Origin of the sequence: Streptomyces sp. NPDC006624 (assembly GCF_040611555.1) — a bacterium.
GTDB lineage: Bacteria > Actinomycetota > Actinomycetes > Streptomycetales > Streptomycetaceae > Streptomyces.
Window position 1 is genome coordinate 624,150 of the sequence record NZ_JBEXOM010000001.1, and the last position, 173,204, is coordinate 797,353.

Here is a 173,204-nt window from a genome sequence, read left to right on the forward strand (position 1 = left end):
GCGGGGGGGGGGGGGCCGGGGGGGGGGGGGGGGGGGGGGCCGGGGGGGGGGGGGGGGGGGGGGGGGGGGCCCTCCCGGCCCCCCGCCGCCGGCCCCCCCCCCCCCCCCCCCGGCCGCCCCCCCCGCTTCGGGGAAGAGGGGTGCGCGTGGTCAGGCGGACGCCGGCGGATACAGCGACCGCGGCAGCTGCGAGGCCGCCGCCCCGTCCAGCAGCCACAGCGTGCGGCTGCGGCCGTACGCGCCCGCCGCCGGGGCCTGGATCTCGCCCGCGCCCGAGAGGGCGATCGCCGCGGCCCGGGCCTTGTCCTCCCCGGCCGCCAGCAGCCACACCTCACGGGCGGCGCGGATCGCCGGCAGGGTCAGCGTCACCCGGGTCGGCGGGGGCTTGGGCGCACCGTGGACGCCCACGACCGTGCGGTCCGTCTCGCGCACCGCCGGCAGCTCCGGGAACAGCGACGCCACATGCGTGTCCGGCCCGACCCCGAGCATCAGCACGTCGAACGCCGGCACGGGGCCGTGGTTCTCCGGACCCGCCGCCGCTGCCAGTTCCTCCGCGTACGCGGCCGCCGCCGCGTCCACGTCGTCGCCGTGCGGGCCGTCCGACGCGGGCATCGCGTGCACCCGCTTCGGATCGAGCGGCACCGCGTCCAGCAGCGCCTGCCTGGCCTGGGTGACATTGCGGTCCGGGTCGCCCTCGGGCAGGAACCGCTCATCACCCCACCACAGGTCCAGCCGGCTCCAGTCGACGGCGTCCCGGGCCGGGGCGGCCGCCAGCGCGGCCAGCAGGCCGTTGCCGTTGCGGCCGCCCGTCAGGACCACCGACGCCGAGCCCCGGGAGGCCTGCGCGTCCACGATCCGGGTGATCAGCCGGGCCGCCGCGGCCTGCGCCATCAGCTCCTTGTCGCGGTGGACGACCAGCTGCGGTGCCGTACTCACTTCGTCGCCTTCCGTACCGGTTCCAGCCTGGGCGGCTCCGGCGTCACCGGTGCCTGCGCCGCCTCTTCCGCAGCGGGTGCTTGCGCAGCCTTCTCGACGGGAGCGGGGAGGGAGAGCCGGTCACTTTTGGGCTCGCCCCGCTCTCCTTTGGCCACCGGCGCCTCCTCGGCGACCGACTCCTCGGAGACCCGCGGGGCCGGAGCCGACCAGGAGGACTTCAGCCGGTCCACCCCGAAGCGCAGCGCCGACGCGTACGTGTCGTCCGGGTCCAGCCGCCGCAGCTCCTCCGCGATCAGCTCCGCCGTGTCGCGGCGCTTGAGCGCCACCGCCCGGTCGGGCTGCCCTTCGATGGACAGCGTCGCCAGGGAGCCGTCGGCCCGGTCCAGGTTGATCGGGCCGCAGTTGGTGACCATGCGCACCGCCGTCAGGCCCGGGCCGCTGGACAGCGAGCGCTTCACGGGGACGTCCAGCCGGTCCGCGAGCCACATCGCCAGCAGCTCGCAGCTCGGGTTGAACTCCTCGCCCTCCACCTCGACGGCCCGCACCTCGCAGGCCACCTGGTCGAGCGCCGCCGCCAGCATCGAACGCCAGGGCGTGATGCGGGTCCAGGACAGGTCCGTGTCGCCGGGGGTGTACGTCCCGGACCGGGTGGCCAGGTCCCGCACCGGCTGCTCGGAGGCGTACGTGTCGGTGACGCGGCGCTGCGCGAGGGCACCCAGGGGGTCCTTCGCCGGGTCCAGCGGCGCGTTCACCGGCCACCACACCACCACCGGCGCGTCCGGCAGCAGCAGCGGCAGCACCACCGACTGGGCGTGGTCGGCGACCTCGCCGTACAGCCGCAGCACCACCGTCTCGCCGGTGCCGGCGTCCGCGCCGACCCGGACCTCGGCGTCCAGTCGGGACTTCGTCCGGTCGCGGGGCGAGCGGGAGACCCGCTTGATGACGACGAGGGTGCGCGACGGATGCTCGTGGGCGGCGTCGCTGCCGGCCTTCAGCGCGTCGTAGGCGTTCTCCTCGTCCGTCACGATGACCAGCGTGAGCACCATGCCGACGGCCGGGGTGCCGATGGCCCGACGGCCCTGCACCAGCGCCTTGTTGATCTTGCTGGCGGTGGTGTCCGTGAGGTCGATCTTCATGGCCGGCGCCAGCTCCGTCCGTGTCGCTCGAGCATTTCGTCCGCCTCGACGGGCCCCCAGGTACCGGCCGGGTACTGGGCGGGCTTGCCGTTCTTGTCCCAGTACTCCTCGATCGGGTCGAGGATCTTCCAGGACAGCTCGACCTCCTCGGTGCGCGGGAAGAGGTTCGAGTCCCCGAGGAGGACGTCCAGGATGAGGCGCTCGTAGGCCTCCGGGCTGGACTCCGTGAAGGACTCGCCGTACGCGAAGTCCATCGACACGTCCCGGATCTCCATCGAGGTGCCGGGCACCTTCGAGCCGAAGCGGACCGTGACGCCCTCGTCCGGCTGGACGCGGATGACGATCGCGTTGGAGCCGAGCTCCTCGGTGGCCGTCGAGTCGAAGGGGGAGTGCGGGGCGCGCTGGAAGACGACCGCGATCTCCGTCACCCGCCGGCCCAGGCGCTTGCCCGTGCGCAGGTAGAAGGGGACGCCCGCCCAGCGGCGGTTGTCGATCTCCAGCTTGATCGCGGCGTAGGTGTCGGTCTTGGAGGAGTGGTCGATGCCGTCCTCCTCCAGATAGCCGCGCACCTTCGTGCCGCCCTGCCAGCCGGCCGCGTACTGGGCGCGCACGGTGTCGCGGCCCATGTCCTTGGGCAGCCGCACGGCGCCGAGCACCTTGGTCTTCTCGGCGGCCAGTGCGTCCGCGTCGAAGGACGCCGGCTCCTCCATGGCGGTGAGGGCCATGAGCTGCAGCAGGTGGTTCTGGATGACGTCGCGGGCGGCGCCGATGCCGTCGTAGTAGCCGGCCCGGCCGCCGATGCCGATGTCCTCGGCCATGGTGATCTGCACGTGGTCCACGAAGGACCGGTTCCAGATCGGCTCGAACATCGTGTTGGCGAAGCGCAGCGCCAGGATGTTCTGGACGGTCTCCTTGCCGAGGTAGTGGTCGATCCGGAAGACCTGCTCCGGGGCGAAGACCTCGTGGACGACCTTGTTGAGCTCCTCGGCCGACGCCAGGTTGTGCCCGAACGGCTTCTCGATGACCGCGCGCCGCCAGGACCCGCCGGTCTGGTCGGCCAGCCGGTGCTTCTTCAGCTGCTGGATGACCACCGGGAAGGCCGACGGCGGCACGGACAGGTAGAAGGCGAAGTTGCCGCCGGTGCCCTGAGCCTTGTCCAGCTCGTCGATCGTGGAGCGCAGCCGCTCGAACGCGTCGTCGTCGTCGAACGTGCCCTGCACGAAGCGCATGCCCTGGATGAGCTGCTGCCAGACCTCTTCACGGAACGGCGTGCGGGCGTGTTCCTTGACCGCGTCGTGGACCTCCTGCGCGAAGTCCTCGTGCGCCCACTCGCGGCGGGCGAAGCCCACCAGCGAGAAGCCCGGCGGCAGCAGACCCCGGTTGGCGAGGTCGTACACGGCCGGCATGAGCTTCTTGCGGGACAGGTCGCCCGTGACGCCGAAGATGACCAGGCCCGACGGCCCCGCGATACGCGGGAGCCGTCGGTCCGCGGGGTCACGCAGCGGGTTGCTGCTCGACACCTGTTCAGCCCTCCGAGGGGGCGAGGCGCTGGAGTTCGGCCTCGGTCGACTTCAGCAGGTCGGTCCAGGAGTCCTCGAACTTCTGGACGCCCTCCTCCTCCAGCAGCCGCACCACGTCGTCGTACTTGATCCCGAGCTTCTCGACCGCGTCGAGGTCGGCGCGGGCCTGCTCGTACGTCCCGGTGACGGTGTCGCCGGTGATCTCGCCGTGGTCCTCGGTGGCCAGCAGGGTGGCCTCCGGCATGGTGTTCACCGTGTTCGGCGCGACCAGCTCGGTGACGTACATGGTGTCGCTGTACGCCTTGTCCTTCACGCCGGTCGACGCCCACAGCGGACGCTGCTTGTTGGCGCCCGCCTTCTCCAGCGCGTTCCAGCGGTCCGAGGAGAAGACCTCCTCGTACGCCTGGTAGGCCAGACGGGCGTTGGCGACGGCGGCCTTGCCGCGCAGCGCCTTGGCCTCGTCGGTGCCCAGCGCGTCGATCCGCTTGTCGATCTCGGTGTCCACGCGGGAGACGAAGAACGACGCCACGGAGTGGATCTGCGACAGGTCCAGGCCGCGCTCCCTGGCCTTCTCCAGGCCCTCCAGGAACGCGTCCATGACCAGGCGGTAGCGCTCCAGCGAGAAGATCAGCGTGACGTTGACGCTGATGCCCAGGCCGATGGTCTCGGCGATGGCCGGGATGCCCGCCTCGGTCGCCGGGATCTTGATGAGGGTGTTGGGCCGGTCGACCAGCCAGGCGAGCTGCTTGGCCTCGGCGACCGTCGCCCGCGTGTTGTGCGCGAGGCGCGGGTCGACCTCGATCGAGACCCGGCCGTCCTTGCCGCCGGTGGCGTCGAAGACGGGCCGCAGCACGTCGGCGGCGTCGCGGACGTCCGCCGTCGTGATCATGCGGATGGCCTCTTCGACGGTCACCTTGCGGGCGGCGAGGTCGGTCAGCTGCGTGTCGTAGCCGTCGCCCTGCGAGATCGCCTTCTGGAAGATCGACGGGTTGGTGGTGACGCCCACGACGTGCTGCTGGTCGATCAGCTCGGCGAGGTTGCCGGACGTGATGCGCTTGCGCGACAGGTCGTCCAGCCAGATCGCGACGCCCTCCTCGGAGAGGCGCTTGAGTGCGTCTGTCATGGAAATTCCATCTCCTACGTGTCGTATGTGAGCGTCAGCGCTGGGCTGCGGCGATCGATTCCCGGGCGGCGGCGGCCACGTTCTCGGCGGTGAAGCCGAACTCGCGGAAGAGCACCTTGCCGTCGGCCGACGCACCGAAGTGCTCCAGGGAGACGATGCGGCCCGCGTCCCCCACGTACTTGTGCCAGGTGAGACCCACGCCGGCCTCCACGGCGACCCGGGCCCGCACGGACGGCGGCAGGACGCTGTCCCGGTACCCCTGGTCCTGCTGCTCGAACCACTCCACGGACGGCATGGACACCACGCGCGTGGGCACGCCGGCGCCCTGGAGCTGCTCGCGCGCCTCCACGGCGACGTGCACCTCGGAACCGGTGGCGATCAGGATGACCTCGGGCTCGCCGCCGTCGGCCTCGAACAGGACGTAGCCGCCCTTGGCCGCGTCGTCGTTGGGCTCGTACGTCGGCACGCCCTGCCGGGTCAGCGCCAGGCCGTGCGGCTGGCCCTTGCCGAACTCCTTCGTCCAGCGGCGCAGGATCTCGCGCCAGGCGACGGCGGTCTCGTTGGCGTCGGCCGGGCGCACCACGTTCAGGCCCGGGATGGCGCGCAGCGACGCGAGGTGCTCGACCGGCTGGTGCGTGGGGCCGTCCTCGCCCAGGCCGATGGAGTCGTGCGTCCACACGTACGTCACCGGCAGGTGCATCAGCGCCGACAGCCGCACCGCGTTGCGCATGTAGTCGGAGAACACCAGGAACGTGCCGCCGTAGATCCGGGTGTTGCCGTGCAGCGCGATGCCGTTCATCTCGGCGGCCATCGCGTGCTCGCGGATACCGAAGTGGATCGTGCGGCCGTACGGGTCCGCCTCCGGCAGCGGGTTGTCCGCCGGGAGGAAGGAGCTGGTCTTGTCGATCGTGGTGTTGTTCGAGCCGGCCAGGTCCGCCGAGCCGCCCCACAGCTCGGGGATGACCCCGCCGAGGGCCTGCAGCACCTTGCCGGAGGCGGCACGCGTGGCCACGCCCTTGCCCACCTCGAAGACCGGGATCTTCTCCTCCCAGCCGGTGGGCAGCTCACCCTTGGCGATGCGGTCGTACTCCGCGGCGCGCTCGGGGTTGTTGTCCCGCCACTGCTGGTACGCCTTCTCCCACACCGCGCGGGCCGCCTGGCCCCGCTCCAGCGCCTTGCGGGTGTGCGAGATGACCTCGTCGGAGACCTCGAAGCTCTGCTCCGGGTCGAAGCCCAGGACGCGCTTGGTGGCCGCGACCTCGTCGTCGCCCAGCGCCGAGCCGTGCGCGGCCTCGGTGTTCTGCGCGTTCGGGGCCGGCCAGGCGATGATCGAGCGCATCGCGATGAACGACGGCCGGTCCGTGACGGCCTTGGCCTGCTGGATCGCCTCGTAGATCGCGGCCGGGTCCAGGTCGCCGTTCTCCTGCGGCTCGACGCGCTGCACGTGCCAGCCGTAGGCCTCGTACCGCTTCACCGTGTCCTCGGACACGGCCGTCTCGGTGTCGCCCTCGATCGAGATGTGGTTGTCGTCCCACAGCAGGATCAGGTTGCCGAGCTTCTGGTGGCCCGCCATCGAGGAGGCCTCGGCGGAGATGCCCTCCTGGAGGCAGCCGTCACCGGCGATGCAGTAGACGAAGTGGTCGAAGGGGGACTCGCCCTCGGCGGCCTCCGGGTCGAACAGACCGCGCTCGTAGCGGGCGGCCATCGCCATGCCCACCGCGTTGGCGACACCCTGGCCGAGCGGCCCGGTCGTCGTCTCCACACCGGTGGTGTGCCCGTACTCCGGGTGGCCGGGGGTCTTCGAGCCGAAGGTGCGGAAGGACTTCAGGTCGTCCAGCTCCAGGCCGAAGCCGGCCAGGTACAGCTGGGTGTAGAGGGTCAGGGACGAGTGTCCGGCGGACAGCACGAAGCGGTCCCGCCCCACCCAGTCGGCGTCCGCCGGGTCGTGCCGCATCACCTTCTGGAAGAGGGTGTAGGCGGCAGGCGCCAGGCTCATCGCCGTACCCGGATGGCCGTTACCGACCTTCTGTACGGCATCGGCGGCCAGGACACGCGCGGTGTCGACGGCCCGCTGGTCCAACTCGGTCCACTCGAGGTCTGTCGTGGTCGGCTTGGTGCTCACCCTGGGTCAGGGCTCCTCTCCACATGTCGGATGCCGGTGTATCGGGGCGCCCACCGGCCGCAGTCGAGCCTACCCCCGTGGGACGTGCGTTTTTTCGAGTCACTCCAGAGTGCCGGGAGTCATTCGGATCCGCGTCACGACTGGGCCGTACCGCGTTTCGACAGGTGAATACGGAGCCGCTCATCCGGGTGCTCAATCGAGCCGGCGGCCGCCCGTCGGAAGCCGTCCGCCAACACGGGAGGACCCCCGCGAATGTCCGACTCTGGGCAACGTCTAAAGTGGCGTGGTACGCGCGAGCCTTTACCGTCACTTCACACGGTGGGGCTCGCTGGACTGTCTCTGTAGGGGTGTGCGTGACGGCCGTTGAATCCCGTCCAGCGGGGATGCTCGGGACGGACCAGAGCCCGGCCCACCGGCCGTTCGGGGCCCGTGTGATGGCCTTCGTGGCTCTCACCAAGCCGCGGATCATCGAGCTGCTGCTGATCACCACGGTGCCGGTGATGTTCCTGGCGCAGCAGGGCGTGCCCGACCTGACGCTGGTGCTGCTGACCTGCGTCGGCGGCTACATGTCCGCGGGCGGCGCCAACGCGCTGAACATGTACATCGACCGCGACATCGACGCGCTGATGGACCGCACCTCGCAGCGCCCGCTGGTCACGGGCATGGTCAGCCCGCGTGAGTGCCTCGCCTTCGGCATCACCCTGGCGATCACCTCCACGCTGCTGTTCGGCCTCACCGTGAACTGGCTGAGCGCCTGGCTCTCCCTCGGCGCGCTCCTGTTCTACGTGGTCGTCTACACGATGATCCTCAAGCGTCGTACCTCGCAGAACATCGTCTGGGGCGGCATCGCCGGCTGCCTGCCCGTGCTGATCGGCTGGTCCTCGGTCACCAACTCGATGTCGTGGGCGCCCATCATCCTGTTCCTCGTCATGTTCTTCTGGACGCCGCCGCACTACTGGCCGCTGTCCATGAAGGTCAAGGAGGACTACGCGCGCGTGGGCGTGCCGATGCTGCCGGTGGTCGCCTCCAACAAGGTCGTCGCCAGGCAGATCGTGCTCTACAGCTGGGTCATGGTCGCCGTCTCGCTGCTGCTGACCCCGCTCGGCTACACGGGCTGGTTCTACACGGCGGTCGCCCTGCTGGCGGGCGGCTTCTGGCTCTGGGAGGCGCACGGCCTGCAGAACCGCGCGAAGGCCGAGGTCACGGGCGCGAAGCTGAAGGAGATGCGCCTGTTCCACTGGTCGATCACCTACGTGTCGCTGCTCTTCGTGGCGGTCGCGGTCGACCCGTTCCTGCGCTGACGTACGTCACACCGCCCTGCCCTCGCGAGTCGATCTACTCGTGAGTAGCATCCTGGGCATGGCAGACACGCAGCAGGCAGACCCGAAGGCCGAGCGCAAGGTGGCCCGGCTGGCCAAGCAGATCACGTCCTTCTCCAAGGCCCACGGCGGTGCCGAGGGCCAGGTCGCCTACCTCGGCGAACGCGGCGCCCGCATCGTCCTCGTCGGAGAGGACGGCACCTGGGGCGACCTGGTGGCCCCCTCCTACGAGATCGCCGGGAAGGCCGTGGAGAAGTCGGGCGTCACCCGCCACGAGGCCTTCGACGGCGAGTTCGCCGCCAAGGTGAAGACCGGCCGCTACGAGTGGTCGCGCATGGCCGGGATCCAGGTCGGCGGCCCCAAGAACGACTGACCCTCCTGGGGGCGCGGGGCGGTATCGATGTGCGGCTCCGCCGCGCGGGCGCGACCGGCCACGACGGCCCCGCGACCTCGAAGCCGGTTCACCCGTTAGGACCCTTGAGAACAACAGGGTCCACACCGGGGAGCCCGGATGATCGAAACGCCGTCCCTCGTGGACCAGTACTGCCACGGAGTGCTCCGCACCGAGCTGGGCCTCGGCACCTTCGAGGCCCACCTCGCGCACACCGAGGGCCCGCCCGCGCCCGGCACCACGCTCTTCGACACCCAGACCGGCTTCGCCGTCAGACGCTGGTGCCCGCCCCTGCTCGGCCTCGAACCGCACTGCCCGCCCGCCCGCTACCTGGCCCGCCGCCGGGAACTGGGCGTCCTGGAGTCCGGCCGCCGGCTCCTGCGCGGCAGCGGCATCACCACCTACCTGGTCGACACCGGCCTGCCCGGCGATCTGACGCAACCGCGCGAGCTGGCCTCCGCCGCGGACGCCGGGGCGCACGAGATCGTCCGCCTGGAACTCCTCGCCGAGCAGGTCGCCGACACCTCCGGGACCGTGGAGTCCTTCCTCGCCAACCTCGCCGAGTCGGTGCACGCCGCCGCCGTGAACGCCGTCGCGTTCACCTCCGTCGCGGGGCTGCGGCACGGCCTGGCCCTGGCGCCTGAGCCGCCCGGGCCGGGAGAGGTGCGGGGCGCGGCCGACCGCTGGCTCGCCGGGCGGGAGGTCGGCGGGGAGCTGAGCGACCCCGTGCTGCTGCGGCACCTGCTGTGGAGCGCCGTCGCCTCGGGGCTGCCGCTCCAGCTGCACGCGGGGCTGGGGGCGCCGGGGCTGCGCATCGACCGTACGGACCCGGTGCTGCTGACGGACTTCGTACGGGCCACCGCCGGCCTCGGCACGGACCTGGTCCTGCTGTACGGCTACCCGTACCACCGCACCGCCGCGCACCTGGCCGGTCTCTTCCCGCACGTCCACGTCGACTGCGGGGCGGCCCTGGTGCGCACCGGCGCCCGGGCCGCGACCGTCCTCGCTGAGGTCCTGGAACTGGCCCCGTTCGGCAAGATCCTCTTCTCCACCGGCGCCCAGGGACTGCCCGAACTGCACGTCGTGGGCGCCCGCCTCTTCCGCGAGGCGCTCGGCCGGGTGCTCGGCACCTGGGTCGCCGAGGGCGCCTGGTCCCTGACCGACGCCCAGCGGGTGGCGGGCATGCTGGCGTCGGGGAACGCGCGCCGGGTCTACGGGCTCGACTAGGCCTTGCTCAGGGTGGTCTCGGGGGAAGGGCCCGGCACCTCCGCGGGGAGCTGCGGCCGCTCGCGCAGCGACAGCACCACGAGCAGCACCCAGATCCACATCACGGCCGAGCCGAGCATGTGCAGACCGACCAGCACCTCGGGCAGGTCCGTGAAGTACTGGACGTAGCCGATGACGCCCTGCGCGAGCAGGATCAGGAACAGCTCGCGGGTGCGGTCCAGCGGGCCCTTGGGCGCGTCGACCGCCTTCAGCACGAACCACAGGGCGAACGTCAGCGTCACCACGATCCACGCCAGCACGGCGTGCAGCTTGCTCACCGTCTCCCAGTCGACCGGCATCCGCTCGACCTCGCTGGAGTCGCCGGCGTGCGGGCCCGCGCCGGTCACGACCGTGCCGACCAGGATGAGCAGCACGGCCGCCGCGACCAGGAACCACACCAGCTGCTGCACCGCCTTGCCGACCAGCGGGCGCGGGGCCCCGTCGCCCTCACGGGCCCGGTGCCACATCACCGTGGCGACCGCGATCAGCGCCGACGTCGCCACGAAGTGCGCCGCGACCGTGTACGGATTGAGACCGACCAGCACGACGATGCCGCCGAGCACCGCGTTGCTCATCACGATCCAGAACTGCGCCCAGCCCAGCCGGGTCAGGCTGCGCCGGTACGGCTTCTGCGAGCGCGCGGCGACGATCGCCCAGCCGACGGCGGCGCACAGCACGTACGTCAGCAGGCGGTTGCCGAACTCGATGGCGCCGTGCACACCCATCTCGGCGGTGGAGGTGAGCGAGTCGCTGGTGCACTTGGGCCAGGTCGGGCAGCCCAGGCCCGAGCCGGTCAGCCGCACGGCACCGCCGGTGACGACGATGATCACCGACATCACGAGGGCGGACAGGGCGGCCCGCCGGACCGTCCGGGGTCCCGGGGTCCAGCGGTCGGCGACGAAGGCGAGAGGGTTGCGCACGGCCGCCACTACGGCGCCGGCGCGGGTCACGTTTGGCACGCGGACCATCGTAGGCCGCCCGCTTGTGCACGCTTTCACGAGGGGTCGTGATCGCGCGCCCGCCCGCCTCACTCCCAGCGGAAGAACCGTCCGGCCGCCGCCAGGCCCACGACCGCCCAGGCGGCGAGGATCCCCAGGTCGGCCCAGGGCATCGCGGCCCCGTCCTGCAGCACGTCCCGCAGTCCGTCGGACAGCGCCGCGATGGGCAGCAGGCCGAGGACGTCCTGGGCGCCGGAGGGGAACTTCTCCAGCGGGACCACGACCCCGCCGCCGACGAGCAGCAGCAGGAACACCAGGTTCGCCGCGGCAAGCGTGGCCTCGGCCTTCAGGGTCCCGGCCATCAGCAGGCCGAGCCCCGAGAAGGCCGCGGTGCCCAGGACCAGGAGCAGCAGCACGGCGAACGGGTTGCCGTGCGGCGACCAGCCGAGGGCGAAGGCGATCACCGTGAGCAGGATCACCTGGAGCCCTTCGGTCACCAGCACCGACAGCGTCTTCGCCGTCATCAGGCCCCAGCGGGGCAGGGGCGAGGCGGCGAGCCGCTTCAGGACGCCGTAGCGGCGCTCGAAACCGGTGGCGATCGCCTGGCCGGTGAACGCCGTCGACATCACCGCGAGGGCGAGGACGCCGGGCGCGAGGAAGTCGACCGCCTCCCCGGAGCCCGTGTCGACGATGTCCACGGTGCTGAACAGGACCAGCAGCAGCGTCGGGATGACGACGGTCAGCAGCAGCTGCTCGCCGTTGCGCAGCAGCATCTTCGTCTCGAGCACGGCCTGGGCCGCGATCATGCGGGACAGGGGCGCGGCCCCCGGCTTCGGCGCATAGGTGCCGGTGGCGGTCACGAACGCAGCTCCTTGCCCGTGAGTTCGAGGTTGTGCTTTCCCGGGGGGCGCCCTCCGGACCCCCGGCCGGTCTCCGTGCGGACCGCGATCATGAGCGCAACTCCTTGCCCGTGAGCTCCAGGAAGACGTCTTCGAGGGTGTGGCGCTCCACCGAGATCCGGTCCGGCATCACCCCGTGCTGGGCGCACCAGGAGGTGACGGTCGCGAGGAGCTGGGGGTCGATCTTGCCGACGACCCGGTAGGAGCCGGGGGTGAGCTCGGCGGCCGAGCAGTCGGCGGGCAGGGCCTTCAGCAGCGAGCCCACGTCCAGCCCGGGCCGGCCCGAGAAGCGCAGGGTGTTCTCGGCGCCGCCGCGGCACAGCTGCTCCGGGGAGCCCTGGGCGATGACCCGGCCCGCGTCGATGATCGCCACGTCGTCGGCGAGCTGCTCGGCCTCGTCCATGTAGTGCGTGGTGAGGATCACGGAGACGCCGTCGGCGCGCAGGTCGCGGACCAGGTCCCAGGTGGCGCGGCGGGCCTGCGGGTCGAGCCCGGCGGTCGGCTCGTCCAGGAACACCAGCTCGGGGCGCCCGACCACGGCCATCGCCAGGGCGAGGCGCTGCTGCTGGCCGCCCGACAGGCGCCGGTACGCCGTCCGTCCGCAGGAACCGAGCCCGAGGCGTTCGATCAGGGTGTCCACGTCCAGGGGATGGGCGTGCAGCTTGGCGACGTGGTGCAGCATCTCGTCGGCACGCGCGCCCGAGTAGACGCCGCCGGACTGCAGCATGACGCCGATCCGCGGGCGCAGCCGGTCGGACTGCCTCACCGGATCGAGGCCCAGGACGCGTGCGGTGCCGGAGTCCGGCTTCCGGTACCCCTCGCAGGTCTCGATCGTGGTCGTCTTGCCCGCCCCGTTGGGACCGAGCACGGCCGTGACGCCCTGCAGGGCCACCAGATCGAGGCCGTCCACCGCGGTCTTCGTGCCGTACCGCTTCACCAGGGCCTGGATCCGGACCACGGGCTCACTTCGCATGGCCCCGAGTCTAGGTACGCGCCCGCGGCCCGGGGCGGGCGGGTGGGAGATCCGCCTGCAAGGGGCGCTCCCCGGGCCCCGGTCACGGCGAGCGGAACGAGTGAACCGCGTCCCCCGGCGCCGGCGGTCTGCGAGACGGACACGGTGGGCCGGTCACGGTCGCGAGGAGTCCTGGAGCCGCTGCCCTGGTCCGTGAGCCGCCGGTGGCGTGTACGCGGCTGTTCGGGTGAACCGGTTGTATCCGTCCGTGGTGATCTTCCGGCGCTGCTTGACTGCTGTGGTCCGCCGGACCCATCAGCGGACGCCTCCTTCCCTTGCACGAAAGGCAGTTGACCCATGGTCAGACACCTGGTGCCCGCCCGGATCAGGGCCGCTGCCGGCCTCGTCGCCTCCGGGTTGCTGTGCGCGGCCCTGACCGTCCTCCCGGGGGCACGAGCCGCCGCCCAGCCAGGCCCGGCGCTGTTCGACGACTTCGCCTACACCGACCACCTCGACCCACGGCTCACCCAGCACGGCTGGACGTTGCGCTCCGGCCAGGGCGGGCCGGGCGTGCCCGGTGCCACCTGGCGGCCGCAGAACTTCACCTTCGCCACCGTGTCCGGCAACTCCCTGATGACGATGCGCGCCGTCACCAACGGCACGGCGGCCGGCACCCAGCACGCCGAGATCCACCACCAGCGCAAGTTCCATCGGGGCACGTACGCCGCGCGGGTCCGTTTCAGCGACGCGCCGAGCTACGGACCGGACGGAGACCGCGTGGTGCAGACGTTCTTCACCATCTCGCCGCTGAACCAGCCGATGGACCCCTCCTACAGCGAACTCGACTTCGAGTACCTGCCCAACGGCGGCTGGGGCGTCCCCGGCAGCGTGCTGCTGGCCACCTCCTGGGAGACGTACGCGGAGGATCCGCCTCAGGAGGAGTACGTCTCCACCCAGGAACGGGCGAGCTTCGCCGGCTGGCACGACCTGGTCATCACGGTCGACGACACGGCCGTCACGTACTACGTCGACGGCCGGCTCTTCGCCACCCACGCAGAGCCGTACCTGCCCGAGTCGGCCATGAGCATCCGGTTCAACCACTGGCTGATCAATCTGCTGGGGATCAGCAGCCGCCGGACGCGAGCGTACGAGCAGCAGGTGGACTACGTGTACTTCGCCCAGGACCAGGTGCTCACGCCGTCCGAGGTGCAGAGCGCCGTCGCCGGCTACCGGGAGCGGGGGGTGACCTTCGAGGACACCGTCTGAGAGGTCGTTTTCGTCTGGACCGCCCGAGTGTCCGACGATTTCCAGATTTCCAGATTTCCAGATTGCCGGATTGTGGTGTCCGTGCTGCTGGAGATGGGGGTGGGTTCTTGCCGTTCGGATGGGGTGACGGGTGAGGCGCGAAGTGACTTGTGTCTGTCTCATCCCAGGACGTCCGGTCTTCGCGGCCGCGTGCTTCCGTCGGTGTCGCTGTGCGCCTGGGCACACTCGGTCCGCGGCGGTACGCGGGAGGCATGCCGACGCCACACCCGTATCCGAGTGATCTGTCCGATGCCCGCTGGGAGTTGATCGAGCCGGTGCTTGCGGCCTGGCGCTTCGAGCGTCGCGGCAGGGCCCTGGACTTCGGCCGGCCGCCGGAACACGACCTGCGCGACATCATGGACGCGATCTTGTACGTGGACCGCACCGGGGTCCAGTGGCGCTACCTGCCACACGACTTCCCGCACTGGAACACGGTCTGCGGCTACTTCGCCAAGTGGCAGCAGGAAGGCGTGTTCGCCCAGCTCAACCGCCTGCTCCGGCAACTGCTACGGGAGAAGGAAGGGCGGGACGCCGAGCCGTCGGCCTGTGTAATCGACGCACAGAGCGTCAAGACCTCCACCGGCGTTCCCGCCGGCCAGGGCATCGACGCCGGGAAGAAGATGGTCGGCAGGAAACGGAACATCGTCACCGACACCCCCCGCCGCCTCACCGGCGAGAACACCATCTCCTGGCGCGACCCCGCGAAGGCGCAGATTCCGGGATGAGACAAGGCGGGAGGAAACGACCTCTGAGATGCCGGGGGCGGGCGGCTCAGGGCGGGGAGGCCGCCCCGCTCGCGGTGACCGGCAGCCGGGCGATGAACGTGGTGCCGCGGCCCTCCTCCGACTGCACCTCCATCACACCGCCGTGGTTCGCCACGATGGTGCCCACGATGGTCAGCCCGAGCCCGGTGCCCGGAATGGCCGCCTCTGTGGCGTTCGAGGCCCGGAAGAACCGCTGGAAGAGCCTGTCCCGCTCGGCCGCGGGAATGCCGATGCCGGTGTCGCTGACGCTCAGGATCACCTCGTCGCCCCGGACTTCGGCACGTACGGCGATCTTCCCGCCCCGGGGGGTGAACTTCACAGCGTTGGACAGCAGGTTCATCAGGACCTGGTCGAGCTGGTCGCTGTCCGCCTCCAGAATCACGGGGCGGGACGGGCAGGACGTCTCCACGGTGATGGACGCGGCCTCGGCGGAGGGCCGGATGGCGTCGGCCGCCGAGACCAGCAGCCGGCACAGGTCGATCTGTGCCCTGGCGGAGCGGAACGTCCCCGCCTCGATGCGCGACAGCGTCAGCAGGTCCTCGATGAGCGCTCGCAGACGGTGGGCGTTGCGGTCGACGACCTCCAGCATGCGCCGCTGCTGCGGGGTGAGTGCCGCGGTGTCGTCGTCCGTCAGGAGCTCGACGTATCCAACGATGCTGGTCAGCGGAGTGCGCAGCTCGTGGGAGACGGTGGACAGGAAGTCGCTCTTGGCCTGGTCCAGTGCGCGCAGCTCCTGCACCAGGTGGGTCTCCTTCTTGTAGAGCCGCGCGGTGTGCAGGGAGGGGCCGACGCCGGCGGCCATGGACTCGGCGATGTCGATCTCCACCGGGCGCCAGGGGCGGTCCGGACGGGTCCGCCCCAGGAAGACGGCGCCGAGGGGTTGCTCACCGACGCCGACGGGCACGACGAGCGCGCTCACCAGCTCCAGCCTCCGCAACGCCGCCCGAGCCTTTGGCGGCGGGCCGCTCTTCCCGTAGGGACCGGGCGCTCCCGGCAGCGCCGCCCCCTCGGCCAGAGCGGTGGGCAGGTCGTTGAGACACCAGGCGGTTCCCCGCCGGTAGTGGTCGCGCACCACCTCGATGGGTACGGACGGAATCGGCTCTTCCTGCGGAGGGAGCAGGCCCCTGTCCGTGTTCCAGGCGCGTGCCACGCCGACATGGGGACTGTCCTCCTCGGTGAGGAAGACGAACGCGTGATCGGCCTCCAGCGCTTCGCCGATTCCGGCGCACGCGGCATCGAGGACCTGCTCGAGGTCGAGGTGCTCCCGGATGCGGAACCCGACGACCCGCGCGAGTTCCGCCAGTCTGGCGCGTTCCTGCTCGATCCCCCGCAGACGGTCGCTCTCGTCGGCGAGCTCGTTCACCGACCGGGCCACCGCCTTGATCTCCTGTGGCCCCTCCTCCCGGGCCCGGGCCGAGTGTTCGCCCGAGGCCAGTCGGCCGAGGGTCTGCACGGTGGTCTGCAACGGCCGGGTGAGAGCGCGGGTGGTGTGGACCGCCGCGAACAACGCCAGCGCCCCGCCCAGTGTCAGCAGCACGCCGATGGCCACGGTGCCGCCGTCGAGGAAGGTCTGGGCCTGTCTCTCCAGACGCCGGATCTCGGCGTTCAGCTGGGCCTCGAGCTGCTTGCTGGTGGCGTCGAAGGCCGTGAACCGCCGGGCGGCCTCGGCGGTCAGGCGTCTGGCGTCGGCGGTGCCGGGCGTGGCCTGCGCCTGCTGGTCGGCGATCTCGGTGTACTCGCGCAGTTGCCGCTCCTGCGTCTCGAGGTTGCGCTGGGCCGTGCCGGTGGCGATGCGCCGGGCCGCGGCCAGGGTGGTGAAGGACTCGTCGTGCATCTGGCCGTAGACCCCGAGCGCGGCCCTGTCACCGGTGAGCAGGTAGGTGCGCACGGCACGGTGCATGGCTGTCGCCTGGTCGCGTACCCGGATGTTGTCGCGGTTGACCGGCTGCACCTGGGTGATGATCTTGCTCTGCAAGCCGTCCACCATCCTGGCGGTGGCCAGCGATCCGGCTCCGACCAGCAGAAGCAGCGTGATCAGCAGTCCGAAGGCCGCGGTGAGCTGGCGTACCACCCGATCGCCGGCCCGTACCCCGGGGAGCATCACGGGCGGCCACCCCGTTCCTCGTACGACTCGGGCCGGCTGAATCCGCTGCGGGCCATGGCCCCCCACGTCCGGGGGCTGCGGCGCACCGCGTCCCACATGCCGCGCAGCCGCCACCACGCCGTGAACTGCCGGTAACCGATGTTCTCGACGACCACGCCGACCAGGGCGCCCCACATGTCCCGCCACCGCGAAAAGCGGTGGTAGGCGTACTCCTCCACGGCGACCGAAACCAGGCTGACGACCATCGCGTAGGCGTAGGCGGCGAGCAGGAAGCGCCACAGGAAGTCGAGGTCGACCGCGCCGATCAGGACACCCAGCGGCACGAGCACGAGACCGGCGAGCTCCACCACCGGTGCCAGCCACTCGAACAGGACGTAGAAGGGCAGGGCCACCAGTCCGACGCGGCCGTAGCGAGGGTTGCCGATCATGCGGCGGTGCTTGAGCAGGATCTCCGTCAGCCCGCGCTGCCAGCGCCGCCGCTGGCGCCCCAGGACCCGGAGGCTGGAAGGCGCCTCGCTCCAGGCGATCGGCTCCGTGGCGAAGACGATGCGGTAGTCGCCGTGCCCTCGGCCCTGCTCGCGCAGGTGCCTGTGGAGACGGACGACGAGCTCGGCGTCCTCGCCGATGCACTCCGTGTCCATGCCGCCCACCGCCACCACCACGTCCCGCCGGAACAGCCCGAAGGCGCCGGAGATGATCAGCAGCCCGCCGACCTTGGACCAGCCGGTACGGCCGAGGAAGAAGCCGCGCAGATACTCGACGACCTGCGCGCGCCCGAGCAGCTCCGCGGGGACGTGCGCCTCGACCACGCGTCCGGCCTGGACGGCGCAGCCGTTGGCGACGCCGATCACACCGCCGGTGGCCACGACCCGCAACGGGTCGTCGCCGAACGGTCTGGCCACGGCGAGCAGGGCCTGGGAGTCGAGGACGGAGTCGGCGTCCACCATGCACAGCAGGGGGTACCGGGCCAGATTGATGCCCACGTTGAGCGCGTCGGCCTTCCCGCCGTTGTCCTTTCTGGCCACCACCAGGGGTACCGGGCCTCCCCGTGGCAGGTGCAGCGAGGTCACCCGGCCGCGCATGGGGACGTCCTCGGGGACGACGTGGTCCACCTCGGCGAGGTCGAAGTCGTCGGCGAGGACGTCGAGCGTGCCGTCCGTGGAGCCGTCGTCGACGACGATGACCTCGAAGACGGGATAGCGCAGCAAGAGCATGGCCCGGACGGCCTCGGTGATGCCCGCCTCCTCGTTGTACGCCGGGATGATCACCGAGACGGGCGGGGAGAACCGGCTCCCGGCGGCCGCGTCGTGCCCGGCGAAGGCGGCCCGGCGCAGCCTCCTGACGAGCTCCGCCAGGGCGAAGACGATGAGGACCAGATAGCCGGTGTTGACCGCCAGGAAGTAGAGGATGATCGCGGTGTCGGACAGCGCGATCACGCCGTGCAGCGCGCCCAGCGGGCCGTCCCACAACTCCACGCTCGCGCGGGTCAGAAGACCACCCCCACCAGCAGGTCGTGACGGACGCCGCCGACGGCCGCCTCGGCGAGCGCGGCCCTGGCCTGCGCCGCGGCCCGCGCGTCCGGGCGGTCGTCAGCGGCCTTGTGGAGCGCCGCCCCGCCCGCCGGGCCGAGCCGCAGCAGCGCCCGCGCCGCACCGGCCGCCACGTGCGGGTCCTCGTCGCCCAGCAGGTCCGACAGCGGGCCCGTGGCGGCGGCGGCCCCCAGCGAGCCCAGGGCTCCGGCGGCCGCGATGCGAAGGGCGACCGGCCGGCCGGGCGTGACGGCCGCCAGCAGCGGTTCCAGGCCGTCGGGCATACCCAGCCTGCCCAGTGCGCGGGCCGCCCGGATCCGCACCCCGGTGTCGGGGTCCTCGCGCAGCGCGAGGACGATGTCGGCCGCGTGGGCGATACCGCCGGTCGCGCCCAGCACCTCGATGGCCACGGCCCTGACGAGGGGCACCGGATCCACGAGCCCGGACGCGAGCCGGGGCCACGCGTCCGGGCCGAGGGAGGCGAGCGCCGCGCTGACCACGTCCGGCGGCACCGGACGCGGGCCGTGCAGGCAGCCGAGCAGATCCGGTACGGCTTCCGGACCACCCGTCCGGCCCAGTGCCCGGGCACCAGCCCTCCGCACCTCCGGGTCACGGTCGTCCAGCAGACGGCTCAGCGCGGGAGCGGCCGGGCGGTGGCGGAGCCGGCCGAGCACCTGCGCGGCGCGTCCCCGGCGGGCCGCGCTGCGACTGCGCAGGTCGGCGATGGCGTCCGTGGCCGATCCGCGCCGTTCGTACAGCAGGACCAGCATGGTGCGCGCTGTTCCGGAGACCTTGTCCAGCAGGGCCGCCACGGTGGGCTCGAGCGCCGCCCAGGTCCGCGCGTCGATCCCCGCGAGCCGGTCCAGCAGTGCCGGCTGCTCGTCCTGCTGCGCGCACAGCAGTTCCAGCAGGGTGCCGCGGACCGGCGCCGCGAGCCGTTCCCGCCTGAGCCGGCGGAGCGTACGGACGCCGCGGACGGCCGTGATGGACAGGCTCAGCAGCAGTGCCACGGCGAGCAGGCCGAGCAGCGCGCCGGTGACGAGTCCGGCCGGGATCACCGCTCGGCCCGCGTGAGGACGGCGGTGACCCGGCTGGACAGCTCGCGCGGGCTGAAGGGCTTGACGATGTAGTCGTCGGCGCCCGCCGCGAAACCGAGTTCGACGTCTCCCTCCTGGGACCGGGCGGTGATCAGGATGACCGGCAGCGCGGCGGTCTCCGGGGCGGCGCGCAGCTCACGGCAGACGTCCAGGCCCGACAAACCCGGCATCCGGATGTCGAGGAGCACGAGGTCGGGCTGGTGCTCGCGCACCAGCCGCAGCGCGGTCATCCCGTCCTCCACGGCCGTCACCCGGTGTCCGCTCTGGGCGAGCTTGAACGCGACCAGGTCCCGGATGTCGGCGTCGTCGTCGGCGATCAGGACCCGCGCCATGACTCCTCCTGAGGCAGACCGGCAGCTCGCCCGTGCCCGGCCCGTGCCGGGGTCAGACCGTTGCGGGTGCCGTGCTGAGTCGGCACACCACACCGTCGAAACAGCCCTGATGTGGACAAATTGCTCTTCAGCTTACAAATTATGATCTCTTGCGCCCTGCCGCCACATGAAGGCGGCGGCCCGGCGGCCCTCCGGTCAGGGGTCGCTGATCCGCCAGAGATCATTTCCGCAGGTGGAATTAGGTGTACCTAAGTGATGCAGGGCACCGTCGGGCGGACCGGCGCGGCTTGCCCGGCTCCCGGGAATTACGCAACAATGGCGTTGTGAAAAACGTCGGCGAGGCCCGTGAGGAGATTGCGACCGGTGAGCGGTCCACCCGCAACCGTGTCGCGCGCTCCATCCTGGACCACGGCCCCTCGACCGTCGCGGAGCTCGCCGAGAGGCTCGGGCTCACCCAGGCGGCCGTGCGCAGGCATCTCGACGCGCTCGTCGCCGACAACGTCGTGGACGCACGCGAGCGCCGGGTCTACGGCACGCGCACGCGCGGGCGACCCGCCAAGGCGTTCGCGCTGACGGACGGCGGCCGGGACGCCTTCGACCAGTCGTACGACAAGCTCGCGGCGGACGCCCTGCGCTGGATCGCCGACCGGGAGGGCGGCAGCGAGGCCATCGCCGCCTTCGCCCGTGCCCGGATCGCCGCGCAGGCGCAGGCCTACCGCGCGGCCGTCGAGGCGGCGCCGGCCGAGCAGCGCACCGAAGCGCTGGCCAAGGCCCTGAGCGCGGACGGGTACGCTGCTACCGCGCGCAGCGCGCCCCACCCGCAAAAGGGTGAACAGCTCTGCCAGCACCACTGCCCGGTCGCCCACGTCGCCGAGCAGTTCCCCCAGCTGTGCGAGGCGGAGACGGAATTTTTCGCCGAGCTGCTCGGTACGCACGTACAGCGGCTCGCCACCATCGCGCACGGCGACGGCGTCTGCACGACGTACATCCCCAAGATTTCCCACAACGCATCCGCAAGCACGGCCGGGAGGAACCCCGCATGACTCTCCCCACGGAGACTGCCCACCCTGAGCTCGAGGGCCTGGGCAAGTACGAATACGGCTGGGCCGACTCCGACACGGCCGGCGCCTCTGCCAAGCGCGGCATCAACGAGGACGTCGTCCGGGACATCTCCTCCAAGAAGAGCGAGCCGGAGTGGATGACCAAGCTCCGCCTCAAGGGCCTGCGCCTGTTCGAGAAGAAGCCCATGCCGAACTGGGGCTCGGACCTGTCGGGGATCGACTTCGACAACATCAAGTACTTCGTGCGCTCCACGGAGAAGCAGGCGGAGTCCTGGGAGGACCTGCCCGAGGACATCAAGAACACCTACGACAAGCTCGGCATCCCCGAGGCGGAGAAGCAGCGCCTCGTCGCCGGTGTCGCCGCGCAGTACGAGTCGGAGGTCGTCTACCACCAGATCCGCGAGGACCTGGAGGAGCAGGGCGTCATCTTCCTCGACACCGACACCGCGCTGAAGGAGCACCCGGAGCTCTTCAAGGAGTACTTCGGCACGGTCATCCCCGCCGGTGACAACAAGTTCGCCGCGCTGAACACCGCCGTGTGGTCGGGCGGCTCCTTCATCTACGTGCCGCCGGGCGTCCACGTGGAGATCCCGCTCCAGGCCTACTTCCGCATCAACACGGAGAACATGGGCCAGTTCGAGCGGACCCTGATCATCGTCGACGAGGGTGCCTACGTGCACTACGTCGAGGGCTGCACCGCCCCGATCTACAAGTCGGACTCGCTGCACTCCGCGGTCGTCGAGATCATCGTCAAGAAGAACGCCCGCTGCCGCTACACGACCATCCAGAACTGGTCGAACAACGTCTACAACCTGGTCACCAAGCGCGCCGTGGCGTACGAGGGCGCGACCATGGAGTGGATCGACGGCAACATCGGCTCCAAGGTGACGATGAAGTACCCGGCCGTCTACCTGATGGGCGAGCACGCCAAGGGCGAGACGCTGTCCATCGCCTTCGCCGGCGAGGGCCAGCACCAGGACGCGGGCGCCAAGATGGTCCACATGGCCCCGAACACCTCGTCGAACATCGTCTCCAAGTCGGTGGCGCGCGGCGGCGGCCGCACCTCCTACCGCGGTCTCATCGAGATCGGCGAGGGCGCCCCGGGCTCCAAGTCGAACGTGCTGTGCGACGCGCTGCTGGTGGACACCATCTCCCGCTCGGACACCTACCCCTACGTGGACGTCCGCGAGGACGACGTGTCCATGGGCCACGAGGCGACCGTCTCCAAGGTCTCCGAGGACCAGCTCTTCTACCTGATGAGCCGTGGCCTGAGCGAGGACGAGGCCATGGCGATGATCGTGCGCGGCTTCGTCGAGCCCATCGCCAAGGAACTCCCCATGGAGTACGCGCTGGAGCTCAACCGGCTGATCGAGCTGCAGATGGAGGGCGCGGTCGGCTGACCGCCCCTCGACAGCAGACGTCCCACTCAGGAAAGAGAGCACTACGACAGCCATGGCTGAGGCCCAGAACATCCCCGTGGGATCCACCACCGCGGGCTCGATCGCGGTCGCCGCGGAGTCGACCGTCGCCACGCGCATGAGCGCGCCGCCGTCCTTCGACGTCGCGGACTTCCCCGTCCCGCACGGCCGGGAGGAGGAGTGGCGGTTCACTCCGCTGGAGCGCCTGCGCGGCCTGCACGACGGCACCGCCGTGGCCACCGGCAACGGCGTGAAGGTCGACGTCCAGGCCCCCGAGGGCGTCACCGTCGAGACCGTCGGCCGTGACGACGCGCGGCTCGGCAAGGCCGGCACCCCGGTGGACCGCGTCGCCGCCCAGGCCTACTCGGCGTTCGAGAAGGCCTCGGTCGTGACCGTGCCGAAGGAGACCGTCCTCACCGAGCCGGTCCGCATCACGGTGCACGGCGAGGGCGGCACCGCCTTCGGCCACCAGGTGATCGAGCTGGGCGCCTTCGCCGAGGCCGTCGTCGTCATCGACCACACCGGCGACGCGGTGCTCGCCGCCAACGTCGACTACCTCCTGGGCGACGGCGCCAAGCTCACCGTCGTCTCCGTCCAGGACTGGGACGACAAGGCCGTCCACGTCGCGCAGCACAACGCGCTCGTCGGCCGCGACGCCTCCCTGAAGTCGGTCGTCGTCACCTTCGGCGGCGACGTCGTCCGGCTGCACCCGCGGGTGCGGTACGCCGGTCCCGGCGGCGAGGCCGAGCTGTTCGGCCTGTACTTCACCGACCAGGGCCAGCACCAGGAGCACCGCCTCCTGGTCGACCACAACGTCCCGCACTGCAAGTCCAACGTCGTCTACAAGGGCGCGCTCCAGGGCGACGACGCGCACGCGGTGTGGATCGGCGACGTGCTCATCGAGGCCAAGGCCGAGGGCACCGACACGTACGAGATGAACCGCAACCTGGTCCTCACGGACGGGGCGCGCGTGGACTCCGTACCGAACCTCGAGATCGAGACCGGCGAGATCGTCGGCGCCGGTCACGCCTCGGCGACCGGCCGCTTCGACGACGAGCAGCTCTTCTACCTCATGGCCCGCGGCATCCCGGAGCACGAGGCCCGCCGCCTGGTGGTCCGCGGCTTCTTCGCCGAACTGGTCCAGCAGATCGGCCTCCCCGACATCGAGGAGCGCCTGATCGCCAGGATCGAGGAGGAGCTGGAGGCGGCCGTCGCATGACCTTCGTACGCGTCTGTGGACTGGGCGAGCTGGAGGACGACACCCCCAAGCGGGTGGAGATCGACGGCACTCCCGTGTCCCTCGTGCAGACCGAGGGCGAGGTGTTCGCGATCCACGACATCTGCTCGCACGCGAACGTCTCCCTGTCGGAGGGCGAGGTCGACGACTGCCACATCGAGTGCTGGCTGCACGGCTCGCGCTTCGACCTCCGCTCCGGCAAGCCCGACGCCCTTCCGGCGACGCGCCCCGTCCCCGTATACCCCGTCAAGATCGAAGGGGACGACGTGCTCGTCTCCCTCTCCCAGGAGTCCTGAGGCACCCATGGCAACGCTTGAAATCCGAGACCTGCACGTCACCGTCGAGGTCGAGAACGGCACGAAGGAAATCCTCAAGGGTGTCGACCTCACCGTGAAGCAGGGCGAGACGCACGCCATCATGGGCCCCAACGGCTCGGGCAAGTCGACCCTCGCCTACTCCCTCGCGGGTCACCCCAAGTACACGATCACCGGCGGCACCGTCACCCTCGACGGCGAGGACGTCCTGGAGATGTCCGTCGACGAGCGCGCCCGCGCCGGCCTGTTCCTCGCGATGCAGTACCCGGTCGAGGTCCCGGGTGTGTCCGTGTCGAACTTCCTGCGCACCTCCGCCACGGCCGTCCGCGGCGAGGCCCCCAAGCTGCGCACCTGGGTGAAGGAGGTCAAGGAGGCCATGGAGCGCCTCCACATCGACCCCGCCTTCGCCGAGCGCAACGTCAACGAGGGCTTCTCCGGCGGTGAGAAGAAGCGCCACGAGATCCTCCAGCTGGAGCTGCTCAAGCCGAAGGTCGCGATCCTCGACGAGACCGACTCCGGCCTGGACGTCGACGCCCTGCGCGTCGTGTCCGAGGGCGTCAACCGCGTCCGCGAGACGGGCGAGGTCGGCACGCTGCTGATCACGCACTACACGCGCATCCTGCGCTACATCAAGCCCGATTACGTCCACGTCTTCTCCGGCGGCCGGATCGTCGAGTCCGGCGGCGCCGAGCTCGCCGACAAGCTGGAGAACGAGGGCTACGAGGTCTACACGAAGGGTGGCGTATCCGCGTGACACAGCTGCCGGGCCTCCTCGACACCGAGGCGATCCGCAAGGACTTCCCCATCCTGGACCGCCAGGTCCACGACGGCCGGAAGCTCGTGTACCTGGACAACGCGGCCACCAGCCAGAAGCCGCGCCAGGTGCTGGACGCACTCAGTGAGTACTACGAGCGCTACAACGCCAACGTCCACCGCGGTGTGCATGTGCTCGCCGAGGAGGCCACGGCGCTGTACGAGGGCGCGCGCGACAAGGTCGCGGCGTTCGTCAACGCGCCCTCGCGCGACGAGGTGATCTTCACCAAGAACGCCTCCGAGTCGCTCAACCTCGTGGCCAACATGCTGGGCTGGGCCGACGAGCCCTACCGCGTGGACTCCGAGACCGAGATCGTCATCACGGAGATGGAGCACCACTCCAACATCGTGCCGTGGCAGCTGCTCGCGCAGCGCACGGGCGCGAAGCTGAAGTGGTTCGGCCTCACCGACGACGGCCGCCTGGACCTGTCGAACATCGACGAGGTCATCACCGAGAAGACGAAGATCGTCTCCTTCGTGCTGGTCTCCAACATCCTCGGCACCCAGAACCCGGTCGAGGCGATCGTGCGCCGCGCCCAGGAGGTCGGCGCCCTGGTCTGCGTCGACGCCTCCCAGGCCGCCCCGCACATGCCGCTGGACGTGCAGGCCCTGCAGGCCGACTTCGTGGCCTTCACCGGCCACAAGATGTGCGGCCCGACCGGCATCGGCGTGCTGTGGGGCCGCCAGGAGCTGCTGGAGGACCTGCCTCCGTTCCTCGGCGGCGGCGAGATGATCGAGACGGTGTCGATGCACTCCTCGACCTACGCGCCGGCACCGCACAAGTTCGAGGCGGGCACGCCCCCGGTCGCCCAGGCGGTGGGTCTGGGCGCGGCGATCGACTACCTCGAGTCGATCGGCATGGACAAGATCCTCGCCCACGAGCACGCGCTCACCGAGTACGCGGTCAAGCGGCTGCTGGAGGTCCCCGACCTGCGCATCATCGGCCCCACCACGGCCGAGGAGCGCGGCGCGGCGATCTCCTTCACCCTCGGCGACATCCACCCGCACGACGTGGGCCAGGTCCTCGACGAGCAGGGCATCGCGGTCCGGGTCGGCCACCACTGCGCGCGGCCGGTCTGCCTGAGGTACGGAATTCCTGCGACCACGCGAGCGTCGTTCTATCTGTACTCCACGCCGGCCGAGATCGACGCGCTGATCGACGGCCTGGAGCACGTTCGGAACTTCTTCGGCTGAAGGGCGTGAGCTGAGACCGTGAAGCTGGACTCGATGTACCAGGAAGTCATCCTGGACCACTACAAGAACCCGCACGGGCGGGGCTTGCGGGATGGCGACGCCGAGGTGCACCACGTCAACCCGACGTGCGGCGACGAGATCACGCTGCGCGTGAAGTACGACGGCACGACGATCGAGGACGTCTCGTACGAGGGCCAGGGCTGTTCCATCAGCCAGGCCTCGGCGTCCGTGCTGAACGAACTGCTGGTCGGCAAGGAGCTGGCGGACGCGCGGAAGATCCAGGAGACCTTCCTGGAGCTGATGCAGTCGAAGGGGAAGCTCGAGCCCGACGACGCGATGGAGGACATCCTGGAGGACGCGGTCGCGTTCGCCGGGGTGTCCAAGTACCCGGCCCGGGTCAAGTGCGCCCTGTTGAGCTGGATGGCCTGGAAGGACGCGACGGCCCAGGTACTGGGCGGAGCCGACGCCGAGAAGGAGACGACGGCATGAGCGAGACCGTGGAGATGAAGCCGGCCTCGGAGGAGGAACTCCGTGAGGCCCTGATGGACGTCGTCGACCCTGAGCTGGGCATCGACGTCGTCAACCTGGGCCTGATCTACGGCATCCACGTCGACGAGTCGAACATCGCGACCGTCGACATGACCCTGACCTCGGCGGCCTGCCCGCTGACGGACGTCATCGAGGACCAGGCGAAGTCCGCCACGGACGGCCTCGTGAACGAGCTGCGCATCAACTGGGTCTGGATGCCGCCGTGGGGCCCGGACAAGATCACGGACGACGGCCGGGAGCAGCTTCGGGCGCTCGGGTTCAACGTCTGAGATCCACTGATCGACACAGGGGCGGCACCTTCCGGGGTGCCGCCCCTGCGTGTGTGGTCAGCCGAGCCCGGCCACCAGGTGGAACGCCGAGTCAGCGCGGTAGAGGTCGCTGTGCTCGTACGGCTCCAGGCGGAGCTGGAAGCTCCGGTGGCGGAGGAAGCGGCCGGGGTAGTTCACCGACTCCAGCATCGTCGCGCCCGCCACGGACGAGGGGCGGGGACAGAACGTGGCGTCCTGGCGGAAGAGGGCCGAGCCGTCGTCGGGGTTCGCGGCCAGGACGAAGTCGCGGTGGCGCAGGTAGCGGCCGTCCGCCGTGGTGAAGGACAGGCAGGAGGAGTCGGCCAGGCCGGGCACGCGCCGGAAGGTGGCGTCCGCGCGCTGCTGCCCGCTGGAGCCGATCCGGTCCAGCCGGACGTAGCCGTCGCGCACACGCCAGTAGCGGTCGGGGTAGTTGACCGACCGCAGGGACGTGCCGGTGGCCGCCGGGGGCGCCGGGGACTTCGCCGGAGGGCGCGAGGCGGTGGGCTTCGGGGCCTTCTCAGCGGGGTCCGGGCCGGGGGAGGCGCTGCCGGACGGTGCGCCCGTGGTGGGCGTGGAGGACGGGCGGCCGTCCTGCTCGCCGCGGTCCGGGCCCGCGCTCCGGGACGGGGTCGCGAAGGAGATCAGCCCGCCCGGCGCCGACGCGGCGAGCGCCGTCGGCTCCGCCACCCGCGGGGCCGACACGGCGGAGTCGTTCTCCATCACGGTCAGAGCCGTGACGCACGCGGTGATCGTGGCCAGGGCGAGGGCGCCCGCGAGCCACAGCCGCCGGGTTCCCGGCGCCCGGGTGGTGTCCGGGGCCCAGCCGCTCTCCCAGGGGCGGTCCTGTGGCGGCCGGGACTTGTCTGCTGGCATGCGCTGTACCTCCGGCGGGGCACCCTTGATGGCGACGCGGTTGTGGTGGCCCGGTGTGTGACCGGTGACACCGTAGTGGACCGCTGTGACTCCTGGGGCTCGTTTGGGGAGAGCGGTTTCCCGTGGATGCCCGGCCCCCGTTGTGTACGGGCGTACAGATCGATGTGTACGCTCGTACGCATGGGATACCTGCTGCTCGCCGGGGCCATCGCCGCCGAAGTGGGGGCGACCACCGCGATGAAGTACAGCGACGGCTTCAGCAGAGCCGTGCCGTCGCTGCTGACGGTCCTCGGCTACGTCCTCTCCTTCGCCCTGCTCGCGCAGACACTGAGGACCGTCTCCGTCGGCACGGCCTACGCCATCTGGGCCGGGGCCGGCACCGCCGCGATCGCCGGCATCGGAATCGTCTTCCTCGGCGAGGGCATGACCGCCGCCAAGGCCGCCGGGATCGCGCTGATCATCGCCGGGGTCGTCGTGCTGAACCTGGGAGGTGCCCACTGATGCCCCGGCGCCACGACCCCGAGCGGCGGCAGCGGATCATCGACGCGGCGATCCGGGTGGTGGCGGAGAAGGGCATCGCCGGGCTGAGCCACCGCACCGCCGCCGCCGAGGCGGACGTGCCGCTCGGCTCCACGACGTACCACTTCGCCACCCTCGACGAGCTCCTCGTCGCCGCCCTGCGCCAGGCCAACGAGGGCTTCGCCGAGGTGATCGCCGCGCGCGGCGGCCTGACGGACCCCCGCTCCGATCTGGCCGCCGAACTCGCCGGGTGGATCGGGGAGTGGCTCGCCGGTGACCGCACGGGGGTGGAGCTGGAGTACGAGCTGTACCTCGCCGCCCTGCGCAGACCGGCGCTGCGGCCCGTCGCCGCCGAGTGGGCCGAGGGCGTCGCCGCGCTGCTGGCCCGGCGCACGGACCCGGTGACCGCGCGGGCGCTGGTGGCGGTCATCGACGGCATCTGCCTGCAGGTGCTGCTCACGGAAACGCCGTACGACGAGGACTACGCGCGCGAGGTGCTGCGCCGGGTGACCGGCTGAACAGGGGGCGGGGGCGCTCGCACCCTGAGACGCCCTGCGCCCGGGTTAGCACCGACGCGCCCCGGCCGGTTAGGTTGCCCTCATGACCGACACGACTGCTCCTCGCACCACCGGCGCCGTGGCCGCCGGCCTCGCCACGATCGCCGCCGACGGCACCGTTCTCGACACCTGGTTCCCCGCGCCCGAGCTCACCGACGAGCCCGGCCCGTCCGGCACCGAGCGGCTGTCCGCCGAACGTGCCGCGGAGCTGCTCGGCGGCGGCGCCACCGCGGCGGTCGGCCCGGACGCCCGCCGGGGCGTCGAGGTGGTCGCGGTCCGCACGGTCATCGCCTCGCTCGACGAGAAGCCGGTCGACGCGCACGACGTCTACCTGCGCCTGCACCTGCTCTCGCACCGCCTGGTCAAGCCGCACGGCCAGAGCCTGGACGGCATCTTCGGCCACCTCGCCAACGTCGCCTGGACCTCGCTCGGCCCGGTCGCCGTCGACGACCTGGAGAAGGTGCGGCTCAACGCCCGCGCCGAGGGCCTGCACCTCCAGGTGACCTCCGTCGACAAGTTCCCGCGCATGACGGACTACGTGGCCCCCAAGGGCGTCCGCATCGCCGACGCCGACCGGGTCCGCCTCGGCGCGCACCTCGCCGAGGGCACCACCGTCATGCACGAGGGCTTCGTCAACTTCAACGCCGGCACGCTCGGCACGTCGATGGTCGAGGGCCGCATCTCCGCCGGGGTCGTCATCGGCGACGGCTCGGACATCGGCGGCGGCGCCTCCACCATGGGCACCCTGTCCGGCGGCGGCAACGTCATCATCTCCGTCGGCGAGCGCTGCCTGATCGGCGCCGAGGCGGGCGTCGGCATCGCCCTCGGCGACGAGTGCGTCGTCGAGGCGGGCCTCTACATCACCGCAGGCACCCGCGTCACCATGCCCGACGGCCAGATCGTCAAGGCCCGCGAGCTGTCCGGCGCCTCCCACATCCTCTTCCGCCGCAACTCGGTCACCGGCACCGTCGAGGCCCGGCCGAACAACGCGGTGTGGGGCGGTCTCAACGAGGTGCTGCACAGCCACAACTGACGCCCCGTACGGATGACCCGGCGTGACCTTCCGGTGGTTTTGGCAGATGAACGGGTGGACGCAGTGTCCGATCAGACGCCGAGACGACGAAACGAGGACCGGGGCATGAGGAACGAGCGGGGGCGGGCCGTGGGGCGGCTGGTGGCCGGGGTGGCCGCGCTGGTGGCGGTGTGCTGGATGCCGGTGGGCGCCGCGCACGCCGACGAGACCAACGCGCACTCGCACAACGGCCACCGGGTCGGCCTGCTCAACGTCAACGTCGGGCAGATCGACGACCCGGCGGAGGACGTGCTGGAGCACACGCTGCTGTTCGGCGACGGATACCTCTGGAACTGACGCCGGGAGCCGGTACGACGAGGGGCGGCCCTCACCGTGGACATCCGCGGTGGGGGCCGCCCCTGTTTCCTGTCCGGCCGGGTGGCATGGCCGGAGGCGGCCGGGCGCGTCCCAGGGAGTACGGGGAGCGGACACCGGGTCCGCCCCTGGGCAGAGCGAAGGTGACGATGGATGCCGAAGCACAGGAGAGCTTCCGGGAATTCGCGGCGAACCGGTCGTCCGCGCTGCTGAAGACGGCCGTCCTGCTCAGCGGCGGCGACCGGCACGCGGGCGAGGACCTGCTGCAGAACGCGCTGATCAAGGCGGCGGGCCGCTGGCACCGCATCGAGGAGCCCGAGGCGTACGTCCGGCAGATCCTCTACCGGCAGCAGGTCAGCCGCTGGCGGCTGAAGTGGCCGCGGCGCGAGCTGAGCGTCGCCGAGCCGCCGGACACCGGCACCGGCCAGGACGCCTCGGGTGCCGCCGAGTTGCGCCTGGTGATGCGCGGCGCCCTGGCCCGGCTGACCGCACGGCAGCGCACCGTGCTGGTGCTGCTCCCCCAAGCTCTCGACTTCGCTCGAGCAGGGGGTACCCCCAACTTCGAGGACCTGCCCGAGGGGGAGGTGGCCCGGATCCTGGGCTGCTCCGTCGGCAGCAGCTGCTCGCCTGGGCCGACGCGAAGTCGCTCGTCGCCTGGGACATCGGGGCGGACGGCAACGAGTACCGCCAGCGGCTGGTGCCCGTCGATGCCGGCGGCGGCAGAGCCGTCCCGCTCAGCGGCCTCCGCTCGCCGAAGGACAACACCGAGGGGCGGTGGCAGCCGGTGTTCGCCGAGCGGTGATCAGGTCGCGGTGAGATCCGCGTGCAGCGACAGCAGCGTGCGGGTCGTGGCGGGGGCGGCGGGGCGCAGCGGTGGGCGCACCGGGCCCGCGGGGAGGGCCAGGGCGTTCAGCAGCGCCTTGGCCGTGACGGCGCCCGGCAGGCCCGCCGACATGATCGCCTCGATGAGGGGGGTGGCCCGCTGCTGGAGGCGGGCCGCCTCCCGCGTCCGGCCCGCGTCGAAGGCGTCCAGGACGGCCCGCAGGTGGTCCGGGACCGCGTTGGCGACCGTGCTGACGTACCCCGAGCCGCCCACGGCGTACAGCGCCAGGTTGTGTTCGTCGCAGCCCGCGTAGTACGCCAGGTCCGTGCGGTCCAGGATCCGCTGGGCGGCCAGGAAGTCGTAGGAGCAGTCCTTGACGGCGACGATGCCGGGGTGCTCGGCGAGGCGCAGGAGCGTCTCCGGCTCGACGCGGGTGCCGGTGCGGGCGGGGATGTCGTAGAGCATCACGGGGATGCCCGTGGCGTCGGCGACCTCGCGGAAGTGGGCCTCGACCGCGTCCTGCGGTGGCCTGCTGTAGTACGGCGCCACCACCAGCAGGCCGTCCGCGCCCGCCTTCTGCGCCCCGCGGGCCAGCTCGACGGTGTGGCGGGTGTCCGGGGTGCCGACGCCCGCGACGATCGACGCCCGGTCGCCGACGGCCTCGCGGACGGCGGTGATCAGGGCGGACTTCTCGGCGTCCGTGGTCGTCGGGGACTCGCCGGTGGTGCCGGACAGGACGAGGCCGTCGCAGCCGTGGGCGACCAGGTGGACGGCGAGGCGCTGGGCGCCGTCGAGGTCCAGGGCGCCGGACGGGGTGAACGGGGTGATCATGGCGCAGAGGGCGCGGCCGAAGGGGGAGGGGAGGCTCATGGGAGTAGTCTCGGCGCCCCTTCCTCTTAGCTCCATTTAATTCTCCTGTCGTTTATTGTTAAGTGGTGCTTCAGTGTGCGTCGGCGAGCGGGAGGGCGTAGCCGGGGCGGTGTCCGGGTACTCGGGGGTCCCATGCCGAGAGGAGGCGGAACACCGTGACCGGGACCATGGATCATCGCGCCGCCGTGCGCGACGAGCACCACTCCGTGGGCGAACTCGTCGGACAGGCCGCGGAGCAGCTCTCCCGGCTCGTGCGGCAGGAAGTGGCTCTGGCCAAGGAGGAGATCGCCGCGAAAGGGCGGCGTGCGGGGCGGGGCGGCGGGCTGCTCGGGGCGGCGGGCGCCGTCGCGTACGCCGGGTTCCTCGCGCTGGCCGGGACCGGTGCCGCCGCGCTCTCGCTGGTGCTGCCCGTCTGGGCCGCGGCGCTCATCGTGACGGGGGTGCTGTTCGCCCTCGCGGCCGTGCTGGCCGCCGCCGGACGGGGGCAGTTGCGGCGGGCCGCGCCGCCGACGCCCGAGGTGACGCTGGAGAGTGTCCGGGCGGACGTGGAGACGATCAAGGAAAGGGCGCATCGATGACCGAACCGACGGGTGGGGCGAAGGGTCCCGACGAGCTGCGGGCGCAGATCGAACGGACGCGCACGGAACTCGGCGACACCGTGCAGGAGTTGGCCGGGAAGGCCGACGTGAAGGGCAGGGCGAAGGCCCGGGCCGCCGACCTCCGGGACAAGGCCGGGGCGATGACGGTGCAGCTGAAGAGCACCGCGGCGCATGCGGGGCACTCCGTGCAGGAACGGGCGGCGCACGCGGGGCCCGGGCCGGTGCGGACGGTCGTGCAGGCCGGGATGCGGCATCCCAAGCCGGTGCTGATGGCCGGGGCGGCCGCGGGAGTGGTGGCCGTCGGGGTGCTGCGGTGGAGGCATGCGCACGGGTATCGGTGAGTAGGCCTGCGGGTGTTCGTGGGTGCCTTCGGCTGCGGGCGCCTGCGGTGGCCTGTGGCTGCTGTGGCGGGGTGCTGACGCCGGGTTGTGGGCGGGAGAGAGTGAGTGCGGTGCCTGCGGCGGCCTGTGCGGCGTGGGTGGAGTGCGCGTCGCGCCTTCGCGTTGAGTTCGGGGCGGGGCCGCGCCCGGGGGTGTCCGTCCCCGGAACGGCGCGATGGGGTCGGATGCCGAGTCGCTGTCCGTCGACGCGCCATCCGCTGCGGGCGGACACCCCCCCGGCACGGCCCCTTCCGTGCGTGCTCGCGTGCGGGGGCTTCCGGGTGCGGCCCTTGACCTCAAGTCCGGTCGAGGTCGGAGGGTGGTGTGCGTCGTCATCTCGCGCACACGAGTGGAGAGTTCCATGCGGACCGAGCAGCATCCCGATCTCACCGACCCGCGGATCGGCGCCCCCTTCTTCAGCACCTGGCGGGTCGGCAGTCCCGAGCGGCAGGCGGAGACGGTGGAGGCGATCGCGCGTACCTGGGAGCGGCGGCCCTGGCCCGCGAACGGGCTGCTGGGGTACCACGTCTACGCCGGGCACGACGGGTCGACGCTGATGCACTACTCGCAGTGGAGCGGCGAGCAGGCGTTCGAGGCGTTCGTCAAGACGCACCGGCAGGAGCGCGTCGACGAGATCGACACGGCCGTGCCCGGGATCGAGCGGGTGGGGCTCGGGCGGTACCGGCGGTACCGGAGCCGGGAGCGGGCCGTGGGGGACGAGCGGGTGCCGGGGCTGGTCGTGACCGTGCGGGTCGACTTCGAGGCCGGGGAGCGGCGCGGGGAGTGGGTCGACCTCGTGCTGAAGGCACTGGGGGACGATCCGGAGGGGCACGCGGGGCTGGTGTCCGCCCACTTCCACCTGAGCACCGACGGCGGGCACGTGCTCAACTACGCCGAGTGGGAGAGCGCCGAGGCGTACGACCGGGCCCTTGCCGCGCCGTCCGGCGAGGCGTGGGAGCGGGTGCGGACGTATCCGGGAGTGGTGGGCTTCGCGGGCAGCCGGTACGCGCACGTTCTCGGGTTGCTGCCCGGGTGAAGGGGGCCGGCTGCGGGCCGGCCCCCTGCCGTGTCACGGGCGGAAGCGCAGGACCTGCGGGTCGTGGTCGCTGATCTGGTCGTGGAACTCCGCGTTGACGTGCACGCTGTCGTACTCGAAGTCGCAGCCGCGGCGGATCGACGGGCTGATCAGGATCTGGTCGAGAGCCTGGCTGTTGCCCTGGTAGACGTACGAGTAACGCTCGCCGCGGGGCAGCGACTTGATCGCCGACCACAGTTCGCCGCGGCCCTCGAGGAGCTCCGTGGTGCGCGAGAACTCGAAGTCGTTGATGTCGCCGAGCGTGACGACGTCCGCGTTCTTCTGGGTGTCGAGGATGTCCTTGACGAAGGCGTTCACCACGGTCGCCTGCTGGTGGCGCTGCGTCTCGGAGCTGCGGGACGGCGGCTGGTACTGCGAGGTCAGGGGCTGGTCGCCGCCCTTGGAGTTGAAGTGGTTGGCGATCACGAAGACCGTGCGGCCGCGGAAGACGAACTCGCCCGCCAGCGGCTTGCGGCTGTTCTCCCAGGCCGCGTCGGTGGGGGCGATGCGGCCGGGGCTGAGGGTCAGGTGCGCCTTGCCCCGGATCTTCGTCACGCCCGTCGCCGTGGTGGCGTCGCCGCCCGCGCGGTCGGTGAAGGACACGCGCTCCGGGTTGAACAGGAACGCCTGGCGGATGTTGCCGCCGGGCTGGCCGCCGTCGACGCCGTCGGCCGGGTCGATCGAGCGCCAGTCGTACCTCGGGCCGCCGGCCGCGACGATGGCGTCGATCAGCTTGCCGAGCGTCTCGTCGGCGGCGACCGTGCCGTCGTTCTTCGAGCCGTTGTTGTCCTGGATCTCCTCCAGGGACACGATGTCCGGCGACTGCAGGTTGTTCACGATCGCGGACGCGTGCGCGGTGAACGTGCCGTCGGACGGGTCGAGGTTCTCGACGTTGTAGGTGGCGACCGCCAGTTCGAAGGAGCGCTGCTTGCGGGTCGTCTCGCGCTCCAGGACGCCGCTCTTCAGCGTGCCGAGCTCACTGGCGACCAGGGTGTAGCCGCCGTACTGGCTGTAGTCGAGGGGGCCGGTGGTGGCGCCCTCCAGGGTGTCGCCGACGTTCGCCTTCGGGAAGGCCGCCGGTGCGCCGAGGGACTGGACCTGCAGGCGGCCCGTGTTCTGGGCGTCGTAGGAGCCGTAGACGGTGCCGCCGCGGCGGTTGCGGTTCTCGTGCGGCTTCACCGTCACCCAGAGCTCGGTGTACGGGTCGGTGGCGCCCACGACGCGGGTGTCGGCGACCCGGACCGTCATGCCCTCCAGCGACTCGTAGTAGTCCAGGGCGTACGTCGACGGGTCGAGGGGCAGGGCGTTGATCGAGCCGTTCGCCGCGTCGCCCTCGGGTGCGTAGGCGGCCGGGACCGAACGCGCGGTGACGGCCGTGGCGTCGGGCAGCGCGTTGCCGCCGGAGACGACGGTGGTCGTCGGCTTGGTGATCTCCGTCAGGGCCTGGTTGCCGGAGGCCGTGCCGCCGGGGACGTACTCGGAGACGGTGCCGCTGACCGTGACCGCGTCACCGACGGCGACCCCCTTGGGGGCGGAGCCGGTGAAGACGAAGACGCCCTCGCTGGTCGCCGGGTCGGCGTCGGGGTTCGGGTCCTGGATCCAGAAGCCGCGGGAGGAACCGTAGGACCGGATGCCGGTGACGATTCCGGCCACGTCGGTGACCTGCTTGCCGGCGTACGGGGACATCCGGGTGTTGCCCTGGATGTCGTGGACGCGCACCGACTCCGCGTGCGCGGGGGTGGTGAGGACGATGGTGGAGGCCGCGGAACACGCGGCGGCGACGGTGAGCGCGGCGAGGCGCGCGGACGACTTGCTCGGCAACGGGATTCCCTCCGGGGACGTGACAGGGCGCCGGGACGAGGGTGGTGCGTGGACTGTCTGCCGCTACCTGTGGGGCGGGCGGTTGACGCGCGTAGAGGGCGGTGGACGGGGCCTGTGGTGGGGGCAGCCCGGTGAACAAGTGTCCGCCGACTTCTACGCGCGTCAATCTCCAGCCTGTTCATGTCACTTGTCAAGGTTTCGGCCATGTACGGCGGCCGACGGGGAGATGAAGTGGGCGGCATGGGTGGAAATCCGTCTAGGCTGAGCGGTTGAGTCACCTGAGGCGCGCTAGGAGAAACAGCCGATGTCAGACAGCTCCCCCCTGCCGCCGGTGCGGCTGCACACCGAAGCGGAGCTGGCGCGCGACGCCCTGTCCACGCCGTTGCTGTCCCGGGCCGCCCGGCTCGCCCGCTGGGCCGGACCCGGCACCCGTGTCGACGCCGGAGGAGGGCTGGTCGACGAGCAGTTGCCCGCGGCCGCCGAGGCGCTCGGGCTGAGCGGGGACGACGCCGCCGCCGACGCCAGTGAGGCGTGGCGGGTGGCGGTGGACGCCGGGCTCGTCGAGGTCGTCGACGAGGAGGAGGGCACCGTCCGGGCGGGCCAGGACCTCGCGCTGCTCACCGGCGGCTCGCCGCAGGACGTGCTCACCGTGTGGCTCGCGGCCCTGGAGACCGTGCTCGCCGACGCGACCGTGCCCGACCTGGACGGACTGCTCGGCGACGACGGCGAGCCGGACCTGACCGCCCTCGACTGGGACCCCGAGGCCGAGGCCGAGTTCCTCGACGGCGTGCTCGGCAACCTCTATCTGCTCACCACCGGCGAGGACAGCCCCGGCGGCGCCCCGGTGCCGCTGCCGGCGCTGGCCGCCTCGGTGATCGTGCCCGGTGACATGAGCGAGCCCACCAACGACGTCCTGGAGCAGGTCTCCGACGCGATGATGCGGCTGGACGGCCAGTTCCGGATGCTGGAGCCGGTGGGCTTCGTCGCGTACCGGCCCGTCGACGAGGCACTCATGACCGACGCCGACGAGGAGCCCGCCGCGCCCGTCGACGACACCGACGTCTCCCGCTACGGCGTGGTCCGGCTCACCCCGCTCGGGCTGTACGGCATGCGCGCCCGGCTCCTGGAGGCCGGGTTCGACGCGCCGGCCGTCGGCGACCTCGCGGACAAGGGGGCCGACGTGCTGCTGGACGGCACGGCCGCGTTCCCGCCGGCGGCCGCGCAGGCCGAGACCGAGCAGTGGCTGGCCCGGCGCGAACCGCTCGCCGCCGCACGGGAGTTGCTGGCGGCGGCGCGCGGCGCGGACCCCGGGGCCCCGCTGCGGCGGCTGCGGTGCCAGCAGGCGCTGTCCCTCGTGGGCGCGTCGGCCGAACCGGCGCTGCGGGAGGTGCTGGACGACCCCGAGCTGGGCGGTCTCGCCCGGGTGTGGCTGACCGAGCACGGGGCGGCCGACGTGCCGGCGCCGTCCGAGGCGATGGTGTACTGGCTGACCATCGACACGCTGGCGGCGCAGCTCGCCGCGGAGGGCAACTCCGAGGAACTGCGGGCGCTGGTGCAGGGGCTGGCGCAGCAGCACAGCGGCTTCTTCGCGGCGGTGTGGCGGGTCGACCACCCCGCGACCGCCGACGTGCTGGAGGCGATGGGGCGGCTGCACCCCGACAAGAAGGTGGCGAAGGAAGCGCGGAAGGCCGCGTTCAAGGCGCGGTCGCAGCAGGGCGGCTGATCCCGGATCCGCGGGAGCGGCGTCGTCGCGGCTTGTCGCGCCGTTCCCCGCGCGCCCAGGACGCTGTTCAACCCTCGTTCACCTGTGAGCGGAACGGTGATGCCGCACGAGGTCCGCCACCCTCCACGGCATCCCCACCGTCACAGGAGACAGCATGTCGCTCACCCGCAGGGACTTCGCCAGAACCTCCGCGATCACCGGTGCCGGTGTCGCGCTGGCGGGCAGTGTCGGCGCTCTCGCCACCGCTCCGAACGCGCTGGCGTCGTACGACACGGAGAGCGCGGACGGGCCGGCGGACGCCCGCCACGGCGCCGGCTACGGGCCGCTCGTCCCCGACCCCGAGGGCATCCTCGCCCTGCCGGCCGGCTTCACGTACGAGATCCTCACGTACAGCGGCCGGACCAGGCTGGAGTCCGGTGAGTTCACTCCGTCCAACCACGACGGCACCGCCGCCTTCGACGGCCCGCGCGGCACCACCCTGCTCGTCAACAACCACGAGCTGAAGGGCCCGCGCGCCAACTGGAAGTACCCGGTCCCGCTCACCGAGGGCCTCGTCTACGACCCGGCCGCCTCCGGTGGCTGCACGGTCGTCGAGATCCGCCCCGACGGACGGGTCGCGGAGTGGGTCGGCATCGCCGGCACCTCCACCAACTGCGCCGGCGGACGCACCCCGTGGGACACCTGGCTGACCTGCGAGGAGAACTCCGACAAGGCCGGCGTCAACGGCATGACCAAGGACCACGGCTACGTCTTCGAGGTCGACCCCTGCGACCGGCGCGCCAACCGCGACCCCAAGCCGCTGAAGTTCTTCGGCCGCTACGACCACGAGGCCGTCGTCATCGACCCCCGGCGCGGCCACGCCTACCTCACCGAGGACGCCTCCAACCCCAACGGCCTGCTCTTCCGCTGGACCCCGCCGCGCGGATTCGCCCACGGCCCCGGGAAGTTCCGGGGGCTCGCCGACGACGCCGGGGTCCTCCAGGCGCCCAAGTGCTACGACTCCGGCGGCCGCTTCGTCGACGACCTGTCGCGCGCCACGAGGATCGGCACCGTGTACGGCGTCGACTGGGTCGACGTACCCGACCGCGACGCCCGCACGACGCCCGTGCGCAAGCAGTTCGGCGACGGCGAGATCACCCGCGCCCGCAAGCTGGAGGGCATGTGGTGGGGCGACGGCGGCGCCTACATCGTCTCCTCCTTCGCCCGCGCCGAGAGCCCCGCCCGGCACGACGGGCAGGTCTGGTTCTACGACCCCAGGCGCCGGACGCTGACGCTCAAGGTCCTGCTCGGCGTGAACCCCGACCCCTCCGCGGACGGCGCCCTCGACGGCCCCGACAACATCACCGTCTCCCCGTACGGCGGGCTGGTCATCGCCGAGGACGGGGAAGGCGTCCAGCACCTGTTCGGCGCCACCGACAGCGGCCGGACCTACCCCATCGCGCGCAACGAACTGAACATCGGCACCGCGGAGGAGCCGGAGTACAGCGAGTTCGCCGGCGTCACCTTCTCGCCCGACGGCCGCACCCTGTTCGCCGGCATCCAGACGCCCGGCATCCTGCTCGCCATCACCGGCCCCTGGAAGCGGCAGAAGCGCTAGGTAATTCGCTCGCAGTCCCGCGGCGGCGCCTCCTAGAGTGAGATCACAACGTCACGCACCTCCCGGTGCGATGGCGGCGGCTACTTCTCTTCCAAAGAATCCGACGCCGCCGCCGACTTGATCTCGGGAGGCGCAGCATCGGGTGGGTGCCCGGTGCGCAGGCGACGGTTACTTCCTTTGATCGGACGGTTGCGGGTTCGAGTCCCGTCGGCGACTTCGGGTCGCCGTAGCTCAATCGGTAGAGCTTCCGGATGAGTCCGTCGCCGACCCCTGTCCTCGGGCACCCTCCTTTTCCCTGCCGCGCCTCCCTCGAACACTCAGTGAATTCGGGGGAATTCATCATGGCGCGATTCAACGGCAAGGCGGCGCGGGCACGTCCCGTCTCGCGGGTGACGTCCACGGGGCGGGTGCTGCGCACGTACGAGGGCGGCCGGGGCCGCGAGCGGGACGCCCGGTCCGAGCTGTTCCTGCTCGCCGTGTCGAACTTCGTCTCCCAGCGGACCTTCTACGAGACCGGCGACGACCGCGACGACCGCTTCGCGCAGCTCGTACGCGAACTCGCCGTCACCGACCCGGAGTGGACGGCCGGCCTGCTCGGCTGGCTGCGCGGCGCGGGCAACCTGCGCACGGCCTCCCTGGTGGGCGCCGCCGAGTACGTCAAGGCACGCCTGGACGCGGGCGCGACCGGCGGTCCCGCCAACCGGCAGGTCGTCGACTCCGTGCTCCGGCGGCCCGACGAGCCCGGTGAACTGCTCGCGTACTGGACCACGCGGTACGGGCGCAACGTGCCCAAGCCGGTCAAGCGCGGCCTCGCCGACGCCGTGCGCCGGCTCTACCACGGCAAGGCGCTGCTGAAGTACGACACCGCCTCCAAGGGCTACCGCTTCGGCGACGTCCTCAACCTCGTGCACGCGGCCCCGGACCCGGACAAGCCGTGGCAGGGCGAGCTGTTCCGGTACGCGCTCGACCGGCGGCACCACCCGGACACCGCCGTGCCGCCCGCCTCCAGCCGGACGCTGGTCGCGCACCGCGCGCTGATGGCGCTGCCCGTCGAGGAGCGCCGGGCGCTGGTGACCTCCGAGGGCGGTGCCGAGCGGCTGGCCGAGGCCGGCATGACGTGGGAGATGCTGGCGGGCTGGCTTCAGGGGCCGATGGACAGGGCGGCCTGGGAGGCCGTCATCCCGTCCATGGGCACCATGGCGCTGGTGCGCAACCTGCGCAACTTCGACGAGGCCGGCGTCCGCGACGAGGTCGCCGAGCAGGTCGCCGCGCGGATCAGCGACCCGGCGGAGGTCGCGCGCTCGCGGCAGTTCCCCTTCCGCTACCTCGCCGCCTACCAGCACGCGCCGTCGCTGCGCTGGTCGTACCCGCTGGAGCGGGCGCTCGGTCACTCGCTGGCCAACGTGCCCGCGCTGCCAGGCCGGACGCTGGTGCTCGTGGACCGCTCCGGCTCGATGTTCTGGTCGCGGCTGTCCGACCGCTCGGAGCTCAACCGCGCCGACGCGGCGGCGATCTTCGGTACGGCCCTCGCGCTGCGGGCGGAGCGCGCGGACCTCGTCCAGTTCGGCTCGACGAGCGACCGCGTGCGGTTCCGCCCGGGCGAGTCGGTGCTGAGGATCCTCGACCGCTTCGGCGACCTGGGCGGCACCGACACCACGGAGGCGGTGCGCCGGCACTACAGGAAGCACGACCGGGTGCTGATCGTCACCGACGAGCAGTACACGCACCACCACCGGGGCGACCCCACCGAGCAGGTCCCGGCCGACGTGCCGGTCTACACCTGGAACCTCGCCGGGTACCGGGCGGGCCACGGTCCGTCGGGCACCGCGAACCGGCACACCTTCGGCGGGCTGTCGGACGCGGCCTTCCGCATGGTTCCGCTGATCGAGTCCTCCCGGAACGCCGACTGGCCCTGGGCGGCCTGAGACACCGTGGCCCGCACCACGTGGGGAGTGCGGGCCACGGCCCGGTCCGCTTTCTCCGGTCGGCTCTCTTGTGGGGCGGAGAACTGACATCTAACATTTCAGTTCATGGAGACCATGCGGCCCGTGCCCCGGACCCTGCTCAGGGACCGGGCGTACGAGGCGATCCGGGACGCCATCGTGGCCGGGGAGCTCGAACCGGGTGCGGTGGTGCGGGACGCGGAGCTCGCGGAGCGGCTCGGGCTGTCCCGGGCGCCGGTGCGGGAGGCGTTCTCCCGGCTGGTGGACGAGGGGCTGCTGGAGAGCAAGCCGCAGAGCTACACCCGTGTCACCCCGCTCACGGCCTCCGACGTCCGGGACGCCGCCGCCGTGGTCGGCGCGATGCACGAACTGGTCACGCGGGTCGCCGTCCCCCGGCTGACCGACACGGACCTCGCGGCGATGCGGGCCGCCAACGAGCGGTTCGCCGCCGCCGTGGGCGGCGCGGACGTCGACGCCGCCCTGCGCGCCGACGACGCACTCCACGACGTCCTCGTCCGCGTGAGCGGCAACCGCGCCGCCGCCGCGACCGTCGCCCGCTACACCCCTCTCATCCGCCGCCTGGAGCGACGGCGCTTCGGCGAGGGGGGCAGCTGCCGCTCGGCCGGGCTGCACGAGCGGCTCATCGAGGCCTGCGCGGCCGGTGACACGGCCGAGGCGGTCCGCGTCACGGCGGAGATCTGGCGGGGGCTCGAAGAACTCGCCGACTGAGACCAGCCCCCACCCCGGGAGGACCCGTGTCCCTTTCCTCGTACGCCCGTTACCCCCTGCTCTTCGGACCCTCGCCCGTGCACCGTCTGGAACGCCTGACCGCGCACCTCGGCGGGGCCTGTCTCTGGGCCAAGCGCGAGGACTGCAACTCCGGGATCGCCTACGGCGGCAACAAGACCCGCAAGCTGGAGTACCTGGTCGCCGACGCCCTCGCCCAGGGCTGCGACACGCTCGTGTCGATCGGCGGGGTGCAGTCCAACCACACCCGCCAGGTCGCCGCCGTCGCCGCCCGGGCCGGGCTCAGGTGCGTGCTCGTGCAGGAGAGCTGGGTCGACTGGCCGGACGCGGTGTACGACAAGGTCGGCAACATCCTGGTCAGCCGGCTCGCCGGGGCCGACGTACGGCTGGTGCGGGCCGGGTTCGGCATCGGCTTCAAGGAGAGCTGGGAGCAGGCGCTGCGGGAGGTCGAGGAGGCGGGCGGAAAGCCGTACGCCATCCCGGCCGGGGCCTCCGACCATCCGCTCGGCGGGCTCGGTTTCGCCGGCTGGGCCCATGAAGTGGCGGAGCAGGAGCGGGAGCTGGGCGTCTTCTTCGACACCGTCGTGGTGTGCTCGGTGACCGGGTCGACGCAGGCCGGCATGGTCGCCGGGTTCGCCGCCCTGGAGGAGGCGGGCGGACGGCCCCGGCGCGTGCTCGGCGTCGACGCCTCCGCCAAACCGGCCGCCACCCGGTCCCAGATCGCCCGCATCGCCCACCGCACCGGGCAACTGATCGGTGTCAGGCGGGAGTTGACCGAGGCCGACGTCGAGCTGGACGAGCGGTACCACGCGGGCACGTACGGCGTCCCCGACGAGACCACGCTGGAGGCGATGCGGCTCGCCGCCCGCACGGAGGGGATGGTCACCGACCCCGTGTACGAGGGCAAGTCCATGGCCGGGATGATCGACCTGGTCTCCCGCGGCGAGATCGGCCCCGACTCCACGGTGCTGTACGCCCACCTGGGCGGTCAGCCCGCGCTGAACGCGTACAGCGCGCTGTTCTAGGCCGTGTCCGCGAGGAGGAGCGGGGCGCGGACCCCGCCTGGTTTTCGGCGGCGTGCGGAACGGACCGGCCGGGCCGGGAATGAACCGGCCGGCCGGCGGGTTGTCAGCCGTTACCCCGAGGCCGCCGAGGAGCCGAGATGCCCGAAGAACCAGCCGTCCGTGAGCTGCGTCTGGTCGTGACCGCGGACGACTACGACGCCGCCCTGCGCTTCTACCGGGACGTCCTGGGGCTGACCGAACGGGAGGCGTTCGCCTCGCCGGACGGGCGGGTCACCATCCTGGAGGCCGGGCGGGCCACGCTGGAGCTGACCGATCCGAACCACGCCGCGTTCATCGACGAGGTCGAGGTCGGCCGGCGGGTCGCCGGGCACGTCCGGGTCGCCTTCCAGGTCGACGACTCCGCCGCCGCCACCGCGCGGCTCGCCGCCGCCGGGGCCGAGGTCCTCGCCGAGCCGGTCCGGACCCCCTGGAACTCGCTGAACTCCCGTCTGGAAGCCCCCGGCGCCCTCCAGTTGACCCTGTTCACCGAGCTGGACGACTGAGAGGCGGGGGGCCTGCCGGCACCCGGCCGACCTGCGACGCCTTCGGCGGCCGGGAGCCGGGCCGTGCCCGCCGCCGGATACAGTGCTCGCCATGTGGACGGACGATCAGCGCGCGGAGCCGGAGCCCGACCGGCCCGGCGGTGAGCGGCGCCGGGCAACCATCCACGACGTCGCGCGGCTGGCCGGGGTGTCACGGCAGACGGTCTCCCGCGCGGTCAACGACAAGGGGGAGATCGCCCCGGGCACCAGGGAACGGGTGCTGCAGGCGGCGCGGCTGCTGGACTACCGGCCCAGCCGGTTCGCGCGCGGGCTCGTCCAGAAGGGGGCGGTCACCGCCGGACTGGTCATCCCGGACCTGCGCAACCCCTTCTTCCCCGAGGTGGCCGCGGGAGTGCTGGAGGCGGCCGAGCAGCGCGGCTGGCAGGTCGTCGTGTGGGACTCCCGGATGGACGAGACGCGGGAGCGGCAGGCCCTCGACGTCCTCTCCCACCAGGCGGACGCGGTGGTCGGCTACTTCAGGGACCCGGACGAGGTGCTCGCCCGGCACCTCGGCGGCGTGCCGCTGGTGCTGCTGGAGCGCGGCCCGCACCAGACCCGGTTCGCCGCCGTCGGCACGGACGCCGCCACCGGAGTCGAACATGGCGTGCGCCATCTGCACGGGGCGGGGCACCGCAGGATCGGCATGCTCGACGGCGCGCACGGCCCCGAACCCCGCCGGCGGGCCTTCCTGGAACAGGCGCGGCGGCTCGGGCTCCCGGTCGACGAGGGCTGGGTCGTCACCTGTCCCGAGCACAGCGTGGCGGGGGGCGAGGCCGGGATGGAGCGGCTGCTGCGGGACCGGCCCGAGGTGACCGCGGTGTTCGGGTTCAACGACCTGATCGCGGTCGGGGCGATACGCACCGCCCGCCGCCACGGCCGGAGCGTTCCGCGGGATCTGGCCGTGCTGGGCTTCGACGGACTCTCCCTGGGCGAACTGGTGGAGCCCGCCCTGACCACCCTGCACATCGACAAGCGGCGGCTGGGACGGCTGGCCGTGGAGCAGGTGGCCCGGCTACGTGCCGGCGAGGAGCCGCTGCGGGGCCCGGACGCCTGGGTGACGCCCGAGCTCCTGGTGCGCGCGTCCACCTGACCGGGCCGCCGGTCGCCGCCGGGCTCGCGGGACGCCGTTGTCGGTATGGTGCGCAGAGAGTTCCCCTTTTGTGGAGGAGTGGCTGCGTGGCGCAGGTCAGGCCCATGCGGGCGGATGCTCGGCGCAACTACGAGCGGCTGCTGAAGGTGGCGGTGCAGGCGTTCGCCGAGCACGGGGAGAGCGCGTCGCTCGACGACATCGCCAAGCGGGCCGGGGTGGGGTCCGGCACGCTGTACCGGCACTTCCCGACCCGGCACGCCCTGCTGGAGGCCGTCTATCTGGACCGCATCCAGACGATCGCGGGGCGGGCCGACGCACTCGCGGCCGCTCTGCCGCCGGGCGAGGCACTCGTGGAGTGGCTGTACGAACTCGGCGCCGGACTCGTCCGGATGCGCGGCCTGAAGGCCCTGCTCGGCCCGGCCGTCACGGAGGGCGGCCCGACGGTGGCGACGGCCTGCGGGGACGCGGTGAACGGCGCGGCGGCCCGGCTGGTCCGGGCGGCCCAGCGGGAGGGCACACTGCGCGGCGACGTCGAGCCGGTCGAGGTGCTGCGCCTGGCCCACGGCGTGGCGACGGCGTCGGAGCTGGCGGACGGCGAGGGCGGACAGCTCCGGCGGTATCTGTCGCTGCTGACGGAAGGGCTGCGCCCGCGCGACGGCGAGCGCTGAGGCGGCGACGGGGAAGCGCTGAGGCGGCGAAGGGGAGGCTGGACGTCTACCGCCCCAGGGGAGGCGACGGGGCGCCGGGCCGTACGTGAGGGCCGCGCGCGGGGACCGTACGTAAGGGCCGCGCGCGGGGGCCGTACATCAGGGCCGGACGCAAAGGCCGGGCCCGGGGGGCCGGGCGCGGGGGCGAAGCCCGCGGGTCCGGTGGCCGGCGTGGGGCGGGCTCAGGGCCGCAGTGCCGGGACCGCTCGCTCATCAGCGCGCACGGACACCCCCGCCGCCCGGGCACCCCGCCAGGTCGGCCGCGGCGGGGTGCCCCGGGTGACGAGCGGCGGGCGCGGAGGTACGCGGCCCCGGACACGCGAACGGCCGGCTCCCCGTCCGTGTCACGGGCGTTCACCCCGGGCCCGCGCCCGGGCCACAGGGAGCACGCGAGGGCCGAGGAGCGCCCCCGCAGTCCCGCGGCGCGGGCGGCGTCACAGCGCCTGGGCCGCCGGCTTCACCATCCCCCTCACCGTGCGGGACTTCACGAAGTCGCCCATGGCCGTCATGTCCCACTCGCCGGAGAACTGGCGGATCAGCTTGGCCATCATCACGCCCGTCTGCGGCTCGGCGCTCGTGAGGTCGAAGCGGACCAGCTCCTCGCCGGTCGTCGCGTCCAGCAGGCGGCAGTACGCCTTGGCGACCTCGGTGAACTTCTGGCCGGAGAAGGAGTTGACCGTGAAGACCAGGCCGGTGACCTCCTGGGGCAGGCGGCCGAGGTCGACCGTGATGACCTCGTCGTCACCGCCGCCCTCGCCCGTGAGGTTGTCACCGGAGTGCCGGATCGCGCCGCCGACGATCTGCAGCTTGCCGAAGTAGCAGCTGTCGATGTGGTTGCGCTGCGGCCCGTAGGCGATGACCGAGGCGTCCAGGTCGATGTCCTTGCCGCGGTACGCCGGCTCCCAGCCGAGGCCCATCTGCACCTGGGAGAGCAGAGGGCGGCCGCCCTTGATGAGGGAGACCGTCTGGTTCTTCTGGAGGCTGACGCGCCCCTTGTCGAGGTTGATCTTCCCGGCGCCGGGCGCGGCGGCGGGCGGGGGCGGAGTGGCGGGGGCGGCCGGGGCCGCGGCGGGCGTGGAGACGGGCGGGGCGGGCGGCTGCGCGGGGGCCGGCGGCGGGGTCACGGGCTGGGCCGGGGCGGCCGCCGGCTCCTCCACCGAGACACCGAAGTCCGTGGCGATACCCGCCAGGCCGTTGGCGTAGCCCTGGCCGACCGCGCGGGCCTTCCACTGGCCGGCCCGCAGGTAGATCTCCACGATCACCAGGGCCGTCTCGCTGCCGAGCTGCGGCGGCGTGAAGGTGGCCAGGACGGAGCCGTCGTCCGCGTTGCGGATCGTGGCCGTCGGCTCGATGCCCTGGAAGGACTGGCCCGCGGCGTCCGGGCTGGCCGTGACGGCGATCTTCTCGATGCCCGGGGGGAGGGCGGCCGTGTCGACCGTGATCGCGTCGGGGGCGGTGCCGCCGCCCGAGCGGTACGTCACGCCCGGGCCCGACGGCTGGTTGTAGAAGATGAAGTCGTCGTCGGAGCGCACCTTGCCGTCGGCGGTGAGCAGCAGGCCCGAAACGTCGAGCCGCACCGGGGCGGCGACGTCCACCGTCACGCGGGCGGCGGACAGGGGGATGTTCGAGCCGGGGGTCATAGCTGTCATGCCCCGTGAACGAGCGAGGCGGTTTTGCCGTTCCCTTACCCTGCGCCCAATCGGGTCAGCGGCGGTTGCGGGGGTGGTCGCGGGCGGTGCGTTCGTTTCCGCGCTTGTAGTCGCCGGTCCAGCGGGCCATGACGAGCTGCGGGTCGGACGCCTCGACCTCGGCGAGGAACCGCGCGGCCCGGGGGCCGTTCAGGGTGGTGGCGTGGCGGCCGTGGTGGGTGATGCGGACGGTGCCGCCCGCGTGCTGCTCGTAGGCGAAGTCCCGTGGTCGTGGCATGCCGTGAGCCTACGGGCGGGGAGGCAGGCGTCCCACCGGTTTTCGCCTGCCCCGCCCGCGGGTGCCCGTGCCCTACGGCACGACCACGATCTTGCGGCCGACGCCCGCCGCGAACTGCTCCAGCGCCTCGGGGTAGCGCTCCAGCGGGATGCGGTCGCTGATGAAGACCTCGGGGTCGAGGACGCCGTTCGCGAAGAGTTCCGCCGCCCGCTCGAAGCTGTGCAGCACCGCCATCGAGCCGGTGATGGTGATCTCCTGGTTGTAGATGCGGTACGGGTCGATCGTCACGCGGGTCGCGTAGTCGGCCACGCCGAACTGCAGGAACGTGCCCGCCTTCGCCACCCGGTCCAGGCCGTCCTGGATCGCCGCCGCGTTGCCGGTGGCGTCGACGACCAGGTCCCAGCCCTGCGGGCGGTCGAGTTCGTCCGGGTTCGCCGCCGCGGCCGAGACGCCGAGGCGGCGGGCCGTCTCCAGCCGGGCCGGGTTCACGTCGACGACGTCCACGCTCGCCGCGCCCGTGCGCTTGGCCAGCTCCAGCATCATCAGGCCCATGGTGCCGGAGCCGTAGATCAGCACGTGCGCACCGAGGCGGGACTGCAGCACGTCGTAGCCGCGCACCGCGCAGGACAGCGGCTCCACGAGCGCCGCGTCCTCGGTGCGGACGTGGTCGGGCAGCTTCACGCAGTTCGCCACGGGGGCGACGGCGTACTGCGCGGCCCCGCCGGCCGTCGTCACGCCGATCGCCGCCCAGCGCTCGCAGAGGTTGTTGTGGCCGGTACGGCAGTAGCGGCACTCGTAGCAGTACAGGGACGGGTCGACCGCGACCCGGTCGCCCACCGACAGCTCCGTGACCCGGGTGCCGACGCCGACCACCTCGCCCGCGAACTCGTGCCCGGGCACGATCGGGAGCTTCGGGGCGAACTCACCCTGGAGGATGTGCAGGTCCGTGCCGCACAGCCCGCAGGCCGCGACCTCGACGACGACCTCCCGCGGCCCTGGCGTCGGGTCCGGGACCTCGGCGACGACGGCCTTGCCCACGGACTCGATGACGGCGGCCTTCATTTCACGGCTCCCAACGACAGGCCCTGGACCAGCTTGTCCTGGGCGGCGAACCCCGCGGCGAGCACCGGCAGGGAGATGACGAGCGACGCGGCGCACACCTTCGCCAGGAACAGGCCCTGGCTGGTGATGAAGCCGGTCAGGAAGACGGGGGCGGTCTCGGCGACCACGCCCGTCAGCACCCGGGCGAAGAGCAGCTCGTTCCAGCTGAAGATGAAGCAGATCAGGGCCGTCGCGGCGATGCCCGGGAGGGCCATCGGGGCCACGATCCGCGCCAGGACCGTCGGCAGCCTGGCCCCGTCCACCCGCGCGGCCTCGATGACGGCGACCGGGATCTCGGCGAGGAACGACTGCATCATCCACACCGCGATCGGCAGGTTCATGGAGGTGTAGAGGATGACCAGCAGCCAGATGTTGTCGAGCATCCCCGCGTTCTTCGCGAACAGGTAGATCGGCAGCAGGCCCGCCACGACCGGCAGCATCTTGGTGGACAGGAAGAAGAACAGCACGTCCGTCCACTTGCGGACGCGGTTGATCGACAGCGCGTAGGCGGCCGGCAGGGCCAGGAGCAGGACCAGCAGCGTGGAGGCGACCGACGCGACGGTCGAGTTGATCAGGGCCGGCCAGGGGCTGGCGCCGCCGCCCGCGCCGAAGAACTCGCGGTAGCCGTCCAGGGTCAGGGCCGCTGCGAAGGACGGGGGGTTGGTCGCCGCGTCCGCCTCCGAGTGGAAGGACGTCAGCGCCATCCACGCGACGGGCAGGAAGAACGCGATGCCGAGCAGCCAGGCCAGCAGGCCCAGGCCCGCTCCCTTGCCACGGACGCGGCGGGCACGCAGGGCGTTCGTGCTCATGCGCGGGACACCTCCTCGCGGAACAGGGACGACACCACGCGCAGGGCGAAGGTCGCGATGATGATCGAGCCGATGACGACCAGGACGCCGGCGGCCGAGGCGAGGCCGTTCTCGTGGGCCTGGTAGAAGGTCTGGTAGACGGTGTAGGGCAGGTTGGCGGTGCCCAGGCCGCCGGACGTGATCGTGAAGACCGCGTCGAAGTTCTGGACGATGTAGATCGAGCCGAGCAGGGCGCCGAGTTCGAGGTAGCGGCGCAGGTGCGGCAGCGTCAGATGGACGAAGATCTGCCAGTCGCTCGCGCCGTCGACCCGGGCCGCCTCGACCTGCTCGTGGTCGCGGCTCTGCAGGCCGGCGAGCAGGATCAGCATCATGAACGGCGTCCACTGCCAGACGAGCGAGGCCTCGACGGCGAGCAGCGGCATGCTGGAGATCCAGTCGGGCTGTGGCCCGCCCACATAGTGCAACAACCCATTGAACAGGCCGTATTCCGGGTTGTAGAGCACATGCTTCCAGAGCAGGGCCGCCGCGACCGGCACCACCAGGAAGGGCGCGATCAGCAGGGTCCGTACGATGCCCCGGCCGCGGAACTTCCGGTCCAGCAGCAGTGCCAGGGCCAGTCCGAGCACCAGGCTGGCCAGCACCACCGCCACCGTCAGCAGCACGGTCGTCCACACCGAGTGGCGCAGGTCCGGGTCGGTGAGGACCTCCTGGTAGTTGTCGAGGCCGGCGAAGTGGCGGGCCTCGGGGTAGAGGCTGTTCCAGTCGAAGAAGGAGATCACCAGCGTGGCCACGAAGGGCAGCTGGGTGACGGCGATCATGAAGATCAGGGCGGGGAGCAGCGGGGCCCGCGTGGCCCATGCGCGCAGCCGGGCGGAGGGCCGGCGGACCGGTGTGCGGATCTCGGGTTCGGCCACGGGGGCCGTGGTCGTGGCGGTCATCGTCCCTCGTACTCCTCGGAGATCTTCTCGGCGAGCTGCTGGGACTTCCTCAGGGCCGAGTCGACGGACTGGCGTCCGGCGATGGCCGCGCTGATCTCCTGGGAGACCTTGGTGCCGAGGTCGGTGAACTCGGGGATCCCGACGAACTGGATGCCGGGCGCGGGCCGCGGCTGCACACCGGGATCGCTTGGCCGGGCCTCCTCGATGGCCTCCTTGGTCATCTCCTGGAAGGCGCCGGCCTCCTTGCGGTAGGCGGGGTTGGCGTACGTCGACGCCCGCTTGCCGGCCGGGACGTTCGACCAGCCGATCTTGTCGCCGACCAGCTGCTCGTACTCCTTGCCGGACGCCCAGGAGACGAACTTCCAGGCGTTGTCCGGGTTGCGGGAGGCCTTCTGGATGCCCCAGGCCCAGGTGTAGAGCCAGCCCGAGGACTCCGTCTTCTCGACCGGTGCCGGGGCGTAACCGATCTTGCCCTTGACCGGGGACTTCGCCGCCTCCAGGGAGCCGGCCGCCGAGGTGGCGTCGTACCACATGGCGACCTTGCCCTGGGTCATGTTGTTCAGGCACTCGGCGAAGCCGGCCTGGGCGGCGCCGGACTCGCCGTGCTCCCGCACCAGGTCGACATAGAACTTCGTCGCCTTCTTGAAGGCCGGGGAGTCGAGCCGCGCCTTCCAGTCCTTGTCGAACCAGGTGCCGCCGAAGGTGTTCACGACGGTGGTCAGGGGAGCCATGACCTCGCCCCAGCCGGGCAGTCCGCGCAGGCAGATGCCCTTCATGCCGGGCTCGGCGCCGTCCGCCTTCGCCGCGAGGTCCGCCACCTGCCGCCAGGTGGGGTGCGCGGGCATCGTCAGGCCCTGCTTCTCGAACACGTCCTTGCGGTACATCAGGAACGACGACTCGCCGTAGAAGGGCTGGCCGTACAGCTTGCCGTCCGCCGCGGTGAGCGACTGGCGCATCGGCTTGAGGACGTCCTGCTCGTCGTAGCCCGGGTCCTTGGCCACATAGCCGTTCATCTCGCGCAGCCAGCCGTTGCGGGCGTAGATCGGTATCTCGTAGTTGGACAGCGTGGCGACGTCGTACTGGCCGGCCTGGTTGGCGAAGTCCTGGCTGATCTTGTCGCGGACGTCGTTCTCGGGCAGGACGGTGAAGTTGACCTTGATGCCCGTCTCTTTCGTGAAGTGGGCGCGGGTCAGCTTCTGCAGCTCGACCATCTGCGGGTTGTTGACCATCAGGACGTTGATGGCGTCGCCGCCGGATCCGGCCCCGCCCGCGCCGACCCAGCAGCCGGAGAGCAGCGGGGCGAGCAGCGTCCCTGCGGCGGCCGCGGCGAGCGTGGCTCGCGGTGGCCGTCGTCGGCTCTGGGTTCGCATGGATCGCTCCTGGGATGTATGGGGAGATAAGGGGCAGCGCAGGGCGTGCTGCGCCCGGTGGGATGAGGGGATGGAGGTGCTCAGACGCGGATGACCTGCGGCCCGAGCAGGGAGTAGCGGTGGGCCTCGGCCGAGGGCAGCAGGGTGCTCGTCACGATCGTCTCCAGCGCGCCGATCTCGGCGAACCGGCAGAAGCTGACCGCTCCGAACTTGGTGTGGACGCCCGCGAACACCGTCCGGCGGGCGGCCCGGATCGCCTGGGCCTTGACCTCGCTGACGGCCGGATCGGGGGTGGTCAGGCCGTGCTCGCGGGAGATGCCGTTGGCGCCGATGAACGCGAGGTCGAGGACGAAGCCCGCGAGCATCTTCGTCGTCCAGTGGTCGACGGTGGCGAGGGTGCCGGAGCGGACCCGGCCGCCGAGCAGCAGCACGGAGACGTTGTCGGTCTCGGCCAGCGCGCCCGCGACCGGCAGGGACGCGGTGACCACGGTCAGCGGCCGGTCCCGGGGGAGTGCCTCGGCGATGAGCTGCGGGGTGAAGCCCTCGTCGACGAAGACGGTCTCGGCGTCCCCGAGCTGCTCGGCCGCGGCGGCCGCGATCCTGCGCTTCTCGGGGACGTGGCTGGTGGCGCGGAAGGCGAGCGTGGTCTCGAAGCCGGCGCTCTCCACGGGGTAGGCCCCGCCGTGGGTGCGGCGGAGCAGACCGTGGTCCTCCAGGACGCGCAGGTCCCGCCGTACGGTCTCCTTGGCCACACCCAGTTCGGCGGCGAGGACGGTGACGTCGACCGCGCCGTCGCGGCGGGCGGCCAGCACGATCTCGCGCTGGCGCTCTTCCGCCGTCCTCGTGCTCATGCCGAGACCTGCCTTCCGCTGGTGCTGCCCGTTCGGGCCCGGTGCGGCCCGTGGGGGAATTTCTACAGCGGGGATGCGGCGGTGACCAGGCCTGTTGCGGACTCGATACTGCCCGGTTGTGCCCGTTCGGCGACGGGTCTGCCCGTCCCGGACCTGCGCGGGTGCCGGCCGGGGCGTGAGATCGGGCAGCTCTCGTGCCCGAACAGGGGGGCGGGCGGGCCCGTTCGGTGCCCGCCCGCCCCGGTTCGGCGACTCTTTCCGGTCAGTGCGGCCAGATCGGCGGGTCCGTCACGAAGTGGCCGCCGAGGTAGGCGTGCGCCTCGTTCTCCGGGTCCAGTTCGCCCTGTTCGGCGATGAGCTTCTCGGCCCACGGCTCGGAGTCGTCCTGCGGTTCGTAGCCGAGCGCCCGGGCGGTGCCGAGGTCCCACCACAGCCGGGTGTTGGCGGAGGAGCCGTGGACGACGGTGTGGCCGACGTGCTCGGCGGTCAGGGCGGCGTGGAAGAGGCGGGCGCCGTCGGCGGGGCTCATCCACACCGAGAGCATGCGCACGCTGGTCGGTTCGGGGAAGCAGGAGCCGATCCGCACCGAGACCGTCTCCAGGCCGTGCTTGTCCCAGTAGAGCTGGGCGAGGTCCTCGCCGAAGCACTTGGACAGGCCGTAGAAGGTGTCCGGGCGGCGCGGGGTGTCGACCGGGATGAGCGCGCCCGGATCAAGGGGTGTGTCGCCCTGGGGGCGCGGGGTGTAGCCGACGGCGTGGTTGGAGGAGGCGAAGACGATCCGGCCGACGCCCTCCTGGCGGGCGGCCTCGTAGAGGTGGTAGGTGCCCTCGATGTTCGCCGTGAGGATCTTCTCGAAGGGGGCTTCCAGGGAGATGCCCGCGAGGTGGATGATCGCGTCGACGCCCCGGACGGCCTCGCGCACGGCGTCCCGGTCGGCGAGGTCCGCGGTGATGGCGTCCGGTGCGCCCGCGATCGGGCGCACGTCGAGCAGGCGCAGCTCGTAGCCGTAGGCGGGGAGCAGGTCCCGCATGAGGGTGCCGAGTCCGCCGGCGGCGCCGGTGAGCAGGACGGTGCGGGGAGCGGGCATCCTCGGTTCTCCTTGATCGCCGACCATGCACATGGGCGCACGGCATTCATATGCGTGGACACGCTAAGGAGCCGGGACGACGCCCGTCAAGTGTGCGCGGTCGAGGTGAATCCGCTGGTGTGTCGCGGGTGTGCGCGCTTGACCGGCGCCGAGCGGGCGCCTTAGCGTGGACTCGTTCAGAAATATAGACGCCAGTCATGAATATGGAACCGGGAGAGCTCGTGACGTCAGCCCCTCTCGCCGCTCGACTCGACACCCCCAGCGGGCCGCTGTTCTTCCCGGTCACCGCCTACGGGTCCGACGGCTCGGTGGACCTCGACGCCTACCGCACCCATGTGCGGCGCGGCGTGGAGGCCGGAGCCGCCGCCGTGTTCGCCTGCTGCGGCACCGGCGAGTTCCACGCGCTCACCCCCGAGGAGTTCGACGCGTGCGTCCGGGCCGCCGTCGAGGCGGCCGAGGGGCGCGTGCCCGTTCTCGCGGGCACCGGGTACGGCACCGCCCTCGCCGTGCGCTACGCCCGGCTCGCCGAGGCGGCCGGGGCGGACGGGCTGCTCGCCCTGCCCCCGTACCTCGTCGTCGCCGCGCAGGAGGGGCTGCTGCGGCACTACCGGGAGGTCGCCGGCGCGACCGGCCTGCCGGTCATCGTCTACCAGCGCGACAACGCCGTCCTCACCCCCGCGACCGCCGTCGAACTCGCCCGCACGGACGGCGTCATCGGGCTCAAGGACGGGCTCGGCGACCTCGACCTGATGCAGCGGATCATCAGCGCCGTGCGCACCGAGGCCCCGGGCGACTTCCTCTACTTCAACGGCCTGCCCACCGCCGAGCAGACCCAGCTCGCCTACCGCGCCCTCGGCGTCACGCTCTACTCCTCCGCCGTGTTCTGCTTCGCACCCGAACTCGCCCTCGCCTTCCACCGGGCCCTGCGCACCGGCGACGACACGACCGTGCGCAGGCTGCTCGACGGCTTCTACCGCCCGTTCGTCGAACTGCGCGCCCAGGGCCGCGGCTACGCCGTCGCGCTGGTCAAGGCCGGCGTACGGCTGCGCGGACTCGACGTCGGGGAGGTGCGGCCCCCGCTGCACGAGCCGGCCGAGGATCATGTCAAGCAGCTCGCCGCGCTGATCGAGCGCGGCCACGCGCTGCTGGAGGAGGCCAAGTGAGGGCGTCGGCATTCGTCTACCCGTGGGACGTCAACGGGGACCCGGAGGCACCCGCGCGGATCGCCGCGCTCGGCGTGCGGCAGGTGACCCTCGCGGCCGCCTACCACTCCACGCGCGCCCTCACGCCCCGCCACCCGCGCCACCGCGTCGTCACCGCCGAGCACGCCGCCGTGCTGTATCCGGCGGACGGCCGCTGGGACGGGCGCGAGCTGCGCCCGTACCCGGCGGGTGACTGGGCCCCCGGCGACGCCTTCGGCGAGGCCGCCGCCGCCCTCGCGGACGCGGGTCTGGAGGTGTACACCTGGGTCGTCCTCGCGCACAACTCCCGTCTGGGCGCCGAGCACCCGGACACCTCCATCGTCAACGCCTACGGCGACCGCTACCCGTGGGCGCCGTGCATCGCCCAGCCCGGCACGCGCGCGTACCTGACCGACCTGGCGGCCGAGGCGGCCGTCCGGCCCGGGGCACGCGGCACCGAGCTGGAGTCCCTCGGCTGGTACGGGCTGCAGCATCTGCACGCCCACGACAAGACCGGCGGCGTCGGCCTCGGCGACGCCGGGCAGTACCTGATGTCGCTGTGCTTCTGCCCGTCCTGCCGCGAGGGCTACGGCGGGCACGGGCTGGACGCCGACGAACTGGCGGCCGCCGTACGGGCCGCGCTGGAGCCGGTCTGGCGGGGCGCGCCCTCCGACGGGGCCTGGACGGGCGTCGGGAAACTCCTCGGCGAGACGCTCGCGAACGCCACGCGCGCGTACCGCGACGACACCGCGCGCACGCTCCAGGAGCAGGCCGTGGCGGCGGTCCGGGCGGCCGCCCCGGAGGGCTTCCAGGTACTGCTGCACGCGGACCCGGTGTCGTACCACGTGGGCGCCAATGCCGGGGTGGACCCCGCGCACATCCTGTCCGTCGCGGACGGCGTGGTCGTGCCCTGCGCGGGCGGCACCGCCCCGCTGGCCCCCTTCGCCCGGCAGGCCCGCGAGAGCACCGTCATCGCCGCCAACTTCACCGTCGTCTCCGGCATGGGCGGCAGCCCGGGCACCCTCGCGTCGGACGCGGCGGAGGCGAGAGAGCTGGGCGCCACCGAACTGCGCCTGTATCACGCGGGGTTGGCGTCCGACGGCGACCTGGAGGCGGTGCGCTCGGCGCTCGCCGGGCTCTGAGGCCCGGAGGACTTCGGCCGCTGCCGGGGCCGCCGATCCCAGGTGCCCGGACTGGCGCGGGTGCCGGGCCTGTTTCGGGTGCCGGGCGTGTCTCGGGTGTCGAGCCCGTCTGGGGTGCCGGGCCTGTTTCGGGTGTCGAGCCCGTCTGGGGTGCCGGGCCTGTTTCGGGTGTCGAGCCCGTCTGGGGTGCCGGGCCTGTCTCGGGTGTCGAGCCTGTTTCGGGTGCCGGGCCCGTCTGGGGTGCCGGGCCTGTTTCGGGTGTCGAGCCCGTCTGGGGTGCCGGGCCTGTCGCAGGTGCCGGGCCCGTTTCTGGTGCGGGCCTGCCTGCCTCAGGTGTCCGGCCTGCTCCGGCACAGCGGCGCCGCCGTCAGCAGCAGGGCCGCGCCGGCGGCGGCCAGCACCACGCGGTGGCTCACCAGCTCGACCAGGGCGGCTCCGGCGGCCAGCCCGAGGACGTTCGGCGCGTGGACCAGGGTGTGCGCGGTGGCGGTGACCCGGCCCAGCAGCGGGCCGGGTGTCTCGCGCTGCACCGACGTCAGCGCGGCGATCAGCACGGCGGGCAGCCCCGCGCCGACCGCCGCGCTGCACACCAGCGCCACCGGGTCGGACGGCACCGCCCGCAGGGCCACCGCCACGGCCAGCAGGGCGATGCCGTACCCCGCGAAGCGCCGCGCGCCCCAGTGGCGCAGGGCGGCGCCGGAGAGCAGGCCGGCGGCCACCGACCCGGCGCCCTGCACGGCGTAGAGCACACCGGCGTGGGCGGGGGAGCGGCCGAGGTCGTCGACCACGGCGTAGACCATCGCCCCGTTCAGGCCGGCGCACAGCATGGTGGCGCCGCCCGCCAGGACGAGGGCGCGCAGCGCGGGGTGCGCCCACAGGTGCCGGACACCCTCGGCGGTCCGCCCCCGCGGTGTGCCGCCGGACGGGGCGGGCCGGTCCCCGGTGACGCGCAGCATCGCGTACAGCCCGGCGGCCAGCAGGAAGGTCGCCGCGTCCAGCAGGGCGACGCTCGCGCCCCCGTACGCCGCGAACAGGCCCGCGCCGGCCAGCGGGGCGAGGAGCTTCATGCCCTCGGTGGCGGTCATCCGCAGGCCGTTGAAGTCGCCCAGCAGGGAGGGCTCCACGGCGGTCGCGACCAGGGCCGACTCGGCCGCGTCGTGGACGACGCCCGCCGCCCCGTAGAGCAGCAGCACGGCGTACAGCAGCCACACGTCCCCCGGGGCGTCGACGGTGACCAGGGTGAGCAGGAGGGCGCCGAGGAACAGGTTCGTGCCGATCAGCAAGGGCTTGCGGCGGCCCCGGTCGGCGAGCGTGCCCAGCAAGGGCCCGGCCAAGGTGGGCAGCCACAGGGCCAGCGTGCACAGTGCGGCCAGGCCGTCCGAGCCGGTGAGGTCCTTGACCCACACCCCGGACGCCAGCCACAGCGCGGAGGTGCCGAAGCCGGAGACCACCACGCCGGACAGGTACAGGCCCGCGTCGCGGTCGCGCAGGACGCGCACCACGGGCCGGGTCGTCTTGGTCGTCATGCCCGCCCATCGTGGCGCTGAGGCCCGGGCGGGCGGATCGGGCAGATTCCCCAGCCGGACGGGCCGCGGGCGATGAGTTCCGGGGCCGGCATCGGTCTGCCTACCAGGATCCGCACTCCGAGGAGCAGCCATGACCGACACCACCGGGACGACCCCCACGACCCTCGACCTGGGACCGCAGGCGGCGGTCGTCGCACGACTCGCCGCCGGGGTCACCGACGAGCAGCTGGCCGCCGGGACGCCCTGTCCCCGGTACGCGGTACGCCACCTCCTCGGGCACCTCGCGGGACTGGCCGCCGCCTTCCGCGACGCCGCCCGCAAGGACCTCGGCGCCACGACCGACACCAGCCCGGACTCCGCGCTCCCCGACATCGGCCCCGGCTGGCGCGAGGAACTGCCCCGGGTGCTCGGCGAACTGGCCGAGGCCTGGCGCGACCCGGCCGCCTGGACCGGCATGACCCGGGCCGGCGGCGTCGACCTGCCCGGCGAGGTCGCGGGCCTGGTCGCCACCGACGAACTGGTCGTCCACGGCTGGGACCTGGCCCGCGCCACGGGCCAGCCGTACGACCCCGACCCGGCCGCGCTCCGGTCCTGCCTCGCCTTCCTGTCGGCGTCCGCCGACGATCCCGGCCGTGGCGCGATCTTCGGCCCGGTGGTCCCGGTCGCGCCGGACGCGCCGGAGCTGGACAGGGCGGTGGGGTTGAGCGGGCGGGAGCCGGGGTGGACGCCGGGGGCGTAGAAAGCCCGTGCCTCCGTACGCCGCGATCCGGGGTGGACGCCCGGGTCGCGGAACGACTGAGCCGCCGGTCAGCCGTACCTCCCCATCCTGCCGCGCTCCGATCTTGGATCCAGGGAAGGCCCCCAGGTCGTAGAAAGCGATTGCAGTTTCTTCTGTCGGAAGCATTGACGAAACAAACGCGCCCTCCTACCGTCATCGCGTCGTACTTCGTACGTCATATATGAGACGCGATACGCGAGATCCGATACGCGATCCATCGAGACGCGAGATCCGAGAGGCGCGCATGACCTCTGTGCCCACGCCGATCCCCTCCCGCACGCAGTACGTGCTGGAGGGGATCAAACACCGCATCCTGACCGGGCAGTTGACGCCGGGACAGGCGCTGGTCGAGACCGAGCTCGCCGCGCAGTTCGGGGTGTCGAAGACCCCCGTCCGGGAGGCGCTCAAGACCCTCGCCGGCACCGGGCTGGTCGTGATGAGCCAGTACAAGGGCGTCACGGTGCGCATGGTGGACGCGGACATGGCGCGCGAGGTCTACGACGTGCGGCTGCTGCTGGAGCCCGAGGCCCTGCGGCGGGCCGTGCAGCGCGGGGCCTCCCTGGACGCCGCCCGGGACGCCCTGACCCGGGCCGACGTCGCCACCGACACCGCCGAACGCTCCCTGGCCAACCGGGAGTTCCACCGCGCCCTGTACCTGCCGTGCGGCAACCCGCTGCTCGGCCGGATGCTCGACGAGGTCCGCGACCAGGCCGCCCTGGTCTCCGCCGTCGCCTGGGCCTCCTCGCCCTCCTGGGACCGGGAGGCCGGCGAGCACCGGGAGATCCTGCGGCTCGCCCTCGACGGCGACGCCGACGGCGCGGCGCGCGCCCTGCACGCCCACATCGCGTCCTTCGTGCGGCGCGCATTCCCGCAGGCAGCACTGGAACAGGAAGGTCAGGAATGAGCAGCGTGGCGTTCGAGACCCAGCGGGCGGCCCTGGCCGACGTGGTGGCGATCCCGGTGACCCCGTTCGCCGAGGACGGCTCCGTGGAGCAGGACACCTTCCGGTCCCTGCTGCGCCGTCTGCTCGACGGCGGCATCACCACCCTCACCCCCAACGGCAACACCGGCGAGTTCTACGCCCTCACCCCCGAGGAGCGCCGGCTGGTCACGGAACTGACCGTCGACGAGGCCGGGGAGCGGGCCGCGATCCTCGTCGGGGTCGGGCACGACGTCCCCACCGCCATCGCCTCCGCCCGGCACGCCCGCGAGCTCGGCGCGCAGATGGTGATGGTCCACCAGCCCGTCCACCCCTACGTCTCCCAGTCCGGCTGGGTCGACTACCACCGGGCCATCGCCGAGGCCGTGCCCGAGCTGGGCGTCGTGCCGTACATCCGCAACCCGCAGCTCACCGGGGCCCGGCTGGCCGAACTCGCCGACCACTGCCCGAACGTCATCGGCGTGAAGTACGCCGTCCCGGACGCCTCCCGGTTCGCCGCGTTCGCCCGGGACGCGGGTCTCGAGCGGTTCGTCTGGGTGGCCGGGCTCGCCGAGCCGTACGCCCCCTCCTACTTCTCCGCCGGCGCCACCGGCTTCACCTCGGGCCTGGTGAACGTCGCCCCGGCGGTCTCCCTGAACATGATCGAGGCGCTGCGCTCCGGCGACTACCCGGCCGCCATGAAGGTCTGGGAGCAGATCCGCCGCTTCGAGGAGCTGCGCGCCGACAGCGGGTCCGCCAACAACGTCACCGTCGTCAAGGAGGCGCTGGCCTCCCTCGGACTGTGCCGCCGCGAGGTCCGCCCGCCGAGCAGGCCGCTGCCCGAGGGCGAGCGGGCCGAGGTCGCCGCCATCGCCGCCGGGTGGTCGATATGACCGGCCGCAAGCGCCCCGAGGAGCTGCGCAGCCACCAGTGGTACGGGACCGAGGGGCTGCGCACCTTCAGCCACCGCGCCCGGACCCGCCAGCTCGGCTACCTGCCCGAGGAGCACCTGGGCAAGCCCGTCATCGCCGTCCTCAACACCTGGTCCGACATCAACCCCTGTCACGTCCACCTGCGCGACCGCGCGCAGGCCGTGAAGCGGGGCGTGTGGCAGGCCGGCGGCTTCCCGCTGGAGTTCCCGGTCTCCACGCTCAGCGAGACCTTCCAGAAGCCGACCCCGATGCTCTACCGCAACATGCTCGCCATGGAGACGGAGGAGCTGCTGCGGTCGTACCCGGTCGACGGGGCCGTGCTGATGGGCGGCTGCGACAAGTCGACGCCCGCCCTGCTCATGGGGGCCGCGTCGGTGGACCTGCCCGCCGTGTTCGTGCCGGCCGGGCCGATGCTGCCGGGCCACTGGCGCAACGAGGTCCTCGGCTCCGGCACCGACATGTGGAAGTACTGGGACGACAAGCGGGCCGGTGTCATCGGCGACTGCGAGATGCAGGAGCTGGAGAGCGGCCTCGCCCGCTCGCCGGGCCACTGCATGACGATGGGCACGGCCTCCACCCTGACCGCCGCCGCCGAGGCCCTCGGCGTCACCGTCCCGGGTGCCTCCAGCATCCCGGCCGTCGACTCCGGGCACGACCGGATGGCCGCCCGGGCGGGCATGACGATCGTCGAACTGGTCCACCGGGACCGGAAGCTGAGCGACATCCTCACCGCCGACGCCTTCCACGACGCCGTGACGACCGTGCTCGGGCTCGGCGGCTCCACCAACGCCGTGATCCACCTGATCGCCATGGCGGGCCGCGCGGGCGTCGAGCTCACCCTCGACGACTTCGACCGCATCGCCCGCACGGTCCCGGTGCTGGCCAACGTGCGGCCCGGCGGACAGACGTACCTGATGGAGGACTTCCACTTCGCGGGCGGTCTGCCCGGGTTCCTCTCCCGCATCACGGACCTGCTCCACCTGGACCGTCCGACCGTCTCGCACGACACCCTGCGCGAGCAGCTCGCGGGCGCCCGGGTGCACGACGACGACGTCATCCGCACCCGGGACAACCCGGTCGCGCCGGAGGGCGGGGTCGCCGTGCTGCGCGGCAACCTCTGCCCGGACGGCGCCGTCATCAAGCACATCGCCGCCGAGCCCCACCTGCTCAAGCACACCGGCCCCGCCGTGGTCTTCGACGACTACAGGACCATGCAGCGCACCATCAACGACCCGGCGCTCGGCATCACCCCCGACCATGTGCTCGTGCTGCGCAACGCCGGCCCCAAGGGCGGGCCGGGCATGCCCGAGTACGGGATGCTGCCGCTGCCCGACCACCTGCTCAAGCAGGGCGTCCGCGACATGGTCCGGATCTCCGACGCCCGGATGAGCGGCACGAGTTACGGCACCTGCGTCCTGCACGTGGCGCCCGAGTCGTACGTGGGCGGACCGCTCGCCCTCGTCCGCACCGGCGACCTCGTCACGCTCGACGTCGAGGCGCGCAGCCTGCACCTGCACGTGGACGACGAGGAACTGGAGCGGCGCAGGGCCGAGTGGACGCCGCCGCCCGCCCGGTACGAGCGCGGCTACGGCGCGCTCTACAACGAGCAGATCACGCAGGCCGACACCGGCTGCGACTTCGAGTTCCTCGCCCGCCCCGGCCGGGTCGCCGACCCGTACGCGGGCTGACCCCCCGCCACCGCACCACCGCCACCGCCCCGCCACCCCACCACCACCGCCCCGCCACCGCCCCACCCCGATCGCCGGCGGCACGCCGGGATCACCGCACAACTCAAGATCCCCCGCACCGCCCACCCGCCCCCGCACCACCCCACCCCGGGCAGAAAGCGCTTACCGTCCACGCATCGCCGCACGCAGTACCACGCCGTACCGAGAACGGAGAACAGTCATGGCCCAAGCCGCAGCCGTGGCGAAACCGCCCGCGCCACCCCGGCGGCGCCGTGCCTCCGCCACGCCGCGCAGGCTCCCGTACCTGCTGATCGCGCCGGCCGCCCTGCTCATGCTGGGCTTCATCGCCTACCCGGTCATCAGCGTCTTCTACTACAGCCTGCAGAACTACAACCCCACCAAGCCGTGGCGGAACGGATTCGCGGGCTTCGACAACTTCGTCCACGCCTTCACCGAGGACCCGATCTTCTGGGACACCCTGGTCTTCAGCGCCAAGTGGGTCTTCGTCGAGGTCGGCCTCCAGCTGCTGTTCGGTCTCGCGCTGGCCCTGATCGTCAACCAGACCTTCGTGGGCCGGGGCCTGGGACGCGCCCTGGTCTTCTCCCCGTGGGCCGTCTCCGGCGTGCTGACCTCCGCGATCTGGGTGCTGCTGTACAACTCCCAGACCGGCATCACCCGCTACCTCGCCGACCTCGGCATCGGCTCCTACGGGACCAGCTGGCTGTCGGACACCTCCACCGTGTTCCCGGCGGCGGTCGTGGCCGACCTGTGGCGAGGGGTGCCGTTCTTCGCGATCCTCATCCTCGCCGACCTCCAGTCCGTCTCGAAGGACCTCTACGAGGCCGCCGAGGTGGACGGCGCCAGCCGTATCAAGCAGTTCTGGCACATCACGCTGCCGCACCTGAAGGACGCCATCATCCTCTCCACGCTGCTGCGCGCGGTGTGGGAGTTCAACAACGTCGACCTGCTCTACACCCTGACCGGCGGCGGCCCCGCGGGCGAGACGACCACGCTGCCGCTGTACATCGCCAACACGTCCGTCGACGCCCACAACTTCGGCTACGCGTCGGCACTGACCACGGTGGCGTTCGTGATCCTGCTCTTCTGCTCGATGGTCTACCTGCGGCTGAGCAAGTTCGGAGGCGAGAAGTGAGCGTCAAGGAAGCCACCATGGCCGCGCCCCCTCCCGTGCGCACCACCCCCGCACCGCCGCGGCCCCCGAAGCGGAAGCGGGCCTGGGACGAGGCGCCCCGCTGGCAGATCTACCTGCCCCTGGGCATCTACCTGCTGTTCACCCTCGTCCCCTTCTACTGGATCCTGCTCTTCTCGCTCCGCCCGGCTGGCTCGACCTCGCTCGTGCCCTGGCCGGTCACCTTCGACCACTTCGAGAAGGTGTGGACGGACCGCAGCTTCGGCACCTATTTCGCCAACAGCGTCCTCGTCGGCGTCGCCACCCTGCTGATGACCACCCTCGTCGCGCTGGCCGGCGGCTACGCCCTCGCCCGGTTCGACTTCAAGGTCAAGCGGGCCTTCATGCTGGCCCTGCTGTGCTCCCAGTTCGTCCCCGGCGCCCTGCTGCTGGTGCCGCTGTTCGAGATCTTCGCCGAACTGCAGATGATCAACTCGCTCGGCAGCGTCATCCTCGCCGAGACGGTCTTCCAGCTGCCGCTGTCGATGATCCTCATCAGCAACTTCATCAAGAACGTGCCGTACTCCCTGGAGGAGGCGGCCTGGGTCGACGGCTGCAACCGCATGACGGCCTTCCGGATCGTGGTGCTGCCGCTGCTGCGGCCCGGCCTGATCGCCGTCGGCTCGTTCGCCTTCGTCCACTCCTGGAACCACTTCCTGTTCGCCCTGATGTTCCTGAACGCCCAGGACAAGCAGACGATCCCCGTCGGGCTCAACTCCCTGATGAGCGCCGACAGCGTCGACCTGGGGGCGCTCGCGGCGGGCGGCATCATCGCGGCCGTGCCGGTCGTGATCGTGTTCGCCTTCATCCAGAAGTGGCTGATCACCGGGTTCAGCGCGGGGGCGGTGAAGGGATGAGCACCGGACACCTGGCCGTCGCCTGCGCCCTGCCGCCGCGCGGACGGACCGACAGCGCCGCCGGCCGGGCCGCGGACCGGCGCGCGGGAGCGGGGAGGACCCCATGACCGGCCCCGGAACACGCGCCCGCACCGCCGGGCGGTCCGACGCCATGACCGCACCCCTGCCCGTCGTCCTCGCCGGCGCCCGCGGCCACGGCCGCTGGCACCTGGAGAACATCCGCCGCCTGCAGCGCGCGGGCCTGGTCCGGCTGGCCGGCGTCTGCGAGCTCACGCCGCTGACCGCCGAGGAACTCGGCGACCTGGGCACACCCGAGCAGTCCGCCGACTTCGGTGCGCTGCTGGACGCCACCGGCGCCGCGGTCGCGGTCATCTGCACCCCGATCCCGACCCACACCGACCTCGCCCTCACGGCGGCCGAGCGGGGCGTGCACCTCCTGCTGGAGAAGCCGCCCGCGCCCTCCTACGCCGAGTTCCGCCGCATGGCCGACGGGGTCGCCGCGGCCGGTGTCGTCTGCCAGATCGGCTTCCAGTCGCTGGGCTCGCACGCCGTGCCCGCCATCCGCGAGATGATCGCCCAGGGCGCGATCGGGCAGCTGGTCGGGCTCGGCGGGGCCGGTGCCTGGGTGCGCGACGAGGACTACTTCCGGCGGGCCGCCTGGGCGGGCAAGCGGCGGATGAACGGCGTCGACGTCGTCGACGGGGCGCTGACCAACCCCCTCGCCCACGCCGTCGCCACCGCCCTCGCCCTGGGCGGCAGCACCCGCGCCGAGGACGTCACCGGCATCGAGACGGAACTGCTGCGCGCCAACGCCATCGAGTCCGACGACACCTCCTGCGTGCGGATCACCACCGCGCAGGGCCACCCGGTGACCGTCGCCGCGACGCTGTGCGCCGAGGAGGCGGACGAGCCGTACGTCCTGGTGCACGGCAGCAGCGGCCGGATCACCTTCTGGTACAAGCAGGACCGGGTGCTGCTGCAGCGCGCGGACCACGGCCCGGAGGAGACCGAGCACGGCCGCACCGACCTGCTGGAGAACCTCGTCGGCCACCTCACCGGCGGCGAGGACCTGCTCGTCCCGCCGGACGCGACCGGCGCCTTCATGAAGGTCGTGGAGGCCATCCGCACCGCCCCCGACCCGGCACCGCTGCCGGACACCGCCTGGCACCGCGTCCCCGGCGGGAACCGCCGGGTCGTCCCCGGCATCGACGGGCTCGTCGCGGCCGCCGCCGACACCCTCTGCCTCTACTCCGAGCTCGGCGCCCCCTGGGCACCGGCCGCGGAGCACCTGCCGAAAGAGGTGAGCAACCGATGACCGGCAACGACACCACGGTCCTGCGCGTCGCGGGCCGGCCGGTCGGGCGCTACGTCACCCGGCCCGAGCTGCCCGCCCGGCTCTCCCCGCGCCCCTACCTCCACCCCGTCACCACCCTGGCCGGCACGGCGGTCACCGAGCTGAGCCCCGCCGACCACGCACACCACCTCGGCGTCGGTGTCGCCGTTCCCGACGTCGAGGGGTACAACTTCTGGGGCGGACGCACCTACGTCCGCGACCAGGGCCCGACCGAGCTGGACAACCACGGCACGCAGCGGCACGTCACCTTCCAGCTGCGCGACCCGGACGGCTTCGTGGAGGAGCTGCGCTGGGTCGCCGCGGGCGGCGAGCTGCTGCGCGAGCGCCGCACGGTCGCCGCCACCGAACTCACCGACACCGCCTGGGCGCTGGACCTCACCTTCTCCCTCACCAACGTCACGAAGGTGCCGCTGTCGATCGGCAGCCCCGCCACCAACGGCCGCCCGGGCGCCGCCTACGGCGGGTTCTTCTGGCGGGCCCGCAAGGAGCCCGCCGCGCCGGAGGTCTTCACGGCCGGCACCGAGGGCGAGGCCGAGGCGCACGGCAGCCGCGCCGACTGGCTCGCGATGACCGGCTCCGCATGGACGCTGGTCTTCGCCGGGGCCACCGAGCAGACCCGCAGGGACCCGTGGTTCGTGCGCACGGGTGAGTACCCGGGCGTGGGTTCGTCGCTCGCGTACGACGAACGGCTGCCGGTCCCGCCCGGGGAGACCGTGGTCCGCCGGGTCGTCACCGTCGTCGCCGACGGCCGTCTCGGCCGGGACGCCGCGGCGGCCCTCGTCCGCAAGGCGGTGAGCCCGTGACCGCCCCCGGCACGCCCCTGACCTCCGAGACCTACCGCAACCCGGTCCTGGACGCCGACTGGTCCGACCCGGACGTCGTCCGCGTCGACGACGACTTCTACCTGACCGCCTCCAGCTTCGGCCGCGTCCCCGGCCTGCCCCTGCTGCACTCCCGGGACCTGGTCAACTGGACGCTGGTCGGCCACGCCCTGGAACGGCTGGAACCCGCCGCGGAGTTCGCCGCGCCCCGGCACGACTGCGGCGTCTGGGCCCCGTCCCTGCGGTACCACGACGAACGCTTCTGGATCTTCTGGGGCGACCCCGACCGGGGCGTCTTCCAGATCAACGCCCCGCGGATCAGGGGCCCGTGGACCCGCCCGCACCTGCTCAAGGCCGGCAAGGGCCTCATCGACGCCTGCCCGCTGTGGGACGAGGAGACCGGCGAGGCCTATCTGGTCCACGCCTGGGCCAAGTCCCGCTCCGGCGTCAAGAACCGCCTCACCGGCCACCGCATGCGCCCCGACGGCACCGAACTCCTCGACGAGGGCAAGGTGATCGTCGACGGGGACCGCATCCCCGGCTGGTTCACCCTCGAAGGGCCCAAGCTCTACCGGCACGACGGCTGGTTCTGGATCCTCGCCCCCGCCGGCGGGGTGGAGACCGGCTGGCAGGGCGCCTTCCGCTCGCGCGGCTTCTTCGGGCCCTACGAGCGGCGGATCGTCCTGGAGCAGCAGGACACCGAGGTCAACGGCCCCCACCAGGGCGGCTGGGTGCGCACCCCGTCCGGCGAGGACTGGTTCCTGCACTTCCAGCAGCGCGGCCCCTACGGCCGGGTCGTCCACCTGCAGCCGATGCGCTGGGACGAGGACGGCTGGCCGGTGCTCGGGAACGACGGCGCACCCGTCGCCGTCCACCGCCGCCCGGACCTGCCGCCGCAGCCGCCCGCCGCCCCGGCCACCGACGACGACTTCCCGGGCGGCCGCCACGGCCGCCAGTGGCAGTGGACGGCCAACCCGGGCGAGGGCTGGGCCACCCAGCACTCCGCCGACGGACTGCGGCTGACCTGCCTCCGCTCGGCCGACGCCCACGACCTGCGCAGACTCCCCAACGTGCTCACCCAGCGGCTGCCCGGCAAGCCCTGCACGGCCGAGGTGGAGCTGCGGCTCGACAGCGACGAGCCCGGGGCGCGGGCCGGACTCGCGGTCCTCGGCGACGCGTTCTCCTGGATCGGACTGCAGCGCGGCCCGGACGGCACCGCGCACCTGGTGCACCGGTTCGCCGAGTCCGTCGCCGAGGCGGAACGCGACGCCGCACACCCGCGGCTCGCCCCCGAGGGCCGGGCCCGGCTGCGCATCGAGATCGGCGCGGGCGCGCGCTGCCGCTTCTCGGCGGACACCGGCGACGGCTTCCGGCCCTCCGGCCCGGTCTTCGCCGCCACCCCGTGGCGCTGGGTCGGCGCCCTGCTCGGCCTGGTCGCCCTCGCGCCCGCCGGCCAGGGACACGCCGGCACCGCGACGTTCACGCAGTTCAGAGTCACCCCCGTCTAGCCCACCCCGTACGCCCGTTGGGAGCCGCAATGACGCACTTCCGCAGCAAGCGCTTGTCGAGACCGGGACGGTCCGGCACGGTCGTGGCCGCCGTGCTCGGACTCGTCGCCGCGCTGGGTCTCGGAGCGCTCGGGGACGCCCAGGCGGCGCCCGCGGCGCGGACCGCGCCCGCGGCGGACCGCTTCACCGACCGGGCCCACGGCTTCGCCTCCCTCGCCGGTGGCACCACCGGCGGGGCGGGCGGCAAGGTCGTCACCGTCACCGACCAGGCCGCGCTGGCCGCGTACGCGGCGGCGGACGAGCCGTACGTCATCCGCGTCAAGGGCACCGTGACGATGGAGCCGTTCGGCACGGAGATACCCGTCGCCTCGGACAAGACCATCATCGGTGTGAGCGACACCGCCGAGATCGTGCACGGCGGCTTCACCCTCGACCCCGGCACGCACAACGTCGTCATCCGCAACCTCACCATCCGCGACACGGCCATCGAGGGCAACTGGGACTGCAAGGACACCGACTACGACGGCATCCGCCTCGACACCGCCCACCACGTGTGGATCGACCACATACGGTTCTCGCGGATCTGCGACGGCCAGCTCGACATCCGCAAGGACAGCGAGTACGTCACCGTCTCCCACAACCAGTTCACCGACAACAACAAGACCTTCGGCATCGGCTGGACCCCGAACGTCAGGACCCAGATCACCGTCGACCACAACTGGTTCCGGGGCACCAAGCAGCGCAACCCCTCCGCCGACAACTGCGCCTACGCGCACCTGTACAACAACTACTTCTCCGCGCAGCTCTCCGACGGCGACCCGGTGTGGACCTACGGCACCTGGTCGCGCGGCCGGACCAGGATGGTCATCGAGAACAGCTACTACGACGGCGTCCAGCACCCCTACCAGGCCGACGCCACCGCCGAGCTGGTGCAGCGCGGTTCGGTCCTCAAGGACACGACCGGCCGGCACGACGCCTGGGGCACGGCCTTCGACCCGCGCGCGTTCTACGACTACCGGCTCGACCCGGCCGCCGCCGTACCCGCGCTGGTGAAGCGGTTCTCCGGGCCGCAGCAGCGGATCGGCGGTCCGGTCGGGCTGCACGTGCCGGGCGCCTACCCGACCGTGCAGGCCGCGGTGGACGCCGTGCCCGAGGGCAACGACACCCCGGTGGTCATCGCCGTGGCCCCGGGCACCTACCGGGAGAAGGTCCACATCCCCGCGGGCAAGCCGCACATCGAGCTGCGCGGGACCGGCCGCGACCGGTCCGAGACCGTGATCGTCTTCGACACGCCCGCGGAGTACGGGGGTTCGACCGGCAGCGCCACCGTCCGGATCGCCGCGCACGACGTCACCGCACGCCACCTCACCTTCGTCAACGACTTCGACGAGGCCGCGCACGAGCTGAAGGGCGAGCAGGCGCTGGCGGTGAAGACGACCGGCGACCGGATCGTCTTCGACGACGTCGCCTTCCTGGGCAACCAGGACACCTTGATGACCGACAGCCCCGCACTGACCGCCGTCAGCCGGGTCTACGTCCGCGATGCCTACATCGAGGGCGACGTGGACTTCCTCTACGGCCGCGCCACGACGGTCGTCGACCGGTCGGTGATCCGGGCGCTGAGCCGCGGCTCGGACACCGACAACGGGTACATCACCGCCCCCTCGACCTGGAAGGGCAACCCGTACGGGTTCCTGATCACCCGGTCGAAGGTCGTCAGCGACGCCCCCGCCGGGACCTTCCACCTGGGCCGGCCCTGGCACCCGGGCGGCGAGCCGGACGCGATCGGCCAGGTGCTGATCCGCGACACCGAGCTGCCGGCCGCCGTCAAGTCCTCGCCGTGGACCGACATGAGCGGGTTCTCGTGGAAGGACGCGCGGTTCGCCGAGTACCGCAACCACGGCCCGGGCGCGGCGGTCACCGACGACCGTCCGCAGCTCAGCCCTCGGCAGGCGCGGTCCCACACCGTCGCCGCCTACCTCGAGGGCACCGACCACTGGGCTCCCCACGCCCACTGACCCCCCACACCGTCAAGTTCCGCTGGATCCGGAAGAAGAAGAGAGCCGACCAATGAAGATCAGCAATCGCAGAAGCAGGCGCACCGCCACGGCCGTCGCCCTGGGGGCCGTCCTCGCGCTGACCGCGACCGCCTGCGGGGACGACGGCAGCGGAGCGGGGGGCGACAAGGGCGCCGAGGGAAGCGGCAAGGGCAAGATCGTCTTCTGGGACAACAACGGCGGTGTCCGCACCGAGATCTGGAAGGAGATCATCGCCGACTTCGAGAAGGCCCACCCGGACATCGACGTCGAGTACGTCGGGATCGCCTCGACCGAGTACCAGTCCAAGGTCGACACCGCCCTGCAGGGCGGCGGGCTGCCGGACGTCGGCGGTGTGGGGTCGGCGATGATCGCCGGGTTCGCCGCGCAGGGCGCGCTGGAACCGCTGGACGAGCGGCTCGCGAAGTCCTCGCTCGACGGCAAGCTCAACAAGGACATGGTCGAGTCGCTGAAGGCGGCCGGCGGCGGGGACGACAAGCTGTACTCGATCCCGACCTCCGCGAACAACGGCGTGCTCTACTACCGCACCGACCTGTTCGAGAAGGCGGGCCTCGAGGAGCCGACCACCTGGGAGCGGTTCTTCAAGGCCGCGCAGAAGCTGACGAACAAGGGCGAGAACGAGTTCGGCTACACCATCCGCGGCGGCACCGGCTCCATCGCCCAGGCGCTGGACGCCATGTACGGGCAGTCCGGGATCACCTCGTTCTGGGACGGCACCGGCGAGAAGACCACGCTCAACGACCCCAAGAACGTGGCGGCGCTGGAGAAGTACGCCGCGCTGTACAAGAAGGTCACCCCGGCCGCCGACCTCAACAACGACTTCACGAAGATGGTCGCGCAGTGGGACTCCGGCACGATCGGGATGCTGAACCACAATCTCGGGTCGTACCAGGACCACGTGAAGGCGCTGGGGACCGACAAGTTCCGCGGCATCCCGCAGCCGACCGGGCCCGGCGGCAAGCGGGTGCAGGTCTCCAACCCAGTCGACGGGCTGGGGCTGTTCAAGAGCGGCAAGAACAAGGAAGCCGCCTGGAAGTTCATCGAGTTCGCCACGTCCAAGGCGGAGAACTCCAAGTTCAACGAGGCGGCGGGCCAGGTGCCGTCGAACACGGACGCGGCGCAGGACGAGTGGATCTCCAAGGCCGAGCCCACGAAGCTGGCGGCCGAGGCGCTGTCGGACGGCTCGACGTCGATCGTGCAGCTGCCGTACTACCTGCCGGACTGGAACACCGTCTCCAAGGCCGACAACGAGCCGAACTTCCAGAAGGTGCTGCTCGGCAAGATGAGCGCCAAGGAGTTCCTGGACACGATGGCCGACCAGCTGAACGCCGCCCAGAAGGAGTGGAACGAGCAGAACGCGTAGGTCCGGACATCGCCGTGGGGCGGCCCGCCGTATGCAGGCCGCGGGCCGCCCCACGCGCGCGTGCAGCCCCCTCGGTTCGAAAGGTGTTCCCGCGTGTCCCTCAGCCGCAGACAGGTCGCCGTCGCCGCGGCCGCCGTGCCGCTCGCTCTCTCCCTGGCCGGTACCGCCCACGCCGGCGGCCGCCGTCCTCGCACCCTCCACATCGCCGGTGACTCCACCGCCGCCCAGAAGTACGCCGACGCCGCGCCCGAGACCGGGTGGGGCATGGCGCTGCCGTTCTTCCTCCAGCGCTCCCTCGCCGTCGCCAACCACGCCGTGAACGGGCGGAGTTCCAAGAGCTTCGTCGAGGAGGGACGGCTGGACGCGATCCTCTCGGTCATCCGCCCCGGTGACCTCCTGCTCGTCCAGTTCGGCCACAACGACGCGAAGACCGCGGACCCCACCCGGTACACCGAGCCGTGGACGACGTACCAGGACTTCCTGCGGCGGTACGTCGAGGGGGCCCGGGCCCGCGGGGCGCGGCCGGTGCTGGCCACCTCGGTGGAGCGGCGGCGGTTCGACAGCGCCGGCCGGGCCCTGCCGACGCACGGGGAGTATCCCGCCGCGATGCGGGCGCTGGCCGCCGAGGAAGGGGTCACCGCGCTCGACGTCCAGGCGTTGTCGCTGGCCCTGTGGCAGGAGCTCGGGGTGGAGGAGACCAAGAAGTACTTCAACTGGACCGCCACCGAGCAGGACAACACGCACTTCAATCCGCCGGGAGCCGTCGCGGTGGCCCGGCTGGTGGCGCGGGAGCTGCTGCGCGGCCGGGTGCTCGCGCCACGGGACGTGCGGCGGCTGGACGAGCCGGTCCCCGAGTCCTGGATCAGCTGGCCGCAGGCCACCGCGTAACACCCCCCGAACACCCCCGACGACGAAGGAAGAGAGCCGCACCATGAACGTTCGCAAGTGTCATGATCATGTCATTACCAGGGCCGTCGCCGTGGCCGGCTGCGCCGCGCTGGTGCTGTCCGTGAGCGGGACCGCCGCACAGGCCCAGCCGCGCGACCCGGGACGCCAGACCCTCGGCGCCACGGACGGCTGGGGCGCCCACGGCACCGGCACCACGGGCGGTGCGCGGGCCGACGCCGAGCACGTCTACACCGTCACCACCTGGGAGGAGTTCAGAGCCGCACTGAAGGACGGCGGCTCCGCGCCCAGGATCATCAAGGTCAAGGGCATGATCGACGCCGTGTCGGCCGGCTGCGACGCCTTCGCCGCCGAGGGGTACGACTTCCAGAAGTACCTCGCCGCCTACGACCCCGCCGTCTGGGGCCACGACAAGCCGGTCAGCGGCGAGCAGGAGGAGCTGCGGGCCGCCTCCGCCGCCGAGCAGGACCGGAGCATCAAGGCCGCGGTGCCCGCCAACACCACGATCGTGGGCGTGGGCCGGGACGCCGGGATCCGCGGCGGCAGCCTGCAGATCAAGGGCGTCGACAACGTCATCGTCCGCAACCTCACCGTCGAGGCGCCGATCGACTGCTTCCCGCAGTGGGACCCGACCGACGACAACGGGACCGGGGCCTGGAACTCCGAGTACGACGGTGTCGTGGTGTACGGCTCCACCCATGTGTGGATCGACCACAACACGCTGACCGACGGCCGCTACCCCGACAGCGCCCTGCCCACGTACTTCGGCAAGGTCTACCAGCAGCACGACGGACTGCTCGACGTCGTGCGCGGCGCCGACTACGTGACGGTGTCGTGGAACTCCTTCAAGGACCACGACAAGACGATGCTGATCGGCAACAGCGACAGCGCGGCCGCCGACGACGCGGGCAAGCTGAAGGTCACCCTCCACCACAACCGCTTCGAGGGCATCGTCGAGCGGGCCCCGCGCGTGCGGTTCGGGCAGGTCGACTCGTACAACAACCACTTCGTGATCTCCAAGGGCCAGAAGTGGGGCTACGTCTACGGCATCGGCAAGGACTCCCGGCTCGTCGCCGAGCACAACGCGTTCACCCTGGCGCAGGGCTTCAGCCCGGCGAAGATCCTCAAGAAGTGGAGCGAGGCGCCGCTGACCGCCGCGAACAACTACGTCAACGGCGAGCTCACCGACCTCATCGCCGTGCACAACGCCCAGATCCCGTCCGAGACCCTGCAGTCCGGCGCGGGCTGGCAGCCGGTCCTGCGCACGAAGGTCGACTCGCCGAAGGCCGTGCCCGGGATCGTCGGCTCGCGCGCGGGCGCCGGCCGGATCTGCTGACGCCCTCCGATACCGCCGGGGCGGCCCGCACCGCATCCCCCGCACCCCCGGGGGCGCGTCCGCCCCGGCCCTCTCCCTCAGCGACACCGAAGGAGCACCAGCATGCCCCTGTCCAGAAGAGGCTTCCTGACCGTGGGCGCCGCGGCGGGCGCCGCGCTCGGCCCGGCCGCCGTCCCCGCCCGGGCCGCCGGGCGGGCGCGCCCCTTCGGCCGCCACGGCTCACCGGACGCCCGCCCGACCCCCCGGACCCTGTACGTCCACCCCGGCGGCGCCGGCGACTTCACCACCGTCCGGGACGCGGTGGCCGCCGCGACCGGCACCGGGTACACCCTGGTCATCGCCCCCGGCGTCTACCGGCAGACCGTCGCCGTCGGCCCCGCGCTGACCGGGATGACGTGGATCGGCGCGAGCGAGGACCCCCGGGACGTCGTCATCGTGTACGACAACGCGGCCGGGACGCCCAAGCCCGGCGGCGGCACCCACGGCACCACCGGCTCCGCCACCGCCACCGTCCAGGCCGACGGCTTCACCGCCCGCTGGATCACCTTCGCCAACGACTGGCTGCGCGCCGACCACCCCGGGGTCACCGGCACCCAGGCCGTGGCCCTCAAGGTCCAGGGCGACCGGTCCGCCTTCCACCACTGCCGGTTCCTCGGCCACCAGGACACGCTGTACGCCGACTCCATGGCCCTGGGCGGTTTCGCCCGCCAGTACTTCGCCCACTGCTACGCCGAGGGCGACGTCGACTTCGTCTTCGGCCGGGCGACCGCCGTCTTCGAAGGGTGCCACTTCCGCACCCTGACCCGGACCGACCTGTCCGGCGCCCCGTACGGGTTCGTCTTCGCGCCCTCCACCGCGGGCGCCAACCCCCGCGGCTACCTGGTGATCCGCAGTCGCGTCAGCAGCGAGGCCCCCGACGGCTTCTACAAGCTGGCCCGGCCCTGGGTGCCCAGTTCCGACCCCACCGCCCGGCCCATGCTCACCGTCCGGGACACCCGGCTCGGCGCGGGCATCGACGCGGTCGCTCCCTACGCGAACATGTCCGGCGCCCACCCCTGGCAGTCGATGCGGTTCGCCGAGTACCGCAACACCGGCCCGGGCGCCACCGTCACCGTCCCGGAGAACCGGCCCCAGCTCACCCCCGCCGAGGCCCGGCTGCACACCAAGGAGGCCTATCTGGGCGACTGGCGGCCGTGTGCCTAGCGCCCGGGTGCCGGGGCGGCGGACGTTCGTGGCCGGCGCCGGGGCGGCGCTGCTCGCCGGGGGAGCGGCGGGCGGGGCCCGGGCGGCGGTGGTGGACGGTCCGCTGCCCGGCTTCCACCCCGCCCTGAAGGACGCCCTGACCTTCCCGCTCGCCTGGGGGACCTCGCCCCTGCGGGACTTCCGAGCCTGGCGGCGCGCCGCCCGGGCCACCGTCGACGAGCACCTCCTCGTCGAGCGGCAGGACGGCGTCCCGTTCGCGCCGCGGTACACCGGGCGGTCCGAGGGCGAGGGGTACACCCGTGAGCTGGTCACCGTCTCCCTCACCCGCTACGAGCGCGTGCGCGGCGCCCTGCTCACCCCGCACGGACGCGGGCCCTTCCCCGCCGTGCTGCTCCTGCACGACCACGGCGCCCGGTTCGACATCGGCAAGGAGAAACTGGTCCGGCCCTGGTACGACGACACGCGGCTCGCCTCCGCGCGGGCCTGGGCGCAGACGTACTTCGGCGGGCGGTTCGTCGGCGACGAACTCGCCCGGCGCGGCTATGCGGTGCTGTGCCTGGACGCCCTCGGCTGGGGCGACCGCGGGCCCCTCGCCTACGAGCAGCAGCAGGCGCTGGCGTCCAGCCTCTTCCACCTCGGCTCCTCGCTCGCCGGGCTCATGGCCCGGGAGGACGAGCGGGCCGCCGCGTTCCTGGCGGGTCTTGACCGGGTCGACGCACGGCGGGTCGCCGCCGTCGGGTTCTCCATGGGCGCCTACCGCGCCTGGCAGACCGCCGCCCTCAGCGACCGGGTCGCGGCCGCCGCGAGCGTGTGCTGGATGACCGGGCTGAAGGAGATGATGGTGCCCGGCAACAACACGCTGCGCGGGCAGTCGGCGTACTGCATGCTCCACCCCGGGCTCGCCCGGCACCTCGACATCCCGGACGTGGCGAGCATCGCCGCCCCCAAGCCGATGCTGTTCTTCCACGGCGGCCTGGACACGCTGTTCCCGGCCGAGGGCGTGCGGGTGGCGTACGACAGGATGCGGGCGGTCTGGCGGGCGTGCCGGGCCGAGGAGCGGATACGGACGAAGACGTGGCCGGAGCTCGGCCACGTCTTCACCCGGGCGATGCAGGACGAGGTCTTCGGCTGGCTCGACGACGTCCTGTGAGGTCTACCGCCGGACCGGTGCGATGCCCTCCAGCGTCGGCACCACCGGTTCGATCGTGCCGTCGGCCGCGAACTCCATGCGGTCGACGGTGGTCTCACGGTGCATGCCGTCGCCGCCGGGACGCCCGGGGCCGTCGAGGGCGAAGCGGTGGTAGACGGCGTACCAGTCGTCGGTGCCGGGGGCGTTGACCACCGAGTGGTGGCCGGTGCCGAGGATGCCGTACTCGGGGCGCTTCTGGAGGATCGTCCCACGCTTGGTCCAGGGGCCGAGCGGGGACGGTCCCGTCGCGTACGCCACGTGGTAGTTCTCGCTGCGCGTGTCGTCCTCCGACCACATGAAGTAGTACGTGCCCTTCCGCTTGATCACGAAGGAGCCCTCGCGGAAGCCGTCCGGGGTGATGTCCCGCACCTGCGACGCGTCGAAGGACACCATGTCGTCGTGGAGCGGCACGACGTACCCGCGGCCGTTGCCCCAGTACAGGTACGCCCGGCCGTCGTCGTCCGTGAAGACCGACGGGTCGATCATCTGGCCCTGCAGCGCACCGCCCTTGGCGACCAGGGGCTTGCCGAGCGCGTCCTTGAAGGGCCCGGCGGGGGAGTCGGCCACGGCCACGCCGATCTGCTGCTCGGCGCAGAAGTAGAAGTAGTACCTGCCGTTCCGCTCGGCGATCGCGGGCGCCCAGGCGTAGCCGTCGGCCCAGGAGACGTCCGGACCGAGGTCGAGGACGACGCCGTGGTCCTTCCAGTGGACCAGGTCCTTCGACGAGTACGCCCTGAACTTCGTGCCGCTCCAGCCCCGGAAGCCGTCCGTCGTCGGGTAGATCCAGTAACGGCCGTCCAGATAGCGGATGTCGGGGTCGGCGTTCAGGCCCGGCAGCAGGGGGCTGCGGGTGCGGACCGCCTCGACCGTCCAGGTGCGCCGGGTGCCGTCGGCGGCGGTGACCGTGTACTTCTGCGGCGTGCGGAAGTCCCGGCGCGTCCCGGACGGCGGGCTCAGCGTGGCGCCCTCACCGACCCACAGCCGCGGGGCGAGGCCGCGCGGATCGGCCTTCGGCTCCATCGGCAGCACCACCTTCGAGGCGCTGTCGGTGACGATCGCGTAGCCCTTCTGGTGCTTCGCCGTCGCGTCCACCACCGAGGTGGGCGTGGCCGGGTACGCGGCCAGCAGGCGGTCGTACTCCTCCTGCGTCACCGGCAGGACCGTGCCGTGCCGGGGGCTGGCCGGGAGCTTGTAGTCCGTCGACGGCGTCCACTCGCCCGAGGCGAGGTCGGTCGTCTCGAACGGGACGTAGCCGCGGCCGCCGTACTCGTCGACGAACAGGTACCACTTCTCCTCGGTGTTCGACTTGAACACCGTCGGGCCCTCGCCGCGGTCCATGGCGCCCTTGCCGATGCAGTCGGCCACGAAGTCGTACGACGTGGACGTCAGGGACGTGGACTTCTCGCCGGTGATGAACTTCGAGCAGGGGCTGGACGAACCGGGGTCCCGCTCGTCCTTGGTGTAGCGGTAGTACGCGTCGCCGTGCTTCACGACCGTGGAGTCGATCACCGAGTAGCCCGGGTCGTTCCAGACCTTCGGTTCGCTGAAGGTGCGGAAGTCCTTCGTCGTGGCGTACAGCATCTTGTTGTACGTGCTGCCCCGGTGCTCCGGGTCGTCGGCGGCGTACAGCTTCGACGCCCAGAAGACGACGTACGCATCGAGCTCGTCGTCCCAGTAGGCCTCGGGGGCCCAGGTGTTGCCCGCGTTGTCCGGGGAGACCTTCACCAGCCGCTGGTCGGTCCAGTTCACGAGGTCGGTGGACTCCCACACCATGATCGACTTGCTGCCGTGCCGCTGGACCTGGTCCCAGCTGCCGCTGGAGTTCCGGTACATCCTCAGGTCGGTGGCGATCAGGAAGAACCTGTCGCCCTCGGGGGAGCGGATCACGAACGGGTCGCGCAGACCCTTCTCGCCGGTCGTCGACGTCAGGACCGGCTTGCCGGCGTTCAGCTCGCGCCAGTGCAGCGCGTCGTTGCCCCGGCTGAGGGCGTAGCGGATCTGCTCGCCGTCGGCCGTGCCCTCGCCCGTGAAGTAGGCGAAGAGGTAACCGGCGTACGGGGACTGCTTCACAGGAGGTGCTCCGGAGTCTGCGGCGCCGGCCGGTGCGGTCAAAAGGGTCAGGAGGAGGCTCGTGAGGGCCAGGAAGGGGAGCAGGAGCGTGCGGGGGCGCATGACACTTCCTGTCGGAGTGTGGGGGATTCTGTTGGATGGCGGCCCTCGGAGTCTCACCGCGGGGGGACAGGGCGTCAACGGGTGTGCGAGGGACCGGGGGTTGCGAAAACTTTCGGAGCATCCGGGGGCGGGCGGCGGCCCGGTGCGTCCCGGGCCGCGCACGGCGACGCCCCCGCCGGGTGCGAACCGGCGGGGGCGTCTGCCGACCCGGCCGAGAGGGGCTCGGCCCGTGCCGTACGGCTGTCCGGAGGGGCTCCGGAGGGCCGTGGTGCCGTGACGTCCGGCTGGGGGCCCGGACACCCGGCTCCCGGCCGGCCCGAGGGGGGGTTTCGGGCCGGCCGGAACTCATGCGCCGGGAAGGCTCACTGGTAGCTGATGTCGGAAGCCTGGAACTTGCAGGTCTTGCCGTCCGGCCCGGCCGGCTTCAGCTCCTTGGGCTCCTTGCCCGTGTTGTTGCCCTCGAAGCGCACACACGTCTTGATCTTCTTCTTGCTGTCGCCGTGGATGCGGATCTTCGACAGGGTGGCCGTGTCACCGTAGTTGGCGTTCACGCCGACGATCGAGTTCATCGGTGCCGTCACGTCGATGTCGCTCAGCACGATCGTGCGCTTGTACTGCGTCTTGCAGTTGCCGCAGGAGCGGACCAGCTTGCCGGCGTTCTCCACCTGGAAGCCCGACACGTTCAGCGTGCCGGCGCCGTTGAACTGCAGCACCTTGTCGTCGGCGTTCTTCGCGCCGCCGCCGATCACCTTGTACACGGCCGAGGAGGACTTGCCCTTGAAGCTGGCCGCGTCCTCGCCGACGTCCAGCCACCACACGTTCTGCAGCGTGCAACTGCCCTTGCAGTGCACACCGTCCGCGGCCGGGGTGCCGATGACGACGTTCTTCAGCACCGCGCCGTCGGCCAGCTCGAACAGGGGGTCCTGGCCCTCGTCCTGGCTGTCGCCGCCGAGCGCGCCGGTGCCGTAGAACAACTTCATGCCGCCGTCGCGCTCGCCGGAGACCGCGATGGTCTTCGACACGGGCGTCCTGCCGGTCTCCTCGGGCCAGGCGGCCGCGGCGCCCGCCGTGGACAGCATCGACGTCGTCACGATCGCCGCTCCCGTGATGCCGAGCGCGGACACCCCGGCGATCAGCGCCCGCCGCTTGGTGACGCCGCGGCGGTGACGGGTGCGCTGTGGTGCTGGTGCAGTCATGTACCGATTCCTCAGGTGGTGGTGACTCTTGCGTGCAGTGGTCGCCACCCGTGGGAAAAGGGTTGCCGCGTCGTCAGAGATTTCTCACGAGCCGTCGTCACCGTCGTCCACGGCGGCGAAACCGCCGCCCACCGACAGCCGCTGACCGGCCGTCACCGCCGTCGCCGTGTAGCGGTCCGCGCCCGCGTCGCGTCCGCCGCGCGCGTGGTCGTACTGGCCCGCGAACACCCACTCGCCCGCCGGGACCGTACGGCCCTCCTTCAGCGTCCAGGTGTAGACGAGGAAACCGTCCGCCTCGGCGACCGTGAGCGTGAAGTCGTCCTCGGGCAGCGAGCGCCAGGCACCCGCGTCGGAGACCCCGCCGGTCTGGGCGATGCGCAACCGCACGGTCAGTGCCGTCAGCCGCTCACGGGTCTTCAGGGTGACGTTGCTCTGCGCCCAGAAGTCGTTGCTGTGCGGGTCGACCGAGCCGTCCGACCACAGCGGCCCGTCCTCGGTGGCCGCGGGCGGCCGCCGGGAGGCGGAGGCGCTCGGCGTCCCCGACGGCGGCGGCGCGGACGTGCCGCGCTCCGGCGGGCTGCTCGGCGCCGGGTCCACCGGCGGAGCGGGCGCCCGGCTGGTGGCCTCCGGCGACGGCGCGGGCGTCGGCGACGTGGCCACCTCCTGCCGCCGCGGCGCCGTGTCGTCCTTCACCGCGGACGCCACCGCGTAACCGCCCACCGCGAGCACGCCCGCCACCGCGGCCGTCGCGCCCGCCACCCGCATCCAGCCGGACACCGGCGAACGCGTGAGCCGGTGGCCGGAACCGGCCGGAGCGGCCCGGCCGCGCTCCACCCGGGCCAGGATCCGCTCCCGGTCGGGCTCGTGCGCCGCGGCCGCCTCGTGCAGCCGGGCGCGCAGCTCCTCGTGCACGTCCCGCCGCATCGTCATCGGTCCCTTCCTCCGCCCTCACCGGTGCGCACGCCCTCCACGGCGGGCGAGCAGCGGGGGGCGCCCAGCGCCGCCTGCATCCGCTGCGGCACTCCCTGCGTCCCCAGCAGCCGCTGGAGTTCGGCCATCCCCTTCGAGGTCTGGCTCTTCACCGTACCCACCGAGATCCCCAGCGCCAGCGCGGTGTCCTTCTCCGACAGGTCGAAGGCGTGCCGCAGCACCACACAGGCCCGCTTGCGGAACGGCAGCCTGCGCAGGGCCTCCTGGACGTCGACGACCCCCGCGACGTCCGGGTTCTCGACGTTCTCCTCGCGCTGCGACCAGAACAGGGCGATGCGCCGCCGCTCGCGCACCGCGCTGCGGATGCGGGTACGGGCCAGGTTGGCGACCACACCGCGCGCGTACGCCGCCGGATGGTCGGCCGCGCGCACCCGGTCCCAGCGGTGCCACAGGGCCAGCAGCGCGTCCGCCGCCAGGTCGTCCGCGGTGTCCGGCTCACCCGTCAGCAGGTGGGCGAGGCGTGACAGTTCGGCGTAGTGGCGCTCGAAGAAGGCGTGGAACTCCACGGAGGCGGCGTCGTCGACGACTGTGCCCACGGGCGACCTCTCCTCGCAGCGGCTCCGGGCACACCCGGCCGGGGTGCCCTGTGTGTGTCATGTGGGTGACATGTGGTCATCCGGAGCAGCCCGGACGAGATCCGGAAGCGTAGCAGCGATCTCCTGATGGCCCGTACAGAGCTTCGAACGGCGTCGGGCGGGCCGAACTCGGATTCCGTAACACGGAGAACACCCGAACGGGGTTCAACGGGGGCACAATCCGGCCAGCACCCGCACACCGATCCGTTCCGCACCGAGGAGCACGCGCGATGTCCGAACCCCAGCAGGTCACCGACCGGCCACCCACCACCCCGCCCCCGGCGAACAGCGTCGACCGGTTCTTCCGGATCTCCGAGCGGGGCTCCACCCTCGGCCGGGAGATACGCGGCGGCTTCGCCACCTTCTTCACGATGGCCTACATCCTCGTCCTGAACCCCATCATCCTGGGCAGCGCGAAGGACAGCTCCGGGCAGCAGCTGGACGCCGTGCAACTCACCACCGCCACCGCCCTGGTGGCCGCGGTGATGACGATCATCATGGGTGTCGCCGGCAACCTCCCCCTAGCGCTCGCCGCCGGACTCGGCCTGAACGCCGTGGTCGCCTTCCAGATCGCCCCGCTGATGACCTGGGACGACGCGATGGGACTGATCGTCCTCGAAGGCCTGCTGATCTGCCTGCTCGTGGTGACCGGCCTGCGCGAGGCCGTCATGCACGCCATCCCCCAGCCGCTCAAGCAGGCGATCAGCGTCGGCATCGGGCTGTTCATCGCCTTCATCGGCTTCGTCGACGCCGGGTTCGTCAGCCGCATCCCGGACGCCGCCAACACCACCGTCCCGGTGCAGCTGGGCGGTACCGGCGCCCTCGCCGGCTGGCCGATGCTGGTCTTCTGCCTCGGCGTGCTGCTGACGATCGGCCTGCTCGCCCGCAAGGTCAAGGGCGCCATCCTGATCAGCATCGTCACCATGACCGCGGTGGCCATCGTGATCGACTCCCTCGCCGACATCAAGAGCTGGGGCCTGACCACACCGTCCTGGCCCGACACGATCGTCGACACCCCCGACTTCGGGCTCATCGGCGACTTCGACCTGTTCGGCGCCTTCAGCGCCCCCGGCGTCGGGGTCGTCACCGTCGTGCTGCTGGTGTTCACCCTGATCCTGTCCGACTTCTTCGACACCATGGGCACCGTCGTCGGCGTCAGCGCCGAGGCGGGCCTGCTGGACGAGGAGGGCAAGGTCCCCCACCTGGGCCGGGTGCTGCTCATCGACGGTGCCGCCGCCGTCGCGGGCGGAGCCGCCTCCGCCTCCTCCGCGACCTCCTACATCGAGTCCGCCGCCGGCGTCGGCGAGGGCGCCCGCACCGGCTTCTCCAACCTCGTCACCGGCGGCCTGTTCGCCCTCGCGCTGTTCCTCACCCCGCTGCTCACCATCGTCCCGCTCCAGGCCGCCGCACCCGCCCTGGTCGCCGTCGGCTTCCTGATGATGACCCAGGTCAGGCACATCGACTGGGACCGCTACGACATCGCGATCCCGGCGTTCCTCACCATCGCCGTGATGCCGTTCACCTACTCCATCACCAACGGCATCGGCGCCGGCTTCCTCGCCTACGTCGTCATCAAGACCGTGCTCGGCAGGGCCCGGGAGATCCACTGGCTGCTGTGGGGGACCTCGGTGCTGTTCCTGGTGTACTTCGCGATCGACCCGATCGAGCAGCTCCTCGGGGCGAGGTAACGGCGAAGGGCCGCCCCCGGGGGGGGAGGGGGGCGGCCCATCCGTACAGACGCCTTCCGGGCGGCGCGGGTTCAGTCCCGCAGCGCCGCTTCCATCATCGCCCTGGCGACCGGCGCCGCCAGGCCGTTGCCGCTGACCTCCGAGCGGGCCGCGTCCGACTGCTCGACGACGACCGCCACGGCGACCTCCTTGCCCGACGCCTCGGACGTGCCGTACGACGTGAACCAGGCGTACGGCACCTGGCTGTTGTTCTCGCCGTGCTGTGCCGTGCCCGTCTTGCCGCCCACCGTCGCGCCCGGCACCCGGGCGTTGGTGCCCGTGCCCCGCTCCACGACCGTCCGCATCGCCGACCGCAGCTGCTCGGCCGTCGAGGAGGAGACGATCCGCTCGGTGTCCGCCTCGTCGTCGTAGTCCCGCAGCACACCGCCGCCGCCGTCGGTGATCCGCGAGACCATGTGCGGCGAGACCAGCTCCCCGCCGTTGGCCAGGGCCGCCGACACCATGGCCATCTGCAGCGGCGTCGCGGTCACGTCGAACTGGCCGATGCCCGTCAGCGCCGTCTGCGACGGGTGCATACCGGACGGGTACACGCTCGTGTAGGCCCGCACCGGCACGTCCTGCCGGTCGTCGTTGAAGCCGAACTTCTCGGCCGTCGCCCGCACCTTGTCCTCGCCCAGCTGCACGGCCATCTTCGCGAAGACGTTGTTGCACGAGTACTGCAGCGCCGTGCGGATCGTGGCGTTCGTGCAGGGCGCGTCCGGGTTCTCGTTCGTCAGGACCCGGGTGGTGCCCGGCAGCGTGTACGGATCCGGGCTGTCGGTCCGCTCGTCCACCGACGTGTACAGCCCGTCCTCCAGCGCGGCCGCCGCCACGACCAGTTTGAACGTCGAGCCGGGCGGCAGCGGCTGCCGCAGCGCGCGGTTGACGAGCGGCTTCTGCGGGTCCTCGGTCAGCTTCGTCCAGGCCTCACCCGCGGTGTTGGCGTCCGTCAGCGCCGACGGGTCGTACGACGGGCTCGACACCACCGCCAGGATCCTCCCCGTCTCCGGGTCGATGGCGACGGCGCCGCCCTTCTTGTCGCCGAGCGCCCGGTACGCCGCCTTCTGCACGTCCGGGTCGATCGTCGTGACCACGTTGCCCGGGTCGGCCCGTCGGCCGGTGACGGTGTCCAGCACCGACTTCAGCCGCGGGTCGGTGCCGTTCAGCAGGTCGGTGTAGATGCCCTCCAGCTGGGTCGGGGCGTACGCCTGTGACGCGTAGCCCGTCACCGCCGCGTACAGCTCGCCGTCGCTGTAGGTGCGCTTGTACCGGAGGTCGCCCGTCGTCGTCGGCGCCGAGCCGGTGACCGAACGGCCACCCACGATGATGTTCCCGAGCGGCGCCGAGTACGTCTCGATCGTGTTCCGCCGGTTGTCCTTGTCCTCTGCGAGCGCCCGGCCCTCGTAGAACTGCACCCAGGTCGCCCTGACCAGCAGGGCGAACACCAGCAGCAGCGTGAAGACCGAGGCGCGCCTGATCGTCTTGTTCATGCCGACCGGAAAGACGAGCGAGGGCGGGCGGAACGTTCCCCGGTGTCCGGATTCTCATCCTGCGTTCAGAAAGCCCGCCTCGTACGCGGCGATGACCGCCTGGGTGCGGTCCCGGGTGCCGGTCTTGGCCAGGATCGCCGCCACGTGCGACTTCACCGTGGCGGGACCGACCTCCATCCGGCGGGCGATCTCCGCGTTGGTCAGCCCCCGTGCCAGGTGCCGCAGCACCTCGCCCTCGCGGGCCGTGAGCTTCGCCACCCAGGCGGGCGGCGCCGGGCGGGCGCGGGCGTGTTCCGTCGCGAGGGCGCGCACGGCCGCCGGGTACAGCAGGCTGTCGCTGCGCGCCACCAGCCGTACGGCCTGCACGAGCGCGTCGGCCTCGGCCCGCTTCAGCAGGAAGCCGGCGGCTCCGGCGCGCAGCGCGTCGTACACGTAGGAGTCGTTCTCGAACGTGGTCACCACGATGATCCGGGGCGGCTCCCGCAAGGTGGCCAGGATCTGCTCGGTGGCGCGGATGCCGTCGACCTCCGGCATGCGGACGTCCATCAGGACGACGTCCGGCCGCAGTGCGCGCACGACCGCCACGGCCTCGGCACCGGTGGCCGCCTCGCCGACCACGTCCAGGTCGGGCTCGGCGGAGAGGATGGCGCGCAGGGCGGTGCGGACCATGCGCTCGTCGTCGGCGAGGACGACACGCAGGGGGGCGGGGCCGGTCATGCGGTTCCCTTCATCGGCAGGCGTACGTGCAGCCGCCAGGTCTGCGGGGCGGGTCCGGTGTGACCGGCGGGCCCGGCGTGCCGAGCAGGCCCGGCGTGCCAGGCAGGCCCGGCCGGGTCGGCGTGCCTGGCGGACCCGGCTGCTTCGGAAGCCCCAGCGTGCCTGGCGGTCCCAGAGGTCCCAGAGGTCCCAGAGGGCCCGGCAGCGCCGGCGGTCTCGGCGGGCCCGGCAGTGCCGGCCGCCCCCGCGGCTCCGCCGAGTCCCGTGATCCCCGCCGTCATGGTGCCGCCCAGCAGCCTGGCCCGGTCCGCGATGCCGCGCAGTCCGTGGCCGCCGCCGGGGCGGGGCGCGGCCGGGCCGGTCACCGGGTTCTCCACGGTGATCTCCAGCCGGCCGTCCGCCACCCCGATCCGCACGTCCACCGCGACCCGCCCGCCGGCGTGCCGGAGGGCGTTGCTCAGCCCCTCCTGCACGATGCGGTAGGCCTCGCGGGACAGCACCGGGGGCAGCGCCTCCGGGTCGGTGTCCAGCCGGGCGGTCACCCGCGCTCCGCCCGCCCGGGTCCGGGACAGCAGGCCGTCCAGGTCGGCGGCGAGGGTGGGCGCCGGGGCCGTCCCGGGGGCGTCGCCCTCGCGCAGCACACCCAGCACGGCGTCGAGCTCGCCCACGGTCCGCCGGGTGGTGTCCTCGATCGCGGCGAGGGCCTCACGGACGAACTCCGGGTCGGAGTCGAGCACCCGGCGTGCCGCACTCGCCTGGAGGGTGACCGCGCTCAGCGCGTGACCGACCGAGTCGTGCAGCTCGCGCGCCAGCCGGTTGCGTACGGCGAGGTCGGCGGCGCGGGCCTCGGCGGCGGCGAGCCGGTCCTCGGGGGAGGGGGCGAGCAGGACCGGTGCCCAGCGGGCCAGCAGCGCACCGCTCCCGGCCGCGCATGCCGCCAGCGCGATCAGCGACGCCACGCCCGCGACCGGGGCGAGCGCCAACGCCCAGGGCTGGTCGAGGACTTCGGGCAGCCCCAGCCGGGGGTCGCGCAGCCCCGCGAAGAGGGGCAGCACGATGAGCACGACGGCGAACGGCGGCAGCGCCAGCGACATCCCCGCGATGATCCCGCCGAACCCCAGGTGCAGCGTGAACCACGCCGCCGTACGGCCCCGTTCGCCCCACGTCCGGGCCGGTCCCGGGGCGATGCGGTCGGTGTCCACGCCGCACAGCCACCGCACGCCGGCGGCTTCCAGCGGCCGGGCCGTCGGGAAGAGCGAGGAGACGGCGGCGAGCGGCAGCCCCACGCCGAAGGAGGCGAGCTGCAGGGGGAAGGACCCGAAGACGTTGCCGGAGCCCGAGAGCGGGCCGATGACGACCGTGCCGACCAGCACGTACGGCATGGCGAGCGCGCCGCCGAGGATCAGATGGACCCAGCGCAGCCGCGCCCGCCGGCCGAACAGCGACCGGGCGAGTCCGCTCACGCCGCCCGCCGCGCGGCCTTGGCCGAACGCTCCGCGAAGTCATAGGCGCCGATGGCGGCGACGAGGAAGCCGACGAGCATCTGCCCAGCGTAGACAAGGTTCATCAGCGGCGTCGGGCGGTCCGCGATGTCCTCCACGCCGACGAGGGAGGTGACCAGGAGCCAGCCGCCCCAGCAGGCCACGGCACCGGAGCCGACCCAGGCGAGGGCCGACGGCACCCGGGCGGGCAGGGCCCGCCCGCACCGGAAGGCCAGCAGCAGACCTCCGGTGACGGCCGCGAGCAGGAAGAGCGCGAAGAGGGCCTCCACGGCGTGGAAGACCCCGGTGCGCTCCGCGGCCCGGCCCGCGCTGAGTCCGGCCGTGCCGCCGCAGGCCCAGACGAGGTGCACGGTGAGCGGCAGCACGGCGAGCGCGGCGGCGGCGACGGCGAGGGCGCGATGGGCCGGTCCGACGTCGCCGGCGGGCAGCTCCCCCACGCTCCCGCGCCACAGGTACCCCCAGCGGTCGCGCGCGTAGAGCGCGAAGAGGCCGCCGAGGGCGAGTCCTTGGAGGACGAACCCCGCGTACACGACGGCGAAGACCCACTCGTGCAGGAAGGCGTCGCGCCCCGGTGTCCCGGCGTTCCCCGCACCGAACGCCCGCACCACCAGCTGCGCGGGGAAGCCCGCCATGATCGGCGCGAGCAGCCCCGTGGCGACCCACACGGGGAACACCAGGAGCCAGGCGGGCACCCGCAGCCCCCACGGCCGGGTCAGCACCAGCGCCAGCACGATCGCCGCGCTGTCCAGCAACACGGTCAGGCCGTTGACGACGGCCATGGTCAGCCGGTGGTCGAGCAGCGAGCTCCCGGCGGGGATCCCGATGTGACTCCCGGCGATCCAGGCGAGTTTGAGCCCGAGGTAGGGCGCACAGGAGACGACGGCCACGGCACGCAGGACCCGCCGGGGGCGGCTAGGCGGGACGGCGGGCCGGACGGCGGCGGGCGGAGCGATCGACTGCGTCATGCGATCAGGCTCCCGCGGGGCGGCCCCACGGCACCTCCCGCACACGGACGATCCGCCTCCGCCGCGCGGGGGAGAAGGCCTCAGCCCTCCAGGACGAGCACCGTCTCCTCGATCTCGGCGTCCCGGGCCCGCGCGTACCCCCGGGCCGACGCCACCGCGCGGAAACCGCACTTCTCCAGCACCCGCAGCGATCCGGCGTTGTCCGAGGCCGCCCGTGCGTGCAGCGGGCGCTCCGGCACCTCGGCGAGCAGCGCCCGCAGCGCCGCCGTGGCGATGCCCTTGCCCCAGTACGCCCGGTCGACCCAGTACGTCACCTCGCGCTCGCCCGGCGCCCCGTACACCGCCGCGCTGCCGACCACGTCACCGTCGGCCAGGACGGTCCGCAGCACGGCTGTGGAGGAGCGGATCCTCGCCCAGTGGGCGTCGAAGGCGTCCCGGTCGGCGGGGTCCTCCGGCGTGAAGGCCGCCATGTGCAGCGACTCGGGGTCGTTCATCTGCCGGAAGAAGACCGGCAGATCGCTGTCGTGCACGGGGCGCAGCGCGATGTCCATTTGTTCAGAGCCTCCGGGTCGCAAGGGTCAGCCGGTCCCGCGCGTCGAAGAGCGCGTCCTTCACGAGTTGCTCGTGCGCCGGGGTCAGCCGGGCCACCGGCACCGAGCAGCTGATCGCGTCCCGGGCGGGCGTGCGGTAGGGGATCGCCACGCCGAAGCAGCGCAGCCCCAGCGTGTTCTCCTCGCGGTCCACGGCGAAGCCCTGCTCCCGGACCTGGTGCAGCTCCTCGATGAGCTTCTCCCGGTCGGTGATCGTGTGCTCGGTCAGCGCGGGCAGCGTCTCGGGGAGCATCTTGCGCACCTGCTCGTCGGAGTAGGTGCTCAGCAGCGCCTTGCCGAGGGACGTGGAGTGCGCGGGCAGCCGGCGGCCGACGCGGGTGAAGGGCCGCAGGTAGTGCTGGGACTGCCGGGTGGCGAGGTAGACGACGTTCGTGCCGTCGAGGCGGGCGAGGTGGATGGTCTCGGTCGTGTCGTCCGAGAGCCGGTCCAGCGTCGGCCGGGCCGCCGCCACGACCTCGTCGCCGTCGATGTACGACGTGCCGACGAGCAGGGCGCGCACCCCGATGCCGTACCGCGTGCCCGTCGCGTCCGTCTCCACCCAGCCCAGCTCGACCAGGGTGCGCAGGAGCATGTAGAGGCTGGACTTGGGATACCCGACGGCCTCCTGGACCGCCGCGAGGGAGTGCATGCCGGGGCGCCCGGCGAAGTATTCGAGCAGTTCAACCGTCCGTACCGCGGACTTGACCTGCGCCCCGCCGCCCGTCTCGCCAGCCGACATCGCCCTTGACCCCTTCGTTCGACGGGAAATAGTCTCCAACAGCATATTCACCATCAGAGACAGCGTTCAGTATATCGAACGCCCCTGGTGGATGACCCACGTACTGCGGCATGACATGTGTGGAGGGACCCGCGGTGGCAGCAGCACCAGTCTGGAGTGTCGACCCCCGAACCGGGAAGCAGCGCGAGCAGGTTGCGGTGGAGGCCACAGCCCAGGAGGTGGACGCCGCCGTCCGTGCCGCGCACGAGGCGCGGGGCGCGCTCGCGGACCGCGGCGTGCGCGCGGCCTTCCTGCGCAGCGCCGCCGAGGAGCTTCAGGCGGCCAGGGACGGGCTCGTCGAGACCGCCGACGCCGAGACCGCGCTCGGCCCGGTCCGCCTGACCGGCGAACTCGCCCGCACCTGCTACCAGCTGCGGGCCTTCGCCGACATCGTCGACGAGGGCGCCTTCCTCGACGTCGTCATCAACCACCCCGACGACACCGCGACCCCGCCGATCCCGGACCTGCGCCGCTACAAGGTGCCCCTCGGCGTCGTCGCCGTCTACTCCGCGTCGAACTTCCCCTTCGCCTTCTCGGTCGCCGGCGGCGACACCGCCAGCGCCCTCGCGGCCGGCTGCCCGGTCGTCGTCAAGGCCCACCCGGACCACCCGGCCCTGTCCGAGTACGTCGCCAAGGTGCTGCGCCGCGCCGCCGCCCGGCACGGCATCCCCGACGGCGTCCTCGGGCTGGTGCACGGCTTCGAGGCCGGCGTCGAGCTGATCAAGCACCCGCTGGTCACGGCGGCCGGCTTCACCGGGTCGGTGCGCGGCGGCCGTGCGCTGTTCGACGCGGCGGCCGCCCGCCCGGTCCCGATCCCCTTCCACGGCGAGCTGGGCTCCCTGAACCCGGTGGTGGTCACCGAGGCCGCCGCCGCGGAGCGCGCCGAGGCGATCGGCACGGGCCTGGCCGGTTCGATGACCCTGGGCGTCGGCCAGTTCTGCGTGAAGCCGGGCCTGGTCCTCGCCCCGTCCGGCGCCGCCGGTGACGCCCTGCTCAAGTCCCTGACCGACGCGGTCAGCGACACCGACGCCGGGGTCCTGCTCGACCACCGCATGCGCGACAACTTCGTCGCGGGCGTCGCCGAGCGGGCCGGACTGCCCGACGTCGACTCCCCGGTCACCCCGGGCGCGGGCGGCGAGCACACGGTCAGCGCCGGTTTCCTCACCGTCCCGGCGAGCCGGCTGGCCGAGGAGGGCGAGCACGACCTGCTCCTCGAGGAGTGCTTCGGGCCGGTCACCGTGGTGGCCCGCTACGAGGACGAGACCGAGGTGAAGGCGGTGCTGTCCCGGCTGCCGGGCAACCTCACGGCGACCGTGCAGCTCTCCGAGGAGGAGGCCGCCGGCCAGGGCCGCGGCGCGGAGCTGCTGCGGGAGCTGACGCCGCTGGCCGGGCGCGTGCTGGTCAACGGGTGGCCGACGGGCGTCGCCGTCGCGCCCGCCCAGCACCACGGCGGCCCCTACCCGGCGACGACGTCGACGTCCACCTCGGTGGGCGGTACGGCGATCGAGCGGTGGCTGCGGCCGGTGGTCTACCAGAACGCCCCGCAAGCGCTGCTGCCGGAGGAGCTGCGGGACGACAACCCGCTGGGGCTGCCTCGGCGGTTCAACGGGCGGCTGGAGCGGTAGAGCCCCGCAGGGATGCGATAGCCGCGCAGGGGTGCGGTAGCCCTGCAGGGGTGCGGTAGCCCCGCAGGGGCGCGGTAGCCGCGCAGGGGTGCGGTGAGCTGTGCGCGTGCGGTCCGTCGTGCTTGTCGCGCGGTTCCCCGCGCCCCTGCGGGCCGGACCTGAAAGACTCGGCCGAATGGATCTCGAGATACCCGAACTTCCGTTCTCCCTGCGCACCTACGGTCCCGACGCCGGCTGGTCCTACGAGGACGGCGTGCTCACCGGATGGGCCGGGGCGCGGCAGGACCGGTTCGTGCCGCCGACCGGGGAAGGGCTGGACCCCGCCTCCGACGCGCCCCGGCTGCTGGGGGCGCCCGAGGGCGACTTCCAGCTGATCGCCAGGGTCACGGTCGGGTTCGGCGCGGCCTTCGACGCCGGGGTGCTCTACGTCCACGTGGGCGAGCGGGCCTGGGCCAAGCTCTGCCTGGAGTACTCCCCGGACGTCCCCACCGTCTGCACGGTGGTCACCCGGGGCCACTCCGACGACGCCAACTCCTCCACCGTGGACGGCAGTTCCGTCTGGCTCCGGGTCAGCCGGACCGGCCGGGCCTTCGCCTTCCACGCCTCCCGCGACGGCGAACGCTGGACCTTCGTCCGCCTGTTCACCCTCGGCGGCGAGAAGGAGACCGGCGCGGCCCTCGTCGGCTTCATGGCCCAGTCGCCGATGGGTGAGGGCTGCGTGGTGACGTACGACCACCTCGCGTTCCGGCCGGCGTGGCCGGACGACCTGCGGGACGGCCGCTGAGCCCCGTCCGGGAACCGCGTCCCGGCCGGGGCGCGTCCCCGGTTCCATGATCAGTGACCGAGCGTTCCCGGGCCGTGTGGTCCGTACCGTCCTGTCCGCCGAGCTGGAGGACGTCGTTGCGCTGCACGCGCGGGCCCGGGCGACGTACTACCCGGACGGGGTGCCCGAGGACGGCACCGACTGGCTCGCCGTCTGGCGCGGCGCCCTCACGCGGCCGGACGGGAGGGTGCTGTGCCTGGTCGAGGAGGGGCGGATCGTCGGGCTGGCCTCCTTCCGCGTCCCCGAGGACGGACCGGCGGACACGGTGAAGCTGTACCAGTTCCACGTCGACCCCGCTCGCTGGCGCCGGGGCGCCGGCACCGCCCTGCACACGGCCTGCGTCGAGGAGTGGCGGGCCGACGGACGGCGGACGGCCGTGCTCGACGTGCACGTGGACAACCTGCGCGCGCAGGCCTTCTACGCCCGCCAGGGCTGGAGGCCGGACCCGGACCACCCGACCGCCGAAGGCGACCACCACCGCTGCCTGCGCCTCACGGTTCCCGGGGAATGAAACCCGCTGCTTGAACGTTCATGCACCCGGCGGAGGGAGGCTCCGCACCCGTACGACCCGAGAGAGCCGAGACATGCGCGTCGAGATCTGGAGCGACATCGCCTGCCCCTGGTGCTACGTGGGCAAGGCCCGCTTCGAGAAGGCGCTCGCGGCCTTCCCGCACCGCGACGAGGTCGAGGTGGTGCACCGCTCCTTCGAGCTGGACCCCGGCCGCGCCAAGGACGACATCCAGCCCGTGATCACCATGCTCACCAGGAAGTACGGCATGAGCGAGGCCCAGGCCGAGGCCGGCGAGGACAACCTGGGGGCGCAGGCCGCCGCCGAGGGGCTGGACTACCGCACCCGGGGCCGTGACCACGGCAGCACCTTCGACATGCACCGGCTGCTGCACCTCGCCAAGGAGCACGGCCGCCAGGAGCGGCTGCTCGACCTGCTGTACCGGGCCAACTTCGCCGAGGAGCGCTCCGTCTTCGGCGACGACGAGCGGCTCGTGGAACTCGCCGTCGCGGCCGGGCTGGAGGCCGGCGCCGTGCGTGCGGTGCTCGCCGACCCGGACGCCTACGCCGACGAGGTCCGTGCCGACGAGCGCGAGGCCGCGCAGCTCGGCGCGAACGGTGTGCCGTTCTTCGTGCTCGACCGCACGTACGGCGTCTCCGGCGCCCAGCCCGCCGAGGTCTTCACCCGGGCCCTGACCCAGGCGTACGGCGGGCGTTCCCCGCTCACCCTCGTCCACAGCGACGACGCCGGCGCCTGCGGCCCGGACGGCTGCGCGGTGCCCCGGCCCTGAAACCCCAGCTCGCGGCGCATGCATAAGCGTTGCTTGGCGGCACCCCGCAGAAAGAGGCGATGGACGCCGGAGACCCGGGGGACGCAGAGTGGTCCCATGGAGACCTTCGCGAACCTCGTCCGTGCCGAGTTCGGCCCGAAGCGCACCTTCCTGAACACCGCGAGCAACGGGCTCCTGCCCGCCCGCACCGTCACCGCCGTGCAGGAGGCGGTGCGGATGCGGGCCGAGGGCAGGCCCCTGGGGCCGCTGTACGAGGACGTGGAGGCCGCCCGCGCCTGCTTCGCCCGGCTGGCCGGCGTGCCGGCCGAGCGGGTCGCGACCGGTGCCTCGGTCGCGGAGTACGGCGCCCTGATCGCCGCGTCGCTGCCCGCCGGTGCCGAAGTCCTCACCGTCGAGGCCGACTTCGCCTCCCTGGTGAACCCCTTCCACACGCGCGGCGACCTCAAGGTGCGGGCCGTGCCCCTGGAGCGGCTCGCCGAGTCCGTCCGGCCCGGCACCGCGCTGGTCGCGGTCAGCGCCGTCCAGTCCGCCGACGGCCGCCTCGCGGACCTGCCGGCCGTGCGCGAGGCGGCCCGGGCGCACGGGGCCCGCACCTACGTCGACGCCTCGCAGTCCGCCGGGTGGCTGCCGATGGACGGCGACGCCGACGACTTCCTCGCCGCCGTCGGCTTCAAGTGGCTGATGGGCCCGCACGGCGCCGCGTTCTGCGTCGTCCCCGAGGACTTCGGCGGGCTCACCCCGCTGCTCGCCGGGTGGGTCTCCGGGGAGATCCCCTGGGAGAGCTGCTACGGCCCCGTCGAGGAACCCGCCCACTCCGCACGGCGGTTCGACATCAGCCCGTCGCTGTTCAGCCACGCCGGGCTGCGCGCCTCGCTGGAGCTGATCGAGGAGATCGGCGTCGACGCCGTGCACGCCCACGACGTCGCCCTTGCGGACCGCTTCCGCGAAGGGCTCGCCGGGCTGGGCCACGCGCCGGTGCCCGCGCCGGGCTCGGCGATCGTGTCCGTGCCGGGGCTGGGCCACCGCCAGGAGGAGCTGAGCCGGGCGGGCATCGAGGTGTCCGACCGGGCCGGGAACCTGCGGGCCGCGTTCCACCTCTACAACAGCGCCGCCGACGTGGACCGGCTCCTGGACGTGCTCAGGGCATGAGACAACCGGGTGGGGCGTCCCGTCCCACACGAGGAGGCCCCACCCGGCAGCTCTGTCATGCGGTCACTTCACGGGTGTGAAGTCCCGCGCCCCGATGAACTCCGGTCGCCGCACCGGCGCCGCGAACGGCTCGACCGCGGTGTTCTCGACGCTGTTGAACACGATGAACACGTTGCTGCGCGGGAACGGCGTGATGTTGTCGCCGGAGCCGTGCATGCAGTTGCAGTCGAACCAGGTCGCCGAACCGGCCTTGCCCGTGAACAACTTGATGCCGTGCTCGGTGGCGAACCGGGTCAGCGCCTCGTCCGACGGCGTGCCCGCGTCCTGCATCTGCAGCGACTTCTTGTAGTTGTCCTTCGGCGTGGCCCCCGCGCACCCGAGGAACGTCTTGTGCGACCCCGGCATGATCATGAGCCCGCCGTTGGTGTCGTAGTTCTCGGTCAGCGCGATCGAGACCGACACCGTGCGCATCCGCGGCAGACCGTCCTCGGCGTGCCAGGTCTCGAAGTCGGAGTGCCAGTAGAAGCCACTCGCCCCGAAGCCCGGCTTGACGTTGATCCGCGACTGGTGGACGTAGACGTCCGAGCCGAGGATCTGCCGCGCCCGGCCGACGACCCGCTCGTCGCGGACCAGCCGGGCGAACACCTCGCTGATCTTGTGGACCTCGAAGACCGAGCGGATCTCCTGGGACTTCGGCTCGACGATCGACCGCTCGTCGGCACGGATGTCCGGGTCGTTGACCAGCCGGTTCAGCTCGTTGCGGTAGACCGCGACCTCGTCGTCCGTGATGAGCTCGTCGATGGCGAGGAAGCCGTCGCGCTCGAAGGAGAGCAGCTCGGCCGGCACGATCGGGCCGGGCGCGTCGGGCGCGCCCCACACGACCGGGTCCTGGCGCGGGGTGAGCACCTCGGAGGCGCCGCGGCTGGGGTAGAGGTCGGGGATACCGGTGGTGGTGTCGGTGGTGGCGGTCATGGAAACGTCACACCTCCTCGGTGAGCAGCGGGTAGACGCCGTTCTCGTCGTGGTCCTCCCGTCCGGTCACGGGCGGGTTGAACACGCAGAGGCAGCGGAAGTCCTGCTTGACCCGCAGCGTGTGCCTCTCGTGCCCGTCCAGGAGGTACATGGTGCCGGGCGTGATGGTGTACTCCTGCCCGGTCTCGTGGTCGGTCAGCTCGGCCTCGCCCTCCACGCAGACGACGGCCTCGACGTGGTTCGCGTACCACATCGACGTCTCCGTACCCGCGTAGAGGACCGTCTCGTGCAGGGAGAAACCGACCTTCTCCTTGGCGAGGACGATGCGCTTGCTCTCCCACGTACCGGACGCCGCCTTCACGTGCCGGTCGGTACCTTCGATCTCCTTGAACGAACGGACAATCACGGTGCTGCGATGCCTCCTAGATGGGTGGTGCTTCGTGGTCAGGCGGTCTCGCGGACGGCGCGGGCCAGCGTGCTGAGGCCCTCGTCCAGTTCCTCGGGCGTGATGGTCAGCGCCGGGAGCAGCTTCACGACCTCGCTCTCCGGGCCGGACGTCTCGATCAGCAGCCCGAGTTCGAAGGCACGCTTGGCGATCTTGCCGGCGCGGGCCTTGTCGTGGAACTCCATGCCCCACACCAGGCCGCGGCCCCGGTACTCCTTGACGTCGGCCAGGTTCTCCTCGGTGATGGAGATCAGCGCCTGCTCGACCTGCTCGCCGCGCTTGCGGGTCTGCTTCTCCATCGCCGAGCCGTCGGCCCAGTACGCCTCCAGCGCGGCGGTGGCCGTGACGAAGGCGGGGTTGTTGCCGCGGAAGGTGCCGTTGTGCTCGCCGGGCTCCCAGACGTCCAGCTCCGGCTTGAACAGGCACAGCGACATGGGCAGGCCGTAGCCGCTGATCGACTTCGAGACGGTGACGATGTCCGGCACGATGCCCGCCTCCTCGAAGGAGAAGAACGCGCCGGTACGGCCGCAGCCCATCTGGATGTCGTCGACGATCAGCAGCATGTCCTGCCGCTCGCACAGGTCGGCCAGCGCGCGCAGCCACTCGGGCCGGGCCACGTTGATGCCGCCCTCGCCCTGCACGGTCTCGACGATCACGGCGGCCGGCTTGTTCAGGCCGGAGCCCTGGTCCTCCAGGAGCCGCTCGAACCACAGGAAGTCCGGGACCTGGCCGTCGAAGTAGTTGTCGAACGGCATCGGTGTGCCGTGCACCAGCGGGATGCCGGCGCCGGCCCGCTTGAAGGCGTTGCCGGTCACGGCCAGCGAGCCCAGCGACATGCCGTGGAAGGCGTTGGTGAAGGACACGATCGCCTCGCGCCCCTTCACCTTCCGCGCGAGCTTCAGCGCGGACTCCACGGCGTTGGTGCCGGTCGGGCCCGGGAACATGACCTTGTACGGCAGGTCGCGCGGGCGCAGCAGCAGGTTCTGGAAGGACTCCAGGAAGCCGCGCTTGGCGGTCGTCGACATGTCGAGCCCGTGCGTGACGCCGTCCCGCTCCAGGTAGTCGATCAGCGCGCGTTTCAGGACGGGGTTGTTGTGCCCGTAGTTCAGTGACCCCGCTCCGGCGAAGAAGTCGAGGTACTCGTGGCCGTCCTCGTCGTACATACGGCTGCCCACCGCACGGTCGAAGACGGTGGGCCAGCCGCGGCAGTAGCTGCGAACCTCGGACTCCAGGGTCTCGAAGACGCTCAGGTCGGGCTGGGTGATGGTCACGACGAATCGCTCCTAGGGGCGTGGGGGAAGTCTGCGGGAGTCGGGCGGGAAGTCTTGGGTCAGTGGGGCAGCGGGCCGATCCGGTAGAGGACCTCGGGGTCGTGCGGCCCGTCCGGGAACAGGCCCGCGTCGAACAGCACCTCGCGCTCCAGCCGGGCGCCGTGCCGCTCGGCGAACGACGTGAACAGACGCTCCGAAGCGGTGTTGCCCGGGGTGATGGTGGTCTCCACCGCCGTCACCCCGCGCTCCGCGGCGGTCCGCGCGACCAGACCGTCGAGCAGTGCCGCGGCCAGTCCGCGCCCGCGGTGCGCCTCGTCCACCGCGACCTGCCACACCAGCAGGGTCTGCGGGCTCTCCGGCCGCACGTACCCGGTGATGAAGCCCATCGGCTCGCCCCGCTCGTCACGGGCGACGGCCGACGTGGCGGCGAAGTCCCGGCACCACAGCAGATAGCTGTAGGACGAGTTCACGTCGAGAACCTTCGAGTCCTTCGCCATCCGCCACAGCGCGGCTCCGTCGGCCGTCGTGGGGCGGTCGATTTGCGGATCTGCTTGTACGGCAGTCATGCGAATTGAACTTACCCAGCGAAATTCAAAATTGCATCGCCGAATGGGCTTACGTGTGCGCCGGGTCTGTGTTATCGCGCGAGCGCGAGGGGAGACGCGAGGCGGCTGGTGTATGCCTGATTTTGACCGGATAATCCCGGGTAAATCGGTCAGGATGTGTAACGCGTCACAGCCGCGTAACCCGCGCGAGATCCGCCAGAATTACCTCGCGGAGTGTTCGCAAAATCTACGCGTTTAGGATCGGGAAAAGCGGGCAGAAGAATACGGGAAGCTGTTCTGGAAGCAATTCCTTATTGTGTGCCAGCTTACATGTGGGATGTCTCGGAAAGTGCCAGGAATTCAAGCGCCCGTCACTCCGTCGATGCGTTCCCGCAGGAGATCGGCGTGACCGTTGTGCCGCGCGTACTCCTCGATCATGTGGATGAGCACCCACCGCAGACTGACCTCCATACCGGGCACCGGCCCCTCGGCGACCCGCCCGGCGTGGTCCAGCGGCAGCCCGGCGCACAGCTCCCGCCCCCGCGCGATCTCCCGGCGCCAGATGCCGAGCGCCTCGTCGAGCCCCCGCTCCGGATCGAGGGCGTACCCGGTCGGGTCCTCGAACACCGGCGGCACCTCGACGCCGGCGGCGACCCGCTGGAACCAGTTCCGCTCGACCTCGGCGAGGTGCTGCACCAGCCCCAGCAGGGTCAGCTCCGACGGCGCGGCCGAGGCGGTCCTCACCTGCGCGTCGTCCAGCCCCGCGCACTTCAGCGCCAGCGTGGCCCGGTGGAAGTCGAGCCAGCTCTCGAGCATCGCCCGCTCGTCGCCGGTGGGACGGGGGACCGGCCTTCCGTCGGGAAGGGCCGGGCTGCCGGAAGGTGTGTCAGTGGTCATGGGCGGAGCATGGCACGGGCCACTGACAACCCGTGCCGCACCGGCACGGAGCCCCCGCGCTTCGCCGGCTCCGGCCCCGGACTACCGCCAGGCCCCCTCGACCGCGCGCAACGCCCCGGCGACGTCCACGGACAGCCCGGCTTCCGTCAGCGCGGCCCCCAGCGCCGCCAGAGCCGCCCGCACCGCGCCCGGGGCCGCGTCGGGCCCGTAGTGGTTGACCCGGATCATCTCCTTGGCCAGCGCACCCCCGCCCGCGGCCAGCGGCACCGCCGGATCCGCCTCCAGCGCCCGCGCCACCAGTTCCGAGGCGACCACCCCGGACGGCGCCCGCAAGGTCGTCGCGACCGGCGCCGCGTCCCGGGCCTCGTACACGTACGGCTCCAGACCGCCGCCGAGCGCGACCGCCCCGGCCCGCGTCGCGGCGGCGGCCGACGCGTGCCGGGCCATCACCGTCTGCAGCCCCACCGCCTCGATCCGCTCCACGCACGCCTCAAGCGCCAGCATCTCCAGCTGCGCCGGGGCGTGCAGCAGCGCCTTGCGGCCGCCGTCGATCCACCGCTCCTTCCAGTCGAGGAGCGACAGGTACGACCGCCGCGGCGCGTCCGGGTTCGCCGCCATGCGGGCCCAGGCGCGCTCGCTCACCGACACCGCCGACACCCCGGCCGGCCCGCCCATCGCCTTCTGCGCCCCGATCACGCACAGGTCCACGCCCCACGCGTCCGGCAGCACCGGCTCGGCCCCGATCGACGCCACGGCGTCGAGGTAGAACAGCGCCCCGTGCGCCCGCACCACCTCGCCGATCGCGGCCACCGGGTTGGTGTTGCCGGTCGCCGCCTCCGCGTGCACCAGAGACACGAAGTCGATCGCCGGGTGCTCGGCGAAGGCCTGCTCGATCTGCTCGGCGGTGACCGCCGTGTGGAAGGGCACCGCCAGATCGATCACCGTGGCGCCGCAGTCCCGCAGCCAGTCGCCGAAGGTCTGGCCGTAGGGACCCGTGATGACGTTGAGCGCGGTCGTGCCCGGACCGGCCGCGGCGCGGATCGCGCCCTCCAGCGGCAGCAGCGCCTCGCCCTGCATGATCACGACGTCCTGCCCGGTGCTCAGCAACCGCGCCACGCGGTCCTCGATCGAGGCGAAGCGGTCCGCGCCGAGCGGGGCCAGGTCCAGAAACGGGTGCGTCACGGCAGTGCTCTCTTCACTCACAGGTTCGACGGCATCGAGGGTAACCGTCGGGTACCACGCCCCCCGGAGCCGAGGCCCGCGCGAACAGGCCCCCTTCAGCACGCGTCCGGCGGCTCACTAAGGTGCGGTGCATGAGCGATCGCGCGGTGCTGCACGTGAAGGGGCGGGTGCTCGTCGGACCCGAGGACGTCCGCGACGAGCTGTGGGTGGTCGACGGCCGGGTCTGCTACGACCGTCCCGCCGGCGCCCGCGACATCCGCACCGTCCGGGGCTGGGCCCTGCCCGGCCTCGTCGACGCCCACTGCCACGTCGGGCTCGACCGGCACGGCCCCGTCCCCGAGGACGTCGCCGAGAAGCAGGCACTGACCGACCGGGACGCCGGCACCCTGCTGATCCGCGACGCCGGCTCGCCCTCCGACACCCGCTGGATCGACGACCGCGAGGACCTGCCGAAGATCATCCGCGCCGGGCGGCACATCGCCCGCACCCGCCGCTACATCCGCAACTACGCCTGGGAGATCGAGCCCGAGGACCTGGTCGCCTACGTCGCCCAGGAGGCGCGGCGCGGCGACGGCTGGGTCAAGCTGGTCGGCGACTGGATCGACCGCGACCTCGGGGACCTGTCGGCCTGCTGGCCGCGCGGGGCGGTTCAGGCGGCGATCGCCGAGGCGCACCGGCTGGGCGCCCGGGTCACCGCGCACTGCTTCGCGGAGGACTCCCTGCGCGACCTCGTCGAGGCGGGCATCGACTGCATCGAGCACGCCACGGGCCTGACCGAGGACCTCGTCCCGCTGTTCGCCGAACGGGGCGTGGCCATCGTGCCGACCCTGGTCAACATCGCGACCTTCCCGCAGCTCGCCGCCGGCGGCGAGAGCAAGTTCCCGCGCTGGTCGGCCCATATGCGCCGGCTCCACGAACGCCGCTACGACACCGTGCGGGGCGCCTACGACGCCGGCATCCCGGTCTTCGTCGGCACCGACGCCGGCGGCGGTCTCGCCCACGGGCTCGCGGCGGCCGAGGTCGGCGAACTCGTCACCGCCGGCATCCCGCCCGTCGAGGCCCTCGCGGCCGGCACCTGGAAGGCCCGCGCCTGGCTCGGCCGCCCCGGCCTGGACGAGGGCGCCCCGGCCGACCTGGTCGTCTACGACGAGGACCCGCGCGCGGACGTGCGCGTGCTGAGGGCACCGCGCCGGGTGGTGCTGAACGGGCACGTGGTGGGGTAGCCGCACGGGTGACGGCGGGGAACGCCTGTGCCGCAGGAATCGAATACATCCGCGGTCTCGCCCCGTTGGAGTGAAGCGGTGTCGGATCACTGACGGCGTCTGCGCGGTGCGGCGATTCTTTCCGGGTCCCGAGCCTGTCACCCCTGGAGTCCCACCGTGAACAGCACCTCCTTCGCCCTGCCCGCACGCCGTCTGGCGACCGTCGCGACGGCCGTGGCACTCGCCGCGGGGCCCCTGGCGCTCACCGGCGTGAGCCCGGCGCACGCCACCGGCGACCACGGCCGCGCGAGCGCCGCCGTCCTGCGCACGAACCTGGACGTCTCCCTGGTGAACAAGTCGGTGAACGTCCCCCTCGCCGTCTCCCTCAACGAGGTCCAGGCCCCGCAGAGCGCCGAGAAGACCGCGCTGACCGCCGGCCTGGACGCGGTGGACGGCGGCCGGCCCTTCAGCGTGCTGCGGGCCGAGGCGGCCGAGGCACGCGCCACGACGTCCGCCACGAAGGCCGAGGCGAGCACCACGCTGGCCCACGCCCGCCTCCACGTGCCCGGCCTGCCGCTGCTGTCGGTCGTCGAGGTCGAGCAGGTCACCGCGAGGGCCACGTGCGAGGCCGGGAGCAGGCCGTTCGCCACGACCGGCCTGCCGGGCTCGGTGACCGTGCTCGGCAAGCGCGTGAAGCTCACCGCGGGCGGCCCCACCGACGTCACGGTGCCCGGCGTCGGCGAGGTGCGCCTGGACCTCTCCCACACCAAGACCACGACCCGCTCCGCCGCCGCGACCGCCCTCGAACTCACGGTGTCCGTCGACCCGTTGAAGCTGAACGTCGCGAAGGTCGACGGCACGCTCACCCTGGCCGAGGCCACGTGCACGACACCGCGTACCGCGACCGCCGCCCAGCCCCCGGCCGAGGCCTCCGCCGAACCGCCCGCCCCGGCCATCGGCGTGCGCGCGCAGGGCGCGTCCACGACGGAGGACCTGGCCGAGACGGGCGGCAGCGCGCTGACGCCGTACCTGGCCGGAGCGGCGGTCGTGCTGCTGGCCGCGGGCGGGGGAGCGGTGGTGCTGGCCCGGCGACGGGGGTGAGCCGGTGGGCGGGGGCGGCGACGGGGATGAGCCGGTGGGCCGGGGCGGCGATGAGGGTGCCCCGGGGGCGGCGACGGGGGTGAGCCGGTCGGCGGGGGCGGTGCTTCGGTCTTCGGCTGGGTGGGGTGGCCCGGCTGGATGGGGTGGCCCGGCTGGGCGGGCTGGCGGCTGGGTGGGCTGGCCCGGCTGAGTTCGCGTTCCCGAGCCGTACGCCACCCCACCCCCCTCAAAGAGCCAGCGCCTGCTCCAGCGCCCGCAGGAAGCCGTCCGTCGTCGGGCGGTCGCGTACCGCCAGGCGCAGCCACTCCTCGTCCAGGCCGGGGAAGGTGTCCCCGCGGCGCACGGCGTAGCCGAGGTCGCGCAGGCGGCTGCGTACCTCGGCCGCCCGCCGCAGGCGGATCAGCACGAACGGGCCCCGCGCCGGGCCCGCCACCCGCAGCCCGGCCGGGGCGAAGCGGGCCAGGCCCGCCAGGAGGTGGGCGCGGTCGGCGGCGACGCGGTGGGCGGCGTGGGCGGCCTCCGCCACCGCCCTCGGCGCCACGCACGCCTCGGCCGCCGCCAGCGCCGGTGTGGACACCGGCCACAGCGGCTGCGCCCGCTGCAGTTCCCCGACGGTCTCCGGCGCCGCCAGCACGTACCCGATCCGCAGCCCGGCGAGTCCCCACGTCTTGGTCAGGCTGCGCAGCACCACCAGACCGGGCACGTCGGTCCGGTCCGCCAGGGCCTCGGTCTCGCCCGGCACCGCGTCCATGAACGCCTCGTCCACCACCAGCACCCGCCCGGGCCGGGCCAGGGAGGCGATCACGTCCGCCGGGTGCAGGACCGAGGTCGGATTCGTCGGGTTGCCGATCACGACGAGGTCGGCGTCCTCGGGCACGGCCGCCGGGTCGAGCCGGAAGCCGTCCTCCTCGCGCAGCAGCACCCGTCCGACCGTGTGCCCCGCGTCCCGCAGCGCCGCCTCCGGCTCGGTGAACTGGGGATGCACCACGACCGGCCGCCTGACCGGCAGCGCCCGCGCGAGCAGGACGAACGCCTCCGCGGCGCCCGCCGTCAGCAGGACCCGCTCGACCGGCAGCCCGTGCCGCGCGGCCACCGCCGCCCGTGCGGCCCGCCCGTCCGGGTAGGCGGCCAGCGACGTGAGCGACGCCGCGATGTGCTCCCGCAGCCACGCCGGCGGGGTGTCCGAGCGGACGTTGACGGCGAGGTCGACGAGCGACGTGCCGTCGTCGCGGACTTCGGCGTCTCCGTGGTGGCGCAGGTCGTGCCCGGTCTCAGTGCGCATGGGAAGGTCCGTGAGGGGAGAGGCCGTCGCCGTCCGGGGCGACCGCGGCGGTGCCGGCGGAGGCCCCGGTGGGCGCGGGGGCGGTCGGGGAGTGGGGGCGGGCGTCGCCGCCGAGGGTCGCCACGGCGCAGGTGGCCCTGGCGGACTTGCGTTTGGGGACGAGGAGTTCACCGCCGCCGAGCAGGGCCGCGGCCTCGGCGACGGAGGGCGTACCGACCGCGGCGAGCGGCGCGCCGGACGGGCCGGGCACCCGCACCCGGGCCAGCTCCCCGGCGTCGTACGTCATCACAGGCACCCCCAGCCGCCGCGCCGTCCCGGCGATGCCGGGCTCCCCGGCCTTGCCGGTGACGGTGGCGAGTCCGGCGACGGCCGCGGCGGACACCCCGGCCTCCCGCAGCGCGCCCTCCACCAGCGCGAGCACCTCCTCGGCGGGGACCCCCTTCGACGCCCCGACCCCGACGACCACGCCGCGCCCGGGCCGGGCCGGAGCGGGGACCCCGGAGCCGGACGGTCCGCCGCTCATGACGTCCGGCACCTGTCCACGAAGCGGACGGCCACGCCGGGTTTGGCGGCCCAGTGCGTGTGCAGATAGCTGGCGTGCACCCCGCCCCGCACGAACCCCTCGACCCGCGGCCGGGGCGTGCGCAGGCCCCAGGCGGGTTCCGCGCCCGCGCCGGGCTCCACGACGGTCCGGTGGAACTCGTGGCCCCGCATCCGGGTCCCCGCCGCCGCGAGCACACTGTCGCCCACGGCCACCGCGTCCCGGTAGCCCAGCGTGAGCCGCTCCGTCATCCGCGCCCCGGCGTCCAGCACCCCGCACATCGGCAGCCCGTCCAGCTCCCGGCACAGATACAGCAGCCCGGCGCACTCGGCGGCGACCGGCGCCCCGCTCTCCGCCAGCACGGCGACGGCCTTGCGCAGCGGTTCGTTGGCGGACAGCTCGGAGGCGTACACCTCGGGGAACCCGCCCCCGATCACCAGCCCCCGGGTGCCCTCGGGCAGGTCCTCGTCCCGCAGCGGGTCGAACGGCACGACCTCGGCACCGGCGGCGGCCAGCAGTTCGGCGTGCTCCGCGTAGGAGAACGTGAACGCCTCACCGCCGGCCACGGCGATCCTCGGCGCGTCTTCCCGGCGCGGGCCCGGCGTCCCGTCCCGCCCGGCCGGGCGGGCGGCGGACGACGAGACCGCCTCGGCCGCGTCCCACGCCGCGCACGACAGCGTGCCCGCACCGCGCGCCAGCGCCTCCAGCGCGTCCAGATCGCACCCGGCCGTGACCTGCGCGGCCATCGCCTCGACGGCCTCCACGGCCGCGCCGCGCCGCTCGGCGACCGGCACCAGCCCCAGATGCCGCGACGGCGTGTCCACCTGCGCGACCCGCCGCAGCACCCCGAGGACGGGCACCCCGACCTGCTCCAAGGCCTCCCGCAGCAGCTCCTCGTGCCGGTCCGTGGCGACCTTGTTCAGGATCACGCCCCCGACCCGCACCTCCGGGTCCCAGGACACGAACCCGTGCACCAGCGCCGCCACCGACCGGGACTGCGACGACGCGTCCACGACCAGCACCACCGGCGCCCGCAGCAGTTTCGCCACATGCGCCGTGGAGGCCAGCTCGCCCTGCCCGGCGACGCCGTCGTACAACCCCATCACGCCCTCGACGACGGCGATGTCGCAGCCCCGCGCCCCGTGCAGGAACAGCGGCCCGACCCGCTCCGGACCGCACAGGTACGCGTCGAGGTTGCGTCCCACCCGCCCGGTCGCGAGCGCGTGGTAGCCGGGGTCGATGTAGTCCGGGCCGACCTTGTGCGGGGACACGGCGAGCCCTCGCGCGGCGAACGCGGCCATCAGCCCCGTGGCGACGGTCGTCTTGCCGCTCCTCGACGCGGGCGCGGCGACGACCAGCCGGGGCACGGACGAGGCGGACGACGAGGACGGCGAGGGGGCGGACGACGCGGAGGAGGATCTCACCACTCGATGCCCCTCTGCCCCTTCTGCCCGGCGTCCATCGGATGCTTGACCTTGGACATGTCGGTCACCAGATCCGCGAAGTCGACGAGCTCGGCGGGCGCGTTCCGCCCGGTGATCACGACGTGCTGGGTCCCGGGCCGGTCGCGCAGCACCTCGACGACCTCACGGGTGTCGATCCACCCCCAGTGCAGGGGATAGGCGAACTCGTCCAGCACGTACAGCCGGTAGGTCTGCGCCGCCAGGTCCCGCTTGACCTGCTCCCAGCCCTCCCGGGCCTTCTCCTCGTTGGAGGAGTTGTCCCCCTGGAGGTCGCGCTGCACCCACGACCAGCCCTCGCCCATCTTGTGCCAGGCGACGGAGCCGCCCTGCCCGCTGTCGCCCAGCACCTTCAGCGCGTTCTCCTCGCCGACCTTCCACTTCGCCGACTTGACGAACTGGAACACCCCGATCGGCCAGCCCTGGTTCCAGGCCCGCAGCGCGAGCCCGAAGGCGGCGGTCGACTTGCCCTTGCCGACGCCCGTGTGCACCACGACGAGCGGCCGGTTGCGCCGCTGCCGGGTCGTCAGTCCGTCGTCCGGGATGACACTCGGCTGTCCCTGCGGCATTACGCGGCCCTCCTCGAAGTTCCCTGTACGTCCCTGACCAGGCCGGCGATCGAGTCGGCCCGCAGTTCGTCCAACGTCACGGCGGTCCCGCCCAGTTCACCGGCGAGCTGCCCGGCGAGCCCCAGCCGCACCGGCCCCTGCTCGCAGTCCACGACGACCGACGCGACACCGTCGGCCGCGAACAGCCGTGCCGCCCGCTCGGCCAGGGCGACCGGGTCCGGGCCTCCCGTGGCCCGCCCGTCCGTCACCACCACGAGCAGCGGCCGCCGTGCCGGATCCCGCAGCCGCTCCACCCGCAGCACGTCGTGCGCGCGCAGCAGCCCGGCCGCCAGCGGGGTCCGCCCGCCGGTCGGCAGCGTCTCCAGCCGGGACGCCGCCGCGTCCACGGACGAGGTCGGCGGCAGCGCGACCTCCGCGTCCCGGCCCCGGAACGTCACCAGCCCCACCTTGTCCCGCCGCTGGTAGGCGTCCAGCAGCAGCGACAGCACGGCCCCCTTCACGGCGCTCATCCGCTGCCGCGCCGCCATCGACCCCGAGGCGTCGACGACGAACAGCACGAGGTTGCCCTCGCGGCCCTCACGGGTGGCCTGCCGCAGATCGTCCCGGCGCACCACCAGCCCGGGGCCGGAGCGTCCGCGCGCCCGCTGGTGCGGGGCGGCGGCCTGCACGGTCGCCGCCAGGTGCAGCTTGGTCAGCGCGCCCTGCGGCCGGCGGGCCCCGGTCGTGCGCCCGTGCTCGGTCCGCGCCCGGGAACGCCGCCCGGCGGCGCCCTCGCCGATCCCGGGCACGCTCAGCACCTTGGTGCGGAACGGCTCGCAGGCCCCCACGGCCGACTGCTCGCCCGCACCCGAGGGATGCGGCTGCCCGCCCTCCCCGGGCGGGGGCGGCGGCACCTCCGCGTCACGGCCCTGCGCAGCCTCACCGCCCTGCGGCGCGTCACCGGGCTGCGGCTGCCCGCCGCCCCCGCCGCCTCCGCCGGGCCCGTCCGGCCCGGGGTCCGGGTCCTGGTCCGTTTCCTGGCCCGGGTCCGGATCCGGGTCCGTGTCCGGGTCGTCGCCGGAGAACTCCTCCAGCGTCCGGTCGAGCTTGTCCTCGTCCAGGCCGGGCGCGTCGAAGGGGTTGCGCCGCCGCCGGTGCGGCAGCGCGAGCAGCGCGGCCTGCCGGACGTCCTCCGCGAGCACGTCCGTACGCCCCGCCCAGGCCGCCAGGGCCGTCGCGGTCCGCGCCATCACGATGTCGGCGCGCATGCCGTCCACCTCGAACGCCGCGCAGGTCGCCGCGATCTGCCGCAGCGCCCCGTCGCCCAGCCGCACCGACGGCAGCAGCTCGCGCGCCGCGACGATCCGCGCCCGCACCCCTGCCTCCTCGTCGGCCCAGCGGGCGGCGAAGGCGGCGGGGTCGTCGTCGTAGGCCAGCCGCCGCCGGACGACCTCCACCCGCTGCTCGGGCTCCCGCGAGGCCGCGACCTCCACGGTCAGCCCGAACCGGTCGAGCAACTGCGGCCGCAGCTCGCCCTCTTCGGGGTTCATGGTGCCGACCAGCAGGAACCGGGCGGCATGCCGGACGGAGACGCCCTCGCGTTCGACGTACGAGGCGCCCATCGCCGCCGCGTCCAGCAGCAGGTCGACCAGGTGGTCGTGGAGGAGGTTCACCTCGTCGACGTAGAGGATCCCGCGGTGCGCGTCGGCGAGCAGGCCCGGTTCGAAGGCCTTCACACCCTCCGAGAGCGCCCGTTCGATGTCCAGCGCGCCGACCAGCCGGTCCTCGGAGGCGCCGACCGGCAGCTCGACCATGCGCGCGGCCCGCGTCTCGAACGCCCCCGCCTCGTGCGGCCCGTCCGGGCAGCCGGGGTCGGGGGAGCCGGGGTCGCAGGAGAACCGGCAACCGGAGACGACGTCCAGCGTCGGCATGAGCGCCGTCAGCGCCCGCACGGCCGTCGACTTGGCGGTGCCCTTCTCACCGCGCACCAGCACACCGCCGACCGCCGGTGAGACGGCGTTCAGCAGCAGCGCGAGCCGCAGATCGTCCTGGCCGACCACGGCCGTGAACGGAAACGGGGTGGTCACTTGTCGTCACCCTCCAAGGTGCCTTCGAATTCCATGCGCCGACGATCCGAGACCTGCGGCAGCCGTACGGCGGCATGCGGCGCCGGTGAGTTCCCTGGCGGTAGCGGCCGATTGCCGAAGGCCCTCGGTCGTCGTCGGGCGCGTACCGCAGGGGAGTTGGCCCTGCGCAGCGGCCGGTGGCCGGTGCGGTAAGGCGGCTGCGCGGTGCGGGGCGCCAGTGGGGCACCTCCACGCAGCCGTCGGCACCCGACGGCCTCCCTGGGCCGGTCGGCCTGTGGCGCCGGGCAGTCGCCTCGCCGCAACCGCCGCCGGTCGACCGCCGGCGACAGCCGCTCGGCATGCGGCTCCGGTGAGATGCCTGGCGGCAGCGGCCGCTTGCCGACCGCCTTCGGCAGCTGGTGGGCACCCCCCACCCCCGTCGCCACCCGGCCCGCTTTCCCCGGCCGCGACGGGACCGTCGCGGTCATGCGGGTGCTCCCGGGGGAACGAAGGGCAGCCCCCGCGGTGCGCCGGACTCGATGAGGCGCCACAGCGCGTCCGTGTCCGCGTGCTGTTCGATCAGGTCGCCCAGCCGGTCGAGCTGTTCCTCGCGCAGGGCGGCGAAGGACGTGTCCGGCGCCGGTACGAAGCGGCGCCCGGCGGCGGCGGCCACCTCGCGCAGGAACGCCCTGCGGAAACCGTCCGACTCCAGCGAGCCGTGCCAGTGCGTGCCCCAGGTCTGCCCGACCCGGCAGCCGTCCAGGAAGGGGGTGCCGCCCTGGACGTCGGCGACGCCGTGGTGGATCTCGTAGCCCTCGACGTGCTCCCCGAGGGCCTCGCCCGCGGGCCGGGTGAGGGTCTTCTCGCGGGCGAAACGCACCCGCACCGGCAGCAGTCCGAGCCCGTCGACCCGTCCCCGACGGCTCTCCACGTCGTCCTCGATGTGCTCGCCGAGGATCTGGAACCCGCCGCAGATGCCGAGGACGGGCCGCTGCTCGGCGGCCCGGCGGGCCAGGGCGTCGGCGAGACCCCGTTCGCGCAGCCACTCCAGCGCACGCACGGTGCCGCGCGTCCCGGGCACGATGACGAGGTCGGCGTCGGCCAGTTCCTCGGGCCGGTCCACGAACCGCACCACGACGCCCGGCTCGGCGGCCAGCGCGTCGACGTCGGTGAAGTTGGACATCAGCGGCACGGCGCAGACCGCGACGCGCAGCACGTCCTCCCCGACGGGCGGCGCGACGGCGGACTCCCGCACGGCCCCGCGCATCGAGACCCGCAGCCCGTCCTCCTCGTCGATGCCCAGCCCGTGCCGGAAGGGCAGCACCCCGTACGTGCGCCGCCCGGTGAGCCCGTGCAGCATCTCCAGACCGGGCTCCAACAGGGACACGTCCCCGCGGAACTTGTTGACCAGGTACCCGGCGACGCACTCCTGGTCCTCGCGCGACAGCAGCGCGACCGTCCCGAAGAACGAGGCGAAGACACCGCCCCGGTCGATGTCGCCGACGACGAGCACGGGCAGCCCGGCGCCCCGGGCGATGCCCATGTTGACGATGTCGGTCCGCCGCAGATTGATCTCGGCGGGCGAACCGGCCCCTTCACAGATCACCGCGTCATACGTGCCCCGCAGTTGCTCCAGGCAGTCCAGCACCGTCCCGAGCAGCCGCCGCTGCCGCCCGCCGTGGTAGCCGCGCGCGCTCATCTCGCCGACCGGCTTGCCGAGCAGCACGACCTGGCTGCTCTGCTCGCCGCCGGGCTTGAGCAGCACGGGGTTCATCAGCGCGGCCGGCTCGATCCGGCAGGCCTGCGCCTGCATGGCCTGCGCCCGCCCGATCTCGGCACCCTCGCGCGTGACGAAGGAGTTGAGGGACATGTTCTGCGCCTTGAAGGGCGCGACCTTGACGCCCTGCCGCACCAGCCACCGGCAGATGCCCGCCGTCACGACGCTCTTGCCCGCGTCGGAGGTGGTACCGGCGACGAGAAGCCCACCGCTCATGCTCACTTCCCCCTCTTGAACAACCGCGCGCCCCCGGACAGCCGCGCACCCACCAGTCGCGCCCCCGCGCACGCCCCGAGCGCGAGCCAGGTGACGCGCCGCGACAGCCGTACGGCCCGTTCCACGTCGTGCGTGACGACCGCGCGGCCGTGCGGGTTGAGCACCGGCCGGTGCTCCACCCGCCCGCCGTACGAGAGCGTCCCGCCCAGCCGCACGCCGAGCGCCCCCGCGAAAGAGGCTTCCACGGGACCGGCGTTGGGACTCGGATGCTTCCCCGCGTCCGCCCGCCAGGCCCGTACCGCCGCACGCGGATCCGGCCCGGCCAGCGTCGCGAGCACGGCGGTCAGCCGCGCCCCCGGCCATCCCGCCACGTCGTCCAGCCGCGCGGAGGCCCACCCGTAGCGCCGGTACCGGGGCGACTTGTGCCCGACCATGGCGTCGAGGGTGTTGACGGCCCGGAAGCCGAGCAGCCCCGGCACCCCGCCCACCGCGCCCCACACCAGCGCCCCCACGACCGCGTCGGAGGTGTTCTCGGCGACGGACTCGACCACGGCCCGGGCGATCCCGTCGGCGTCGAGGGCCTGCGGGTCCCGCCCGCACAGGTGCGGCAGCCGGGCCCGGGCCGCCTCGACGTCGCCGGCCTCCAGGGCGCGCCCGATGGCGCGCGCTTCGCGGGCCAGCGAGGTCCCGCCGACGACGGCCCAGGTGGCGATCCCGGTCAGTGCGACGGATGCGGCGGCGGACCGCCGTGCGGCCCCCGCGGCGACCGCCCCGGCGGCGACGGCTCCTCCGGCGCACACGGCGGTGTGCAGCGCGCCCCACCCCCGGTGGTCCCGCCACAGCACCCGTTCCACGGCACCCGCGGCCCGCCCGAACGCGGCGACCGGATGCCCCCGGCGGGGATCGCCGAGCAGCAGGTCACCGATCAGGCCGGCGGCGGCACCGTACGCGAAGACGCGACCGGCACCCATGGGCTCAGCCGGCCGAAGGGGCAGACGGGGGAGGGGTGCTGGAGCTCGGTCGGCAGCCGCGCATGGCGATATGTCCTCACTCAGGGTGTCCACGCCCTGGTTCGACGAGACCGGCGGTGAGAGTTCCTGGCTCCCGGGGATCGCTGCCCCCGGTGACAGTGGCGGGACCGCGCCGGACTCGCACCGGCTTCCTCTCCTGCCGCCGTAATTGGCCCCGGCAGTCCACCACGGCCGCGAACCGCCGTCAACTTGCCGTTGACCTGCGCGGGGAGAGTGTGCAGAACCCCACACCACCCCCGGCGCACACGAGCGCCGGGCGGCACGGGAGTGAGTTCCCGTGCCGCCCGGCGGCCGTACTCGTGCGGTCGGGCCGTCAGGCCACGATCAGGTAGATCCCGTAGCCCACGGCCGCCGCGCACGCCGCGAAGCACGCGTACGCGCCGGTGACCGCGAGACCCGCGGAACCGCCCTCCGCCACCGCCCGCTCGCGGCGGGACAGGCCGGTGATGCCGAGGGTGAACAGGGCCACGAGGGCCACCGTGACCACGAGGCTGACGCCGAAGACGGAACCGAGGGCCGCCCAGTCGATCTTCATCTCAGAGACTCTTCCTTGTTACCGGTGGGCGGGTCAGACCGTGGTGGTCGAGGACGGGGCCCGCTCGGAGGTGGCCTGGGACGGGAAGGCGTGGGCCGGCTCGTCCGCCACGGCGCCCGCCGTGGGCGGCGGCGTGACCGCGGCCATCGCCGTGGTCACCACACCGGCCGGCTCCTCGTCCTCGGTGTCGTTGACGTTGGTGTGGTCGACGACCTCACGCCGCGACACCTTCCAGATCGCCGCGCTGGAGGCGACGAGGAAGACCGCCACCACCGCGGTGCCCCAGTCGCCGAAGCCGGTGACGTACTCGGCGAGCGCGGCCACCAGGGCCGCCGCCGGCAGCGTCAGACCCCAGGCGATGAACATCCGCGTGGCGGTCGACCAGCGGACGACGCCGCCCTTGCGGCCGAGGCCCGCGCCCATCACCGCGCCGGAGACGGAGTGGGTGGTGGACAGGGAGAAGCCGAGGTGCGAGGAGGCCAGGATGACCGTCGCCGCGCTGGTCTGGGCCGCGAAGCCCTGCTGCGGCTGGAGGTCGGTCAGGCCCTTGCCCATCGTGCGGATGATGCGCCAGCCGCCCAGGTAGGTGCCCAGCGCGATCGCGACGCCCGCGGAGAGGATGACCCACATGGGCGGGTCGGAGTCGGGGGCGACGGTGCCGCCGGCGACCAGGGCGAGGGTGATGACACCCATCGTCTTCTGCGCGTCGTTGGTGCCGTGCGCCAGCGAGACCAGGCCCGCGGAGGCGATCTGGCCGGCGCGGTAGCCCTTCTCGGACGCCTTGCCGTCGGCCTTCCGGCCGAGGGAGTACGTCAGCCGGGTGCCGAGCATCGCCGCGACGCCCGCGACCAGCGGGGCGGCGATCGCCGGGATCAGCACCTTGGTGACCAGCACGTCGCCGTGCACCGCGCCGACGCCCGCCGAGGCGATCGTGGCGCCGATCAGGCCGCCCATGAGGGCGTGCGAGGAGCTGGACGGCAGACCGACCAGCCACGTCAGCAGGTTCCAGAGGATCGCGCCGACCAAGGCGGCGAAGATGACCTCGGGACGGATGCCGGCCTCGTCGACGAGGCCTTTGGAGATCGTGTTCGCGACTTCCACGGACAGGAAGGCGCCGACCAGGTTCAGAACCGCGGACATGGCCACCGCGACCTTCGGCCGCATGGCGCCGGTGGAAATGGTCGTGGCCATCGCGTTCGCGGTGTCGTGGAAACCGTTCGTGAAATCGAACGCGAGTGCGGTTACCACCACAATCGCGAGGATCAGCGAGAAGCTTTCCATTTACCCAGGCAATCGTTCGAGGTCATTGGCTGGACGAACGTAGGTAACCCGAGTGAACGGAAGATGAACTGGGAGGGGCGCGGGGGTGTCCACAAGAGAGGGTTGTCGTTCCGCCCTGCTGTCAGGCTCCCCGGACACCGGTATCCGGACGCCTTGCGCCGATCGCTTCAGCCGATCGAGTGACCGGGTGAAGAGACCGAGGTCACCCGGCGGTGAGCCGCGGGCGGGCCCGTCGACGGGCCCGCGGAGGACGGCCGCCCGCTCCCGATCACCGACTGTGGGGCACCCACTACCGTACGGCACGCCGAAGCCCGGGTCGTATGCGATGCCCGCCGCGGGCGGCGGCGCACCGGGGGGCGACGGGCCCGCGGCCCGCCTGGCAGGATCACGGGCATGGCTGAGCAGCGAGGAGACGAGCGGGTCATGGACGGCGGCGCACCGGACGCGGGGGAGGCGCGGCTCAGGAGCGTGCGCCCCGAGGAGGCGCGCGCCTGGGAGGAACTCGTCGCGACGGCCCGCCGCACGGTCTCCGAGGGCCTCGTCGTCGGCACCTCCGGCAACGTCTCGGTCCGGGTCGGCGACACCGTCCTGGTCACACCGTCCGGCGTGCCCTACGACCGCCTGGCGCCCGGTGACGTGACCGGCGTGGGCCTCGACGGCCGGCAGGTCCTCGGCACGCTCGTCCCGACCAGCGAACTGCCCATGCACCTCGCGGTCTACCGCACGACCGGCGCCCGGGCCGTCGTCCACACCCACGCCGTGCACGCGACGGCCGTCTCGACGCTGGTCACCGAGCTGCCCCTGATCCACTACATGGCCGCCGCGCTCGGCGGCCCCGTCCGGGTCGCCCCCTACGCCACCTACGGCACCGGCGAGCTGGCCGAGAACATGCTCCGCGCCTTCGCCGGCCGCTCCGGCTGCCTGCTGCAGAACCACGGCACCGTCACCCACGGCGCCACCCTCGCCCAGGCCTACGACCGCACGGCCCAGCTGGAGTGGATGTGCCGCCTGTGGCTCACCGCCGCGTCCGTGCCGGGACTTACGCCGAGCCTGCTGTCCGGTGAGCAGCTGGCCGAGGTGGAGGAAAAGCTGCGCGGCTACGGCCAGCGCGGCTGACGGGCCCCCGCGCCGCCCGCGCCTCACCCCGCCGCGGCCTCCCACTGGTCGGCCGCCGGATCCGCCAGGACACTGGAAGGCGTGCGCACAGTCAACGCGACGGCCGCTGCCGTCACCGCCGTGCTGGGGGCCGGTGCCGCCGTCGTGGCCGCCGGCCGGTTCGCCAGCGACGCCGCGCTCAAGGCGGTCCCCGGCCGGCCACTGCCCACCGAGCCCCGGCTCACCGTGCACGGCACCGCCGCCGGGCAGATCACCCTCACCCGCGACCTCGCCGCCCTGCGCCCCGGCCGCTACGGCCTGTCCGGCAACGGCTTCCACGCGGTCGTCGGGCCCGTCCTGGCCGGCGCCCCGGCCACCGCCGACACGGTCGTACGGCGGCTGGAGAGCGTCACCCACGGCACCCTCGAAGCCGGCGACAAGGCCTGGCTCACCCCCAACGTGTACGTCGGCGACCCCGGCACCGCCCTCGGACTGGAACACGCCGACGTCGACATCCCCGGCGAACTCGGCTCCCTGCCCGCCTGGTTCGTCCCCGGGGCCCGCGACACCTGGGTGATCGCCGTGCACGGCCTGGGCGCCACCCGGGAAGTCGCCCTGAACGTCATGGGGTTCCTGCACCGCAGCCACTTCCCGGTCCTCGCCCTCGCCTACCGAGGGGACCTCGGCGCACCGCGCCCGCCCGACGGGCTGAACCACCTCGGCGAGACCGAGTGGCGCGACCTCGACGCGGCCATCCGCTACGCCGTGCGCCACGGGGCCCGGCAGGTCGTCCTGCACGGCTGGTCCACCGGCGCCACCATGGCCCTGCGCGCCGCCGAGCGCTCGGGAGCGCGCGAGCACGTCTCCGGACTCGTCCTGGACTCCCCGGTGCTCAGCTGGGAGACCACCCTGCGCGCCCTCGCCTCGGCCCGCCGCACCCCGGGCGCCCTGCTGCCCCTCGCGGTGCGCGCCGCCCAGGGCCGCACCGGCCTGCACGGCGACCGGGCCGCCCGGAGCCCGTCCCCCGCGGCCCTGCGCGTGCCGGCCCTCGTCTTCCACGGCCCCGGCGACACGGTCGCCCCCTGGCGGCTCTCCCGCCGGCTCGCCGACGCCCGCCCCGACATGGTCACCCTGCGCACCGTCGCCCACGCCCCGCACGGAGCCATGTGGAACGCCGACCCGCAGGCCTACGAGGAGCGCCTCCGGCGCTTCCTGACGCCGCTCATGTGACCCGCCCCTTTCCGCACCCCCCGTCCACGCTCTCTCCGCCCCGCCGCGACGGCCTCGCACCCGGTCCCCGGCCGACCGGTCGTCAGGATTCCGTTTAGCGTCGTACCACTGGCCGGTTTCCTGCTCCCGGCCCCTCGCGGGGACCGGTGCGTTGGCCCTCTCCGTAGCCCCCCGTGACATTCCGTTTGGGTTTTCGGACCGTCAACCGGAAGACTGCCCCCGTGACGTCCCGTATCCCGCGCGACTCCAGGCTCCGACTCGTCCGCCCGCGACCCCTGGCCGCCGCCCCCAGAGCGATGAACCAGCGGCGCTCCCGCCGCCCGGCGCCACGCCCCCCGGAGGGCACCCCGGCACCGGCGGAGCTGGCCAGAATGGCGCGCTCAGGACTGGCCGCCGCGGCCCGCGTCGCCCGCTGGGCCGACGCCGCCCTCGGCCCCGGCCGCGACAGCGCCACCGCCGACGGCAAGGCCACCCTCTCCGAGGCGACCGCCGAACGGGCCGCCCGCGACCTGGGCCTGACCCCGGCTCAGGTCAGAGCCGACTGGGACACCGCCCGGCTCGCCGGCCTCATCGAGGTGCACGGCGACAGCGCCCGCCCCGGCTGGCGGCTGCGCGCCTGGAACCGCGACGACAGTGCCGTGCTGCGCGGCTGGGTCGCCCTCTTCGACGCCTGGTCGCTCGCCTACCCGGAGCCCGAGGGCCACGAGCCCGCCGCCGTCGCCGAGGTCGTCTCGGCGATGCCGCAGACACTCTCCTTCCTCCAGCTGTCCGCCGGCCCCGTCCCCGTGGAGCAGCTTCTCGACCTGCTGGAGCAGCGCGTCACCGAGCTGCGCACCGCCCGCTGCGAGATCCCCTACGGCCCCCAGCCCGAGCCGGGAACGGCCGAGGCCGAGCCCGCCGACGCCCCGCTCGCGCCCCTCCTCGACTGGGCCCTGCGCGCCCTCGCCTCCGTCGGCGCCCTCACCTACGGCGACGGCCAGGCCACGCTCACCCCGCTCGGCAGCTGGGCCGTCTGGGTCAAGCTGGAGCAGATCTGCGTCGCCGCGCAGAGCCCCGCCGGGAACATCGAGCAGGCCGCCGAGGACATGCTGCGCGGCTGCGCCCAGCTGCGGCCGAACGCGGCCCGCGCCGAGTACCGCGCCTGGCTCGCCGCCCGCCCCGTCGGCAGCGCCGTCACCGAGCTCCTCGGCGCCGCGCGCGGCGAGGACGCCCTGCTGCGCGGGCTCGCCTTCGAGGCCCTGCGCGTCGTCGGCGCCCCCGCCGAGCCGGACGTGCGCGCCGCGCTGGACGAGCCCACGCTCCGGCCCTACGCGCTGCTGTGGCTCGCCGAGCACGACGGCGCCGACCCGGAGGACGCCCACGAGGTCCTCACCCGGGAGGAGGCGACCTGGCTGTGGGTGGACACCGCGGCCGCCGTCGCCGACCACGGGGAGGCCCCGCTGCTCGTGCGGCACCTGGAGTCCGCCGTGCAGCCGACCGTCCCGATGCTGCTGGACGAGGTGCGCGCCGTGGGACACCCGCGCACCGTGCAGGTCCTGGTCGCCCTCGCCGCGGCCCACCCGGACCCGGCCCTCGCCAAGGCCGTGCGCCGGGCCGCCTTCCAGGTGCACACCGGGGGCAGCTAGCCCCGCTCCTCGGCGCGCCAGCCCGGTATCTCGGGTGCGTACGTCCCGAAGCTCCACAGATTGCCCTCGAGGTCCCGGGCCATGTAGTCCCGCGAGCCGTAGTCCTGGTCCGTCGGGGGCATCACGACCTCCACGCCGTGCTCGGCGGCGCGGCGGTGGTGCGCGTCCACGTCGTCCACCACGACGTACACCCCGGTCGTGCCCGCGTCCTTCATCGCCGCGTCGAAGACGCCGCCCCGGCCCCTGGTGCCCACCATCACCGCGCCGTTGCCCTGTGCCAGCTCGGCGTGCGTCACCGAGCCGTCCTCGCCCTCGTACACCGCCAGCTCCGTGAAGCCGAAGGCCTCGGTGAGCTGGCGGATCGCGGCCTTCGCGTCCGTGTACAGCAGCGTCGGGTAGATGCTCGGACGCCCGCCGGACGTGCCTGCCATACCGATCACTCCCTCGTGTCCGGTCGCCGGAGATCCGGTGGTCCGGATCTGCCGCTCAGTCTCGCACCGGACACCGACAACGGCCTCCGGCCGGCACCGCCGCCTCGAACACCCGCACGCAGAAAAAGTGGTTGCACGCCCCCGTTAGACTGTCCCCCATGGCCTTTCTCCTCGCGCATTAGACGGCGGGAACGTCCTCAGCCGCCCATCCCGCCCCCATATCCGCCCTGGAGTCTGTCCGTGATCTCCGCCTCCGGTATCGAGCTGCGCGCCGGTGCCCGCGTCCTCATCGAAAACGCCACCTTCCGGGTCGCCAAGGGCGACCGCATCGGCCTGGTCGGCCGCAACGGTGCGGGCAAGACCACCCTCACCAAGGTCCTGGCCGGCGAGGGCATCCCGGCCGGCGGCACCGTCACCCGCTCCGGCGAGGTCGGCTACCTCCCGCAGGACCCCCGCACCGGCGACCTCGACATCCTCGCCCGCGACCGCATCCTGTCCGCGCGCGGCCTGGACGTCCTGATCCGCAAGATGCGCGACAACGAGCAGCGCATCGCGAGCGGCAAGGGCGCCACCCGCGAGAAGGCGATGAAGCAGTACGAGCGCCAGGAGACGGAGTTCCTCACCAAGGGCGGGTACGCCGCCGAGGCCGAGGCCGCCACCATCGCCGCCGCGCTCAACCTGCCCGACCGCGTGCTCGGCCAGCCCCTGCACACCCTCTCGGGCGGTCAGCGCCGGCGTATCGAGCTGGCCCGGATCCTGTTCTCCGACGCCGACACCCTGCTGCTCGACGAGCCGACCAACCACCTCGACGCCGACTCGATCATCTGGCTGCGCGACTACCTCAAGACCTACCGCGGCGGCTTCATCGTGATCTCCCACGACGTCGACCTGGTCGAGACGGTCGTCAACAAGGTGTTCTACCTGGACGCCAACCGCGCCCAGATCGACGTCTACAACATGGGCTGGAAGCTCTACCAGCAGCAGCGCGAGGCCGACGAGAAGCGCCGCAAGCGCGAGCGCGCCAACGCCGAGAAGAAGGCCGCCGCCCTGCACTCGCAGGCCGACAAGATGCGCGCCAAGGCCACCAAGACGGTCGCCGCGCAGAACATGGCCCGCCGCGCCGACAAGCTGCTCTCCGGCCTGGAGGCGGTGCGCCAGTCCGACAAGGTCGCCAAGCTCCGCTTCCCGGAGCCGTCGCCCTGCGGCAAGACGCCCCTGATGGCCGAGGGCCTGTCGAAGTCCTACGGCTCGCTGGAGATCTTCACCGACGTCGACCTGGCCATCGACAAGGGCAGCCGCGTCGTCATCCTCGGCCTCAACGGCGCCGGCAAGACCACCCTGCTGCGCCTGCTGGGCGGCGTCGAGCAGCCGGACACCGGCGCGGTCGTCCCCGGCCACGGCCTGAAGCTGGGCTACTACGCGCAGGAGCACGAGACCCTCGACCCGGACCGCACGGTCCTGGAGAACATGCGCTCCGCCGCCCCCGACATGGACCTGGTCGAGGTCCGCAAGGTGCTCGGCTCGTTCCTGTTCTCCGGCGACGACGTCGACAAGCCGGCCGGGGTGCTCTCCGGCGGCGAGAAGACCCGTCTGGCGCTGGCCACCCTGGTCGTCTCCTCGGCGAACGTGCTGCTCCTCGACGAGCCGACCAACAACCTCGACCCGGCCAGCCGCGAGGAGATCCTCGGCGCGCTGCGCACGTACAAGGGCGCGGTCGTCCTCGTCACGCACGACGAGGGCGCGGTCGAGGCGCTCCAGCCGGAGCGGATCATCCTGCTGCCCGACGGCGTCGAGGACCTGTGGGGCGCCGACTACGCGGACCTCGTCGCCCTGGCCTGAGCGTCAGCACCACTTGATCGAACATGTGATCAACGGCGTATGGATCATTCGGCCCATCGGTGATCCATCATCTGTGTGAGATCTCCTCGTACCGAGGTGTGTCCTACATCCATTGCGCGGCCGAGCCCCCGATTCTTCCGGGCTCGGCCGCCGCGCCGTTCTGACCTGGTCTTTCCCGGGGCAATCCGTTCGGCCGTACGGACGGCACTCATCGGAACTTCGTATTCCGGATGTGGGGATGTGCTCCTGTCGTCACGGCCTTGTCTCACGGACCTTGCCGAATGGGTGGCCATCAGGGCCCGGAGGGGTGATCATGAGGAGACCAGAGCGCACTTCCCATGAGGAGGCACGGGTGGCCGAGACTCTGAAGAAGGGCAGCCGGGTGACCGGCGCCGCGCGCGACAAGCTCGCGGCAGACCTGAAGAAGAAGTACGACGCCGGTGCGAGCATCCGGGCGTTGGCCGAGGAGACCGGCCGCTCGTATGGCTTTGTGCACCGCATGCTCAGTGAGTCGGGCGTCACGCTGCGAGGGCGTGGCGGGGCGACCCGGGGCAAGAAGGCCACGGCCTGACCCCGGGTGGCCCCACGGCTTCGATGGTGGCCACCCGGTCGGCGGACTGATCGACCGGGTGGTTACTGTGCAGTCACTTAGCTGTGCCGTGCCAGGGCGGTGACGCCGTCGTGCGGCACGGAAGACGACCGCACACATCGGAGGCGTCCCATGGCTTCGCCCGACCAGGACCTCGTTCCCGTACTCGACAAGGACGGCGTACGGCTCACCGTCGACGACGCGATCGCCACGGTGACGCTGACCAACCCGGCCAAGCGCAACGCGCAGAGCCCCGCTCTGTGGCGGGCGCTGACCGAGGCCGGCCGGCTGCTGCCGGGCTCCGTCCGTGTCGTGGTGCTGCGGGCCGAGGGCAAGTCCTTCTCGGCCGGGCTCGACCGGCAGGCGTTCACGCCGGAGGGCTTCGACGGGGAACCGTCGTTCGTCGACCTCGCGCGGGGCGGCGACGCCGAGCTGGACGCGACCATCGCCGAATACCAGGAGGCGTTCACCTGGTGGCGGCGCAGCGACATCGTCTCCGTCGCCGCTGTCCAGGGACACGCCATCGGGGCGGGCTTCCAGCTCGCCCTCGCCTGCGATCTGCGCGTCGTCGCCGACGACGTGCAGTTCGCCATGCGTGAGACCAGCCTCGGACTCGTGCCCGACCTGACGGGCACGCACCCGCTGGTCGGACTCGTCGGATACGCCCGCGCGCTGGAGATCTGCGTGACCGGGCGCTTCGTCACGGCCGAGGAGGCCGTCAGCGCCGGGCTCGCCAACGTGGCCGTGCCCGCCGGCCAGCTCGACGACACGGTCCGCGACCTCGTCGCGGCCGTCCTCGCCGCGCCCCGCGACGCGGTCATCGAGACCAAGGCGCTGCTGCGCGGCGCCCAGGACCGCACCTACGAGGCCCAGCGCGGCGCGGAGCGCCAGGCACAGGCACGGCGGCTGCGCGACCTCGCGGGCGTGGGCGACTGAGCCGCCCCGGCGGTGGCGGCGCCGGAACGTCCCTCAGGCGATCGCACTGACCAGGACCGCCACCGTCGGACGGTCCGGCAGGCACCCCGCCACCGCCGCCCGGACCTCTCGGGCCACCTCCCGGGCCGGCCGGTCCGCGCCCACCGCCAGTTCCACGCGGACATGGCGGTGCGGCAGCTCGGCCTCGCCCGGCAGGTCGCCGATGTGCACCGGGTGGCCCAGCATGCCCGTCAGATGGAGGACACCCGGGACCTCCAGCGCGGCGGTCGCGACCCGGGCCTCGTCGCCGTCCCGCGGCGGGGACGCCGGGGACGGCTCGGGCAGGCGCCCGGCCGGCTGTTCCGGCTCCGCCCGGTCCTCGCCCTGCTCCAGCAGGCCCGTGACCCGCAGATCCACCTCCGTCACCGTCAGCCCGATCCGCTGCGTCGCCGCGGTCGCCAGCGTCGCCCGCAGCAGGGACGCCGTCGCCGGCAGCGGCTCCGAGGCCGTGGCCGCGAACTCGGCCGTCACCTTCAAGGGCCCCGGCGGCAGGGCCGTCGGGGGAGCGGGTACGGCCGGCTCCGCGGTGTCCGCCGCCTCGGGGCGCACGACCCGGAGCGCTTCGACGCGCACTCCCGGAGCGTCCAGCGCCGCGCGCCGCAGCACCGCCTCGACCGCCCGCTCGGCGACCCACGCGCCGTCGCGCGCGTCACCCAGCGGCAGCAGCCTGCCGATACCCAGCTGATGTCTCACTGCCTGTGCCCATCGCTCGGCCGTCATTCCTCCAGCCTGCCGTATCAGGGGCGCGCTCCCACGTAACCGTGCTTACGGTGGTCGCAGGACGACGACCGAAAAGGACGTACGGCGATGACAGACATGACCGAGAACCGGGGCGGGGAGAGCGAATCGCCGGCGGCGCGCAGAAGCCCGCTGGTCAAGCGCAGCGGCGGGGACCCGGGCTCCCGGGGCCGGACCACCATCGCGGACGGCGTCGTGGAGAAGATCGCCGGCCTCGCCGCCCGCGACGTCGACGGCGTGCACGCCATGGGCAGCAGCATGTCCCGCACCTTCGGCGCCGTGCGCGACCGGGTGCCCGGCGGCGCCAAGTCGGTGACCCGCGGCGTCAAGGCCGAGGTCGGCGAGGTGCAGGCGGCCCTCGACCTGGAGATCGTCGTCGACTACGGCGTGTCGATCGCCGATGTGGCCCGCGACGTACGGGAGAACGTCATCACGGCCGTCGAGCGGATGACGGGCCTCGAGGTGGTCGAGGTCAACATCGCGGTGAGCGACGTGAAGCTGCCGGACGAGGAGGAAGAGGAACCGGAGCGCCGGATCCAGTGAGGCACCGACCACCGGACGACACAGCCGCTGAGGAGCTGAGGACCGCATGAGCATGGGCGTTGCCGGCATGATCGCCGGCATGGCGCTGGCCTTCGCCGGGTATTTCGGCGGATTCGGAGCCTTTCTGCTGGTGGCGGCGCTGGGCGCCGTCGGCTTCGTCGTCGGCCGGTTCCTGGAGGGGGACATGGACTTCGGCGACTTCTTCCGGTCCCGTGACGAACGGCGGCGGTGACGCCCGTGAGCACGGGGGCCGGTGAACTCGACAGACCGCTGACGGTCGTACCGCCGGGCGAACGCGGCGCGACCCGGATCGCCGACCGGGTCGTCGCGAAGATCGCCTCGCAGGCGGCCCACGAGGCGATCGGGAAGCTGCCCCCGGACGCCGGCAGCCCTCACGCCACCGTCGCCGTCCACCACCAGGTCGCCCACGTCCGGGTCCAGATCGAACTCGACTACCCCTGCGACATCGGCGACCGCTGCCGCCGGGTGCGTCGCCGTGTCGTGGAGCGGGTAGGCACCCTGGTGGGCATGCAGGTGCCGGAGGTCGTCGTCCAGGTGGAGCGGCTGCACCTCGTCGCGGCACGCGGCGCGGCACAGGGGAGGACGCGATGAGCGAACCCCGGGGCACGGAACCCTCCGACGGCACGACCCGGCGCCTGCCCGTCCTCGACCAGTCCGGGACGGACGACAACGGCACCGCACTCGACCAGTCGGCGTCGTCGTCCGCGTACGGTCCGCCGCCCGCGCCCGACGACGGCGGCGGCGGCGCGGGCCGCTTCTGGTCGGTGCGCCGCGTCCCCGCCGGCATCGTCGCCCTGCTGCTCCTGGGCCTGACCGGGCTGTTCCTCTACGACATCGTGTCCGTGCGCGCCGGCCGCCCCGGCATGGCCTGGCGCAAGGAACTGGCCCGGCAACTCGCCGAACGGCCCCTGGACGACACCTGGGTGCTCGTCGGCGCCGGGGTCGCCGCCGCCCTCGGCCTCTGGCTGCTGATCCTGGCCGCCACGCCGGGCCTGCGGGGCGTGCTCCCGATGCGGCGCACGCACGCCGACGTCCGCGCCGGACTGCACCGGGACGCCGCCGCCTCCGCCCTGCGCGACCGGGCCATGGAGGTGGCCGGCGTCCAGACGGCGCGGGTACGGGTGCGCCGCAGGCGGGCGGACGTGCGCGCCGTGTCCCACTTCCGCGAACTGGACGACGTACGAACCGACCTGGACGCCGTGCTGGCCGACGCGATCAGCGGACTGGGGCTCGCCCGGCCGCCCGCGCTGTCGGTGCACGTCCGGCGCCCCGGCCGGAAGGGGTGAGGCAGCCGTGCTCAGGGTCGTCAACCGCGTGTTCCTCGGCCTCGTGGGCCTGGTCCTGCTGGTGCTGGGCGGGTCCGTGCTGGCCGTCGGCCTCGGCGCGCCGGTGCCCTCGTGGTGGATCCACGACAGCAAGAGCGACGTGCTGCTGAGCGACGCCGAGCGCACCCGCTGGCAGGACGAGGGCTGGTGGTGGCCGGTCGTCATCGCCGCCCTCGCGATCCTGCTGCTGCTCGCCCTGTGGTGGCTCGTCGCCGTGCTCCGCAGGCGCCGCCTCGCCGAGGTCCTCGTCGACACCGGCGACGGCGACGGCGCGCTGCTGCGCGGCCGGGCCCTGGAGAACGTCCTCACCGAGGAGGCCGCCCATATCGACGGCGTCGACCGGCCGCGCGCCCACCTCAGGGGCCGCCGCAACGCCCCCGAGGCCCACGTACGGCTCACACTGGAGCCGCACGTGGACCCCGGCACGGCCCTGACCGACTTCACCGCCGGCGCCCTGACCCACGCGAAGAACTCGGCGGGCCTGGACTCGCTTCCGGCGGAGGTGCGGCTGAGGGGCGTCAAGCACGGCGAGGCCAGGGTGAGCTGACCCCGCGGCCGGGGAGCGCGGCGCCGTCAGAAACCGTGCCGCGCTCCGCCGTCGACGGGCACCATGACCCCCGTCAGATAGGACGCGGCCGGCGACAGCAGGAACGCGGCCACCCGCCCGAACTCCTCGGGCGTCCCGTACCGCCGCAGCGGGATCCTCGACTCGGCGGCCGCCCTGGTCGCCTCCGGATCCGCCGACAGCGCGTCCAGCTCCCGCACCCGGTCCGTGTCGATCCGCCCGGGCAGCACCCCCACCACCCGGATCCCGCGCGGTCCCAGCTCGTCGGAGAGCGACTTCGCGAAGCCCGCCAGCCCCGGCCGCAGCCCGTTGGAGATCGTCAGCCCCGGGATCGGCTCGTACACCGAGCCGGACAGCACGAAGCCGATGACACCCCCGGCCTCCATCTCGGCCGCAGCGGCGCGGGCCAGCCGCACCGCACCGAGGAACACCGACTCGAACGCCTCCTGCCACTGCTCGTCCGTGTTGTCCGCGACGAACCCGGCCGGCGGCCCGCCCACGCTGACGAGGACGCCGTTGAAGCGGCCGAAGTGCTCCCGCGCGGCCCCGATCAGCCGGGCCGCGGCCTCGGGGTCGGCGTTGCCGACGGCCACCCCCACCGCGTTCGGGCCCAGTTCCGCCGCCGCCTCGGCGACGGTCCTGTCGTCCCGGCCGGAGACGACCACCTTCGCCCCGTCCGCGACGAGCGCACGCGCGGTGGCGTTGCCGAGGCCGCGCGTGGCTCCCGTGACGACGTACACCCGGTCCTTCAGTCCAAGATCCATGGGGCCTATCCTGCCCCGTCCGCCCCGTACAGGGCGAGGGCGGTGTTCACCAGCCCGATGTGGCTGAACGCCTGCGGGAAGTTCCCGAGCTGCCGGCCGGAGAACGGGTCGAACTCCTCCGACAGCAGGCCGACGTCGTTGGCGAGTGCCACCAGCCGCTCGAACAGTTCGCGGGCCTCCTTCGTCCGGCCCGTCATGTGCAGCGCGTCGGCGAGCCAGAAGGAGCAGACCACGAAGGTGCCCTCGCTGCCGGGCAGCCCGTCGACGTCCCTGTCGCCGGTGTCCCGGATGCTGTAGCGGCGCAGGAAGCCGCCGTGGTCCAGCTCCTCGCGGACCGCCTCGATGGTGCCCAGCACCCGCGGATCGTCCGGCGGCAGGAAGCCGACGCGCGGGATGAGCAGCAGCGCGGCGTCCAGTTCCCGGGAGCCGTAGTACTGCGTGAAGGTGTTGCGCTCGGCGTCGTAGCCCTTCTCGCACACCTCGCGGTGCACCTCGTCGCGCAGCTCGCGCCAGCCGTCCAGGTCGCCGCCCAGCTCCGGATGTTCCTCCAGGGTGCGCACGGCCCGGTCGGCGGCCACCCACACCATCACCTTCGAGTGCACGAACTGGCGCCGGCCGCCGCGCACCTCCCACAGCCCCTCGTCGGGCTGCCGCCAGTTGCTGCGCAGGAAGTCCATCAGGGCCGTCTGCAGCGCCCACACGTCCGGCTGGGCGGACAGGCCCGAGGCGCGGGCCAGCGACAGGGAGTCCATCACCTCGCCGTAGACGTCCAGCTGGAGCTGGTTCACGGCGTCGTTGCCGATGCGGACGGGGGAGGAGTCGTCGAAGCCGCCCAGCCACGGCAACTCGAACTCGGGCAGCCGCCGCTCGCCCGCCAGGCCGTACATGATCTGCAGGTCCGCCGGATCGCCCGCGACCGCGCGCAGCAGCCAGTTCCGCCAGGCCTCGGCCTCGGCCTGGTAGCCCGCCGCCAGCAGCGCGCCCAGGGTGAGGGTGGAGTCGCGCAGCCAGCAGTAGCGGTAGTCCCAGTTGCGCACCCCGCCCGGCTCCTCGGGCAGCGAGGTCGTGGCGGCGGCGACGATGCCGCCGGTGGGGGCGTAGGTGAGGGCCTTCAGCGTGATCAGGGAGCGGACGACCTCGTCCCGGTACGGCCCGTCGTAGCGGCAGTGCGCCACCCAGGCCCGCCAGTCCTCGACGCTGTGGCGCAGCGCCTCGTAGGGGTCGACGAGCGGGGGGCGCGGCTCGTGGGAGGGGTGCCAGGTCAGGACGAACGCGACCTTCTCGCCCTTGCGCACCGTGAACTCGGCGTGCGTGCCGAAGTCCTCGCCCCAGCTGCGCACTTCCGGCTCGCTGCGCAGCCAGGTGGAGTCCGGTCCCGCCACGGCGACGCGGTGGCCGTCGGTCCTGCGCATCCAGGGGACGACCGAGCCGTAGTCGAAGCGCAGCTTGAGGACGCTGTGCAGCGTCACCTCGCCGTCCAGGCCCTCGACGATCCTGACGAGGTCGGGCGCCTCGTCGCGCTGGGGCATCAGGTCGGTGACCCGGACCGCCCCGTGCTCGGTCTCCCACTCGGTGTCCAGGACGAGGGTGTCGTGGCGGTAGGCGCGCCGGGTGCACCGGTCGGCCCCCACGGGGGCGATGCGCCAGTGGCCGTTGTCCTCGTCGCCGAGCAGCTTCGCGAAGCAGGCGGCGGAGTCGAAGCGGGGCAGGCACAGCCAGTCGACCGAACCGTCCGTGCCGACCAGGGCCGCGGTCTGTTCGTCGCCGATGAGCGCGTAGTCCTCGATACGGGGGTGCACGGAGTGCGGATGCCCGGCAAGTCGGCGCGGCAATCCGGTCAGGGCCAGGGGGGTGACGTGGCGTCGGCGACCGGTGCCGCGCTGCCGGAGAAGATCACACCGGGATCCGACGGGGCCTGGTTGAGGACCCACAGGCCGATGAGGGTGGCCAGCGTGAAGACCACCGCGATCAGTACGGCGAGCACGAGCCGCCGCCGGCGTTCCCGCCGCAGCCAGTCGCCGCGCGCCGCGCGGTACGCGTCGGGGTCGGGGAGCACCCCGCCCGCCATGGCCCGCAGTGCCTCGCGCAGCTCCTGCTCGGTCCGGCCGTGCCCGGGTCGGTCCGGACTGGTGCCACGCGATTCCGTCGCGTCTCGATGCGTCATCGCCGGGCCTCCATCGCCTGGGTCAGGGCGGCGATGCCGCGTGCCGTGTGCGTCTTGACGGAGCCGCCCGATATGCCCATGGCGGCGGCTATCTCGCTCTCCTTGAGCCCGAGCCAGTGCCGCAGCACCAGGGCCTCGCGCTGCCGGGCCGGCAGCCGCTGGAGCGCGTCGATCAGCACCCGCTGGTCGTCGCGGAGCAGCGCCGCGTTCTCGGCTGAGGCGACCAGTTCCTCGGACGGACGTTCCGTGTGCCTGCGGGCGACCTGGAGGTGGCGGATGCGCATCCGGGTCAGATTGCAGACGGTGGAGCGCAGATACGCCTCCGCCGCGGCGACGTCCTTCAGCCGCCGCCACTTGCGGTAGATCTGGTAGTACGCCTCGGCCACCACGTTCTCCGGATCGTCGGCGCCGAGCAGCACGGCGAGGCGCAGCATCGAGGAGTAGTGCAGCTCGAAGAGGCGGGCGACACCGGCCTCCCGCTCCAGGTCGGCGGGGTCGCCGGCCGGGACGGCGAGCGGCTCGGCCGGCGCCGGTGCCCCTGCCGGTGCCGGTGCCGGCGGCAGCGTGGGGTGCGGTCTGCGTCTCATGGATGGTTCGCTCCCGTCTCCGGACTCCGCCTGACGGTCAGGCGGAACGGCAGGTCGGTCGAGTCGGTGCCGCGCGGGACGCCGAGGCGTTCGAGGGCCGCGGTGCCGGCCACCGCGACGGTCAGATTGAGCAGCAGGGCGGCGAGCCCTGCGTAGATCTCCAGCGGCCCGGTGCCGGTGCCGAGCGGTACGACCGAGGAGAACCCCTCGCGCACGACCAGGTACGTGCCCGACGCCATGCCCACGGCCCACCCGGCGAGCAGCGCCCGCGCGTGCAGCCGACCGGTGAACAGCCCGACGGCGACGGCCGGGAAGATCTGCAGGATCCACACGCCGCCGAGGAGCTGGAGGTTGACGGCGTCCTGGTCGCGCAGCCCGAAGACGAACGCCACGGCCCCCACCTTCGCAGTGAGTGACACCGCCTTGGCGATGCGCACCTGCCGCTTGGGTGTGGCCGTCGGATGGACGTACTCGACGTACACGTTCCGCACGAAACTCGTGGCGGCCGCGATGGACATCACGGCGGCCGGGACCAGCGCGCCCACGGTGATCGCCCCGAACACCAGCCCGGCGAGCGGCCCCGGCATCAGCCGGTCGACCAGCATCGGCACGGCGGACTCGGCCCCGCCCTCGGGCGCTCGCACCCCCGTGGCGAGCGCCGCGAGGCCGAGGAACCCGAAGAGGGCGAGCAGCGCCGTCCAGGCGGGCAGCGCCACGGCGGCCTTGCGTACGGTGCGCGGACCGTCGGCTGCGAACCCGGCGGTGAGCACGTGCGGGTACATCAGCAGCGCGAGCGCCGAGCCCAGCGCGAGCGTGGCGTAGGCGGGCTGCTGATCGGGGGAGAGCAACAAGGCGGAGCGGGCTGTGTCCGTCCCACCCAGCCGTCGTGCCGCTCCCTCGAACACCGTGCCGGGCCCGCCGAGCCGCTCCAGAACCAGCCAGCACACGGCGGTGAGCGAGACGAACACGGCTACCGCCTTGAGTGCTGATATCACCGTCGGCGCACGCAGCCCGTGCCGGTATGTCGCCAAGGCCAGCCCCGCGAAGAGCGCCACCATCACCAGGTCGCCGGCCGCGCCCCGGGGGTAGAGGCCCCCGGCCGTGAGCACGGCCCGTATGCCGAGCAGCTGCAGCGCCAGGTACGGCATCGTCCCGAGTATCCCGGTCAGCGCCACCACGAGCGCCAGCGGCGGTGAACCGTACCGCCCGCGCACGAAGTCGGCGGCCGTGACGTACCCGTGGCGGCGGGCCACCGACCACAGCCGGGTCAGCAGAACGAAGGCGAGCGGACAGACGACCACCGTGTACGGCACGGCGAAGAACGCGGGCGCGCCGTTGCCGTACGCCAGGCCGGGGACGGCGGTGAACGTGTACGCGGTGAAGATCGTGCCGCCCAGCAGCAGCCAGGTCCACACCGGACCGAGGCTGCGGTCGGCAAGCGCCCAGCCCTCCAGGGACGGCAGCCGGTCCACGGGGCGCAGACGGCGCGCGGTGACGGCGAGCAGCGACGCTCCGCCTATCACGGCGAGAAACGTCGTGGTCATGGCGCCATCCGCCATGGGTCACCGTCCTTGGTGTGCCTGGGCCCTCGCCTGCTGGTTGCGCGGGCGGCCGGTTCGGAGGACAGGGGAGGACGGAGAAACGGCGGGAAATCTTCTGGAAATCCGCTGTCAACCGTTCTCAGCGACCGCGCAACTCTTGCACAGACCGACAGCTGACGGGAGAGGAGCACAGGTCATGGCACGGATCGGACATCCGCGGCTACGACGGGTAGCCGTCACCCTGCTGCTGCTCGCCCCCGCTGCGGGACTGCTGTGGGTCCCCTGGTACGCCGGTGAGAGCCCACGGCTGGCGGGAACGCCGTTCTTCTACTGGTACCAGCTCGCCTGGGTGCCGGGGTGCGGCCTCTGCCTGCTGGCGGCCTACGCGCTGAGCCGGCGCGACGACCGTCACGGCCCTTGACCCGCGCCACCGCCCGCACCCGTAACGCTCCGCATACCGCTTCGGAACACCTCGCGCACCGTCCCACACACCTTCCAGGTGAGGAGTCGCCATGCCTACGTCAGCCATGCCCGGATCCGCTCCGCCGGCGGCGGACGGCCCACCGCCCCGGCGGTCCCGCACGACCCCCGGATCGATCCTCACCTGGACGGCCGTCGCGCTGGCCGGCGCGGTCGGCTGGGGAGTCCTCGCGCTCTCCCGCGGCGAGGAGATCTCCGCCGTGTGGCTGGTGATGGCGGCCCTCGGTTCCTACGCCATCGGCTACCGCTTCTACTCGCGGTTCATCGCCCGCCGGGTCCTGGAGGTCGACGACACCCGCGCCACCCCGGCCGAGCGGCTGGAGGACGGAGTCGACTACCACCCGACCGACCGCCGGGTGCTCTTCGGCCACCACTTCGCGGCGATCGCCGGCGCCGGTCCGCTGGTGGGTCCGGTGCTGGCCGCGCAGATGGGCTATCTGCCGGGCACGATCTGGATCATCGTGGGCGTGATCTTCGCCGGCGCGGTCCAGGACATGATCGTCCTGTTCCTCTCCATGCGCCGGGACGGCAAGAGCCTCGGCCAGATGGCCCGGGACGAGATCGGCAGGGTGGGCGGTGCGGCGGCACTGATCGGTGTCTTCGCCATCATGATCATCCTGCTCGCGGTGCTGGCCATGGTCGTCGTCAACGCGCTGGCCGAGTCGCCCTGGGGCACCTTCTCGGTCGCCATGACCATCCCCATCGCCCTCTTCATGGGCTTCTACCTGCGCTACCTGCGGCCCGGGCAGGTCGTCGAGACCAGCTTCATCGGCGTGGCACTGCTGCTGCTCGCCATCCTCGGTGGCGGCTGGATCCAGGAGTCCTCACTGGCCCAGTACTTCGTCTGGAGCCCCGAGACCCTGGTCTTCTGCCTCATCGGCTACGGCTTCGTGGCCTCGGTGCTCCCGGTGTGGATGCTGCTGGCGCCGCGTGACTACCTGTCGACGTTCATGAAGGTCGGCACCATCGCCCTGATGGCCGTGGGTGTGGTGATCGCTGCTCCGAACCTCAGGGCGGAGCCGGTGACCGAGTTCGCCTCGACGGGCGCCGGACCGGTCTTCGCCGGATCCCTGTTCCCCTTCCTGTTCATCACCATCGCCTGCGGCGCCCTGTCCGGCTTCCACGCGCTGGTCTCCTCCGGTACCACCCCCAAGCTGATCCAGAAGGAGTCCCAGGTCCGGCTGATCGGGTACGGCTCCATGCTCACGGAGTCCTTCGTCGCCGTCATGGCCCTGATCGCGGCCTGTGTCCTGGAACCGGGCCTGTTCTACGCGATGAACTCCCCTGCCGCGCTGCTCGGCCCGACGGTGGAGACCGCGTCGGAAGCGGTGAAGAATCTCGGCTTCAGCATCACCCCGGACCAACTCGCCGCGGCCGCCCGGGCCGTCGAGGAGGAGACGCTGGTCGGCCGCTCCGGTGGTGCGCCCACGCTGGCCGTCGGGATGTCGGAGATCTTCGCCGGGGTGTTCGGCGGGGCGGGGATGAAGGCCTTCTGGTACCACTTCGCCATCATGTTCGAGGCCCTGTTCATCCTCACCACGGTGGACGCGGGCACCCGCGTGGGCCGCTTCATGCTCCAGGACATGCTGGGCAACGTCTGGAAGCCGATCGGCCGCGTCACCTGGAAGCCCGGCATCTGGATCACCAGCGCTCTGGTCGTCGGAGCCTGGGGCTACTTCCTGTACGCCGGAGTCACCGACCCGCTCGGCGGCATCAAGCAGCTCTTCCCCCTGTTCGGGATCGCCAACCAGCTGCTGGCCGCGGTCGCCCTGGCCGTCACCACCACCATGCTGATCAAGGCGGGCAAACTGCGCTGGGCGTGGGTCACGGGCATCCCGCTGGCCTGGGACGTCGCCGTCACCTTCACCGCCGGCTGGCAGAAGATCTTCTCCGACGACCCCAAGATCGGTTTCTTCGCCCAGCGTGACGTCTACGCGGACGCCATCGAGGCCGGCACGCTGCTGCCGGGCGCCACGGACATGGACGACATGCACACCATCGTCCTCAACAACACCGTCGACGGCGTGATCATGGCGATCTTCCTGCTGCTGGTCCTCATCGTCCTGGTCAACTGCGCGGTGGTGTGCGTCCGCGCCGTCCGGTCCTCCGAGCCCCTGCCGACGACCGAGGCCCCGTACGTCGCCTCCCGCATCGACGTCCCCGAACAGCGCGGCACCGAGCCGCTGGTGGAGGCAGGCCCGTGAACACGGTGCGCAGGATGCTGGGCATCGTGCTCTGGTACGTGCGCGAGCTGAGCGGCGAGACGGAGTACGACCGCTACTGCGAGCGGCACCGGCGCCACCACCCGCACGCTCCGCTGCCGACCCGGCGCGAGTACCAGCGGATGCGCACCACGCGGCGCGAGTGCGAGTCGCCCGGCCGCTGCTGCTGACCCCCGCACGGCGTTCCCCCGCCGCGCGGTTCCCGGCCGCGCGGCGGGCGTGCCCCCACCCAGCCCTGACGGCACGCCCGTCGCGCACCCGACCTCGCTCCGCTCCACCGCCGCCGAGACGGAGATGTTCCGACCGAGATGTTCAGACGCCGTCATTCCCCGCTGGTCCGCCCCGCCCTCGACGACGACCTCTTGCACGCGACCCTCACCGAGCTGCGGCCGGCTCCGCAGCTGCACGGGCTCGGCGCGGGCAGCAGCCGGCCCGTCTGGGAGCCCGCGGCCCGGCTGCTGCGCGCCACGGGATGGGACTGGGACCGCAGGGCCCACCGGGTGTCGGTCCTCGCCCGGAACATACCGGCCGTGATCCCCGAGCGCTGGGCGGCCGACCGGCCGGGCGACGGCGACGCGCTGTTGCTGTCCGCCTGCGCCGCGGTGGCCAGGGTCGCGGCCGGTGACGCTGCCACCGCGCGCCAGACCGAACGGGCGTGTCTGCGCGCTGCCGACGCCTGCCCCGGGGACCCGACCCCTTGGCTGGCTCTGCTCTCGCTCATGCACGCCTGTGCCGTGCCCGTCCGTGACGCCGTGCCCGTGTGGACCGAGGCCGTCAACCGCGCACCGTGGCACCGGGGCGCCTACCACCGGATGCTGCGCTACCTGTCGCCGCGCGCCCACGGCACGCTGCCCGACATGCTGGACTTCGCCTGGCAGAGCGCGGCCCAGGCCCCGCAGGGCTCGCCGCTCGCCGTGCTGCCGGTGGCGGCCCGTGTGGAACTCGCCGCCCATCGCCAGGGCCTGACGGGCCTCGCCGCCGTCGGCGCGGGCGGTCACTGGAACGAGCTCCGGGCGGCCGACGAGCTCGACCGGGCCCTCGCCGGCTGGTTCCACGCGCCCGTCACGCCCCATGCCGAAGCGGTGGCCGACCTGAACCTCCTGGCCTTCGCCCTGACCCGTGCCCACCGCCCGGCCGACGCCGCACTCGTCCTGCGGCGCGTCGGCCGCCACATGACGCGTCATCCGTGGAACCTGCTGCCCGAACCGGAACGGACCTTCCTCTACTGGCGGGACGGCCGGGCCGGCTGACCACGGCCGGCACACCGGGCGGGCTGACCACGGCCGGCACACCGGGCGGGCTGACCACGGCCGGCACACCGGGCCGGCGGCGTCACGCCGTGGCCGGCTCCGACTCACGGTCCCCCGCAGGGGCGGCGGACGCCTGGGCCCGGTCGCGGGCCTCGCGACGGGCCAGGATCACCCAGCCGACCGGGACGGCCGCGGCGAACAGCCACCACTGGACGGCGTAGGCGTAGTTCAGCGCGGCGTCCTCCTTGCCGGGGTTCCCCAGCAGCTCGGGGGTGTCGCCGCGGGGCTCGGGGGCCGTCTGGGCGAGGTAGCCGCCGAGCACCCGGGCGTCCAGACGCCGCGCCTCCTGCTCGCTGTTGATCAGCATGATCTGCCGGTCGGGGAGCCCTTGGAGGTTCTTGATGCCGCTGGCCTCGGTCGTCTCGTCGGGCATCAGCCGGCCCTTGATCGTCAGCTCGCCGGCCGGCGGGGCGGGGATCTTCGGGGTGGCGGTCTGGCCGGCGCGGTCCGCGGGGATCCAGCCCCGGTTGACCAGCAGGACCTTGCCGTCGCCGAGGACGAAGGGGGTCAGGACGTGGTAGCCGACTTTGTCGTCGGAGTTGGTGCGGCGGCGGACGACGACCTCGTCCTCGGCGTCGAAGCGGCCCGTCGCGGTCACCGTGCGGTAGCGCTCGGCGCTGGTGACGGTGTGCCCCGGCCCGGTCAGCGTCTCCACGGGCACCGGCTTCGCGGCCAGGGCGTCGGCGACGCGCTGGTTCCGGGCGGTGCGCTCGTCGTAGCGGTGCATCTGCCAGATGCCCAGCCTGATCATCGTGGGGATGAGGAGCAGGGCGACCAGCGTGAGGATCACCCACTGCCGGGACAACAGGAAGCGGTACACCCCACGACCGTACAACTCGGTCGTGGGGTGCATTCAGGCGGGTACGGGGTTACACCTTGTCGACAATTCCCGCCTTTCCCTCCGCGCGGGCGCAGTGGGCGCCGCAGTACCAGTGACCCTCGGCCTCCACGCCCTGCCCGATGATCTGCACCCGGCAGTGCTCGCAGATGGGGGCCATGCGGTGGATCGCGCAGGCGAAGCAGTCGAAGACGTGCACCACGCCCTGCGCGTGCACCTCGAAGGTCATTCCGTACTGATTGCCACAAACCTCACAGGTCGCCATGCGCCACAGGGTGAGCCGCGGCCCCCGGCCCGGGCGAGCGGGCGCCGGGCGAGTCGCCCGGCAATCACCCGTCCGTACGGTCGGGGCCCCGGCGCCCGTGTCACTCCTGCGACGCCGGCTCCACGTCCGCGAGGAGCTGCCCGAACGCCGCCTCGTCCACGACCGGCGTGCCGAACTGGCGGGCCTTGACGACCTTGGAGGTGCCCGAGTCCGGGTCGTTCGTGACGAGCAGGCTCGTCAGCCGGGACAGGCTCGTGGCCACGTGCAGCCCGGCCTCGGTGGCGCGGTCCTCCAGCAGCTCCCGCTCGGTCGAGGTGTCACCGGAGAAGGCGACCCGCATGCCCTGCTTGAGCCGCCCGCCCGGCTCGTACCGCCCGGGGTTGGGGTAGGGGCAGGCGGGCCGCTTGCGGGCGGGGCGCCAACTCGTGGGCCGGTAGCCGCCGTACCCCGCCTGCTGCCCGATCCGGGGCGTGGCCGGGCGGTCCGTCCACTCGGTCAGCGGCCGGCACTCGTGCAGCGGCAGCCGGACGTCGTTCGCCGCCGCGGCCAGGAGGCTGGGCCGGAACGCCTCCGCGAGCACGCGCGCGTCGTCCAGCGCGTGGTGCGCCCGCTGCTGGACGACGCCGAAGTGCGCGGCGAGCGACTCCAGCTTGTGGTTGGGCAGGGGCAGCCCGAGCTCCTTGGAGAGCGCGATGGTGCACAGCCGCTGCCGCACCGGCGCCTCGCGCTGGGCGCGCGCGTACTCCCGGGCGATCATCTGCCAGTCGAAGACGGCGTTGTGCGCGACGAGCACGCGTCCCTGGAGCCGGGACGTGAACTCCTCGGCGATGTCCGGGAAGAGGGGCGAGCCCTCCAGCGCCTCGCTGGTCAGCCCGTGGATCCAGACGGGGCCCGGGTCGCGCTCCGGGTTGACCGTCGTGTACCAGTGGTCCTCGACCTCGCCGCGCGCGTCCAGCCGGTAGACGGCCGCGGAGATGATGCGGTCGTCCCGGGCCAGGCCCGTGGTCTCCACGTCGACGACCGCGTATCCCTCGGGGTACGTGGCCGGCCACGACGTGGGGGAGAACGCTGCGGTCGTGAGGTCTTCGAGCATGGTCCCTGAGGATACGGGCCGCGACTGACACCGCGGTCGGCCAGGGGCGTCCGCCCGCCCCTTCCGATGCCCCCTCAGGCGTCTTGTCCCATCTGTCCGTTCGTAAGGCGTACGTCTGACCGATGCTCAGGCCCCGGGGTGAGGGACCGCCGGTTCCGCGCGATTGGCGGAGATCGCCAAGAAGCAAGCGCGTACCGTCGGTAATACTTGTCGGTAACAACGTCTGGCCGGGAGTGGGGCGGCGGTCCTACGGTGCTTGCATGCCGAACCTGCCCGATGTCGTGCTGTGGTCGATCCCCGCCTTCGTGCTGCTCACCGTGGTCGAGATGGTGAGCTACCGTCTCCACCCCGACGAGGACGCCGAGGGCTACGAGGCGAAGGACGCCGCGACGAGCGTCGGCATGGGGCTCGGCAGCCTCGCCTTCGACTTCCTGTGGAAGATACCGATCGTCGCGCTCTACACCGTTCTGTACGAACTGACGCCCCTGCGGGTGCCCGTCCTGTGGTGGACCGTCCCGCTGATGCTGCTCGGGCAGGACTTCTTCTACTACTGGTCCCACCGCGGCCACCACGTCGTCCGCATCCTGTGGGCCTGCCACGTCGTCCACCACTCCAGCCGCAAGTTCAACCTCACCACCGCGCTGCGCCAGCCCTGGACGTCCCTGACCTCCTGGCCGTTCTACGTGCCTCTCGTGCTCGCCGGAGTCCACCCGGCCGCCCTCGCGTTCTGCTCCTCCGCGAACCTCGTCTACCAGTTCTGGATCCACACCGAGCGCATCGGCAAGCTGCCCCGCTGGTTCGAGTTCGCCTTCAACACCCCCTCGCACCACCGCGTCCACCACGCCTCCCAGGGCGGCTACCTGGACCGCAACTTCGGGGGCATCCTCATCGTCTGGGACCGGCTGTTCGGATCCTTCGTCGCCGAGACCGAGCGGCCCCGGTACGGGCTGACGAAGAACATCGACACCTACAACCTGCTCAAGGTGGCGACCCACGAGTACGTCTCCATCGCCAAGGACCTCAGGGCGGCGCGGAGTTGGCGGGAGCGCGCGGGGCGCGTGTTCCGCGGTCCGGGCTGGGGGCCCGCGCCGGTCCCGGCGCCGGCAACGGCTGCGGCGTCACCCGCGGCCCCGGCTCCGGCCGGCGCAGCCGGCGGGGAACGCGCCCAGGTCGGCGAGGGCACGTCCGCGTGAACCCCGCCCGCCTCCTCCTCGCCGCCTTCGCGCTCGCCGCCGCCGTCGACCTCGTCTGCCTCGCGGCCGGCTTCGACGCCGGGCACACCGTCGCCAAGCCGCTGCTGATGCCGCTCCTGGCGCTGTGGGCCGCCGTACGCCGGGCACCCCGGCCGCTGGTGGCCGCCCTGCTGTTCGGCTGGGGCGGTGACGTCCTGCTGCTGTCCGGCGCCGAGCCCGCCTTCCTCGCCGGCATGGCCTGCTTCGCGGCCGGGCACGTCTGCTACCTCGTCCTCTTCTCGGCGTACGGCAGCCGCTTCGCCGTCCCACGCGCGCGTGCGGGTCTCCTCGCCCTCGGCTACGCCGCCGCGCTCGTCACCACGGTCGCGCTGCTGTGGCCGGACCTCCCTGCGGACCTGCGCGTGCCGGTCGCCGGATACAGCCTGCTGCTCACCGCCATGGCCTACGGCGCCGCCCTCCGGCTCGGGCTCTACACCGGGATCGGCGGGGCGCTGTTCCTGCTCTCCGACACGCTCATCGCGACCGGCGTCGCCGCCTGGCCGCAGCCGCCCCGGCCCGACTTCTGGATCATGCTCACGTACCTCGCCGCGCAGGCGCTGCTGGCCGGCGGCACGCTCGGGGCGCTCAACGCCCGCCGGGCGCCTGCCGTGACGTACGGGGAGATGCGGGTGGCGTGAGGCCGCCGCCTCACCAGCGGATGGGCACCGGAAGCGCCGTCAGCAGCGCGGACACCGCGACCACCAGCCCCAGGACGACGACCTCCGCCCGGGCCGGCGCGCAGGCGGTCAGGGGATCGGCCGCCCGGCGCAGCCGCTGCCGGGCGGCGAGGGCGAGCGCGGCGACCACGGCCACGAGGAGCACCTTGGCGACCAGGACGCGCCCGTACGCCGTCGTCGTGAGCTGCTCCAGGATCGTCCCGGGCGGCATCCGCCGCAGCGAACTGCACACGCCCGTCGCGGTGATGGCGGCGAGCAGCACGGCCGCCACGCGCGCGTAGAGGCCCAGCAGCGCCGCGCCCGCCTCCCGGCCGTGCCCGCCCCGCCACAGCCGCAGGGTGCGCAGCGCGTGCAGCAGACCGCCCACCCACAGGGACGCGCAGGTCAGATGGACGAGGGTGAGGGCGGAGCCGGTCAGCGGCGTGTACTCGGTCGTGGGGTGGGCGCGCAGGGCCTCGGCGACGATGACGGCGGCCAGCGGCCAGACCTGTGTCCCCGGTCGGCGCGACACGGCGCACATCCCCGCCACGAGGAACGCGTTGACCTCCATCAGGGCGAGCGTGCCCTCCCGGGAGGCGTACAGCCCGCCGACGTCGATGTCCGAAGGACCGCTCGGCACGCGATTGCCCGTGGCCACCACCGAGGCGAGTGCGAGGGCGGCGAGGAAACCGGCGACGGCCGCGTACGCCGACCAGCTGCGGGGTGCCGCCGGGGGAGTGGTGCCCGGCACGGCCGGGGGAGTGACGGCCGGTTCGGGGAACGGGCCCCGCACGGACCGCGCCAGCCGGTTCACGAACAGCTCGCCGACGGGTATGCACAGCGCCGCGAACAGCACCGTGCGCAGCAGGGCTATGCCCCCGGCGCCGGGCGCTCCGGCCTCCCCGGTGCCGTGCAGCGCGGTGGACGGGCCGAGCAGCGGGATCAGCGCGCCCAGCGCCACCAGCACCAGGACGGCGACGGCACGGCCCGCGCCGGCCCGCCGCACGGCCCGGTGCGTGGCGGCAGTCCCGTCCGTGGGTCTTGTCAAGGTCACCCCAGGATCTTCACCAGCCTTCACAGGGCGCGGCAAGTCCAGAACGGGTGCCGGGACAGAACCAGAACAACTCAGCCGGCCCCGGACGCGGCCGGCCACCGCAGCCGCACCTCCCTGCCGACGTCGCTCGGCCGCAGCTCCCAGCCCTGCGCCAGCGCCACCTCGGCGACGTACCACCCGCCGACGCCCCGGTAGGCACGCAGCGGTATCGCGCACTCCGACGGTGGCTTCGGCCGGCCCGGCCCGACCGGTGCCGAGGCCTGCGCGGTCCGCTTCGCGACCGCCTTGTCCACCCGCGCCCGGTAGAACCCGGCATCACCCTCATGGCGCAGCTCCGGCCAGGACACGCACCAGGAGGCCAGGCGGGCGACGCGGTTCAGCGGCGCTTCCACGGAGTCGACGAGGCGGCGTTCGAGGGAGCTGCTGAACGCGGTGATCAGTTCGGCGAACATGCCGACGACGACGAACGTCACCGCGAGCGCCGCCCACAGCACACACACCACCGGGAACCACACCACGCTCCCCGCGAACCGCAGGGCCAACTGCCGGCGGGACCTGACCGGCTCGGCGGTCCAGGCCGCCGGATCTTCGTACACGTCCATGACAAAGAATCCTGCCGCAGGCACGAAGCGGGCCGGGCAGGTGTCCCCGCCCGGCCCGACCGTCCTCACACGAGCTCTACTTGGTCACCGCGTCCAGCGCGTCCGCGATGCCCCAGCCGTAGAAGCCGTTGCGGTTCTTCGTGCCCTCGCACACCGCGTCGATCTTGCCGTCGGCGTTGATGTCGTACGGGTCCGTGCACGCCTTGCCGTCCGCCTGCGCGTACAGCAGCGCCTTCACCATGGCCGGCGGCGCGTACGGGTGCGTCGACTTGATGAGCGCGGCGACGCCCGCGACGTGCGGGGACGCCATGGACGTACCGGCCATGTAGCCCCACTTGCCGCCCGGCAGCGTGCCCAGGATCAGCCCGCTCGTGGCCGGCGGCTCCGGCTTCTGGTAGGCCGTCGAGTCACCGCCCGGGGCGGCGATGTCGGCCACGCCCAGGCCGTAGTTGGAGAAGGACGACTTGATGCCCTTGGCGCCCGTCGAGGCGACCGTGACGACACCCGGCAGCTGGGTCGGGATGTCCAGGCACTCCGACGGGTCCACGACCCGCTCGCCCGGGGTGGTGTCGTTCGGGGACGACGGGTCGGTGATCTCGTCGGCGGCGAGGTCGTAGTTCTCGTTGCCCGCCGCGGCGACGTTGACCGCGCCCTTGCGCTCCGCGTACCGCGAGGCGCGCGTGACGGCCTCCACGAGCGCCTTCTGGTCCGGGTCGTCCTTGCAGTTGAAGTACCAGGGGTCGGTGTAATAGCTGTTGTTCGTCACGTCGACCCCGTGCTCGGCCGCCCACACGAAGCCGCAGACCACGGCCTCCGTGTAGAAGAAGCCGTCCGGGTTGGACACCTTGATGCCGGAGACCTTCACGCCGGGCGCCACACCGGTCATGCCGACGCCGTTCTTGGCGGCGGCGATCTCACCGGCCACGTGCGTGCCGTGCGGGCTCTCCGAGGCGGCCGGGCGCCACGCCCCGTCGGCGGTGTCCGGCTTGCCCGAGACGCAGTTGACGGACGCCTCGCGGTCGAAGTTCGGGGCGATGTCGGGGTGGGTGTCGTCGACGCCGGTGTCGATCACGGCGACCGTGACCTCGCTGCTGCCCAGGGACTTCTCGTGCGCCCGGTCCGCCTTGATGGCGGGCAGGTCCCACTGCAGGGACTGCAGCGGGTCCTGGCCGGCCGCCGCCTCCGCGTCCGCGACCTCGGCCGCGCTCAGCGTCCTGGGCGTGCCCAGGTCGGTCGTCGCCGCCGAGGGCAGCGGCGCCGTGCGGGTGGCCCCCGCCGACTGCACCCCGCGCACCGCGCGCATCGTCCGGGCGAAGTCGGGGTTCGAGGAGTGGACGACGAGGACGCCGATCTGGTCGTACGACGTCACGATCGTGCCGCCGGCCTTGCCGACGGCCTTCTTCACGTGTGCCGAAGTGCCGTGACCCGGCTTAACGTTGACGACGTAGCTGAGCGGCGTGGCGTCGGCCGAGACCGCCGCGGGGGCGTCCTCGGCGGCCGTGGCCGCGGTGTTCGGCAGGAAGGCGAGGGCCGTGGCCATGGCCATCCCGGCCGGTATCGCGACGGCGCGGCGGTAGCGCGCGTGCGGCGCAGTCATGGTGTCTCCAGTTCGTTCGCGGTACGAGCTGACGGTGCGGGCTGTCTCAGAGGCACGCCGGGTCACTTGACCGCGCGCAGCGCGTCGACGATGCCGTGTCCGTAGAAGCCGTTGAGGCGCTCGCCGCCCTCGCACACCGCGTCCTGCGTGCCGTCGCCGTCCTGGTCGTAGGAGGTGGGGCAGGCGGTCTCGTCGGCCTGCGCCTTCAGCAGCGCCTGCAGCTGCGCCGGGGAGGCCCACGGGTGCTTGGACTTCAGCAGCGCGGCGACACCGGAGGCGTGCGGCGCGGCCATCGAGGTGCCCTGCAGGAAGGCGTACGCGCCGTTCGGCATGGTGGACAGGATGCGGCCGTCCTTGGAGGGCGTGTCCGGGATCTGGTAGCGCCGGTCACCGCCCGGCGCGGCGACGTCGACGACGCCCTCGCCGTAGGTGGAGTAGTACGACTTGACGTTGTGGACGCCGGTCGCGCTGACGGTGACGACGCCCGGCAGCTGGGTCGGGACGTCGAAGCACTCGTGCGGGTCGATGGTGCGCTCGACGGGCGTGGTGTCGTTCGGGCTGGAGTCGTCCAGGATCGCGTCCGCGTCCAGGTCGTGGTTGGAGTTGCCCGCCGAGGCGACGTGCAGCGTGCCCTTGCGCTGGGCGTACAGCTGCGCCCGGTTGACCGCGTCGACGATGGCCCGCTGGTCCGGGTCGTCCATGCAGTTGTACAGCCACGGGTCGACGTAGTAGCTGTTGTTCGTGATCTCCACGCCGTGGTCGGCGGCGAACACGAACGCGCAGACGACGCTCTCCGGGTAGAAGAGGCCGCTCGCCCGGTCGGTCACGTTGATGCTGGACACCTTCACACCGGGAGCGACGCCGGCCACGCCGACCCCGTTGCGGGCGGCGGCTATCTCACCGGCGACGTGCGTGCCGTGGTAGTCCTCCGGCGTGTACGGCCGCCAGGCGCCCTCGCTGGTGTCGGCCTTGCCGCCGGCGCAGTTCGCGGACTGCGCCGCGGAGAAGTTCGGCGCGATGTCGGGGTGGGTGTCGTCCACGCCGGTGTCGATCACGGCGACCGTGACCTTGCCGCTGCCCGGGTTGATCTTCGCGGCCTGGTCGGCGCCGATCGCGCGCAGGTCCCACTGGTCGGCTTCGAGGGGCTCGCTGCCGGGCGTCTGCGCGGACGCGGCCTCGGTCCGCTCCGCCTGGGCGTCCGTCAGGTACTCGACGGCGCCCTGCTCCGTGGTGCCCGCCGGGGCCAGCGGCGCCGTGCGCGTCGCACCCGCCGACCGGACCCCGCGGGCCTTGCGTATGGACGCGGCGAAGTCGGGGTTCGAGGAGTGGACGACGAGGACGCCGATCCGCTCGTAGGTGGCCACGACCGAGCCGTCGGCCTTCCCGACGGCCTTCTTCACCGACGCGATCGTGTGCCGGTCCACCGCGGTGTTGACGACGTAGGACAGCTTCGGGCCGTCCGCCGCCCGGGTGGCCGGCTCCTGGTGCGGGGCCGCCGACGCGGCCGCCGGCAGGAAGCCGAGCGAGGCCGTCAGAGACAGGACGACGGGCACGGCGAGAGCGAGCCGGCGTCTGGAACGCAGATGAGACATGGGGTCTCCACATCCTCCGGAAACGAAACCGGCCCGAGGCACAGGTGGTGCTCGGGCAGGTACATGACGAGGTGGTGCAGGGTGAAGCTATCCCGCGCTGTCGCTGGCCAGCAATGTTTTGCCACAACGACTTCGGAAAGAACGCCGGCCGGTTGAACCGCTCCTCGCGTGCCGCCGTGACGTTGAACAAGGAGCGCGAGGACACTCGCCTCCCGCCCCCGTCAACACCGCTTCCGTCATTCGCGAGGAGACTCCGTGGCCACCGACGCACCGCCCCCGTCGAAAGAGCAGCACAAACTCCCCTCACCGGAGGAGTTCGCGGAGGTGCATCAGAGCGCGGAGTTCGCTGAACTGCGCCGCTCCTACCGCTCCTTCGCCTTCCCGCTGACCGTCGGCTTCATCGTCTGGTACCTGCTGTACGTCCTGCTGTCGAACTACGCGGGCGGCTTCATGGGCACCAAGCTGTTCGGCAACATCAACGTCGCCTTCGTCCTCGGCGTCGCCCAGTTCGTCACCACGTTCCTCATCGCCTGGTGGTACTCGCGGCACGCCGCCGCGAAGCTCGACCCCAAGGCCGAGGCCATCAAGTCCCGGATGGAGGGCGGCGCATGAGCACCGCACAGCAGACCCTTCTCGCCGCGAACGAGGCCAGCGAGCACCGCCCGCTGATCATCACCCTGTTCGCGCTGTTCGTCGTCGCGACCCTCGCCATCACCGTCTGGGCAGGCCGCCAGACCAAGGACGCCGCCGACTTCTACGCCGGCGGACGCCAGTTCAGCGCCTTCCAGAACGGCCTCGCCGTCTCCGGCGACTACATGTCCGCCGCGTCCTTCCTCGGCATCGCCGGCGCCATCGCCCTCTTCGGCTACGACGGGTTCCTGTACTCCATCGGCTTCCTGGTCGCCTGGCTGGTCGCCCTGCTGCTGGTGGCCGAGCCGCTCAGGAACTCCGGCCGCTACACCATGGGCGACGTCCTCGCCTACCGCATGCGCCAGCGCCCGGTCCGCACCGCGGCGGGCACCTCCACGATCGTCGTGTCGATCTTCTACCTGCTGGCCCAGATGGCCGGCGCGGGCGTCCTCGTCTCGCTGCTGCTCGGCATCACCTCCGACGCCGGCAAGATCCTCATCGTCGCCCTGGTCGGCCTGCTGATGATCGTCTACGTCTCCATCGGCGGCATGAAGGGCACCACCTGGGTGCAGATGGTCAAGGCCGTGCTGCTCATCGGCGGCACCATCCTGATCACCTTCCTGGTGCTGCTGAAGTTCAACTTCAACATCTCCGACCTGCTCGGCACGGCGGCCGAGAACAGCGGCAAGGGCGCCGCCTTCCTGGAGCCCGGCCTCCAGTACGGCGCGACCGGCACCTCCAAGCTGGACTTCATCTCCCTGGGCATCGCCCTGGTGCTCGGCACCGCCGGACTGCCGCACATCCTGATCCGCTTCTACACCGTGCCCAACGCCAAGGCCGCCCGTAAGTCGGTGAACTGGGCCATCGGCATCATCGGCGCCTTCTACCTGATGACCATCGCCCTCGGCTTCGGCGCCGCCGCGCTGATCTCCCAGGACGAGATCATCGCGTCCAACCCGTCCGGCAACACGGCGGCCCCGCTGCTCGCGCTGCACCTGGGCGGCGTCGACTCGGCCTGGGGCGCGATCCTGCTCGCCACCATCTCGGCGGTCGCCTTCGCGACGATCCTCGCCGTCGTCGCCGGCCTCACCCTCGCCTCGTCGTCCTCCTTCGCGCACGACATCTACGCCAACGTCATCCGCAAGGGCCAGGCCTCCGGCGCCGAGGAGGTCCGCGCCGCCCGCTGGGCGACCGTCCTCATCGGCGTCGTCTCCATCGGCCTCGGCGCCCTCGCCCGCGATCTGAACGTGGCCGGCCTGGTCGCGCTCGCCTTCGCGGTCGCCGCCTCCGCCAACCTGCCGACGATCCTCTACAGCCTGTTCTGGAAGCGCTTCACCACCCAGGGCGCCCTGTGGTCGATCTACGGCGGCCTGATCGTCGCCGTCGGCCTGGTGCTGTTCTCGCCCGTCGTCTCCGGCGACCCCAAGGCGATGTTCCCCGACGTGGACTTCGCCTGGTTCCCGCTGAAGAACCCGGGCATCATCTCCATCCCGTTCGGTTTCCTCATGGGCTGGCTCGGCACGGTCCTGTCCAAGGAGGAGCCCGACGTCAAGAAGTACGCGGAGCTGGAGGTCAGGTCCCTGACCGGCACCGGCGCCCACTGAGCACGACCGGCTGCGCGCGGCCGCCTCGTAGGAACCTCCAGGTCCCCGCGGGGCGGCCGCGCCGCGCGTCGTGGGATCGACGCCTGTGGCGATGTCGGTGCCGTCACGTAGGCTCACAGGGGTCGGAGGGGGAACACTGCCTCCGGGCACGTCCGCGTCGAGGGAGGGGGCCCACGTGCTCATCGACACCTACGGCCGAGTGGCCACCGACCTGAGGGTCTCGCTGACCGACCGCTGCAACCTGCGCTGCACCTACTGCATGCCCGAGGAAGGGCTGCAGTGGCTGGCCAAGCCGGATCTGCTGACGGACGACGAGATCGTCCGCCTCATCGGCATCGCGGTCACGTCCCTCGGGATCGAGGAGGTCCGTTTCACCGGCGGTGAGCCTCTGCTGCGCCCCGGACTGGTCGGCATCGTGGAGCGCGTCGCCGCCCTGGACCGGCGGCCCCAGATGTCCCTCACGACCAACGGCATCGGCCTCAAGCGCACGGCGGCGGCCCTGAAGGCGGCGGGCCTGGACCGGGTCAACGTCTCCCTCGACACGCTCCGCCCGGACATCTTCAAGACCCTCACCCGCCGCGACCGCCACAAGGACGTCATCGAGGGCCTGCACGCCGCCCGCGACGCCGGCCTCACCCCGGTCAAGGTCAACTCGGTCCTGATGCCGGGCCTCAACGACGACGAGGCCCCCGACCTCCTCGCCTGGGCCGTGGAGCACGACTACGAGCTGCGCTTCATCGAGCAGATGCCCCTGGACGCCCAGCACGGCTGGAAGCGCGACGGCATGATCACGGCGGGCGACATCCTCACCTCGCTGCGCACCCGCTTCGAGCTGACCGCCGAGGGCGAGGAGAAGCGCGGATCGGCCCCGGCGGAGCGCTGGCTGGTCGACGGCGGCCCGCACGTGGTGGGTGTCATCGCCTCGGTCACCCGCCCGTTCTGCGCGGCCTGCGACCGCACCCGCCTCACCGCCGACGGCCAGGTCCGCACCTGCCTGTTCGCCCGCGAGGAGACGGACCTGCGCGCCGCCCTGCGCTCCGGCGCCCCGGACGAGGAGATCGCCCGCATCTGGCGCCTGGCGATGTGGGGCAAGAAGGCGGGGGCGGGCCTGGACGACCCGTCGTTCGTCCAGCCGGACCGCCCGATGTCGGCGATCGGCGGCTGACCCTCAGACGCGTCCGGCTTCCCACTCCCGGAGCAGCACCACGTCCTTCAGGAAGCCGCGCACACCGAGGAACTGCGACAGGTGCTCGCGGTGCTCCTCGCAGGCCAGCCACGTCTTGCGCCGCTCCGGCGTGTGGAGCTTCGGGTTGTTCCACGCGAGCACCCACACGGCGTCGGCGCGGCAGCCCTTCGCGGAACAGATCGGCGTCTCGTCACTCACAGCTTCGTCTCACCACTGCACACAGAAAAGGCGACGCCGAGCAGCCACGGGGGGAGCTGCCCGGCGTCGGTCCGTCGCTCCGACGGGGGATGCGGAGCGCGTACGAAGTATGTCACGGGTAACCCCGCGCCCGGCACCGGAACAACATGATTGATCTGAGCTTTTCTTGAGCTTGGCGGGATTCGGTCTTCCGTTTGTGCGCGCTTCCCGTCAGCTCCGCGGTGCCCTACCGCTCGCCCGGCTCGCTCCGCGCCCCCGGCACCGGGCCGGACGCGGCGTCTTCCGGGACGGATTCCGCCCGGCCGTCCGCCGCCTGCGGCGGAGCGATCATCGGGCGCGCCGGCGGTGTCACGAAGGTCGACGGCAGAGACGGCGCGTTCTCGCGCCCGGCGTTCGCGATCACCACCGCGATGTACGGCAGGACCAGCCCGAGCACCAGGGCCACGATGGCCACATGTCGTTCGACGTTCCACAACGTGGCCGCGAGGATCACCGAGACCGTGCGGACCGTCATCGAGATCACGTAGCGGCGCTGCCGCCCCCGGACGTCCTCCTGGAGCCCCGTCCGGGCGCCGGTGATCCGGAACACCTGGACGTTGCCGCCGTGCTGTTTCCGCATCGCATTCCACCATCCGCCCGCATCGGACCTTCCCCGCCCATGTCCGCCCTCGGCCGGCCGGGGACCCTGGACCGGGACAAGTCCCACGTTACGCCGCGTCCGGGACAGCCACGAGACCGGGGGCCCGGCCGCGCCGCCCTCGGGCGACGCGGCGTCCCCAGATGACGGCGCGGGACGGCGGGCGCACGGGACGGGGCGGTCTCCGCACCGGAAACCGCCCCCGAGCCCCGGACGCTCAGCCGGTCGTGACCTCGACCGCCGCCAGGTTCTTCTTGCCCCGGCGCAGCACCAGCCAGCGGCCGTGCAGCAGGTCCTCCTTGGCGGGGACGGCGTCCTCGCCGGCGACCTTGGCGTTGTTCACGTACGCGCCGCCCTCCTTGACCGTGCGGCGCGCGGCCGACTTGCTCGCCACCAGGCCGACCTCGGCGAACAGGTCGACGACCGGGCCGAGTTCGGCGACCCGGATGTGCGGCACCTCCGACAGGGCCGCGGCCAGCGTCCGCTCGTCGAGCTCCGCCAGCTCGCCCTGGCCGAAGAGGGCCTTGGACGCGGCGATCACGGCGGCCGTCTGGTCGGCGCCGTGCACCAGCGTCGTCAGCTCCTCGGCCAGCGCCCGCTGCGCGGCCCGGGCCTGCGGACGCTCCTGCGTCTGCTCCTCCAGCTCCTCCAGCTCCGCGCGGGAGCGGAAGGACAGGATGCGCATGTACCGGGAGATGTCCCGGTCGTCCACGTTCAGCCAGAACTGGTAGAACGCGTACGGCGTCGTCATCTCCGGGTCGAGCCAGACGGCGCCGCCCTCGGTCTTGCCGAACTTGGTGCCGTCCGCCTTGGTCATCAGCGGCGTCGCCAGCGCGTGCACGGTCGCGTCCGGCTCCAGGCGGTGGATGAGGTCCAGGCCCGCCGTGAGGTTGCCCCACTGGTCGCTGCCGCCCTGCTGGAGCGTGCAGCCGTAGCGGCGGTAGAGCTGGAGGAAGTCCATGCCCTGCAGCAGCTGGTAGCTGAACTCCGTGTAGCTGATGCCCTCGGAGGACTCCAGGCGGCGGGCCACGGAGTCCTTCGTCAGCATCTTGTTGACGCGGAAGTGCTTGCCGATGTCGCGCAGGAACTCGATCGCGGAGAGGTGCTGCGTCCAGTCGAGGTTGTTGACCATGACGGCCGCGTTGTCGCCCTCGAAGGACAGGAACGGCTCGATCTGGGCGCGCAGCCTGTCGACCCAGCCGCCGACCGTCTCCGGGTCGTTCAGCGTGCGCTCGGCGGTCGGGCGGGGGTCGCCGATCAGGCCCGTGGCGCCGCCGACCAGCGCCAGCGGCCGGTGCCCGGCCTGCTGGAGCCGGCGCACGGTGAGCACCTGCACCAGGTGCCCCACGTGCAGCGACGGGGCCGTCGGGTCGAAACCGCAATAGAACGTGACGGGACCGTCCGCGAGCGCCTTGCGCAAAGCGTCCTCGTCAGTGGACAGGGCGAACAGCCCGCGCCACTTCAGCTCGTCGACGATGTCCGTCACGGTTCTCATGTCTCCTCGGATGATCTTCGGCCGGCCGGGTGAGGGCCGGCTGCGAACGCCTACGAGGTTATACGCCCTGGCTGACAGAGCTCATATTGAAATCGGGGACCCGCAGCGCGGGCATCGCCGCCCTGGTGAACCAGTCGCTCCACTCCCTGGGCAGCGTCTTCTCGGTCCGGCCCGCCTCCGCGGCCCGGCCGAGCACGCCGATCGGCGACTCGTTGAAGCGGAAGTTGTTCACCTCGGCCGTCACCTCGCCGTTCTCCACGAGGTACACGCCGTCCCGGGTCAGGCCCGTCAGCAGCAGCGTCGCCGGATCGACCTCGCGGATGTACCACAGGGAGGTCAGCAGCAGCCCGCGCTCGGTGGCGGCGACCATCTCGTCCAGGGAGCGGTCGTCGCCGCCGTCCAGGACGATGTTGTCGATGACCGGCGCCACGGGCAGCCCGGTCAGCCCCGCGCTGTGCCGGCTGGTGGTCAGGTGCCGCAGCTCGCCCCGGCGCATCCACTCGGTGGCCGTGAGCGGCAGCCCGTTGTCGAAGACCGACTGGTCGCCGCCGGAGGAGTGCGCGATCACGAACGGTGCCGACTCCAGGCCGGGTTCGTTCGGGTCGCTGCGCAGGGTCAGCGGCAGCTCGGTCAGCCGCTCGCCGACCCGCGTGCCCCCGCCCGGCTTGGAGAACACCGTGCGGCCCTCCGCCGCGTCCCGGCCCGACGCCGACCACATCTGGTAGATGAGCAGGTCCGCCACGGCCGTCGGCGGCAGCAGCGTCTCGTACCGGCCCGCGGGCAGCTCCACCCGACGCTCGGCCCACCCGAGGCGCACGGCCAGCTCCGCGTCCATGGCGGCGGGGTCGACGTCCTTGAAGTCCCGCGTGGAGCACCCGGCCCACGCGGACCGGGTCCGGTCGGGCGACTTGGCGTTCAGCTCCAGCGTCCCGTTCGGCTGGTCGTGCCGCAGCCTCAGGCCCGTGGAGGTGCCCACGTAGGTCGACACCAGCTCGTGGTTGGCGAACCCGTACAGCTCCCGGCCGCCCGCCCGCGCGCGTGCGAAGGCCTCCCCGAGCGCCGGCGCGAAGTCGGCGAACACCGCCGAGGAGGTCTCGGCGGGCGCCTCGGTGAACTCCGGCGACCGGTCCACGCCCGTCACCAGCGGCTGCGCGTCCTCGGCGGGCCCGGCACCGCGCGCGGCGGCCTCGGCGGCCCGCACCAGCGGCTCCAGGTCGTCGGCGGTCACGGCGGACCGCGACACGACCCCCGAGGCCGTGCCCTGGTTGCCGTCGACCGTGGCGACGACGGTGAGGGTGCGTCCGCGCGTGACGCCGTTGGTGGTCAGCGAGTTGCCCGCCCAGCGCAGGTTGGCGGTGGACTGCTCGTCGGCGATGACGACACAGCCGTCCGCCCGGGACAGTTCGAGGGCGCGCTCGACGACCTCGTGCGGCTTGCTGGTGCGCCCGCTCATCGACCGGCCTCCTGAGTGGTGTTGAGGATGTTGACGCCCTTGAACAGGGCCGACGGGCAGCCGTGCGACACGGCCGCGACCTGGCCCGGCTGGGCCTTCCCGCAGTTGAAGGCGCCGCCCAGGACGTACGTCTGCGGCCCGCCCACCGCGGCCATCGAGCCCCAGAAGTCGGTGGTCGTCGCCTGGTAGGCCACGTCCCGCAGCTGCCCGGCCAGCCGCCCGTTCTCGATCCGGTAGAAGCGCTGCCCGGTGAACTGGAAGTTGTAGCGCTGCATGTCGATCGACCAGGACCGGTCGCCGACGACGTAGATGCCGCGCTCCACGCTCCCGATCAGGTCCTCGGTCGACATCCCGGCCGGGTCCGGCCGCAGCGACACGTTGGCCATGCGCTGCACCGGCACATGGCCGGGGGAGTCGGCGTAGGCGCACCCGTTGGAACGCTCGAAGCCGGTCAGCCGCGCGATCCGCCGGTCCAGCTGGTAGCCGACCAGCGTGCCGTCCTTGACCAGGTCCCAGGACTGACCCGCGACGCCCTCGTCGTCGTAGCCGATGGTGGCGAGCCCGTGCTCGGCGGTGCGGTCGCCGGTGACGTTCATCAGCTCCGAGCCGTAGCGCAGCTTGCCCAGCTGGTCGAAGGTGGCGAACGAGGTGCCGGCGTAGGCGGCCTCGTAGCCCAGCGCCCGGTCCAGCTCCGTGGCGTGCCCGATGGACTCGTGGATCGTCAGCCACAGGTTGGACGGGTCGACGACCAAGTCGTACAGGCCGGCCTCCACGCTCGGCGCGCGCATCTTCTCGGCGAGCAGCTCCGGGATCCGCCCCAGCTCGTCCTCCCAGTCCCAGCCGGTGCCCCGCAGGTACTCCCAGCCGCGTCCCACGGGCGGCGCGAGCGTGCGCATCGAGTCGAACTCGCCGCTCGACTCGTCCACCGACACCGCGTTGAACACCGGGTGCAGCCGCACCCGCTGCTGCGTGGTCACGGTGCCGGCCGTGTCGGCGTAGAACTTGTTCTCGTGGACGGTCAGCAGGGAGGCGTCCACATGGTCCACCCCGTCGGCCGCGAGCAGCCGCGCGCTCCACTCCGCGATCAGCCCGGCCTTCTCCTCGTCGGGCACGGTGAACGGATCGATCTCGTAGGACGAGATCCACGTCTTGTCGGCGTGCACCGGCTCGTCGGCCAGCTCCACCCGCTCGTCCGACCCGGCCGCCTTGATCACCTGCGCGGACAGCTTGGCCATCGCCACCGCCTGCCCGGCGACCCGGGCGGCGGCGTCCATGCTGAGGTCGACGCCGGAGGCGAAGCCCCAGGCGCCGTCGTGCACCACGCGCACCGCGTACCCGAGGTCGGTGGTGTCCGAGGACCCGGCGGGCTTGGCGTCCCGGAACCGCCAGGAGGCGCCGCGCACCCGCTCGAACCGGAAGTCCGCGTGCGCGGCGCCGAGCGCCCGCGCGCGGGCGAGGGCCGCGTCGGCGAGGGCGCGTAGGGGAAGGGCCGTGAAGGCCTCGTCGATGGTATGAGGCACCGCCGTCTCTTTCTGTCGAGTGACCGTGGTCGCCGCGCTGGTGGCGGGGCGTGATCGCCGTCCCGCGTGACTGGTCCGATCATGTCGTCCCGGGAGCACGCGGGCCACGACTTTCCGGCCCCGGGGCGGCCGCTTTCTGTAGGGACCCGACAGTGAGTCCCGTACGCCACTGTCGGTGCCCGATTGTCCGCGGGCCTGCCCGGACCGATAGGTTTTCGAGGAAGCCGCCTGTCATCGCCGCCTGTCGTCCAGGCGCCCGGGCGGGTACCAGACGCTATGGAAAGGGTGATCCGTTGAGCCGCTCGGTTCTCGTCACCGGAGGCAACCGGGGCATCGGCCTCGCCATCGCCCGTGCTTTCGCCGATGCCGGCGACAAGGTCGCCATCACGTACCGCTCGGGTGAGCCGCCCGCCGGCTTCCTGGCCGTCCGGTGCGACATCACCGACGCGGAGCAGGTGGAGCAGGCCTACAAGGAGATCGAGGAGGCCCACGGCCCCGTCGAGGTCCTCGTCGCCAACGCCGGCGTCACCAAGGACCAGCTCCTGATGCGCATGTCCGAGGAGGACTTCACCTCGGTCCTCGACACGAACCTCACCGGCACCTTCCGGGTCGTCAAGCGCGCCAACCGCGGCATGCTGCGCGCCAAGAAGGGCCGGGTCGTGCTGATCTCGTCGGTCGTCGGGCTGCTCGGCTCCGCGGGCCAGGCCAACTACGCCGCCTCCAAGGCCGGCCTGGTCGGCTTCGCGCGCTCCCTCGCCCGGGAACTGGGCTCGCGGAACATCACCTTCAACGTCGTCGCGCCCGGCTTCGTCGACACCGACATGACCAAGGTGCTCACCGACGAGCAGCGCAAGGGCATCGTGTCGCAGGTGCCGCTCGGCCGGTACGCGCAGCCGGAGGAGATCGCCGCCGCGGTGCGGTTCCTCGCCTCGGACGACGCCTCGTACATCACTGGAGCCGTCATCCCCGTTGACGGCGGACTGGGAATGGGTCACTGATCACCATGAGCGGAATTCTCGAGGGCAAGCGCGTCCTGATCACCGGTGTGCTGATGGAGTCCTCCATCGCCTTCCACGCCGCCAAGCTGGCCCAGGAGCAGGGCGCCGAGATCATCCTCACGGCGTTCCCGCGGCCCACGCTGACCGAGCGCATCGCCCGGAAGCTCCCGAAGCCCACCAAGGTCATCGAGCTCGACGTGACCAACGACGAGCACCTCGGGCGGCTCGCGGACATCGTCGGCGAGGAGCTCGGCGGCCTCGACGGTGTCGTGCACTCCATCGGCTTCGCCCCGCAGGACGCCCTCGGCGGCAACTTCCTCAACACGCCGTTCGAGTCGGTCGCCACCGCCATGCACGTCTCGGCGTACTCCCTGAAGTCGCTGACCATGGCCTGCCTGCCGCTGATGCAGAACGGCGGCTCGGTCGTCGGCCTCACCTTCGACGCGCAGTACGCCTGGCCGCAGTACGACTGGATGGGCCCGGCCAAGGCCGCGCTGGAGGCCACCAGCCGCTACATGGCCCGTGACCTGGGCAAGCAGAACATCCGCTGCAACCTCATCTCCGCGGGCCCCATCGGCTCCATGGCCGCCAAGTCCATCCCGGGCTTCGGCGAGCTGGCCTCCGTGTGGGACACCCGCGCCCCGCTGGAGTGGGACCTGAAGGACCCCGAGCCGGCCGGCCGCGGCATCGTCGCGCTGCTGAGCGACTGGTTCCCGAAGACCACGGGCGAGATCATCCACGTGGACGGCGGTCTGCACGCCATCGGCGCCTGACCCGCCTCACCTCGTCGACGCCCCGTTCCCCGCACCGCGCGGGGAGCGGGGCGTCACCCGTTCGGCTCAGCAGGCCGGGCGGTCCGGGCCGTAACTGGGCACGCTGGAGTTCGCGTTCACCCCGCGAGCCCCTCCCCAGCACGGCCGAGGAGGTCCCCTTGTGCGCTTGTCCCGCCGAACGGCCTCACTGTCCCTCGCCGTCGCTCTCGCGATGACCCCGGCGTCCGCGGCGCTGCCCCACGCGCGCGTGCCCGCCGACGAGCGCCCGTCCGCCGACCCCTTCGGCGCCGCCTGCCGGATCCGGGTCACCGGCTCCCGGGTGACCGCGTTCTGCCACAACCCCTATCCGGAGATCGACCGCGTCAGCCTGCACGTCGAGTGCGCCCGCTGGTGGGACCTCGACACCGACAGCGCCCCGGTCGAGGCGCGGCCCGCGCAGACCGTGCGCCTGACCGGACGCTGCTGGAAGGAGGTCGGCGAGGCGTGGATCAGCCACCGGCGGGTGCGCTGACCCCGCCCGTCCGGCACAGGAACGGGTAGCGCGCGGCCTCAGCGGCCGCCTCGTCCGCGTCGCCCGCGCGGATCGCGTCGAGCAGCCGCCCGTGCTCCATGTACGTCTCCGGCGTCAGCTCCTCGCCGACGTCCTCGCGCAGCCAGTCCCGCAGCACCTCGCCCAGGTCCGCGTACATGGCCGTCATGACGTCGTTGTGGGAGGCCGCCACCACCGCGAGGTGGAAGGTCGCGTCCGCCGTCACGAACGCCTCCGCGTCACCCGAGGCCCAGGCCTCCTCGCGGCGCAGCAGCAGCGCGTCCAGCTGCTTGAGGTCCTTCTCCGTGCGCCGCTCGGCGGCCAGCCGGGCCGAGGCGGACTCCAGCGTGGAGCGCAGCTCGGCGATGTGCCGCGGGTCGGCGTCGGCGAAGCGCCGCTGCATCACACCGGCCAGCTCGCTCGTCGCCACCACGTAGGTGCCCGAGCCCTGGCGGATGTCCAGCAGCCCGTTGTGCGCGAGCGCCCGGACGGCCTCACGGACCGTGTTGCGGGCGACGCCCAGCTGCTCGACCAGCTCCGGCTCGGTCGGGATCCGGGCGCCGACGGGCCACTCACCCGAGGCGATCTGGGCCCGCAGCGCGGCGATGACCTGCTCGGACAGTGCCGACCGTCGGGGATGGCTCAGAGGCATGTCTCACCTTCGCACGGCCGGGATGGACAGGCAATCATCCCATGATTCTATGATGGGGCTCATGGCTAGTGAGGAAACGCGGACTCTGACGTCCTCGACCGTCCGCAGCTCGGCCGCGCCGGACGCCCGGGGACCGGGCGGGTCCGCCACGCGCGCGTGGACGATGCGGCTGCTCGTGGCCGGCATCGTGCTGTCCGCGCTGAACCTCCGCCCCGCCATCACCAGCCTCGGCGCCCTCCTGAAGGAGGTCCGCGACGGGCTCGGCATGAGCGGCAGCGTGGCCGGACTGCTGACCTCCGTGCCGCCGCTGTGCTTCGCCGTCTTCGGCGTCATGGCCCCGCGGCTCGCCCGCCGCTTCGGCGCGGGCGCCGTGGTGTGCGCCGGCATGGCCGCCATCGCCGGCGGCCTGCTGCTGCGGCCGTACGCCGGCAGCACGGCCGGATTCCTCGCCGGCAGCGCCCTGGCGCTCATGGGCATCGCGGTCAGCAACGTCCTGATGCCGGTCATCGTCAAGCACTGGTTCCCCGACCGCGTCGGTTCCATGACCGGCCTGTACTCGATGGCCCTGGCCCTGGGCACCGCCCTCGCGGCCGCGGTCACCGTGCCGCTGACCGACGCCCTCGGCGGCAGCTGGCAGTCGGGCCTGGCGCTGTGGGCGAGCCTCGCCGTGGCGGCGATCCTGCCGTGGCTGCCGTTCGTCCGCGGCCGCGTCACGCCGCCGGGGGCGGGGGACCAGGACCGGGCCGGAAAGCCGGGGACCGCCGAGGACGAGCCGGCGCGGGGCACCGTGTCCGGGGCGCGGGGCGCGGCCACCGGGGCGGAGGACGCCGGGACCGGGGCGCAGGGCACCGCGTCCGGGGCGTGTCCCCCCGCGGCCGCGGATCCCGCGCGCGGGGCCGCCCCGCGGCTGCGGATCACCCGTAGCCGCACCGCCTGGGCCCTCGCCGTCTTCTTCGGGCTCCAGGCCACCGCCGCCTACATCACGATGGGCTGGATGGCGCAGATCTTCCGGGACGCCGGGGTCCCGGCGGGCACCGCGGGGCTGCTGCTGGCGCTCACCATGGTCATGGGCGTGCCCCTGGCCTTCGTCATACCCCGGCTGGCCACCCGGCTTCCCCACCAGGGCCCCATCGTGCTCGCCCTGGGTGTCTGCGGCCTCGCCGGATACGCCGGGCTGTACCTCGCCCCGGCCGCCGGCGCCTGGGCCTGGGCGCTGCTGCTCGGCGTCGCCAACTGCGCCTTCCCGCTCGCGCTCACCATGGTCGGCATGCGGGCCAGGACCGGCTCCGGCGTCGCCCAGCTGTCGGCCTTCGCGCAGAGCACCGGCTATCTGATCTCCATCCCGGGGCCGCTCCTGGTGGGCGTCCTGTACCAGCACAGCGGCGGCTGGGGCCTGCCGCTCGCGCTGATGGCCGCCCTGATGATCCCGCAGATGGCGGTCGGCTTCCTGGCGGGCCGCGACCGCACGGTGGAGGACGAGGCGGCCCGCTGAGCCCCGTAACCGCGCGGCCCGGGCCACCCCGGGACGCCCGCCGCGCCCGGCGGGTGGGACACTGGGCCCATGCCAGTGCTCGACCCGAACCCCCAGCACGGTCAGAAGAAGATGCTGCTCGTCTTCGGCGCCTTCTTCGCGATCTTCATCGTCATCGCGATCATCGCGATCATCGCCTCGCCGTGACCGCCGTGACCGCCGTGGGCGCAGCGCCGTCACCGCTGTCACCGGCGTGACCGTCTCGGCCCCCTGAGCAGCGCTCCCTGGGGCCATGGTGGGGCTGGCCCCCCTGTCCCCTAGGGGGTGAGGGTCAGGGTCAAGTGGGTGGATCACCGGATGGGGCGGCGCCCGCGCTTTCCGTAGCGTCGAGACGTGACCACGGCAGACGGGTCACCGGTCACTCGACGAGCGGAGGCATCCATGTCGGCTCCTGTGCACACCCGGACCCGCCCGGCGTCCCGGGCCGGTGCCGACGGCCGGCTGCCCTGGTGGGCCCTGGCCCTGCCGGTGTTCGCCTTCACCGCCCTGCTCGCCCTGATCGTGCACCCCTCCGACGCCCACGCGGCCGCCGGTGAGCCCGCGGTCACGCAGCTCTTCCAGTGGCTGCGGCAGCTGATCGGGCGCTGAGCACGGCCGGATCCGCTGGTCAACTCCCTGCGCCCTGTGGCGTGTTTCATGCGAAGCTGGATCTCATGAGCGTCGCAGAACTCCGCAGGATTGTCCTCTTCCGCCATGCGAAAGCCGACTGGCCGCAGGTGACCGATCACGAGCGTCCGCTCGCCGACCGGGGCCGCAAAGACGCAGCGGAGGCCGGGCGCAGGCTCGCCGACACCGGCATTCCCTTCGATCTGGCCCTGTGCTCCACCGCGGTCCGGACCAGGGAGACCTGGAAGCTCGCCGTCCAGGAGTTCCCGCAGCGGCCGAAAACCGTCTACGAGGAGCGGGTCTACGAGGCCTCGCCGGGCGAGCTGATCGCCGTGCTCAACGAGACGCCCGACGACGCGCGGAACGTCCTCATGATCGGCCACAACCCCGGCATCCAGGGCCTCGCCGAGGTCCTCGCCGGGTCGGCGGAGGGCGAACCCCGCGAACGGATGGCACGCCGCGGGTTCCCGGCCGCCGCCTTCGCCGTCCTGTCCTTCAGCGGCCCGTGGAAGAGCCTGGAGCCGGCCGTGGGCACGCTCCAGGACTACTGGGCCCCGGCCGAGTAGCCGACTGCCGCGCGGGTGAGCCGCCCGCTTCCCCGGCAGCGCCCGGCACCTGCCGCGCCGGGCCCTGCCGGGACGCTCAGACCGCGTCGGCCGCTGACCGTGTCGGCCGGGACGCTCAGAGCGCGTCGACGGTGTCCGCTGCCTCGACCTCTTCGCGGGTGACGCCCAGCAAGTACAGGACGGTGTCCAGGAAGGGGACGTTCACCGCCGTGTGCGCGGCCTCGCGCACCACCGGCTTGGCGTTGAAGGCGACCCCGAGACCGGCCGCGTTCAGCATGTCCAGGTCGTTGGCGCCGTCACCGATCGCCACCGTCTGCGACAGCGGGACCCCCGCCTCCGCGGCGAACCGGCGCAGCAGCCGCGCCTTGCCCGCGCGGTCGACGATCTCCCCGGTGACCCTGCCCGTCAGCCGGCCGTCGACGATCTCCAGGGTGTTGGCCTGGGCGAAGTCCAGCCCGAGCCGTTCCTTCAGATCATCCGTGACCTGGGTGAACCCACCCGAGACGACACCGACTTGGTAGCCGAGCCGCTTCAGCGTGCGGATCAGGGTGCGGGCTCCCGGCGTCAGCCGCACCTCGCTGCGCACCTTGTCGACGACCGAGGCGTCCAGCCCCTCCAGCAGGGCCACGCGCGCGTGCAGGGACTGCTCGAAGTCCAGCTCCCCGCGCATCGCCGCCGCCGTCACCTCGGCGACCTTGTCCTCGCATCCGGCGTGCGCGGCGAACAGCTCGATGACCTCGTCCTGGATGAGCGTCGAGTCGACGTCCATGACGACGAGGCGCTGCGCGCGCCGGTACAGCCCGGCGCCGACGACCGCCACGTCGATGCCGAGCTTCGCCGCGTCGGTCGCCAGCGCGGTGCGCAGCGGCTCGGTCTCCACGCCGGACACGGCGAACTCCACCGCGGTCACGGGGTACTTGGCCAGCCGGAAGATACGGTCGATGTTGCCGCCGGTCCGGGTGATCCGCGCGGCGACGGCGGCCGTGGCCTCCGCGGTGAGCGGGTGCCCGAGCACGGTGACCAGGGAGCGGCCCAGTCCGCGCGGCCGGTTGTCGCCGAGGCCGGAGATGATCTCCGCCTGCATCTTCATCGACTCGGCCCAGCTGTGGACGGTCGACCGCAGATCCCCCTCGAGGCCGGTCGGCGGCTCGGTCACGAGCGCGCACAGCACCATCCGGCCACGGGTGACGACCTGCTCGATGTCGACGACGTCGACGGAGTAGGCGGCGAGGGTGTCGAAGAGGCCGGCCGTGATGCCGGGCCTGTCCTTGCCGAAGATCTTCACAAGGAGGGTGGGGACGTCGGCAGGGACGTCGGAAGACGAGGTCTGCGAAGCGCTCATGGTGCTTCCACCGTATCCGGCGGGCAGGGCGTACCGCCCCTGAGGTCCGTCTGGCGGACAGCGAACAGTGGGTGTCGTGTCCGTGGCGTGAATCTAACGCACGAGGTGCGCGTCCCCGCTTCGGGGAGGCCCGGGTCACCTCCCGCCCCGGGGCCTGCGCGGCGGCGGGGGAGGGGGCGGCGGAGGCGGCGGCCACTCGTCGGGCCGGGACGGCGGGCCGTTGCCGTGCCTCGGCCCGGGTGACTGCCGCGGGCCGCGGGGCGGGGGGCCGACGGGGCGGGCGACGGTGGGGGCGGCGTAGATGCCGCCGTCGCCGACTCCGCCGTCTTCGCCGTCCCCGGCCTCCCCGCCGTCCCCGGCCTCCCCGTGGGCGGCGCGCTGGTGGCGCGGCCGGGTCGGGTCGTCCCGCCGTGCCGCGTCCCGGGGCTCCGGGGCGGCGGACGCCCGCCGTTCCTCGCCGTACTCCGGCGGGGCGTCCGGGGTCCGGTCCTCGCCGCCGGGCCGTGCGTCCTCCGGTTCCCGCAGCCCGTCCGGGACCCGCAGGTACGGATTGGTCGCCGGGTTCGGCGGCCGGTACGGCACACCCGGCACGTACGGTCCCGAACCGCCGGGCTGCGACGCCGGCCCGCTGTCCCGGCCGGTCGCGGGTCCGGACTGCCCGGCCGTGGCTCCCTGACTCCGAGCCCGCCCGGGGCCCCCGCCCGCCACCGGCCCAGCCCTGTCGCCCGGTGCCCCCGCGGAGCCGCCCCCGGCCCCCGTCGGCCCGGCCCCCGCCCCGTACTCACCTGCCTCGCCGCCGTACCCGCTCCCCGCTCGACCGCCGGACCCGGCGGTCCCAACGCCGTACCCTCTCCCCCCTCCACCGCCGGTCCCGCTCCTCGCCTCGCCGCCGTGCCCGCTCCCCGCTCCACCGTCGAACCCGCCCGTCCCACCGCCGTACCCGCTGCCCCCTCCACCGCCGTACCTGCTCCCCATCCCGCCGCCGTACTCACCAGCTCCACCGCCGTACCCGCCCCCCACCCCACCGCCGTACCCGCTCCCGGACCCCCCGGACGCGACCCCCGTCCCTCCGGCCCCGGCCAGAGCCGCCCCCGTCGCGAACCGCCCGGCCGCCCCGGTCGCCCACGTCAGCGACGCGCCCAGCGCCCCGGCGGCCGCGCCCCACACGGCGCCCAGCAGCAGGGCCGTGCCGAGGTGGCCGTGCAGTTCGAGTCCGGCCCCGAACGCGTCGAAGCCCAGCACCGACAGCGACGCCGTCACGGAGACCTCCGTCAGCCAGGACAGCGACGGCAGGGCGAGCGCGGTCACGACACCCAGCCGCAGCGCGCACCGGCCCGCGAAACCCGGCAGGGTGGAATCCCGTACCGCGTCACCGGCCGCTCGGGCCCCGGCCGCCACCGGCGTCCGCACCGCCGTCAGCACCCCCGCCAGCAGCAGGAGCAGGCCCGCCGCGACCCCCAGCAGCCACACCCGCCCGTCCAGCTCGGCCAGCCGCGCGAGCGTCACCGGCTGGTCGGACCGCAGCGTGAGGAGGTCGTCGAGCGGGTCCGGCAGGACACGGGTCAGCTCGCCCGTCGCACGGCCGTCCCACGGCACGGACAGGCCGATCGGCAGGCCCGTCCACACCCCGTTCGGCGCCCCCAGCAGGGCCGCCCCGGCGATGCGCTTCGGGTGGTCGTCGCCGATCGCCGCGTATCCGGCCGCCGCGAGCCCCGCCGCCACCGCGACCAGCAGCACGGTCACCACCGCGGACACGGCCGGCCGTACGACCCGGTGCACGGCCTCCCAGCCGGGCGGCAGCGGTGTGCGGCGCGAGGCCAGCAGGGCGATGAGGAGGACCCCCGCCGACCAGCCGAGCCCGCCGAGCAGCGTGGGCGCGGTGTCGACCGTGAAACCGACCGACGCCCGCGCGTCGACGAGGTCGCCGAGGCGGTCCGGCAGCAGCCCGCCGACGTCCCCCAGGCCGGGCACCTCCAGACCGCCGTCCCCGCCGGTGACGTCGTCCAGCCCCAGTGAGCCGCCGTCGATCGTGACGACGTCGTGCCCCGCCCAGGCGAGACCGCCCAGCATCCCCACGAACAACGCGGCCACCGCGCCCGCCCGCGCCAGGAGTTCGGCCGGCGGGATCACAACTCCCGCCGCCCGCAAGGACCTCAGGAAGAACCACGACAGCACCAGCGCCCCGGCCAGGCTCACCCCGAGTGGCGTGATCTCGATGGCCGTCTCCGCCTGCGCGCCCGACAGGCCGAACGCCGAGACGTCACCGGACGGTGTGACCGAACCCCCCGCCCCCAGCGCCACCACCGCCGCCGTCATCGGCCCCCACGAGCCCGCCGCTTCCGCCTCCAGCAGCCTCAGGCCCAGGGCCGCCGTCCCCGCCATCGCGATCAACGCCCAGCTCACGGCCGCGACGGCGGACAGCAGCACGTCCCCCCACGGCACGCGCCCACCGCCCCTCGCCGGCCCGGCACCTGTGGCAGCACCCATGGCAGACCCCCCGATCCGCTCCGCGGCGGAACACCGCGCATGTCCCCCTCGCGTCGAAATACCACTCTCCGGCCCGTTTTCAACCCCGTCAACGGGATCGGCCGAAGCGTTGCCGCGCGCTCTTCACAAGGTCCGACTTTCGGTCAGGGGGCCGCTCCTGAAATAGTTCCCCCCGATGTTCGACATCCCTAGACTCCCCATGCCGGGGGTAAATCGGGGGACAACTCAGTGGGGCATGGAGTGCCGGAACTCGTACTGGAAACAAACGGACGCACCTGGACGCTCGATCCGTCCAGGTCATACACCCTCGGACGTGATCCGCAGGGGGACGTCGTCTTCGACGACGCCAGGGTCTCCTGGCGTCACGCCACGGTCAGCTTCAACGGCCGCAGTTGGGTCATCGAGGACCACGGCAGCACCAACGGCACGTTCGTGCAGGGGCACCGGATCCATCACATGGAGCTGGGCCCCGGCTCGGCGGTGCACCTGGGCAACGCGACCGACGGACCGCGCCTGAACCTCTCCGGCGCCGAGGCCCCGGTCGCCACGCCGCAGGCCACGCCCCAGCAGCAGCCGTACGCGGCGCAGGGCGCGAACCCCGGCTGGGGGCAGCAGGCTCCCGACCGGCAGCCTCCCCAGCAGCAGGCCCCGCAGGCCGGATGGCAGCAGCCGCAGCAGGCCGCCGCGCACATCCCGCAGCAGCAGGGCGCCGGCGGTGTCGCGGGGGCACCGCCGGTCTACGGCGACCGCAGCCCGACCACCTTCCACCAGTTCTCCCTGGGCCGCGTGATGCGCATCGGCCGTGCCCTGGAGAACGAGCTGGTCGTCTCGGACCTGCAGGTCTCCCGGCACCACGCGGAGTTCCACGCCACGCCCGACGGGCGCATGGAGATCCGCGACCTCGGCTCCCACAACGGCACGTACGTCAACGGCCAGCCGATCGCCAAGGGCGGCTCGCAGCTGCTCGGCCCGACCGACGTCGTCGGCGTCGGCCACTCGACGTTCCGGATCGTCGGCGACCGGCTGGAGGAGTTCGTCGACACCGGCGAGGTGTCCTTCTCCGCCCGCCACCTGACCGTCACGGTCGACGGGGGCAAGCAGATCCTCAAGGACGTCTCCTTCGGCGTCCCGGAGAAGTCGCTGATCGCGGTCATCGGCCCGTCCGGTTCCGGAAAGTCCACCCTGCTCAAGGCGCTCACCGGCTACCGGCCCGCCAACCAGGGCGAGGTGCTCTACGACAACCGCAACCTCTACAAGCAGTTCGCCGAGCTGCGCCAGCGCATCGGTCTGGTCCCGCAGGACGACATCCTGCACAAGGAGCTGACCGTCAAGAAGGCCCTCAAGTACGCGGCCAAGCTGCGCTTCCCGGCGGACACCACGGCCGCCGAGCGCGAGGCCCGCATCGACGAGGTGCTGCGCGAGCTCAAGCTCGACATCCACAAGGACAAGAAGGTCACGTCCCTCTCGGGCGGCCAGCGCAAGCGCGTCTCGGTGGCCCTGGAGCTGCTGACCAAGCCGTCGCTGATCTTCCTGGACGAGCCGACCTCCGGTCTCGACCCGGGCATGGACCGCGACGTCATGCAGCTGCTGCGCGGTCTCGCCGACGACGGCCGCACGGTCCTCGTCGTCACGCACTCCGTGGCCGAGCTGGCCCTGTGCGACAAGCTGCTGGTGATGGCGCCCGGCGGCTCGGTGGCCTACTTCGGCCCGCCGGAGGAGGCGCTGAACTTCTTCGGCTACGACACCTGGGCCGATGTCTTCTCCGCCTTCGAGAACTACCGCGACTACGACTGGGCGGGCCGCTGGAAGGGCTCGCAGCACTACCAGATGTACGCCGCGGACATCGACGCCGTCGCGCCGCAGTCCGTACAGATCCCGCCCATGCAGGCGATGAAGCCGCCGAAGCCGCAGGGCTGGATGTCCCAGTTCGTCACCCTGGTGCGGCGCTACGTCTCCGTCATCGCGTCCGACAAGGGCTTCCTCGCCCTGATGGTGATCCTGCCGGCCGTGCTCGGCGCGGTCAGCCTGCTCATCGACGCGGACCGGGGCCTGCTGCCCAACCCGCCCAACCCGCAGACCGGCCGGATCATCCCCAACGGCACGGCCACCACGGTCCTGCTGATCCTCGCGGTCGGCGCCTGCTTCGCGGGCGCGGCCAACTCCGTCCGCGAGCTGATCAAGGAACGGGTCATCTACGAGCGGGAGCGCGCGACCGGCCTGTCCCGCTCGGCGTACCTGATGTCGAAGGTGTTCGTGCTCGGCATGATCACCGTGCTGCAGGGCCTGCTGGTCGGCGTCATCGGCTTCTCCAGCCGGGAGATCCCCGAGGAGGGCCTGGTCCTCGGCGGCGCGACCCTCGTGGAGCTCTCCATCCCGATCATGGCTCTGGGCTTCACGTCCATGATGTTCGGCCTGATCATCTCGTCGCTGGTGAAGACCGCCGAGAAGACCATGCCGCTGCTGGTGATGTTCGCGATCATCCAGGTCGTCTTCACGGGCTGCCTGTTCGCGCTGCACGGCTCGATCGGCGTCAACCAGTTCTCGTTCCTGATGCCGTCGCGCTGGGCGGTCGCCGCCTCCGGCGCCACGCTGGACTTCAACAAGATCAGCCCGCCCGAGACGGCCGGCGACACCGACCCGCTGTGGGAGCACACGGCCGGGACCTGGGCCATGGACATGGGCGCGCTGCTCCTGCTCGGTGTGATCTGCGGCTTCTTCGTGGCCCGCTTCCTGCGCCGCCACGAGCCCGAGGTCATGCGCAAGTAGGCACCGCTCCACCGCGCCCGAAGGGCGGCACCCCGTCAGGAGGGTGCCGCCCTTCGGCGTTCGTTCAGCGAAGCAGAGGTCCGCGCCAGCCTCAGTACGCGCTGTTGACGTTGTCCATCGAGCCGTACTTGTCGGCCGCGTAGTTGCAGGCGGCGGTGATGTTGGCTACCGGGTCGTAGATGTCCCAGGAGGTGCCGGGGACGTGCCAGTGCTTGAAGGTCGGCGGGATGACCTGCAGCAGACCCTTCGACGGGATGCCGTTGATGGCGTTGATGTCCCAGTTGTTGATCGCCCGCGGGTTGCCCGAGGACTCCCGGATGATGTTGCGCTTGATGCCCTCGTAGGAGCCGGGGATCCCGTGCTTCTTCATGACGTCGAGCGACTCGCGGATCCAGCCGTCGAGGTTGTTCGGGTAGGTCTTCTTCGCGGCCTTCTTCGCCTCGGCGCGCTTGGCGGCGCGGCTCGCGGCCTCCTTGGCCTGGCGTTCGGCTGCGGCCTTCTTCTTCGCGGCCTCGGCGGCGGCCTGCTTCTTGGCGGCGGCAGCGGCGGCCGCCTTCTTCTTCGCCGCGGCGGCGGCCTCCGCCTTCTTCTTGGCGGCGATCTGCTCCGCCTTCACGCTGGCGCCGGCCATCTGGTCCGTGACGCTGGCCTTGACGTCCTTGATCTGCTGGTTGCTGAACGCCACCGCAACCGGCTGAGCGGCCTCGGTCGTGGTCTTCGTCGACGCGCCGCTCGGCACCGCGGAGAAGCCGATGGCGGCGGCGCCGAGGGTGGCGACACCCGCCATGGCGATCTTGTGGTGACGGGTCAGGCGGGGACTGCGATCACGGCTGAAGATGTTCTTGGGCATGGTGGTGTGGACCTCTTCGAATAGCGCGGGAGTCGCTCGGCGTCCGGCGTTGGACTCGGTGTGTTTCCGACACGAACGCCGCGGGGCAGAACCCACGGCGCTGAGCGACGGCAGCCATTCTTAGCGGCCGCAAAATGGCGTGGCAAAGGTGTGACGTACGAAGGAAGATAGTGGATCAGGGAGGGGCAAATACGGGCAGACTGGACTATCCGCGCCGCTCATGAGGCCTGGTTTGTCTCCTATGCACTTTCGTACGTGACGTGGGTCCTATGCGAGGGCTCACATCGGGCGGCGTCCGGTCTCACCGCGGGTTGCACAAGCGATGCTCAGAGTGAGGCCCCGTCAGGGCAGTACGAGATGCACGTCGCCGAACTCGTGCCACAGGTAGCGCCCTTCCAGCGCGGCCTGGTACCCCCGCTCGACCGCGACCCGCCCCGCGACCGCCTCCAGCATCAGCAGATGCGAGGCCTCCGGCTCGTGCAGCCCGGTCAGCAGCCCGTCCACCACCCGTACCCCGTGCTCCGGGGTCACCACCAGATCCGTCCACCCCGCCCGCGCCCGTACGACACCGCCGGCGACGGCGGCCGACTCCACGGCCCGCACCGCCGTCGTCCCCACCGCCACCACCCGGCCCCCACCGGCCCTCGCGGCGTTCACCAGCCGCGCCGACGCCTCCGGCACCGAGAACCGCTCCGGATACGGCGGCTCGTGCGCCTCCGCCGACGCCACCCCCGTGTGCAGCGTGACGGGCGCGAACTGCACCCCCCGGCTGACCAGCTCCGCCACCATCCGCGCGGTGAAGGGCCGCGCCGCGCTCGGCATCTCCGCACTGCCCGCCCCGTCGGCGGACGGCAGCGCGAACACCGTCTGGTAGACGGACAGCGGCTGGTCCCGCTCGGTATAGGAGTAGCGGATGGGCCGGCCGTGCTCCCGCAGCAGCCCCGGCACCCCGGCCCCGGACACCCGCGCCCACCACAGCCGCTCACCCCGCTCGCTCAGCGGCTCCTCCACGACCAGCCGCACGCCCCCCGGCAGGCCCACCTCGTCACCGGGCGCCCCCGCACGCGCGCGCGTGGTGCCCCGCCCGTCGGGATCCCGCAGCTCCACCGCCCAGCGGCCGTCGTCCCCGCGCGTGGAGAAGTGCACCACCACGCGCGCGTGCCCGAGCCGCCCGTCGACGGCCGCCGCCAGCGTGGGCGAGGTGTTGACCACCAGCAGATCCCCCGCCCGCAGCAGCCCCGGCAGGTCCGTGAACGCGTGGTGCGTCACCTCGGCCCCCCGCGACACCAGCATCCGCACGGAGTCCCGCTCACGACCGGGCCCCCGCTGCTCGACCGGGACCCGGGCCGACAGTTCCGGGGGCACCCGCACGGCCAGCGTCATCGCACACCGTCCGCCGGCACAGCGGCCACGTACCGCCCGCTCGCCGGGCGCTCGTCCAGCAGCCGCAGGAACCCCGGCACCACGCTCGCCGGCTCCGGCCGCGGATCCGGATCGTCCGGTACGGCCGCCGCATACAGGTCCGTCGCCATGTCGCCCGGGTCCACCGCCCAGACCCGCAGCCCCGGCTCCTCCACGCCCAGCACCGCCACCAGATGGTCGAGCGCCGCCTTGGACGCCCCGTAGCCGCCCCACGTCCGGTACGCCTCGACCGCGGCGTCCGAGCTGACCACCATGACGGTGCCCGCCCGCGAGGCACGCAGCAGCGGCAGCGCCTCCTGCACCAGGCCCAGCCCCGCCACCAGGTTCACCTCCAGCGCCCGGCGCAGCCCGTCCAGGGGCAGCTCCTCCAGCCGCACCAGCGGCTCCGCGCCCAGCGCGCTCGCGTTGTGCACCAGCAGGTCGACACCGCCCAGCCGCCAGGCCGCCGCCACCAGCGCGGCCCGGTGGGCGGCGTCCGTCACGTCCCCGGGCAGGGCGGTCACCCGCGTGCCGTGTCCCGCGACGGCCCCGGCCGTCTCCCGCAGCGCCTCGGCGCCCCTGGCGTCGAGCACCAGGTCCCAGCCCCGCCCGGCCAGCGCCTGAGCGAGCGCCCGGCCCAGCCCCTTCGATGCCCCGGTGATGATCGCAACCGGCATGATCCGCTCCTTCGTCGTGATCGCGTCGCCCTCAACGTAGGAACGGGGGCGATCACGCCGCCTCCGACCGGGGCCGCAGAGCGGCGGGTCCCTTGGCCCTACACCGGCGGCCCGGCGTCCCGGGTCCTACGCCCCGCGTCCGGCCGCCCCGGCCCCGGGCCCTCCCCGCCACCCCGGCAGGCCTACGCCGTCACCCCGGCTGGCCTACGCCACCGCCCCGCCGCCTCCGCCCCCGGACCTAGGCCCACCGGACCGGTCTCCCGCGTCCGGCGGCCCGATCCGCGCCGTCACGGCCCGCCGGTACCGTGAGGACATGAGTCACGGCCCCCGGTCCGGCCTCGCCGCGGTGAGTTCCGCGCTGCTGGCCATGAGCAGGCACCTCGAGGTGCGCGACGTCCTCAAGACGATCGTCGCCTCGGCCCGCGAGCTGCTCGACGCGCAGTACGCCGCGCTCGGCGTCCCGGACGAGAACGGCGGCTTCGCCCAGTTCGTGGTCGACGGCGTCAGCGAGGAGCAGTGGAAGGCCATCGGCCCCCTCCCGCGCCAGCACGGCATCCTCGCCGCGATGCTGCACGAGGCCAGGTCCGAGCGCCTCGCCGACGTCCGCAAGGACCCCCGTTTCGAGGGCTGGCCCAAGGCCCACCCGGACCTGGTCGACTTCCTCGGCCTGCCGGTCCGCGACGGCGACGAGGTCATCGGCGCGCTGTTCCTCGCGAACAAGCTGCGTCCCGACGGCGCCCACCCCGCGTGCACCGGGCCCGAGGGCGGCTGCGGCTTCACGGCCGACGACGAGGAACTGCTCGGCATCCTCGCCCAGCACGCCGCGATCGCCCTCACCAACGCCCGCCTCTACGAGCGCAGCCGCGAACTCACCATCGCCGAGGAGCGCTCCCGCCTCGCCCACGAACTGCACGACGCGGTCAGCCAGAAGCTGTTCTCCCTGCGCCTGACGGCCCAGGCCGCCACCGCCCTGGTCGACCGCGACCCGGCCCGCGCCAAGGGCGAGCTGCACCAGGTGGCCGCGCTCGCCGCCGAGGCCGCCGACGAACTGCGCGCGGCGGTCGTCGAGTTGCGCCCGGCTGCCCTCGACGAGGACGGCCTGGTCGCCACCCTGCGCACCCAGATCCAGGTCCTCGACCGCGCCCACAGCGCCCGGGTCACCTTCACCGGCCACGGCGTGAGGGCCCTGCCCGCCGCCCAGGAGGAGGCGGTCCTGCGCGTCGCCCAGGAAGCCCTGCACAACGCCCTGCGCCACTCCGGCGCCTCCCGCGTCGACGTCACCCTGGACCGCCGCGGCAACGGAGCCGTCCTGCGGGTCACGGACGACGGCGGCGGCTTCGACCCGGGCGCGGTCCGCCGCGCGGGGCGCCACCTCGGCCTGGTCTCCATGCGGGACCGGGCGAGCGGCGCGGGCGGCACGCTGACCGTGGAATCGGCGCCCGGCAAGGGCACCACGATCGAGATGGAGGTGCCCGGTGGCTGACGCGATCAGGGTGCTGGTCGTCGACGACCACCAGGTCGTCCGCCGGGGCCTGCGCACGTTCCTCGAAGTGCAGGACGACATCGAGGTCGTCGGCGAGGCGGCCGACGGCGCCGAAGGAGTCGAACGGGCCGGGGAGTTGCATCCCGACGTCATCCTCATGGACGTCAAGATGCCGGGCATGGACGGCGTCGAGGCCCTGCGCCGGCTCCGCGAGCTGGACAACCCCGCGCGTGTGCTGGTCGTCACCAGCTTCACCGAGCAGCGTACGGTGGTCCCGGCCCTGCGCGCGGGCGCCGCCGGCTACGTGTACAAGGACGTCGACCCCGACGCCCTGGCCGGAGCCATCCGCTCGGTGCACGCCGGGCACATCCTCCTCCAGCCGGAGGTCGCCGGCGCCCTGCTCTCCCAGGAGGGGGCCAACTCCGGTCCCGGAAGGGCGGGTTCGCTGACCGACCGGGAGCGCGAGGTGCTCGGCCTGATAGCGGACGGCCGCTCCAACCGCGAGATCGCCCGCGCCCTCGTCCTCTCCGAGAAGACCGTCAAGACCCACGTCTCGAACATCCTGATGAAGCTCGACCTGGCCGACCGGACCCAGGCCGCCCTGTGGGCCGTTCGCCACGGAGTGACGGGCTGACGCGTTCCCCGCCGGTCTCACGGACGGTTGCGTTCCGGTCTGAGATTCATACCGTCGTGGGAATGTCCCCCGGATGGCGCATCCTCAGGGGATCCCGGCCGTTCTCCAGTGCGTGCCGCTGCGCCTGCCGCGGCCATCGCAAGGAGGGCTCAGAAGTGAAGAACCTGAAGAAGGCAGCGGCCGTGACGATGATGACCGGCGGTCTGCTCGCCGCGGGCGCGGGCATGGCCTCCGCCACCAGCGCGCACGCCGACGGCCAGGCCGTGGGCTCCCCGGGCGTCGGCTCGGGCAACGTCGTCCAGGCCCCGGTGCACGTCCCGGTGAACGTGTCCGGCAACAGCGTGAACGTCGTGGGCGTGCTGAACCCGGCCTTCGGCAACCTCGCCGTCAACCACTGACGCTCCGCCTCCGTCTCCGAGCCGGAGGTGACACCGGCCTCCCGTATGTGCCCGGGAGGCCGGTCGGTCGTTCCGCGGGCTTGCGTGCCGCCTGGGGGCGGCACGGGTGGGCGCGGCGGTACCCCGCGCCGCCGGGCCGCGGGATGCCACGCGCCCAGCGCAGGCGCCGGACACCACACAACCCCCAGCCAGCGCATCCGACCCGGCTCAGCACCAACACCGAGCACCAGCGGAAGCCCCAGTCACCGCACGCCCCGCTCCCGCTCCTCCACAACGGAGTTGTACGCGGCGACCTGCGCCCGCCGCGCCGTCCGCTCCACCGGCCGCAGCGCCTCCCGGCGCGCGGCGATCTCGGACGCGCTCACCGCGCCCCCGTGCCCACTCTCCGTCGCCACCGTGATGAGCGTCCCCACCCGCTGCGCCAACTCCAGCACCCGCACCGCGCGCGGGGGATATCCGGGAGCCAGCACCTCCCGCCCCCGTTCCGCCCGCGCCCGGTACGCGTCGACCGCCGCCTCCGCCACCGGCCCCGACCCGGCCACGTCCAGCCGCGTCAGCGCCTCGGTCGCCTCCCGCAGGGCCTCCGCGAGTTCCCGCTCCGCCTCGCCCAGCGACGGCACGTCCGCCGGCGGCGCCTCCCGTACGGGCAGCACGTGCCACACCACCTCGTCCCGCACATGCTCGGGCCCGGCCTCGTACACGTCCGGCACCAGCCCGAAGGGTGCCCCGTGACAGACCACCGCCTCCTCGGCCTCCAGCGCCCGCGCGTTGAACTCGGGCGGTCCGCTCAGCCCCAGCGGATGACCCGGTGCGGGCAGCGCCACCCGCAGTCCGGTCACGCCGAGCGTCCGCAGCCGCCCCAGCGCGAGCGTCAGCCCGACCTGCCCCGGCTCTCCCGGCAACCCCTCCACCCGGTGCACCGCGTCCTCGCCGACGATGGCGAGCACGGCGTCGTCCGGAGAGACAAGTCCGGCCAAAAGGGCATTTCCCCAAGCTGCGAGACGTCCAGCGCGTGGTTCCGTGAGCATGCCCTCAACCCTAGGACCCTCCAAGGGCCGGACCGAGGGAATGCCCCGGTCGGCCGGTGGCGTAGATTTCATGGAGGGCTGCGCCCACCGGCGCGGCGGACCGAGCCACAGGCGTACGCGACAGCCGAGACCGGCCACACTGCAAGGGGAGACAACGCGCTCATGAGCGATGTTCTGGAGCTTCAGGACGTATCCGTGGTCCGTGAGGGCCGGGCTCTGGTGGACCAGGTCTCCTGGTCGGTCAAGGAGGGCGAGCGCTGGGTCATCCTCGGCCCGAACGGCGCCGGCAAGACCACCCTCCTCAACCTCGCTTCCACCTACCTCTACCCCAGCTCCGGCACGGCGAGCATCCTCGGCGAGACCCTCGGCAGGCCCGGCACCGACGTCTTCGAGCTGCGCCCCCGCATCGGCATGGCCGGCATCGCGATGACCGAGAAGCTCCCCAAGCGCCAGACGGTCCTGGAGACGGTCCTCACCGCCGCCTACGGCATGACCGCCACCTGGCACGAGGACTACGAGGAGATCGACGAGCAGCGCGCCCGCGCCTTCCTCGACCGCCTCGGCATGAGCGAGTACCTCGACCGCAAGTTCGGCACGCTCTCCGAAGGCGAGCGCAAGCGCACCCTCATCGCCCGCGCCCTGATGACCGACCCCGAGCTGCTCCTCCTCGACGAGCCCGCCGCCGGCCTCGACCTCGGCGGCCGCGAGGACCTCGTCCGCCGCCTCGGCCGCCTCGCCCGTGACCCGATCGCCCCCTCGATGATCATGGTCACCCACCATGTCGAGGAGATCCCGCCCGGCTTCACCCACGTCCTCATGATCCGCCAGGGCAAGGTCCTCGCCGCCGGCCCGCTGGAGCTCGAACTGACCTCCCGCAACCTCTCCCTCTGTTTCGGCCTCCCGCTCGTCGTCGAACAGTCGGGCGAGCGCTGGACCGCCCAGGGCCTCCCGCTGACCTGACCCACCCCCTCCCGGGGCAAATCCCGTCCTGAGAACGGCATTTCACCCGCCGGGCGCCCTGTCGGCGACAGGGGCGTCGGTCCTACCATGACCAGGTGGACATCGACGCATGGCTCTGGTGGCTGATCGGCGCGACCGCGCTCGGCATCGCGCTCGTGATCACCGCGATGCCGGAACTCGGCATGCTCGCGGTGGGCGCCATCGCCGCGGCGGTGGTCACCGGCGTCTTCGGCGGCGGAGCCGTCGCGCAGGTCGCCGTCTTCGCCGTCATATCGACCGCGGGCATCGCGGTCGTACGCCCCATCGCGAACCGGCATCGCGCCCAGCTACCCCAACACGCCACGGGCGTGGACGCGTTGAAGGGCAGACAAGCCGTCGTCCTGGAACGCGTCGACGCCTCCGGCGGCCGGATCAAGCTGGCCGGAGAGGTCTGGTCCGCCCGCGCCCTCGACACGGACCGCGCCTACGAGGTGGGCCAGGAAGTCGACGTCGTGGACATCGAGGGAGCCACCGCGATCGTCATGTGACCTCGCACGACGTAACTGGAGGAAGACCTCGCGTGGTTCGCGACGGTCTGTCAGACTCGACCAGCAAGATCTTCGACAACCATAAGATCTGCCAAGGCGCCGAGGCGGAGAAGGGTACGGGGAACGACGATGGAACCGGTCATCATCGTCCTGATCATTCTGGTGGTGTTGGTTTTCATCGCCCTGATCAAGACGATCCAAGTCATCCCGCAGGCCAGTGCGGCCATCGTGGAGCGCTTCGGCCGCTACACACGGACACTCAACGCGGGCCTCAACATCGTCGTCCCGTTCATCGACACCATCCGCAACCGCATCGACCTGCGCGAACAGGTCGTCCCGTTCCCGCCGCAGCCGGTGATCACCCAGGACAACCTGGTCGTCAACATCGACACCGTCATCTACTACCAGGTGACCGACGCGCGAGCCGCGACCTACGAAGTCGCCAGCTACATCCAGGCGATCGAGCAGCTCACCGTCACCACGCTCCGCAACATCATCGGCGGCATGGACCTGGAGCGGACCCTGACCTCCCGCGAGGAGATCAACGCGGCGCTGCGCGGCGTCCTCGACGAGGCCACCGGCAAGTGGGGCATCCGCGTCAACCGCGTCGAGCTCAAGGCGATCGAACCGCCCACCTCCATCCAGGACTCGATGGAGAAGCAGATGCGCGCCGACCGCGACAAGCGCGCCGCCATCCTCCAGGCCGAAGGTGTCCGGCAGTCCGAGATCCTGCGCGCCGAGGGTGAGAAGCAGTCCCAGATCCTGCGCGCCGAGGGCGAGGCCAAGGCCGCGGCCCTGCGCGCCGAGGGCGAGGCCCAGGCCGTCCGCACGGTCTTCGAGGCGATCCACGCCGGCGACCCGGACCAGAAGCTCCTCTCCTACCAGTACCTCCAGATGCTCCCCAAGATCGCCGAAGGCGACGCCAACAAGCTCTGGATCGTCCCCAGCGAGATCGGCGACGCCCTCAAGGGCCTCTCCGGCGCCATGGGCAACTTCGGCGGCATCGGCGGCGGTTCCGGCGGCAACGGCAACGGCACCGCGTCCCAGGGCGGCGTACCCGCCCAGGAGCGCCGCGAAAGGCCGTCCATCGACTGACCCGGCACACGCGCAGGGGGCCCGCTTCCCGAGGAAGCGGGCCCCCTGCGCGTGACGCCTAGGCCGCGGGCTGAGCCAGCCACTGCGGCAGCGCGTCGAAGTCGTCCTGCCCCAGCGCCAGCAGCATCGCGTCCGCCGGCGTCGGCTCGAAGGGCTGCCGCAGCAGCGGCATCCCCGCCTCCTCCGGAGTCCGGTTCGCCTTGCGGTGGTTGTCCTGCGCGCACGAGGCCACCGTGTTCAGCCACGTGTCCTGCCCGCCCTGCGACCGCGGCACCACGTGGTCGACGGTCGTCGCCCGCCTCCCGCAGTACGCGCACCTGTGCCGGTCCCTGACCAGCACCCCCCGCCGCGACCACGGCGCTCGTCTTCGGAACGGCACCCGTACGTACTGGCAGAGCCTGATGACCCGGGGCGCGGGTATGTCCACCGCGGCTCCCCGCATCCGCAGTTCGGGGTGGGCCTGCTCGACGACGGCCTTGTCCTGAAGCACCAGAACGACGGCTCGGTTCAGCGTCACCGTCGACAACGGCTCGAAGCTCGCGTTCAGTACCAGCGTGTCCCGCATACCAGCCCACCTCCCGTGTGCACCGGCCCACCCCCTGGCGGGCTGGGATCAACTCTGGCCGGGCACGCCGGGATGGACAACGCAATATCTGCTGCTCCCGCGGGGGGTGACCCCCGCGACCCCCGGCAACAAAAATGCCCGCTCCTGATCAATTCCAAGACCAGGAGCGGGCAAACGTCGCGTGAACACCCGGAGCGCGGGCGGCTCGGCTCAGTCCTCGGCGGGCACCTCGTACTCGCCGATCAGCTGGGCCCGCCCGATCGTGTGGAACCGCAGGTTGAAGCCCACGACGGCCGGGGACGCGTCCGCGTCCGGCCCGAGCTTCTCCTGGTCCACGGCGTACACCGTGAACACATACCGGTGCGGCCCGTCCCCGGGCGGCGGCGCGGCCCCGCCGAAGTCCCTGCTGCCGTAGTCGTTACGCGCGTGAACCGCCCCTTCGGGCAGTCCCTCGAACGAGCCGCTGCCCGCACCCGCCGGCAGCTCCGTCACCGACGCCGGGATGTCGAACAGCACCCAGTGCCAGAACCCGCTGCCCGTCGGAGCGTCGGGGTCGTAGCAGGTCACGGCGAAGCTCTTGGTCTCCGGCGGGAAGCCCTCCCACCGCAGCTGCGGCGAGGTGTTGCCCGCCGCGTGGACCTGAGCGTCCTTGAGCGTCGCCCCTTCCTTGACGTCCTCACTCGTCACCGTGAAGGACGCCACGGGCGGATGGAAGTCGTGGGGGAGCGGCCGCCGCTCGAGCTCGGTCACCTCGGTACCTCCTGATCGGTTCGTGCAGTCGACCCCGAGCCTAGGCCCTGTCCTAGAACCAGTTGCGCTTGCTGCCGACCTCGGAGAGCCACTGGTTCAGGTACGCCGTCCAGTCGGTCCCCTGGTAGTCGTTCAGCCCCACCTGGAACGACCGGAAGGTGTCGCTGCCCTCGCTGAACAGCCCCGGCTTCTTGTCCATCTCCAGGACGACGTCCATCGCGTTCTGGTCGGCCACGAAGCTCAGCTCCACCTGGTGCAGCCCCCGGTACTGCTGCGGCGGGTAGAACTCGATTTCCTGGTAGAACGGCAGCCGCTGCCGCGTACCGCGGATGACCCCGCGCTCCATGTCCGCGTTCTTGAACCGGAAGCCCAGCTGGATGAACGCGTCGAGGATCGCCTTCTGCGCCGGCAGCGGGTGCACGTTCACGGGGTCCAGGTCACTGGAGTCCACCGCACGCGCGATCTCCAGCTCCGTGGACACCCCGATGTTCATACCGCGCAGCGCCTGACCGTCGATCATCGTGATCGGGGTCTCCCACGGGATCTCCAGCCCGAACGGCACCGCGTGCACCGCGTTCGCCTGCAGCTCGAAGGCACCGCCCAGCCGCGACTTCGTGAACTCGATGTCCTGCTTGTACTCCTGGTCGCCGCTCTCCACCTCGACCTTGGCCTGCAGCCCGACCGACAGCCCTTCGATCTGCTGGTTCACGGAACCGCCCTGGATCCGCACCTCGCCCTGCACGACACCGCCCGGGACGACGTTGACCTCGTGCAGCACCGTCTCGACCGAAGCCCCGCCGGCCCCCAGGCTCGCGAGCAGCTTCTTGAACGCCATGACTCTCCCTCTCGCCCACTACGGGTGGATCCCTGATCCCTGTAAACGCGATCCGGCCGTGGCCGGTTCCACGTCCTCACCCTGACAAGGCCCGCGCCCTGAGGCCAGCCCAGCGCACCACGCGTCTCCAGTACCCTCGGACGGCATGATCGCGACCCCCGACCGTACGCCCCTGCCCAGGGAGTTCTTCGACCGGCCCGTCCTCGAGGTCGCCCCCGACCTGCTCGGCCGCATCCTGGTCCGCACCACCCCGGACGGTCCGATCGCCCTCCGCCTCACCGAGGTCGAGGCCTACGACGGGGAGAACGACCCGGGCTCGCACGCCTACCGCGGCCGCACGGCCCGCAACGGCGTGATGTTCGGCCCGCCCGGTCACGTGTACGTCTACTTCACCTACGGCATGTGGTTCTGCATGAACCTGGTGTGCGGTCCCGAGGGCAGGGCGGGCGCGGTCCTGCTCCGCGCCGGCGAGATCATCGAGGGAGCCGAGCTGGCACGCACCCGTCGGCTCTCGGCCCGCAACGACAAGGAACTGGCCAAAGGCCCGGCCCGGCTGGCCACGGCCCTGGGCGTGGACCGCTCCCTCGACGGCACGGACGCGTGCACCCCCGACGACACCCCACTGCGCATGCTGACCGGCACCGCCGTCCCCTCCGACCAGGTGCTCAACGGTCCCCGCACCGGAGTCAGCGGCGACGGAGCCGTGCACCCCTGGCGCTTCTGGGTCGCCGACGACCCGACCGTCAGCCCTTACCGGGCCCATGTCCCGAGGCGCCGCCGAAGTTGACTCGGCCGGACGAGATGCGTAATGTAGCCCGAGCCGCTTGAACCGGGTACGGCGATCGCCTGCAGCCGGAAGCGGCCAAACCACTACCCAGCGACTCCCCTCAACCGGGGCGAATTCGACGTGCCCGCATGTCTGAATTCGACGCCGACGGACTCGATTATGAGTCGGGCGGGGAATCCGCTAACGTAGTGAATGTCGAAATGCCGACGAGCGAAAGCCGGGGGCCTAAGGCAAATCCCGCCGACAGGGAATCGGATCGAAAAGGATCTGATAGAGTCGGAAACGCAAGACCGAAGGGAAGCGCCCGGAGGAAAGCCCGAGAGGGTGAGTACAAAGGAAGCGACCGTTCCTTGAGAACTCAA

At 72.5% G+C, this 173,204-nt stretch carries 164 protein-coding genes, 3 pseudogenes and 1 riboswitch; of the genes and pseudogenes, 89 read left to right on the top strand and 78 right to left on the bottom strand.

Going from position 1 to position 173,204, the window contains the following annotated elements:
• Positions 1-150: 150 nt before the first annotated feature.
• Genes pgl through tkt form a run of 5 tightly spaced genes read right to left on the bottom strand, consistent with a single transcriptional unit; the run spans position 151 to position 6,837 of the window.
• Positions 151-936, bottom strand: coding sequence for a 6-phosphogluconolactonase (gene pgl, locus ABZY20_RS02790; RefSeq protein ID WP_356435556.1), 786 nt, complete (start codon positions 934-936; stop codon positions 151-153).
• Positions 933-2,072, bottom strand: coding sequence for a glucose-6-phosphate dehydrogenase assembly protein OpcA (gene opcA, locus ABZY20_RS02795; protein WP_356435559.1), 1,140 nt, complete (start codon positions 2,070-2,072; stop codon positions 933-935). Before opcA ends, pgl begins: the two co-directional genes overlap by 4 nt.
• The gene (gene zwf, locus ABZY20_RS02800; protein ID WP_356435562.1) at positions 2,069-3,592 is read right to left on the bottom strand and encodes a glucose-6-phosphate dehydrogenase; all 1,524 of its coding nucleotides are present in this window, start codon (positions 3,590-3,592) and stop codon (positions 2,069-2,071) included. Before zwf ends, opcA begins: the two co-directional genes overlap by 4 nt.
• A 4-nt stretch (positions 3,593-3,596) precedes the next feature.
• A complete protein-coding gene (tal, locus tag ABZY20_RS02805) occupies positions 3,597-4,715 on the bottom strand; it encodes a transaldolase (protein WP_356435565.1) in 1,119 nt (372 codons plus the stop codon).
• Positions 4,716-4,749: 34 nt separating this feature from the next.
• Positions 4,750-6,837 (bottom strand): transketolase, encoded by a 2,088-nt coding sequence (gene tkt, locus ABZY20_RS02810; protein WP_356435568.1) that lies wholly within the window; start codon positions 6,835-6,837, stop codon positions 4,750-4,752.
• A gap of 383 nt (positions 6,838-7,220) precedes the next feature.
• Here tkt and ABZY20_RS02815 point away from each other — a divergent pair, with 383 nt between their 5' ends.
• The 3 genes from ABZY20_RS02815 to ABZY20_RS02825 all read left to right on the top strand — a co-directional run bounded on the left by ABZY20_RS02815 (position 7,221) and on the right by ABZY20_RS02825 (position 9,774).
• On the top strand, positions 7,221-8,138 hold the full coding sequence (locus ABZY20_RS02815) for a heme o synthase (RefSeq protein WP_356436018.1): 918 nt from the start codon (positions 7,221-7,223) through the stop codon (positions 8,136-8,138).
• 58 nt (positions 8,139-8,196) lie between these two features.
• Positions 8,197-8,529: a hypothetical protein gene (locus ABZY20_RS02820; RefSeq protein WP_356435570.1), complete on the top strand. Its 333-nt coding sequence runs from the start codon at positions 8,197-8,199 to the stop codon at positions 8,527-8,529.
• 138 nt (positions 8,530-8,667) lie between these two features.
• Positions 8,668-9,774, top strand: coding sequence for an amidohydrolase family protein (locus ABZY20_RS02825; RefSeq protein WP_356435573.1), 1,107 nt, complete (start codon positions 8,668-8,670; stop codon positions 9,772-9,774).
• Here the strand turns inward: ABZY20_RS02825 and ABZY20_RS02830 are convergent.
• From ABZY20_RS02830 to ABZY20_RS02840, 3 genes are all read right to left on the bottom strand, one after another.
• Positions 9,771-10,781, bottom strand: a complete 1,011-nt coding sequence (locus ABZY20_RS02830) for a COX15/CtaA family protein (RefSeq protein ID WP_356435575.1) — start codon at positions 10,779-10,781, stop codon at positions 9,771-9,773. The two genes, ABZY20_RS02825 and ABZY20_RS02830, sit on opposite strands and share 4 nt — an antisense overlap.
• Before the next feature lie 59 nt (positions 10,782-10,840).
• Positions 10,841-11,557, bottom strand: a complete 717-nt coding sequence (locus ABZY20_RS02835; RefSeq protein ID WP_356436021.1) for an ABC transporter permease — start codon at positions 11,555-11,557, stop codon at positions 10,841-10,843.
• Positions 11,558-11,699: 142 nt separating this feature from the next.
• Positions 11,700-12,623 carry an ABC transporter ATP-binding protein gene (locus tag ABZY20_RS02840; protein WP_356435578.1) on the bottom strand — a complete coding sequence of 308 codons (924 nt, stop codon included), beginning with the start codon at positions 12,621-12,623 and terminating at the stop codon, positions 11,700-11,702.
• Positions 12,624-12,959: 336 nt separating this feature from the next.
• Here ABZY20_RS02840 and ABZY20_RS02845 point away from each other — a divergent pair, with 336 nt between their 5' ends.
• On the top strand, positions 12,960-13,868 hold the full coding sequence (locus tag ABZY20_RS02845; protein WP_356435580.1) for a glycoside hydrolase family 16 protein: 909 nt from the start codon (positions 12,960-12,962) through the stop codon (positions 13,866-13,868).
• A gap of 251 nt (positions 13,869-14,119) precedes the next feature.
• A pseudogene (locus ABZY20_RS02850) lies at positions 14,120-14,563 on the top strand (transposase); the annotation flags it as partial.
• A 115-nt stretch (positions 14,564-14,678) separates the two neighbouring features.
• Here ABZY20_RS02850 and ABZY20_RS02855 read toward each other — a convergent pair.
• Genes ABZY20_RS02855 through ABZY20_RS02870 form a run of 4 tightly spaced genes read right to left on the bottom strand, consistent with a single transcriptional unit; the run spans position 14,679 to position 19,733 of the window.
• Positions 14,679-16,772, bottom strand: coding sequence for an ATP-binding protein (locus ABZY20_RS02855; protein WP_356436023.1), 2,094 nt, complete (start codon positions 16,770-16,772; stop codon positions 14,679-14,681).
• Positions 16,772-18,250: a glycosyltransferase gene (locus ABZY20_RS02860; protein ID WP_356435583.1), complete on the bottom strand. Its 1,479-nt coding sequence runs from the start codon at positions 18,248-18,250 to the stop codon at positions 16,772-16,774. The genes ABZY20_RS02855 and ABZY20_RS02860 overlap by 1 nt, the downstream gene beginning before the upstream one ends.
• Before the next feature lie 11 nt (positions 18,251-18,261).
• Positions 18,262-19,362 carry a HEAT repeat domain-containing protein gene (locus tag ABZY20_RS02865; protein WP_356435586.1) on the bottom strand — a complete coding sequence of 367 codons (1,101 nt, stop codon included), beginning with the start codon at positions 19,360-19,362 and terminating at the stop codon, positions 18,262-18,264.
• On the bottom strand, positions 19,359-19,733 hold the full coding sequence (locus ABZY20_RS02870) for a response regulator (RefSeq protein WP_356435589.1): 375 nt from the start codon (positions 19,731-19,733) through the stop codon (positions 19,359-19,361). Before ABZY20_RS02870 ends, ABZY20_RS02865 begins: the two co-directional genes overlap by 4 nt.
• Positions 19,734-20,056: 323 nt before the next feature.
• Here ABZY20_RS02870 and ABZY20_RS02875 point away from each other — a divergent pair, with 323 nt between their 5' ends.
• From ABZY20_RS02875 to ABZY20_RS02910, 8 genes are read left to right on the top strand one after another with little or no spacing between them, the layout of a single operon-like run.
• A complete protein-coding gene (locus ABZY20_RS02875; protein ID WP_356435592.1) occupies positions 20,057-20,776 on the top strand; it encodes an ArsR family transcriptional regulator in 720 nt (239 codons plus the stop codon).
• Positions 20,773-22,194, top strand: coding sequence for a Fe-S cluster assembly protein SufB (gene sufB, locus ABZY20_RS02880; protein ID WP_356435594.1), 1,422 nt, complete (start codon positions 20,773-20,775; stop codon positions 22,192-22,194). The genes ABZY20_RS02875 and sufB overlap by 4 nt, the downstream gene beginning before the upstream one ends.
• A gap of 52 nt (positions 22,195-22,246) precedes the next feature.
• A complete protein-coding gene (gene sufD, locus ABZY20_RS02885; RefSeq protein ID WP_356435597.1) occupies positions 22,247-23,431 on the top strand; it encodes a Fe-S cluster assembly protein SufD in 1,185 nt (394 codons plus the stop codon).
• Positions 23,428-23,745: a non-heme iron oxygenase ferredoxin subunit gene (locus ABZY20_RS02890; RefSeq protein ID WP_356435600.1), complete on the top strand. Its 318-nt coding sequence runs from the start codon at positions 23,428-23,430 to the stop codon at positions 23,743-23,745. The genes sufD and ABZY20_RS02890 overlap by 4 nt, the downstream gene beginning before the upstream one ends.
• 7 nt (positions 23,746-23,752) lie before the next feature.
• Positions 23,753-24,517 (top strand): Fe-S cluster assembly ATPase SufC, encoded by a 765-nt coding sequence (gene sufC, locus ABZY20_RS02895; RefSeq protein WP_356435603.1) that lies wholly within the window; start codon positions 23,753-23,755, stop codon positions 24,515-24,517.
• Positions 24,514-25,770 carry a cysteine desulfurase gene (locus ABZY20_RS02900; protein WP_356435605.1) on the top strand — a complete coding sequence of 419 codons (1,257 nt, stop codon included), beginning with the start codon at positions 24,514-24,516 and terminating at the stop codon, positions 25,768-25,770. The genes sufC and ABZY20_RS02900 overlap by 4 nt, the downstream gene beginning before the upstream one ends.
• An 18-nt stretch (positions 25,771-25,788) precedes the next feature.
• On the top strand, positions 25,789-26,259 hold the full coding sequence (gene sufU / locus ABZY20_RS02905; protein WP_356435607.1) for a Fe-S cluster assembly sulfur transfer protein SufU: 471 nt from the start codon (positions 25,789-25,791) through the stop codon (positions 26,257-26,259).
• Positions 26,256-26,588, top strand: coding sequence for a metal-sulfur cluster assembly factor (locus ABZY20_RS02910; RefSeq protein WP_010039749.1), 333 nt, complete (start codon positions 26,256-26,258; stop codon positions 26,586-26,588). The genes sufU and ABZY20_RS02910 overlap by 4 nt, the downstream gene beginning before the upstream one ends.
• Before the next feature lie 57 nt (positions 26,589-26,645).
• Here the strand turns inward: ABZY20_RS02910 and ABZY20_RS02915 are convergent, their stop codons facing one another.
• The gene (locus ABZY20_RS02915; protein WP_356435609.1) at positions 26,646-27,482 is read right to left on the bottom strand and encodes an AbfB domain-containing protein; all 837 of its coding nucleotides are present in this window, start codon (positions 27,480-27,482) and stop codon (positions 26,646-26,648) included.
• 180 nt (positions 27,483-27,662) lie between these two features.
• Between ABZY20_RS02915 and ABZY20_RS02920 the strand changes: the two genes are divergently transcribed.
• From ABZY20_RS02920 to ABZY20_RS02940, 5 genes and pseudogenes are all read left to right on the top strand, one after another.
• On the top strand, positions 27,663-27,983 hold the full coding sequence (locus ABZY20_RS02920) for a multidrug efflux SMR transporter (RefSeq protein WP_356435611.1): 321 nt from the start codon (positions 27,663-27,665) through the stop codon (positions 27,981-27,983).
• Positions 27,983-28,519: a TetR family transcriptional regulator gene (locus ABZY20_RS02925; RefSeq protein WP_356435613.1), complete on the top strand. Its 537-nt coding sequence runs from the start codon at positions 27,983-27,985 to the stop codon at positions 28,517-28,519. Before ABZY20_RS02920 ends, ABZY20_RS02925 begins: the two co-directional genes overlap by 1 nt.
• An 82-nt stretch (positions 28,520-28,601) precedes the next feature.
• Positions 28,602-29,591: a 2,3,4,5-tetrahydropyridine-2,6-dicarboxylate N-succinyltransferase gene (dapD, locus tag ABZY20_RS02930; RefSeq protein ID WP_356435615.1), complete on the top strand. Its 990-nt coding sequence runs from the start codon at positions 28,602-28,604 to the stop codon at positions 29,589-29,591.
• Positions 29,592-29,696: 105 nt separating this feature from the next.
• The gene (locus ABZY20_RS02935; RefSeq protein WP_356435618.1) at positions 29,697-29,927 is read left to right on the top strand and encodes a hypothetical protein; all 231 of its coding nucleotides are present in this window, start codon (positions 29,697-29,699) and stop codon (positions 29,925-29,927) included.
• Positions 29,928-30,094: 167 nt separating this feature from the next.
• Positions 30,095-30,562: pseudogene (locus tag ABZY20_RS02940) on the top strand (SigE family RNA polymerase sigma factor); the annotation flags it as partial.
• A gap of 185 nt (positions 30,563-30,747) precedes the next feature.
• Here the strand turns inward: ABZY20_RS02940 and dapA are convergent.
• Positions 30,748-31,674, bottom strand: a complete 927-nt coding sequence (dapA, locus tag ABZY20_RS02945; RefSeq protein ID WP_356435621.1) for a 4-hydroxy-tetrahydrodipicolinate synthase — start codon at positions 31,672-31,674, stop codon at positions 30,748-30,750.
• A 119-nt stretch (positions 31,675-31,793) separates the two neighbouring features.
• Here dapA and ABZY20_RS02950 point away from each other — a divergent pair, with 119 nt between their 5' ends.
• From ABZY20_RS02950 to ABZY20_RS02960, 3 genes are all read left to right on the top strand, one after another.
• A complete protein-coding gene (locus ABZY20_RS02950; protein ID WP_356435623.1) occupies positions 31,794-32,216 on the top strand; it encodes a phage holin family protein in 423 nt (140 codons plus the stop codon).
• Positions 32,213-32,578, top strand: a complete 366-nt coding sequence (locus ABZY20_RS02955) for a DUF3618 domain-containing protein (protein WP_356435626.1) — start codon at positions 32,213-32,215, stop codon at positions 32,576-32,578. The genes ABZY20_RS02950 and ABZY20_RS02955 overlap by 4 nt, the downstream gene beginning before the upstream one ends.
• A 400-nt stretch (positions 32,579-32,978) precedes the next feature.
• On the top strand, positions 32,979-33,653 hold the full coding sequence (locus ABZY20_RS02960; protein ID WP_356435629.1) for an antibiotic biosynthesis monooxygenase: 675 nt from the start codon (positions 32,979-32,981) through the stop codon (positions 33,651-33,653).
• 33 nt (positions 33,654-33,686) lie between these two features.
• Here the strand turns inward: ABZY20_RS02960 and ABZY20_RS02965 are convergent, their stop codons facing one another.
• Positions 33,687-35,513: an endonuclease/exonuclease/phosphatase family protein gene (locus ABZY20_RS02965; protein ID WP_356435630.1), complete on the bottom strand. Its 1,827-nt coding sequence runs from the start codon at positions 35,511-35,513 to the stop codon at positions 33,687-33,689.
• A 304-nt stretch (positions 35,514-35,817) separates the two neighbouring features.
• Here ABZY20_RS02965 and ABZY20_RS02970 point away from each other — a divergent pair, with 304 nt between their 5' ends.
• The 8 genes from ABZY20_RS02970 to ABZY20_RS03005 all read left to right on the top strand — a co-directional run bounded on the left by ABZY20_RS02970 (position 35,818) and on the right by ABZY20_RS03005 (position 44,887).
• Complete coding sequence (locus ABZY20_RS02970) at positions 35,818-37,236, top strand: hypothetical protein (RefSeq protein ID WP_356435632.1); 1,419 nt, start codon at positions 35,818-35,820, stop codon at positions 37,234-37,236.
• Positions 37,237-37,390: 154 nt separating this feature from the next.
• Positions 37,391-38,833, top strand: coding sequence for an alkaline phosphatase PhoX (locus ABZY20_RS02975; protein ID WP_356435633.1), 1,443 nt, complete (start codon positions 37,391-37,393; stop codon positions 38,831-38,833).
• A 341-nt stretch (positions 38,834-39,174) separates the two neighbouring features.
• Positions 39,175-40,758, top strand: coding sequence for a TROVE domain-containing protein (locus ABZY20_RS02980; RefSeq protein WP_356435636.1), 1,584 nt, complete (start codon positions 39,175-39,177; stop codon positions 40,756-40,758).
• 105 nt (positions 40,759-40,863) lie between these two features.
• Complete coding sequence (locus ABZY20_RS02985) at positions 40,864-41,505, top strand: GntR family transcriptional regulator (protein WP_356435637.1); 642 nt, start codon at positions 40,864-40,866, stop codon at positions 41,503-41,505.
• Between the two features lie 26 nt (positions 41,506-41,531).
• Positions 41,532-42,548, top strand: coding sequence for a 1-aminocyclopropane-1-carboxylate deaminase (locus ABZY20_RS02990; protein WP_356435640.1), 1,017 nt, complete (start codon positions 41,532-41,534; stop codon positions 42,546-42,548).
• A gap of 137 nt (positions 42,549-42,685) precedes the next feature.
• A complete protein-coding gene (locus tag ABZY20_RS02995; protein ID WP_356435643.1) occupies positions 42,686-43,090 on the top strand; it encodes a VOC family protein in 405 nt (134 codons plus the stop codon).
• A gap of 91 nt (positions 43,091-43,181) precedes the next feature.
• Complete coding sequence (locus ABZY20_RS03000; RefSeq protein ID WP_356435646.1) at positions 43,182-44,219, top strand: LacI family DNA-binding transcriptional regulator; 1,038 nt, start codon at positions 43,182-43,184, stop codon at positions 44,217-44,219.
• 86 nt (positions 44,220-44,305) lie between these two features.
• Positions 44,306-44,887 carry a helix-turn-helix domain-containing protein gene (locus tag ABZY20_RS03005; RefSeq protein WP_356435649.1) on the top strand — a complete coding sequence of 194 codons (582 nt, stop codon included), beginning with the start codon at positions 44,306-44,308 and terminating at the stop codon, positions 44,885-44,887.
• 473 nt (positions 44,888-45,360) lie between these two features.
• On the opposite strand, the gene ABZY20_RS03010 is transcribed toward ABZY20_RS03005, so the two are convergent.
• From ABZY20_RS03010 to ABZY20_RS03045, 8 genes are all read right to left on the bottom strand, one after another.
• The gene (locus tag ABZY20_RS03010; protein WP_356436026.1) at positions 45,361-46,566 is read right to left on the bottom strand and encodes a TerD family protein; all 1,206 of its coding nucleotides are present in this window, start codon (positions 46,564-46,566) and stop codon (positions 45,361-45,363) included.
• Between the two features lie 64 nt (positions 46,567-46,630).
• Positions 46,631-46,852, bottom strand: coding sequence for a hypothetical protein (locus ABZY20_RS03015; RefSeq protein WP_356435652.1), 222 nt, complete (start codon positions 46,850-46,852; stop codon positions 46,631-46,633).
• A 72-nt stretch (positions 46,853-46,924) separates the two neighbouring features.
• The gene (locus tag ABZY20_RS03020) at positions 46,925-47,914 is read right to left on the bottom strand and encodes a zinc-dependent alcohol dehydrogenase family protein (RefSeq protein ID WP_356435655.1); all 990 of its coding nucleotides are present in this window, start codon (positions 47,912-47,914) and stop codon (positions 46,925-46,927) included.
• Positions 47,911-48,762, bottom strand: a complete 852-nt coding sequence (locus ABZY20_RS03025; protein ID WP_356435657.1) for a carbohydrate ABC transporter permease — start codon at positions 48,760-48,762, stop codon at positions 47,911-47,913. The genes ABZY20_RS03020 and ABZY20_RS03025 overlap by 4 nt, the downstream gene beginning before the upstream one ends.
• Positions 48,759-49,700, bottom strand: coding sequence for a sugar ABC transporter permease (locus ABZY20_RS03030; RefSeq protein ID WP_356435660.1), 942 nt, complete (start codon positions 49,698-49,700; stop codon positions 48,759-48,761). Before ABZY20_RS03030 ends, ABZY20_RS03025 begins: the two co-directional genes overlap by 4 nt.
• Complete coding sequence (locus ABZY20_RS03035) at positions 49,697-51,070, bottom strand: sugar ABC transporter substrate-binding protein (RefSeq protein WP_356435663.1); 1,374 nt, start codon at positions 51,068-51,070, stop codon at positions 49,697-49,699. The genes ABZY20_RS03030 and ABZY20_RS03035 overlap by 4 nt, the downstream gene beginning before the upstream one ends.
• A gap of 80 nt (positions 51,071-51,150) precedes the next feature.
• Positions 51,151-51,921: a DeoR/GlpR family DNA-binding transcription regulator gene (locus ABZY20_RS03040; protein ID WP_356435666.1), complete on the bottom strand. Its 771-nt coding sequence runs from the start codon at positions 51,919-51,921 to the stop codon at positions 51,151-51,153.
• Between the two features lie 262 nt (positions 51,922-52,183).
• Positions 52,184-53,008 (bottom strand): NAD(P)-dependent oxidoreductase, encoded by an 825-nt coding sequence (locus tag ABZY20_RS03045; protein WP_356435669.1) that lies wholly within the window; start codon positions 53,006-53,008, stop codon positions 52,184-52,186.
• Between the two features lie 221 nt (positions 53,009-53,229).
• Between ABZY20_RS03045 and ABZY20_RS03050 the strand changes: the two genes are divergently transcribed.
• Positions 53,230-54,171: a 5-dehydro-4-deoxyglucarate dehydratase gene (locus tag ABZY20_RS03050; protein ID WP_356435672.1), complete on the top strand. Its 942-nt coding sequence runs from the start codon at positions 53,230-53,232 to the stop codon at positions 54,169-54,171.
• On the top strand, positions 54,168-55,331 hold the full coding sequence (locus ABZY20_RS03055; protein ID WP_356435675.1) for a hypothetical protein: 1,164 nt from the start codon (positions 54,168-54,170) through the stop codon (positions 55,329-55,331). Before ABZY20_RS03050 ends, ABZY20_RS03055 begins: the two co-directional genes overlap by 4 nt.
• 329 nt (positions 55,332-55,660) lie before the next feature.
• Here ABZY20_RS03055 and ABZY20_RS03060 read toward each other — a convergent pair whose 3' ends face one another.
• Positions 55,661-56,857, bottom strand: coding sequence for an MFS transporter (locus ABZY20_RS03060; protein WP_356435678.1), 1,197 nt, complete (start codon positions 56,855-56,857; stop codon positions 55,661-55,663).
• Between the two features lie 130 nt (positions 56,858-56,987).
• Between ABZY20_RS03060 and ABZY20_RS03065 the strand changes: the two genes are divergently transcribed.
• From ABZY20_RS03065 to ABZY20_RS03135, 15 genes are all read left to right on the top strand, one after another.
• Entirely contained in the window at positions 56,988-57,596 is a 609-nt protein-coding gene (locus ABZY20_RS03065) for a TIGR03086 family metal-binding protein (protein WP_356435681.1), read from the top strand.
• A 283-nt stretch (positions 57,597-57,879) separates the two neighbouring features.
• Positions 57,880-58,539, top strand: a complete 660-nt coding sequence (locus tag ABZY20_RS03070; RefSeq protein WP_356435684.1) for a GntR family transcriptional regulator — start codon at positions 57,880-57,882, stop codon at positions 58,537-58,539.
• Complete coding sequence (locus tag ABZY20_RS03075) at positions 58,536-59,447, top strand: dihydrodipicolinate synthase family protein (protein WP_356435687.1); 912 nt, start codon at positions 58,536-58,538, stop codon at positions 59,445-59,447. The genes ABZY20_RS03070 and ABZY20_RS03075 overlap by 4 nt, the downstream gene beginning before the upstream one ends.
• Positions 59,444-61,174: an L-arabinonate dehydratase gene (araD, locus tag ABZY20_RS03080; RefSeq protein WP_356435690.1), complete on the top strand. Its 1,731-nt coding sequence runs from the start codon at positions 59,444-59,446 to the stop codon at positions 61,172-61,174. Before ABZY20_RS03075 ends, araD begins: the two co-directional genes overlap by 4 nt.
• A 220-nt stretch (positions 61,175-61,394) precedes the next feature.
• Entirely contained in the window at positions 61,395-62,327 is a 933-nt protein-coding gene (locus ABZY20_RS03085) for a sugar ABC transporter permease (protein WP_356435693.1), read from the top strand.
• A complete protein-coding gene (locus ABZY20_RS03090; protein WP_356435696.1) occupies positions 62,324-63,220 on the top strand; it encodes a carbohydrate ABC transporter permease in 897 nt (298 codons plus the stop codon). The genes ABZY20_RS03085 and ABZY20_RS03090 overlap by 4 nt, the downstream gene beginning before the upstream one ends.
• A 103-nt stretch (positions 63,221-63,323) precedes the next feature.
• Positions 63,324-64,535 carry a Gfo/Idh/MocA family oxidoreductase gene (locus ABZY20_RS03095; RefSeq protein WP_356435698.1) on the top strand — a complete coding sequence of 404 codons (1,212 nt, stop codon included), beginning with the start codon at positions 63,324-63,326 and terminating at the stop codon, positions 64,533-64,535.
• Complete coding sequence (locus ABZY20_RS03100; RefSeq protein ID WP_356435700.1) at positions 64,532-65,377, top strand: PmoA family protein; 846 nt, start codon at positions 64,532-64,534, stop codon at positions 65,375-65,377. The genes ABZY20_RS03095 and ABZY20_RS03100 overlap by 4 nt, the downstream gene beginning before the upstream one ends.
• 17 nt (positions 65,378-65,394) lie before the next feature.
• Positions 65,395-66,903 carry a family 43 glycosylhydrolase gene (locus ABZY20_RS03105; RefSeq protein ID WP_356436029.1) on the top strand — a complete coding sequence of 503 codons (1,509 nt, stop codon included), beginning with the start codon at positions 65,395-65,397 and terminating at the stop codon, positions 66,901-66,903.
• Between the two features lie 29 nt (positions 66,904-66,932).
• Positions 66,933-68,921 carry a pectinesterase family protein gene (locus tag ABZY20_RS03110; protein ID WP_356435703.1) on the top strand — a complete coding sequence of 663 codons (1,989 nt, stop codon included), beginning with the start codon at positions 66,933-66,935 and terminating at the stop codon, positions 68,919-68,921.
• Positions 68,922-68,973: 52 nt separating this feature from the next.
• Positions 68,974-70,323, top strand: coding sequence for a sugar ABC transporter substrate-binding protein (locus tag ABZY20_RS03115; protein WP_356435706.1), 1,350 nt, complete (start codon positions 68,974-68,976; stop codon positions 70,321-70,323).
• Between the two features lie 93 nt (positions 70,324-70,416).
• Positions 70,417-71,211 carry a rhamnogalacturonan acetylesterase gene (locus ABZY20_RS03120; RefSeq protein WP_356435709.1) on the top strand — a complete coding sequence of 265 codons (795 nt, stop codon included), beginning with the start codon at positions 70,417-70,419 and terminating at the stop codon, positions 71,209-71,211.
• 43 nt (positions 71,212-71,254) lie between these two features.
• Positions 71,255-72,565 (top strand): pectate lyase, encoded by a 1,311-nt coding sequence (locus tag ABZY20_RS03125; protein WP_356435712.1) that lies wholly within the window; start codon positions 71,255-71,257, stop codon positions 72,563-72,565.
• Positions 72,566-72,667: 102 nt separating this feature from the next.
• Positions 72,668-73,768 (top strand): pectinesterase family protein, encoded by a 1,101-nt coding sequence (locus ABZY20_RS03130; RefSeq protein WP_356435715.1) that lies wholly within the window; start codon positions 72,668-72,670, stop codon positions 73,766-73,768.
• Positions 73,761-74,918 carry an alpha/beta fold hydrolase gene (locus ABZY20_RS03135; RefSeq protein WP_356435718.1) on the top strand — a complete coding sequence of 386 codons (1,158 nt, stop codon included), beginning with the start codon at positions 73,761-73,763 and terminating at the stop codon, positions 74,916-74,918. The genes ABZY20_RS03130 and ABZY20_RS03135 overlap by 8 nt, the downstream gene beginning before the upstream one ends.
• Before the next feature lie 3 nt (positions 74,919-74,921).
• Here ABZY20_RS03135 and ABZY20_RS03140 read toward each other — a convergent pair whose 3' ends face one another.
• The 4 genes from ABZY20_RS03140 to ABZY20_RS03155 all read right to left on the bottom strand — a co-directional run bounded on the left by ABZY20_RS03140 (position 74,922) and on the right by ABZY20_RS03155 (position 79,851).
• Positions 74,922-77,129: a family 43 glycosylhydrolase gene (locus ABZY20_RS03140; protein ID WP_356435721.1), complete on the bottom strand. Its 2,208-nt coding sequence runs from the start codon at positions 77,127-77,129 to the stop codon at positions 74,922-74,924.
• Between the two features lie 362 nt (positions 77,130-77,491).
• Positions 77,492-78,325: a pectate lyase gene (locus ABZY20_RS03145; protein WP_356435723.1), complete on the bottom strand. Its 834-nt coding sequence runs from the start codon at positions 78,323-78,325 to the stop codon at positions 77,492-77,494.
• Between the two features lie 84 nt (positions 78,326-78,409).
• Positions 78,410-79,255, bottom strand: a complete 846-nt coding sequence (locus ABZY20_RS03150; protein ID WP_356435725.1) for a hypothetical protein — start codon at positions 79,253-79,255, stop codon at positions 78,410-78,412.
• Positions 79,252-79,851 (bottom strand): SigE family RNA polymerase sigma factor, encoded by a 600-nt coding sequence (locus tag ABZY20_RS03155; RefSeq protein WP_356435728.1) that lies wholly within the window; start codon positions 79,849-79,851, stop codon positions 79,252-79,254. The genes ABZY20_RS03150 and ABZY20_RS03155 overlap by 4 nt, the downstream gene beginning before the upstream one ends.
• A 269-nt stretch (positions 79,852-80,120) precedes the next feature.
• Between ABZY20_RS03155 and ABZY20_RS03160 the strand changes: the two genes are divergently transcribed.
• Positions 80,121-81,578: an NCS2 family permease gene (locus ABZY20_RS03160; RefSeq protein WP_356435731.1), complete on the top strand. Its 1,458-nt coding sequence runs from the start codon at positions 80,121-80,123 to the stop codon at positions 81,576-81,578.
• A 71-nt stretch (positions 81,579-81,649) separates the two neighbouring features.
• Here ABZY20_RS03160 and ABZY20_RS03165 read toward each other — a convergent pair whose 3' ends face one another.
• The 6 genes from ABZY20_RS03165 to ABZY20_RS03190 all read right to left on the bottom strand — a co-directional run bounded on the left by ABZY20_RS03165 (position 81,650) and on the right by ABZY20_RS03190 (position 87,620).
• On the bottom strand, positions 81,650-83,107 hold the full coding sequence (locus ABZY20_RS03165; protein WP_356435734.1) for a penicillin-binding transpeptidase domain-containing protein: 1,458 nt from the start codon (positions 83,105-83,107) through the stop codon (positions 81,650-81,652).
• 54 nt (positions 83,108-83,161) lie between these two features.
• Complete coding sequence (locus ABZY20_RS03170; protein ID WP_356435737.1) at positions 83,162-83,824, bottom strand: response regulator transcription factor; 663 nt, start codon at positions 83,822-83,824, stop codon at positions 83,162-83,164.
• The gene (locus ABZY20_RS03175) at positions 83,821-85,287 is read right to left on the bottom strand and encodes a histidine kinase (RefSeq protein WP_356435740.1); all 1,467 of its coding nucleotides are present in this window, start codon (positions 85,285-85,287) and stop codon (positions 83,821-83,823) included. The genes ABZY20_RS03170 and ABZY20_RS03175 overlap by 4 nt, the downstream gene beginning before the upstream one ends.
• Positions 85,284-86,291: a hypothetical protein gene (locus ABZY20_RS03180; RefSeq protein WP_356435743.1), complete on the bottom strand. Its 1,008-nt coding sequence runs from the start codon at positions 86,289-86,291 to the stop codon at positions 85,284-85,286. Before ABZY20_RS03180 ends, ABZY20_RS03175 begins: the two co-directional genes overlap by 4 nt.
• An 80-nt stretch (positions 86,292-86,371) precedes the next feature.
• Complete coding sequence (locus ABZY20_RS03185; RefSeq protein WP_356435746.1) at positions 86,372-86,842, bottom strand: GNAT family N-acetyltransferase; 471 nt, start codon at positions 86,840-86,842, stop codon at positions 86,372-86,374.
• A gap of 4 nt (positions 86,843-86,846) precedes the next feature.
• A complete protein-coding gene (locus tag ABZY20_RS03190) occupies positions 86,847-87,620 on the bottom strand; it encodes an IclR family transcriptional regulator (RefSeq protein WP_234849529.1) in 774 nt (257 codons plus the stop codon).
• 134 nt (positions 87,621-87,754) lie between these two features.
• Here ABZY20_RS03190 and ABZY20_RS03195 point away from each other — a divergent pair, with 134 nt between their 5' ends.
• The 5 genes from ABZY20_RS03195 (at position 87,755) to ABZY20_RS03215 (ending at position 92,554) form a co-directional block, all read left to right on the top strand.
• Entirely contained in the window at positions 87,755-89,284 is a 1,530-nt protein-coding gene (locus ABZY20_RS03195) for an aldehyde dehydrogenase (NADP(+)) (RefSeq protein WP_356435748.1), read from the top strand.
• A 175-nt stretch (positions 89,285-89,459) separates the two neighbouring features.
• The gene (locus ABZY20_RS03200) at positions 89,460-90,068 is read left to right on the top strand and encodes a DUF1349 domain-containing protein (protein WP_356435751.1); all 609 of its coding nucleotides are present in this window, start codon (positions 89,460-89,462) and stop codon (positions 90,066-90,068) included.
• A gap of 46 nt (positions 90,069-90,114) precedes the next feature.
• Complete coding sequence (locus ABZY20_RS03205) at positions 90,115-90,618, top strand: GNAT family N-acetyltransferase (RefSeq protein WP_356435754.1); 504 nt, start codon at positions 90,115-90,117, stop codon at positions 90,616-90,618.
• A gap of 73 nt (positions 90,619-90,691) precedes the next feature.
• The gene (locus tag ABZY20_RS03210) at positions 90,692-91,405 is read left to right on the top strand and encodes a DsbA family oxidoreductase (protein ID WP_356435757.1); all 714 of its coding nucleotides are present in this window, start codon (positions 90,692-90,694) and stop codon (positions 91,403-91,405) included.
• Positions 91,406-91,501: 96 nt separating this feature from the next.
• Positions 91,502-92,554 carry an aminotransferase class V-fold PLP-dependent enzyme gene (locus tag ABZY20_RS03215; protein ID WP_356435760.1) on the top strand — a complete coding sequence of 351 codons (1,053 nt, stop codon included), beginning with the start codon at positions 91,502-91,504 and terminating at the stop codon, positions 92,552-92,554.
• A 63-nt stretch (positions 92,555-92,617) separates the two neighbouring features.
• Here the strand turns inward: ABZY20_RS03215 and thpD are convergent, their stop codons facing one another.
• From thpD to ABZY20_RS03245, 6 genes are all read right to left on the bottom strand, one after another.
• A complete protein-coding gene (gene thpD, locus ABZY20_RS03220) occupies positions 92,618-93,526 on the bottom strand; it encodes an ectoine hydroxylase (RefSeq protein WP_356435763.1) in 909 nt (302 codons plus the stop codon).
• Positions 93,527-93,533: 7 nt separating this feature from the next.
• Complete coding sequence (locus tag ABZY20_RS03225; RefSeq protein WP_356435766.1) at positions 93,534-93,932, bottom strand: ectoine synthase; 399 nt, start codon at positions 93,930-93,932, stop codon at positions 93,534-93,536.
• A gap of 38 nt (positions 93,933-93,970) precedes the next feature.
• A complete protein-coding gene (gene ectB / locus ABZY20_RS03230) occupies positions 93,971-95,242 on the bottom strand; it encodes a diaminobutyrate--2-oxoglutarate transaminase (RefSeq protein WP_356435769.1) in 1,272 nt (423 codons plus the stop codon).
• Between the two features lie 59 nt (positions 95,243-95,301).
• Positions 95,302-95,808, bottom strand: a complete 507-nt coding sequence (ectA, locus tag ABZY20_RS03235) for a diaminobutyrate acetyltransferase (protein ID WP_356435772.1) — start codon at positions 95,806-95,808, stop codon at positions 95,302-95,304.
• Between the two features lie 339 nt (positions 95,809-96,147).
• Complete coding sequence (locus tag ABZY20_RS03240; RefSeq protein ID WP_356435775.1) at positions 96,148-96,684, bottom strand: DinB family protein; 537 nt, start codon at positions 96,682-96,684, stop codon at positions 96,148-96,150.
• Between the two features lie 81 nt (positions 96,685-96,765).
• Positions 96,766-97,866: an aminotransferase class V-fold PLP-dependent enzyme gene (locus ABZY20_RS03245; RefSeq protein ID WP_356435777.1), complete on the bottom strand. Its 1,101-nt coding sequence runs from the start codon at positions 97,864-97,866 to the stop codon at positions 96,766-96,768.
• Positions 97,867-97,997: 131 nt separating this feature from the next.
• Between ABZY20_RS03245 and ABZY20_RS03250 the strand changes: the two genes are divergently transcribed.
• A complete protein-coding gene (locus tag ABZY20_RS03250; RefSeq protein ID WP_356435780.1) occupies positions 97,998-99,089 on the top strand; it encodes an amidohydrolase family protein in 1,092 nt (363 codons plus the stop codon).
• 156 nt (positions 99,090-99,245) lie between these two features.
• Positions 99,246-100,169, top strand: coding sequence for an SCO1860 family LAETG-anchored protein (locus tag ABZY20_RS03255; RefSeq protein WP_356435783.1), 924 nt, complete (start codon positions 99,246-99,248; stop codon positions 100,167-100,169).
• A gap of 226 nt (positions 100,170-100,395) precedes the next feature.
• Here the strand turns inward: ABZY20_RS03255 and cobC are convergent, their stop codons facing one another.
• From cobC to ABZY20_RS03300, 9 genes and pseudogenes are all read right to left on the bottom strand, one after another.
• Positions 100,396-101,451: an Rv2231c family pyridoxal phosphate-dependent protein CobC gene (cobC, locus tag ABZY20_RS03260; RefSeq protein WP_356435786.1), complete on the bottom strand. Its 1,056-nt coding sequence runs from the start codon at positions 101,449-101,451 to the stop codon at positions 100,396-100,398.
• A gap of 133 nt (positions 101,452-101,584) precedes the next feature.
• Positions 101,585-101,917: pseudogene (locus ABZY20_RS03265) on the bottom strand (cobalamin biosynthesis protein); the annotation flags it as partial.
• A 53-nt stretch (positions 101,918-101,970) separates the two neighbouring features.
• Positions 101,971-103,416, bottom strand: a complete 1,446-nt coding sequence (locus ABZY20_RS03270) for a cobyrinate a,c-diamide synthase (RefSeq protein WP_356435789.1) — start codon at positions 103,414-103,416, stop codon at positions 101,971-101,973.
• Entirely contained in the window at positions 103,413-104,021 is a 609-nt protein-coding gene (gene cobO / locus ABZY20_RS03275; RefSeq protein ID WP_356435792.1) for a cob(I)yrinic acid a,c-diamide adenosyltransferase, read from the bottom strand. The genes ABZY20_RS03270 and cobO overlap by 4 nt, the downstream gene beginning before the upstream one ends.
• On the bottom strand, positions 104,021-106,087 hold the full coding sequence (locus ABZY20_RS03280; RefSeq protein ID WP_356435795.1) for a putative cobaltochelatase: 2,067 nt from the start codon (positions 106,085-106,087) through the stop codon (positions 104,021-104,023). Before ABZY20_RS03280 ends, cobO begins: the two co-directional genes overlap by 1 nt.
• Positions 106,088-106,550: 463 nt before the next feature.
• Positions 106,551-108,059: a cobyric acid synthase gene (locus ABZY20_RS03285; RefSeq protein WP_356435798.1), complete on the bottom strand. Its 1,509-nt coding sequence runs from the start codon at positions 108,057-108,059 to the stop codon at positions 106,551-106,553.
• Positions 108,060-108,061: 2 nt separating this feature from the next.
• Positions 108,062-109,030 (bottom strand): cobalamin biosynthesis protein, encoded by a 969-nt coding sequence (locus ABZY20_RS03290; protein WP_356435801.1) that lies wholly within the window; start codon positions 109,028-109,030, stop codon positions 108,062-108,064.
• 120 nt (positions 109,031-109,150) lie between these two features.
• A riboswitch (cobalamin riboswitch) is annotated at positions 109,151-109,225 on the bottom strand.
• A 178-nt stretch (positions 109,226-109,403) separates the two neighbouring features.
• Entirely contained in the window at positions 109,404-109,625 is a 222-nt protein-coding gene (locus ABZY20_RS03295) for a hypothetical protein (RefSeq protein ID WP_037756925.1), read from the bottom strand.
• 33 nt (positions 109,626-109,658) lie between these two features.
• The gene (locus ABZY20_RS03300; protein WP_356435804.1) at positions 109,659-110,906 is read right to left on the bottom strand and encodes an inorganic phosphate transporter; all 1,248 of its coding nucleotides are present in this window, start codon (positions 110,904-110,906) and stop codon (positions 109,659-109,661) included.
• A 393-nt stretch (positions 110,907-111,299) separates the two neighbouring features.
• On the opposite strand from ABZY20_RS03300, the gene ABZY20_RS03305 reads away from it, so the two are divergent.
• The 3 genes from ABZY20_RS03305 (at position 111,300) to ABZY20_RS03315 (ending at position 114,856) form a co-directional block, all read left to right on the top strand.
• On the top strand, positions 111,300-112,022 hold the full coding sequence (locus ABZY20_RS03305) for a class II aldolase/adducin family protein (protein ID WP_356435807.1): 723 nt from the start codon (positions 111,300-111,302) through the stop codon (positions 112,020-112,022).
• 81 nt (positions 112,023-112,103) lie between these two features.
• Positions 112,104-113,231: an alpha/beta fold hydrolase gene (locus ABZY20_RS03310; RefSeq protein WP_356435810.1), complete on the top strand. Its 1,128-nt coding sequence runs from the start codon at positions 112,104-112,106 to the stop codon at positions 113,229-113,231.
• A 221-nt stretch (positions 113,232-113,452) separates the two neighbouring features.
• Positions 113,453-114,856, top strand: a complete 1,404-nt coding sequence (locus tag ABZY20_RS03315; RefSeq protein WP_356435813.1) for a hypothetical protein — start codon at positions 113,453-113,455, stop codon at positions 114,854-114,856.
• On the opposite strand, the gene ABZY20_RS03320 is transcribed toward ABZY20_RS03315, so the two are convergent.
• On the bottom strand, positions 114,853-115,287 hold the full coding sequence (locus ABZY20_RS03320) for a VOC family protein (protein ID WP_356435815.1): 435 nt from the start codon (positions 115,285-115,287) through the stop codon (positions 114,853-114,855). The genes ABZY20_RS03315 and ABZY20_RS03320 overlap by 4 nt on opposite strands.
• Before the next feature lie 240 nt (positions 115,288-115,527).
• Here ABZY20_RS03320 and ABZY20_RS03325 point away from each other — a divergent pair, with 240 nt between their 5' ends.
• The 3 genes from ABZY20_RS03325 to ABZY20_RS03335 all read left to right on the top strand — a co-directional run bounded on the left by ABZY20_RS03325 (position 115,528) and on the right by ABZY20_RS03335 (position 118,651).
• Positions 115,528-117,126, top strand: a complete 1,599-nt coding sequence (locus ABZY20_RS03325) for an ABC-F family ATP-binding cassette domain-containing protein (RefSeq protein WP_356435818.1) — start codon at positions 115,528-115,530, stop codon at positions 117,124-117,126.
• Positions 117,127-117,478: 352 nt separating this feature from the next.
• Positions 117,479-117,697, top strand: coding sequence for a helix-turn-helix domain-containing protein (locus ABZY20_RS03330; protein WP_010037790.1), 219 nt, complete (start codon positions 117,479-117,481; stop codon positions 117,695-117,697).
• 150 nt (positions 117,698-117,847) lie between these two features.
• Entirely contained in the window at positions 117,848-118,651 is an 804-nt protein-coding gene (locus ABZY20_RS03335) for an enoyl-CoA hydratase/isomerase family protein (protein WP_356435821.1), read from the top strand.
• A 33-nt stretch (positions 118,652-118,684) separates the two neighbouring features.
• On the opposite strand, the gene ABZY20_RS03340 is transcribed toward ABZY20_RS03335, so the two are convergent.
• Positions 118,685-119,410 carry a nucleopolyhedrovirus P10 family protein gene (locus tag ABZY20_RS03340; RefSeq protein WP_356435824.1) on the bottom strand — a complete coding sequence of 242 codons (726 nt, stop codon included), beginning with the start codon at positions 119,408-119,410 and terminating at the stop codon, positions 118,685-118,687.
• Positions 119,411-119,497: 87 nt separating this feature from the next.
• On the opposite strand from ABZY20_RS03340, the gene ABZY20_RS03345 reads away from it, so the two are divergent.
• The 5 genes from ABZY20_RS03345 to amaP are packed head-to-tail and all read left to right on the top strand — an operon-like array spanning position 119,498 to position 121,864.
• On the top strand, positions 119,498-119,971 hold the full coding sequence (locus tag ABZY20_RS03345) for an Asp23/Gls24 family envelope stress response protein (protein ID WP_356435827.1): 474 nt from the start codon (positions 119,498-119,500) through the stop codon (positions 119,969-119,971).
• Between the two features lie 46 nt (positions 119,972-120,017).
• Positions 120,018-120,203 carry a hypothetical protein gene (locus ABZY20_RS03350; RefSeq protein ID WP_311683857.1) on the top strand — a complete coding sequence of 62 codons (186 nt, stop codon included), beginning with the start codon at positions 120,018-120,020 and terminating at the stop codon, positions 120,201-120,203.
• Complete coding sequence (locus ABZY20_RS03355) at positions 120,200-120,583, top strand: hypothetical protein (RefSeq protein ID WP_356435830.1); 384 nt, start codon at positions 120,200-120,202, stop codon at positions 120,581-120,583. Before ABZY20_RS03350 ends, ABZY20_RS03355 begins: the two co-directional genes overlap by 4 nt.
• Positions 120,580-121,278 (top strand): DUF6286 domain-containing protein, encoded by a 699-nt coding sequence (locus ABZY20_RS03360; protein WP_356435833.1) that lies wholly within the window; start codon positions 120,580-120,582, stop codon positions 121,276-121,278. The genes ABZY20_RS03355 and ABZY20_RS03360 overlap by 4 nt, the downstream gene beginning before the upstream one ends.
• 7 nt (positions 121,279-121,285) lie before the next feature.
• The gene (gene amaP / locus ABZY20_RS03365; RefSeq protein WP_356435836.1) at positions 121,286-121,864 is read left to right on the top strand and encodes an alkaline shock response membrane anchor protein AmaP; all 579 of its coding nucleotides are present in this window, start codon (positions 121,286-121,288) and stop codon (positions 121,862-121,864) included.
• 26 nt (positions 121,865-121,890) lie between these two features.
• Here the strand turns inward: amaP and ABZY20_RS03370 are convergent, their stop codons facing one another.
• Genes ABZY20_RS03370 through ABZY20_RS03390 form a run of 5 tightly spaced genes read right to left on the bottom strand, consistent with a single transcriptional unit; the run spans position 121,891 to position 126,956 of the window.
• On the bottom strand, positions 121,891-122,646 hold the full coding sequence (locus ABZY20_RS03370) for an SDR family oxidoreductase (RefSeq protein WP_356435839.1): 756 nt from the start codon (positions 122,644-122,646) through the stop codon (positions 121,891-121,893).
• A 5-nt stretch (positions 122,647-122,651) separates the two neighbouring features.
• Positions 122,652-124,445 carry a glycoside hydrolase family 15 protein gene (locus tag ABZY20_RS03375; RefSeq protein WP_356435842.1) on the bottom strand — a complete coding sequence of 598 codons (1,794 nt, stop codon included), beginning with the start codon at positions 124,443-124,445 and terminating at the stop codon, positions 122,652-122,654.
• A gap of 38 nt (positions 124,446-124,483) precedes the next feature.
• On the bottom strand, positions 124,484-124,810 hold the full coding sequence (locus ABZY20_RS03380; protein WP_356435845.1) for a hypothetical protein: 327 nt from the start codon (positions 124,808-124,810) through the stop codon (positions 124,484-124,486).
• Positions 124,807-125,397, bottom strand: coding sequence for a sigma-70 family RNA polymerase sigma factor (locus ABZY20_RS03385; protein ID WP_356435848.1), 591 nt, complete (start codon positions 125,395-125,397; stop codon positions 124,807-124,809). Before ABZY20_RS03385 ends, ABZY20_RS03380 begins: the two co-directional genes overlap by 4 nt.
• Entirely contained in the window at positions 125,394-126,956 is a 1,563-nt protein-coding gene (locus ABZY20_RS03390; RefSeq protein ID WP_356435850.1) for a sodium:solute symporter, read from the bottom strand. Before ABZY20_RS03390 ends, ABZY20_RS03385 begins: the two co-directional genes overlap by 4 nt.
• A 178-nt stretch (positions 126,957-127,134) precedes the next feature.
• Between ABZY20_RS03390 and ABZY20_RS03395 the strand changes: the two genes are divergently transcribed.
• The 4 genes from ABZY20_RS03395 (at position 127,135) to ABZY20_RS03410 (ending at position 130,890) form a co-directional block, all read left to right on the top strand.
• A complete protein-coding gene (locus tag ABZY20_RS03395) occupies positions 127,135-127,359 on the top strand; it encodes a DUF3311 domain-containing protein (protein WP_356435852.1) in 225 nt (74 codons plus the stop codon).
• Between the two features lie 91 nt (positions 127,360-127,450).
• The gene (locus ABZY20_RS03400) at positions 127,451-129,622 is read left to right on the top strand and encodes a carbon starvation CstA family protein (protein ID WP_356435855.1); all 2,172 of its coding nucleotides are present in this window, start codon (positions 127,451-127,453) and stop codon (positions 129,620-129,622) included.
• A gap of 14 nt (positions 129,623-129,636) precedes the next feature.
• Positions 129,637-129,810, top strand: a complete 174-nt coding sequence (locus ABZY20_RS03405; RefSeq protein WP_356436032.1) for a YbdD/YjiX family protein — start codon at positions 129,637-129,639, stop codon at positions 129,808-129,810.
• A gap of 138 nt (positions 129,811-129,948) precedes the next feature.
• Positions 129,949-130,890, top strand: coding sequence for a hypothetical protein (locus tag ABZY20_RS03410; protein WP_356435857.1), 942 nt, complete (start codon positions 129,949-129,951; stop codon positions 130,888-130,890).
• A gap of 82 nt (positions 130,891-130,972) precedes the next feature.
• Here ABZY20_RS03410 and ABZY20_RS03415 read toward each other — a convergent pair whose 3' ends face one another.
• The 3 genes from ABZY20_RS03415 to ABZY20_RS03425 all read right to left on the bottom strand — a co-directional run bounded on the left by ABZY20_RS03415 (position 130,973) and on the right by ABZY20_RS03425 (position 133,146).
• Entirely contained in the window at positions 130,973-131,770 is a 798-nt protein-coding gene (locus tag ABZY20_RS03415; RefSeq protein ID WP_356435860.1) for an SURF1 family protein, read from the bottom strand.
• A gap of 49 nt (positions 131,771-131,819) precedes the next feature.
• Positions 131,820-132,053 (bottom strand): hypothetical protein, encoded by a 234-nt coding sequence (locus ABZY20_RS03420; RefSeq protein WP_356435861.1) that lies wholly within the window; start codon positions 132,051-132,053, stop codon positions 131,820-131,822.
• Positions 132,054-132,153: 100 nt separating this feature from the next.
• Positions 132,154-133,146, bottom strand: coding sequence for a DEDDh family exonuclease (locus tag ABZY20_RS03425; RefSeq protein ID WP_356435863.1), 993 nt, complete (start codon positions 133,144-133,146; stop codon positions 132,154-132,156).
• A 260-nt stretch (positions 133,147-133,406) separates the two neighbouring features.
• Here ABZY20_RS03425 and ABZY20_RS03430 point away from each other — a divergent pair, with 260 nt between their 5' ends.
• Both ABZY20_RS03430 and ABZY20_RS03435 read left to right on the top strand, forming a co-directional pair.
• Positions 133,407-134,339 (top strand): sterol desaturase family protein, encoded by a 933-nt coding sequence (locus tag ABZY20_RS03430; protein WP_356435865.1) that lies wholly within the window; start codon positions 133,407-133,409, stop codon positions 134,337-134,339.
• The gene (locus tag ABZY20_RS03435) at positions 134,336-135,016 is read left to right on the top strand and encodes a lysoplasmalogenase (RefSeq protein ID WP_356435868.1); all 681 of its coding nucleotides are present in this window, start codon (positions 134,336-134,338) and stop codon (positions 135,014-135,016) included. Before ABZY20_RS03430 ends, ABZY20_RS03435 begins: the two co-directional genes overlap by 4 nt.
• 10 nt (positions 135,017-135,026) lie before the next feature.
• On the opposite strand, the gene ABZY20_RS03440 is transcribed toward ABZY20_RS03435, so the two are convergent.
• The 4 genes from ABZY20_RS03440 to ABZY20_RS03455 all read right to left on the bottom strand — a co-directional run bounded on the left by ABZY20_RS03440 (position 135,027) and on the right by ABZY20_RS03455 (position 139,879).
• Complete coding sequence (locus tag ABZY20_RS03440; RefSeq protein ID WP_356435871.1) at positions 135,027-136,088, bottom strand: CopD family protein; 1,062 nt, start codon at positions 136,086-136,088, stop codon at positions 135,027-135,029.
• A 71-nt stretch (positions 136,089-136,159) separates the two neighbouring features.
• Positions 136,160-136,690, bottom strand: a complete 531-nt coding sequence (locus ABZY20_RS03445; RefSeq protein ID WP_356435874.1) for a hypothetical protein — start codon at positions 136,688-136,690, stop codon at positions 136,160-136,162.
• 76 nt (positions 136,691-136,766) lie between these two features.
• Positions 136,767-138,287 carry a S8 family serine peptidase gene (locus ABZY20_RS03450; protein ID WP_356435877.1) on the bottom strand — a complete coding sequence of 507 codons (1,521 nt, stop codon included), beginning with the start codon at positions 138,285-138,287 and terminating at the stop codon, positions 136,767-136,769.
• 62 nt (positions 138,288-138,349) lie between these two features.
• The gene (locus ABZY20_RS03455; protein ID WP_356435879.1) at positions 138,350-139,879 is read right to left on the bottom strand and encodes a S8 family serine peptidase; all 1,530 of its coding nucleotides are present in this window, start codon (positions 139,877-139,879) and stop codon (positions 138,350-138,352) included.
• A 255-nt stretch (positions 139,880-140,134) separates the two neighbouring features.
• Here ABZY20_RS03455 and ABZY20_RS03460 point away from each other — a divergent pair, with 255 nt between their 5' ends.
• The 3 genes from ABZY20_RS03460 (at position 140,135) to moaA (ending at position 143,278) form a co-directional block, all read left to right on the top strand.
• Positions 140,135-140,491, top strand: a complete 357-nt coding sequence (locus ABZY20_RS03460; RefSeq protein WP_356435882.1) for a DUF485 domain-containing protein — start codon at positions 140,135-140,137, stop codon at positions 140,489-140,491.
• Positions 140,488-142,113 carry a cation acetate symporter gene (locus ABZY20_RS03465; RefSeq protein WP_356435884.1) on the top strand — a complete coding sequence of 542 codons (1,626 nt, stop codon included), beginning with the start codon at positions 140,488-140,490 and terminating at the stop codon, positions 142,111-142,113. Before ABZY20_RS03460 ends, ABZY20_RS03465 begins: the two co-directional genes overlap by 4 nt.
• A gap of 175 nt (positions 142,114-142,288) precedes the next feature.
• Positions 142,289-143,278 (top strand): GTP 3',8-cyclase MoaA, encoded by a 990-nt coding sequence (gene moaA / locus ABZY20_RS03470; protein ID WP_356435886.1) that lies wholly within the window; start codon positions 142,289-142,291, stop codon positions 143,276-143,278.
• Between the two features lie 3 nt (positions 143,279-143,281).
• On the opposite strand, the gene ABZY20_RS03475 is transcribed toward moaA, so the two are convergent.
• From ABZY20_RS03475 to ABZY20_RS03495, 5 genes are all read right to left on the bottom strand, one after another.
• On the bottom strand, positions 143,282-143,497 hold the full coding sequence (locus tag ABZY20_RS03475) for a hypothetical protein (RefSeq protein ID WP_356435888.1): 216 nt from the start codon (positions 143,495-143,497) through the stop codon (positions 143,282-143,284).
• A gap of 226 nt (positions 143,498-143,723) precedes the next feature.
• The gene (locus ABZY20_RS03480) at positions 143,724-144,116 is read right to left on the bottom strand and encodes a DUF3099 domain-containing protein (protein WP_356435891.1); all 393 of its coding nucleotides are present in this window, start codon (positions 144,114-144,116) and stop codon (positions 143,724-143,726) included.
• Positions 144,117-144,351: 235 nt separating this feature from the next.
• Complete coding sequence (tyrS, locus tag ABZY20_RS03485) at positions 144,352-145,620, bottom strand: tyrosine--tRNA ligase (protein ID WP_356436035.1); 1,269 nt, start codon at positions 145,618-145,620, stop codon at positions 144,352-144,354.
• Between the two features lie 67 nt (positions 145,621-145,687).
• The gene (locus ABZY20_RS03490; protein ID WP_356435893.1) at positions 145,688-147,082 is read right to left on the bottom strand and encodes a metallopeptidase TldD-related protein; all 1,395 of its coding nucleotides are present in this window, start codon (positions 147,080-147,082) and stop codon (positions 145,688-145,690) included.
• Entirely contained in the window at positions 147,079-148,602 is a 1,524-nt protein-coding gene (locus tag ABZY20_RS03495) for a TldD/PmbA family protein (protein WP_356435896.1), read from the bottom strand. The genes ABZY20_RS03490 and ABZY20_RS03495 overlap by 4 nt, the downstream gene beginning before the upstream one ends.
• A 293-nt stretch (positions 148,603-148,895) precedes the next feature.
• Between ABZY20_RS03495 and fabG the strand changes: the two genes are divergently transcribed.
• From fabG to ABZY20_RS03510, 3 genes are all read left to right on the top strand, one after another.
• Positions 148,896-149,600, top strand: a complete 705-nt coding sequence (gene fabG, locus ABZY20_RS03500) for a 3-oxoacyl-[acyl-carrier-protein] reductase (RefSeq protein WP_356435898.1) — start codon at positions 148,896-148,898, stop codon at positions 149,598-149,600.
• A gap of 5 nt (positions 149,601-149,605) precedes the next feature.
• Positions 149,606-150,373, top strand: coding sequence for an enoyl-ACP reductase FabI (fabI, locus tag ABZY20_RS03505; RefSeq protein ID WP_356435900.1), 768 nt, complete (start codon positions 149,606-149,608; stop codon positions 150,371-150,373).
• A 160-nt stretch (positions 150,374-150,533) separates the two neighbouring features.
• Positions 150,534-150,884: a hypothetical protein gene (locus tag ABZY20_RS03510; protein ID WP_356435902.1), complete on the top strand. Its 351-nt coding sequence runs from the start codon at positions 150,534-150,536 to the stop codon at positions 150,882-150,884.
• Here ABZY20_RS03510 and ABZY20_RS03515 read toward each other — a convergent pair.
• Entirely contained in the window at positions 150,862-151,554 is a 693-nt protein-coding gene (locus ABZY20_RS03515) for a FadR/GntR family transcriptional regulator (RefSeq protein ID WP_356435904.1), read from the bottom strand. The genes ABZY20_RS03510 and ABZY20_RS03515 overlap by 23 nt on opposite strands.
• Before the next feature lie 49 nt (positions 151,555-151,603).
• On the opposite strand from ABZY20_RS03515, the gene ABZY20_RS03520 reads away from it, so the two are divergent.
• From ABZY20_RS03520 to ABZY20_RS03535, 4 genes are all read left to right on the top strand, one after another.
• On the top strand, positions 151,604-153,046 hold the full coding sequence (locus tag ABZY20_RS03520; protein ID WP_356435907.1) for a CynX/NimT family MFS transporter: 1,443 nt from the start codon (positions 151,604-151,606) through the stop codon (positions 153,044-153,046).
• 69 nt (positions 153,047-153,115) lie between these two features.
• Positions 153,116-153,232 carry an SGM_5486 family transporter-associated protein gene (locus ABZY20_RS03525; protein ID WP_356435909.1) on the top strand — a complete coding sequence of 39 codons (117 nt, stop codon included), beginning with the start codon at positions 153,116-153,118 and terminating at the stop codon, positions 153,230-153,232.
• 234 nt (positions 153,233-153,466) lie between these two features.
• Positions 153,467-153,673: a hypothetical protein gene (locus tag ABZY20_RS03530; protein WP_356435911.1), complete on the top strand. Its 207-nt coding sequence runs from the start codon at positions 153,467-153,469 to the stop codon at positions 153,671-153,673.
• 65 nt (positions 153,674-153,738) lie between these two features.
• Positions 153,739-154,257 carry a histidine phosphatase family protein gene (locus ABZY20_RS03535; protein WP_356435913.1) on the top strand — a complete coding sequence of 173 codons (519 nt, stop codon included), beginning with the start codon at positions 153,739-153,741 and terminating at the stop codon, positions 154,255-154,257.
• 115 nt (positions 154,258-154,372) lie between these two features.
• On the opposite strand, the gene serB is transcribed toward ABZY20_RS03535, so the two are convergent.
• Positions 154,373-155,599 (bottom strand): phosphoserine phosphatase SerB, encoded by a 1,227-nt coding sequence (gene serB / locus ABZY20_RS03540; RefSeq protein WP_356435915.1) that lies wholly within the window; start codon positions 155,597-155,599, stop codon positions 154,373-154,375.
• Between the two features lie 135 nt (positions 155,600-155,734).
• Entirely contained in the window at positions 155,735-158,086 is a 2,352-nt protein-coding gene (locus tag ABZY20_RS03545) for a streptophobe family protein (RefSeq protein WP_356435917.1), read from the bottom strand.
• 240 nt (positions 158,087-158,326) lie between these two features.
• On the opposite strand from ABZY20_RS03545, the gene ABZY20_RS03550 reads away from it, so the two are divergent.
• Positions 158,327-160,852 (top strand): FHA domain-containing protein, encoded by a 2,526-nt coding sequence (locus ABZY20_RS03550; RefSeq protein WP_356435919.1) that lies wholly within the window; start codon positions 158,327-158,329, stop codon positions 160,850-160,852.
• A 91-nt stretch (positions 160,853-160,943) separates the two neighbouring features.
• Here the strand turns inward: ABZY20_RS03550 and ABZY20_RS03555 are convergent, their stop codons facing one another.
• From ABZY20_RS03555 to ABZY20_RS03565, 3 genes are all read right to left on the bottom strand, one after another.
• The gene (locus tag ABZY20_RS03555; RefSeq protein WP_356435921.1) at positions 160,944-161,702 is read right to left on the bottom strand and encodes a transglycosylase SLT domain-containing protein; all 759 of its coding nucleotides are present in this window, start codon (positions 161,700-161,702) and stop codon (positions 160,944-160,946) included.
• 342 nt (positions 161,703-162,044) lie between these two features.
• On the bottom strand, positions 162,045-163,085 hold the full coding sequence (locus tag ABZY20_RS03560; protein WP_356435923.1) for an S-adenosylmethionine:tRNA ribosyltransferase-isomerase: 1,041 nt from the start codon (positions 163,083-163,085) through the stop codon (positions 162,045-162,047).
• Positions 163,082-163,780 carry an SDR family NAD(P)-dependent oxidoreductase gene (locus tag ABZY20_RS03565; protein WP_356435925.1) on the bottom strand — a complete coding sequence of 233 codons (699 nt, stop codon included), beginning with the start codon at positions 163,778-163,780 and terminating at the stop codon, positions 163,082-163,084. The genes ABZY20_RS03560 and ABZY20_RS03565 overlap by 4 nt, the downstream gene beginning before the upstream one ends.
• Before the next feature lie 313 nt (positions 163,781-164,093).
• Here ABZY20_RS03565 and ABZY20_RS03570 point away from each other — a divergent pair, with 313 nt between their 5' ends.
• The 3 genes from ABZY20_RS03570 to ABZY20_RS03580 all read left to right on the top strand — a co-directional run bounded on the left by ABZY20_RS03570 (position 164,094) and on the right by ABZY20_RS03580 (position 166,295).
• Positions 164,094-165,263, top strand: a complete 1,170-nt coding sequence (locus ABZY20_RS03570) for a GAF domain-containing sensor histidine kinase (RefSeq protein WP_356435927.1) — start codon at positions 164,094-164,096, stop codon at positions 165,261-165,263.
• A complete protein-coding gene (locus tag ABZY20_RS03575; RefSeq protein ID WP_356435930.1) occupies positions 165,256-165,897 on the top strand; it encodes a response regulator transcription factor in 642 nt (213 codons plus the stop codon). The genes ABZY20_RS03570 and ABZY20_RS03575 overlap by 8 nt, the downstream gene beginning before the upstream one ends.
• A gap of 155 nt (positions 165,898-166,052) precedes the next feature.
• On the top strand, positions 166,053-166,295 hold the full coding sequence (locus ABZY20_RS03580; protein ID WP_356435933.1) for a chaplin: 243 nt from the start codon (positions 166,053-166,055) through the stop codon (positions 166,293-166,295).
• Between the two features lie 242 nt (positions 166,296-166,537).
• Here ABZY20_RS03580 and ABZY20_RS03585 read toward each other — a convergent pair whose 3' ends face one another.
• A complete protein-coding gene (locus ABZY20_RS03585; protein WP_356435936.1) occupies positions 166,538-167,323 on the bottom strand; it encodes a hypothetical protein in 786 nt (261 codons plus the stop codon).
• Between the two features lie 162 nt (positions 167,324-167,485).
• Here ABZY20_RS03585 and ABZY20_RS03590 point away from each other — a divergent pair, with 162 nt between their 5' ends.
• The 3 genes from ABZY20_RS03590 to ABZY20_RS03600 all read left to right on the top strand — a co-directional run bounded on the left by ABZY20_RS03590 (position 167,486) and on the right by ABZY20_RS03600 (position 169,905).
• Positions 167,486-168,283, top strand: a complete 798-nt coding sequence (locus ABZY20_RS03590; protein WP_356435939.1) for an ABC transporter ATP-binding protein — start codon at positions 167,486-167,488, stop codon at positions 168,281-168,283.
• Positions 168,284-168,378: 95 nt separating this feature from the next.
• Positions 168,379-168,810: an NfeD family protein gene (locus ABZY20_RS03595; protein WP_356435942.1), complete on the top strand. Its 432-nt coding sequence runs from the start codon at positions 168,379-168,381 to the stop codon at positions 168,808-168,810.
• Between the two features lie 129 nt (positions 168,811-168,939).
• Positions 168,940-169,905, top strand: a complete 966-nt coding sequence (locus tag ABZY20_RS03600) for an SPFH domain-containing protein (protein ID WP_356435945.1) — start codon at positions 168,940-168,942, stop codon at positions 169,903-169,905.
• A 58-nt stretch (positions 169,906-169,963) separates the two neighbouring features.
• On the opposite strand, the gene ABZY20_RS03605 is transcribed toward ABZY20_RS03600, so the two are convergent.
• The 3 genes from ABZY20_RS03605 to ABZY20_RS03615 all read right to left on the bottom strand — a co-directional run bounded on the left by ABZY20_RS03605 (position 169,964) and on the right by ABZY20_RS03615 (position 172,055).
• Positions 169,964-170,470 carry an HNH endonuclease gene (locus ABZY20_RS03605; RefSeq protein ID WP_356435948.1) on the bottom strand — a complete coding sequence of 169 codons (507 nt, stop codon included), beginning with the start codon at positions 170,468-170,470 and terminating at the stop codon, positions 169,964-169,966.
• A gap of 210 nt (positions 170,471-170,680) precedes the next feature.
• Positions 170,681-171,220 carry a YbhB/YbcL family Raf kinase inhibitor-like protein gene (locus ABZY20_RS03610; protein WP_356435951.1) on the bottom strand — a complete coding sequence of 180 codons (540 nt, stop codon included), beginning with the start codon at positions 171,218-171,220 and terminating at the stop codon, positions 170,681-170,683.
• A 52-nt stretch (positions 171,221-171,272) separates the two neighbouring features.
• Positions 171,273-172,055, bottom strand: coding sequence for a sporulation protein (locus tag ABZY20_RS03615; RefSeq protein ID WP_356435954.1), 783 nt, complete (start codon positions 172,053-172,055; stop codon positions 171,273-171,275).
• A 145-nt stretch (positions 172,056-172,200) separates the two neighbouring features.
• Between ABZY20_RS03615 and ABZY20_RS03620 the strand changes: the two genes are divergently transcribed.
• Positions 172,201-172,842, top strand: a complete 642-nt coding sequence (locus ABZY20_RS03620) for a DNA-3-methyladenine glycosylase (RefSeq protein ID WP_356435957.1) — start codon at positions 172,201-172,203, stop codon at positions 172,840-172,842.
• The last annotated feature ends 362 nt before the right edge of the window (positions 172,843-173,204 follow it).

Excerpts from the sequence above, each read along its gene's own strand:
- opcA (WP_356435559.1), bottom strand. The coding sequence starts at position 2,072 with ATGAAGATCGACCTCACGGACACCACCGCCAGCAAGATCAACAAGGCG.
- tal (WP_356435565.1), bottom strand. The coding sequence starts at position 4,715 with ATGACAGACGCACTCAAGCGCCTCTCCGAGGAGGGCGTCGCGATCTGG.
- ABZY20_RS02815 (WP_356436018.1), top strand. The coding sequence starts at position 7,221 with ATGCTCGGGACGGACCAGAGCCCGGCCCACCGGCCGTTCGGGGCCCGT.
- ABZY20_RS02820 (WP_356435570.1), top strand. The coding sequence starts at position 8,197 with ATGGCAGACACGCAGCAGGCAGACCCGAAGGCCGAGCGCAAGGTGGCC.
- ABZY20_RS02825 (WP_356435573.1), top strand. The coding sequence starts at position 8,668 with ATGATCGAAACGCCGTCCCTCGTGGACCAGTACTGCCACGGAGTGCTC.
- ABZY20_RS02830 (WP_356435575.1), bottom strand. The coding sequence starts at position 10,781 with ATGGTCCGCGTGCCAAACGTGACCCGCGCCGGCGCCGTAGTGGCGGCC.
- ABZY20_RS02835 (WP_356436021.1), bottom strand. The coding sequence starts at position 11,557 with ATGATCGCGGCCCAGGCCGTGCTCGAGACGAAGATGCTGCTGCGCAAC.
- ABZY20_RS02840 (WP_356435578.1), bottom strand. The coding sequence starts at position 12,623 with ATGCGAAGTGAGCCCGTGGTCCGGATCCAGGCCCTGGTGAAGCGGTAC.
- ABZY20_RS02845 (WP_356435580.1), top strand. The coding sequence starts at position 12,960 with ATGGTCAGACACCTGGTGCCCGCCCGGATCAGGGCCGCTGCCGGCCTC.
- ABZY20_RS02855 (WP_356436023.1), bottom strand. The coding sequence starts at position 16,772 with ATGCTCCCCGGGGTACGGGCCGGCGATCGGGTGGTACGCCAGCTCACC.
- ABZY20_RS02870 (WP_356435589.1), bottom strand. The coding sequence starts at position 19,733 with ATGGCGCGGGTCCTGATCGCCGACGACGACGCCGACATCCGGGACCTG.
- sufB (WP_356435594.1), top strand. The coding sequence starts at position 20,773 with ATGACTCTCCCCACGGAGACTGCCCACCCTGAGCTCGAGGGCCTGGGC.
- sufD (WP_356435597.1), top strand. The coding sequence starts at position 22,247 with ATGGCTGAGGCCCAGAACATCCCCGTGGGATCCACCACCGCGGGCTCG.
- ABZY20_RS02890 (WP_356435600.1), top strand. The coding sequence starts at position 23,428 with ATGACCTTCGTACGCGTCTGTGGACTGGGCGAGCTGGAGGACGACACC.
- sufC (WP_356435603.1), top strand. The coding sequence starts at position 23,753 with ATGGCAACGCTTGAAATCCGAGACCTGCACGTCACCGTCGAGGTCGAG.
- ABZY20_RS02910 (WP_010039749.1), top strand. The coding sequence starts at position 26,256 with ATGAGCGAGACCGTGGAGATGAAGCCGGCCTCGGAGGAGGAACTCCGT.
- ABZY20_RS02915 (WP_356435609.1), bottom strand. The coding sequence starts at position 27,482 with ATGCCAGCAGACAAGTCCCGGCCGCCACAGGACCGCCCCTGGGAGAGC.
- ABZY20_RS02920 (WP_356435611.1), top strand. The coding sequence starts at position 27,663 with ATGGGATACCTGCTGCTCGCCGGGGCCATCGCCGCCGAAGTGGGGGCG.
- ABZY20_RS02925 (WP_356435613.1), top strand. The coding sequence starts at position 27,983 with ATGCCCCGGCGCCACGACCCCGAGCGGCGGCAGCGGATCATCGACGCG.
- dapD (WP_356435615.1), top strand. The coding sequence starts at position 28,602 with ATGACCGACACGACTGCTCCTCGCACCACCGGCGCCGTGGCCGCCGGC.
- ABZY20_RS02935 (WP_356435618.1), top strand. The coding sequence starts at position 29,697 with ATGAGGAACGAGCGGGGGCGGGCCGTGGGGCGGCTGGTGGCCGGGGTG.
- dapA (WP_356435621.1), bottom strand. The coding sequence starts at position 31,674 with ATGGAGCTAAGAGGAAGGGGCGCCGAGACTACTCCCATGAGCCTCCCC.
- ABZY20_RS02955 (WP_356435626.1), top strand. The coding sequence starts at position 32,213 with ATGACCGAACCGACGGGTGGGGCGAAGGGTCCCGACGAGCTGCGGGCG.
- ABZY20_RS02960 (WP_356435629.1), top strand. The coding sequence starts at position 32,979 with ATGCGGACCGAGCAGCATCCCGATCTCACCGACCCGCGGATCGGCGCC.
- ABZY20_RS02970 (WP_356435632.1), top strand. The coding sequence starts at position 35,818 with ATGTCAGACAGCTCCCCCCTGCCGCCGGTGCGGCTGCACACCGAAGCG.
- ABZY20_RS02975 (WP_356435633.1), top strand. The coding sequence starts at position 37,391 with ATGTCGCTCACCCGCAGGGACTTCGCCAGAACCTCCGCGATCACCGGT.
- ABZY20_RS02980 (WP_356435636.1), top strand. The coding sequence starts at position 39,175 with ATGGCGCGATTCAACGGCAAGGCGGCGCGGGCACGTCCCGTCTCGCGG.
- ABZY20_RS02985 (WP_356435637.1), top strand. The coding sequence starts at position 40,864 with ATGGAGACCATGCGGCCCGTGCCCCGGACCCTGCTCAGGGACCGGGCG.
- ABZY20_RS02995 (WP_356435643.1), top strand. The coding sequence starts at position 42,686 with ATGCCCGAAGAACCAGCCGTCCGTGAGCTGCGTCTGGTCGTGACCGCG.
- ABZY20_RS03000 (WP_356435646.1), top strand. The coding sequence starts at position 43,182 with ATGTGGACGGACGATCAGCGCGCGGAGCCGGAGCCCGACCGGCCCGGC.
- ABZY20_RS03010 (WP_356436026.1), bottom strand. The coding sequence starts at position 46,566 with ATGACCCCCGGCTCGAACATCCCCCTGTCCGCCGCCCGCGTGACGGTG.
- ABZY20_RS03015 (WP_356435652.1), bottom strand. The coding sequence starts at position 46,852 with ATGCCACGACCACGGGACTTCGCCTACGAGCAGCACGCGGGCGGCACC.
- ABZY20_RS03020 (WP_356435655.1), bottom strand. The coding sequence starts at position 47,914 with ATGAAGGCCGCCGTCATCGAGTCCGTGGGCAAGGCCGTCGTCGCCGAG.
- ABZY20_RS03025 (WP_356435657.1), bottom strand. The coding sequence starts at position 48,762 with ATGAGCACGAACGCCCTGCGTGCCCGCCGCGTCCGTGGCAAGGGAGCG.
- ABZY20_RS03030 (WP_356435660.1), bottom strand. The coding sequence starts at position 49,700 with ATGACCGCCACGACCACGGCCCCCGTGGCCGAACCCGAGATCCGCACA.
- ABZY20_RS03035 (WP_356435663.1), bottom strand. The coding sequence starts at position 51,070 with ATGCGAACCCAGAGCCGACGACGGCCACCGCGAGCCACGCTCGCCGCG.
- ABZY20_RS03040 (WP_356435666.1), bottom strand. The coding sequence starts at position 51,921 with ATGAGCACGAGGACGGCGGAAGAGCGCCAGCGCGAGATCGTGCTGGCC.
- ABZY20_RS03045 (WP_356435669.1), bottom strand. The coding sequence starts at position 53,008 with ATGCCCGCTCCCCGCACCGTCCTGCTCACCGGCGCCGCCGGCGGACTC.
- ABZY20_RS03060 (WP_356435678.1), bottom strand. The coding sequence starts at position 56,857 with ATGACGACCAAGACGACCCGGCCCGTGGTGCGCGTCCTGCGCGACCGC.
- ABZY20_RS03065 (WP_356435681.1), top strand. The coding sequence starts at position 56,988 with ATGACCGACACCACCGGGACGACCCCCACGACCCTCGACCTGGGACCG.
- ABZY20_RS03070 (WP_356435684.1), top strand. The coding sequence starts at position 57,880 with ATGACCTCTGTGCCCACGCCGATCCCCTCCCGCACGCAGTACGTGCTG.
- ABZY20_RS03075 (WP_356435687.1), top strand. The coding sequence starts at position 58,536 with ATGAGCAGCGTGGCGTTCGAGACCCAGCGGGCGGCCCTGGCCGACGTG.
- araD (WP_356435690.1), top strand. The coding sequence starts at position 59,444 with ATGACCGGCCGCAAGCGCCCCGAGGAGCTGCGCAGCCACCAGTGGTAC.
- ABZY20_RS03085 (WP_356435693.1), top strand. The coding sequence starts at position 61,395 with ATGGCCCAAGCCGCAGCCGTGGCGAAACCGCCCGCGCCACCCCGGCGG.
- ABZY20_RS03095 (WP_356435698.1), top strand. The coding sequence starts at position 63,324 with ATGACCGGCCCCGGAACACGCGCCCGCACCGCCGGGCGGTCCGACGCC.
- ABZY20_RS03100 (WP_356435700.1), top strand. The coding sequence starts at position 64,532 with ATGACCGGCAACGACACCACGGTCCTGCGCGTCGCGGGCCGGCCGGTC.
- ABZY20_RS03110 (WP_356435703.1), top strand. The coding sequence starts at position 66,933 with ATGACGCACTTCCGCAGCAAGCGCTTGTCGAGACCGGGACGGTCCGGC.
- ABZY20_RS03115 (WP_356435706.1), top strand. The coding sequence starts at position 68,974 with ATGAAGATCAGCAATCGCAGAAGCAGGCGCACCGCCACGGCCGTCGCC.
- ABZY20_RS03125 (WP_356435712.1), top strand. The coding sequence starts at position 71,255 with ATGAACGTTCGCAAGTGTCATGATCATGTCATTACCAGGGCCGTCGCC.
- ABZY20_RS03130 (WP_356435715.1), top strand. The coding sequence starts at position 72,668 with ATGCCCCTGTCCAGAAGAGGCTTCCTGACCGTGGGCGCCGCGGCGGGC.
- ABZY20_RS03140 (WP_356435721.1), bottom strand. The coding sequence starts at position 77,129 with ATGCGCCCCCGCACGCTCCTGCTCCCCTTCCTGGCCCTCACGAGCCTC.
- ABZY20_RS03145 (WP_356435723.1), bottom strand. The coding sequence starts at position 78,325 with ATGACTGCACCAGCACCACAGCGCACCCGTCACCGCCGCGGCGTCACC.
- ABZY20_RS03150 (WP_356435725.1), bottom strand. The coding sequence starts at position 79,255 with ATGACGATGCGGCGGGACGTGCACGAGGAGCTGCGCGCCCGGCTGCAC.
- ABZY20_RS03160 (WP_356435731.1), top strand. The coding sequence starts at position 80,121 with ATGTCCGAACCCCAGCAGGTCACCGACCGGCCACCCACCACCCCGCCC.
- ABZY20_RS03165 (WP_356435734.1), bottom strand. The coding sequence starts at position 83,107 with ATGAACAAGACGATCAGGCGCGCCTCGGTCTTCACGCTGCTGCTGGTG.
- ABZY20_RS03170 (WP_356435737.1), bottom strand. The coding sequence starts at position 83,824 with ATGACCGGCCCCGCCCCCCTGCGTGTCGTCCTCGCCGACGACGAGCGC.
- ABZY20_RS03180 (WP_356435743.1), bottom strand. The coding sequence starts at position 86,291 with ATGACGCAGTCGATCGCTCCGCCCGCCGCCGTCCGGCCCGCCGTCCCG.
- ABZY20_RS03185 (WP_356435746.1), bottom strand. The coding sequence starts at position 86,842 with ATGGACATCGCGCTGCGCCCCGTGCACGACAGCGATCTGCCGGTCTTC.
- ABZY20_RS03190 (WP_234849529.1), bottom strand. The coding sequence starts at position 87,620 with ATGTCGGCTGGCGAGACGGGCGGCGGGGCGCAGGTCAAGTCCGCGGTA.
- ABZY20_RS03200 (WP_356435751.1), top strand. The coding sequence starts at position 89,460 with ATGGATCTCGAGATACCCGAACTTCCGTTCTCCCTGCGCACCTACGGT.
- ABZY20_RS03205 (WP_356435754.1), top strand. The coding sequence starts at position 90,115 with ATGATCAGTGACCGAGCGTTCCCGGGCCGTGTGGTCCGTACCGTCCTG.
- ABZY20_RS03210 (WP_356435757.1), top strand. The coding sequence starts at position 90,692 with ATGCGCGTCGAGATCTGGAGCGACATCGCCTGCCCCTGGTGCTACGTG.
- ABZY20_RS03215 (WP_356435760.1), top strand. The coding sequence starts at position 91,502 with ATGGAGACCTTCGCGAACCTCGTCCGTGCCGAGTTCGGCCCGAAGCGC.
- thpD (WP_356435763.1), bottom strand. The coding sequence starts at position 93,526 with ATGACCGCCACCACCGACACCACCACCGGTATCCCCGACCTCTACCCC.
- ectA (WP_356435772.1), bottom strand. The coding sequence starts at position 95,808 with ATGACTGCCGTACAAGCAGATCCGCAAATCGACCGCCCCACGACGGCC.
- ABZY20_RS03240 (WP_356435775.1), bottom strand. The coding sequence starts at position 96,684 with ATGACCACTGACACACCTTCCGGCAGCCCGGCCCTTCCCGACGGAAGG.
- ABZY20_RS03250 (WP_356435780.1), top strand. The coding sequence starts at position 97,998 with ATGAGCGATCGCGCGGTGCTGCACGTGAAGGGGCGGGTGCTCGTCGGA.
- cobC (WP_356435786.1), bottom strand. The coding sequence starts at position 101,451 with ATGCGCACTGAGACCGGGCACGACCTGCGCCACCACGGAGACGCCGAA.
- cobO (WP_356435792.1), bottom strand. The coding sequence starts at position 104,021 with ATGCCGCAGGGACAGCCGAGTGTCATCCCGGACGACGGACTGACGACC.
- ABZY20_RS03285 (WP_356435798.1), bottom strand. The coding sequence starts at position 108,059 with ATGAGCGGTGGGCTTCTCGTCGCCGGTACCACCTCCGACGCGGGCAAG.
- ABZY20_RS03290 (WP_356435801.1), bottom strand. The coding sequence starts at position 109,030 with ATGGGTGCCGGTCGCGTCTTCGCGTACGGTGCCGCCGCCGGCCTGATC.
- ABZY20_RS03295 (WP_037756925.1), bottom strand. The coding sequence starts at position 109,625 with ATGAAGATCGACTGGGCGGCCCTCGGTTCCGTCTTCGGCGTCAGCCTC.
- ABZY20_RS03300 (WP_356435804.1), bottom strand. The coding sequence starts at position 110,906 with ATGGAAAGCTTCTCGCTGATCCTCGCGATTGTGGTGGTAACCGCACTC.
- ABZY20_RS03305 (WP_356435807.1), top strand. The coding sequence starts at position 111,300 with ATGGCTGAGCAGCGAGGAGACGAGCGGGTCATGGACGGCGGCGCACCG.
- ABZY20_RS03320 (WP_356435815.1), bottom strand. The coding sequence starts at position 115,287 with ATGGCAGGCACGTCCGGCGGGCGTCCGAGCATCTACCCGACGCTGCTG.
- ABZY20_RS03335 (WP_356435821.1), top strand. The coding sequence starts at position 117,848 with ATGGCTTCGCCCGACCAGGACCTCGTTCCCGTACTCGACAAGGACGGC.
- ABZY20_RS03340 (WP_356435824.1), bottom strand. The coding sequence starts at position 119,410 with ATGACGGCCGAGCGATGGGCACAGGCAGTGAGACATCAGCTGGGTATC.
- ABZY20_RS03345 (WP_356435827.1), top strand. The coding sequence starts at position 119,498 with ATGACAGACATGACCGAGAACCGGGGCGGGGAGAGCGAATCGCCGGCG.
- ABZY20_RS03350 (WP_311683857.1), top strand. The coding sequence starts at position 120,018 with ATGAGCATGGGCGTTGCCGGCATGATCGCCGGCATGGCGCTGGCCTTC.
- ABZY20_RS03360 (WP_356435833.1), top strand. The coding sequence starts at position 120,580 with ATGAGCGAACCCCGGGGCACGGAACCCTCCGACGGCACGACCCGGCGC.
- ABZY20_RS03370 (WP_356435839.1), bottom strand. The coding sequence starts at position 122,646 with ATGGATCTTGGACTGAAGGACCGGGTGTACGTCGTCACGGGAGCCACG.
- ABZY20_RS03380 (WP_356435845.1), bottom strand. The coding sequence starts at position 124,810 with ATGACGCATCGAGACGCGACGGAATCGCGTGGCACCAGTCCGGACCGA.
- ABZY20_RS03385 (WP_356435848.1), bottom strand. The coding sequence starts at position 125,397 with ATGAGACGCAGACCGCACCCCACGCTGCCGCCGGCACCGGCACCGGCA.
- ABZY20_RS03390 (WP_356435850.1), bottom strand. The coding sequence starts at position 126,956 with ATGGCGGATGGCGCCATGACCACGACGTTTCTCGCCGTGATAGGCGGA.
- ABZY20_RS03395 (WP_356435852.1), top strand. The coding sequence starts at position 127,135 with ATGGCACGGATCGGACATCCGCGGCTACGACGGGTAGCCGTCACCCTG.
- ABZY20_RS03400 (WP_356435855.1), top strand. The coding sequence starts at position 127,451 with ATGCCTACGTCAGCCATGCCCGGATCCGCTCCGCCGGCGGCGGACGGC.
- ABZY20_RS03405 (WP_356436032.1), top strand. The coding sequence starts at position 129,637 with ATGCTGGGCATCGTGCTCTGGTACGTGCGCGAGCTGAGCGGCGAGACG.
- ABZY20_RS03410 (WP_356435857.1), top strand. The coding sequence starts at position 129,949 with ATGTTCAGACGCCGTCATTCCCCGCTGGTCCGCCCCGCCCTCGACGAC.
- ABZY20_RS03420 (WP_356435861.1), bottom strand. The coding sequence starts at position 132,053 with ATGGCGACCTGTGAGGTTTGTGGCAATCAGTACGGAATGACCTTCGAG.
- ABZY20_RS03425 (WP_356435863.1), bottom strand. The coding sequence starts at position 133,146 with ATGCTCGAAGACCTCACGACCGCAGCGTTCTCCCCCACGTCGTGGCCG.
- ABZY20_RS03430 (WP_356435865.1), top strand. The coding sequence starts at position 133,407 with ATGCCGAACCTGCCCGATGTCGTGCTGTGGTCGATCCCCGCCTTCGTG.
- ABZY20_RS03445 (WP_356435874.1), bottom strand. The coding sequence starts at position 136,690 with ATGGACGTGTACGAAGATCCGGCGGCCTGGACCGCCGAGCCGGTCAGG.
- ABZY20_RS03450 (WP_356435877.1), bottom strand. The coding sequence starts at position 138,287 with ATGACTGCGCCGCACGCGCGCTACCGCCGCGCCGTCGCGATACCGGCC.
- ABZY20_RS03455 (WP_356435879.1), bottom strand. The coding sequence starts at position 139,879 with ATGTCTCATCTGCGTTCCAGACGCCGGCTCGCTCTCGCCGTGCCCGTC.
- ABZY20_RS03465 (WP_356435884.1), top strand. The coding sequence starts at position 140,488 with ATGAGCACCGCACAGCAGACCCTTCTCGCCGCGAACGAGGCCAGCGAG.
- ABZY20_RS03480 (WP_356435891.1), bottom strand. The coding sequence starts at position 144,116 with ATGCGGAAACAGCACGGCGGCAACGTCCAGGTGTTCCGGATCACCGGC.
- ABZY20_RS03490 (WP_356435893.1), bottom strand. The coding sequence starts at position 147,082 with ATGAGCGGGCGCACCAGCAAGCCGCACGAGGTCGTCGAGCGCGCCCTC.
- fabI (WP_356435900.1), top strand. The coding sequence starts at position 149,606 with ATGAGCGGAATTCTCGAGGGCAAGCGCGTCCTGATCACCGGTGTGCTG.
- ABZY20_RS03515 (WP_356435904.1), bottom strand. The coding sequence starts at position 151,554 with ATGCCTCTGAGCCATCCCCGACGGTCGGCACTGTCCGAGCAGGTCATC.
- ABZY20_RS03520 (WP_356435907.1), top strand. The coding sequence starts at position 151,604 with ATGATGGGGCTCATGGCTAGTGAGGAAACGCGGACTCTGACGTCCTCG.
- ABZY20_RS03525 (WP_356435909.1), top strand. The coding sequence starts at position 153,116 with ATGCCAGTGCTCGACCCGAACCCCCAGCACGGTCAGAAGAAGATGCTG.
- ABZY20_RS03530 (WP_356435911.1), top strand. The coding sequence starts at position 153,467 with ATGTCGGCTCCTGTGCACACCCGGACCCGCCCGGCGTCCCGGGCCGGT.
- ABZY20_RS03535 (WP_356435913.1), top strand. The coding sequence starts at position 153,739 with ATGAGCGTCGCAGAACTCCGCAGGATTGTCCTCTTCCGCCATGCGAAA.
- serB (WP_356435915.1), bottom strand. The coding sequence starts at position 155,599 with ATGAGCGCTTCGCAGACCTCGTCTTCCGACGTCCCTGCCGACGTCCCC.
- ABZY20_RS03545 (WP_356435917.1), bottom strand. The coding sequence starts at position 158,086 with ATGGGTGCTGCCACAGGTGCCGGGCCGGCGAGGGGCGGTGGGCGCGTG.
- ABZY20_RS03555 (WP_356435921.1), bottom strand. The coding sequence starts at position 161,702 with ATGCCCAAGAACATCTTCAGCCGTGATCGCAGTCCCCGCCTGACCCGT.
- ABZY20_RS03560 (WP_356435923.1), bottom strand. The coding sequence starts at position 163,085 with ATGACGCTGGCCGTGCGGGTGCCCCCGGAACTGTCGGCCCGGGTCCCG.
- ABZY20_RS03565 (WP_356435925.1), bottom strand. The coding sequence starts at position 163,780 with ATGCCGGTTGCGATCATCACCGGGGCATCGAAGGGGCTGGGCCGGGCG.
- ABZY20_RS03570 (WP_356435927.1), top strand. The coding sequence starts at position 164,094 with ATGAGTCACGGCCCCCGGTCCGGCCTCGCCGCGGTGAGTTCCGCGCTG.
- ABZY20_RS03585 (WP_356435936.1), bottom strand. The coding sequence starts at position 167,323 with ATGCTCACGGAACCACGCGCTGGACGTCTCGCAGCTTGGGGAAATGCC.
- ABZY20_RS03590 (WP_356435939.1), top strand. The coding sequence starts at position 167,486 with ATGAGCGATGTTCTGGAGCTTCAGGACGTATCCGTGGTCCGTGAGGGC.
- ABZY20_RS03600 (WP_356435945.1), top strand. The coding sequence starts at position 168,940 with ATGGAACCGGTCATCATCGTCCTGATCATTCTGGTGGTGTTGGTTTTC.
- ABZY20_RS03605 (WP_356435948.1), bottom strand. The coding sequence starts at position 170,470 with ATGCGGGACACGCTGGTACTGAACGCGAGCTTCGAGCCGTTGTCGACG.
- ABZY20_RS03615 (WP_356435954.1), bottom strand. The coding sequence starts at position 172,055 with ATGGCGTTCAAGAAGCTGCTCGCGAGCCTGGGGGCCGGCGGGGCTTCG.
- ABZY20_RS03620 (WP_356435957.1), top strand. The coding sequence starts at position 172,201 with ATGATCGCGACCCCCGACCGTACGCCCCTGCCCAGGGAGTTCTTCGAC.